Here is a 223051-nt window from a genome sequence, read left to right on the forward strand (position 1 = left end):
TGTCCTCGTCCGGGTCCGCCTCTTCGAGGTCGAGCACCTTGCCGTTGCTCATCATCGGCTTGAGCGCGCCCAGCGCGACGCCGCCGTCGGCCTCGCGCTTGAAGTAGATGTTGAAGAAGGCGCTGAAGCGGTGCCAGGCGATGCCCATGGTCATCGTGCGCGCGATGACGATCAGCCAGATCGTGGCGCTCATCAGCTTGACGAAGGCGAACACCGAGACCAGGTCCGGGCTGGCGGGCAGCAGCTCACCGATCGGATGCGAGACGAACGCGGCCCAGATCGGGGTTTCGTGCACGTTCAGCGCGGACTTCGCGGCGCGGACGCCGATGATGCCGATGCCCTCGATGAGCACGACGGCCTCGATGAAGTACGCCCACTTGAAGTTCGAGCCCTGGAACCGGGACTGCCGGTCGGCGCGGCGCGGGTGGTTCTTCTGCCGGACCCAGATCAGCACCAGGATGCCGACGATGGTGCCGACCCCGAGCAGCTCCATGAGCAGCTGGAACAGCGACCAGTCGTCGAGGATGGGCCAGCCCCAGGTCGGGACGAAGACCTCGCCGTACGCCTCGAACAGCGCGAGCGACCCGATCAGGAAGCCCCACATGACCAGCCAGTGCGCCGGGCCGACGCTTTTGACCTTGTTCATCCTGGTGTGCGCGGCGAATTCCTTGATCAGGGTCTTCATCCGCGGGATGAACGGGCCGTTGCGGGTCGAGTCCGGCTGACCGAGGCGGATCACCCGCACGAAGCGGGCGATGGTCGCGAAGAACATTCCCCAGGCGACGACGCCGAGCAGGACCGCGATCCCGCCGAGCGTCAGCTGTACAGCGCCCATCGTCGGGTGCCTTTCGTCCGAGTGAAGCGTGTGGTGGTGGGGGCAGAGTAATGCTTCTTACTGATGGGTAACCCACTGACCGCGCCCAAGTCCCACCGATGTGGTGTACGCCTCTCTTGGTTTTAAGACGATCGTCCAGGTAGTTTTTGTGACATGGGTGCGTACCTTCTCCTCGCTTTGGCCATCGCCGCAGAGGTATCCGCGACGGTGTCGTTGAAACTTTCCGAAGGTTTCAGCAAGGTGGGCCCGTCGATCGTCGTGGTCGCCGGGTACGCCGTCGCGTTCGTCGCGCTCGCGTATGTGCTGAAAGCGGGCGTGCCGGTGAGCGTCGCGTACGCGATCTGGGCCGCGGCCGGGGTCGCGCTGGTGGCGGCCGTCGGGATGGTGTTCTTCAAGGAGCCGGTCAACCTCTCCGTGATCGCCGGTCTGGTACTGGTGGTCGGCGGTGTCGTGTTGATCGAGGCGGGAGGCGCGCACTAAGTGAAGATCCAGGTCGACGGCCGCAAGGCCAGGGGCGAGAAGCGCCGCGAGGAGATCATCGCGGCCGCGTTGCGCGTGATCGAACGGGACGGCGTCGCCGGCGTCACCCATCGGACGGTCGCCGCCGAGGCGGGCGTGCCGACGGCGTCGACGACCTATCACTTCTCCAGCCTCGACGATCTGCTGGTCGCCACCCTCATCTCGTGCGCGAGGGATATGGCGACCGAGGTCTACTGGATGATCGACCGCGCCCGCTCGCGCGGCAGCCGCGGCGCGGAAGAGGTCGCCGGGCTGCTCGCGGAGGCGCTGGGCCCGCGCCGCGGGCGGACGATGGCGGAGTACGAGCTGTACCTGCTGGCCGCGCGCAAACCGGAGCTGCGGCCCGCCGCCCGGCGCTGGCTGGACGTGCTCACCTCGATGGTCCGGCACGACGACGAGGTCGCGTTCCGGGTGTTCCTCGCCGGGATCGACGGCCTGCTGATCCAGGGCCTCATCGACGACGAGCCGCCGTCCGCCGAGGAGCTGCGGCCGGTGGTGGACTACCTGCTGAAACCTCATTGACCTGCTGGGTAGCGTTCGGATCATGAGGACTGTCGGCGCTTACGAACTGGACGACGACCTGGCACGGGTGGACCTCGACGTGGTGTGGAAGTACCTGTCCACCAGCGTCTACTGGGGCAAGTGGCGAGACCGCGAGCAGGTCGAGAAGGTCTTCAGGAACGCTTGGCGCGTCGTGGGCGCGTACGAGACTTCGAGCGGTCGTCTGGTCGGCTTCGCGAGGGCATTCTCCGACACCATCGGCAGTGCCTATCTCGCGGACGTCTTCGTCGTCGACGAGGCGCGCGGCGCCGGGCTCGGCAAGGAACTGGTCCGGGAGATGATCGACAACGGGCCGGGCGCGGAGTTCCGGTGGATGCTGCACACCGCCGACGCGCACGGGCTGTACCGGCAGTTCGGCTTCGGGGATCCGCCGGAAGGGCAGTACATGGAGCGGGGCCGGGCGAACGGGCAGGCCTAGGGAGGGCTGAAGGGGCCTTTCCCCGCATGAGACGTGGCGAAAGCGTCCTTCACCGCGTGTCATGCGGGGAAAGCGTCCTTCAGCCCTTGTTCTCGTGCAGGGCCGTGAGCGACGCCCGGGCGATGGCGTGGCCGAAGAGGTTGAAGCCGAGGAACGCCGGCGTCGCGTCTTCGCCGACGTCCAGCTTTTCGACGTCGACAGCGTGCACCGTGAAGATGTACCGGTGCGGCCCGTGTCCGGGCGGCGGGGCCGCGCCGAGGAACTGCCTCACGCCACCGTCCCCCTTCAGGGTGACGGCACCTTCCGGCAGGCCGGTGCCCGCTTCGTCGCCTGCGTTCGCGGCCAGCGCGGTCACCGACGCGGGGATGTCGAACACCGCCCAGTGCCAGAATCCGCTCGCCGTCGGGGCGTCGGGGTCGTAACAGGTCACGGCGAAACTCTTGGTCTCCGCGGGGAAACCCTCCCAGGACAGCTGCGGGGAACGGTCCTCGCCACCCGCGCCGAAGATCCCGGAAAGCTGGGGTTTCGGCAGGAAGCCGCCTTCCTCGATGTCGGTGCTGCTCAGGGTGAAGGCAGGCAGATCGGGCAGGAAGTCGTACGGATCGGGTGCCTGCGGCATGCGTCCTCCTGGTCGTTGAACAGATGACGGAGCCAGGTTATGACCCCGAGGCCCCGGGCGCGGGTTCAGGGACGAATCCGGGGGTTACCCCTATGTCCAACCCGCCGCGCTGCCCTTAGCGTCGAGCTACACGAAAACCTGCTCTGGAGGGACTCAAGACCATGGCGCGCCCACTCCTCGCGATCGGAGGCATCGCGTTGATCGGCGTCGGTGTCCTCACCGGCCTCGGCTGGTGGTGGCCGTCCGACGCGGAGGCCACCTCGGAGGTCACCCAGCCGATCCGCAGCGTGCGGATCGACAACGACGAGGGCGGGGTCAAGATCCGCGCCGGCGAGGGGCCGGTCCGGGTCCACCAGGAGTTCGAGTACCGCTGGAACAAGCCGGGCGACTCGTTCCGCGTGGAAGGCGACACGCTGGTCCTCGCCGGATGCGGCACCACTTGCGAGGTCCGCTACGACGTGGTTGTCCCCGCGGGCATCCCGGTCTCCGGCAAGCTGGACTCGGGGGCGCTCGACATCGCCGGAGTGTCCACTGTGGACGTCATGGTCGATTCCGGCGCCGTTTCCGTTGCGGACGTGCCGGGCACGGTGAAGGTGCGGTCCGACGCCGGCCGCGTCGAGTTGGCGAACATCGGCCAGGCCGTCACCGTGCAGGCGGCTTCCGGTGCCATCAAGGGGGAACGGCTCGGCGGCAACGTCGAGGCGCGCACCGACAGCGGTCGCATCGAACTCGAACTCCTCAAGGGCGCCGACGTCACCGCGCGGACCGACAGCGGTTCGGTCGAGGTCACCGTCCCGCCCGGCGAGTACAACGTCACCGGCGACTCCGGCAGCGGCCACCGCGACATCGACGTGAATCAGTCCGGTTCGGCCCAGCACAAGCTCGATCTCAACACCGACAGCGGAAGCGTCAAGGTCAAAGCGGCCTGACCGACTTTATCGGGGGAATACTTTCTCATGGGGAACAAGGAGAAGCGCGTCCTCGGCGCGCTCGCTCTCGGCGCGCTGACCGCCTTCGGGATCGTCGGCTGCACAGGGGAAGACCAGCAGAAGCTGAGTGACGGCGCGCCCGTCACCGAGCAGATCACCGCGATCCGGGTGGACGTCCCGGTCGGCGCGGTCGTGCTCCGGGTCGAGGACGGCGCGCCCGTCTCACTGCGCCGCGAAGTGACGTACACCGGCAAGAATCCCGGAAAGACGTACAGCGTCGAGAACGGCACGCTGGTCCTCGGCGGCTGTCAGCAGTGCGGCGTGGATTACGACGTCGTGGTGCCGCGCGAGCTGGCGATCTCCGGGTCCATCGGCACCGGCAAGATCACCCTCGCCCGCGCCGCCTCGGTCGATTTGAAGGGCGACGTCGGCGACTTCAAGGTGATGAACACGTCCGGTCCGGTCAACCTGCGCACCGGCACCGGCGACATCGAGGTCGGTCTCGCGAAGCCGGGCGCGGTCACGGCGAACGCGGAGGTCGGCAAGGTCCTCGTCACCGTTCCCGACGGCGCGTACCAGGTCCGCGCGAAGGCGGAGGTCGGCAAGGTCGAGACCGGCGGCGTCCGGCAGGACCAGGCTTCGGCGAACGTCCTGGACCTCCAGTCCGGCACCGGTTCGATCACGGTGAAGCCCGCATGAAGGCTCTCGCCACCGTCGCCGCGTTGACCCTGCTGCCGCTCACCGCGCTGCCTGCGTCCGCCGCGTCCGGGATCGACTGGAAGCCGTGCGCGACCGAGTACGCGCCGACGCTGGAATGCGCGAACCTCCGGGTGAGCGGTGGTTTTTCGATCGCGCTGGCGAAGCTGCCCGCGACCGATCCCGCCCGCCGCGTCGGTTCGCTGCTGACGAATCCGGGCGGTCCCGGTGGCGCCGGGGTCACCGTGCTCAAGTACGGCGGCCGCGGTTTCGCGCTGGACAAGCCGGAAATGGCCGAGGTGCGGCAGCGGTTCGACGTCATCGGCTTCGATCCGCGCGGCGTCGGCGAAAGCACGCCCGCGATCGCCTGCGGGCCGGATCTGCACGATCCGGCGATCAGCCGCTTTCCGCGAAGCCGTGCCGATTACGACCAGCTGCTCGCGCACAACCGCGCCTCGGGCGAGGAATGCCTGAAGCGGACCGGGCCCAAACTGTCCTCTGTGGACACTTGGCACGCCGCGGACGACATCGAAGCGATCCGGGGCGCTCTCGGCGAGCCGAAGGTGAACTGGCTCGGCGTCTCCTACGGTTCCGAACTCGGCGCCGTGTACGCGGAGAAGTACCCGAACCGCATCCGGACGATGGTGCTCGACGGCGCCGTCGACCACTCGCGGCCGACCAGGCAGGCGGTCCTCGAAGAGGCCATCGCGACCGAAAGCGCGCTCAAGGACTTCGCGAAGTGGTGCACGACGTCGGCCGACTGCGTGCTTCGCGGCAAGGATGTCCTCGCCGCCTATGACGCGCTGATGCGGACGCCCGGCGGTGTGCCGTCGAAGCAGCTCGGCCGGAAGGTGACCGCCGAGGAGATGGCGGCCGGCGTCTACGGCGGCCTCATCCTGCCCGCGTTCTGGCCGGACCTGGCGAAGGGGATCGAGGCCGCGGCAGCGGGCGACGCCGACGGGTTGCTGCCGTACTCGCAGCTGGATCCGTCCTACGGCGCATATCGCGCGATCGGCTGTCACGACTTCGGCTCGCCGTTCACCTCCTACGCCGACATGAGGGCGATGCAGGGACTGGTGAAGACGCTCTCGCCGCACGGCTGGCGGTACTCGGAGTTCTGGGACATGGCGAGCGGGTGCGCGGGCTGGCCGGTGCCGCCGGCGTACCTGCCGCGGCCGCAGAAGGTGACCGGCGCCGCGCCGATCCTCGTGGTCGGCGGCGAACACGATCCGGCGACGCCGCTCGTTTGGGCGAAGGGGCTCACGAGGAACATCGAGAACTCGACGTTGCTCGTCGACGCCGGGTACGGGCACACGGGGCTGCTGAACTCGGCCTGCGTGCGCACCCAAGAGGTGAAGTACCTGGTGATCGGCGTCACACCCGCTCCGGGCACGGTCTGCCGGTAGTCCGGGAACAAGGCGACCGCGCCGCTCGTTGAGCCGGATACAAGGTTGAGTGAGGGTGACTCAAGTCCGGCTTGACGGAAGCCCCACCATCCCGATACAACTTGCGTTGAGCCCACTCAAGGTGGGCGAGAACGTGCAGGTCACGAACTAGCAGGAGGATCACACCATGGCGCGAGCGGTCGGCATCGACCTCGGCACGACCAACTCGGTCGTCGCTGTCCTTGAGGGCGGCGAGCCGACGGTCATCGCCAACTCGGAAGGTTCACGCACCACCCCGTCCATCGTCGCCTTCGCCAAGAACGGCGAAGTGCTGACCGGTCAGCCGGCGAAGAACCAGGCCGTGACGAACGTCGACCGGACCATCCGGTCGGTCAAGCGGCACATCGGTACCGACTGGAAGACCGAGATCGACGGCAAGGCCTACACCTCGCAGGAGATCAGCGCCCGCGTGCTGATGAAGCTCAAGCGCGACGCCGAGGCGTACCTGGGCGAGACCATCACCGACGCGGTCATCACCGTCCCCGCGTACTTCGAGGACGCGCAGCGGCAGGCCACGAAGGAGGCCGGGCAGATCGCCGGCCTGAACGTGCTCCGCATCGTCAACGAGCCCACCGCGGCGGCGCTGGCGTACGGCCTCGACAAGGGCGAGAAGGAACAGACCATCCTGGTCTTCGACCTCGGTGGCGGTACGTTCGACGTCTCGCTGCTGGAGATCGGCGAGGGTGTCGTCGAGGTCCGCGCGACCTCCGGTGACAACCACCTCGGCGGTGACGACTGGGACGAGCGCATCGTCACCTGGCTGGTCGACAAGTTCAAGTCCTCCAACGGGATCGACCTCACCAAGGACAAGATGGCGCTCCAGCGCATCCGTGAGGCCGCCGAGAAGGCGAAGATCGAGCTCTCCAGTTCGAACTCGGCCAGCATCAACCTGCCGTACATCACCGTGGACGCGGACAAGAACCCGCTGTTCCTCGACGAGCAGCTTTCCCGCGCCGAGTTCCAGAAGATCACCTCGGACCTGCTCGAGCGCACCCGCAAGCCGTTCAACAACGTCATCCGTGACGCGGGTGTCGCCGTCGGCGACATCGACCACGTCGTCCTCGTGGGTGGTTCCACCCGCATGCCGGCCGTGTCCGAGCTGGTCAAGGAGCTGACCGGCGGCCGCGAGCCGAACAAGGGCGTCAACCCGGACGAGGTCGTCGCCGTCGGCGCGGCGCTGCAGGCCGGTGTGCTCAAGGGTGAGGTCAAGGACGTCCTGCTGCTCGACGTGACCCCGCTTTCGCTGGGCATCGAGACCAAGGGCGGCGTGTTCACCAAGCTCATCGAGCGCAACACCACGATCCCGACCAAGCGTTCGGAGATCTTCTCCACCGCGGACGACAACCAGCCGTCGGTGCAGATCCAGGTGTTCCAGGGTGAGCGCGAGATCGCGGCGCACAACAAGAAGCTCGGCATGTTCGAGCTGACCGGTCTCCCGCCCGCCCCGCGTGGCGTGCCGCAGATCGAGGTCACCTTCGACATCGACGCCAACGGCATCGTGCACGTCCTCGCGAAGGACCTCGGCACGAACAAGGAGCAGTCGATGACGATCACCGGTGGCTCCGCGCTGCCGAAGGACGACATCGAGCGCATGGTCAAGGACGCCGAGGCGCACGCCGAGGAGGACAAGCAGCGCCGCGAGGAGGCGGAGACCCGCAACCAGGCGGAGACGCTCGTCTACCAGACCGAGAAGTTCGTCAAGGACAACGAGGACAAGCTGCCCGACGAGCTCAAGGGCAAGGTGAAGTCCGCGATCGACGAGGCCAACGAGGCGCTCAAGGGCACCGACTCGGCGAAGATCCGCGAGTCCATCGAGAAGCTGAACACCGCTTCGCAGGAGCTGGGCACCGCGCTCTACGCCAACGCCACCCCGGGCGCCGAAGGCGCCGCCGGTGAAGGCGCCGCCGGTGCGGCGGGCGCGGGCACCGGTTCGCAGGCCAAGGCGGACGACGTCGTCGACGCCGAGATCGTCGAAGAGGACGAGAAGGACAAGAAGTGACGGGACGCTACGACGAAACCGAGGGCCGGGGCCCGGAGGAACCGGTGGTCGTGCGGGACCGTAGGCGGATCGACCCGCTGACCGGCGAGATCCGCCCGGCCGCCCCGGCCGCCGAACCCCAGGACGGCCCTAAGCACGCCGCCCCGGCCGAAGAGGCCACCGAGCCGGAGCCCGCGGCACACGCGGGCCCCGGCCTCGGGGAGTCCCTTGTGGACGATTCGGTGTCGGTGGCCACCGGCCTGGAGAAGGAGCTGGCGGAACGCACCGCCGACCTCCAGCGCCTCCAGGCGGAGTACGCCAACTACCGCAAGCGGGTCGATCGCGACCGCGAGCAGGTCGTCGTCGGCGCGAAGGCGTCGGTCGTCGGAGACCTGCTCCCGCTGCTCGACGACCTCGAGCGCGCGGAGCAGCACGGCGATCTGACCGGTGCCTTCAAGGCGGTCGGCGAGAAGCTGGTCGGCAGCCTGCAGCGGTCGGGCCTCGAACCGTTCGGCACCGAGGGCGAGCCCTTCGACCCGAGCGTGCACGAGGCGGTGCAGCACAGCACGTCGCCGGACGTCACCGGGCCGACGGTCACCATGGTCATGCGCCGCGGTTACCGCTTCGGCGAGCGTGTGCTGCGCCCGGCGATGGTCGGGGTCACCGACCACGAGCCGGGCGGCGACGCCCCGGTGGACCCGCCGGTGGGCGGCGAGCTGCCGCTCGAGGGCGAACTTTTCGATGAGAACAACCGCTGATCGGCGATACGGCGTGAAAGGAGGAGACGTTCGGTGAGTGCACGGGAATGGATCGGTAAGGACTTCTACCGTGAACTGGGCGTCTCCTCCGACGCCACCGCGGACGAGATCAAGAAGGCGTACCGCAAGCTCGCCAAGGAGAACCACCCCGACGCCAACGCGGGCAACGCGGAGGCCGAGAAGAAGTTCAAGGCGGTCTCCGAGGCGTACGGCGTGCTGTCCGACACGTCCAAGCGCAAGGAGTACGACGAGGCTCGCCGCCTCTTCGGCTCCGGCGGTCCCGGTGGCTTCGGCTTCCCGGGCGGTGGTGGCGGCGGCGGTTTCGACGTCGGCGACATCTTCGGCCAGGCGGGTCAGCAGCAGGGCGGCTTCGGCGGTCTCGGCGACATCCTCGGCGGGCTGTTCGGCCGCCGCGGCGCCGCGGCCGGTGCCACGGCGAACCGGCCGCAACGCGGCGCGGACGTGGAGACCGACGTCCGGATCGATTTCGCCGAGGCGGTCAAGGGCGCGACCCTGCCGCTGCGGCTGTCGAGCCCGGCGACCTGTTCCACCTGCGGTGGCAACGGCGCGAAACCGGGGACTTCCCGAGGACGTGCGCGACCTGCCAGGGCAGCGGGCTGGTCAGCCGCAGCCAGGGCGCGTTCGCGTTCTCCGAGCCGTGCCGTGACTGCCGCGGCCGCGGGAAGATCATCGACGACCCGTGCCCGGAATGCGCGGGCGAGGGCGTCAGCACCCGCACCCGCACCCTGACCGTGCGGATCCCGCCGGGCGTCGCCGACGACCAGCGAATCCGGCTGGCGGGCCAGGGCGAACCGGGCCGTGGCGGGGCGCAGCCGGGCGATCTGTACGTCCGGGTGCACGTCGCTCCGCACACGTTGTTCGGGCGCAAGGACCTCGACCTGACGATCACCGTGCCGGTGTCCTTCGCGGAGCTGGCCCTCGGCGGCACGATCACCGTGCCGACGCTCGAGGGCAAGGTCTCGCTGAAGGTGCCGCAAGGTACGGCGAGCGGTCGCGTGCTTCGCGTGCGCGGCAAGGGAATCGCGAAGCGTGACGGCTCGCAGGGCGATCTGCTGGTCACCTTGCAGGCGGCCATTCCGGCCAAACTGGACGACAAGGCCCGTGAAGCGCTGGAGGCCTACGCGGAGGCCATGGCCGGCCACGACCCGCGACCGGAGATCACCGAACTTCTCGAAGGCAGGTGAGCACGATGTTCGGCGGGTTGCCGCACGGTGCGGACGAGGACACGCCGGTGTTCGTCATTTCGGTGGCGGCGCAGCTGTCCGGCCTGCACGCGCAGACCCTGCGGTCCTACGACCGCCAGGGTCTCGTGTCGCCGGGCCGGACCTCCGGCGGTGGACGGCGTTACTCGATGCGGGACATCGCGTTGCTGCGCGAAGTGCAGCGACTGTCCCAAGAGGACGGTGTCAACCTCGCAGGCATCAAGCGGATCATCGAGCTGGAGAACCAGGTCGACGCGCTCCGCGCGCGCATCGCCGAGCTGACCGAAGAGCTCACGGCGGCGTACCTCACCGCCGAACAGACGGCCGCGGCCGTGCACGCCTCGTACCGCAAGGATCTCGTTCCCCTGCGGCAGCAGACGGCACTCGTGGTCTGGAAGCCCAAAAAACGCACCTAGTCTCGCGTGCTCGAACGCGTCACTCGCGTGCTTGAAGACGTCACAAGCGTGCTTGAGGCCGTAACTCACGAGTTACGGCCTCAAGCACGTGAGTTACGCCTTCAAGCACGCGAAGTACGGCTTCGGTGCGTCACTGGCCGGGCACCAGGGTCCGGATCTGCTGGACCTCGCCGGTGCGCGAGTCCTGGATCCGCTGCGCCAGCGCCTTCGACTCGGGGTTCTTCCCGTCCTTCAGCTCGGTCCTCGCCAGCGCGACCCCGTTGTGCTGGTGCGCGACGAAGATGTCCGCGAAGTCGAGGCTGAACTCCGCACCATCCTTTTTGGACAGTGCTTCGAGCAGTCCCTTGTCGGTGAGCCCGTCGCCGCCGTGATGGTGGTGCGCGTGCGGATCGGCCGAACCCGTCTCGGGTTTGCCCCAGGCCTTGAGCCAGTTCCGCATGTCGGTGGTCTCGGTCTGCTGCGTCGCCTCGATCGCGGCCGCGAGATCCTTGAGCTCCTGTTTCTGCGCCTGCTTGGTCTTGACCAGCTTGACGATCTCCACGCCCTGATTGTTGTGGGCGATCATCATCTGCAGGAACATCACGTCGGCGTCGTTGTACTCCGCGGACGCCCCGGCCGACTGGGGGACGGGGGAGAGCGGGGCGCCCGCGGTACCTGGTGAGCCGTCGCCGGCCCCGCAGCCCGCGAGGGCCACGAGACCGGCGACGAGAACGAGGGCCAGCTTCACTGCCGGGTCCACAGCGCGGGGGTGTTCGGCGGTTCCCAGCCCTGGATCGCCGTATGCGCCATCTGGCACCGGTAGGTGACGCCGCCGTAGGTCACCGTGCTGCCGACCGTGTACGCCGTCCCGGCCGCCCAGGTGCCGCCGGTGGGCGGGTTGGCGGTGCTGGTCGGCGGGTTCGAGGTCGTGGGCGGGTTGCTGGTGGTCGGCGGGTTGCTCGTGGTGGGCGGGTTGCCACCGCCGATCTGCAGGTCGATGCAGCTGTAGAAGGCCATCGGCGTATCCGCGATGTTCCACACGGCGAGCACCTTCTGGCGACCGCTGAAGCCGTTGAGGCTCACCGTGTGCGACGTCGGGTCCTTCGGCGCGGAGTTGTTCCCGCTGATGTCGGCGATCTTGGTGCCGCCGATGTAGTACTCGTAGTTCGTGGTGCGGTGGTAGGCGGTGAACTTCCAGTTGAAGGTCACGCTGTTGCCGACCGACGCGGCGGGCCACGGCTTCGACTCGTCGTTGAGCTCGGCGAACTGGGGAAGCCCGCCGTTGCAGCTGCGGAGGCCCTTGGGGCCTTCGACGCTCTGGGGTTCGTAGACGATGCTGCCGCAGCCGGACACCTTGCCTTGGGCGCAGTTCGCCTGGCGGCTGGGCGGGGACAGCACGTAGCCGTGGGCGCTGGCCACCTGCGGGACTGCCACGATGGCGATCGGGGCGAGGATCGCACCGGCGGCGGCTGCCACGAGCTTGCGTTTGACGGTCATGCCGGCTCCTGGGGGATGGAACGACGGTGTTCCCGTGAAGGGGAGCAATGTGGTCTAGACCATAAATCCGCCGGTGACCGCGGTCAATGATTCACTGACCTACTGCTGCGTCGAGCCCAGGTGGAACAGCCGATCGGCCTAATACGAACGAAGCATCGGCTCAGTCCAGGGTGAAGGGGTCGTACTTGATCCGCGCCAGATCCGTGCCCGCGGCGAGCAGTTTCGCGATCGTCGCCCTGATCATCGACGGCGACCCGGCGACGTACACGTCGCGCTCCTGCCAAGCACCGCGCTGCGTGACCGCCGTGGCCAGCGTGCCGCGGTCGCCGCCGGCGATGGTGCCTTCCTCGGTCACCGGGGTCACCGTCAGCCAAGGGCAGGTGACGGTCAGCCCGCGGAGCTCGTCGAGGGCGTAGAGGTCCTCGGGGCGACGGCCGCCGAAGAACAGGTGGACCGGCGGATTGTTCTTCCAGCGCGACATGTCGTCGAGCAGGGCGAGCAGCGGCGCGACGCCGGTGCCGCCGCCGATCATCAGCAGCGGACGGCTTTCCGTGTGGTGCACCGAAAGCGCGCCCAGCGACGGGCCGAGGCGCCAGACGTCGCCGCGCCGGGTGTGGTGGACGATCGCGCGCGAGACCCACCCTCCGCGCACGGCGTGCACATGGAACTCCATCGTCCCGTCGTCGTGCGGCGCGGTGGCGGGCGAGAAGTACCGCCACATCCGCGGCCGCTGCGGCACTTCGACGCTGACGTAACCGCCGGCCCGGTACGGGAGCGGCTGATCGGTGCGCACCTTGATCACGGCGACGTCGCGGGTGGCGAGCCGGTGCTCGACGACGGTCGCCTTCCACCACGCGGGCCCGATCTCCTTGCCCGCGGCCTCGCGCATGGTCTTCGAAATGACGCCGTACGCGGTCACCCAGGCGTCTTCCACCTCGGGAGTCCAGTCGTCCTTCAAGAACCTTTTCAACGCGGCGATCAGCGCGACACCGACGGCGTCGTAATGACGGCCGAGGACGTCGAACTTCCGGTGGTCCCGGCCCAGCTGGCCGAGGAACGTGACCAGTTCGTCGGGCCGGTCCACCATCTGGACGACGTAGACCAGTGCGCGCAGCAAACGATTTCGCTGCGTGGCCATGTTTATCGGGAACAACGCCCTGGCGTCCGGCGAAACGGAGAAGAGCACGCCGTAGAAGTACTGGGACAGCGCCTCGGCTTTCGTTTCGACGGCGGCGAAACTCTCCCTGATGAGCTTGGCCATCTCGACGGTCTTGTCCGCCGACGGTGTTTCGATCAAGGGCGGGACGGGGATCGGTGAAGATCTCGAAGGACTCGGCGGATGCTCGTCCTTCACTGTTTCGGCAGTCATGGGTGAACGATTTTCTCCAGTTGGATCGGGCATATTCTCCAGACCCGATGTCATCGTGCTCGTGTTCCCCCGCGGGTTCCCGACTGTATGCCCGAAAGTCGCGAAAGGATCCAAGAATGGTTGTTTCCCGCTCGAACGGAGCAAACGATATACGCGCCGTCAACACGGTCTGGCACTAAGTAAAGGTGATCAAGCAGGTGGGTTTTCCCTTGCTCACCAGTGGTTTTCGCCACGCCGGAGGCAAAGCGTGATCCGCCGATCGGGTGGGTTTTTCTGCGTGATTACGGGGTCACGTAACGGTATGCGCCGCGCGACTGATCACCATTGTGGAATCGAATTCGCTAGTCGATGGTGAAGGGGTCGTACGCGATCTGGTCGAGCGCGCTGCCCGCGACCAGCATCCGGGACACCGTCGCCCGGATCATCGCGGGCGAACCGGCGACGAGGATCCGGTGTCCCGGCCAGGATCCTTGCTGCGTAACGGCTTCCGCGAGGGTGCCCTGCACGCAGCCGGGAGCTTCCTCACCGTGCTCGACCACCGGGGTCACGGTGAGCCACGGGTTCGTGGCCGCCAGGGCGCGCAACTCGTCGAGGTCGTAGAGGTCCTCACGCGACGGTCCGCCGTAGAACAACTGGACCTTCGGGTTCTCGCCCCACTGCGCGAGGTCGTCCAGGATGGCGCGCAGCGGCGCGATCCCGGTGCCGCCCGCGATCATCAGGACGCCGCGGCCGTCGGTCCGGTCGACCGAAAGCCTGCCGAGCGGCGGTCCGAGCCGCCAGACGTCGCCGGGCTGCGTGTGGCTCACGATGGCGCGCGACACCCAGCCGCCGTCGACCGCCCGCACGTGGAACTCGATGCCGCCGTCCTCGCGCGGCGCGTTCGCCGGCGAAAGGTAGCGCCAGAGCCTCGGCCGCTGCGGTACTTCGACGCTCATGTACTGGCCGGGCTGGTACGGCACCGGGAATTCGGGCTGGACGCGGACCAGGGCGAGATCCCAGGTGAGCCGCCGGTGTTCGAGGACGGTCGCCGACCACGACGCCGGGTTGACGTCGGCCGCGGCGGCCTCCTGCATCGCGCGGGCGACGATGGTGAACGCCTCCGCCCAGGCCCGTTCGACCTCGGGTGTCCAGTCCGGACCGAGGTGGTTCTTGAGCGAGGCGAGCAACGCGGTGCCGACGGCCTCGTAGTGCCGCGGGATGACGCCGAACTTGCGGTGGTCGCGGCCGAGCTGGGTCAGGAACGGGACGAGATCGTCCGGCCGGTCGACCATCTGCACGATGTGCACCAGCGCGCGGACCAGCCTGCCGCGCTGGACCTCCATGTTGATCGGGAAGAAGTCGCGGGTGGCGGGCGCGAGGGTGAACAGCATCCCGTAGAAGAACTGCGAGATCTCCGGGATGAAGGGTTCCGACTTCGCCCAGGTGTCCCGGATGAGCCGCACCATCGCGGTGACCGCGGGCGGGGCTTCACGCGGCGCCGAAGACCGCGGGACCGGGCTGACCGCGTCGGCCGTCACGGGCTGGGAGTCGCTGATCGGGAAGCGCATACCGGAAGACAGTTCCCCAGGTTCACGAACGAGGGTCCACTGGAGAAGAATTCACGGATCATTCACCTCTCCGGTCAGTGGCTGTCGGCCGGTCGGCTGAGTTCCGGCTCGTTCGCGAGACTAGCCGCCGAGAGACCTTTTGCCTGCATCGTTGCTCCGGACGGGTGTACTCGAAACCGGTCCGCAGTGGGCGATCTCACGAGGTAAATAGTTGTCTTACGCAAGTGTCGCCGAATAAAGTTGTACTGTACAAGTAGCCGGGAGGGACCGATGAGCTCCGCGGAAGACGCCAAGGTCGAGCTGATGCGTGAGTTGAAGGCCGCCTCCCAGCTGCAGCACGCCTGGATAATGCAGGCGTGGCAGGACGACCCCGGTCTGCATCCGGCGGCCGCGATGCTGCTGTCGGATCTGGCGAAGCACGGCGAGGCGCGCCCTTCCGAATTGGCCAAACGACGCTTTGTGGACCTTTCGGTCGTAAGCCGTCAAATCTCCCAGCTGTCCGCGGCGGGCATGGTCGACCGCCGTCCCGCACCCGAGGACGGGCGCGCGTCGATCATCAGCATCTCCGAGCGGGGGCGCGCGGAGCTGGGGCGGCGGCGGGCCGGATATCTGGAGTTCATGGAGCGCGCGCTCGGCGGCTGGGACGACGAGAAGGTGCTCGAACTGACCACGCGCCTGGCGGAGATGAACGCCGATGTCCGTGCCGCCCTGTCCGTCCGGACATGCGACGTTTGACGTCGGCCGTTCCTACCCGCCGGTCTTGACTGAACGGACCTTTCGCGGCGCTGTGACGCCGGTAGCGTCGTATCAGTGCGTAACCGGGTCGCATTACTGGTCGCCTTGGGAATCGACAACTTCGGCTCGGGACTTTTCCTCCCGCTCGGGCTGGTCTTCGTCGTCCGTGTGGTGGGTCTCCCCCTCGCCCAGGCGGGGGGTGCGGTCACTCTCGGTGCGCTGGCCGGGTTGCTCGTCCCCGCGTTCGCCGGTCGGCTCGTCGACCTGATCGGCCCGCGGACGGTGATGATCTGCGCCCACGTCCTGCAGGCCGCCGGAGTGAGCGCTTTCCTGCTGGCCGGCGGGTTCGCCGGGGTCGTCGCGGCGTCCGTGATGCTCGCGGCCGGGCAGCAGCTGTTCTACAGCTCGCAGTTCTCGCTCATCGCCGACGTCGCGGGCGAAGGACCGAAGGACCGGCCGTTCGCCGAAGCCGCGATGGTCCGCTCCGCGGGCTTCGGGCTGGGCGGGCTCGCGGCGGCCGGGCTGCTGGTGTGGATCGGGCGTGACGGCCTCTACGTCGCCGTGATGCTGGACGTCGCGACCTTCGTCATCGCCGCGGCCATCCTCTCGACGCTCGTCACCCCCGCCCCGCGGCACCTGCCCCGGTGCTCCGGGTCCGCGCGGGTCTGGCGGAACCGTCCGTACCTGGCGCTCATCGTGTTCAGCGGCCTCTTCGCGCTCACGATGGACTTCTTCCTCATCGGGATGCCGGTGTACGTCTTCAACGCGTTGCAGGGACCCCGATGGCTTCCCGGCGCGATCATCGCGCTGCTCACCGTCGTCACCAGTCTGGGTGGAGTCGTCGGCTTGCGGCTCACCCGGAAGCTGACCCGGATCGCCGCGATGCGCGCGGGTTCGGCGTTGTTCGCGGTGTGGTGCCTTGCCTGCCTGGTGGTGGTGTTCGTGCCGAAGGTGTTCCAGCCGGTTTACCTGCTCGGCGCGACCCTCGTGCTGGCCGCGGGCGATCTCGCGTTCGGCCCGCGGTCCGGGGCGCTGGCCGAAGCGGCGGCGCCACCGGAGGCGCGGGGCCGGTATCTGGCGGCCTTCCAATACGCGTTCACGCTCGCCGCGGTGATCGCTCCGGCCGTCGTCGCGCTGTTCTCCGTGGCAGTCTGGATCCCGTGGGTGCTCGTGGCCGCGTGCGCCTGTACGGCCGTCGTCGGCCTCGGCCGGGTGGGGCCGCGCCTGCCCGCCGAGGCCGTCTCCCCGACCGGGAGCTGAAATTTTCAGAGTTGAGCGGAACAGACTCAACTTTCCTGACGTTGTACCTGTCGACAGATCTTCGCAAGACCTAGTACGAGGTGAGGGATGGACGCTTTCAACCCGACCACGAAGACCCAGCAGGCGATCTCGTCGGCGGCGCAGGCGGCCACCATGGCGGGGAACCCGCACGTGGCGGCCGCACACCTGCTCGGCGCCCTGCTGGCGCAGGGTGAGGGGCTCACCGCACCGCTGCTGACCGCGGTCGGGGCCGATCCGGCGCAGGTGCACAAGGAGCTGGAGCCGCTGATCGCGGCGCTGCCGTCGGCGACCGGCGCCACCGTGTCGAGCCCGCAGTTCGACACGAACGCGGTCAAGGCGCTGACGCACGCGCAGAAGCTCGCGACCGAACTCGGCGACGAGTACGTCTCGACGGAGCACCTCCTCGTCGGCCTCGCCACCGAAGGCGGGCCGGTCGCCGAGCTGCTCAAACGGCACGGCGCCACCCCGGACGCGCTGCGCGAGGCGTTCGCCAAGGTGCGCGGCTCCGCGCGGATCACCAGCGCGGATCCCGAAAGCACGTTCAAGGCACTGGAGAAGTACGGCGTCGACCTGACCGAGCGCGCCCGTGCCGGCGAGCTGGACCCGGTGATCGGCCGCGACACCGAGATCCGCCGCGTGGTGCAGGTGCTCTCGCGCCGCACCAAGAACAACCCGGTGCTGATCGGCGAACCCGGCGTCGGCAAGACGGCCATCGTCGAAGGGCTCGCCCAGCGTATCGTCGCCGGTGACGTGCCGGAGTCGCTGCGCGGCAAGCGCGTGGTGGCGCTGGACCTCGGCTCGATGGTCGCGGGCGCCAAGTTCCGCGGCGAGTTCGAAGAGCGGCTGAAGGCCGTGCTCAAGGAGATCACCGACTCCGCGGGCGAGGTCGTCACCTTCATCGACGAGCTGCACACCATCGTCGGCGCCGGCGCGACCGGTGAAGGCGCGATGGACGCGGGCAACATGATCAAGCCGATGCTCGCCCGCGGCGAGCTGCGGATGGTCGGCGCGACCACACTCGACGAGTACCGCCAGCACATCGAGAAGGACGCCGCGCTGGAGCGGCGCTTCCAGCAGGTGCTGGTCGGCGAACCGTCCCCCGAGGACACCATCGCCATCCTGCGCGGGCTCAAGGAGCGCTACGAGGTGCACCACGGTGTGCGCATCACCGACGCCGCGCTGGTCGCCGCCGCGACGCTGTCCGACCGCTACATCACCGCCCGGTTCCTGCCGGACAAGGCGATCGACCTGGTCGACGAGGCCGCCTCGAAGCTCCGCATGGAGATCGACTCGCGACCCGTCGAGATCGACGAGGTCGAGCGCGCCGTGCGGCGGATGGAGATCGAAGAGATGGCGTTGTCCAAAGAGGACGATGCCGCGTCAAAGGAGCGCCTCGCCGCGCTGCGCTCGGAACTGGCCGAAAAGCGGGAAACGCTGACCGCGCTGACCGCGCGCTGGCAGAACGAGAAGGGCTCGATCGAACGCGTCCGCGAACTCAAGGAGCAGCTGGAGCAGCTGCGCGGCGAGTCCGAACGCGCCGAACGCGACGGCGACCTCGGCAAGGCCGCCGAGCTCCGCTACGGCCGGATTCCCGCGCTGGAGAAGGAGTTCCAGGCCGCGACCGAGGCGAACGAGGTCAGCCAGCAGAACGTGATGCTCAAGGAGGAGGTCAGCGCGGACGACGTCGCCGACGTGGTCAGCGCGTGGACCGGTATCCCGGCCGGGCGGCTGCTGGAAGGCGAGACGGGCAAGCTGCTCCGGATGGAGGAGGAGCTCGGCAAGCGGGTCGTCGGGCAGAAGGAGGCCGTGCAGGTCGTCTCGGACGCGGTGCGCCGCACCCGGGCCGGCGTCGCCGACCCCGACCGGCCGACCGGTTCGTTCCTGTTCCTCGGCCCGACCGGCGTCGGCAAGACCGAGCTGGCGAAGGCGCTGGCCGAGTTCCTGTTCGACGACGAGCGCGCGATGCTGCGGATCGACATGAGCGAGTACGCCGAGAAGCACTCGGTGGCGCGTCTGGTCGGTGCGCCTCCCGGCTATGTCGGCTACGACCAGGGCGGTCAGCTGACCGAGTCGGTGCGCAGGCGCCCGTATTCGGTGGTGCTGCTGGACGAGGTCGAGAAGGCGCATCCGGACGTGTTCGACGTGCTCCTCCAGGTGCTCGACGACGGACGGCTCACCGACGGCCAGGGCCGCACGGTCGACTTCCGCAACACGATCCTGGTGCTGACGTCGAACCTCGGCTCGCAGGCCATCGCCGACCCGGCGCTCGACGAGCGTCAGCGCAACGACGCGGTGATGTCGGTGGTGCAGCGTCAGTTCAAACCGGAGTTCCTGAACCGGTTGGACGACATCGTGGTCTTCCACGCGCTGGGCACCGACGAGCTGACGTCCATTGTGGACATCCAGATCGAGCGGCTCGCCGCGCGGCTTTCGCGGCGTCGCCTGACGCTGGACGTCACCGACGGGGCCCGCGAGTGGCTCGCGCTGAACGGCTTCGACCCGATCTACGGCGCGCGGCCGCTGCGGCGGCTCGTGCAGTCGGCGATCGGCGACAAGCTGGCGAAACAGCTGCTCGCCGGTGAGATCCGGGACGGCGACACGGTCCGGGTGGACATCCCGGCCCAGGAGGCGTCGGAGGCCCTGACGGTCACCCGGGTGGACTGACGCCTCGTGAGTGGCGAGGACGGTTAGAACCGTCCTCGCCACTCACGAGCCTTGGGGCCCGAACGAGATCCGGCGACCATGCGTGCCCAGCCGGACGACACGCGTGATCGGACGGACGGCACGCGTGACTGGGCGGACGCCACGTGAGTCGTCCGCCTGATCACGCGTGTCGTCCGTCTGATCACGCGCGATCGCCAGACCGCAGGCACCTGGGCGAGACCCGGTTCCCTTGCTGGGTAAAGCAAAGCCGCCGGTGACCCGCCTGGGACCGGCGGCCGATGATGTCGCGAAAGCCACTTTCGGGACATCAGACGTCGCGAAAGTGGCTTTCGCGACATGCTCGCCGGCGCCCCGTTCCCGACATTGGCGACACGGCGATTTGTCGACCTTTCCTTCGTCTTTCGTGGTCTTTCCCGGGCCCCGCACCGAAAGGGGCGCGCGACACGGCGCCCGGCGATCACATCCGGTGAGGGCAGGGGGATACCCTGACCGTCGTGGGTATTCCGGCGTGGATCTGGTTCGTCATCGCCGCCGTCGCCTTGGTGGCGGGGCTGGCGCTGCTCGCGGCCGACCGGGCGAAGGAGGGCTCGCGCAATCGCGAGCGCATGCGCTGGGCCGAGCTGCGCGGCTGGCAGTTCGTCGAAGAGGACGAGCGGCTGCCGCGGCAGTGGTCCAACGGCGCGATCGGCTACTTCGGCGCGCAGCTGGCGGTCAACGTCGTCGCCGGGTCCACCTTCACCTCCGACGGGCGGCGCCCCGTCTTCATCTTCGACATCGAGACCGAGGGCCAGATCCCGGCGGTTGTGGTCGCCGTGCGCTGCAACCGCGTGCACGAAGTGCCGCTGGAGATGTGGCTGTCCAGCGTGCCGTTCCAGCGCCAGGACATGCCCGAGATGCTGGGCCCGATCGGTCAGCGCTACGCCTTCGCGGACGACTCCGAGGGTGCCCGCAAGGTGATCACGCAGGAACTCGTCGACGCGGCGGACTCGCTCGGCGGCGACGTCGGCGTGGCCTGGCTGGAGAACGAGTGGGTGCTCGCGAGCGTCGCCCCGAACGCCGGGCCGTCGCGGCTCGAGCGGCTGCTGCGCGACCTCGGCGAGATCGCCGACATCGTGGACCCGTTCGACGAGGAGTACGACAACGCCCCGACCCCGGGCCGCCACTGGCAGGCCGAGGCCGCGGACGACATCGAGCCCCAAGCTTAAGAGGGCTTGATTTCCAGCGGGAGCGCTCCGGCGGTGTAGCCGGTGTGCGCCGGCTGACCGAGCAGCGTCAGGTCGAGCGTCCCGGACTGCGTCACCCGCGCCGGATCGGTGGTGGGCAGGACCCCGCGCACGGACGACGTCGTGGCGCCGTGGACGGACGCGACCTCGCCGATGCCGAGGTCGCCGCTGATCGTGTGCGATCCGGAGCCGGTGAGCCCGCCGCCGTGCTGCGCCAGATCCACGGTCTGCCCGGTGGTCACGAGCCCGGTCCCCGGGCCGACGGTGCCGCCGAAGGCGTGGTCTTGGCCGAAGGCGGTGCCCGAGCCGACGTCGAGCGGGAGAACACCCTTGAAGCGGCCGTTGCCGTGCTGCGTCGACGTCGTCCCCACGGCCGCGAGCTCGCCGATGTCGACCGCGTGCCCGGACGACCGCCCGGCCTCCAGGACGCCGCCGAGGTCACCGGAGAACCCGCCGTCGAGCCGGACGGCCCTGTCGAGTGCTCCGCCTGCCCGCTGGTCGGTCTCGTTGATCACGCCGACCCCGGGCAGCGGGCGGACGGCGTGGTAGGTCCCCTCGGACGCGCGGAGAGCGCGGTCGTCCTGGGAGGCGAAGGTCGGGACGCCGGTTCGCGGGTCGAGCGCGACCTCGGTCAGCCGTGCACCGGTCCGCTCGAGTTCGGTCTCGTTCCCGGCGACGACGCTGCCGTAGCGGTCGACCTTCACGGCTTCCCGCTGGCCTTGTTTGAGGGTCTCGGTGGTCTTCGCCGCGCCGAGCGCGCCGACCTTGTCCGGGCGGGCCGAGACACTCTCGCGGGTCTCGACGGTCTCGCTCACCGAACGGCGAACATCCGCGACGGCTTTCGCGTCGCCGAGGTCCTTGCCGAAGACGTTCCGTTCGGTGTTGTTCAAGAAACCGCGAAAGACGGACGTGTCACCTTCGGTGGTGAAGCCGGCCCCGCGGTCGAGGCTGCCTTCGCGCTGGTGGTCGAGGGGCAGTGGGATCGACGGGTCGGTCTGGGTGGCGATCGCGGTGGCCGGGCCGGCGAGCAACAACGCCAGCGGCGCCGCGCCGACCGCGACTTTGGGCAGGTAGCTCGGCTTTCGCCTGCTGTGCTTCCCCATGGGGGCGGACGATACTTCCCGACCAGCGCGGTTGCACGTCAAATCCCCACGGTGGGTGACCCCCACACCTGGCTCAGCCGAGCGTCTTCCCGGAATCCGACCGAGGAGTAGGTTCGGCGACATGACACAGACCGCCCTGATCACCGGTGCCACCGCCGGCATCGGTGCGCAGTTCGCGCGCCGCCTCGCCGCCGAGGGGTACGACCTCGTGCTCGTCGCCCGCGACGTCGACCGGCTGGAGGGTTTCGCGGCGGAACTGATCGAGGCGCACGGAGTCGGCGTCGTCGTCCTGCCCGCCGATCTGTCCGAAGTGGACGGACGCGCGGCGATCGAGGCCCGCCTGGAAGGCGAGCCGGTGGACCTGCTGGTGAACAACGCGGGCTTCGGCCTCAACGGCGATTTCTGGACCATCCCGCCGGACGCGCTGCAGCGTCAGCTCGACGTCAACGTCACGGCCGTCCTGCGGCTGACCCGCGCCGCGCTGCCGGGCATGATCGACCGCGGCGAGGGCGCGATCATCAACGTCAGCTCGGTCGCCGGCTTCTTCAGCGGCCGCGGCTCGACGTACACCGCCAGCAAGAACTGGGTCACCTCGTTCACCGAGGGCATCGCCGCCTCGCTGCCGAAGAACATCCGCATGATGGCGCTGTGCCCCGGGTTCACCACCACGGAGTTCCACGAGCGGGCGGGACTGGACAAGCCCGGGCCGAAGGCGTTCTGGCTCGGCGTCGAACAGGTGGTGGACGAGGCGCTCGCGGATCTGCGCCGCGGCAAGGTGATCTCGGTGCCGAGCCTGCAGTACAAGGCGCTCGTCGCGGTCGGCGGGTTGTTGCCGAGGGCTGTGCTGCGCAAACTCGGCGGCGGTTTCGGCGGCAAGGGCCGCACCTAATCGTCATCCGTGGTTTCGATGGACCGCACACCTTCGGTCGTGGCGAGCACGGTCGGGGCGGCGGCGTGATCGGGGCCGGTGAGGTCGAGTGAGACCGTCACTTCGCCGTCGTGGTCGCCGGTGATCCGCAAGGACGTGATCGACCAGCGATGGCTGGTGCACAGCGCCAGCAGATCGCGCAGGACACCCTGTCCGTCGACGTAGCTCACGCGCAGCCTGGTCGTGCCCGTGCCGCCCGGAAGATGCTCGGTCAGCCAGGTGAACCCGAGTACCACCACGAAGTGCATGGCCGTCACCACGACCGCCAGCAGCAGCAGACCGGCCCCCGCCGCCATGCCGATGGCCGCGGTCTCCCAGACCGCGGCGGCCGTGGTGAGCCCCCGGATCGCGCCCTGCCTGGTGATGATCAGCCCGGCGCCGAGGAAACCGACACCGGAGACGATCTGCGCCGCGATCCGGGATGGGTCGAGGACCACCTGCCCGGTCGCGAGGATGTCGCCGAAACCGTACTTACTGACCAAAAGGATCAGCGCGGACGCCGTGCCCACGATCGTCTGGGTCCGCAGCCCGGCGCTCTTGCCCCTGATCTGCCGCTCCAGCCCGATCGCCGCCGAAAGCGCGAACGCCGTCGTCAGCTCGCCGATCTGGAGCCAGCCCTGTCCGTTGGAGAGCATCACCCCACAGTGCCATCCGGCACCACGAGGGTTCGAGCCCGCGCCGGGCGGGTACGCGTGGATCATGAGGTCATCACTTCTCGTCGTCGCGGTCGCGCTGACGCTGGCCGCTTGTTCCACCGAGGAACCGCCGGCGCCCGCGGCTCCTGGACCGGAAGCCCAGCCGGTGAGGGCGATCCAAGCCGCGGCGGCCGCCGTGCCCGGCGGGCGGGTCTTCGACGTCGAGCCCGCGAACGACGGCTGGGAGATCAAGGTCGCGTCGCAAGGGCAGGAACACAAGATCCGCGTGAGCCCCGACGGTGGTCAGGTGCTCGGTGACCGGCAGACCGCGAAGCCGAGCGACGACCTGGCGAAGATCGAACAGGCGGCCGTCGACGCGGTCAAGGCGCTGCAGACCGCGCAGCAACGGCAGCCGGGTGAGCTCGACGAGATGGAGATCGACCGCGCCACGGACGGTGCCCTCGTCTGGCAGGTCGGGCTGCGTGACGGCAAGGGGATCGAGCACGACCTCGACGTGGACGCCAAGACCGGGGCGGTCAGGTAGGGCCCGCCCTACCAAGGAGACGCACGCTCGCCCCAGGGTGCTTCCGACCTGGGATTCCTAGGGTTTTCACCATGAACCCTGGGTGGAACGGAGACGCGGTCCGGCTCGACGGCGTCCGCAAGGAATACGGCAAGGGCGTCGTCGCACTGGACGGGGTGACGCTCGCGTTCCCGCGCGGCGGCTTCACCGCCGTGATGGGCCCTTCGGGCTCGGGCAAGAGCACCTTCCTGCACTGCGCGGCCGGGCTGGACCGGCCGACGTCGGGGTCCGTCGTGCTCGACGGGCAGGAGCTGGCCGGGATGAGCGAGACGAAGCTGACGAAGCTTCGCCGCGACCGGGTGGGCTTCATCTTCCAGGCCTTCAACCTGCTTCCGGCGCTGACCGTCGAGCAGAACGTCACGCTCCCGCAGCAGCTCGCCGGTGCCAAGCCGGATCGCCGCGTCGTCGAGGAGATGCTGGCCCGCGTCGGGCTTTCCGGCCGCCGCAAGCACCTTCCCGGTGAACTGTCCGGCGGGCAGGCGCAGCGCGTGGCGATCGCGCGGGCGCTGGTCACCCGGCCCGCGGTGGTCTTCGCCGACGAGCCGACCGGCGCGCTCGACACCCGCACCGCCGCCGAAGTCCTGGAGCTGCTTCGCGCTTCGGTCCGCACGACCGGCCAGACGGTGATCATGGTGACCCACGATCCGATGGCCGCCTCGTACGCGGACCGCGTCATCTTCCTCGCCGACGGCCGGATCGCGGACGAACTGCACGCGCCGACCGCCGACGTCGTCGCCGAACGCATGACCCACCTGGGTGCCTGGGGCAGCCCGGCCAGGGCGGGTGCGTGATGCTGCGACTCGCCTTCCGGACCTTGCGCCTGCGCAAGGGCGGTTTCATCGGCACCTTCATCGCGGTCTTCTTCGGCGCGCTGATCGTCGCCTCCTGCGGCGGCCTGATGGAGACGGGGATCCGCAGCAACGCGGAACCGCAACGGCTCGCGGCCGCCCCGATCCTCGTCACCGGCGGCCAGACCTTCGACCTGCCCAAGAAGGACCCGGCCACCCTGGAGCCGGACGACAAGCGCAAGTTCGAGGACGCTCGGCTTCCCGAGCGTGTCCGGCTCGACAGCGGTCTGGTCTCCCGGCTGCGGTCCGTCCCCGGCGTCTCGGATGTTGTCGGCGAAGTGAGCTTCCCGCTCGCGGCGGGCGGGAAGCCCGCGCTCGGCCACGCTTGGGACTCCGCCGTCCTGACTCCGTACGCGCTGGTCGCGGGGGCCGCACCCGTCGCGGGCGAGGTCGTCGTCGAGTCCTCGTCGGGGGCCAAGCCCGGCGACGTCGTGGAGGTTGCCGCGCGCGGAAAGGCCGAGGCGTTCCGCGTCGCCGGAGTGGCCGGTGCGCCGCGCTCGATCACGCAGGCCGCCGTGTTCTTCTCCGCCGCCGACGCCGCCCGCCTCTCCGGGCGCCCCGGCAAGGCCGACGTCATCGGCGTCTTCACCGACCCGGGCGCCGACATCGAAGCGGTGCAGGCGAAGGTCGCCGAGGCCGCGACCGGGGCGAACGTCCTGACCGGTATCGACCGCGGTGTCGCGGAGTTCCCCGAGGCCGATACGAGCGGCACCAACCTGATCGTCATCGCCGCGGTGTCCGGTGGGCTTTCGGTGATGGTCGCGATGTTCGTCGTCGCCAGCACGCTGAGCCTGTCCACCCAGCAGCGGTCCCGTGAACTCGCGCTGATGCGGGCGATCGGCACGACCCCGCGTCAGCTGCGGCGCATGGTGCTGGGTGAAGCGCTGGCCGTCGGCCTGCTCGCCACCGCGCTCGCCGCGCTGCTGGGACCGATCCTCGGCGAGTGGCTGTTCGGGCAACTGGTCGAAAACGGTGTGGTGCCCCCGGTTCTGCGGTTCTACCAGGGCTGGCTGCCCGCCGTCGTCGGCGCGGGCGCCGCGATGCTGGCGGTGTTCATCGCCGCCTTCGTCGCGGGCCGCCGCGCCGGGAAGATCCGGCCGACCGAGGCGCTCGCCGAGGCCGCGGTCACCCGCCGCTGGCTGACCCCGACGCGCTTCATCGTCGCCGCGCTCTGCTTCGGCGGCGGCACCGCGCTGGCCATCGTGACCGTCGCGGTGATGACCGGACCGATCGCGGCCAGCACCGCCGGCCCCGCGGTGATCCTCTGGGCCATCGGCGTCGCGATGATCACGCCCGGTGTCGCCAAGGTGATGACGGCGATCCTGCAGTGGCCGATGCGCCTGCTCGGCGGCATCGACGCCCGGCTCGCCGTGCTCAACACCCGCGCCGGCATCGTCCGGGCGGCGGGCGCGGTCACCCCGATCATGCTCGCCGTCGGCATCGCGACCGCGAACATCTACCTGCAGACCACCCAGCAGGAGCTGGCGAACCAGGCCTTCACCGAAGACGTCCGGGCGGACGCCGTGATCGGTTCCGCGGCGGGAGGGCTGTCCCCGGACCTCGTCCAGCGGATCCAGGCCGTGCCCGGCGTCGCCGGTGCTTCCGAGTACGTCACCAGCAGCGTGTTCCTCGAGAACCCGTACGACTCCTCAGACGAGGGACGGCCGGCGATCGGCCTCACCGCCTCCGGCGCCTCCGCCACGACCGACACCAAGGTGACCCAGGGCGACTTGACGGCCTTGACCGGCCGGACCGTCGCGCTCCCCGAGGTCTTCGCGAAGGATTTCGGCCGCGGCATCGGCGACACGCTCAGCCTGCGGCTCGGCGACGGCACCCCCGTCGACGTCAAGGTCGTCGCGGTGACCAGCCAGCGCCCCGGCTTCGAAAGTCTCCTGCTCCCGGCCGGGCTCCTGGCCCCGCACACGACCGCCGGGCTGGCGCCGCAGATGCTGGTCCGCGCCGCTCCGGACGTCGATCCGGCGGTGCTCACCGAGCGGCTCCGCGAGGCGACGGCCGGTCTGCCGGTGACCGTCGGCGACCGGGCGGCGCTCGTCGCGGCACACGACAAGGACCAGGCCGTCGGCGCGTGGGTGAACTACCTGCTGGTCGGGATGATCATCGCCTACACGGTGATTTCGGTCGCCAACACGCTCGTGATGGCGACCGTGCGGCGGCGCCGCGAGTTCGGCCTCCAGCGGCTCACCGGTTCGACCAGGGCGCAGGTGCTGCGGATGGCCGGTTTCGAAGGCGGGCTCGTCGCGCTGGTCGGGATCGTGCTCGGCACCGTCGTCTCGGCGGGCGCGATCGTCCCGTTCTGCCTGGTGGCGGCCGATTCACTGCTGCCGATGGGCTCGCCGCTGATCTACCTGACCATCATCGGGCTCGCCGCGGCCCTCGCGCTGGCGGCGACCCTGGTCCCGGCCTGGGCGGCGACCCGCGGCCAGGCCGTCGACGCGGCGACGTCCGGCAATGACTAGAGCTACCTTCGAAGCGCCCGGCGGGCCGTGTGTAAGACTCTCGGCCGTGGCGTACCCCGGTGTTGATCAAGCGGCGAAACTCGAACTGGCGAGACTGGTCGGCGAACTCGCCGTCGTGCACGGCAAGGTGACCTTGTCCTCGGGCAAGGAAGCCGACTATTACATCGACCTCCGGCGGGCGACGCTGCATCACGCGGCCGCGCCGCTCATCGGGAAGCTGCTCCGGCAGCTCACCCACGACTGGGACTACGTCGCCGCCGGCGGCCTGACCCTCGGCGCGGACCCGGTGGCGCTGGCGATGCTGCACTCCGCGGCGACCGACGGCGTCGTGCTCGACGCGTTCGTCGTCCGCAAGGCCGTCAAGGAACACGGCATGCAGCGCCGGATCGAAGGCGTCGAGGTGCTGGGGCAGCGCGTGCTGGCCGTCGAGGACACCTCGACCACCGGCGGCAGCGTCCTCACCGCCGTCGAGGCCCTCCGCGAGGCCGGGGCGAACGTGGTCGGTGTCGCGACGGTCGTCGACAGGGACACCGGAGCGCGCGAGGCCATCGAGAAGGAAGGCCTCGAATACCGTTACATTCTGAACAAGGACGATCTCGGTCTGTCCTGAGTAAAGCCTCCCGAACGGGGCATCCTCTGTGCGAACGGAGGATGCCCCGTTTTTTCGTGAGCGTTTCTCAATAAGAGAGGGGTAACGTCCCTGGTAGGGGTGTGAAAGGGGGCTTGAGGTGGCGGGTTTCCTGGCGAACGTGACAGTCGCGGTGCATATTTTCGCGCTGTTGTTCATAGGATTCGGCGGTTTCCTGGCGTGGCGGTGGCCGAAGGTGATCTTCGTGCATGTGTTCTTCGCCGCATGGGGTGTGCTCGTCAACGTCTTCCCCTGGCCCTGCCCGCTGACGGCGGCGGAGAACTACTTCCGGCACCAGCAGGGCCTCGGCGACCTGCCCGGCGGCTTCAACGCCTACTACCTCTACGACACCGTGTTCCCGCGCTCTTCGCTGCCGGTGGTCGTCGTGATCGCGATGGCGACGGTGATCATCTCCTACATCGGCGCGTACCAGCGCTGGCGTCACCGCCACCACGACGGGGACGCACCGGCGCACCGCGTCAGCATGGGCTGAGTGGTCACCATCGGAAGTCCTCCGAGGGGCTCGACGGCCCAGCTTCCCGCTGGGCGCACGGCCGCGAGGCTCGAGTACAACCCGGTACGAGGACCTCGCGGCCGCACGCCCGGCGGAAACCTGGATCCGCCGAATACCCCCGAAGGACTTCCGATGGCGACCACTGGGTGACAATCACCGGGTGACTGAGCAAGAGGCCGGGCCCACCGAATGGGTGGCGCGGGAAGAGGTCGGCGTCGGCCCGTGGGAGGGCGAGTGGCCCGCGGACGAGCGCTACGACCCGGAACTCCTGGCCAACGGCGACCGCCGCAACGTCGTCGACCCGTACCGCTACTGGCGGCGCGAGGCCATCGTGTCCGATGTGGACAGCCGTCGGCATCCGTTCCACGTGGCGATCGAGAACTTCCAGCACGATCACAACATCGGCACCGTGGTCCGGACGGCGAACGCGTTCGCCGCGGCGGCGGTGCACATCGTCGGGCGGCGCCGCTGGAACCGGCGCGGTGCCATGGTGACCGACCGCTACCAGCATCTTCTCCACCACGAGGACGTCAGCGGGCTGCTGACCTTCGCCGCGACGGAAGGGCTCGCCGTGGTCGCCGTCGACAACACGCCCGGTTCGCAGCCCGTCGAGACCGCCGAACTGCCGCGCGAGTGTGTCCTGCTGTTCGGCCAGGAGGGGCCCGGGTTGTCGGCCGAGGCGCAGAAGACGGCGTCACTGGTCGTTTCGATCGCGCAGTTCGGCACCACCCGCTCGATCAACGCCGGCGTCGCCGCCGGGATCGTCATGCACGCCTGGATCCGGCAGCACGCCGACCTCGCCCAAGCCTGGTAGCCGGGGGCTGAAGGACGCTTTCCCCGCATAAGACGTGGCAAAAGCGTCCTTCACCGCGTGAGATGCGGGGAAAGTCCCCTTCAGCCCTCGGCTAGACGGGCGCCAGCTCCACCGGGATCCCGTTCAGCACGGCGTTCCCCGACGGGACGTCGAGCAGGGTCTCGTCGGCGACCAGGTTCGAGTTGACCCCGGCGTGCGCGGCGGCGACCTTCGTCCGCGTTCCGTCGAGGTCGTGCCCCCAGCCGTGCGGCATGCTCACCACGCCGGGCCGGACGTCGGCCGTGACCTCCACCGGTGCTTCGAGCTTGCCCGCCCGCGAAGTCACCGACGCGAGCCCGCCGTCGGTCAGCCCGAGCCGGGAGGCGTCGTCCGGGTGCACCTGGACGGTGCACCGGTTCCCGCCGCGCACCAGCGGCGTCAGGTTGTGCATCCACGAGTTGTTCGAGCTCAGATGCCGCCGCCCGATCAGCAGCAGCCCGCCGTCGGGCGCCTTGTCCAGCTCCGCGCGCAGCCGCGGCACGTCCTTCGTGATCGCGTCCGGGGCCAGCTCGACCTTCCCGCTCGCGGTGGCGAGCGCCTCGGGCAGCCGGGGTTTCAGCGCGCCGAGGTCGATGCCGTGCGGGGCCGCTTCGAGGTCGGCAAGGCTCAGCCCGTACGGTCCGCCGCGCAGCATCAGGTCGATCATCCGCGCCGGGCCGGTGCGGCCTTCGGCGAGCGAGAGGTCGACGCCGGTGCGCCGCGCCGTTTCGCCCGCGACCATCGTGTCGAAGGCGGCGACGTCGACGTCCGGGCCTTGGCCCGCGGCGATCCCGGCCAGCCGCAGCAGGGTCACCCATTCCTGCGGCATGTCCGTTTCGAGTGTCTGCGGTGTCCAGTTCGCGACGTTGCGCACGGCGAGCGCGTACAGCGCGACGTCGTAATGCGGCCGTTCCAGCGGCGACGGCCCGGGCAGGATGACGTCGGCGTGCCGCGTGGTCTCGTTGAGGTACACGTCGAGGGAGACCATGAAGTCCAGCTGCCGCAACGCTTCCGTGAGCCGCGCGGAGTTCGGCGTGCTCAGCGCCGGGTTGCCGCTGATGGTCACCAGCGCCCGCACCTGGCCCTCGCCGGGGGTCTCGATCTCGTCCGCGAGCGTGGCCACCGGCAGTTCGCCGAGCACCTCGGGATATCCGCGCACCCGGCTCGTCCAGCGGCCGCTGGTGAACGGCGAGGATCGGCGCGGCCGCCACAGGGCGGGCAGCGGGAACATCACGCCGCCCTCGCGATCGAGGTTGCCGGTGAGCGTGTTGACGACGTCGACCAGCCAGCTCGCGATGGTGCCGTACCCCTGGGTCGTGGTGCCCATCCGGCCGTACACCGCGGCGCGTCCGGCGTCCGCGAGGTCGAGCGCGATGCGGCGGATCTCGGCGGCGTCGATCCCGGTCGTGGGCGCGACCGCCTCCGGCGTGAACGGCTCCGCGAGCGCGCGGACCTCGTCGACGCCGGCGACGTGCTCGCCGGGACGGACGCGGTTCTCCGCGAACAGGACGTTGACCAGCGCGAACAGGAACAACGCGTCGGTGCCGGGCCGGATCGCGTGGTGCTCGTCGGCGAGCTGCGCGGTCCGGGTGCGGCGCGGATCGAGGACGACGATCTTGCCGCCGCGCTTCTGTATCCCGCGCAGCCGCCCGCGAGTGTCGGCCGCCGTCATCAGGCTTCCGTTGGACACCAACGGGTTCGCGCCCAGGATGAGCAGGTGCTCGGTGCGGTCGAGGTCGGCGACGGGGATGGCCTGCGGGTCGCCGAAAAGATAGCCGGAGGAGAAGTGCTTCGGCATCTGGTCGACCGTGGTCGCGGTGTAGAAGTTCCTGGTGCCCAAGGCTTTGAAGAACACACGGCCGTAGAGCACCAGTGCCGCGTTGTGCACCGTCGGGTTGCCGGAGTAGACGGCGACCGCGTTCTTGCCGTGCTCGTCGATGATCGGCCGGAGCCGCCGGTCGATTTCGGCGAACGCCTCGTCCCAGGTGACCTCGACCAACTCGCCGTCCCGTTTGACCAAGGGCGCGGTGAGCCTGTCCGGGTCGTGGTGCAGCGCGCCGAGCGAAGCACCCTTCGGGCAGATGTAGCCCTTCGAAAAGACGTCCTCGCTGTCGCCTCGAACCCGGGTGACCAGGCTCTTCTCGTCGATCGTCACCTCCAGGCCGCAGGTGGCTTCGCAGAGCGGGCAGGTCACGTGCGCCGTGGTCATGAAGCACCTCGCGGGTTCGGGAGTCCTCCCAACATACTGAGCGGTATGTCAGCGGGCAAGGGATGATGGCGCGATGACTGCTCTCGCCGACCGGGCCGCGACCGCCGAGCGCGCGATCCGCGACCGGCATCTGCGCCGGGTGTGGGGGCTGCCGGGGACCGTGCTGGGCCGCAGCGGCTGGCCGCCCTCGACGGGGCAGCGCGTCCACTGGCACTGGAACTACTGGTGGCAGGCACATCTGCTGGACACCCTCGTCGACGCCCAGTTGCGAAAGCCGTCACCGGAACGGCTGAAGCTGATCGACCGGTTCGTGGTGTCCGTGCGGCTGCGCAATTTCGGCAAGTGGATCAACGACTACTACGACGACATCGCCTGGCTCGGTCTCGCGCTGCAACGCGCGGGGCATCTCGGGCTGGACGTCCGCGGCGGGTTGGAGGCGATCAGTTCGCGGCTGCGCGAAGGCTGGACCGACGACGCGGGCGGCGGGATCTGGTGGCGCGTCGGCGACGACTTCAAGAACGCGCCCGCGAACGGCCCGGCGGCGATCTTCCATGCCAGGGAAGGCTCGACGCAGCACGCTCGTGGATTGACCGACTGGATGACCGAACGGCTCGTCGACCCGGAATCCGGGCTGGTATGGGATGGCCTGCGCGTCGGCAGCGGCGAACTGGTGAAGCATATTTTCACGTACTGCCAAGGGGTTTACCTCGGCGCCTGCCTCGAACTGTCCGAAATGGACAGAGTGGAGCACACGATCCACGCGGTCGCGGAACACGTCGCGCCGAACGGGGTGATCCGCGGGCAGGAAGGCGGCGACGGTGGCCTCTTCGGTGGGATCCTGGCCCGGTACCTGGCGCTCGCGGCGCCGCTGCTGCCGAGCGGGGTGGCACGCGACCTGGTCATCCGGTCGGCGGACGCGTGCTGGTCGGGTGCCACCGAGACGCCGCACGGGCCGCTCTTCAGCGCCGACTGGGCTACTCCGGCACCTTCGCTGCCCCTCGCCGCCGACGCTCCCGAACGCGACCTGTCCGTCCAGGTGAGCGCGTGGATGCTGCTCGAAGCCGCGGCCACCCTGGAACACCCGCCCCGCGATTAGGTGACCAGGCTGAAGGCGGAACTCGCGTGCTTAAAGGCGGAACTCGCGTGCTTGGAGGCGTAACTCACGTGCTCAAACGCGTGAACGCTCGAACCGCTCACTGAACGCGGGTCACCAGACGTCGCCGGCCCGCCAATCGCAGGTGATCTCCCCGTCCAGATCCAGCGTGACCCCCACCGGCAGCACGTGGATGGACCCGTCGTCCTCCTTCGTCGCCTCGACGCCCGAAGGCGTCATGGCCGACGAAGTCCCACGCCACAGCAGCCAGCCCCGCGACGCGTAGAACTCCAGCGCCTCGTCGGACGCCGAAAGCGCCCCGAGGTCGTACGCCTTCCTCAAGACGCGCTCGAGCGCGTCCATCATCGCGGCGCCGTGCCCGCGCCGCCGGTGATCCGACCGGACGGCGACCGCCTCGATATAACCCGTGCGGAGGACCCGTCCGTCGTGCACGAGCCGCCGCTGGACCAGTGACGCGTGCCCGATCAGCTCGCCTGCCTCCCAGACGAGCGTGTGCATGCCGCCGAGGGCGTTCTCCCAGTCGCGGTCGCTGAAATCGCCGTCGAAAGCGTCGTCCAGCAGAGCGCGTGCCGACGTCAGCACGCCTGCTTCGAGGTCGGCGGTGTGCACGGTCCACAGGTCGGTCATTCCGCCATCATCACCCGGCGGCGGGCTTCTCACCAGCGAGTTGTGATTCAGCAGCCGCACGACTGCCGATGGATGAAGCGCGGTGCGAGCCGTACGGATTCGGGCCGTCGCTCAGGGTCGGTGATCCGGGCCAGCAGGAGTTCGACGGCCTTGCGCCCGATCTCCTCGATCGGCTGCGCCATCGTGGTGACCGCCGGGGTCACCTGCCCGGCCCACTCCATGTCGCCGTAGCCGACGATCGCGAGGTCGCGTCCGATCCGGATGCCGAGCCGGTGCGCCTCGTACTGGACGCCGATCATCATCGCCTCGCTCGCCACCACGAGCGCGGTCGGCGACGGCCAGCTGTCGAGCAGTTTCGCGGTCGCGGCGGCCGCCCCGCCGGGGGTCGACCGCCCGCAGGCGACCAGCTGCGACGTCCACCGGAGGCCGGAGCGGCCGAGGCCGAGCCGGTAGCCCAGCGCCCGCTCCTCGTAGGTGGTCACGTCCTCTTCGCCGGAGATGAAGCCGATCTTGCGGTGCCGCAGCCCCGCGAGGTGCCGCACGAGCGCGCACACGGCCTGGATGTTCTCGGAGCCGACCTGGTCGACGTCGTTGCGGCCGGCCATCCGGTCGACGAGCACGGTCGGCACGCCCATCCGGACCAGCCCGTTGATCACCGCTTCGTCGCCGGCGGCCGGGACGAGCAGGACACCGTCGACGCGGTCCGCCCGGAGCGCGCGGATGACCGCGGCTTCTTCGGCGACGCTGTCGCCGGTGTCGGCGAGGGTGATTTCGCAGCCGTGACGGCGCGCGGCGCGGCGGATGGCGCGGACGAGTTCACCCGAATACGGGTTCGCGTGCATCGCCATGGCCACCCCGAACCGGTGGGTGACAGGGGTGTCCTCCCACAGGGGTAACGCCGGGGACAATGCGGTCATCGCTCCACGCCTTCATCCGAGCTTGAATGACGGTAACGGCTGACGGAGCGTCGCTCGGCGGCGAGACCGGAAAGTCTCCCAACAATCATCAATGTGAGTGAACGAGAGCGCATCCGCAGGACGCGCGATGGCGGAGCGTAGGCGGAATCCGCATCGTCTGGGCCTTGCGTGCGGGATCGTTGATGCGGGCCAGCAACAGGCGCACCGCCTGTGTGCCTATCTCCTCGATCGGCTGGGCCATCGTGGTCAGCGGCGGATCGACCAGATCGGCCCATTCGACGTCGTCGTAGACCACCACCGGCAGGTCGACGCCCGCGCGCAGGCCGCGGCGCCGCAGCTCGTGCAGCACCCCGACCATCATGGTGTCGTTGGCGACCACGAGCGCCGTCGGCGGTTCCGGCAGCGCGAGCAGCGTGCTCAGCGCGAGCGCCCCACCGGCCTGCGAGGACTGCCCGCACGCGACCAGGTCCTCCGACCAGGTCAAACCCGAGCGTCCGAGCCCCAGGCGATAGCCGAGGATCCGCTCCTCGCTGGTGCTCAGCCCGGCCGTGCCGCTGATCATGCCGATCCGCTGATGTCCGAGCGACGCCAGATGCGCCGTCAGCGCCGACGTCGATTGGATGTTCTCCGCGCCGACCTGGTCGACGTCGGTGCGCGTGGAGAGCCGGTCGATGAGCACGGTCGGGACGTCGAGCGAGACGAGTTCGCCGATCACCGAACCGTCGCCCGGCGACGGCGTGATCAGCAGCCCGTCGACCCGGCGCGAACGCAGCGTCCGCACGGTCTCACGTTCGGTGTCGACGGTGTCGTGCGTGTCCGCGAGCAAGACCGTGTAGCCGGCCAGCGCGGCTTCGCGTTCGATCGCCTGGATCAAGACGGCGAAGTACGGGTTCGCGATCAGGGAGATCGCGACGCCGATCGACCTCGTCCCGCCGGTCACCAGCGAGCGGGCGATGGCGTCGCCGGTGTAGCCGGTCTGCTCGATGGCGCGCAGCACCGCCAGCTTGGTGTCCTCGGCCACCGCCCTCGTCCCGTTGACCACGTGGGACACGGTGGTGATCGAGACTCCCGCCAGCTCGGCGATGTCGCGTTGGGTGGGACGGGACGAGCGAGACGGCGGCATCAACGTTCCTCGGTGAAGTCAGCTGGCAAGCGTTTGCGCAAACGCTTGCGACTGAGCATAACCCTGTCTACCTTCCGGTCCATCACGGACAGCCTTGAATCGGAGGGCATCCCCTATGAGACAGCGCAGTCTCGCCGCGCTCGCGATGGTCGCCGCACTCGCGGTGACCTCGGCCGGGTGCACCGTCGAACGCCACTGGGGTGGCGGATCGAACGCGGGCGGCGGTGGCAAGGCCAAGGTCGGCCTGGTCACCAAAACCGACACCAATCCCTACTTCGTGGAGCTGAGAGCGGCCGCCAAGGCCGCCGCCGAGGCGAACGGCGCGGAGTTCAGCGCGCTCGCCGGCCAGTTCGACGGTGACAACGACGGCCAGGTCCGGGCCATCGAGAACCTCATGCAGCAGGGTGCGAACACCATCCTGATCACGCCGAGTTCCTCGACCGGCGTCCTCGACGCCATCGACCGCGCCCGCAAGGCCGGGGTGCTGGTCATCGCGCTCGACACGGCGACCGAACCGGACACCGCCGTCGACGCCACCTTCGCCACGGACAACTTCGAGGCTGGACGTCAGCAAGGCGCCTACGTGAAGGCGGCCTTGAACGGCAAGCAGCCGAAGCTGTTCATGGTGGACGGCACCGCAGGGTCCACAGTGGACACCCAGCGGCACACCGGGTTCCTCAAGGGCATCGGGCTCACCGACGCGTCGCCGGAGATCAAGGGCAAGACGCCCGCGAACGGCGACCAGAGCCTCGCGCAGCAGGGTGTGGAGAACCTGCTGCAGCGCACCACCGACATCAACGCCGTCTACACGATGAACGAGCCGATGGGCCGTGGCACGTACGCCGCGCTCCAGGCCCGCGGTCTGGTGAACCAGATCGTGATGGGCTCGATCGACGGTGGCTGCGAAGGCGTCAAGAACGTGCGCGACGGCCAGTACGCCGCGACGGTCATGCAGTTCCCCAAGAAGATGGCCGAGCAGGGCGTCCTCGCCGCCGTCGAATACGCCAAGACCGGGCAGAAGCCGAGCGGGTTCGTGAACACCGGTTCCGCGGTGATCACGGACAAGCCGATCCCCGGCGTGGAGAGCCAGGACACCAAGTGGGGCCTCGAGAACTGCTGGGGGACGAAGTGACTACCGCAACCCTCAAGAACAACGAGCGCCCGTCGATCGGTGAGTTCTTCCTGCGCGCGCCGGCGGTCGGGCCCGCGCTGGCCCTGCTCGTCGCGATCGTGGTGTTCTCGCTGTCGACGGACACCTTCCTCGACCTCGACAACCTTTCCCTTGTGGTGCAACAGTCCCTGGTGATCGGCACGCTCGCCCTCGGGCAGACGCTGATCATCCTGACCGCGGGGATCGACCTGGCCAACGCGGCCGCGATGGTGCTCGCGACGCTGATCATGGCGAAGCTCGTGGTCGGCGGCGTGTCCGGGATCTGGGCGCTGCTGCTGGGAATCGTGGCGACGGTGGTGATCGGGATGGTCACCGGTTCACTGGTCACCCGGATCAAACTGCCGCCGTTCATCGTCACGCTCGGCCTGCTCACCGTGCTCACCGCGGCCGCGAAACTGTTCGCGAGCGGGCAGGCCGTGCCGGTCGCCGACGAACTGCTCAAATGGCTCGGCACCCGCCGGTACCTGTTCGGCGGCATCCCGATCACCTACGGCATGACGCTGGCTTTGCTGATGTACCTGGGGCTTTGGTACGCGCTCACGCGGACGCCGTGGGGCAAGCACGTCTACGCGGTCGGCAACGCGCCGGAATCCGCGCGGCTGTCCGGGATCAAGGTCAACCGCACCATCCTTTCGGTGTACATCGTCGCCGGGGTGATCGTCGGGATCGCCGCCTGGCAGGCGCTCGGCCGCGTGCCGAACGCCGACCCGAACGCCTTCCAGCTCGGCAACCTCGACTCCATCACCGCGGTGGTGCTCGGCGGCGCGAGCCTGTTCGGCGGCCGGGGCTCGGTACTCGGCACGATGATGGGCGCGCTGGTCGTCGCGGTCCTGCGGTCCGGGCTGACCCAGCTCGGGGTGGACGCGCTCTACCAGGACGTCGCCACCGGCGCCCTGCTCATCGGCGCGGTCTGCGTCGACCGGTTCGCGAGGAGGCAGCAGTCATGACGACGCCCACGTTGTCCGCTCACGGACTGGTCAAACGCTACGGGCGGGTCACCGCCATCGACGGCGCCGACTTCGAACTGTTCCCCGGTGAAGTGCTCGCCGTCGTCGGCGACAACGGCGCCGGGAAGTCGAGCCTCATCAAAGCCCTTTCGGGCGCGGTGATCTCGGACTCCGGTGAGATCAAAGTGGACGGTCAGACCGTCCACTTCAAATCCCCTTTGGACGCCCGGCACTACGGGATCGAGACGGTGTACCAGGATCTCGCCGTCGCCCCCGCGCTCGACATCGCTTCGAACATGTTCCTGGGCCGGGAAAAGCGGCGCACGGACCTGTTCGGACAGCTGTTCCGGAAGCTGGACACCGCCACGATGCGGGCCGACGCGCAGCGGATCCTCGACGAGCTCGGCATCAACATCAAATCCATCACGCAGCCGGTGGAGACGTTGTCCGGCGGGCAGCGCCAAGGTGTCGCGGTCGCGCGGGCGGCGGCCTTCGGCACCAAGGCGGTGATCATGGACGAACCCACCGCCGCGCTCGGCGTCGCCGAGTCCGGCAAGGTGCTCGACCTGATCAACCGCATCCGCGAACGTGGCCTGCCGGTGGTGCTGATCAGCCACAACATGCCGCATGTGTTCGACATCGCCGACCGTATCCACGTGCACCGCCTCGGCAAGCGGGTCGCGGTCGTCTCGCCGAAGACGCACACTATGAACCAGGTCGTCGGCCTGCTCACGGGTGCGCTGAAGATCGGCGAGAACGGCGAGGTCGAAGAGGTGGCGTCGGCCGTCCACACGGGACTGTAGTGGTGAGAGTGCTGCTGGCGGGCCTGTGCACCGTCGACCAGATTCAGCGCGTCGCCGAGATCCCGGCGCCGGGCGAGAAGGTGCGTTCGCTGTCGATGGACGTCGCCGCCGGGGGGCCGGCGACGAACGCGGCGGTGACCGTGGCCGCGCTCGGCGCCGGGGCGAAGTTGCTGACGGTCGCCGGCGCGCACCCGCTGGCGGCGCTCGCCCGTGCCGACCTCGAAGCGCACGGCGTCGGCCTGGTCGACCTCGATCCCGAACGCCCCGATCCGCCCGCGATCAGCGCCATCGTCGTCCGCGACTCCGACGGGGAACGCACCGTCGTCTCGCGCAACGCCCACGCTTCCTCGCGTTTCGTCCTCTCGATGCGGTCCTTGCACGCGCAACTACCGCGTTCAGAGGACGAAATGCCCGGGTGCGTGCTGCTCGACGGGCACCATCCGGAGGTGGCGCTGGAGGTCGCGCGCTGGGCACGGGAGCGGAAGGTGCCCGTGGTGCTCGACGCAGGGAGCTGGAAGCCGGTCTTCCCCGAACTCCTCCCGCTCGTCGACATCGCCGCTTGCTCTTCGCTGTATCGCGGGGACGATCCGCGCGAGCACGGCGTGCCGGTGGTCATCACCACCGCCGGGCCCGAGCCGGTCCGCTGGTCGACGGCGGACGGATCCGGTGCAGTCCCCGTCCCCGTCACCCGGGCGCGTGACACGCTGGGCGCGGGCGACGTCTGGCACGGAGCTTTCGCGTACGCGGTCGCCAGGGGCACAGGGGATGTCCCGGGCTGGATCGGGTTCGCCAACGAGGTGGCCGCCGAACGGGTGCGGCATGAAGGACCGAGGTCGTGGACGGCCGCGGTCGCGAAGATGGGAGAAGGACAGCCATGAGTGCCATGCCTCCGGTGTTCGAGGACCTGTTGAGCAGGGCTCAGACGCTGGCGAAGCCGGGACAGCGCAGTGTGCTCGGCATCGTCGGCGCCCCCGCGTCCGGCAAGACGACACTGGCCTGGGGCCTGGCGAAGGCGCTGGGCACGAGGGCGGCCGTGGTCGGGATGGACGGGTTCCACCTGGCGCAGGTCGAACTGCAGCGGCTCGGGCGGGTGGAGCGCAAGGGCGCGCCGGACACCTTCGACGCCGCCGGGTACGTGCACCTGCTACGCAGGCTCGCCGAAGGCCGCGAGACGGTCTACGCGCCCGAGTTCCGCCGGGAGATCGAAGAGCCGATCGCCGGTGCCGTCGCGGTCACGCCGGACGTCCCGCTGGTCATCACCGAGGGCAACTACCTGCTCATGCAGGACGACCCGTGGAGTGGCGTGAAGCCGATCCTCGCCGAGTCGTGGTTCCTCGCGCCGGACGAACCCGAGCGCATCGAGCGGCTCGTTTCGCGGCACCGCCGCTACGGCCGTTCGCTGGTCGAAGCGCGTCGCCGCGCGCTCGGCTCCGACCAGCGCAACGCCGATCTGATCGCGTCCACCAGCGGCCGGGCCGACCTGGTCCTCGAGAACTTGCCGCTGGTTAACTTCGCCATATGAGTGGTGTTCTCGTCGTCACCGGCGGAAGCAAGGGCATCGGCGCGGCGGTCTGCGAACTGGCCGCCGCGCGCGGTTACGACGTCGTCGTCAACTACGCGGGTGACGCCGAAGCGGCCGAAGACGTCGCTTCGCGCGTCCGGAAGCACGGCGTCCAGGCGATCACCCAGCGCGGTGACGTCGCGTCCGAAACCGATGTGGTGGCCCTGTTCGACGCCGCCGTCGCGCTCGGCCCGCTCGCCGGGCTGGTCGCGAACGCGGCCATCACCGGCAACACCCCAGGCCGCTTCGACGAATACGAGGTCGACGTCGTCCGCCGCGTGGTCGACGTCAACGTCACGGGAGTCTTCCTGTGCGTCCGCGAGGGCATCCGCCGGATGTCCACCCGGTACGGCGGCGCGGGCGGCGCGATCGTGACGCTGTCCTCCACCGCCGCGCGGACCGGTTCGCCCGGTGAGTGGGTCCATTACGCGGGTACCAAGGCCGCGGTGGAAACGATGACCTACGGCGTCGCGCAAGAAGTGGCGAAAGAATCCATTCGGGTCAACGCGGTCGCGCCGGGCATGATCCACACCGGATTGCACGCCGCGGCGGGGATGCCCGACCGCATGGACCGGATCGCCCCCACCATCCCGATGGGACGGGCGGGTGAACCCGGCGAAGTCGCGGAAGCCGTGCTGTGGCTGCTTTCCCCGGCGGCGTCGTACACCACCGGGACGGTGCTGACCGTCGGCGGAGGGCGTTGACACCCGGGGCCACGGACCGGTCACGGGGTGATATCGGGTCCGCGTGCGGTTCAGCCACTTTTTAACACTGTTTCCCGGCGGATATCACGATTCATGTGGGAAGTCGGCGGATCACCTCGTGGCCCGAGGCGCCTGTGTCACCCTGGTGGCGCCCCCAAGCTTCTTGATCAGGACGGTCATCCCCGATGTCCAAGCTCATGTCTGTGCACCACCTGGCACTCACCGTGACCGATGTGGACCGGAGCGTGCCCTGGTACGCCCGTGTGCTCGAACTCGAGGAGTTCACGCGTCGCGAAGACCCGGAGACGGGACTGCGGAAGGTCGTGCTCAGGTCGCCGAGCGAAGGTTTCGCCGTGGTGCTCGTCGAGCACCAGGACACCGAGCGGCCGCGGTTCGACGAACGGCGGACAGGTCTGGACCACGTGGCGTTCAAGGTGTCTTCGCGGTCGGAGCTGGCCGAATGGGAAGCGCGGCTCTCGGAATACGGCGTCGTCTACTCGCCGTCGAAGGGATCGCGGACCTTGGAAGGCTCGTCGGTCATCGTGTTCCGCGACCCCGACGGGATCCAGCTGGAGATCTGGGCCGACCCCGAGGTTTAGGTCGTGCTCTGTTCGGGCTCTTCGGCGGGACGCCGCATCTCCTGGCGATAGCGGAGCACACCGTAGGCCGTGCCCACCACGAAGAACGCGACACTGATCCACAAGGCCGCGGTCTTGACCCACGGCAGCTGGTCCAGCAGGCCGGCGCCGTAGTAGCCGAGCAGCACCAAGGTCGGCACCCAGAGCAGCCCGCCGAGCGCGGTCGCGAGGGCGAACCGGCGCGGATCCATCCGCGCGGTCCCCGCGATGAGCGGCGCCAGCGTGCGGATCCACGGGATCCAGCGCGCGGCGACGATGGCGAAGAAGCCCTTGCGATCGAGGAACGCCCTGGCGCGGTCGAGGTTGTGCCGGTTCAGCACCTTGCCGCCGCGGCGGGCGATCAGTTTCGTGCCCGTGGTCCGGCCGATGTAATAGCCCACCTGGTTGCCGAGGATCGCGACGAGCAGCGCGGCGGCCGAGAGCAGCCACGCGTTCAGGTCGGAGCCGTGCTGCGCGAGGACGACTCCGGCCGCGAACAGCAGGGAGTCGCCGGGCAGGAACAGCCCGATGATCAGCGCGCACTCCACGAAGATGAAGCTCAGCACGATCACCCAGACGAGCACCGGCCCGGCGGTGTCGAGCCAGCTCACCCCGATGCTTGCGGCCTCGGTGTACACCTCACTCACGACGCGAGCCTACGTGTACTTCGCGAACCGCACTTCACCGAACGGTGGAATCGGGGTGTCAACGGTCCGGTCACCTGCGGCGAGAGTGGTGATTCGGGGCAGAGCCGACCTGTCTCGGCCGCCTGCTGCCGGGTGGTTTCGCGTGACTGGAGGGACGTCACGCGTGATCAGACGGACGACTCTCGGCGAAATCCGGGCATGAGCGTGTCGTCCCTCCAGTCACGCGTGTCGTCCGTCTGATCACGCGTGACGTCCGGCCGGCCATGCCAGGAACGGGCCGTTCCTCGCGAAATTCGCAAGGAACGGCCCGTTCATGGCGCTTGCGCCTAGTGTTCGACGAGTTCGTCGAGCGCCTGGTCGTAGCTGAGCCGGACATCGTGTTCGGCCTGGTCACCGCCCAGCAGCTCCACCCGGCTCGTCGCCGGCGGGTAGCCGCTGGCGATCACCGTGTAGGTCCCGGCGGGCAGGTCGCTGACCGTGTAGTTGCCCTCCGCGTCGGTCCTCGCCACGGCGGCGACGCCACCCGAGGAATCGAGCACGGTGATCCGCGCGTCCGGCACCACCCGGTCCCCGTCGGTGCGGGCGACCCCGCTCAGCAGGATCGTGCTGACCAGTTCGACGTCGTGGCGCAGCATCCCGGAGCCGGTGGCGGTCAGCGTCGCCGCGACCGGCCGGAACCAGCGGCCGCTGGCGACGATCGTGTACCGCCCGCCCACGATGCCGGTGAACGAGTAGACGCCGTTCTCGTTCGTGTGCGTCCTGGCCACCTGGTTGCCGTTGTGGTCGATCAGGGTCAGCGCCGCCCCCGCGACGTTGGTGGCGTCGTCCCGGCGGACGTGCCCGCTGATCTGTGCGGATCCCGCCCGATAGGCGCCGTTCCCGTTGGTCATCGCGTGCTTGCCCGGCTCGACGGGCGCGGTCACCACGGTCTTCTCGGAAGCCGTTTCGGCAGGCGCGTCTTCTTCTTCGAGGAGTGCTTCGCCGCCTTCGAGAGCCGAGGCCGCCGAAGGAGTCGAGCCGCCGAGCAGCGGGATCTCCTTCATGAACATCAGCACCAGCGTCGCCAGCAGCGCGACCGCGCCCGCCACGTAGAACACCGTGGTGATCGACTCGGTGAAGCCGATCAGCACCGGGGTCTTGATGGCCTCGGGCAGGCTCGCGATACCGCTCGTGTTCGACTGGATGTCGCCCAGAGCCGCGGCGCCGGGTCCGGTGGGCGCGTTGCCGCCGAACGCCTTGGTGATGTTGCCCGGCAGGACGTTGAACAGGATCGTCAGGAACACCGCGACACCCGCGGTGCCACCGATCTGCCGGAAGAACGTCGCCGACGCGGTCGAGACGCCCATGTCGCTGCGCGGGCCCGCGTTCTGCACCGCGATGATCAGCGTCTGCATGCAGGCACCGAGGCCGAGACCGATGATCGCGGCCGCGACCAGCGGGTGCCACAGCGCGCTGTTGTACTCGACCTGCGCGAAGAAGAACGCGCCCGCCGCGATCAGCAGCGTGCCGACGACCGGGAACACCTTGTAGCGGCCGGTCTTGCTGGTGATCTGGCCCGAGATGATCGAACCGCTCATGATGCCCGCCATCAGCGGGATCATCAGCAGGCCCGATTCGGTCGGCGAGAACTCCTGAACCACCTGCATGTACTGCGGGATCATCATGATCGCGCCGAACATCGCGACACCGACGATGATGCCGCCGACGATCGCGACCGTGAAGGTCGAGTTCTTGAACAGCCGCAACGGGATCAGCGCCGCGTCCTTCATCAGCTTCTCGATGAAGATGAAGGCGACCACGCCGATACCGCCGATGACGTAGCAGATGATCGCGTTCTGCGAGCCCCAGCCCCACTTGTTGCCCTGCTCGGCGACGATCAGGAACGGCACCACGGCGACGACGAGCGCGAGCCCGCCCCACCAGTCGATCTTGTGATCGTGGCGCTGGTGCGGCACGTTGAGCACGCGGGCCACCACGAACAGCGCGACGATCGCGATCGGCACGTTGATCAGGAACACCCAGCGCCAGCCGGCGATGTCGTAGCCGAAGACGCTGCCGAGCTTGTCGAAGTCGGCGAAGAAGCCGCCGAGCACCGGGCCGAGCACGGTGGAGATACCGAACACGGCGAGGAAGTAGCCCTGGTAGCGGGCGCGTTCCCGCGGCGGCACGATGTCGCCCATGATCGTCATCGCCAGCGACATCAGACCGCCGGCGCCGAGGCCCTGGATCGCGCGGAACGCGGCCAGCTCGTACATGGACGTCGCGAACGCCGAAGCGATCGAGCCGACCAGGAAGATCGAGATCGCCGCGATGTAGAACGGCTTGCGCCCGTAGATGTCGGACAGCTTGCCGTAGATCGGCGTGACGATCGTCGAGGTGATCAGGTAGGCCGTGGTGATCCAGGCCTGCAGGTCGAACCCGTTGAGGTCGTTGGCGATCCGGACGATCGAGGTGCCCACGATCGTCTGGTCGAGCGCGGCGAGGAACATGCCCGACATCAGGCCGATCAGGATCGTGACGATCTGACGGTGACTGAGCCGGGGACCATCTTCGTGGATGGCTGGCGGACTTTCTACGGTGGAACTCATTGCTTCAGGCCCCCTTGGCCTTCGACGCCGACGCGGGGTCGGCGAACGGTGGAGATGTTTTTTCGAGGTCGTCGTTCAGCCGGTGGAACAGCGAGTTGAGGGTTTTCCGGTCGTCGTCGGACCAGTCGCCGAGCACCTCGGCGAGCCACTGGTTCCGCTGCTTGCGGTTCTCCTCGAACACCCGGTGCCCTTCGGCGGTCGGTGCGAGCAGGCAGGCGCGGCCGTCTTCGGGGTCGGCCAGGCGTTCGACCAGTCCGTGCTGGACGAGGGAGCTCGACTGCCTGCTGATGGTCGAGATCTCGGAGTGCAGGAACTCGGCGAGTTTGCTGGTCCGCTGGGGGCCGACGTGGATGAGGCAGAAGAGGATCGCGTACGCGGCCCGCTCGATGCCGTCCGGCCCCTGCTTGGACACCTGGGACTTGGCCCGGTTGACCAGGCGAACGAGCCGCACGAGCTCGTGCCCGAGGGTGTCGGCCAGATCGAGGTCGGACTTCGACCTGGTGCCGGGTGTCGTGGGTGTCATGGTGGTCTCTCTCGCCGGTTGCTTGGTCACTGCAACTAGTTGTCTAGAGCAAGGATGTTCCTCTCAAAGGAGGTTCGCAAGAAGAAAGTGACGTTGTGTGTCCGATGACACTTTAGTTGCCGCATGCAAGCACATTTATTCGTGCATGTTTGTCCGGTTCGCCCTGAGCTGCACTTTTGCTTTGATGGAGTCATGACCGACTCCGCGCTCTACGCGATCCTCGCCGCCCGAAACTTCGGCACCCTCGCCACCATCAAACGGGACGGGCGGCCCCAGCTGTCGACCGTCAACTACCTGTACGACGCGGACGCCGGCGCGATCCTGATCTCGATCACCGCGCCCAGGGCCAAGACCAAGAACCTCCAGCGCGACCCGCGGGCGACGTTCCATGTTTCGACCGAGAGCGGCGACGGCTACGTCGTCGTCGAGGGGCCGGCGGTGCTCACGCCGACCGCCGCTTCGCGTGACGACGCGACCGTCGACGCGCTCGTGGACCACTACCGGCGGGCGCGGGGCGAGCATCCGGACTGGGACGAGTTCCGCGACGCCATGGTCGCCGACCAGCGGGTGTTGCTGACCATCCCGATCGAGCGCGTCTACGGGATCCAGATGTAGATCTCCCGCGTTTCGTCCTCTGAACGCGGTCCTTGCGCGTGCAACTACCGCATCCAGAGGACGAAACGCGTCAGCGGGCGATCCGGGCCTTGATCTCGTCGATCCGGTCGAGCAGGGGGCTCGCGTCGTCCCGGCCGAGCGCGGCACGCAGGTAGAGGCCGTCGCCCACCAGGATGACCAGTTCGGCGGTCAGCGGGTCGTCGACGTGCTCGCTGATCAGGTCGTGGACCTTCTGGTTGTAGACCTGCACGACCTCGGAGACCCGTGGCTCGTTGAGCATGATCCGGAGCGTCGCCATGGTCGTGCGGTGCAGTGCCTTGCGCTCGGTGACGTCGGTGATCGCCGTCCGCAGGTACCAGGAGACGACGCCTTCGGGCGCCTTCTGTGCCTCTTTGAGATCCGCCTCCGACAACGTGGCGAGACGTTCCATCAGGCCCTCGACCAGGGCTTCCTTGGAGCCGAAGTGGTAGAGAAGGCCGCCCTTCGACACCCCGGCGTGCGCGGCGACGGCGTCGAGGGTGACCCCGCCGGGGCCTTGCTCGATGAGGATCTCCTCGTACGAATCGAGGATGCGTTCCTTCGCGGTGGGCTTCGCCATATCAGTTGACTATACCGTCTGGACGGTTTACCTTCGACCGAGGCGGTAACTGTACCGTCCAGACGGTTTAGCTAAAGGAGAGTGCGCCATGGCGGGGCGCAAGCAGTGGTGGGCGTTGGCGGTACTGGTGCTTCCGGTGCTGCTGATCAGCGTGGACATGACGGTGCTCGGGTTCGCGCTGCCGTTCCTGTCCGAGGATCTGGCGCCCACCGGTGCGGAGCAGTTGTGGATCGTCGACATCTACTCGTTCATGCTGGCGGGCCTGCTGGTCCTGATGGGCACGCTCGGCGACCGCATCGGCCGTCGCAAGCTGCTGCTCATGGGTGCCGCGGCGTTCGGCGCCGCGTCGGTGCTCGCGGCCTTCTCGACCAGCGCGTTCATGCTGATCATCGCCAGGGCGCTGCTCGGCGTCGGTGGCGCGACGCTGATGCCGTCGACGCTGTCGCTGATCCGCAGTATCTTCGTCGACCCCAAGCAGCGCCGGATCGCGATCGCGGTGTGGAGCGCCGGGTTCTCCGGCGGGATGGCGCTCGGGCCGGTGCTCGGCGGCTGGCTGCTGGAGCACTTCTGGTGGGGCTCGGTGTTCCTCATCAACGTCCCGGTGATGCTGGTGCTGCTGGTCGTCGGACCGTTCGTGCTGCCGGAGGCGCGTGACCCGAAGCCGGGCCGCTTCGATCCGCTGTCCGCGCTGCTGTCGCTGGCCGCGATGCTGCCGGTGGTCTACGGCATCAAGCTGGTCGCCGAACACGGCTTCACGCTGAAGGCCGCGGTCAGCGTCCTGATCGGGCTCGGGCTCGGCGTCGTGTTCGTCCGCAGGCAGAACCGCCTCGACGAGCCGATGCTCGACCTGAAGCTGTTCTCGAACCGGGCCTTCAGCGGCTCCGTCGTGACGAACATGCTCGGCGTGTTCGCCATGGTCGGCCTGCTGTTCCTGGTGCCGCAGTACCTGCAGCTGGTGCTCGGGCTGAGCCCGGTCGTCGCCGCGCTGTGGATGCTGCCTGCCACGGTCGCCGGTGTCGCGGGCGCGCTCCTCGCGGCTTGGCTCGCGAAGCGGATCCGGGTTTCCCTGCTGGTCAGCGGCGGTCTCCTGGTCGCGGCGGTCGGCTTCCTCGCCTTGACCCAGGTGTCGTCCGGCGGCGGGCTCGCGTACGTCGTGGTGGCGTTCACGCTGCTCGGGGGCGGTGTCGCCCTGTCGGAAACGCTGACGAACGACCTGGTCATCTCGGCCGCTCCGGCCGAACGGGCCGGCGCCGCTTCGGCGATCTCCGAGACCGGGTTCGAGCTGGGTGGCGCGCTCGGCACGGCCATCCTCGGCAGTGTCGCGACCGCGGTCTACCGGTCCGGTCTGCCGGAGGGGACGGCCGAGTCCGCCAGGGACACGCTCGGTGGCGCGGTCGCGACCGCGCAGCAGCTCGACCCCGCCGCGGGACGGGCGCTCCTGGAATCGGCCCGCGAGGCCTTCACTCAGGGGATGCACGTCACCGCATGGGCGGGCGTGGCCGTGCTCGTCTATACAGGTGTTCAAGCCTTCGTTCTGCTAGATCGGAAAAAAAATTCCGCAGTGCGGAGCTAATCCGGCCTACGATGAAGGTATGAACAACCACGCCCTGGTCACCCGTCTCCGCGAGCAGCTCGGCGACGCCGCGGTGCTCACCGACACCGACGTCACGGACGCCTACTCGCGCGACATGATGCCGCTGGCCGCCAGTGGCAAGCCGCTCGCGGTGGTCCTGCCGTCCGACGTGGAAGGTGTGCAGGCCGTGGTCAAGGCCTGCGCGGAATTCGAGGTGCCGATCGTGCCCCGCGGCGCCGGCAGTGGTCTGTCCGGCGCCGCGAACGCGATCGACGGCTGTGTCGTGCTGGTGCTGACGAAGCTCGACAAGATCGTCGAGATCGACGAAGGCAACCGTCTCGCCGTCGTGCAGCCCGGCGTGGTGAACCTCGACTTCCGCAACGCGGTGGAGAAGCACGGCCTGTTCTATCCGCCGGACCCGTCGAGCTACGACTGGTGCACCATCGGCGGGAACCTGTCCACCAACGCCGGCGGGCTGTGCTGCGTGAAGTACGGCGTCACCACGGATTCCGTGCTGGGACTGGAAGTCGTGCTCGCCGACGGTTCCGTGCTGAAGACCGGGCGCCGCACGGTGAAGGGCGTCGCGGGCTACGACCTCGCGCGGCTCTTCGTTGGCAGTGAGGGCACGCTCGGCGTGATCACGCAGGCGACTGTCGCGCTGAAACCGTTGCCGCAACTGCCCGCCACGCTCGTCGCGGCCTTCAACAGCACGGAGGCCGCGGGCGAGGCCGTCGCACGGGTCGTGCGTGAAGGCCTGGTGCCGTCGCTGATGGAGATCATGGACGCGACGTCGATCAAGGCCGCCGAGGCCTACCTCAAGACCGACCTCGGCACGAGCTCGGACTGCAAAGCCTTGCTGCTCGCGCAATCCGACTCCGGCGGCGAGGTCGCCCGCCGGGAACTCGCCGCGCTGGAACAGATCTGCGTCGACTGCGGCGCGGATCTGGCCTATGCCACCGAGGATCTCGAAGAGGGCAAGATGCTGCTGCAGGCGCGGCGGGTCGTGCTCACCGCGCTGGAGATGTACGGCGTCTGGCTGACCGACGACGTCTGCGTGCCGCGCACGCGCATCGCCGAGCTGATCGCCGGCTGCGAGCGGATCAGCGAAGAGGTGGGGCTGCGGATCGCCGTCGTCGGCCACGCCGGTGACGGCAACATGCACCCGACGATCGTCTACGCGCCCGATTCCGAGGAGGAGTTCGCCCGCGCACGAGTCGCCTTCGACGCGATTCTCGACGTGGCGCTGTCGCTGGGCGGGACGGTCACCGGCGAGCACGGTATCGGCCGGATCAAACGCGAGTGGCTGGAGAAGGAGATCGGCGAGGTCGGCATCCGCGTGCACCGGCAGATCAAGCAGGCGCTGGACCCGGGGAACCTCTTCAACCCGGGTTCGATGTTCTCCCTCTGAAACCCTCGTGAGTGGTAAGGACGGTTAGAACCGTCCTTACCACTCACGAGGCGGGAAGCGGGTCAGTCGCGGACGCGCGGGATCTGCTGCGTCGCGTCCATGTCCGCGGCCGGGGCGGAAGCGGCTTCGTGCTTCTTCTCGCGGCGCGCCTTCAGGTACTCGATCACGATCGGCACCACCGAAACCAGCACGATCAGGATGAAGATCGCGTCCACGTTGTCGCGGATGAACGCGACCCCGCCGAGCAGGTGGCCGAGCGCGGTGATCCCGGCGGCCCACAGGATGCCGCCGATGACGGTGTAGACGAAGTACTTCTTCGGGTCCATCTTGCCGATGCCGGCGATCCAGGTGATGAACGTCCGCACGAACGGCACGAACCGCGCCAGCACGACCGCCTTCGGCCCGTGCTTCTCCAGGAAGGCGTGGGTCTGGTCCACGTACTTCTGGTTGAAGAACTTCGAATCCGGCTTGCGGAACAGCCACGGGCCGATCTTCCAGCCGAGGCCGTAACCGACCGCGTTGCCGATCAGCGCGGCGACCGTGACCAGCACGCACACCAGCCACAGCGGCGCGTCGATCGAACCGTTCGCGATGAACAGGCCCGCGGTGAACAGGAGTGAGTCACCGGGCAGCACCGGGAAGATGCTGCTCTCGATGAAGATGATCAGGCAGAGCACGGTGATGACCGGAACGGTCAGCCCGCTCAGCAGGTGCTGCGGGTCCAGCCACTCCGGCAGGAGGCCCATCGTCGTCACGTTGTTCTGCGCCAGGATCACACCAAAACGGTACAGGGTGACGCAGAGTGCCTAGGCGCCGTCCGGTGAGTCTGTTCGCGGTCTTCGCGCCCAGGTGGTTCCTGACGGCACGGGCGGTCCAGCCGGGTACGACCCCGGTACGAGGCCGAACCGCCCGCACCGTCAGGAACAACCTGGATCACGAAGCCCATCGAACAGACTCACCGGACGGCGCCTGACTCGGCGGGAGACCGCGCTCAGATCAGCGTGAGCAGCCCGATCACCGAACCGGCGGCGAGCCCGAGCAGCACGGCCAGCAGCAACACCCAGTACGCGGGCAGCGGCGGACTGGCAGGCGGAGGCGGCGTCGGGCGCTCCGCCAGCCTGGCCGTTTCCGCGTCCTCCAGTGCGACGCGCTCTCGTTCGAGCGAGTCCGCCCCGGCCCCGGACAGCAGGCCGTACTGCAGCGGCAGTTCGTGTTCTCCTGCGGAACCGGGATTACTCTCGGTGTCCTTTTCGACCGGTTTGCCGGTGGTCGTCTCGGAGAGCCGCTCCGCCGAAGGGGCGAAGACGGCCTGAGCGCGCAGGGCGTCGGCCAGGAGTTTTTCCGGGTCCTTCGGCTCGCTCATCCGGACTCCTTTCGCCGCTACCCGTCGCTGACCGATACACCGCCTTCGATGGCGCTGCTCAATGTAGCCGCAACGTCGTCTTTGACCCACTCGCCCTGACGAAGCACCTTGACCGGCCGCAGGTCGCGGTCGAGCACGACGACGTCGGCCGCGAGCCCGGCCCGCAGCGAGCCGGTCCGGTCGGCGATGCCGAGCAGTTCGGCGGGGCGCCCGGAGGTCGCGCGGACTGCGTCGAGCAGGTCGATACCCGCGCCGCGCACGAGGTTGCGGAAGGCCGCGTCCATGGTCAGCGTGCTGCCCGCGAGCGAACCGTTCCCGGCAAGGGTGGCGACGCCGTCGCGGACGTCGACCTCGAGGCGGCCGAGGATGTAGCTGCCGTCGGCGGCGTCGGTGGCCGACATGGCGTCGGTGATGAGCACCGTCCGGCCCTTGCCCGCGTGGTGCGCGGCAAGCCGCAGCACGGTCGGGTGCACGTGGACGAGGTCGCAGATCAGCTCGACGGTGATGCGCTCGTCGTCGAGGAGGGCGCCGATCGGGCCCGGCTCGCGGTGGTGGAGCGGCCGCATGGCGTTGAAGAGGTGGGTCGCGACCGAGGCGCCCGCGTCGATCGCGGGGATGATCTGGTCCTCGACGCCGTCGGTGTGCCCGATGGCGGCGATGACCCCCGATTCGGCCAGTTGCCGGACGGCCTTGATCCCGCCGTGCAGTTCGGGGGCGAGGGTGACCATCCGGATGTCGCCGCGGCCCGCGCCGAGCAGCGCGTTGACCGTCGCCGTGTCCGGCTCGATCAGCGTCGCCGGGTCGTGCGCGCCGCACCGCGCTTTCGAGATGAAGGGTCCTTCAAGGTGAATTCCGGCAAGTTCACCCTCTTGGACCAGCTCACGCAGGGCCGCGATCTGGTCCCTGAGCACCGGGATGGGGTCCGAGACCAGACTGCCGAGCATGGTCGTGGTCCCGTGCCGCCGGTGCGCGCGGACCGCGCGGAGCAGCTCCTCGGGGTTCGCGCTGGAGAACGATCCGCCCCCGCCGCCATGGCAGTGGGTGTCGACGAACCCGGGCACGACCAGGTGCCCGTCGACGTCGACGCGATCGATGTCCGGGGGTGTCCCGGAACCGACTTGGACGATCTTGCCGGCGGCGATAGCCAGCCAGCCGTCGTCGAGTACACGGTCCGGGGCGACGACCCGGCCGCCCACGATCACGAAATCTCCGGCGCCTCTCACGCCCCCCAGCATATATTGGTCTGGACCAAGCATGGCGGCACAACCCAGCGGTCGAGATGAAGGCCGGGCATCAGTTCGGTGACTGCATCGCTTTCTGCAGTGCTTCGAGCGCCCGGCTGGCGGTTGACTTAACGGTACCTTTCGAAATCCCGGCGGCCTCCGAGATTTCGGCCTCACTCAGCCCACCGTAGTAACGGAGGACGAGAACCTCGCGCTGGCGAGGGGGCAGTTTGGACAAAGCGCTCACAACGGCCTGATGTTCACTCGACAGCATGGCGAGGCTTTCCGCCGAACGCGCGTTGACGGCGTGCGGCGCGACATACTCGCGCGCGGTCTTGCGGCGGCGCAGCACGCTGCGTGAGCCGTTGACCACGGCGGTGCGCAGGTATCCGACGGCCGCGGCGGCGTCGCGCAGGCGCCCCCAGTTGCGGTGCAGCCCGGTGAAGGCCTCCTGGACGACGTCCTCGGCGGTCGCCGGTTCGTCCACGAGCAGGATGGCCAGCCGCACGAGCCGCATCCGGTGCTGGCGATAGAGATCCTCAAGGGTCAGCGGTGCCGCAGGCGGCGGTGGCGTGACCGGTCCGTCCATGGTGCGCAGATGGCCGAGGGTCGCCTCGACACTGCGTTCCGCATTGCCCTCGAGCATGTACCCCTACCTGTTCATTTACCCCTTTGAAGCACAACCTGTGCGTGGCGCTCGATCAGCGTATCGGGTGGGGCGACGGTCCTGCCTGATCGGATCCTGAGAAGCTGGGGGGCGTCTGTCGGAACGACCTTGGAGATGTCGATGGCCTGGTTCCTGGTGGAGATCACGTACGTGCAGGAGAAGCTGGCGGACGTGCGTCCCCGGCACCGGAAGTTCCTCTCCGACCTCGCCGACCAGGGCGTCGTCGCGCTCGGCGGCCCGCTGGGCGACGGCTCCGGCGGCATCTCGATGTACCAGGCGGCCGACGAGGCGGCGCTGCTCGACATCATCGACCAGGACCCGTACCACCTCGAAGGTGTCGTGGCGAAGCGGACGGTGCGCGAGTTCAAGCCGGTGATCGGCGCCTGGATCCCGAAGGAAGCCTGACGGGTCAGAGGTCGAGGGTGACCGGCTCGCGTTCGACACAGACCCGGACGCGGTCGCCGGTCACCGTCGGCAGTTCGCACGTCCCGCAGAACCCCTGGCGGCACGAATACGCGATGCCTGGCACGGTCTCGCGCAGGACGTCGAGCGTCGTCCGGTCGGCGGGCACGTCCAGTGTCACGCCGCTGCGCGCGAGTTCGACGCGGAACGGCTTGCCGCCGACGATCGGTGGCGTCGAGAACCGTTCGAAGAACACCGGCCCCGAACCGCGCAGCGCCGCGTCCGTCCGGACGCCCACGATCATCGGAACCGGGCCGCAGCAGTAGATCGGCGCGCCCTCCGGTGCCCCTTCGAGCAATTCCGCGCCTGAGGCGGGGATCCCGTAGTCCGTGTCCGGCCGGATCCAGACTCGATCGCCGAATTCGGACAATTCTTCCAGGAACGGCATCGAAGCCTCGTCTCGACCGGTGTAGACCAGTCGCCAGTCCGCGCCGGAAGCGGCAGCCTGCCGCACCATCGGCAGGATCGGCGTGATCCCGATACCGCCCGCTATGAACAGATACGCCGGGCTCGCGACGAACGGGAACGCGTTGCGCGGGCCGCGCCCGGTGATCCGCGCGCCCTTCTTCAACGCGTGCATCGCCGTCGATCCCTCACCGAGCAACCGGACTCCGACGCGGTAGGCCGAGCGGTCGTCCGGATCGCCGCACAGGGAGTACTGCCGGACCAGGCCCGGCCGCGGCGAGAGATCGATGTGCGCGCCGGGCCGCCACCGCGGCAGCGGCTCGCCGCGTTCGTGCACCAGCCGAAGGACGGCGACGCCGTCCGCCTGGGCGCGGAGGTCGTCGACGACCAGCGGGAGGTCACGGTCGACGGCGACCACAGGCGGACGGCGACGGCCGCTCACCCCGCTGAGCCTGCGGTACAGCGCGACGACACCGGTCAGCGAAGCCATCGCGCGGTCGGTGCGCCCGCTGCCGTCGAGCCGCAGTGGCCTCGGCGGTGGTTTCATCGGGGTTCGTCGGCGGCCAACGCGGCCGGCGAACTCGCGAGATACGCGACGGCCTGATCGGTGTTGCCGGTTTCGGCGGGGTGGTAGGACTTCCGGAAATACGGCCGGATCTCGCGCCGCAATTGCCTGCCCGACGGCAGCAAACCGAGCTTCGCGACGCGCAGATAGGTCCGGAAACTCGTCTTGCCCGGCCGGGTCGGGTCGTTCTTCATGAGGAACCTGGTGCCCCGCAAGAAGACCCACGCGAGTACCGGCGTCACCACGAGCATGCTGCGCACGCGGCGCGTGTAGCGGCCGTCGAGGTGCATGAACAGATCGAAGGCGACCGAGCGATGCTCGACCTCTTCGGCGCCGTGCCAGCGCAAGAGATCCAGCATCGTCGGATCGGCGCCCGCCTTGTCGAGCGCTTCGGCGTCGAGGATCCACTGGCCGAGGAACGCCGTGTAGTGCTCGATGGCCGCGATGATGGCGAGTCGTTCGATCAGCCATTCTTCGCGCCGTTTGGCGGAAAGGTCGCGGTCGCCGAGCAGACGGCGGAACATCCACTCCATCTGCGCGATGTACGGGCGGACGTCGACGCCCGCGGCTTCGAGGTGTTCGGCGGCGCCGTCGTGCGCCTCGGCGTGCATGGCCTCCTGGCCGATGAAGCCGAGGACGTCCTCCTTGAGCCGCTCGTCGCGGATCAGCGGCACGGCCTGCTTGAACACCTCGACGAACCAGCGTTCGCCCTCCGGCAACGCGAGATGCAGCACGTTGATCGTGTGCGTCGCCTGCGGTTCGCCGGGGATCCAGTGCATCGGCAACGACGTCCAGTCGAACTCGACGTCACGCGCGTGCAGGACGATCTGCTCGTGGTCGGTCACGACGACCTCCCGCTGAGTTCGTAGTCGCTCGCGTCGACCTTGCGGGTTTCGAGCCAATAGCGCCAGGTGAAGCCGGGCCAGATCGTGCGGTTGACGCCCTTCGCGTCGAGATACCAGCTCTTGCAACCGCCCTGGGTCCACACGCCCTTGACGAGCTTGTCCTGGATCTCGCGCTGGAACTTCTCCTGCACACCCGGGCGGACGTCGAGCGCGGCGGCGCCCCGCGAATCGGCGAGCTTGATCGCGTCGACGACGTAGCGGGCCTGCGATTCGATCATGAAGACCACGGAGTTGTGGCCCAGCGCGGTGTTCGGCCCGAGGAGGAAGAACAGGTTGGGGAAACCGGCGACGCTGATGCCCTTGTGCGTGTGCATCCCCTCGGTCGCCCATTCCTTGGCGAGGTCGCGGCCGTCGATCCCGGTGATGTCCAGGTACTCCAAGGCATCCGTGACCTTGAAACCGGTGCCGTAGATGATCGCGTCGACCTCGTGCTCGACGCCGTTCCCGTCGACGACGCCGTGCGCCTTGACCTCGCGCACGCCGGCGGTGTTGACGTCCACATTGGACCGATTGATCGCCGGGTAGTAGTCGTTGGAGATCAGCACCCGCTTGCAGCCCATGGTGTAGTCCGGGGTGACCTTCTTGCGCAGCTTCGGATCCTTGATGGCCTTGGCGATATGGCGTTTCGCGATCACCTCGCCGGCCTTCATGATCGCGGGATGCCCGTTGAAGCCGACGGCGCGCACTTCGAGGAACCAGTACAGCGCGTTGCGGTAAAGCCGTTGCACACCGGGGATCCGGCGGAACGCGGTCTTGGCCCAGCCGGGCATCGCGTGGTCGGGCTTCGGCATGATCCACGGCGGCGTGCGCTGGAACAGCGTGAGCTCGTCGACCTCGGGGGCGATCTGAGGCACGAACTGGATCGCGCTCGCGCCGGTGCCGACCACGGCGACCTTCTTGCCGCGCAGGTCGTACTCGTGGTTCCACTGCGCGGAATGCCAGGTCTGGCCCTTGAACTTCTCGATTCCGGGCAGCTCGGGCACCTGCGGGATGTGCAGGCCGCCGACACCGGAGACCAGGAACTGGGCTTCGAACTCACCCGATTTGGTATGCACGTGCCAGCGGCGCTCGGTGTCGTCCCAGGTCGCGCCGGTGAGCTCGACGCCGAACCGGATCTTGCGCCGCAGCCGGTACTTGTCGGTGACGTCCTTGAGGTACTGGAAGATCTCGGGGGCGGGCGAGAACGACCGCGACCAGTCCGGGTTCTGCTCGTACGAGAACGAGTACATGTGGGACTGCACGTCGCAGGCGCAGCCGGGGTACGAGTTGTCGCGCCACGTACCGCCGACTTCGTCCGCCTTCTCCAGGATCACGTAATCGGTGATCCCGGCCTTTTCGAGCTGGATGGCCTGGCCGAGCCCGGAGAATCCGGTGCCCACGATCACGACCTTGAATCGCTCGGTCATCTGCGCCCTCCACGTCGAGGCTTTCCTGCGCAGATGACGTTACCTCAAGTAACAGTTACTTGCTAGTACTACCTACCCGTCAGTACGTGCCGCCGAGCTTCGTGTGGTCCCAGCTCACGATCTTGGTCGGCCGGAAGATCAGCCCGATCCGCTTCGGGGCCTGCTTGCCGATGAACCCGGAGAGCTCGTCGGGCACCGGGTCCCCGGGCTTCGCGCCCGCGTACCGCTGCATGAGGTTGATCCCCATCTGGGTGACCGCGGCCGTATCGGTGACGACCTCGACATCGGCTTCGAGAGAGACCCCGCGCAGCTTCTCGTAGCTGTCGCCGTCCTCGATGAGCACGGTGGCGCGGGGGTCTCGCTCCAGGTTCTTCGCCTTCTGGGAGGTGCCGTAGGTCCAGGTCGCGACGCCGGACTCGTGCGGGTAGTACCAGAGGGGCGCCAGATGCGGACGGCCGTTCGGGCCGATCGTCGCGACGTTGATGACCTTCTGCTCGTCGAGGTAGGCGGCGAGTTCGTCAGGTGACATGCGGATCTGGTCGCGACGGGACATGCGTCAGCCCTTTCGTGTGGCGGCCCGGCCTGCCTGGCCGGTCACTGAAGATTCGTACGCCCCGCGCTCCTTGATGTCCATGAGCGCGGCGGCGTCGGCCTTCTTGATCCGGCCCTTCGCGCCGATCTCGATGATCGGCGGCAGGAAGGCGCGGATCAGCTTCAGGCCGCCGACCCAGCGGGGCACGTGCACGGTGCGGGCGCGTTTGTTGACCCCGGCCTGGAGGTGGTCGAGCGCGACCGACAGCGGGTACGTCTTGCCGAGCAGGCCGGGCATGCCGGCGCGGAGCTTGCCGAAGACCGGGTGCTGGTCGGCGCTCTCGACGAGGTCGGTGCGGATCCAGGTGGGGTGCGCGACGCCGACCTTCACGCCGAGGTGGGCGACTTCGGCGCGGAAGCTGTTGCAGAACGCCTCGACGCCCGCCTTCGCGGCGGCGTAGTTCGCCATGCCGGGCGCGTGGGTGATCGCGGCCAGTGAGGAGATGGCCAGCAGGTAGCCCTTGCGGTCGATGACATGCGGAAGGGTGACGCGGAAGGTGCGCCAGACGCCGAGGAGGTCGACCTCGATGACCTTCTCGAAGGCGGCCGGATCCACCGACCGGACGAAACCGGAGGTCGCGATGCCGGCGTTCGCGATGACGATGTCGATCCCGCCGAAATGCTCGACGACGCCCGCGGTGGCGCGTTCGAGGTCGTCCCAGCTGGTGACGTCGGCTTCCCAGGCGTGCGCGCTGGGGCCGATCTTGTCGGCGACCGCCTGCTGTTCCTTGGCTTCGATGCCGACCAGGGCGACCTTCGCGCCCTGCGCGGCCAGGCGCTCGGCGAGTCCCGCGCCGATGCCCCTCGCGGCGCCGGTGATCAGGACGACCTTGCCGTTCACGCTGTTCTTGGCCACGTTGCCTCCTCGTCCGAGCCCTAAGGCTTTCGGACGGTACCTCAACCTACCCGGAGTAAGCTACCCGCAAGTAGGTGGGCTGAAAGGGGCCTTCACCGCATGCGACGCGGTGAAGGGCCCTTTCGGTGCATGAGACGCGGGGAAAGTCTCCTTCAGCTCCCGGCGGCGCTGAGGGCGTCGATTTCGTCGGAGGTCAGGGCGAGGTCGGCGGCGGGCAGGAGGTCGTTCAGCTGCTCGACCGAACGGGCGCTCGCGATGGGCGCGGTGACGGTCGGCTGAGCGAACAGCCACGCGAGTGAAACGGCGGCGACCGGAACGCCGCGGGAGGCCGCGACCTCGTCGAGCGCCGCGAGCACTCGCTCGCCCCGTTCGTCCAAATAGGACGATGCGCGGGCGGCGCGCGGGCTGTCCCCGAGGTCGTCCTTCGAACGGTACTTCCCGGCGAGGAAACCCTTGGCCAGCGAGAAATACGGCAGGACGGCCAGCCCTTCCCGCTCGACCGTCGGCGCCAGTTCCCGCTCGTAGTCCCGCTCGACGAGGTTGTAGTGCGGTTGCAGCGCGACGAACTTCGCCAATCCTTCACGGTCCGAAATGGACAGTGCTTCGCCCAGCCGTTCGGCGGAGTAGTTCGACGCCGCGACGTAGCGCACCTTGCCCGCGCGTACGAGCGCGTCGAAGGCGCGCAGTGTCTCCTCGATCGGGGTGTCCGGATCGTCGATATGCGCGTAGTAGAGGTCGATGTGATCGGTCCGCAGCCGTCGCAGCGAGTCTTCGGCCGCCGCCGCGATGTTCGCCGCCGACAGGCCCTTGCGTTGCTCCCACATGCCGGTCTTGGTCGCGATGACGACGTCGTCACGGCGGCCGCGCTTCGCCAGCCACTCGCCGATGATCGTCTCGGAGCCACCCTGGGAGTACAGGTCGGCGGTGTCGATGAAGTTGCCGCCCGCCGCCGTGTAGGCGTCGAGGACGGCGAAGGACTGGTCCTGGTCCGCGGTCCAGCCGAAGACGTTGCCGCCGAGATTGATCCCCCGGACGTCGAGGTCGGTGTTCCCGAGTTTCGCCATGGTTCGAACATAAGGGAAGACATCGCCCGCCCGGGGCGTTGCCTCGGAACATGGGAATCGAACTCGGCAGGATCGGCATCTGGCAGCACGAATCCGTCTTCACCCCGGAGATCGCCCGTGAGCTGGAGCAGCTCGGCTACGGCGCGATCTGGCTCGGTGGCTCACCGGACGGCGACCTCGTGAAGGCGGAGGAGCTGCTCGACGCGACGAAGACGATCAAGGTCGCCACCGGCATCGTCAACATCTGGAAGGACGACGCGGCCACGGTCGCCGAGTCGTACAAGCGCATCGAAGCGAAGCACCCTGGCCGCTTCCTGCTCGGGATCGGTGCCGGGCACCGCGAGCACACCGCCGAATTCAAGAAGCCGTACGCGGCGCTGGTCGAGTACCTCGACGCCCTCGACGCCGCCGGGGTGCCCGTCGAAGGCCGCGTTCTCGCCGCTCTCGGCCCGAAGGTGATCAAACTCGCAGGAGACCGCACAGCGGGAGCCCACCCGTACCTGATGACGCCCGAACACACCCGTCAGGCACGCGAGATCCTCGGCGACGGACCGCTGCTCGCGCCCGAGCAGAAGGTCGTCCTCGAAGCCGATCCGGCGAAGGCCCGCGAGATCGGGCGGCCGAGCGTCAAGTTCTACCTCGGCCTCGTCAACTACACGAACTCCCTGCGGAAACTCGGTTTCACCGACGAAGACCTGGCAGGCGAGGGCAGCGACAAGCTGATCGACGCGCTGGCGGTCCACGGCGACGCCGAAACCGTCGCCCGCGGCGTCACCGCGCATATCGAAGCCGGGGCGGACCACGTCAACATCCAGGTACTGAACCAAGACCCCCTGCCGGTCTACCGGGCGCTCGCCGCGATCCTCCTCTGACGCGACGGCTGTAGGCACCTCCCGGCCGACCTCGTACGATGCGGCCGAGAGGTGCACCAGCCTGCTTCGAGGAGGAGTAAACGATGCCCATCGCCACCCCCGAGGTCTACGCGGAGATGCTCGACCGGGCGAAGGCGAACGAATTCGCCTACCCGGCCATCAACGTGACCTCGTCGGAGACCCTGAACGCCGCCATCCGCGGGTTCGCCGAGGCGGAGAGCGACGGGATCATCCAGTTCTCCACCGGCGGCGCGGAGTTCGCGTCCGGCCAGAAGGTCAAGGACATGGTGACCGGTTCGGTCGCGCTCGCCGAGTTCGCCCAGGTCGTCGCCGCCAAGTACGACGTGAACGTCGCGCTGCACACCGACCACTGCCCGAAGGACAAGCTCGACGGCTTCGTCCGCCCGCTGATCGAGATCTCGGCCGAGCGGGTCAAGAACGGCCAGCACCCGCTGTTCCAGAGCCACATGTGGGACGGCTCCGCGATCGACCTCGACGAGAACCTCGAGATCGCGCAGGAGCTGCTCGCCAAGGCCGCGGCCGCGAACATCATCCTCGAGGTCGAGATCGGCGTCGTCGGCGGCGAGGAAGACGGCGTCGAAGCCGAGATCAACGAGAAGCTGTACACCGCCGAGGGCGACTTCCTGAAGACGATCGACGCGCTCGGCTCCGGCGAGAACGGCCGCTACCTGCTGGCCGCGACCTTCGGCAACGTGCACGGCGTGTACAAGCCCGGCAACGTGAAGCTGCGCCCGGACGTGCTCAAGGGCGGCCAGGAGGCGGCGGCGAAGAAGCTCGGCCTCCCGGCGGGTTCGAAGCCGTTCGAGCTGGTCTTCCACGGTGGTTCCGGCTCGCTGCCGGAGGAGATCCGCGAGGCGGTGTCGTACGGCGTCGTGAAGATGAACGTCGACACCGACACGCAGTACGCCTTCACCCGGCCCATCGCGGACCACTTCTTCAAGAACTACGACGGCGTCCTGAAGATCGACGGCGAGGTCGGCAACAAGAAGGTCTACGACCCGCGTAGCTACCTGAAGGCCGCCGAGGCCGGCATGGCCGCGCGCATCGTCGAGGCCGCTCAGTCGCTGGGCTCCGCCGGCAAGAAGCTCTGACCAGTAGTCCTCTAGATGTGTACTCGGAGTCTCGGGCCGGGTGCGTGCGCGGCGCTTCGAGCCGGGTGGTGAAGGGAGCTTTCGCCGCATGACATGCGGCGAAAGTCCCCTTCGGCCCGTCCGCCGGAACGCAAAGCCCAAGCGCTGCGTCACGCTCGACCAAGTTCAGCGTTCTGCCGGTCGAGGTTCCGTGAAACGTCGGCCCGGCTCTCCGGCCAGCCGACTACGTGAAGGCCCCCTTCACTGCGCTAGACGCAGTGAAGGGGGCCTTCACGTAGTTACAGCCTTAGGCGGCCGGGAGTGTCGTCTTCTCGCGGCGCTTCTCCAGCCACGAGTTCACCGCTCGCGTCCCCGGCCCGGCGGCCGCCCACAGCACGCCGACCCCGGCCAGGCAGACCGCGGCCGTCCAGTACGCCACCGGCGGTGCCGACTCGGTCTGCGCGTCGCCGAGGATCCACGGCCGGAACTGCGACTGCACCCACAGCATCCCGTAGCCGAACGCGGTCACCAGCAGCGCGCCCGCGCCCGCGGTCAGCATCGGGTGCCCCCGGCCGATGCGGAACGCCAGGTCGACCGCGAGCCCGACGGCCAGCAGGTAGAACGGCACGACCGACACCGGGAAGCCCATCCCGAGCAGCAGCGGCCACATCACCAGCCGGTACGCGAGGTACCCGGCGGCGACCGTCGTGCCCGCCCAGCGGAAGCCGGTGGTGTGCCGCGCCAGCGCGAAGATCAGCGCCATCACGCCGATACCCCACAGCGGGTACACCCAGTCGTCGATCGGCATCGTGAAGTACTCGACGGCCACCCGGTCGACCGGATGCCCGATCTGGTTGGCGGCGAAGTTCAGCAGCTCGGGCTCGGCCTCGGGCGTGCCGCGCTCCCAGGCGCGCAGGCCGAGGATGCCGTACTCCTGCTGACCGTTCGGGAAGAACGTGTTCTCCAGGAAGAACGCCCACAGTCCGATCAGGACACCGGTGCGCAGGCGGCCGGGTTTGGCGTACTTGAGCCAGCCCATGATCACGCCGGCCTGCATGATGCCCGTTCCGATGTAGAGCATCATGTGCGACGGGCTCCACGCGGTCAGGTCGAGACCGTTGACGCGGTGGTTGATGACGTCCAGCGGCGCGGCGATGAGGAACACCACGAGCCCGATCTGCATCAGCCGCAGCGAACGCCGGTCGGCACCCATGCCGGTGTAGCTGTGGATCGCCACCAGCACCATGATGATCACCGTGCCGACGGTGTTGATCAGGTGCGGCGGGGCGAGGTCGTCGCGCAGCCACATGAAATGCCACGACATGTCCCAGGACGAGCCCACCAGTTTGAAGGCGAACGCGGCCAGCCACATCGAGTAGCAGAAGTTCAGCACCCAGTCCGGCGTCGCCTGTCCCGGCGCGCCGCGGTGCCAATGGAGCTTGAAGAACAGCCTCGTCTTCGCGATCGGGCTGCGGGGGATGACACCCGGCGAAAGGTCCCCGGTCACTTCTGTCGCCTTTGTCATGCGGGCCATCTTCCCTGCTCCAGATCACGGGATGGGCATTTGGGGTCGAAAATCGGGGTTCACCCGTAGGGGTGGTGGATTTGCGATCGGCGTGCGAAGCAGGGCAAGGTGTGCCGCCATGATGCCGAAACGACTCGTCGCGGCGGTCCTCGTCGCCGCTCTGGTGCTGGCCGGTGGGGGCATTCTCGGGAGCCTGTTCTTCTAGTCACACGCGGTCGGCACAATGGCCCGTATGACGAACCTCCTCGGCCCCCAGCCGACGCATCTCCCCGAGCACACCGCCGCGCAGGCCGCGCTGGACGCAGGGACCGATCCGGCCGCCGTCGCCGCCGAGCACCCCGACTACAGCGAGGCGTGGGCCGCCCTCGCCGAGAAGGCGCTCGACGCGGGCGAGACCGTCGCCGCGTACGCGTACGCCCGCACCGGTTACCACCGCGGCCTCGACCAGCTTCGCCGCGCGGGCTGGAAGGGACACGGGCCGGTGCCGTGGTCGCACCGCCCGAACCAGGGTTTCCTGCGTTCCCTCGCCGTCCTCGGCAAGGCCGCCGGCAAGATCGGCGAGACCGAGGAGTACGACCGCTGCAAGACCTTCCTCGCCGACTCGGACCCCGCCGCCGCGGAAGCCACCGGCCTCAAGTGACCTCGTGAGTGGTGAGGACGGTTAGAACCGTCCTCACCACTCACGAGACTCGACCGGCGATGTCACGTGACCGACCGGACGACACGCGTGATCCGGCGGACGACACGCGTGATCCGGCGGACGACACGCGTGGCTGGAGGAACGACACGACCGCGGCCGGGTTCCGCCGGGAGCCGTCTGTCTGATCACGTGTGTCGTCCATCCAGACACGCGCGTCGTCCGGTCAGTCACGCGAGCCCGCCGCTCGTGCAGGTACCTAAGCCACCCTTGGCTCTAACCGTCCTTACCACTCACGAGCCCTAGAACAGGCCGCAGTTCCCCACGGCAGGCAGCCCCGCGAAGCGTCCCTCAAGCCAGGCGAAAGCCTCCGGGAACGCCCGGATCGCCCCGCCGACGTGCGTCGGAACCAGCGAAGTCGAGAACTGCACCTTCGCGCCCTTTGCGCACCACGAGCGCGCCATGGTCCGCCCCTGCGCGTAGGGGACGATGTCGTCGAGGGCACTGTGGACGACCAGCGTCGGCGCGCCCGGCTTGCGCGCACCGATGAGCTGCTCACCGACTCGCGTCTTGTACGGCTCTTCGCCGAGGTACGCGGTCAGCGGCCTGCCGTCCTTGGTCAGGTCCTTCGACTGGGTGAACGCGTGCGCGAAGATCGCGTCTCCGGTGCACTCCTGCTTGACCTTCTCGAACGCTTCGGCGCCCTTCGCGTTCAGCAGCGACGGGATGTTCAGCTCCGGGTACGCCGCGTCCATGCTGACCAGCGTGAATCCGAGGAACCCGAAGGCGTAGTGCCCGTCGATGTTCTTGCCGACCTCGGCCAGATCGGCCGGGACAGCGCCCGCGTACGAGCCCTTCAGCTTGAGCTCGGGCGCGTACGACGGCTGGAGTTCGGCGGCCGACGCCGACGCGCCGCCGCCCTGCGAGTAGCCCGCGGTCGCGACCGGGCCGTTGTCCGGCAGGTTCGCTTCGGGCAGGCGCTGCGCCGCGCGGATCGAGTCGAGGACGGCGTTGCCCTCGGCGACGCGGTTGACGTACGTGTGGACGCCGGGAGTGCCGAGGCCTTCGTAGTCGGTGACGACGACGCCGTAGCCGCGAAGCAGCAGCCCGGCGATGAAGGGACCTTCGTACTCCATGCCCGCCGCGAGGGCTTTCGACGGCGCGCACTGGTCGCCGACGCCCTGCGTCCCGGCCGCGTAGCCGATGACCGGCCGTTCGCCCGCGCCGGTCCACGCCTTCTTCGGGGTGAGCACGGTGCCGGTCACGGCGTTGGCCCGGCCGTGGGTGTCGGTGCTGCGGTACATGATGCGCTGGACGTCCGCGTCGGCCTTGATGAGTTTCACGGGATCGACGTAGAAGGTGGACGGCTCGTGCCGGATGATGTCGCCGGGAGCACCCGCGGGCAGTGGCGACGGGGGATCGTAGAAGGACGGGGCGGCGCCGGCCTGTGGTGCCCCGAAGGTCAGCAGGGCCGCGATGGTGGCCGCTGAGACGGCGGCGGGCACACCGCGCCGGGATCCTGGACGCATGCTTGCTCCTCGTTGAGCACAAACATTTTCGACAGACGTGTCGAAAAAGAGAGTCAGTGAGGTGGCGCACAATGTCAAGCCCGTCGCCGCGAGGGAGACCCCGCAAACTCCCGATCGGCGAGCAACGCGCACGGGTGCTGGGTTCGGCGGCAGGCGTCTTCGCGGTGCACGGCGCGCAGGCCGCGACGATCGAGCAGATCGCCCGGCGCGCGGGCGTGTCCCGCCAGGCCGTCTACGAGCAGTTCGGCGATCGCACGACGTTGTTCGCTCAGGTCGTCGCGGATATCGAGGAACGCGCCTTCGAGGCGATCGGCGCGCCCGCCCTCGACCTCTCGCAGCCCGAGCTCCGGTCCTGGGCCCGCGCCAACTACGCCAACATGTTCGCCTTCGTCGCGGCGAATCCCGACGCGTTCCCCGTCTTGCGTGAAGCGGAGCGCATGGGCGACCCCGCCCTCACCCGGCTCCGGGAACGGCTGGCGGCCGTCTACACCGAGGCGAGCCGTCAGCGCTGGGCACGCCACGGCGTCGACTCCGGCCGCGCGGACAAGGCGCTGGTCACGCTGTTCTTCGCGATGACCGAGGCACTCGTCCAGGCGAGCTGGGACGGTGAGCCGCCCGACGCGGACGCGCTCATCGACCTGCTCACCGAATTCACCGTCGGCGGCGTCGTCCGGCTCCGGACCGCGGCCGCCGACGTGATGGAAAGACTGCGTTAGGCCGCGACGGCCTCCAAAGCGACTTCGGCGACCGCCGCCAGATCCGGTGACGAGACCACCCGGTTGCGGCCGTTGCGTTTCGCCGCGTAGACCGACGCGTCCGCCGAGGCCATGACCTCGTCGATCGTGCGGCCGTCGAGCGGGAACGTCGCGACGCCGACCGACGCCGTCCGCTGCTCGATGACCACGGCGTTGCCCTCGTTGTCCTGGGTTTTGATGACCATTTCGCTGATCCGCTGCCGGATCCGCTCGGCGACCGCGACGGACTCCTGCTTCGAAGACGCGGTCAGGAGCACGACGAACTCCTCACCGCCGAAGCGGCCGGCGAGGTCCTGCGCGCGGGTTTCGGCCTTGACCAGCGCCGCGACGCCCTTGAGCACGTCGTCGCCCGCCAGGTGGCCGTAGGTGTCGTTGATGCTCTTGAAGTGGTCGAGGTCGATCATCAGCGCGCCGAACTGGCCGTTCTCGCGCTCGGCGCGGGCGACCTCGCGGACGGCGCCCTGCTGCCAGGTCGTGGCGTTGAGCAGCTGGGTCTTCTGGTCGGTGGTGGCGAGCTCTTCCAGCTGCTTGATCAGCACCGAACGTTGCAGCAGGTACAGCGGCAGGAAGACGAGCAGCACCAGCACCGGCTGATGCGGCAGGACGGCGAGCACGAGCGCGCCGATGCAGACCGTCGAGGCTTCGAGGATGTTGTCGTCCCAAGAGCCGAGGAGCGTCTGGACGGTCGCCTTCTTGGGTGCCGCGAAGTACAGGCCGGTGCCGGTGAAGACGGCGTTCATCAGGAAGAAGGCGAGGCTCGCGGCGCAGATCGACGTCACCGACGCCGTGTCGGCGCCGACGAGCTGCACAGTCGCCCAGGCGGCGAACGCGGTCAGCGTCATCGATGTGGCGTTCGCCACAGTTCGGTGGGGGTTGACCGTGCGAAGGCCCGCCCAGCTGCGGTATCCGAGGTGAAGATAGATCACGGTTACGAGAAGCGCGGTCAATTGCGGCGGGAGCAGGATCGCGCCCGGCAGCACCCAGACCGAGGTCATGTTGATATGCGGGGTCACGCTCATACTGCGGCGCTGGCGCTCGATCCGGCGGGTCGCCTCGGTGTGCGCGATGGCGAGCCCGGCGAGCAGGAAACACAGCAGGACCTGCGAAGACGTGATGGCGATGGATGCGGCGAAGACCCCCGTCAGTGCCAGCATCGTCGCGACGGACAGCCCGGTGTAGGCGATCCAGTGCTTAGGCCTCTTCCACAGCTCCCACGCGCCTACCGTGAGAGCCGAACGATGTCCAGCGCGTTCCTCCGATGTGATCATCTTTCCCCCTGACTCTTGCGTCATTCTCCGAAACCCCCTACTTACGGACAGCTTCTACCGACTTGCGGGCTGTCGACAAGCTCCCTAGGTGTGTACTTTTCTCTGAGAGGTCGAGGGAAAGGTGCCAGCGATGGCCGGTAGGGATCAGTGAACTGGGGCGCGCGCCAGACGTCCGCGCGATCGGGCCGGCGCGTGGAACACCTCAATGTTCTGCGCGTGCGGCGTCTTTTTCCTGCCACCGTTCCGGGTCGCGGCTGAGGGTCCGGAACCAGCTCAACGCGAGCGGGACGGTCAGCACCAATCCCGCAAGCCCGAAGACGCCGACCGTCGACTGAGGGCCGACCTGGTCCGCCAGGATGCCGCCGATCAGGGGACTCACGCCCATCGTCGTGGTCAATCCGGTGTTCGACAGCCCCATCACCTGTGCCCGGCTCTCGTCCGGCACGGCCAGCGTCAGCGACGCGGTGGCCTGCATCAGCGCCACCGTGCCGAAGCCGCCGCAGAGCACGAACAACACGATCGACGCCCACGGCCCCGGCTGCAGGAAGCACAGCAGCAGCGGGATCGCCGTCAGCGCCGAAAGCGGCCCGATCAGTTTCGGTCTGACGTGCGACGGCACCCAGCGCGAGTAGATGAAGGCCCCGATCACACTGCCGATCGGGTCGGCGGCCAGCAGCAGGCCGATGATCTCGGGGCCGCCGCCCGACGACGCGACGTAGGGCGCCGCGATGCCCTCGTACACCGGCAGCAGGCCCATCAGCCAGGTGAACAGCAGCAATGAGCGCAGCCCGGAGCTGGCGAAGACGATCTTCCCGCCCGAGCCGATCGACGCGAAGAACGACTTGCGCTTCTCGCCGGACGCCGCGGCCGGACGCGACTTCAGCCCGAACCGGACGAACAGCGCCGAGATCACGAAGGTGACCGCGTCCAGCGCGAGGGCGATATGGGGTTCGAGCGCGGTCAGCAGGAGACCGCCGCCGGCGAATCCCGCCAGCTGCGCCGATTGGACGGTCATGCTGCGGATCGCCATACCGACGACGAACCGATCGCCCTCGAGGATCTGCGGCAGCAGGGCCAGCTGGGCCGCCTTGAACGGCGGGTTCAGCAGCGAGACGCCGCCGACGAGGACGCACAGGACCCAGAACGGCAGGACCGGCACCGCGACCAGCGCGATCAGCAGGGCCCGTAAGAGGTCGACGACCACCATCACGGTCCGCCGGGGGAACCGGTCCGCGAACCCGGTGAGGAAGATGCCGCCGAGCAGCGAAGGGGCGTAGGTCAGCGCGTAGGTGAGACCGGTCAGGGTCGCGGAGCGGGTTTCGGTGAAGACGAGGACGGACAGGGCGACCCTGGCGAGTTGATCACCGAAGATCGAAAACAGCTCGGCGAACCAGAGCGAACGGAACTCGGCTACACCGAACACCTCTCGGTAAGTGACCCGTCCGGCCGAAGCCATGTTGCCCCCAATAGGGTCCTTATTACGCGACAAACTCGTGACCGAGAGTAACGCGGTCACGAGCTCGTCACGAAGCGTCATTCGTTCACGTAAGTGTCTCCTGACTGTTGGTGATTGGCTAGGTTCTTTCGCCGGGTTTCTGGAGTTGGAGATCTTTTTCGTGGACGAACGGCCGTCCGCGAAGGTGTCCCGGTGACCGGTATCGCGGTCCCGGCCAGCACTTTTGGGTTGTTTCGGGCATTTCGCCGGGAAAAGCGGACCGGACGGCGTCACCCGGGGCGGGGATGCCGCACCGCGACGGCGGTCATCGCGCCGCCTCGGGTGCGGACGCGCTTCGACTCCGCTCCGCGACGGCCGGAACGTTCGAGGGCCGTCGGCGTCATGCGCCGAATGGATGACCGGTCCGCCATCCGGTGGAGTGAACGGCTCAGCCGTCGACGGCAAGTACCTCGCGCGCCGAAGCCGCCTTCGCCGCGTCGCGTTTGGCGACCTCTTCGCGCACGATCGGGATGACATGACGGCCGAAGTCGATCGTGTCGCCGAGCATGTCGTAGCCGCGGGCGGAGAGGATGTCGACGCCGAGGTCGTAGTAGTCGAGCAGGGCCTGTGCGACGGTTTCGGGCGTGCCGACCAGGGCGTTGGAGTTGCCCGCGCCGCCGGTCGCGGCCGCCGTCGGGGTCCACAGCGCCCGGTCGAACCGTTCACCCTCGGCGGCGATCGCGAGGAGCCGCTTCGAGCCGGTGTTCTCCGGGTTCGTGAGCGAATGCCGCCGGGTCAGCGGGCCTCCGCTCGTGCGGGCCTTGATCGCGTCGACCGTGCGATACGCCTTCTCCCAGGCGAGCTCCTCGGTCGGGGCGATGATCGGGCGGAAGGCGACCTGGATACGCGGGACGTCGGTCCGCCCGGCGGCCTTCGCCGCGGCCTTGACGGACTCGATCTGCTCGGCCGTTCGCGCGAGGGGCTCGCCCCAGAGACAGAAGATGTCCGCTTCGGCCCCGCCCGCCGCGTACGCCGCCGGAGACGAGCCGCCGAACGAGACGCCAGGGCGCGGCTGTTGCACAGGCCGGACGTCGAGGACGAAGTCGGCGAAGCGGTAGTGCTCGCCTTCGTGGTCGAAGGGCTCTTCGGACGTCCAAGCCCGCTTCACGATCTGGATGTACTCGCGCGTGCGTGAGTAGCGCGCGTCCTTGGTGAGGTAGTCGCCTTCGCGCTGCTGCTCGTGGTCGCTGCCGCCGGTGATGAAATGGACCGTGAGCTTCCCGTCCGAGAGCTGGTCCAGCGTGGCGAACGTCTTCGCCGCGAAGGTCGGGTACGAGACGTTCGGCCGGTGCGCCAGCAGGATCTGGAGCTTGTCGAGCTTCGCCGCGACGTAGGCGGCCGCCTGCGCCGGATCCGGTCCGCTGGAGCCGTACGCGAACAGCACCCGGTCCCAGCCGAAATCCTCGTGTGCCCGCGCGAGCCGCAGTGTGTAGTCCTTGTCGAAGACGCCGCCGGACCGCGGATGCGTCTCCGAACCGTCGTTGGTGCCTCCGATACCCAGGAATTCGACCGGCATCGTCCGTCCCTCTCGTCCGTGTCCCCCTGATCGACGAGTACGCGCCGGTTCCTCGCCGTGGCAACGGGTTCCGCTCCTTGAGAACCCGCACGCGGCCCGGAATCCCGGCGTAGCTTCGGCTTCGTGAGTACCGCAGACCTTCCCTACGTGCTCGCGGTGGTCGGCGCCGGTCCACGTGGGGTGGGCGTGCTCGAACGGCTCGGCGCCAACGCCGCCGAGCTCCTCGGCGGGCGGCGGCTGGTGGTGCATCTCGTCGATCCCTTTCCCGCCGGGGCGGGCCGGGTCTGGCGTTATGAGCAGTCGCCGTTGCTGCGGATGAACTCCATGCCCGAGGACGTCACCGTGTTCACCGACGACACCGTGGAGATCGACGGTCCGATCCGCCCGGGGCCTTCGCTGATCGAGTGGGCGCGGCTCGTTCGCGAGGGCGCGCTCGACGCGGAAGCCGACGAAAGCCTGCGCGCCGAACTCGAGGCGCTGCAAAGCGATCACTTCCCGACGCGACGGCTGCAGAGCGCGTATCTCACCTGGTTCCACCGCGAAGTCCGCGCCGGGCTCCCGTCCGGGATCGAGGTCGTCGAGCACCGGACCCGCGCGGTGCGGCTCGACGACGGCGATCCGCAGTCGCTCTGGCTGGAAGACCGAGCGGAACCTCTCGCCGTGGACGCGGTCCTGTTCACCGTCGGGCATCTCGACGCCGAACCGGACGAACGCGAAGCCGAACTCGCCGATTTCGCCGCCCGGCACGACCTCGCGTACTACCCGGCCGGCTACACCGCCGACGTCGACTACTCGGCGATCGGGCCGGGGGAAACCGTGCTGGTGCGCGGATTCGGCCTCGCGTTCGTCGATCTGATGCTGCTGCTGACCGAAGGCCGCGGCGGCCGGTTCGAAGAGCAGGCGTGCGGTGGGCTGAAATATCACCCGAGCGGTGCCGAACCCGTGTTGCACGTCGGTTCGCGCAGGGGGGTGCCGTATCACTCGAAGATCGGCTACCGGCTGCGCGGGAAACCCTTGCGGTTGCCCAAATTCTTCGACGCCTACGCGATCGGGAAGCTCTGCGAGGTGCCCGGCACGATCGACTTCCGCCGCGACGTCTGGCCGCTGATCTCGAAGGAGATCGCGTGGGCCTACTACAGCGAGCTGTTCACCGCCCATCCCGAGCGGGTGCGGATGGATTTCGCCGTCTTCGCCGACGCTTTCGCGGACTCCCCGCCCGGCGAGCTCGACGCGCTGGTGGCGCGGGCGGTTCCGGCGCCGGACGATCGGCTGGATCTCGGCAGGCTCGACCGGCCGATGGCGGGCAAGGAGTTCGGCACCGCCGAGGAGTACGGCAAGGAGCTGCGCGAGTACGTCGAAGCGGACCTGAGCCGCCGGGCGGACGCCGAGTACAGCGCGGATCTGGGTGCGTTCATGGCGCTGCTTTCCGTGATGGGGCAGCTTCCGGCGCTGCTGCAGACCGGACGGCTCGACGCGGCGTCACAACTGTCCGATTTGGATGGTTGGTTTCTCGGCTTCTTCTCCTACTTCGCCAGCGGGCCGCCGCCGCGACGGCTCGAAGAACTGCTCGCGCTCCAAGAAGCCGGCCTCGTTTCCTTCTTGGGCGCCGAAATGCGTGTGTCGGCGGACGAGGAGCGCCGGGCCTTCGTCGCCTCCGGTGCGAGCTTCCCCGGCGAGACCGAGGCGCGGACCCTTGTCGAGGCGCGACTGCCCGAGCCGAGCGTCACCAGGGCGTCCGATGCCCTTTTGCGACAGTTGCGGGACAGCGGCGCGCTCGGCGAGGAAGCCGTCATCGACCCGGTCACCGGCGAGAGGCTGCTCGCCGGCCGGATCCACACCCGCGTCTCCGACGGCCGGATGCTCGACGGCACGGGCCGCCCGCATCCGCGCCGGTTCGCGCTCGGGCCGCATACGTCGGCGCGTTCGGCCGGCGCGTTCACCCGGCCGCGGACCAACGCGCTCCCGTTCCGGCAGAACGACATCGTCGCGCGGGAGATCCTGAAACTGGCAAGAACGGCGTAACTCGCGTGCCTGGAGCCGTAACTCGTGTGCTTGGAGGCGTAACTCGTGTGTGCGCCGTCTGAGCACGCGAGTTACGTCTCCAAGCACGTGAGATCCGCTTCCAGGCACGCGAGATCCGCCTTCGATCACGCGTGGGCGGCGAAGTCCGCCAGCCGACGGACGACCTCCGACGGCGCCGGCATGGCGGCGATCTCGTGGCGGGCCCTGGCCGCCACCTCGCGCACGCGGGCGTCGTCGAGGAGGGACTTGGCCCTCTCCTCGACGGCGTCCGCGGTCACCTCGTCCCCGGTCAGCGCCCGGCCGGCGTTGGCCGTCTCCAGCGTTTCGGCGTTGACGAACTGGTCCGCGCCCTGCGGCAGCACCAGCTGCGGCAGGCCCGCCGAAAGCGCGCCCAGCACGGTCCCGGTTCCGCCGTGGTGCACCACCAGGTCCGCTCGCGGAAGGACTTCGGACTGCGGCACGAAGCCGGTCACGTGGACGTTCGGCGGCAGGTCGTCGAATTCGCCGGGGTCACCAGGGCCGCGGGCGACCAGGACGTCCACCGGCAGCCGCGTGAGGCCGTCGATCGCGGCGCGCAGCACGCCAGTGGCGCCGAAGGCGACGGTGCCCAGCGTCAGGTAGACGAGCGGCCGGTCGCGTCCGTCGAGCCACGACGGCACCGCGCCGGGCTCGTTCCACGGCACCGGCCGGAGCCGGAAGACCGTCGGCAGCGCGGTGACCTCCGTGTCACGCACGAGGTCCGGCCACACGTCGATCGCGGCGTCGCCCAGCATCAGGTTCGCGGGCGGTTGCCCGTCCCATAGCGGGGCGAACCGGTCCGCGGCGGCGGCCATCAGTTCGGCGGGCATCGAGCGGCCGATCACGTGGGACACCACCGGGATCCCGGCCCGGCGGGCGGCGGTGAACGCGCCGACGTCGCTCATCTCGTAGACGACCAGATCGGGCCGGAGCTCGGGGAGCAGCTGCGTGAGATCGGCGATCGTGGCGCGCGGCAGGATCTCGGCGAACGTGGTGAGGATGGCCTCCAGCGGATCCCCGTCGGCCGCGGCACTGGCGTCCTGGATCGAGATCCCGACCTTGTGCGCGTCGAAGCCGAGCGAGCGGACCTTGTCCAGGAACGCCGCGCCGGTCCCGAAGACCACTTCGTGCCCGGCGTCGCGGGCGGCGATCGCCAACGGCATCAACGGGTACAGGTGGCCGTAGGCCGGGCGGCATGTGAAGAGGATGCGCACCTCCCCGAAAGTACTAGCTTTCCCACACCCGCGAGGGCAGTTCCTTCCGCACGATCGGGACGACGTCGGCGGCGAAGAGCTCCAGGACGTCCCGCGCTTCCCCGGACTCCAGCCCGTCGACCGACACCGCCTGCACCTCGTGCCCGAACGACGCGTGGTAGTCGCCGATCTTGTCGATCACCTGTTCCGGGCTCCCGACGAGGGCGGAACCGTTCGCGATCTTGTCCTCCAGCGTGGTGAACTCCGACTTGTTGTGCTGATACGCGGGTGTCTTCATCAGTGCCTCGAAGTACGGCCGGTACCCGTCCAGCGCCTCCTGCGAGGTCTTGGCGACGTACAGCCCGCCCGCGCCGGAACCGACGAGCGCGTCCGCCGGATCGTGGCCGTACTCGGCCCACCGCCGCCGGTAGTGGTCGATCAGATCGGCGTATTTCTTCTTGGGGTGGAATCCGTTCGCGGTGAACAGCGGATCGCCGAACTTCGCCGCCAGCTCGGTCGATTCGGTACTCGACGCGCTCCCGTGCCAGATCCGCGGCCGCGCGTGGAACGGCCGCGGTTGCGTCGTGACGTCGGTCAACGGCGCGCGGAACTCGCCCTCCCACGTCACGCCCTCCTCCAGGAACAGGCGGCGCAGCAGGGCGAACTTCTCCGCCTGGTACTCCCACTGCCGGTCCTCTTCGAGGCCGAACAGCGGGAAGTGCCGCGGATCGTTGCCCTTCCCGATCATGAGTTCCAGCCGCCCGCCGGAAAGCTGGTCGAGCGTCGCGTAGTCCTCGGCGACGCGGACCGGGTCGAGCACGCTGATCACCGTCAAGGTGGTCAGCAGCCGGACGCGCCGGGTCCGTTCGGCCACCGCGGCCAGGATCACCGGCGGTGCCGAGGAAAGGAACGGTTCGCCGTGCCGCTCGCCGACGCCGTACGCGTCGAAGCCCAGTTCCTCGGCGAAGATCGCCTCGTCGACAACGCGTCGCAGGCGCTCGTGCTGGGTGGGTGTCGCACCGCTCGCCGGGTCGGGATGGTTGGCGACCAGGGAGAAGAGCCCGAATTTCACCGTGTCTCCAAGGGTTTCCGGCCCGGGATGGCGGCGAGGAGCTCCCGGGTGTAGTCCGCGCTCGGCCGTTCGAGGACGTCCCTCGCCGGGCCGAGTTCGACGAGTTCGCCGCCGCGCAGCACGCCGACGGTGTCCGCGATCTGCCGGACCACGGCGAGGTCGTGCGAGATGAACAGATACGTCAGGCCGAGTTCGTCCTGGAGATCGGCGAGCAGCCGCAGGATCTGCGCCTGCACCGAGACGTCCAGCGCGGACACGGGTTCGTCGGCGACGATCAGCTCCGGGCGCAACGCGAGTGCCCGCGCGATGGCCGCGCGTTGGCGTTGCCCGCCGGACAATTCGGCGGGTTTGCGCTTCAGCACCGAAGACGGCAGGGCGACCTGATCGACCAGCTCCGCCGCCCGCGCCCGGCGTTCCGCCTTCGTGCCGACGCCGAACGCCCGCAGCGGTTCGGAGATGACGTCCTCGATGCTGAACTTCGGATTCAGCGACGCGTACGGGTTCTGGTACACCAGCTGGAAGCGGCGCCGCAGCCGTCGTAGTTCCTCGCCGCGCAACGACGTGATGTCCTTACCGTCGAACTCGACGACGCCGTCGGTCGGCGCCTCCAGCCGCAGGATCATCCGCGCGGTGGTCGACTTGCCCGAACCGGACTCGCCGACCAGCGCGAGCGTCCGGCCGCGGGCGATGTCGAACGAGACGCCGTCGACGGCACGGACGGTCCCGAACGTCTTGCCGAGGCCACGGACCGACACCAGGACGTCGGTCGACGGCGGTTTCGGCTCCCGCAGCGGGGTGTCGGACAGGCTCGGCGCGGCGGCGAGCAGGTCTTGCGTGTACTTCTGGGTGGGCGCCGCGAGGATTTCGCCGGTCGTGCCTTCCTCGACGACGCTTCCCTGGGACAGCACCACGATCCGGGATGCCCGATCGGACGCGACGCCGAGGTCGTGGGTGATCAGCAGGACGGCGGTGCCCGCTTCGGCGGCGAGTTCTTCGAGGTGGTCGAGGATCTGCCGCTGCACGGTGACGTCGAGCGCGCTGGTCGGTTCGTCGGCGATGATGAGTTTCGGCCGCCCGGCGAGCGCGGCGGCGATCAGCGCGCGCTGCCGGAGCCCGCCGGACAGCTCGTGCGGATACTGCCGCGCCCGCGCTTCCGGGTCGGCGATGCCGGCCTTGCGCAGCAGTTTCACTGCCTCGGCGCCGGCGCCGCGTTTGTCGGCGAGACCGTGGATCAGCAGTACCTCCGCGACCTGATCGCCGATCCGGTGCACGGGATTGAGCGACACCGTCGGATCCTGCGGGACCAGGGCGATCTCACGGCCGCGTACCGAACGCCAGGCACGGTCGGAGAGTTTCGTGAGGTCACGGCCGTCGAAGGTGATCTCGCCGCGGTCGATCCGCCCGCCGCGCGGCAGCAGCCCGATGGCCGCGTGCGCCGTCGTGCTCTTGCCGGAGCCGGACTCGCCGACCACCGCGACGATCTGTCCCTTGTGGACAGAGAGCGAGACGCCGTCCACGGCGGGCACGGATTTGTAGGAAACCGCGAGATCGCGGATGGTCAGCAGCGCGCTCACCGCACGTCTCCTTCGATCGCTCTGGACAGCCGGTTCGCGGACAGCACCACGGCCGCGACGGTGAGCCCGGGCAAGGTCGTCATCCACCAGGCGGTGGCGAGGAAGCCACGGCCCGCCGCCACCAGCGATCCCCATTCCGGGGTCGGCGGGGTGGCGCCGTAGCCGAGGAAGCTCAGCGCGCTCACCTCCAGCACCGCCGTGCCGAAGGTGAGGGTCGCGAGCGCGAGCACCGGGCCGAGCGCGTTGGGCAGCACATGCCGTCCGAGCACCCCGGTCCAGCGCACGCCTCCCGCCCTGGCCGCCTCGACGAACACGCCATTGCGGACACGCAGCACTTCGGCGCGCATCAGCCGGGCGAACTGCGCGAGATTCGCGACCCCGACCGCGATCGCGACATTGGTCGTCCCGAAGCCGAGCGCCGTGACCAGCGCCAGCGACAGCAGAATCGACGGGATCGCCAGCAGGACGTCGACACAGCGCATGATCGCCGAGTCGAGGGCGCCGCCGCGGAACCCGGCGAGCAGGCCGAGCGCGGAACCGGCGACGAGCGCGACGACGACGGCGATCACGGTCGCCTGCAACGAAAGCGCGGCGCCGTGGACGACACGGGCGAAGATGTCGCGTCCGGTTTCGTCGGTGCCGAAGAGGTGGCCGAGCGACGGCCCCTGCATCTTCTCGGCGGGGACGCCGGCGAGCGGGTCCTGTCCGGTGAAGAGGCCGGGGGCGACCGCCGCCAGCAGCGCGAAGGCCAGGACGGCGATCGCGAGGATCAAACCCGGTTTGCGCCGGGTGCGCACGAGGACGTCAGGCATCGGTCGTCTCCCGGTGTCGGATCCGCGGGTCGAGTACGGGGTAGACCAGGTCGACCAGCAGGTTGATGACGACGAACACCAGCGCGGCGAGCACGATCACCGCCTGCACCACCGGGATGTCCTGCGCGGTGACCGCCGACGACGTCACGCGGCCGAGGCCGTCGCGGGAGAACACCGTCTCGGTGATCACCGAACCCGCGATCAGGTTTCCCGCCACCACCCCGGCGATGGTCAGCGTGGGCACCGCGGCGTTGCGCAGAAGGTGTCCGAAGTGGACTCTCGACCGGCTCGCTCCCTTCGCCAGCGCGATCTCGGCGTACGGCTCGGCGAGCTGCGTGCGGAGGCTCTTCGCCAGCACCTGCCCGATGATCGCGCCGGTCGGGATGGCGAGCGTGATCGCGGGCAGGATCAGCGACTCGAAGCCGTTCGAACCCAGCGCGGGCAACAACCTGAGCTGGAAGGAGAAGAACTGGACGAGCAGCAGCCCGACCCAGAACGGCGGAAGTGAGATCCCCAGCGGTGGCAACGCGAGCAGGAGGTTGCCCAGCCAGCGATGCCGCGTGAGGGTGCCGGCGAAGGCGATCCCGCCGCCGAACAGGATCGCGAGCACCAGCGCGAAGCCGGTCACCGCGAGCGTCGGCGGCAGGGCGGACACGACCATGTTCGTGGCGTCGTCCCCGGTGGCGATCGAGCGGCCGAAGTCGCCCTGCAACGCCGCGAGCAGCCGCTTTCCGTACTGCAGCGGCAACGGATCGTCGAGCCCGTACTCCGCCTTCGCCGCGGCCAGTTGTTCCGGCGTCACCGAAAGGCCGGCCTCGCCGCCGCCGAGCTTCGCGCTGACCGCGTCGCCCGGCAGGAGGTAGAGGATCACGAACGACACGGTGAACGCGGCCCACAGCACGAAGACCGCCTGCAGGATCCGCCGCAGCAGATACCGGGTCACGACCCGGACACCCAGGCATCGAACAGCTGAAGCCGCGACGACGCCTCGAAACCGACGCCGTGCGCGTTCGGCCCGTGCGCCAGCACCTGGGTCAGCTCGAACACCGGCGCCGAGTAGCCGTGCTCGATGATCGCGCGCTGCGCCTCCTCGGCGGCGGGCTTCCGTTTCGCCGGGTCCACAGTGGACGACTGGGCATCGAGCGGCGCGTCGACCGGATTGCCCGCGGGCAGCTTGCTGCGGTTGTTCGCCTTGGTGGAGAACAGATTGCGCAGGATGTCCGGATCCGCGCGGGTGGTGTTGTACCAGAGATACTCGTAGTTCCCGCTCTGCGTGATCTGCACGCTCTCGGCCGTCGTGCGCTGTTCGATCTGGAGGTCGAAGCCGATCTTGCGCAGCTGCTGCTGGACGAGTTCGAGCACGCTCTTGTTCTGGTTGAACACCAGGGAGAAGACGACCTTCGCGGTCAGCCGCTGGCCGTTCTTCGTGCGGATCCCGTCGGGACCGGGCAGCCAGCCCGCGCTTTCCAGCAGCGCCGTGGCGCCGGCCGGATCGTAGGCGAGCAGTGGCGACAGGTCGGTGTAGAACGGCGTCGCCGAGCCGAGAATGCTGGTCGCGGGCTTGTAGTTCGGGGTCAGCACGGTGTTCGTGACCTCGGGCCGGTTGATGCCCTTGACCACCGCCTGGCGGACCTTCTCATCGGTGAGCACGCCCTTGGTGACGTTGGCGTGCAGATTGAAGACGACGCCGGGATTCGGGCGCGTGGGCTCGGTGAAACCGTTGCCGGTGAACTGCGGTTCGTCGACCGGCTGGACGTCGGTGATGGCGTCGAGCTGCGCGGACGCGAGACTTCCGGTGCGCACACCGGGTTCCGGCACGATCTTGTAGGCGATCTTGTCGAGGTACGCCTCACCCTGGTGCTTGAAGAGCGACGAGCCCCAGCTGTAGCCCTTGCGTTTGGCGAGGACGATCTCCTGATTCTGCTTCAGGCTCTCGAAAACGAACGGCCCGGAGCCGATCAGGCCGTCGCCCTGGCAACGCTGATCGGCCGTCTTCTTGTAGGCGGCGGGTGCGAGGACGCCGAGCGACATCGTCGAGCTGGCCTGCAGGAACTGGGCGCTGGGAACGGAGAACTCGATCTTGACCGTCTTCGGATCGACGACCGTCGTTCCCTTGTACACGGCCAGATAGCCCGAGCCGAGCTGCGATTTCGGGCCGAGCGCCTTGATCGCGTCGAAGCTCGTCTTGACCGACGCGGCGTCGACGGGGCTGCCGTCGGAGAAGGTCGCGCCGTCGCGCAGGTGGAAGGTGAACGCGGTCGAATCCGCGTTGCTCTCCCATTTTTCGGCCAGCCACGGCTTGATCTCGCCGGTGGCCGGATCCTGGTCGGTCAGCGAATCCACCAGCTGGCGGCCGACGTTGAGCGAAGCGTTGGTGCCGACCTGTTGCGGGTCGACGCAGTCCGGGCTCGACGAGATCCCGAGTCGCAGCGTGCCACCGGGTTTCGGTGGCCCGGCGTCCGCGCCCGTCGCGCCACCCGCGGAGGAGCAGGCAGTGGCGACAAGTGCGGTGAGGGCGAGCAAGGACGTGGCGGCGGTACGGGACACCGGGTGGCCTCCAGCGTGGGGAAACGGGGGACGCTTTTTCTTGCGCCTACCCGAATCACGCTAATCACGCCCTTGAGGCCCGCCCATATGCTGAGCCCGGCTCCCAGTCCGCGAAACGTCCCACCTTTTCGCTTGACAGTCCCGAAAGTCCGTGAGGGCCTCCTTCCCTACCCTGAAGGTAGTGAAGGAGGCCCTCACGGATCGGCCAGGTTTCAGCAGCGGTTGAGCATGTCCGTCAGCGCGGTCTTCTCCGCGGACTTGATGCTCAGCTTGTACTTGTACTTCACCGTGGTCCACATCTTCGCGTAGGTGCACCAGTAGCCGACGGTCGGCGGCTTCCAGGCGTCCGGCGACTTGTCGCCCTTCTCCTGGTTGACGTTGTCGGTGACGGCGATCAGCTGCGGCGCGCTGAGGTCATTAGCGAACGCCTGCCGCTGCGCGGTGGTCCACGAAGACGCCCCGGTGCGCCACGCGGCGGCCAGCGGCACGACGTGGTCGATGTCCACATCGGACGCCGCGCGCCAGGTGGCCCCGTCGTACGGGCTGAACCAGCTGCCGGAGACGGCGGCGCAACTGCTGTCCTGCTGAACGTTCGTGCCGTCCCGCTTCAGCACGACCTCACGGGTGTTGCAGCTGTTGCCCTGGTCGGACCAGTGCGGGAACTTGTCGCGGCTGTACCCGGTCGACGAACCGTCCGGTTTGACGGTCAGCGCGGCGAGCTGCGTCTTGGCGGTGTCCGCCGACGGGATGCCCGGGGGTGTCGCTTCGGCGACACCCACCACGCCCGCGGAGACGATCGCCGAGACGGCGAGAACGGTGAAGGAGCGACGAACAGCAAGCACAGTTGGCATATTGCTGCCTCCGTGTCAGGTTTGGGGACCTGGTCACCATGCGGCACGGATATGACCCACGCAACACCATCGGATGACACTCTGCTGGCTATTCGTGAACGGAGGGTGTCACGTGCAGGTAGGACGGGGTGTACGCAGCCGAAAAATCTTCGGAAAGTCCAGCTGAAGGTTCTGAGCCGAACGGCCTAGTCGGTGTCCGTCGGAGCCCGTCTCCGCAAATCCGAGGCCTCCGGCCGCAAAGAGACGCGCGCGCGTGCCCTCGCCTGACCAGCGGACTTCAGTTCGGCGACACCCTCTAGTCCAGCCCGCGGACCAGCCTGAGGTCCTCGGTGTGCCGGTACCAGGTCCAGCGGCTCATGGCGCGCGGATGGGCGACGCCGTCGCTGCTCGGCCGGGTCGGGATGCAGCCGAGCTGGAACGCCCGCGCGTACTGCGTCGAAGGCCGCTTGAACAGCGTCCCTTTGGTCACCCGGACCATCAGCCCGGGGCCGCTCGTGTCCGGCTCGACCTCGATCGAGCGCGCGGGCCCTCGCAGGACGGTGTGCTCGTCGCAGTAGGCCACCCCGCGGATCATCCCGATCACCCCGCGCCCGACCAGCACACCGCCGGTGTCGTCGCGGATCAGCGGCACCGGGTCGACCTCGCCGCGCAACGCGAGCGAGAGGGCGCGCAGCGGCTCCGTCGGCAGGCTCCAGATACGGGCGACGTCGGAGTCCGGCGAGGACGGCACGAAGCCGAGCGACACGCCCGAGAGCTGTTCTTTTCGTAACAGCCGCAGCGCCACCGCCGCGAGGTCGGCGTCGGTGCCCGCGACCACCAGATGATCGTGTTCCCCCAGCAAGGGGTCGATATCCGCCTTGCCGGGGCGGCTCGGGACGTGCACCATTTCGACGTCGTCGATCTCCGGGAGTGTGGGCTCGCCCTCCGGACAGACCACCACTATTCCGCGCACCCGAAGGCCCTCCGTTACGCTCATGCACCGGCATTTACCAGCGCCAAACCACAAGTCGCCGAACACCTGGAGTGTCACATGCCGGCCATCGTGCTGATCGGGGCCCAATGGGGGGACGAGGGCAAGGGCAAGGCCACCGACCTGCTCGGCGACCGCGTCCAGTGGATCGTGCGTTACCAAGGCGGTAACAACGCGGGCCACACCGTAGTCCTTCCCGACGGGCAGAACTTCGCCCTTCACCTCATCCCGTCCGGGATCCTCACGCCGGGCGTCACCAACGTCATCGGCAACGGCGTCGTCATCGACCCGGGCGTGCTGCTCGACGAGCTCGCCGGGCTGGAAGAACGCGACGTCGACACCAGCAAACTGCTGATCTCCGCCGACGCGCATTTGATCATGCCGTACCACGTGGCGATCGATAAGGTCACCGAGCGTTACCTCGGCAGCCGCAAGATCGGCACCACCGGCCGCGGCATCGGCCCCTGCTACCAGGACAAGATCGCCCGCGTCGGCGTCCGCGTGCAGGACCTGCTCGACGAGAAGATCTTCCGGCAGAAGGTCGAATCGGCACTGGAGTTCAAGAACCAGGTGCTGGTCAAGGTCTACAACCGCAAGGCACTGGACGCGAACCAGGTCGCCGACGAGGTGCTGGCCGCCGGCGAGAAGTTCGCGCACCGCATCGCCGACACGCGCCTGCAGCTCAACCAGGCCCTCGAACGCGGCGAGACCGTGCTGCTCGAAGGCTCGCAGGGCACCCTGCTCGACGTCGACCACGGCACGTACCCGTTCGTCACGTCGTCGAACCCGACCTCCGGCGGCGCGAGCGCGGGTTCGGGCATCGGCCCCGGCAAGATCGACACCGTGCTGGGCATCCTCAAGGCCTACACCACGCGTGTCGGCTCCGGCCCGTTCCCGACCGAGCTGGACGACGAGTCCGGCGAGTACCTGCGCAAGCAGGGCGGCGAATTCGGCGTCACCACCGGACGCTCGCGGCGCACCGGCTGGTTCGACGCGGTCATCGCGCGCTACGCGGTGCGGGTCAACGGCATCACCGACTACTTCCTCACCAAGCTGGACGTGCTGTCCGGGCTGGAGAAGGTGCCGGTGTGCGTCGGCTACGAGGTCGACGGCTTCCGCACCTACGACATGCCGATGACGCAGACCGACGTGCACCACGCGCTGCCGATCTACGAAGAGCTGCCGGGCTGGTTCGAGGACATCTCGGGCTGCCGGACCTTCGAGGAGCTGCCGGCGAACGCGCGGGCCTACGTCGAGCGGCTCGAAGAGCTTTCGGGCGCACGGATCTCGGCGATCGGCGTCGGTCCGGGCCGGGAGCAGACCATCGTGCGGCACGAGTTCGTCTGACCTCGTGAGTGGCTAGGACGGTTCTAACCGTCCTAGCCACTCACGACTCAGGTGAGCGAGGTCTTCACCGGCGTCGGGTTCCGGAACAGGTCCAGCACCGGGCAGTGCTCGTCCACCTGCCGCTTCAGGTCCTCGTAGACCTCCGCTCCGGCGGGCCCGCTCAGCTCCACCGAAACGCGCACGTCCCCGAAGCCCGGCCGGGTCTCCGAGAACCCGAAGAACCCGTGAAGGTCGATGTCGCCGTCGACGGTCACCTGCACGCCTTCGAGCGGCACACCGAGCTTCGCCGCCCAGAACTGGTACGTGATCACCTGGCACGAGCCCAGCGCGGCGAGCGCGTATTCGACCGGGTTCGCCGCGGTGTCGGTGCCGCCGAGCGCGGCGGGCTCGTCGACGGCGAACGAGTGGTCGCGCACCCGCACGTCCACCCGGGTCGCGGTCCCGGGGTTCAGCGCGTTGGCGACGCTGAACGAGACGGCGGCGTTGCGCGGGTCGGCGTCGACGGCGGTCTTGGTTCCTTCGATGACATCGGTCAGCGACATCGGGTCTCTCCAGGATCGAGGTGTCGGACGCCGCCCAGGGTGGGCCAACACCGGGATCCGCGCGCATGATCCCAACTGGTGAACGGCGAAATATCCGTTCGGCGGCGCGGTTGATGGTGAACATGACCATCGGAGTGGCACTCCCGTCCGGGGACACCGCGAACGCCGTCAACATCGTCGACGAACTCCTCACACAGACCCGGCAGGCCGCCGACGCGGGCCTGACATCCGTCTGGTTCTCCCAGCAGATGGAGCACGACGCGATCACCGTCGCCGCCCTCGCGGGCCGCGCCGTCCCGGGGATCACCGTCGGGACCGGCGTGGTCCCGATCTATCCGCGGCATCCCTTCTTGATCACCGGTCTCGCGCAGACGGCGCAGGCCGCCACCGGGGGCAGGTTCGTCCTCGGTCTCGGGACCGGCGCGAAGAACTGGCTCGAACCCGCGTACGGCATCGAGTACCCGTCGCCGATCAAGCACCTTCGCGAGTACCTCACGGTCCTTCGGCAGGTGCTCGACGGTGGCGAAGTCGATTTCCACGGCGAGACGGTCCGAGCTCAGGCGAAGGGCTTCGCGGCTTCGCTGTCTGTCGCGGGGTCTTCGGACATCCCGGTGATCGTCGCGGCGATGGGACGTCAGGCGCTGCGCGTCACCGGCGAGCTCGCCGACGGCACGATCCCGTTCCTCGCCGGGCCGAAGGCGCTTTCGGAGCTGATCGTCCCGGAGATCACCAAGGCCGCCGCCGGCCGTCCGGCGCCGCGGATCATCGCCATGGTCCCGGTCGTCGTCACCGAGGATCCCGGCGCCGTCCGCGCCACCATCGACCGGCAGTACGCGTTCTTCCGCGACATCCCCTCCTATCGCGCGGTGTTCGACGCCCAGGGCGTGGATTCCGCCGGTGAGCTGGTGATCGCGGGAGACGAGGAGGCCGTCGCGGCGGAGATCCGGCGGTACTTCGACGCCGGGGCGACCGAGGTCGTCGCGACACAGAGCGGCATCCGGAGCACGGAAGAGCGGCTCCGCACTTGGCGTGTCCTCGGAGACCTCGTGAAGCGCTGACCCAGGCGTCATGAAAGGGGCGTTCAGGACATTTATCGTCCTGAACGCCCCTTTCATGTCATTCAGCGGCCCAGTGGCCTTGCTCACAACGTTCGTATTGTGCATACTCGTGCGCATAGCGAACACAGCTGGAGGTCCCCATGTCCCCTGCCGCGGCCCGTTCGTGGGTGGTCCCACTCGCCTGGACGGCGGTACTGCTCGACGGATTCGACCTGGTCGTCCTGGGCACGGTGCTGCCCGCGCTGCTCCGTGACCACGTCTGGGGCCTGACGCCCGGCACGGCGTCGGTGATCTCGACGTTCGGCCTCATCGGCATGATGATCGGCGCGATGGCGATCGGCACGATCACCGACCTCATCGGCCGTCGCAAGGCGCTGATCATCGCGGTCGCGGCCTTCTCGGCGTTCACCGCGCTCTGCGCGATCTCGCCGTCGGCGTTCGTCTTCGGCCTGCTGCGCTTCCTCGCCGGGCTCGGCCTCGGCGGCTGCCTGCCGACGGCGATCGCGCTGGTCACCGAGTACGCCCGCAAGGGGAAGGGCGGCAGCGCGACCACCACGGTGATGACCGGCTATCACGTCGGCGCGGTGCTCACGGCCCTGCTCGGCATTTGGCTGATCCAGCCGCTCGGCTGGCGTGCGATGTTCGTCGCCGGTGCGCTGCCCGCGCTCGTGCTGGTGCCGCTGATGATCAAGTACCTGCCGGAATCCGAGTCCTTCGAGCGGGCGCGGGAGACGCAGGAGAAGTCGGCGACGCAAGTGGTCGGCGGGCTGTTCCGCGGCGGGCTCCTGCGCGCCACCGTCGCGTTCTGGGTGACGTCGTTCATGGGGCTGCTGCTGGTCTACGGGCTCAACACATGGCTGCCGGAGATCATGCGCCAGGCCGGGTATCCGCTGGGCGCGGCGCTCGGGCTGCTGCTCACGTTGAACCTCGGCGGCGTCGTCGGTCTGCTCGTCGCGGGCCGGGTGGCGGACAAGGTCGGTGTCCGGCCGGCGGTGATCTTCTGGTTCCTCGGGGCGGCGGTGTTCCTGGCCCTGCTGAGCGTGAAGCTGCCTGCGGTCGGCCTGTACGTGGCTGTGTTCCTCACCGGCGGTTTCGTGTTCAGCGCGCAGGTGCTCGTGTACGCCTACATCGGCAAGACGTACCCGGATGCCATGCGCGCCACGGGAATCGGCTGGGCGGCGGGAGTGGGCCGGGTCGGCGCGATCAGCGGCCCGATCCTCGGCGGCGCGCTGCTGACCGCCGGGATTGCCTACCCGTGGGGTTTCTACGCCTTCGCCGGAGTCGGGGCGTTGGGAGCGGCCGCGGTGACCGGAGTCCGCGCCGGCCGCTCCCGGGACAACATCGCCGCTACCCCAGTTCCTTGAGTTCCTTTTCCACCGCGGCGAGTTCTTCCTCGGACCCCTGCACCTTCGGGCCCGTGAACCACTTGCGTGCCGAGGCGAACCACCACACCGCCGCACCACCGAGTACGACGAGGAAGGCGATGGGCGTGTAGTTGAAACTGTCGATGGTGACCGGTGATCCCTGCGGAAGCATGAACAGCACGAAGATGAAGCACACCCAGACGGTCGCGATGGTCCCGACGAGCTTGCCCCAGCGGCCGAGGTTCCACGGTCCTGGTTCGAAATCGTCGCCCTTGCGCACCCGCAGGAACACCGGGATCACGTAGGCCACGTAAAGGCCGACGACGGCGATCGAGGTCACCGCCGCGTAGGCGGTCGCGCTCCACAAGTACGGCAGGGCGAGCAGGAGCGCGCCGCCCGCGGCCAGCCACACCGCGTTGGTCGGCGTCTGGGTGCGCTTGTTGATGCGGTGCCAGAACTTCGATCCCGGGATCGCGCCGTCGCGGGCGAAGGCGTAGATCATCCGCGAGTTCGCGGTCACCGAAGCCATCCCGCAGAACAGCTGGGCACCGATGCAGATGAGCAGGAGGAACTTGCCGGTCGTCGCGCCGGTCGCGTCGATGAAGATCTGTGCGGGCGGCACCCCGGTCTCGGAGCCCACGGCGCCGTCGTAGTCCTGGATGGCGAAGGTGAGACCGATCAGCAGGACCCACCCGGCGACCAAGGAGACGAGGATCGAGTTGATGATGCCGCGCGGTCCGGCCTTCGCCGCGTTCTTGGTCTCCTCGGTCATATGCGCCGAGGCGTCGTAGCCGGTGAGTGTGTACTGCGCGACGAGGAGCCCCAGTAAGAAGACGTAGACCGGTGAAGCCCAGCCGGTCTTGTTCACGAACTCGCCGAAGACGAAGGACGCGTCCTGGTGCTTCTCCGGAACGATGATCAGCACCCCGACGATGACCAGCACACCCACCAGATGCCACCACACGCTGATGCTGTTCAGCAGCGCCACGATCTTGACGCCGAAGGTGTTCAGCAGGCCGTGGATCACCAGGATGATCGCCAGCAGCAGGATCGTGTTGCCCGGCGTCGCCTCGAAGCCGAACTGGAGATCGAGGAAGGCGTTGAGGAACAGTGCCGCGCCGAAGTCGATCCCCGCGGTGACGGCGATCTGCCCGATGAGGTTGAACCAGCCGGTGAACCACGACCACGCCGCGCCGTTGCGCGGGGCGAGCTTCGCGGCCCAGTAATAGAGGCCGCCCGCGGTCGGGTAGCTGGAGCAGACCTCGGCCATGCCCAGCCCGACCAGGATGACGAACAGGCCGACCAGCGGCCAGCCCCAGATCATCGCGGCGGGCCCGCCGGTCTTCATGCCGAACCCGTAGAGGGTCAGGCAGCCGGAGAGGATCGAGATGATCGTGAACGAGACGGCGAAGTTGGAGAACGTCGACATCGTGCGCCGGAGTTCCTGCGCGTAGCCGAGTTGGTGGAGCCGGGCACTGTCTTCGTCGGCGGGTTCTGCGGCCTGCTTGTCAGAGACATCCATCGGGCACCCACTTAAAAGGTATGCGGACAGACCATTGAGATCCGCCGAAATTAGGCCCGCCGACCTGCGCATGTCAAGGTCCCGTCAAGACCTCGCCCCCTCCGGACGCAAGGAACGGGCCGTTCCTTGGCGCTCGCCCGGCGCGGCGCGAGTGTCACCGTGGGTGAGGGGTGTGTGGAAATAGGGACGTTGAACGTCTCTATTTCCACACACCTGTCACGTCTCAGGCGATCTGGCCGCGGTGACCGGACCTGTCACGCGGGCACCGTGTGGGTTTCTGGTCGCCCAACGCCCCGAAATCCACACGGTCGGCGCCCTGCGGGCCGGCGTCCCGTAGGCCCGCATCGCCACACTGGACCAGCCGAACCGACGCTCTGGAAATAGATGAAGGCCCCCTTCATCGCGTCAGGCGCAATGAAGGGGCCTTCACATACTTGAGAGGCGTCAGCGCCCCTCGAACGCCTTCACGGCCTCCAGCGCGGTGTCCGGGTGGTCGGCGAAGTACCCGTCGACACCCGCCTTGAGGAACGCCTCCTGCTCGGCGAACGCGTTGCCGTACTCGGCGGGGTTCGCCGACGAACGCAGGTTCTGCGGCAGGAAGTTGTTCTCGTTGCGGAACGTGTACGGCCCGACCTTCAGCCCGGCCTTGTGCGCGTCGGCGACGAGCTTGGTCGGCTGTCCCAGCGCCCCGTTCACCACCGGGATGACCTGCGCCTTCTCCGGGCCCAGGTAGTCCGCGTACTTCGAGATCTCCTTCAGGCCCGCCGGCGTCACGAGGTCGGCGTACGTCCGCGGGTCACCCTTCGCGACGAAGTCGGCCGGAGCGCCGCTCGCCGAGGTCAGCTGCAGCAGCGGCACCCGCACCTGACGCGAGAGCTCGATCAGGTTCGACACCTCGAACGACTGGATGATCACCGGCGCCTTCGGGTGGTTGAGCCCGTTGCGCTTGATCAGCTCGACCAGCTTCGGCTCGGTCGGGTTCTTGATCGACGAGAAGTAGGTCGAGTGCTTGATCTCCGGGTACGTCCCCAGCTCGCGGCGCAGTTCGCGGCCCAGGCGGCGCGTCAGGTCGAGCACCTCCTGGTAGGTGGCGATCTGGTAGCGGCCGTCGTAGATCTTGTTGTTCGGCCGGAGCTGCGGGATCCGCTCGGTCGCGCGCAGGGTCTTCAGCTCGGCGAGCGTGAAGTCCTCGGTGAACCAGCCGGTGAACGACGTGCCGTCGATGACCTTCGTCGTCTTCCGGTTCGCGAACTCGGGGTGCTTCGCGACGTCGGTGGTTCCGCCGATCTCGTTCTCGTGCCGGGCGACGAGCTGGCCGTCCTTGGTGGGCACCAGGTCGACGTCGACCCAGTCGACGCCCTGACGGTAGGCGAGCTCATACGAGGCGAGCGTGTGCTCCGGGCGGTAGCCGGGGGCGCCGCGATGTCCGACGATCACCGGCCCATCGTGGCCCTTGGCCGACGCCGACACATCTCGGGCACCCGGCTCGGCGGCGCCGGCCAACCCGGTGACGCTGAGTACGGCGAGTCCGGACAGGGCGAGCACGCCCAGGCGCTTTCGCATGGTGGATGACCTCTTTCGCTTGAACTCGGGGTACCGCGCAACCCTTGACGCAGGAGGAGTCCGGCCGGCGAAGACGGACCGGCGGAGGCCTGACCGCCGGGTGAACGCCGGATGGAACCCACCGCTCCAGGACGGCGACGTGTTCGGGGCTCACCGGCCCGGTTACCCTGTGCGTCGTGCGCGTACTGGTAATCGGGTCCGGCGCCCGTGAGCATGCACTCGTCCTCGCGGTCGCGGAAGACCCTTCCGTCACCGCACTGGCCTGTGCCCCGGGCAACGCCGGCACCTCTTCGGTGGCCGAGCAGCTCGGCGTCGACGCGGCCGACCCCGAATCGGTCTCCGCCCTCGCCAAGCAGTGGCAGGCGGACCTGGTGGTGGTCGGTCCCGAGGTCCCGCTGGTGGCGGGGGTCGCCGACGCGGTCCGGAAGGCGGGCATCGCCTGCTTCGGCCCGTCCGCGTCCGCGGCCAGGATCGAGGGCTCGAAGGCCTTCGCGAAGGACGTCATGGCGGCCGCGAAGGTGCCGACGGCGCACTGCGAGGTCGTCGACAACCCGGCCCGCCTCGATGCCGCGCTCGGCCGTTTCGGCCCCACCTGGGTGGTCAAGGACGACGGCCTCGCCGCGGGCAAGGGCGTCGTGGTCACCACGGACGTCGACGTCGCGCGCAAACACGCCCTGATGCTGCTCGACGGCGGGCACCCGGTGCTGCTGGAGTCCTTCCTCGACGGTCCCGAGGCCTCTCTCTTCTGCTTCGTCGACGGCCGCACGGTCGTCCCGCTTCTGCCCGCGCAGGACTTCAAGCGCGTCGGCGACGGCGACGCGGGCCCGAACACCGGCGGCATGGGGGCGTACGCGCCGTTGCCGTGGGCACCGAAGAACCTGGTCGACGACGTCGTCGCCCGCATCGTCCAGCCCGTGGTCGACGAACTCGACAACCGCGGCGCCACCTTCTCCGGCCTGCTCTACGCCGGTCTCGCGCTGACCTCCGAAGGTCCGCAGGTCATCGAGTTCAACTGCCGTTTCGGCGACCCGGAGACCCAGGTCGTCCTGGCGCTCCTGCGCAGCCCGCTCGGCAAGGTCCTGCACGCGACGGCGACCGGCAAGCTCGCCGAGCTGCCGCCGCTGGACTGGGATTCCGGCGCGGCGGTCACCGTCGTGCTCGCCGCGGACGGCTACCCCGGCAAGCCGAGGACCGGTGACGTCATCACCGGCGGCGAGCTCGAAGGCGTGCTTCACGCGGGCACCCGCCGCCGTGACGACGGCGCCGTGGTCTCCTCCGGCGGCCGCGTGCTGTCGGTCGTCGGCACCGGCAAGAACCTGAAGGCCGCCCGCAAGGACGCCTACGCGACGGTCGAGAAGGTCCACCTGGCCGGCTCCCACCACCGCACCGACATCGCCCTGCTCGCCGCCAAGGGAGAGATCGCCACCCCCGTCTCGTGAATTCCGGACGGAACCATCCCGGTCCTTGGCGCGTCTAACCCGGTATTTCCTGTAAAGCTTAGGCAGCCGATACATCCGCGTTGGTAGCCTCAGGCAGGACGAACGGTCACCGTGCGCAGTGTCCAAGGGGTGGGGAATGGCAGCATCGGGCAAGGTCCAGGACCTCACGTCGGCGGTCCCGACACCACCGTCGGTGGCCGACATCAGAGTCGATCCGTCGAAGCTGCTCGAAGTGGCGAAGATCGTCGAAGAGCAGGTCGACGCGTTGCAGGACAAGCTCATGACGCGGCTCGACCAGCTGCGGATCGACGCTCCGGCCAACGACACCGTGAGCGTGCACGCGACCGACGTCTGGAACGAGCTCGTGGCCGACGGCGATCAGTCGTACGCCGCGCAGGTCCGGGCGTACGTGGCCGGTCTGCGCGGGCTGGTCAGCCAGCTCCGCACCGCGGCCAAGGAGTACAAGACCAGTGATGCGGACAAGGCCGCCGCGCTCGGGGACCGTGGTGTTCACCGGGCGTAGGCCCCGTGTGCTGGTGTCCGGCGGAGTGCTCACCCTCGCGCTGGCCGGATGCGCCACGGACACGAACGGGCAGGCGTTCCCCGACAAGCCCGCGCTGGCTTCGGCCACGCAGGGCGCCAAGGCGTCCGCGCTGCCCGCCAGGCCCGCCGAGCTGAGCCTCCAGGGTGTCGATCCGTGTGCCCTGCTCGCCGATCCACAGCTCGACCGGCTGAAGATCAACAGCAAACCGCGTGCGGCCGCGGAACCGATCGACGGCCCGACCTGTGTCTTCGACGCGGATGCCGAGCAGCCCTTCCACGGCTATTACGTCCGCACGATCACCGCGGACGTCGAAGAATGGTTCACCGGCAAGCGCCGCAAGAACAGCATGACGACGGAACCGACGGAGGTCGGCGGGTTCCCCGCCATCAGGAACCACCGTGACAGCGGGACGCCGGGCGATTGCGAAACACTCGTCGGCGTCGCTCGCGGACAGACGCTGGCGGTGCGGGCCGTCACCGTCACCGCCGGCGCGTTCACCATGCCGCAACTGTGCGAGAAATCCGCACTGGCGGCAGATTTGGCTTTGCAGACCTTGAAAGCACGCAACTAGGGAGGGCGGCGTGAACGTTTCCGACCTCGCGGGCAGGCTCCGCGATCTTCGGTTCGACGGCTACACCGACACCGGGATCGCGACCGAGATCGAGCAGTTCCGCAGCGGCGACGGCACCGGCAGCATCGGCATCGCCGTCGAAGCGCTGAAGTCCGTCGCGGGCGCGCTCGCCGACACCGACAAGACGCTGCGCGACGAGCTGGGCAAGCTCGGCGTGGAATGGCAGAGCGAAGCGGGCGGTGCCGCCGGTCAGGTGTTCACCGAGCAGGCGGGCTTCTCCCAGGACGCGAACTCGAAGGTCTCGCATTCCGCGGAGATGATCTTCGCCCAGGGCGAGGCCTTCAACCGGACCCTGCACAAGCTCCCGGACCCGGAAGTGGTCCGGAAGGGCGCCGGCGGCCTGACCGTCGGCGACGTCCTGCTGAGCCTCATCGGGTTCGAGACCGACCACGCCAAGACCGTCAGCGCCGCGAACAACGCGCGGGCGCAGGCGCAGGAGGCGTTGAACGACTACGCCAAGACGAGCGGTGAGAACCTGCTGTCGACCGACACCCTGGCCGACCCGCAGGCGATGAACCTGACCCAGACCACGACGACCGCCGGAGCGGGCGGCGGGTCCGGCCCGCTCGATCTCGCGGGCACGGCCACGGACCTGACCCCGGACGGCAGCGTCCGGCCCGCGTCGGCCGCCGTCGAGTCGAAGTACGTGCCGCCGGTCGCGCAGCCGGTCAGCAACCCAAAGGCGCCGTCCTACGACGCCCCGACTCCGGCCTACGGCGTCGCCATGGGCGGCGGAACGGCCAGGAAGACCGCCTCGGCGGCGCCCGCCGCGGGCGCGACCGCTCCCGCGGCGGCCGCCCCGACCACGCCGTCCGGCACGTCGAGGCCTGCCCCCGCGCCGGGCTCTGGCTGGGTCACGCCGAACCGGCCGTCCCCGCAGCCCGACCAGAGCAGGCCCTCGTACCCGGTCACCGGCTCGCCCACTTCGCCGCCGTTCGTCCCGCCGGGCGCGCCGACCACGCCGAACATCCCGCCGGGCCAGTCCACCGGCAGCCTGCCGCCGAGCAGCACCACGTCGGCGCAGCCGGTCGGCAAGTCCTTCGGCACCGGACCGGGTATCGACGGCGCTCTCGGCAAAGGCCCCGGCTCCAGCTCCGGTCCCGGTGTCTTCGGCAACGTCGGCGGTGGCACCGGCGGCGGCGACCAGGCGCTCGGCAAGGGCCGCTCGGTCGGCTCCGGACCGCAGGCGCCGATGGCCCCCGGCAACGAGTCCGGCCGCGGTTTCCCCGCCGTCCCGAAGATCACCGGCCCGGCCGCGGGCGATCTGGGCGCCGGTGCCGCCGCGCTCGGCGCCGGTGTCGCCGGTGGCGCGCTGAGCGGCGACAAGGAACGCGACCGCCGTCCCCGTCAGGAAGGCGGCGTGAAGCCGACCCGTCAGCTGCCGATCGGCGAGCTTCCCGAAGAGGAGGCCATGCGGCGCTCGGAGAAGATCGGCGCGAAGCAGCCGAAGCCCGAGTCGAAGTTCATGGAGCGCGCGGCCACCCAGGACGTCGAAGAGGACGCGGAACACATCAGGCGCTACGGCGTCGACGACAAGGACCTGTTCACCGACGAGCGTCTGGTGTCGCCCGACGTGATCGGTGACCACGGCAACCGGGAAGCGCGCTGAACCTGTGCCGAACGACAACGGCAGCCTGGTGCTGTCCGCACTCGAGTTCGAAATGCTCTGGGAAGCCGAAAGGCTGCCCAGCCGCCATGTCGCGCTCGACGTGCCGAGCCCCGGAACGACCCATACGGAGCGGGCGGCACTGATCGAAGAGGCCTGGGAATCCCTGCGCGCGCGAGGGCTCGCGCGGGGACACCAGGCGTCGGGCGAGCTGGTCGACATGCTGAACCTGTTCGCGCATCCGCGGCTCGCGATCGACGTCTGGGTGTGGACCGACCGCGAGATCAAGGGCCAGGCGGTCAGCGTCGGCAACCAGGCGTTGCTCGGCGTGATCGACTCCGGCCAGGTCTGGCTGATCCCCGCCCGCGAGAGCTCGCTGGCCGAGGCCGCCGTCTCGGTCGCCGGTGACCTCGGCCCCGGCGTCGGCCAGTCGATCAGCATCCCCCACGACGTCCTCGTCCAAGCCGATGCCGCGGCCCGCGGCGAAGCGAAGGCGCTGGTCACGGCTCTGGAAGACCTGGACGTGCCGCTCTGGCAGGCGCAGGAGGTGGCGGGCATGCTGCTCGGCCAGGAGGCGCGCGGCCAGTTCGGCGCCGAACGCGCGGGCCGCGACGGCCGCCCCCGGCGCGCGGACGGCGTGGTCGCCTTCTACGACACGGACGCGGGCCGGTATCTGTTCCAGGTCGCGCGCAACCGCGACGGGCGGGATTGGGCGACCATCACCCCGGCGGACAATCAACTGCTGGCGACGCGGATCCGGGAAGTCGCCGATTTCTGATTCGCCCGATTATCGGCGGGTGGAACTTGGCGTGGATACGCACACGGCCCGCTGTCGAGGTCTTACAGTATGCGCGGGAACCGTCCTGATCGTCGGCACGTCTGATCGGACGGACACAAGTTTTTCCGTGAAGGGGATGACGAACCGTGCCTGTGTACGACCCGGATTCCATGGGGATCGCCGCCGGTCAGGTGGAGAAACTCAAGGACGAGTTCGAAAAGACCAAAAAGGGCGTCACCGGGATGGATGACGAGAAGGAAAGCCCCTTCGGCGGAGTCGACGAACACGGCGACGCGCACGGCGCCGTCGGCAAGTTCAAACAAGGCGTCCACAACGAATTCGATTCGGCCGGTCAGCTGATGGAGGCCACGGCCTTCGTGCTGCGAAAGGCGGCGGGCTTGATCAAGGAGACCGAAGCGGTCCACGTGGACAACCTGAAGGTGCACGGGGACCTGTGACGACTCGCCAGGCCTGGGGGCCGAAGACCAAGGGGGCTTGAGCAGTGGCTTTGAACGGTGTCGGCGCCGGCACGCCGGACGGCTGGGACGGGCTGGTCCAGAAGGCCGAGCAGATCAGCAAGGTCAACCTCGCCGCCATTCAGAACGCCTCGAAGCAGTTCAAGACGGCCGCCGACAACGCGGGTGACCACAGCGCGGCGTTGTCCACGTCGACCGAAGCGCTGAACGGCGGCGTCTGGGCCGGACCCGCCGCGGAGGCCTTCTTCGAGTACGTCAAGTCGATCACCAAGGCCGGGAAGAACGTCGAAGAGCAGCTGGGCAAGGTCGTCGACGACCTCGATCGCGTCCACACCGATCTCGGCAACATCAAGGCCCAGGTGAAGGGCGTCTACGAAGACGCCGAAGCGGCGGTCAACACCAGGAACGCGCAGGCGGAGAAGGACAAGAACGCGGCGATCACGGCCGCCGCGCAGGCCGAGAAGGACCACAAGCCGGCGCCGAGTCCTTCGGCCGACGAGATCATCCAGAAGGCCAAGACCGACATCAACGGCATCGCCAAGGACGCCGACGGCCGGGTCAAGGGCCTGCTCGACCAGGCCAACCAGATGATCCAGAAGTCCCAAGAGCTGATGAAGAAGGACATCCAGGGCGGCTACTCCACCGTCCCGATGCCCGGCAAGGACGGCTCCGTCCCCAAACGCACCGGTGGACTTCACGCCGGCGGTGGCGGCGGTGGTGGAGGCGGCGGCGGTGGCGGTGGGGCGGCGGCCTCGGGCCGAGCGGCGGCCCGCCGTCGACGACGCCGCCGGGCAACGTCCAGCAGTGGATCCAGGAGGCCATCAAGATCCTGCAGGCCAACGGGATCCCGGTGACCGAGGCGGATATCCAGAAGATCTGGACGATCATCGAGAAGGAGTCCGGCGGTAACCCCAACGCCATCAACAACTGGGACTCCAACGCGGCGAAGGGCACGCCGTCCAAGGGGTTGATGCAGTGCATCGACCCGACCTTCAACGCGCACAAGCTTCCCGGGCACGACGACATCTACAACCCGGTCGACAACATCATCGCGGGCGTGCGGTACACGTTCTCGAGGTACGGCGGTTTCGAGGGGCACCCGGGGCTGAAGTCCATGGCCGGTGGCGGCGGGTACCAGGGTTACTAGCGGCCTCGTGAGTGGCAGGGACGGTTAGAACCGTCCCTGCCACTCACGAGCCCTGGCCCGGCCCCGGCCGCCACGCGTGACCCAATGGCCGCCACGCGTGATCCGCCGGACGCCACGCGTGATCCGATGGACGACACGTGTGACTGGATGGACGCCACGCTCGCGGCCGTATCGCGTCGCGCGCCGTCCGGCCAATCACACGTGCCGTCCCGCCAATCACGCGTGTCGTCCATTCCGTCACGGGTGTCGTCCGGCCAATCACGCGAGTCCCTCGTCGACAGGCCTTCGGCGCCTGACGCTCCCGAGCGGTCAGTAATCCTTGAGCACCAAGGCGTTCGCTGCTTCCGTGAGCGGTCGCATGGCCGCCTTCATCAGCCGATCCCGGAACGGAAGATAAGGCAGCACCCGCATCGACTGGATCTGCTTCCACTGCCGGAACCGCGTCTGGTTCTTCTGGTTCATCGACGCCAGCGCTTGGTTCTTGAGCACGAACGGCCGCATTTCCCTTTCGTACGAAGCGAAAGCGGCGCGGTGGTCAGCGGACGCGGCCAGCGAACCGGCGAGCACGTAGGCCCCGACGAGCGCCAAACTGGTGCCCTGCCCCGAAAGTGGCGAAGGACCGTAACCCGCATCGCCGACCAAAGCGACCCGCCCCTCGGTGAACCGGTCCATTCGGATCTGGGTCATGGAGTCGAAGTACAGCTCGCTCGACGCCATTTCGCGCAGCAGCCTCGGCACTTCCCAGCCCTGCCCCGCGAATCGGTCGGCGATCAGTTTTCGTTGCTGCTCAAGGTCGTGCCGGTCGAAGTCGAGTTCCGGCGACTGGAAGCCGAGCATCGCCCGCGCCTCCGTGTTCTTTCGCGCGCTGTACAGCCCGGCCAGTGTCCCCGGCATCATGTGGAAGGTCTGCCAGCGGTCGAGATCGAGGAAGTTCGGCACGGTGAACACCGTGAGATAGGTGTCCAGGTAATGCGAAAACTCTTTCTCCGCCCCGAAAACCAGCGATCGCACCGCCGAATGCTGCCCGTCCGCGCCGACGACGAGGTCGAAGTCGCGAGCCTCTCCTCGGGCGAAGGCGACCCGGACGCCGTCGGTGCGCTGCGAGATCCCGGTGATCCAGTTCCCGTAGACGTACTCGACACCCTTCTGCGCGGCCGAAGCCAAGGTGTCGGTGAGGTCGTCCCGCAGGATCTCGACGTCCTCGCTGTCGGTGAGCCCGCCGGTCAGCGTGTGGTCGGTGACCTTCACGAGGGTCTTGCCCTCGCCGTTCACGAACGACATCCCGCGCATGTCCGTCCGTAGCTCCCGGAGCCGATCGAGCACCCCCATCCGGTCGACGACGCCGAGCGCCGTACCGCGGATGTCGACCGCGTGCCCGCCGACCCGGGGCGCGGGGCCCGTTCGACGACCGTCGGCGCGAAACCGTGCCGCCGCAGCCAGTACGCCAGCGTCGTCCCGGCGATACCCGCGCCCGAAATCAGGACCTTCCGCATTTCCGCTCCCTGTGTACGGTGGTTTGAAGCACTGCGTACAACGTATGGACGGTGCGGCTCAGCCCCAGGAAAAACGGCCAAAAACCTTCGGTGCACTAGTGCGATGCGACTAGTGCACCCGCTAATGTGGAGCAAAGTGCACTATGGCAGGGAGTCGACCATGACCGATCCGCCCTACCTGCGGATCGCCGCCGAGATCCGTCGCCGGATCACGTCCGGTGAGCTTCGCGAGGGCGACAAAATCCCGTCGACCCGCCGGATCATCGCCGAGTGGGGCGTCGCGATGGCGACCGCGACGAAGGTGCTCGCCACGCTCAAGCGGGACGGCCTGGTCGTCGCCAAACCCGGCGCGGGCACGGTCGTCGCGAGCCGCACCCGGAAGGCCGCGCCGAGAACCGAGGCGGAGCTGTCACGCGAGCGAGTGGTGAAGGCGGCGATCCGGATCGCCGACGCCGAGGGCATCCGCGCGCTCTCGATGCGCCGCGTCGCCTCCGGTCTCGGCGTCGCGACGATGGCGCTTTATCGCCATGTCACCGCGAAGGAGGAGCTGATCCTCGAGATGGCGGACATGGCCCTCGGCGAGATCCGCTTCCCGCCCGAACCGCCACCCGGCTGGCGGGCCCAGCTGGAGCTGTTGGCGAGGGCGCAATGGGCCTTGTTCCGGCGGCATCCCTGGCTCGCGCAGGCGCTCTCGATCACCCGCCCGCAGCCGCTGCCGAACCTGCTCGCCCACGCGGACTGGGCGACCCGCGCGCTCGACGGCCATGGCCTCCCGGCGTCGACGATCATGTACGCGCACATCACGATCTTCAACCACGTACGCGGCATCGCCCTCAGTTTCGAGGCGGAGGCCGACACCGAATCCGGAACGGCGGTCTCGGCCGACGCCTGGCTGGCGGAGAACGAGCCGATCCTCTGGGATCTGGTCTCCGGCGGCCGTTTCCCGAACTTCGCCGGCGTCGTCTCGCGCGCCCCGTTCGACTACGACCTCGACACGCTCTTCGAGTTCGGCCTGCAACGGCTCCTCGACGGCTACGCGGTTCTCCTCGCGAAGGCGGGTTAGGTGAGGGGCAAGGCAGACGTGTCGGCGCCCGATTGATCGTAATAAGCACGGTTTCGATGGTGGGATGAAGGCTCCCTTCGCCGAGTCTCAAGCGGTGAAGGGAGCCTTCATCCCTGACTCCCGCGCTGACCATGCCACGATTGCCTTACTCCTCTAAAGAGCTGTGCCCCCCAAGCGCGCCCTCACCCGACCGGTCTACCTCGGTCCGGCGGACACGCCTTAGCCTCACGTCATGTCCTTCCCCGGCCCCGCCGCACGTTCCGACGTCCCGCCGTTCCATGTCATGGACGTCCTTTCGGCCGCGCAGGCCCGGCAGCGCAGTCACGGCGACCTGGTCCCGTTGCTCGCCGGGCAGCCGTCCGCGCCCGCCCCGCGACCGGTGCTCGAAGCCGCGCAACGGGCGCTGAAGGACCACAACCTCGGCTACACCGAGCAGCTCGGCATCCCGGAGCTGCGCGAGGCCGTCGCGGAGCACTACAACCGCACGTATCCGGTCGACGTGAGCCCGCAGGACGTCATCATGACGACCGGTTCTTCCGGCGGTTTCCTGCTTTCGTTCCTCAGCGCCTTCGAGGCGGGCGACCGTGTCGCGATGGCGCGTCCCGGCTATCCGGCCTACCGCAACCTGCTGAAGGTGCTCGGCTGCGAGGTCGTCGAGTTCGCCACCGGGGCGGGCACGAACTTCCAGCCGACCGTCGCGCTGCTCGACGAATTGGGGCCGATCAAGGGACTCATCGTGGCCAGCCCGAGCAATCCGACCGGCACGGTCCTACCGCCGGGTGAACTGGCGGCGATCAGCGGCTGGTGCGCGTCACGCGGCGTGCAGCTGATCAGCGACGAGATCTACCACGGGATCTCCTACGGCGCCGGGCTCGATTGCGCCTGGCAGTACGGCAACGAGGCGCTCGTCCTCGGCTCGTTCTCCAAGTACTTCGCCATGACCGGCTGGCGGCTCGGCTGGATGCTCGCGCCGCAGCGGCTGCATCGCGCGATCGACGTCCTGACCGGCAACTTCACCATCTGCCCGCCCGCGGTCTCCCAGCACGCCGCGGTCGCCGCGTTCACGAAGGAGGCGTACGCGGAAGCCGACGGTCACGTCGAGCGCTACCGCGCCAACCGCGACGTGCTCTTCGCCGGACTCAAGGGCATCGGCATCGACAAGCTCGCGCCGGCCGAAGGCGCCTTCTACGCCTACGCCGACGTCTCGGCGTACACGAACGACAGTCTCAGCTGGTGCCAGCGGCTCCTCGCCGACACCGGTGTCGCGATCGCTCCCGGGATCGACTTCGACCCGGTCGACGGCGGCCGGTTCGTGCGGTTCTCCTTCGCGGGGTCTCGCGAGGACATCGACGAAGGGGTCCGCAGGCTGGGCGACTGGCTCACCGGTCAGGGGGAACCCGGAAATCACCCTGAGCGTTAGGCGGAATGAAGGCGCTCGCGAGCTCCGCCTGACAACCTGGACTCACCGGGCCCGCTTGGGCACGGTGAGGCAATCGGAGGATGCCATGTTCTGGAAGATCGTCGGCGGGCTGATCCTGGCTTGGGTGGCCTTCATGGTGCTCGGATCCGTGCTCGGTTTCCTCGTGAAGGCCGTCTTTTGGATCGCCGTCATCGGCGGCGCGGTCTTCCTCGGCACGGCCGCGTACGGCGCCATCAAGGGCAAGGGCACCCCGAAGCAGCTCCGCCGCTAAGGCTTACGCGCCACCCCGCCGAGCGACGTGAAGTTCACGGGCGAAAGCGGGGTGAAGCGCGGGCCGTCCGGCCACCACAGGTGCGGGTACGTCAGCCCGGGCTCCATGAGATCGAGTCCTTCGAAGAACGACTCGATCTCGTCGCGCGTGCGGTACAGCGTGTCCAGCCCCGTGCCGTTGAAGCGCTTCTCGAGCGCTGTCGCGACGTCGGCGGATTCGGAGCCGTCGGCCGGGTTGTGCTGGTGCAGCAGCGCGACGAACGAGCCCGGGGCCAGCGCGTCGACGTAGGCGCGGACGATCTTCCGCGCCTCGTCGAGGTCCTGGATGTGGTGGACGATCGCGCACAGGACCAGCCCGACGGGCCGGTCGAAGTCCAGCCGGTGGGTGCGGGCGAGTTCCTCGACGACCTCGGCCGGTTCGGTCAGGTCCGCGGCCACCATGTGCGCGAAGTCGTTCGCCGCGAGCAGCGCGCGGCCGTGCGCCTGCACCACCGGATCCCGGTCGACGTAGACGACCTGCGCCTCGGGGTTGTACCGCTGCGCGACCTGGTGCGTGTTCTCCATGCTCGGGAAGCCGGAGCCGAGGTCGAGGAACTGGTCGATACCTTCCCGGTCGGTCAGGTAGCGCACGGTCCGCACCAGCCAGTGCCGGACCTCCTTGGCCATCGCCCGCGCGTCCGGCGAGATCTCCAGGATCTGGCGCAACGCCACCCTGTCGGCCTCGTAGTTGTCCTGGCCGCCCATGAGCGCGTCGAAGACCCTCGCGATGCTCGGCCGGTCGAAATCGACGGGCACGAACGGGCGCTGGTCCGCTGACATGGGCACCTACCGGGGTAACTCGGTTTGGGACGCGTTCAAGCGTAGGTCATCCGCTTCACCGCGCGTAAGCGGATGAGCGGTGAGGGTGAATTATTCCTCCGAAGAGCCGAAGCCGGATTTCGCCGTTGTCACGCCGACCCAGCGTTCGGCCCGCATTCCCACCGCCCGCGCACCGTCCACATTGGACTGACGATCGTCGAAGAACAGGCAGTCGCCCGGTTCGGCGCCGAGTTCGGCGAGCAGGATCCGATAGATCTTCGCGTCCGGTTTCATGCAGCCGAGGTCACCGGAGAAGAGCTTCACGCGGAACATCTTCGCCCACTCCTGCTCGCGCACCCAGCGGCCGAAGGTGGACGACGCGTTCGACAGCAGCGCGAGTGCCGCACCGGCCTCGTGCAGCCCTTCCAGCAGTTCGAGGACGTCCGGTTCGAGGTGTGTCCAGCCCTCGACGTCGATGCGGGTCAGTTCGTCGGCGAACGCCTTGTCGACAGGGACGTTCAGCGCGCGGCCGACGTTCTGCCAGTACTCGAGGTCCGAGCCGCCGGAGTCGTACCGGACCCGCTCGGCCCAGTAGTGCGGTTCGAAGTCGGCGACGTCGAGGTCGAAGGCCTTGGCCAGGCTCGGCAGCGCGTCGGTGTGCTCGCTGATGACGTCGCCGTAGTCGAAGACGAGCCAGTTCATGTTCAGCCCCCGGTCTTGATGCGTTGAAGGGTTTCTTCGATGTCCGCCGCCGAAAGGTCCCGGTGCGCCACGAAGCGGATCCGGCCCGAGCTCGGCAGCGTCAGGATCCCGAGCCCGGCCAGCCACGCCAGCCGTCCTTCGAGGTCCGGTGCGGTGACCTGCACGATGTTGGTCTCGGGAGCGTTGACCTCCCAGCCGAGCTCGGCGAACCCGGCCGCGAGCCTGGTCGCGTTCTCGTGTGTCTCGGCGAGGTCGCCGATGCGGTCCAGCGCGACCATGCAGGCCGCGGCCAGCACGCCGCCCTGGCGGACGCCGCCGCCGAGCATCTGGCGCATCCGCCGTGCCTTCTCGACGAACTCCTCGCTGCCGGCCACCACCGAGCCGACGGGCGCGCCGAGCCCCTTGGAGAAGCAGGCGGACACGGTGTCGACGCCGACCGTGAGCGCCGCGGGCGGGACCTCCAGCGCGACCGACGCGTGCCAGATGCGGGCGCCGTCGAGGTGCACGGTCAGCCCGGCTTCCTTCGCGATCGCGACCAGCTGGGCGTGCTCGTCGGGCGGGGTGACCGCGCCGCCCGCCGTGTTGTGTGTGTTCTCCAGGCACAACAGCGGGGTGCGCAGCGCGTAGTACGGCCCGCGCGGGACGCCGATCGCGGCCGAAAGCGTCTCCGGCGTCGGACGCCCCGGCCCGGCGTCGTGCTCCAGCGGCTCCGGCATGCCGCCCGCGAGCCAGGCGGCGGAACCGAGCTCGTCGGTGATGACGTGCGAGCCGCGTGGCGCGAGGAACCGGTCGCCGCGCTGGAGATGGATGCTCAGCGCGATCAGGTTCGCCATGGTCCCGGACGGGGTCCAGAGCGCGGCGGGCATGCCGAGGAGTTTCGCGGCGCGACGTTCCAGCGCGGCGACGGTCGGATCGCCGTCGAGGACGTTGTCGCCGACCTCGGCCTTCGCCATGGCCTGGCGCATGACGTCGTCCGGCCGGGTCACGGTGTCGGAGCGGAAATCGATCAGCGGAAGAGAGCGCGAGGTCACGGTACGATCACATCACATCGACGGGCCCGCGGTGAATCTCCTCCCCGGCTGGTCCGCCGCGCCCGCTCATGCAACCGTGGACGCCCCCGGTTCCGTCCTACCCACCGACGAGGCAAGAGCGGAGACAAAAACCGCGTGAACCAGCGCGACGAACAAGAGTTCGCGGAGTACTTCGCCGCGAAGCGGGACTCCGTGCGCAGGACCGCGTACATGCTCTGCGGTGACTGGCATCGTGCGGACGACCTCGCGCAGACGGCGTTCGTCGCGCTGCACCGGAGGTGGAAGAAGATCAGAGAACGGGCGGCGACCGACGCCTACGTGCGGAAGACGCTGGTCAGGGCGGCCATCGACGAGTCGAGGCGGCCGTGGCGGCGGGAGTGGCAGACCGAAGAGCTGCCCGAACCGCCGCAGGACGGCTTCGACCTCGGCGAACAGGTCGTCACCAGGGAAGACCTGCTGGCCGCGTTGCGCGAAGTGCCCCCGAAGCAGCGGGCCGTGCTGGTGCTCAGGTTCTTCGAGGGGCTGGACGTCGGTGCGGCGGCGAAGGCGCTGGGCTGCAGCGAAGGGAACATCAAGAGCCAGACCGCGCGCGGGCTGGCGAACCTCAGGCAGGTCATGGAGAAGGAGGAGGTGGCACGGGATGGACGAGAATGACCTGAAGGCGTTGTTCCGTGACGCCCCCGGCGACGCGCCGTCGCCGACCTTCGACACCGCCGACGTGGTCCGCGCCTCGAAACGCGCCACTGCCCGACGCCGAAACGGTATCGCGGTGGCCTGTAGTGCGGTGGTTTTGGTACTGGCCGGAGTGGGCATGTTCGGCGTGCTCGGCGGAGCCGACTTCGAGATGGGGACCGCGGCCAAATCCGACCAGGAAGCGGCGTCCGCGGGGCAACCCGGGGCGGCGTCCGCACGTCCTCAGGACGGGGAGTCCTCGAACTTCTCGAACCCGCCGCCTCAGCAGGGGGGCGGCGGATCAGAGAAGACCGGCCCATTGGTGGCCGAAGGCACCTACGGGTGCGACCAGGTGGACCGGGAGCTCGCCACCGCCCTCGCTGGCGAGCTCCCGGTCCCCGTGGATGTCGCCAAGTCGACGCCCGGCGACATCTGTACGACGGGAGCCAGGTCGGCGGGGTTCCAAGTGCCGGGCGGCACGGTCTCCGCGGCGGTGTACCCGGCGGGTTCGTCCGTCCCGGGGATGCCAACCGGAGCGGCCGAAGCGCGGCGGACCACCCCCAAGGGGTCGCTCGTGGTCGTGGTGAGCCTCGGTGACGGCTCCGGCAGGCCCGCGCTTCCCGAGTCCGACGTCGACAGGCTGGTCGGCGTGCTCGCCGCCCGCTACTAACCGAGCTGGCAAAATAGCCCGCCATGACCGCCGCAGCGACCACACCGAAGGGTGAGCGACGCCGTGCCGAGCTGATCGAGGCCGCCTCGTCGCTCCTGGCCGAGGGCGGTTTCGACGCCGTGCGGCACCGTGCGGTCGCCGAACGAGCCGGTCTGCCGCTCGCTTCGACGACGTACTACTTCGACTCACTGGAAGAACTCGTCACCGCCGCGGTGGAGCACCACGCGAAAGTGGAACTGGAGGACGGGCGGCAGCGTCTCGACGAGCTGGCGACCCGCAACCGCGGTGTCGAGGCCACCGTCGACCTGGTGCTGGACATGCTCCTCGGGCCGCTCCGCCCGGATCGCGAGGCTGACGCCGAAGCGGTCCTCCTGCGCTACGAACGCCTCGTCGGGACAGGGCGGCGTCCGTACCTCCGCCCTCTGATGCGGACGCTGTCCGCGCAGCTGTACGAACTGCTTCACGAGATCTTCGCGCGCTCCGGCACTCCTGTGGACGCCACCGAACTGGAGCGGCTGGTCGCCCTGGTCGACGGTGCCGTGGTCAACGCGCTGATCGAGGTCGACCCGGAGCCGAGGGCCGCCGCCGCGCGCATGCTCCAGGCGGCGCTCGCCTAGCGCCGGTTAGTCTGGCCGCGTGACGGACAAGCCCCGCATCCCCAACGTGCTCGCCGGCCGCTACGCCTCGCCTGAGCTGGTCGAACTGTGGTCCCCGGAACGCAAGGTCGTGCTGGAGCGCGAGCTCTGGCTCGCCGTGCTCCGCACGCAGGCCGACCTCGGCGTCGAGGTGCCGGACGGCGTCGTCGCCGACTACGAACGCGTCCTGGAGCAGGTCGACCTCGACTCGATCGCCGCGCGCGAGCGGGTCACCCGGCACGACGTGAAGGCCCGCATCGAGGAGTTCAACGCGCTCGCCGGGCACGAGCACGTCCACAAGGGCATGACGTCGCGGGACCTCACCGAGAACGTCGAGCAGCTGCAGGTGCTGCGTTCGCTGGAGCTGGTGCGCGGCCGCGTCGGCGCGGTGCTGGCCCGGCTCACCGCGATCGCGGTCGAGCACGCCGACACGGTGATGGCAGGCCGTTCGCACAACGTCGCCGCGCAGGCGACGACACTGGGCAAGCGGTTCGCCACCGCCGCCGACGAACTGCTGGTCGCCTTCGACCGGCTCGAAAACCTCATCGGCCGCTACCCGCTGCGCGGGATCAAGGGCCCGGTCGGCACCGCGCAGGACATGCTCGACCTGCTCGGCGACGAGTCCACTTTGGACGAACTGGAGTCCCGCGTCGCGGCCCACCTCGGCTTCGAGAACGTGTTCACCAGCGTCGGCCAGGTGTACCCGCGTTCGCTCGACTTCGACGTGCTGTCCACCGTCGTCCAGCTCGCGGCCGCCCCGTCGAGCCTCGCGAAGACGATCCGCCTGATGGCAGGCCACGAGCTGGTCACCGAGGGTTTCAAGCCGGGCCAGGTCGGCTCGTCGGCCATGCCGCACAAGATGAACACGCGTTCCTGCGAGCGGGTCAACGGGCTCGCCGTGGTGCTGCGCGGCTACCTGTCGATGATCGGCGAGCTCGCCGGCGACCAGTGGAACGAAGGCGACGTGTCCGACTCCGTCGTCCGCCGGGTCGCGCTGCCCGACGCGTTCTTCGCGCTCGACGGCCTGCTGGAGACCTTCCTCACGGTGCTGGCCGAGTTCGGCGCCTTCCCGGCGGTCATCGGACGTGAGCTCGATCGCTATCTGCCGTTCCTCGCGACCACCAAGGTGCTCATGGCCTCGGTCCGCGCGGGCGTCGGGCGTGAAACCGCTCACGAGGCGATCAAGGAGAACGCCGTCGGCGTCGCGCTCGCGATGCGGGAGCAGGGGCTCGCCGAGAACGACCTCCTCGACCGGCTCGCGGCCGACGAGCGGATCCCGCTCGACCGCGGTGAGCTGGACAAACTCCTCGCCGACCGCATCTCGTTCACCGGTGTGGCGCCGCGTCAGGTGGCCGCGATCGCGTCGCGCGTCGAGGGCATTCTGGAGCGTTTCCCGGAGGCTGTGAACTACTCGCCGGCCCCGATCCTCTGACCTGTGAGCAGCCCCACCACGGGGCGTTCACAGAGTGAGACGAAGTTACTCGATCGGGCGAAATGCCTAATCTCGATCGCTGAACCCGGAGCGCCAGGCCGCCCATGAGGCGGCCTGGCGTGTTTGTATCGCGCCTTGCGCGCCGAACCCACGGAAGAAGCGATGAGATCCACGCTGTCGAAAATCGTCGCCCTCGTCACCGCCGGAGCGGCCACCCTCGCCCTCGCCGCCTGTGGCTCCGGTGACGCGAGCACGACCGGCCAGAAGCTGCGGGTCGGCACCCTGACCGACGCGCCGCCGTCCATCTACCTGGAGAACGGCACTTTCACCGGCTACGACAACGAACTGCTGCGCGACATCGCGAAGCGCGAGGGCTTCGAGGTCGAGTTCGTCGGCACCGAGTTCGCCGGTCTGCTCGCCGCCGTCGCCACCAACAAGTTCGACATCGGCAGCTCCACGATCTCCACCACCGAGGCCCGCAAGAAGACCGTCGCGTTCAGCAACGGCTACAGCACCGGGTTCACCTCGATCATCACCAAGAAGGGCGCGGGGCTCAAGGACGTCGGCGCCTTCACCGGCAAGCGGCTCGGCGTCGTGCAGGCGTCGGTGCAGGACGATTTCGCGAGCGGCAAGGTGCCCGGCGCCAACGTCGTCCGTTTCCCGGACTACAACGCCGGTTTCGCGCAGCTGAAGGGCGGCAGCCTCGACGGCTGGGTCGTGCCGAAGGACATCGGGCAGAAGTACATCGACCAGAACCCGGACCTGCAGCTGGAGTTCGGCTACACCGTCGAGACCAAGGACACGCCGTCCGCGTTCGCCGTCCGCAAGGACAACAAGGAACTGCTGAAGAAGCTCAACGACGGCCTCGCGAAGGCCGTGGCGGACGGCACCGTCGCCCGCCTGCACGCTCGGTTCTTCAAGACCGAGCCGCTGCCCAAGGAACTCGAACAGGGCGGCCCCGGCCTGCCCGTGCAGAACCCGGGGGTCTGACCATCATGAAGAAAACCTTCCTCGCCACGCTGGCCGCGGGCCTCGTCGCCGTGCTCGCCGCGTGCGGAGGTGGCGAATCCGCCACCGAGAAGACCCTGCGCGTCGGGACGCTGAGCGACGCGCCGCCGAACATCTACGTCGAGAACGGCAACTACACCGGCTTCGACAACGAACTGCTGAAGGCCATCGCCGCCAAGCAGAACCTGAAGCTCGAGTTCGCCTCGACCGACTTCTCCTCGCTGCTGGGCCAGGTCGCGAACAACCAGTTCGACATCGGCAGCTCGGCCATCGCGCAGACCGACGAGCGCAAGAAGAACGTCGACTTCTCCAGCCCGTACAACTTCGAGGTCATGAGCATCCAGACCAAGGACGGCTCGCCGATCACCGAGGAAAAGGCCCTGGCGGGCAAGCGGGTCGCGGTCATCCAGGCGACCGTCGGCGACAAGTGGCTCACCTCGACGGTGCCCGACGCGCAGGCCGTGCGCTTCCCGGGGTACGCCCCGGCGCTGGCCGCGCTCAAGAGCGGCGCCGTCGACGCCTACATCCTCGACCAGGCGATCGCCGAGACGAACGTCAAGGAGAGCACCGACGCGAAGCTCAAGGTCGTCAAGTCCTTCACCACCGACGTGCCCCACGGCTTCGCGGTGAAGAAGGGCAACAGCGAGCTGCTCACCAAGATCAACGAGGGCCTCAAGCAGGTCATCGCCGACGGCACCTGGGTCAAGCTGCACGAGAAGTTCCTGCCGACGGCCCCGGTCCCGGACCAGTTCAAGGCGTGAGGATCACGATGAAAAGGAAGTCACTCGCCGCCGTTGTTGGTGTTCTTACTGCAGCCTCTCTCGTGACCGTGCTGGCTGCGTGCGGCGGCGGTGAAGACGCCGGCGCGAAAACCTTGCGCGTCGGCACCCTCAGCGACTCGAAACCCAACGCCTATCAGGAAAACGGCGTGTTCACCGGGTTCGACAACGAGCTGCTGAAGGCCATCGCCGCGCACCAGAACCTGAAACTCGAGTTCGTCTCCACGGAGTTCTCGGCGCTGCTCGGCCAGGTCGCCACCGGGAAGTTCGACATCGGCAGCTCGGGCATCTCGCAGACCGACGAACGCCGCAAGACCGTCGACTTCTCGGCGCCGTACAACTACCAGTCGCTCGGCATCGAGACCCGCGAGGGCGTCGCCATCACCGACGAGAATTCGTTGGCGGGTAAGCGGATCGGTGTCGTCCAGGGCACGGTGTCGGACAGCTGGCTGACCGCCAACGCGCCCACCGCGCAGGCGGTGAAGTTCCCGCAGGACGCCGCCGCCCTCGCCGCGCTGAAGTCGGGCGCGATCGACGGCGCGATCTTCGACCAGGCGACCGCCGAGGACTACGCGGCGAAGAACCCGGACGCGAAACTCAAGGTGGTCAAGGCGATCACCACGACGATCCCGCACGGCTTCGCGGTCAAGAAGGGCAACACCGAATTGGCGGGCAAGATCAACGCCGGGCTCAAGGCGGTCATCGCCGACGGGACCTGGGAAAGGGTGCACCAGCGGTTCGAGCCGAACGCGCCGGTGCCCGCGGAGTTCAAGGCCGGGCAGAAGTAAGTGGACGATTTCCTCAACACCTTCCTGAACTGGGAGTACATCTGGGAGGTCTTCCCCGACCTCCTCGGGACAGGCCTGCTGAACACGCTGATCCTGTCGGTGTTCTCGGCGCTGATCGGCACCGTGCTCGGCATGCTGCTGGCCACGATGGGCCTGTCCAGCAAGGCGTGGCTGCGCTGGCCCGCCCGGGTGTACACCGACATCTTCCGCGGTCTGCCCGCGATCCTGACCATCCTGGTGATCGGGCAGGGCGGCGGGATCCTCATCCCGTCGCTGTCGCGGAATCCGTACCCGCTGGGCATTCTGGCGCTGAGCCTGATCGCGGCCGCCTACATCGGCGAGATCTTCCGCGCCGGTATCCAGAGTGTCGAAAAAGGACAGATGGAGGCCAGCCGCGCGCTGGGCATGAGCTACACCAAGGCGATGACGCTCGTCGTCATCCCGCAGGGCGTGCGGCGCGTGCTGCCAGCGCTGGTGAACCAGTTCATCGCGCTGGTCAAGGACTCCAGCCTGGTGTACTTCCTCGGTTTCCTCGCCGAGCAGCGTGACCTGTTCCGCATCGGGCAGGACCTCGCGGCGAACACCGGCAACCTGTCGCCGCTGGTCGCCGCCGGTGCCGTCTACCTGGTGATCACCGTGCCGCTGACGCATCTGGTCAACTACATCGACAAGAAGCTGCGCACCGGGCGGAAGGTCCGCGTCGACGACGAGGGCGGCGAAACGGAACTCCTGAACGCCGGAAAGGTGCCGATGTCATGACGACCGCCGTACGTTCATCGAGCGTCGAACTCCGCGACATCCACGTCTCCTTCGGCACCCTCGAAGTGCTGAAGGGCGTGAACCTCAAGGTCGAGAAGGGCCGCACGACCTGCATCATCGGGCCGTCGGGCTCCGGCAAGTCGACGCTGCTGCGCTGCGTGAACCGCCTCCAGGAACCCGATTCGGGCGACCTGCTGCTGGGCGGCGAGAGCGTCATCTCGTCCGATCCGGACGCGTTGCGTCAGCGGGTCGGGATGGTGTTCCAGCATTTCAACCTGTTCGGGCATCGCAGCGTGCTGGACAACATCACCCTGCCGCTACGCAGTGTGCGCAAACTCGGCAAGGAGGAGGCGGCGGAGATCGCGCACGCCCGCCTCGCCGAGGTCGGCCTCGCGGACAAGGCGCCGTACCGGCCGAGCGCGCTCTCCGGCGGGCAGCAGCAGCGGGTCGCGATCGCGCGGGCGCTCGCCATGGAGCCCGAGGTCATGCTGTTCGACGAGGCGACCAGCGCGCTGGACCCGGAGCTGGTCAAGGGTGTCCTCACGCTGATGGCGGGGCTGGCCGAGCGCGGGCTGACACTGCTCGTGGTCACCCACGAGATGGGTTTCGCGCGCAGTGTCGCCGACGAGGTCGCGTTCATGGACGCCGGGAAGATCGTCGAACAGGGCGCCCCGGAGGCGATCTTCGACGCTCCGCGGAGCGAGCGCTTGCAGCGGTTCCTGTCCCAGGTGTTGTAGGGAGCCGGGGAGCAAGGGCTGCGGTGGCGTGGTGGGGCGCGTCTCGTGAGTGGTAAGGACGGTTCTAACCGTCCTTGCCACTCACGAGGCCCGACTCGTTAACCTGCGGCTATGGCGAGAGTGGCGAAGCTGGTCTATTACCCGGTCAAAGGCTGCGCGGGGACGCCGGTCGAAACGGCCGACGTCACCCCCGCGGGGCTGAGGTTCGACCGGGCTTGGATGGTCGTCTCCCCGGAGGGCGAGTTCCGCAGCCAGCGCAAGCATCCGGTGATGGCCTCGATCCGGGCCGAGGTGCTGGACGACGGCGCCCGCCTGCGGCTCGCCGCTCCCGGCGTCGAGGAGCTGCTGGTCGAGACGGTCACGGACGGGCCGAGGCAGCCCGCCGCGACGTTCACCTGGCAGGGCAAGGGCGTCCACCAGGGTGAGGAGGCCGCCGAGTGGTTCTCCGACGTCCTCGGCCTGCCGTCGGTGTTCGTCGGGCTCGCGCCGGAGCACGAACGCGTCACCAACGGCGAGATCGCCGGCACCGCGGCCTTCGCCGACGCGCACGCGATCCTGTTGACCTCCGAGTCCTCTTTGGACGGTCTGAACGAACGCATCGCGTCGCGCGGTGCCGAAGCCGTGCCGATGGACCGCTTCCGGCCCAACATCGTCGTCGCGGGCTGGCCCGAGCCGCATCGCGAGGACGACGTCCGCGCGCTCACCGCCGGTGGCGTGGAGCTGGGGTACGCCAAGGTCTGCATCCGCTGCACGGTGCCGATGGTCGACCAGGAGACCGGGAAGAAGGCCGGTCCCGAGCCGATCCGGTCGCTCGCCGACTATCGCCGCGAGCCCGAGGGCGGCGTCTCGTTCGGGATCAAGATGGCGGTGACCGGGCCTGGTCAGCTGTCCGTCGGCGACGAGGTGATCGTGCACTCCTGGGCGGGCCCCAGCCCGAGCACCGCCGCGGCCGAGCCGCCGTTCACGGCGACCGCGAGCCGTCCCGCGGAATCGGTGTAGAGCACGTTCCGGCCCGGCGGCACCGTGCCGAAGGTGTCGCCGACCAGCGCTTTCACCAGGACGTGTTCGCTGCTGACCGAGACCGTGCCCGCCAGCCCGGCCAGTTCGAGGTCGGCGGGGCTCGCGGCCAGCTGGACGTTGCCGAAGTGGTCGACCGTGAGCACTTCGGCCACCAGCTTCCCGGGGAACACCGCGACGAACGGGTCCGGCAGCCGCACGAGGTCGTCGACGCGCGGCCCGAACTCCTCGGGCGCGACGCCGAGCGCGAGATGCGCCGCCGCGGGGGCGAACACGTCACGCCCGTGGAACGTCGACGACGTCACCGGAAGGCGGTATTCCGGCGCCGCGAGTTCGTACGCGGCTATCACCCCGCTGAGTGTTTCGGCGGCGGGAATGAGGAGCCCGTTGTCCGGGCCGACGAGCATTCCGCGGCCGGTGACCACCACGACACCGCGCCGAGCGGTGCCGACACCGGGGTCCACGACGGCGAGATGGACGGACTCCGGCAGATACGGCGCGGTCTGGGCGAGCACCTCGGCGCCGGTCCTGACCTGCTGCGGAGGGATCTCGTGGCTCACGTCGATCACCCGTACGGACGGCGCGATCCGCGCGATCACGCCGTGGCACGCGGCCACGAAACCGTCGCTCAGCCCGTAGTCGGTCGTGAACGAAACGCAGTGGATCGGCATGATCAGCCATCATCCTTGATCGCTAGGGTGCAGCCGTGACGACGCTCGAATACCCGAAGATCGCCGCCGGCAAGGTCCGTGAGCTCTACGCCGTCGATGACGAGCATCTGCTGCTCGTCACTTCCGACCGGATCTCCGCCTACGACGTCGTCTTCGACACGCCCATCCCGGACAAGGGGCGGGTGCTCACCGCGATGAGCGTGTTCTGGTTCTCCCTGCTCTCCGATGTCCTCCCCAACCACCTGGTCTCCTACGAAGACGAACGCATCCCCGCCGAGGTCCGCGGCCGCGCGCTGCTGGTGCGGCGGCTGGCGATGCTGCCGTTCGAAGCCGTCGCCCGCGGCTACCTCACCGGTACCGGTCTCGCCGATTATCGCGCGCGCGGCACGGTTTGCGGTGTCGAACTTCCGCCCGGCCTGACCGAGTCGTCCCGCCTGCCCGAGCCGATCTTCACCCCCGCGACCAAGGCCGACCGCGGCTCGCACGACCAGAACATCGCCTTCTCCGACGTCGTCGGGCAACTCGGCCGCGAGCGGGCCGAGGAGGTCCGCGAGGCGACGCTGGCGGTGTACCGCCGCGGCGCGGAGTTCGCCGCCGAACGTGGCATCCTCCTCGCGGACACGAAGCTCGAATTCGGCGTCGACCGGGAAGGGAACCTCGTGCTCGCCGACGAGGTCCTGACCCCGGATTCCTCGCGCTACTGGCCCGCCGGTGGTTACTCGCCGGACAGCCCGCAGCCGTCGTTCGACAAGCAGCCGCTGCGTGACTGGCTCACCAGCCCCGCGTCCGGCTGGCACCGCCGGGACAGACCTGAGTCGCCACCCCTGCCCGAGGACATCGTCGCCGCCACGCGCGCGAGGTACATCGAGTCGTACGAACGCATCACCGGCCGGTCGCTGCAGGATTGGCCCGCCTGACCTGCGGCGTTCACTCCGTCGTCAGTCCGGCGCAAGGCAGCGCTGGCTCACTGGTGGGGTGGATGCACGTTTGCTGGTTTCCCTGTCCGGCGTGACCACCCGGACGTTGCACCGCTGTGCCGATCTCGCGGCCGAACTCGACCGGCGCAGGGTCCCCTTGTCCGTGCTCTACGCCGCTCGCACCGGCGAGGGCCCCGTGACCGAATGGGTCCGGACGCGCCGCGCGGGCGGCGACTCCGTCCTCCTGCACGGGTACGACCACCGGATCCCGCCGACGCACCGCGCCGTCTACCTGGGCAAACGCGCCGAGTTCGCGGCTCTGCCCGCGCACGAGGCACGCCTGCGCCTGATCGCGGCGAAGGCGGCGCTCGACGCCAACGGTATGGCCGTCGACGGATTCGCGCCGCCGCGCTGGATCGCGTCGGACGGCACCCTGCAGGCCCTGCGCGAGCACGGGTTCACGCTGTGCGCGGACCTGGCGTCGGTGCGGGATCTCGTGTCCGGCGACGTCCGGCGCGCCAGGGTGCAGGAGTTCGGCGGACCGTCGCACCGCACGGAGACCGTCCGGTGTTTCGCGCTGGTGCTGGCCGCCGCCAGGGCCGCGCGCCGCGGCGGGCTGGTGCGGCTCGGCATCGACGCCGCGGACCTCGCCCGGCCGGGGCTGCGGCAGGCGTTCCTCGACGCCGTCGACGTCTCACTGGAGAACCGCGCTTTCGGAACCACCTACGGCTCCCTCTCGCGAACGCGGGTTAAATTGTCGGGATGACCGACGAGGGTGGCGCACCGGCGACGCTGATGCGGCTCTGGCGCCGGTCGGAGCGCCCGACGCGCGGCAGGCCGTCCGTGCTCGACATCGACGGTGTCGTGGCGGCCGCCGTCGACCTCGCCGATCGCGAAGGCGTCGCGAACGTGACGCTGGCGAACGTGGCGAAGGAACTGGACGTCACGAAGATGTCGTTGTACCGCCACATCGGTTCGAAGGCGGAGCTGCTGGAGCTGATGGCCGACGTCGCCATCGGCGATCCGCCGGAGGTGGAGCCCACCGGCGACTGGCGAGCCGAGCTGACCTCGTTGGCCGAGGCCAACCGCGACGTGCTGATGAGCCACCCGTGGCTGGTCGAGCTGCCCCTTTCCGGCCCGCCAGCCGGTCCGCACGCGGTCGCCTGGATGGACGCGTTCCTGCGCACGCTGCGCGAAACCGGTCTCGACTGGGGCACCAAGGGCGGGATCCTGGTCCTGATCGGCGGCTATGTCCGCCTCGCCTGCGCGCAGGCACTCCAGCTCGCCGAGGGCCGGAAGGCCAGCGGGCTGAGCCAGTCGCAGGCGGAGCAGGCCTACGGCAAGGGCCTCGCCGAGCTGATCGACCCCGAACGCTTTCCCGACGCCGTGGGCTTCCTGACCTCGGGCCTCGGCGGCTCCGAACAGAACTCCGATTTCGACTTCGGTCTGGGCGTCGTCCTCGACGGCATCGCCGCGCTCGTCGACGCGAGCTGACAAGTACCTCCCCTGTCATTAGTATCCGTCGGACATTAATTAGTGTACGTTGGATACTAAAGGGGGACCATGACATCGACACCGACGGGCGAGCGCGTGCTCGCACCGGATCTGGCCAGGGGTTTCGCGCTCCTGCTCGTCGCGCTGGCGCATACCGCGAGCATCTTCCTGGGGAACACGCCTGGCGTCGATCAGACGCCGGAAGGCCTGGAGCGGCCGTACTTCGTCGTGCTGTTCGTGCTCGTCCACGCGTGCGCGCTGCCGCTGTTCGGCATGATGCTCGGCTACGGGATGGTGCAGTTCGCCGATCGGCAGGAGAGGCTGGGCATGGCCTGGCCGGAAACGCGGGGCATTCTGCTCCGCCGCCACGCGTGGCTACTCGTCTTCGGCGCCATCGACGGGGTGCTGTTCTTCTCCGGCGACGTGCTCGGCGCGTACGGCGTGATCGGCGTGGTGTTCGCCCTGCTGCTTTTGCGGCGCGGCAAGGGTTTCTATCGCATTCCGGTGCTGTACCTGGGTTTCGGCGTCTGCTATCTCGCCGTGCTGATGTACCTGGTGCTCACCGGGAACTCCGGGAGCGCGCCGGTCCCGTCCGTCGAGGACGTGTCGTCACTGGCGCCGACGTATGGCGACGCCGTGCGAGAACGGCTCGTCGAATGGCCGATGACCACGGCGGTGCTGCTGTCGTCGATCCTCTTCGTCTGGGTGGGCGCCTGGGCCGCGAAGAAACGCGTGCTGGAGGAGCCGAATCGGAAGCTGCTCCTTTTCGGCCTGTTCGGCGGTTTCGGTGTCGCGATCGCGGGCGCGCTGCCGATGGGGCTCTTCGCCGGTGACCATGTCGGCTTCGACGAGGAGACCGCCGGGCTCGTCAAGCTGATGTACGAGGGAGCGGGCCTGTTCGGCGCGATCGGCTACATCAGCCTGTTCGGGCTCGTCGGCATGGCGATCGGCAAGAAGCGCCGCGGCGTCGTGGTCACCGCGATCTCCGCGCTCGGCCAGCGCACCCTGAGCGCGTACCTGTTCCAGTCGGTGGCGTGGCTGATCCTGGCGCCGCCGTTCATGCTGGGGTTGAGCGGCAGCACGTTCGTCGCGGCCGCCTGCGGGCTCGGGGTGTGGCTGCTGACGGTCGTCGTCGCGTATGTGATGCACCGCCGGGAGTATCGGGGGCCGGCGGAGATCCTGGTGCGGAAACTCGCGTACCGGAGCCCGAAGGCCGGCGCGTAGATCCGGATCCGGCAGGTGCGAAGGCTCCTTTCGTCGCATCAGACGCGGTGAAGGGAGCCTTCAGCCCACTCGCGACAGCAAGGAAACCGTGCAGATAGGTACCAACCGGGCATTTCGCCACCGATGATCGTCCTTTATGGACAGCCGCGGCCGGTCCAGTCGCCTGATCAACCCCGGTCGCGAAAGCCACTTTCGCGACGTCCTCAGGCCGGCGCGCACCGGGCCTAAAGCTTCACCGGCGCCCCGACGTCCAGCACCTTCACCTCGGTGCCTTCCGGAGCGAGGTTCGCGAACAGGCCGTAGTGCATCTGAGGCCGCGCAAGGACGGCCTCGTGGATCGGGACGGCGAGGCGCGGCGACACCGCCCGCAGGTAGTCGACAGCCTCGCCAGCCTTGAGCCACGGGGCACCGGTGGGCAGGCCCAGGACGTCGATCTTCCGTTCCGGCACGAAGAACGAGTCGCCCGGGTGGTAGAAGGCGCCGTGGTCGACGATGTAGCCGACGTTCGGGATCACCGGGATCTCCTCGTGGATCACCGCGTGCTCCCCGCCGACGACGTCAACGCTGCTGGAGCCGATTTCGAGGGCGTCGCCGGGGTTCGCGATCTGGAACTCGGCGCCGATCTTCCCTGCCGCTTCGGCGGAACCCGGGTCGACGATCAGCCGCACGCCGGGGTTCGCCTCCAGCAGTGCGGGAAGCCTGTCCGCGTCGAGGTGGTCGAAATGCTGGTGCGTGATCAGGATGGCGTCCAGTTCGCGTTCGCCTTCGAAACCCGTCGAGAAGGTGCCGGGGTCGATCAGGATCCGCGCGCCCTCGGTCTCGAGAAGGGTGCAAGCATGTCCAAAGTGGACAATACGCATCGGTGTTCTCCTTCGCGGTAGATCGATTCCAGCCTATGCCCGCAGCAGGGCGTCGCCAAGTTCGGTGCGCCGGTACCGGACTTCTCGGCCGTGTCGCCGGGTTTCGAGCAGGCCTGCCGCGTGCATCGCGGTCAGGTGCTGCGAGACCGTCGGCGCCGAGAAGCTCAGCCGTCGTGCCAGCTCGGTGGTGCTCGCGGGTTCGTTGAGCGTTGTGAGCAAGGCGGCCTTCGTCCGGCCGAGCACTCCCGCGAGCGCGCCGGGCGGTCGTTCGGGATCCGACCAGAGTTCGGCCACGCCGCGGGCCGGATACAGCAGCGAAGGCTGCCACGGCTCCATCGTGATCACCCCGACCGAAGGCCACGCGAAGACGCCTGGGATCAGCAGCAATCCGCGCCGGTCGAGGTGGACGCGGCCGCGTTCCTTCATCTCGATCACCAGGACGTCGTCGATCAGCCGCACTCGCGGGTGGATGTCCTCCAGCACCAGCGCGATACCGCCGGCGGCAAGCCGTCGCGAGCGTTCCTCGATGTCGGCGACGAGGAACCGGCGCATCCGGGGCCAATGCGGTTCGACCAGTTCGGTCCAGGCGATCTCCATCTGGCTCGCCAGCAGATCCCTTGCCTCGGCGGGATCTTCCGGCAGCCCGCTCAGGTCGGCGTCCACTTTGGACAGCTCGTGCGCGACCTGCTCCGGCGCCGTGCGGCGGATTTCGGCGAGCTGCGCGGACGCGGTGGTCTCCGGGCCGCTCGGCGGCGGGCTGAGGAAATCGGTGATGTAGTGCCGCGCGCTCATCACCTTCGAGAAGCCGTCGATGGGCAGGTCCGGCAGTTTCGCGGCGGCCTCACGCAGCCACGGCAGATGGCTCGGATGCCCGCGCCGTCCGAGCAGGGTCTGCATCGCGCCCATGGTCTCGTCGAGCGGGGAGATGCCGAAGCGGACGCGGTTCGCGCTCTCGGCGGTCAGGACCAGCTCGATCATCGGATTAGGCTATGCCCTAATCAATGGTCCTCGCCAGCCCGTGTTCGGCAGTGTTCGTGGCATGACGTTGCTGCGTAATTCCGGGTATTGGCGCTGGTCGGCGGGGGTGCAACTGAACCGGCTGCCCGCCACGATGGCGCCACTGGCCTTCACCGTGCTGACCACCGCGACGACCGGTTCGTACCGGCTCGGCGGGGTCATGATGGCCGTGTTCGTCGCCGCCGAGATGGTCGGCGCCGTGCCGACCGGACGGCTGCTCGACCGCGTCGGCCCCGCGCGCGGTCTCGTCGTGTTGCTTCCGCTGGTCGCCGCCGGACTGTTCCTGCTGGCCGCGGTCGCTTCCGCCGGAGCTCCGGACTGGGTGCTGCTCGCGCTGGCGATCCCGCCGGGGCTGGTGGCCGGCGGGTTGAACGGCGGTTTCCGCACGCTGCTCGCCGCGACGGTGACCGATGACGAACTGCCGAGGGCCGTTTCGGTGGACGCGATGATCCTCGAAGGCGTCATCGTCGGCGGTCCGCTGCTGGTGGCGCTCCTGGCGACGTCCGGCCCGGTCGTCCCGGTTCTCGCGATGGCCGTCGTCGCCCTGCTGGCGGCGCTGCTCGTACCGCGGCGGACCGTCGTGCGAAATCCACAAAGGACGGTCGAACGGCAGTCGATCCCGGTCGCCGCCTGTGTGCCCTGGCTGGCGGGGCTGTTCACCGTCGGGCTCCTGCTGTCGACCATCGAGGTCGGGCTGCTGCCGCTCGTCCTGCGCCTCGGCGCGCCCGAATCGGCGACGGCCATCGTCATCGTGGTGCTGTGCGGCGCCAGCATCGGCGGGAGCGCGCTGTACGCGGCGCGGGGCAAGGCCGGCGATCCGCGGCTGTTCCTTGCCGGTTTCGTGCTCGGCGGGATCGTGGTTTCGGCGGGCTTCGGCTGGGCCGGGCTGCTCGGCGGGGTCGCGCTGATCGGGCTCTGCACGGGGCCGCTGATGGCCGTGTCGTCGGTCAACCTGCAGAAGCTGCTGCCGGAACGCCGCCGGTCGGAGGGGTTCTCGCTGGCCTTCACCGTGCAGGCTTCGGGCTTCGGCCTGGGCTCGCTGGCGATCGGCGTGCTGCCGGTCTGGCTGTGCCCGCTTCTCGGTGTCCTTGCGGCGCTGGTCTCCTGTGCGATGCTGGTGGCACGCCCCAGGCGAGCTATTGGCACGCCGTCAGTAACGTCGTAGCCTGGGCTTTGAGCCGAGACACGGGAGAAGTCGATGACCGCAGTCCAGCCGAAGCCGACCGCGCACAGCGTGGGGGAGACCTTCGATTCCCTCAGCCCGGCGACCGACGAGGTCGTCGGCACCTACCCGGTGCACAGCAAGGAGGACGTCCGCGCCGCCATCGCCCGCGCGAGGGACGCCGCCGAATGGTGGGCCGGGCTCGGTTACGACGGCCGCGCCGAACGCCTGCGCCGCTGGAAGGGCGTCATCACCCGCAGGCTGCCGCAGCTGTGCCAGGTCGTGCGCGACGAGACCGGGAAGCCGATCGCCGATGCGCAACTGGAGAGCGTCCTCGCCATCGAGCACATCGCGTGGGCAGGCAAGCACGCGCGCAAGATCCTCGGCAAGCAGCGCCGCGCGGCCGGGCTGATGATGTCGAACCAGGCGGCGACGGTCGAGTACCAGCCGCTCGGCGTCGTCGGCGTGATCGGCCCGTGGAACTACCCCGTGTTCACCCCGCTGGGCTCCATCGCCTACGCGCTCGCCGCCGGCAACACCGTCGTCTTCAAACCGAGCGAGTACACGCCCGGCGTCGGGAAATGGCTGGTCGACGCGTTCAACGAGGTCGTCCCGGAATGGCCGGTGCTGCAGCTGATCACCGGCTTCGGCGAGACCGGCGCCGCGCTCGTCACGGGAGGCGTCGACAAGATCGCCTTCACCGGTTCGACCGGCACGGGCAAGAAGATCATGGCCGCGGCCGCCGAGACGCTGACCCCGGTGATCATCGAGGCCGGCGGCAAGGACGCCGTCCTGGTCGACGCGGACGCCGACCTCGAGGCCGCCGCGGACGCGACCGTCTGGGGCGCGTTCTCCAACTCGGGCCAGACCTGCATCGGCGTCGAGCGCGTGTACGTCCACGAGCGTGTGCACGACGAGTTCGTCGCGAAGGTCGTCGAGAAGTCGAAGGACGTGCGGGCCGGCTCGGACGCGGCCGCGCAGTACGGCCCGGTGACGATGCCCTCGCAGCTTTCGGTGATCAAGCGCCACATCGCGGACGCCATCGAGCGCGGCGGAAAGGCGCTGGTCGGCGGCGTCGACGCGGTCGGCGACCGCTACGTCCAGCCGACGGTGCTCGTCGACGTGCCCGAGGACTCCGTGGCGGTCCAGGAGGAGACGTTCGGCCCGACCGTCACCATCGCCAAGGTCCGCGACATGGACGAGGCCGTCGAGAAGGCCAACGACACGAAGTACGGCCTCGGCTCGACGGTGTTCTCGAAGTCGCGCGGCCTCGAACTGGCCGGACGGCTGCGCACCGGCATGACGTCGATCAACGCGCCGCTTTCCTTCGCCGGTATCGCTTCGCTGCCCTTCGGTGGCGTCGGCGATTCGGGCTTCGGCCGGATCCACGGCCCGGAGGGCCTGCGCGAGTTCGCCCGGCCGAAGGCCGTCGCGCGGCAGCGGTTCACCGCGCCGATCGTGCTGACCTCGTTCTCGCGCAAGGAAAAGACGGACGCTCTCGTCGCGAAGCTGATCACCGTGCTGCACGGAAAGCGCTGAGCTGAAGGACGCTTTCCCCGCATGAGATGCGGGGAAAGCGCCCTTCACCGCGTCTGATGCGGGGAAAGCGTCCTTCAGCCGCGGCCCCGGATGAGGTCCGCGGCCTTCTCCGCGACCATGATCGTCGGCGCGTTCGTGTTCCCACGCGGCACCACGGGCATCACCGAAGCGTCCACCACGCGCAGCCCCTCCACCCCGCGCACCTTCAGCGACGGGTCGACGACGGCGTTCTCGCCCGTCCCCATCGAGCAGGTCCCGACCGGGTGGTACAGCGTCTGCGTCTTCTCGCGCACGTAGTCGGCCAGCTCCTCGTCGGTCAGGTCGTGCCGCTCCGGCAGGAACGGCTTGTCCAGATACCGCGCCAGCGGGCCGGACTTCCCGATCTCCACCAGCGCGCGCATCCCGGCGAGCATCTTCTCCATGTCCACGGATTCCGCGTAGTACGCCGGGTCGATTTCGGGTTTCCACAAGGGATTCCCCGACTTCAGCCGCAGCCGTCCCCGGCTCGCGACGTCCACGAGGGTCGCCGCCGACGTGAAGCCCGGCACCGTCGGCTCGCGCATCCCGTTGTCGTAGAACAACGTCGGCGCGACGTGGATCTGCATGTCCGGCGGCGAGACACCGTCCGCCGCGGGGAAGAACGCGCCCGCCTCACCGATGTTCGAAGCCAGCGGGCCGCGTTTGGTGAGCTGGTAGCGCACCAGGCCGCCGGGCGTCGCCGCGTCCACCAGGTCGGTGGTGCCGCGTGTCGACCAGATGATCCCGCAGGCCGGGTGGTCGTGCAGGTTGTCGCCGACACCGGGAAGCGCGGCGACGACGTCGATCCCGTGCTCCCGCAGGTGTTCCGCGGGTCCGACGCCGGAGAGCATCAGCAACTGCGGCGAGTTCACCGCGCCACCGCTCAGCAGGACCTCGGTCGACGCGCGCACGGTCGTCTCGGCGCCTTGGTCCAAATAGGACACTCCGACGGCGCGGGTGCCTTCGAAGACGACGCGGGTGGCTTGCGCGTTGGTCCGCACGGTGAGGTTCGGGCGCGACAACGCCGGCCGCAGGTACGCGTCGGCCGTCGACCAGCGGCGGCCCTTCTTGCAGGTCACCTGGTAGACGCCGGCGCCTTCCTGCGACTCCCCGTTGAAGTCGTCGGTGCGCTTGAGGCCCCACGCGACGGCGGAATCGACCCAGGCGAGCGACAGCTCGTGGGTGAAGCGGCGATCCTCGACGTTCAGCGGACCGTCGGTGCCGTGCAGCGGCCCACCGAGCCGCTGGTTCCCCTCGGCCCGTTTGAAATACGGCAGGACGTCGTCGAAGCCCCAGCCCTCGGCTCCGTGCCCGTCACGCCAGCCGTCGTAGTCCGCGCGGTTGCCGCGGATGTAGATCATCGCGTTGATCGACGAGCAGCCGCCGAGTGTCTTCCCTCGTGGCCAGTACAGCGACTGGCCGGTGTGCTTCTGCTCGACCGTCTCGTAGTTCCAGTCCCACTTCGTCTTGAACAGACCGGGGAACGCGGCGGGGATGTGGATCTCGTCGGCGTCGTCCTCGCCGCCGGCTTCGAGCAGGAGCACCCGCGCCGACGGATCCTCGCTCAGCCGGTTCGCCAGTACGCATCCCGCGCTGCCCGCGCCGACGATCACGTAGTCGAAGGAGTCCTGAACGGCCACGGTGCCTCCTGCTGCTCGCCCGGTGTTGACGCCCCGCCAATGGGCTCATCTTGGCCCAGCGCCGCGCTCCGAGCATCCCCCAGACGAAGGATCGGTGCGACCTCAGTCGGAGTCGGGTGAAAAAGAGGTCACGCAGGGGCCGCCCTCGGCGTCGTCCTCGGTCTCGATCCGGCCGGGGTTCCGGACGCCGTCGACCTCGCCCGAGAGGTGCAGGATCGTCTGCTTCGCGGTGGTCAGCACGTCGGCGTTGTCGACGGTGTACTTCGCCTCGCCGTGGATGATCTGCTGCACGCCGTCGCGGGTCGTGTCCGCCACCTTCTCGCACAGCACGGACAACGCCGCCGGGATGTCGCGCGCGTTGATCGCGTCGACGAACTTGTTCCCCGCCTCTTCCCCGGTCTTGACGTCCGGACGCGGCGACGGCTTCGTGTCGAGGCTCGGCAGCGGCTCGGGCTCGCCGCCGACCTTGGCGTCGCGCACGCACCAGCCGCCCTCGTCGGGGATCATCGCGATCCCGACGGTCTGGCCCCCGGTGGTGAACGCGGCCGAGTACTCCTGTGCCGCACGCTGGCGCGCGGGCGTGCTCAGCTGTGCGCCTTCCGAAGCGGCCATCATCTGCTCGAAGGTGTAGGACCGCTTCGAGCGGATCGGGCACCAGAGCTGGCTGACGCGACCCTCGCCGACGCCGTTCACGAACGACCGGCCCAGCTGCTCCGGCGTCGCGCGCGAGGTGATGTCGGGCTTGGCCTTGAAGAACCCCGGTGTCACGAAGCCGGTGAATGCGACACCGCCCGCGATCAGGACGAACACCAGCGCCAGCGTGATCCAGAGGCCGGTCTTCGACTTCTTCGGCGGTGCGTACTGCCCGTAGGTCATGCGGCAACCGTAGTGAAGTAGGCTCGGGCGGTACCCACGACCTGCGTGAATAAGGAGCAGCCTGCCGTGGCCCGAGTCGTCGTCGACGTCATGCCCAAGCCCGAAATCCTCGACCCGCAGGGCCAAGCCGCGCTCGGCGCGGCCGGTCGTCTCGGCTTCACCGGGATCACCGAGATCCGTCAGGGCAAGCACTTCGAGATCGAGGTCGACGACTCCGTCGACGACGCGACGCTCGAAAAGATCGCCGAAGGTTTCCTCGCGAACCCCGTCATCGAGCAGTGGACCATCAAGCGGGTGGACGCGTGAGCGCCCGCATCGGGGTCATCACCTTCCCCGGCACGCTCGACGACGGTGACGCGGCCCGCGCGGTCCGCTACGCCGACGCCGAGGCCGTGCCGCTGTGGCACGCGGACGAAGACCTCAAGGGTGTCGACGCCGTCGTCGTCCCCGGTGGCTTCTCCTACGGCGACTACCTGCGCGCCGGCGTCATCGCCCGGTTCGCGCCGGTGATGTCGTCGGTGATCGAGGCCGCCCACAAGGGCATGCCGGTGCTGGGCATCTGCAACGGCTTCCAGATCCTGTGCGAGGCCGGGTTGCTGCCGGGCGCGATGATCCGCAACGCGGGTCTGCACTTCATCTGCCGTGACCAGTGGCTGCGCGTCGAGAACAACGACACCGCGTGGACCACCCGGTACGACAAGGGCGCCGAGATCCTCATCCCGATGAAGAACATCGACGGCTGCTTCGTCGCCGAGCAGGCCACCCTCGACGAGCTGGAGGGTGAGGGCCGTGTGGTGTTCCGTTACGTCGGCGGCAACCCGAACGGCTCGCGCAACGACATCGCCGGGATCCGCAGCGAGAACGGCCGCGTCGTCGGGCTCATGCCGCATCCGGAGCACGCCATCGACGCCCTCACCGGGCCCTCCGACGACGGGCTCGGCATGTTCTACAGCGCGGTCGACGCTCTCTCTTTGGTCGCGCGCTGACGTAAACACGCCGAAGGGGCGCCGTTCCGTACGAAACTCGCGTTGAGTGCGGAGGCGCCCCTTCATCGCGTTCACGTGGGCCTTCGGCCCGAAAGAGGGCGCGCGACGTGAAGTCTCCGTCGGGCGCGGGGCGCCCTTGGGGAGACGCGTCTCCGCCTGACACCCCTCGCATTTCGTCCTCTAAATGCGTTCGCATTTAGAGGACGAAATGCGTCAGGAGGCGGCGGCCACCAGCGCCGAGTAGGGGCCTCCGGCGGCCAGCAGCTCCGCGTGCGAGCCCAGCTCGGTCACCCGGCCGCCCTCGATGACGGCGACCCGGTCGGCCGCGGCCGCCGTATGCAGCCGGTGCGCGATCGCGATCACCGTGCGCCCTTCGAGCACCGCGCTCAGCGACCGCTCCAGCTCCCGCGCCGAACCCGTGTCCAGCAGCGACGTCGCCTCGTCCAGCACCAGGGTGTGCGGGTCGGCCAGCACCACCCGCGCCAGCGCGAGCTGCTGCGCCATCGCCGCCGGGACGGCGACCGCCCCGGCCCCGACCTTCGTGTCCAGCCCGTCGGGCAGGCTCGCGACCCACTCCGAAGCCCCGACCGAGGCCAGCGCGGCCAGCAGCCGTTCGTCGGTCCAGTCCCCGGCCGGGAGCGTGAGGTTGTCCCGCAGCGTCCCCGCGAACACGTGCTGCTCCTGGGTCAGCAGCAGCACCTCGCCGCGCAGGACGTCGTCCGGCAGCGTCGACACCTCGGCGCCGCCGATCCGCACCGAGCCCGAGGTCGGCGCCGACATCCCGGCCAGCAGCCGTCCCAGCGTGGACTTGCCGGCCCCGGACGGCCCGACGATCGCCAGCCGCTCCCCGGCGGGCACCCGCAGGTCGATCCCGTGGAGCACTTCGCGGTCCGCGTTGTAGCCGAAGCGCACGTCGCGGACCTCGATGTCCTGGCCGCGCGGCGCCTCCGAAGCCACACCTGAGGACGAAGCGGGCCGTACGCCCAGCAGCCGCCGCAGTGAGACCCCCGCGACCTGCATGTCCGCGAGCCAGAACAGCGCCTCGTTCAGCGGACCCGTCATGACCTGCGAGTACAGCAGCATCGCGGTGATCGTGCCGAGCCCTTCCCAGCCGTTCGAGTAGGCGAGCAGGCCGAGCCCGAGCATCACCGGCACCGGCAGCACGTAACTGATCTCCAGCGACGGGATCCACCGCATCTGCAGCGCCCGCACCTCGCGCTCGCCCAGCATCGCCGCGTCGAGACCGTCGTGCCCGGTCCGGATCCGGCGGCCGGTCAGGTTCAGCGCCTCGGCCGTCCGCGCGCCCTCCGCTGTCTCGTGCGTGGTGGACTGCAGCTCGGACCACTTGTCCAGCATCCGCCGCATCACGTCCGGGATCCGCCGCTGGTACCAGATGTTCACCGGCACCAGCAGCGGCAGCGCGACCAGCAGGCCCAGCGCCAGGAACGGCGACGTGATCACCATCGCCACCACGGTGAACACCACCGTGACCGCGGCGATCAGGATCTCCGGCGCGCCGAAGCGCACCGCGTGGTCGATGCGGCTGACGTCGGTGGTCGCCCGGCTGAGCAGATCACCGGTGCCCGCGGCCTCGACCGTCCCGAGCGGCAGGTTCAGCGCGTTCCCGACGAACTGCTCACGGTTCTTCGCCAGGATCCGCTCGCCGAACACCCGCGCGCGCAGCCGCGCCAAACCCTTGAACCACGCCTGCGCGCCCAGCACGACCACGAACGCGATCGCCAGCCAGGTGATCGTGGCGGTCGTCGTGCCTCCGACGACCTCGTCCACCAGCGCGCCCAGCAGCTGCGGCCCGGCCAGCCCGATCGCGGTCGCGACGCAGAACAGGCCGAGCATCACGGAGAACTCGCGCTTGTTGGCCCGCGCGGTCTCCTTGATCCATCGTCGAACGTCCTTCTTGTCTGCCAGCGGCAGCTTCTTCATGCCGGTACTTTCGTATCGATGACCACATCGGCCACATGTGTCCACAAAGGACTTTGACTGAACACGACGGTGGTCTTGCCGCGCCGCAGCTTCGCGACGCGTTCGGTTATGCGGGCTTCGGTATGCGCGTCGACGGCCGAGGTCGGCTCGTCGAGCAGCAGGACGTCGGCGTCGGCCGCCAGCGCGCGGGCCAGGTTCAGCCGCTGCCGCTGACCGCCGGAAACCTCACGTCCGCGTTCGCCGATCACCTCGTCGACGCCGTGGGGCAGCGCGTCCACGATGTCCTCGGCGTCCGCCGCGTACAGCGCTTCGGTGATCTCGACGTCGCCGGGCTCGGTGGGGCTGACCTGCTCGCGCAGCACACCGGAGAACCAGATGTCCTGGTTGTGCGCGAACACGACCCGCCGCCGGAGCTCGTCGAGCGCGACCCGGTCCACGGGAACCCCGCCGACGAGGGCAGGTTCACTCGGATCGGTGAACCGCGCCATCCGTGACGCCACCGCTTCGGCGTCGGCACCGACGTCGACGACGGTCAGCTTCCCGGCTTCGACCTTGATCCCGGACGTCTCGTCGTACAGGTCCAGCGGGCCTTCCGGCAGCGGCACCGGGTGCTCCGGCTCGGCGAGCGTGCGTTCGGTGGACAGCAGTTTGCACACCTTCCGCGCCGAAACCAGCGCGGCGCTCAGCACGCCCGCGAACTCGGTCGCCGTCGTCACCGGGATCACCAGGAACACCGAGACGCCGTAGAACGTGATCAGCTCGCCGACGCCGATGGTGCCGTTGATCGCCAGCTGCGCGCCCAGCCAGGTGATGACCACCGTGACCAGGCCCGGCAACGCGACCTCCGCCGCCGAAAGCCACGCCTCGCTGCGCCCGACCTGCACACCGGCCGTGCGGACCTTCTGGCTGGAGCGGCGGAAGCGGTCGAGGAACTGCTTCTCGCCGCCGACGCCACGAAGGATCCGCAGGCCGGAGACGATGTCCGCGGCCAGCGCGTTGACCTCGGTCTTCTCCTCGCGCTGCTTCGTCTGGCGTTTCTCCAGCGGCTTCAGCAGCGGCCCGATGCCCACCACCGCGAGCGGGACACCGATCAGCGCGACCACGCCGAGCAGCGGGGACGTCGTCAGCAGCGCCGTCGCGCACACGATGAACGCGATCAGCGAACCGAAGGCCCGCCCGAGCACCTCGAAGGAGTCACCGATCGGGTTGATGTCGCTGGTGGTGATCGCCACCACGTCACCCGTGGTGGTCGTGTCCCGCAGGTTCGCGCCCAGCTTCGCCGCGTGTTCGGTGGCGAGCCGCTGTGTCACCCCGGCGCCGTGGATCCAGCAGCCGTAGGACGCGAAATGCTGCACCGTGCCCGCGATCGTCTGCGCGATCCCGAGCCCGGCGGCCGCGAGACCCCAGAGCCAGACGGAATCGCCGTCGCCGCGGCCGATCGCGTCGATACCCCGGCCGATCGCGACCGGCAGGAGGGCGATCGGCAGCGACCACAGCGCACCGCTGATCGCCGAGACGGCGAGCAGTCCCGGGCGCGCGAGCATCATCCTGACCAGGTACCGCCAGGCGGTCGGCTTGGCGGGCAGACGTAGTCGCGGAAGCGGATATGTGGCGGAAAGCACGATTGTCGACGTTAAGCGGATCACCGTCGCGGGCGCGACCGATTTATCCGTGGGCGACGGCAGGGTGAACAGACCCCTCGCCTATTCTCAAGGCCGTGGCGAACCCTGATGCGGACACCGTGACCAGCACCGTTGACACCACTCAACACGCCGAGGCGACCCCCGAGCAGACCCAGCCGTACGTCGAGCTCGGCCTCGCCGACGACGAGTACGCCCGGATCCGGGAGATCCTCGGCCGCCGTCCGACCGACGCCGAACTGGCGATGTATTCGGTGATGTGGAGCGAGCACTGCTCGTACAAGTCCTCGAAGAAGCACCTGCGCTACTTCGGTGAGACGGCCACTCCCGAGATGAAGGAAAAGATGCTCGCCGGCATCGGCGAGAACGCGGGCGTCGTCGACATCGGCGAGGGCTGGGCGGTCACCTTCAAGGTCGAGAGCCACAACCACCCGTCCTACGTGGAGCCGTACCAGGGCGCCGCGACCGGCGTCGGCGGCATCGTGCGCGACATCATGGCGATGGGCGCGCGTCCGCTCGCGGTGGCGGACGCGCTGCGCTTCGGCCCGGCGGACGCCCCGGACACCCGCCGCGTGCTGCCCGGTGTGGTCGCCGGCGTCGGCGGCTACGGCAACTGCCTCGGCCTGCCGAACATCGGCGGCGAGCTGGTGTTCGACCAGAGCTACTCCGGCAACCCGCTGGTCAACGCCCTGTGCGTCGGCGCGATGCGCGTCGAAGACCTTCACCTGGCGTTCGCCTCGGGCAAGGGCAACAAGATCATCCTGTTCGGCGCGCGCACCGGCCTCGACGGCATCGGCGGCGTGTCCGTGCTCGCCAGCGACACCTTCTCGGGTGACGAAAGCTCGGGCGGCCGCAAGAAGCTGCCCAGTGTCCAGGTCGGCGACCCCTTCACCGAGAAGGTGCTCATCGAGTGCTGTCTCGAACTGTTCGCGCAGAAGCTCGTCGTCGGCATCCAGGACCTCGGCGGCGCCGGGCTCTCCTGCGCGACGTCGGAGCTCGCCGCCGCCGGTGACGGCGGTATGCACATCTACCTCGACCGGGTTCCCTTGCGCGCCACCGGGATGACCCCTGCCGAGGTGCTCTCCAGCGAGTCGCAGGAGCGGATGTGCGCGGTCGTCTCGCCGGAGAACGTCGAGGCGTTCATGAAGGTCTGCGAGAAGTGGGACGTCATCGCCACCGACATCGGCGAGGTCACCGACGGCGAGCACCTGGTCATCACCTGGAACGACGAGGTCGTCGTCGACGTCCCGGCGCACACCGTGGCGCACCAGGGCCCGGTGTACGACCGCCCCATCCAGCGTCCGTCCACACAGGACGCCCTGCAGGCCGACACCTCGGCCAAGCTGCCCCGTCCGTCCACTTCGGACGAACTGCGCGCCGACATCCTCAAGCTCATCTCGTCGCCGAACCAGGCGTCGAAGGAATGGGTGACCTCCCAGTACGACCGTTACGTGCGCGGCAACACCGTTTCCGCGCAGCCGTCGGACTCCGGCGTCATCCGGATCGACGAGTCGACCGGCCGCGGTGTGGCCGTTTCGACGGACTGCAACAGCAAGTTCGTCTATCTCGACCCGTACGAGGGCGCGAAGCTCGCGCTGGCCGAGGCGTACCGCAACGTCGCCACCAGTGGCGCGAAGCCGGTCGCGGTCTCGGACTGCCTGAACTTCGGCGCGCCGACCGACCCGGGTGTGATGTGGCAGTTCGAGCAGGCCGTGCACGGTCTGGCCGACGGCTGTGTCGAACTCGGCATCCCGGTCACCGGCGGCAACGTCAGCTTCTTCAACCAGACCGGTGACGTGGCCATCCTGCCGACGCCGGTGGTCGGCGTGCTCGGCGTGATCGACGACGTCACCCGCCGCATCCCCACCGGGATCGGCGCCGAGGCCGGGGAAACCCTGCTGCTGCTGGGTGAAACCCACGACGAGCTCGACGGTTCCGCCTGGGCGCGTGAACTGCACGGCCACCTCGGCGGCCGTCCGCCGCGCGTGGACCTGGCGCGGGAGAAGCTGCTCGCCGACATCCTCATCGCCGGTTCCCGTGACGGCATGATCTCCGCCGCGCACGACATCTCCGACGGCGGCCTGATCCAGACGCTCGTCGAGACCGTCCTCATCGGACAGTGCGGGGCCCGCGTCTTCCTCGATTCGGAGCAGGATCCGTTCGTGCAGCTGTTCTCCGAGTCCGCGGGCCGGGTGCTGGTCGCCGTGCCGCGCACCGAGGAACTGCGGTTCACCGAGATGCTGACCGCGCGTGGCCTGCCCTGGCGCAAGACCGGCGTGGTGGACCCGGAGTCCGGCTCGCTCGAACTCCAGGGCATCACGGAGTTCACGCTGGACGAGCTCCGCGAGACCTGGGAAAAGACGCTCCCGGCACTGTTCGACTGACGCCTCGTGAGTGGCAAGGACGGTTCTAACCGTCCTTGCCACTCACGAGCCAGGAAGCGTCGAACCGGCCGGGAACTTCGCGCCCTCAAGCGACGGCAGTTCCGCGAAGGTGGCCGCGCTGAGGTCGACGGGTTTCTCCACGACGAGGTGGTCCAGCGACACCTTGCGCTCGAAGCTCGCCCTCGTGAGGTCGAGCGTCCCGTGGATGGTCACGTCCTTGAGCGAGAACTTCCCGGAAATCTGGGCGTCGGTGAGATCCAGGTAGCTCGCCATCTCGCAGCGGTCCGCGCCGAACCAGCCGATCCGCCTGCCGAGCAGTTCGAGCTTGTCGAGCCGCGCGTCGCTGAGGTTGAGCCCCAGTGTCGGCCCGGTGGTGCCGGCGTGGGGAAGGATGTCGCGGATCAGCCGCTCGGCCGCGCGCCGGACCAGCCGTTCGCGTTCGGCCTCGGCCCGATTCTCCTTGTCCCACTTGGTGTCACCGGGGAATTTCGGATGGTCGAACGGCCGCCGCAAGTAGGCGCACAACACGTCGAGCACCGTCTGCCGGTATTCCGGCCGGGTCCTGGCCAGGCCCGCTAGCGAATGCATCGCGCCGACCCGGACCTGATCGGCCTCGTTGCCCAGCAGTTCGATCGATTTCGCGAACCGCTCGTCGGAGATCCGGCTGCGCTCGATCTCGTGCCTGTCCTCTTCGGTCCGCCTTCGCCGGTCGTTGAGCCAAAGCCCGTAGAGCGCGGCGATCGCCCCGCCCGCCAGCGCGCCGGTCTTCAGCGCGTCGCCGCGGCTGGTCGCGCGATCCGTGAGCAGCCAGGCGGTGACCCCGACGAGCACCACGATCGACGACAGCAACGTCCACAGCAGCGGCGACTTGAGCAGGCGCCTCATCGGTCCTTCACCGTGAGCCGGGCACGGCCGTCCGGCAAGGTTTCGACGGACCAGTCCGCCGGGAGTTCGTGATCCCTCGCCGGTTCCACTGTCGTGTTGTACAGCGACACCGTGCCGGGCGGCTCACGGAAACTCAGATCCGCGAAGCCCTCGAACCGCGCGCGGCGCAGGTCCAGCGTGCCCTTGAACTCGGCGTCGGCGAAGACCGCGTCCTTCGCGAAGACGCTGTCCTTGAAGGACGTCTCGCCCGCGAACACCGTCCCGCGGAACTCGGTGTCCTCGGAGAACTGCACCCCGCTGAACCACGCCCGCTGCTCGAACTTGGCTCCCTCGCACCGGAAGTAGCCGATGCGCTTCTTCTCCTTGGTACCCGAGCCGGTCAGGTAGACCGGCCCGAGGAACACGCAACCGGACAGGTTGGTGCTGCTGTACAGCCCGCCGTAGCGGAGCAGGAGCTTGCCGATCTTCCGGCCGGACAGGTCGAAGTACTCCAGCACCGCTCCGGTCAGATCGAGGTCGTACCCGGGCGTGCCCTCGGAGTCCGCGGCCGGGAGAAGTTCCCCGATCAGCCGCTGCGCGGTCTGCCGTACCTGGAGTTCCTGGTCCTCTTCCGCGCTGCCCTCTTCCGGCGCGGTGTTGCCCGCCCGTTTCGCCGTGTCCTTGTATCGCGGATGGTCGAACGGCCGCCGCAGATACGAGCACAGGATGTCCAGCACGGTCTGCCGGTAGAGCTCGCGACCGCGGGCCAGCCCCGCCAGCGCGTGCAGGGCCCCCACCCGCACCTGGTCGGCGTCGTGCCCGAGCAGCTCGACGGCCTTCGCGAACCGTTCGTCCGAGATCCGGTCGCGGTCCTGGTCGGCTCGCCGCAGCTCCAGCTCCTGCCGCTGCCGCTCGACCTCCTGCCGCCGCTCCTCCACCCGGCGTCGCCTGTCGTTGAGCCACAACGCGTACAGCGCGACGATGGCGGCGCCGGCGACACCGCCGGTCTTCAACGCCTCACTGCGGCTGGTCGCCGGATCCGTCAGCAACCAGCCGCCGACCGCGAGCAACAGGACGAACGAGAGGACGAACGTCCACAGCAACGGGGAGCGGAGGAACCGCTTCATCGGACCTTGGAGACCAGAAGCGACGAGACGCACCAGGCACCGGACTGGCTCTGCGCGAACATCGTTCCCTTGGCGTCCTGTCCTTCGACCGTGCCGGTGATCTCGGCCATGACGAGGTTGGTGGTTCCCTGCGTCCGCTTGACCTCGGCCGTGGAGCCCGGCGGAAGGAAGACGTCGAGCACGGAGCCCATGCTCGCCCGGCGGTTTTCACAGGCCAGCGCGATCGCCCCTGGCCGGTCGCCCGACGAGATCTTGGCGAGGAAGTCCTGGATGACCTTCACACCCTGAGGATCGCCGGAGCTGCTGCCGCCGCTTTCGGTGCTCCGCGGGGTCCTGGTCGTGCTGGACTTCGGGCTGCTCTTCGGCGCGGAGGTCGGCGCGGGCTCGGCCGACGACGAGGGCGGCGCGGCCACGGGCTCGTCCTTGCTCAGCAGGAAGCCCGGCGCGACGAACCCGGTGACACCGAAGGCCACCAGCACGACCACGCCGATCACGATCCCGATGATCAGCCCGGTCTTGCTCTTCGGCGGCGGTGCGGGCGGGCCACCGAAGCCCTGCTGGTAGCCCTGCTGATTCGGGTCCCAGCCTTGCTGCGGCTGCTGGTACTGCTGGGTCTGGTCCCAGCCCTGCTGGGGCTGCTGCTGGTACTGCTGCGTCGGGTCCCAGCCCTGCTGCTGGCCGTACTGCTGCGGCTGACCGTATTGCTGGTTCGGGTCCCAGCCACCCTGCTGCGGCTGCTGTCCCTGGGGGTCCTGGCCGTATGGCTGGCCTGGCTGGGGTGGGTAGGTCATCGGTCTCGCCTTCCGTACTGGGGCCTGAGGCTTCAGATCAGACGACCGGCGGTCAGCGCTGGTTCCGGATCCGCCCCTGCCAGGGATTTCAAGGGGAAGGTACCCCGCGCGCGAAAACGGCTCCCGGCCGAGGCCGGGAGCCGTTTCTTCACGGAATGCGCAGCTCAGCCGTTGGCCAGTGCCTGCAGACGGTCGTAGGCGCCGTTGAAGGTGTTCTGGTCGAGCGGGCTGGAGGTGTACTGCCACACGGTGTAGTAGCCCCAGCCGTAAGGCAGCGCGCCGACGGTGGAGGCGTATCGCGCGATCCACAGCGGGACCGTGCCACCGAAGTTCTGCGACGTGCCGACACAGGTGCTCCACCAGCTCGTCGAGGTGTAGATGACGGGCCAGCGGCCGGTGCGCGCCTTGTAGCGGTCGTGGAACGCCCGGATCCACGACCCCATCGCGGATTGGCTCAGGCCGTAGCAGGTGGCGCCGTACGGGTTGTATTCCATGTCCAGCGCACCCGGCAGCGTCTTGCCGTCCTTCGACCAGCCGCCGCCGTTGTTGACGAAGAAGTCGGCCTGCGCCGCGCCGCTCGAAACGTTCGGCAGGGCGAAGTGGTACGCGCCGCGGATGAAGCCCTTGTTGTAGGAACCGTTGTACTGCTGGGCGAAGTACGGGTTCTTGTAGCTGGTGCCTTCGGTGGCCTTGGTCCACACGAAGCGCTTGCCCTGGTTCCACCAGTAGTTCCAGTCGACGTTGCCCTGGTAACTGGCCACGTCCATGCCCGCGACCGTCGCGAGCACGCCGACCTCGGGCTGCGGCTGGGCGGCCTTGGCTTTGGACTCGGGGGTGGAGGTGTCGCCTTCCACGCGCCGGATCTGCGATCCGAGCGTGTGGTCGTTCTGCTGGAGATCCTGTTCGATCGACATGATCTCGGGGGACGGGGCGGCCGACGCCTGGACCGTGCTGCTGAGCAGGAGCAGCGCGGAGCCGACGGCGATGGCGATTCTTCGGGAAGTGCGCATCACGACAATCCCTTCACGGATAACCCTCGCTGAGGACGGCGACCTTGCAGGTGGTAGCCGTCCGGGCACGATTGTTGACGACGAGTGCCGGGTTTGTCACTAACTTCCGTGAAATTGGTACTACGCGTGGGTGATTTTCATTTCCAAGTAGGACTGGTTATGTGATCTTGTAACACCCACTCGGGTGAGTGTTCAGCCGAGCGACAGCGCACGCACCCGGTCGATCGTGCCGTTGAACCAGTTCTGGTCGCCGGGAAGACTGCCCTTGTTCGAGAACTGCCAGATGGTGTGGGTCTTCCAGCTCGCGGGCAGCTCGCCGATCTCCGTGTTGTAGCGCGCGATCCACAGCGGGTTCTGCCAGAACACGTTGCTGTTGCCGGTGCAGCGCTTCCACCAGCTCGTCGACGTGTAGATCGCCGGATGCCGTCCGGTGCGGTGCAGATAGGTCGTCGCGAACGACGCCATCCACGCGACCATCTGCGCCGGCGTCTTGCCGTAACAGGTTTCGCCGTACGGGTTGTACTCGACGTCGAGCGCGCCCGGCAGGGTCTTGCCGTCGCCGGACCAGCCGCCGCCGTGGTCGACGAAGTAGTGCGCCTGCGCCGCGCCGTCCGAGATGTCGGGACGCGCGAAGTGGTAGGCGCCGCGGATCAGGCCGACGCCGTAGGAACCGTTGTACTGCTGGGGAAACCGGGGATTGACGAAGCCGGTGCCCTCGGTGGCCTTGACGTAGACGAACTTCGCGCCGGTCCTGGCTGCGCCAGGCCAGTCGACGTCGCCTTGATGACCGCTGACGTCGTGGCCGAGCGTCTGCGCCTCACCGCCGTACAGTGGCCCCACCGACACGTTGACGCCCTCGTGCAGCGCGATCTGTGAACCGGCGTAGTGCTCCTCGGCCCCGTCGTACCTGGGCCCGCTTTCTCGTGCGACGGCGGGGGTCTGCGCGAGCAGCAAAACCCCCGCCGCGAGGACGGCCCCCCAGCCTTTCGAACACACTCTGCGACTCATCACGTCGCCACGATCCCCCGGGAAAAGGGAATCAGCGACTCGAACATCACCCGAAAGAGTTGCTTTCGGGCCGAAAAAATTGGGCCGAGTGGGTTAATCGGGCCCTAACGGCGCTCGTCTGAAAGGGCTTTGTCGAGGTGCTCCGACGGGACGATCGCGGTGAGCCGGTCGTGCGGGTTGATCGTCACGGGGTGTCCGGCGAGCAGCGGGACCATGTCCCGGCCCAGCACCGCGCGGGCGTGCGGCCATTCGCGCGGGACCAGCGATTTGGCCGTGTACGCGGGCACGAGCACTTTGCCGTCGGTGTTGTGGAAGCCGATCACCGTGCGCTGCACCGGCGAAAGGGCGTAGACGAACAGCGTCGAGTCGAGGATGACGCGAGGCAGGTCGGCGGCCGGGCGGTGGTTCGTGCGCACCAGCTGGAGCAGCTGTTCGAGCTCGTTGCGCGGCTCCGGGAAACCGAGCGCCTTGGGCGAGGGACGGTAGCGATCGTTGGGGTGGAAGTCCTCGACGATCTCGCCGCCGCCGTTCACCGGGTACGCGCCGACGACCGCCCAGGAGGGCACCGGGCCGTCGGGGTCGAAGGCCTCGTCGATGACATAAAGCCAGCTGTTCGGGTTGGCCTTGGCGTTGGCGCGCATCTCCTCGGTGATCTTCGGCTTCTTCTTGCCCGCCGGGCTCGACGCCAACCGATCCGCCTCGTCCCGCTGCGCCATCGCCATCCCCACGTTCCGGGTGCCTGAAGGTTTGTTCGCGCTCACTCTACTGTTCTCCCATGGCCTCTTCGCGTACGGTCGACCCCGCTGAGTTACGAGCCGCGATCGCGGCGATTTCCCCCTGGTTGAGCGGATCCGGTCCGGATCCGGCCCGTCCCGAGCTGGCCGCGGCGGTGCGGCTGAGCCTGCGGACGCTGGCCGGGGACGCCCCGGGGAAGAGTGTCGAAGTGCGGGTGCCGCCGTTCGCGGCTGTGCAGTGTGTCGAAGGATTGCGCCATACCCGCGGGACCCCGCCGAACGTCGTCGAAACGGATCCGCGCACGTGGCTGGAACTGGCGACCGGGCTGCTCGGCTGGGCCGAGGCCGTCGAATCGGGGCGGGTCACCGCCTCCGGGAGCAGGGCCGATCTGGCCCGCTGGCTGCCGCAAGTCAAGCTGAGGTGACTACTTCACCGTCGCGCGCCTCTTTTGGCCGGAGGCCACGAAAGTTCGATGAAGGGGCGCCTTGCCTGGCAGGTGACAGGCTTGCGGAACGGCGCCCCTTCGGCGAGCTTTCGTCAGCGCGCGACAGATGTCACGGCTTACGGCCGATGCCACCCGAGATCGTCCGCTGTGCCGCGTTCAGCTCCTTGATCCGCGGGCCGTCCGGCCACCAGTCGACGCACAGCTTGACGCCGGGCTCCACCATTTCGAGGTCGTGGAACAGCTCCTCGATCTCGGCCTTGGTGCGGAAGGTGCCCGAGCCCATCGGGCTGTGGATGAAGAAGTCCTCCATCTTGCGGGCGGTCTCGGACAGCTCGTCCTCCGGGTCGGAGAAATGCGAGATCGCCACGTAGGAGCCCGACGGCAGCGCGTCGATGTACTTCTTCATGATCTTGGCGGGCTCGTCGTGCGGCCCGTTGTAGTGGTGCAGCGTGCCGAGCTGCAGCAACGCGATCGGCTGCGAGAAGTCGATGTGCCGCCGGATGTCCGGGTTCTCCATGATCCGCTCCGGCTCGAAGATGTCGTCCGAGACGAAGTGCGTGTTCTCGTTCTCCTCGAGCAGTGCGCGCCCGTGGGCGAGCACGACCGGGTCGTTGTCGACGTAGACGACCTTGATCTCGGGGTTGATCCGCTGCACCACCTGGTGCGTGTTCTCGGCCGTCGGCAAGCCGGATCCGAGGTCCAGGAACTGCGTGATGCCCGTCTGGCTGGCGAGGAACCGGCAGGCGCGGATCAGGAAGCCGCGGTTCTCGGTCGCCAGGTCCTGCGCTTCGGGGGCCGCCTGCTGGACCTTGCGCAGGACCTCCCGGTCGATCTCGTAGTTGTCCTTGCCGAGCAGGAAGGCGTCGTACACCCGGGCGATGCTGGCCCGGGTCGGGTCGACACCCACAGGCACTCGTTCCGTCCGGGTCGGGGCGTCGGGCATCTTGAACCTCACAAAACTGTGTCGGAAGTCTCGGGCTCTACGTAGAGTAGAACCACGTACGCGACCGGTAAACCGAGCCATCCCTGTCGTGTCGAGGCCCAAACGTGTACTTTCAGTAATCGGCTTGTTCTCCTGTGAGTGTCGTCGTGCGAAAGGTCCCCGGTCGATGAACGCGGTCACCCCGCCTGGCGGTGAGCAGTCCCTGGGTCCCACCGCGCGGCGGATGATCCTCGGCTCTCAGCTCCGCCGGATGCGCGAGGACGCGGGCATCACGCGCCAGGAGGCCGGCTACAGCATCCGCGGCTCGGAGTCGAAGATCAGCCGCCTCGAGCTCGGCCGCGTCGGCTTCAAGGAACGCGACGTCGCCGACCTGCTGACCATGTACGGGATGACCGATCCCGGTGAGCGGCAGCAGTTCCTCGACATGGTCAAGGAGTCGAACGAGCCGGGTTGGTGGCGCCGCTACGGCGACCTGATGCCGAGCTGGTTCAACGACCTCGTCGGGCTCGAAGAGGCCGCGGCCCGGATCCAGGTGTGGGAGCCGCTGTACGTCACGGGTCTGCTGCAGACCGAGGACTACGCGCGGGCGATCATGAGCCACGGCCGCAAGGACATGGTCAACGAGCAGGTCGACCGCCGGGTCGCGCTGCGGATGCGGCGGCAGAAGATGCTGTCGCGGCCGGACGCGCCGCGGTTGTGGCTGGTGCTCGACGAGTCGGTGCTCTACCGGCCGATCGGCGACCGCGAGGTGCTGAAGGGCCAGATCGACCATTTGCTGGAGATGATCCAGCAGCCGAACATCTCGGTACAGGTGCTCCCGTTCGACCGGAGCGGCTACTCCGCGGACAGCGCGTTCTCGCTGCTCAGGTTCGCGGAAGAGGAATTGCCGAACATCGCGTACACCGAGTATCTGACCGGCGCGCACTACATCGACAAGCGCGACGAGATCGAGCGGTACAGCCGGGCGCTGGACATGCTCGCGGTCGACGCGGAGACGCCGGACCGCAGCCGCCAGATGCTGATGAAGCGCCGCGCCGAGATCTGAGTCGATCACCGTTGTGGGGCTGGCCGCCGTTCGCGGGCCGGCCCGGGGTTTTCTTGCCAGTGCCCGAAAATCCGGCAACCAGTCGTAGTTGTTCACCCGTTGGAGACAGCGCGCGTCACCCTTTGGTGGGACGGCTGAGGACTTAAGTCATCACTGCACGCGAATTCTGCAAAAACTTCTGCACGTGCATTTACCGCTGCAGTCACACGTGCTAACTTTGGGATCACAGGCAAATGCACATGCAGATGCATCGCCCGAAGTCTTCTGTCGGGAAGGTGGGGACCATGGCTGAACAGTTCGACAACGGCATCCCGGCCGATCGTCTTACCGGCGCCCAATGGCGCAAAGCCAGCTACAGCAACGCGATCGGCAACTGCGTCGAGGTGGCGCCGCTCGCTTCCGGAGAGATCGCGATGCGCAACTCGCGCTTCCCGACCGGTCCGGCGCTGATCTACACCCAGGCCGAGATGGCCGCGTTCCTCGCGGGTGCCAAGGACGGCGAATTCGATGACGTTCTCGGGTGACACCATCACCGCGGAAATCACCGACATCGAAAGCGGCCTGCAGGAACTGATCCACCGCGGGTACCAGTTCGTGCACCCGTGCGACGCGAACGGCGAGGTCATGGCCGTGGTCGGCGTGCGAGTCCACGACAACGTGGTCGACGTGGTCCGGCTCAACGCCGAGGACGACGTCGTCGCGACCCGTATGCCCGGCACCGAGGAGGACATCCTCGAGCCCGAGGTCTGGCTGTGGCGTTCCGCCGGCGACGCGGCGACGGTGCTGACGGCACTGCTCGCGCTCCCGGACGAGCGGACACCCGGCTCGCTTCACCTCCCGGAGACCGCGGCCAAGGGCTGCTGGGTCCCGGGCCGCGGTGGCACGTCCAAATGGCTCGCTGCCGGCTGACCGGTTCCCAAGCACAGTCGACCGCCTCTGTCGAGGGGGAGCGGTCGGCTGGTCGGGGGTCGTGAGTGACGGGTCTTGACACCCGCTCGTCACTCACGGTCACAGTGGAACCCGCCCCGGCCGAAGGCCCCGCTATCGCGGTGGCAGGGTGCCCTTGTCGGCCACGCGACTGAAATGGCCGATCGCACCCTGCCGACGTCGATCGCGGACGCGGGTTCACTCAGTGTTACAGCTCGAAGCGTGTCCAGTGCCACTTCGCGCGGCGCGTTGATCTCCTGCTCACCGTTTACACTGGTGGCGGCCTGCCCTCTTTCTCCCTGGGAGCACCTCGGTGGTTTCCGACCCGTCCCTCGCCGGACAGCCCGTGACCGACCAGCCCGATCCGGAACCCCGCGAGGAATGCGGTGTCTTCGGCGTCTGGGCGCCCGGAGAAGAGGTCGCGAAGCTGACCTACTACGGGCTCTACGCACTTCAGCACCGCGGCCAGGAAGCGGCCGGCATCTCGGTCTCCGACGGTTCGCAGATCGTCGTCTTCAAGGATCTCGGCCTGGTCAGCCAGGTGTTCGACGAGCAGGTCCTGCAGTCGCTGCAGGGACATATCGCCGTCGGGCACTGCCGCTACTCGACCACCGGCGCCACCATCTGGGAGAACGCGCAGCCGATCTTCCGCACCACCGCGACCGGTAGCGGATTGTCCTTCGCGCACAACGGGAACCTCGTCAACACCGCCGAGCTGCGGGATCGCACGGTCGAGGCCGGGCTCAAACCGCACGCGGGGCTGACCGGTTCGTCCAGCGACTCCGACCTGGTGTGCGGGCTGCTCGCGGCCAACGCCGCCGACAAGGGCATCGAAGCCGCCGCGCTGGAACTGCTGCCCACCCTCAAGGGCGCGTTCTGCCTGGTCTTCGCCGACGAGTCCACCCTCTACGCCGCGCGCGACCCGCACGGCGTGCACCCGCTGGTGCTCGGCAGGCTCGAACGCGGCTGGGTGGTCGCGAGCGAGACGGCCGCGCTGGACATCTGCGGCGCGTCGTTCGTCCGCGAGGTCGAGCCCGGTGAGCTCATCGCGATCGACGCCGAGGGCCTGCGCTCCTCGCGGTTCGCGAACCCCGAGCCCAAGGGCTGTGTCTTCGAGTACGTGTACCTCGCGCGCCCCGACACCTCGATCGCCGGCCGCAGCGTGCACGCGACCCGCGTCGAGATCGGCCGCAAACTCGCCGCCGAGCACCCGGCCGACGCCGACCTGGTCATGCCGGTGCCCGAATCCGGCACCCCGGCAGCCATCGGCTACGCGCAGGGCTCCGGCATCCCGTACGGCACCGGCCTGGTGAAGAACGCCTACGTCGGCCGCACCTTCATCCAGCCGTCGCAGACCATCCGGCAGCTGGGCATCCGGCTGAAGCTGAACCCGCTGCGCGACGTCATCCGCGGCAAACGGCTCGTGGTGGTCGACGACTCCATCGTCCGCGGCAACACCCAGCGCGCGCTGGTCCGCATGCTGCGGGAGGCGGGCGCGCTGGAGGTGCACGTCCGGATCGCTTCGCCGCCGGTGCGCTGGCCGTGTTTCTACGGCATCGACTTCGCTTCGAGGGCAGAACTGGTGGCCAACGGCGTCGACCTCGACGGCATCCGCCGCTCCATCGGCGCGGACACTTTGGGCTACATCTCCCTGGACGGGCTGGTCGCGGCGTCGGAGCAGCCGAAGTCGCGGCTGTGCACCGCGTGCTTCTCCGGCGAGTACCCGATCGCGCTGCCCGAAGACGCGCTGATCGGGAAGCACCTGCTGGAGAGCCTGGACTCGGTGAATGGCGCGGCGAAGCCCGTCAGCCCTGCCGGGTACGGTGCTGAGGACGCCATCCGGCGTCCCTAGACCTCTCTTCCAGAGTTGGAGTCCGCTTCCGTGAGCGAGTCCACGAGCGCCACGTACGCCGCCGCCGGCGTCAGCATCGACGCCGGCGACAAAGCCGTCGAGCTGCTCAAACCGCACGCCGAGAGGGCCACGAGGCCCGAGGTGATGGGCGGCGTCGGCGGTTTCGCCGGGCTGTTCTCCCTGAAGCTGGACAAGTGGAAAGAGCCGGTGCTGGCCTCGTCGACCGACGGGGTCGGCACCAAGATCGCCGTCGCGCAGGCGCTCGACAAGCACGACACGGTCGGCATCGACCTGGTCGCGATGGTCGTCGACGACCTGGTCGTCACCGGCGCCGAGCCACTGTTCATGCAGGACTACATCGCCGTCGGCAAGGTCGTGCCGGAGAAGATCGCGGCGCTGGTCGGCGGGATCGCCGAGGGCTGTGTCCAGGCGGGCTGCGCGCTGCTCGGCGGCGAGACCGCGGAGCACCCCGGCCTGATGGGCGAGCACGACTACGACCTTTCGGGCACCGGCATCGGTGTCGTCGAAGCGTCGAACGTGCTCGGCCCGGAGCGGGTCCGCCCCGGTGACGTCGTCCTCGCGCTCGGTTCGTCCGGCCTGCACTCCAACGGCTACTCGCTCGCCCGGCACGTGCTGCTGGACATCGCGCGCATGCCGCTCGACGGGCACGTCGAGGAGTTCGGCCGCTCGCTGGGCGAGGAGATGCTGGAGCCCACCCGGATCTACGCGAAGGACTGCCTCGCGCTGGCCGCCGAGGCCGAGGTCCGCACGTTCGCGCACGTCACCGGCGGCGGCCTGGAGCAGAACCTCGCCCGCGTCATGCCGCGCGGCCTGGTCGCCCGGCTCGAACGCGGCACCTGGACCCCGGCGCCGGTGTTCGCGCTGATCGGTCACCGCGGCAAGGTCGAACGCGCCGAACTGGAGAAGACGTTCAACATGGGCGTCGGCATGGTCGCGATCGTCGGCCCCGACGACGTCGACCGCGCGCTCGCGATGCTGACCGCGCGGCACGTGCCGGCGTGGATCCTCGGCGACGTGCAGCCCGCCGAAGACCCGGACGGCCCGCGCGCCGTGCTGTCGGGCGATCACCCCCGCTTCTGATTTAACGATTTGGGCCCGGGTGACACACTGGGTCCGTGGCTGATGACGTGGTGATCGGCACCCGGTTCGTGATCCCGGGCGCCGAATTGAGCGAACGGTTCTCCCGGTCTTCGGGCCCGGGTGGGCAGGGCGTGAACACCACGGACTCGCGGGTCGAACTGTCCTTCGACGTGGCCGGTTCGGCGTCCGTCCCGGAGCATCTCCGGGCCCGGATGCTGGACCGGCTTTCGTCGCGCCTCGTCGACGGGGTCGTCACGATCGCCGCGTCCGAACACCGCTCCCAGCTGATGAACCGGGAAGCCGCGCGGGCGCGGCTGGTGATGCTCCTGACGGACGCGTCGGCGCCCCCGGCCGCCAAGCGGCGTCCCACCAAACCCTCACGAGGTTCGAAGGAACGCCGCCTGGCGTCGAAGAAACGCCGCGGCGAGGTCAAGAAGTCACGCCGCGGCGGCTACTCAGACGACTGACAGGTGCACGCATTCGGCCGCGGTCTCGAAGCCGACCCGGCCGTAGACGCGTTCCGCCTGCCCGGCTCCCGGCGTCAGGAACACCGACCGGCCGCCGCGCGCGTGTGCCTCACGCGTCAGGTACTCCGTCATCGCCGCGGCGATCCCGCGGCTCCGGTACTCCTCGAGCACTCCGATCCCGGCGATCTCCGTCGCGCCGTCGAGGATCGCGGTCGCGACCCCGCCGCCGACGACCTCGCCGTTCTCGTCGACCGCCATCACCGAGATGGTCTCGCCGCTCAGCTGATCCGGCGACGGATCGAGGTGCTCGTCGGGATCGGTCTCCCCGAACGCCAGGTTCTGCGCCCGGATCATCTGCCGGAGTTCGCCCTCGGTCTTCGGGGTGACCAGGCTGATCCCGGCCGGTTTCGGCTGTTCGACGACCTGCCCCGGAGCGCAGATCATCAGCGGAACCCGCCGCTCCAGCGTGTAACCGCACCGGACGAGCACGGCTTCGGCGGCCGGAACGGCCTCGGTGAGGAACTCCAGGCGCGGCGTGAGCCCGCGCTCGCGGAACGCCTCGCTGAGCGCGGCGACGTCGTCCTCGGTGGGGAGGGCGCCGTCGTCGGGGATCGCGTAGTTGAGGAAAGGGCTGCTGGATTCGAGGTAGTACGTGGCCAGGAACGGCCCGATCCGCTCGGTTTCGCGGAACTTCGCCGCGGTGAGGCGGATGTAGGACTGCAGAGCACGAATCGTCTCGGAAAGCACTGGTGGAAAGCCTTTCGGGCAGAAGAAAGAGACGCACGGGAGGATCCGCGTGCGTGGTGGAGCTGGCGTGTGCGCCGGCTAGCTCGTGCCGACGCCACCGAAGGCGTCAGGCATGAGGCATCCCTCTTTCTTGCTGCGTGGGGCTTTCGCGATCACTTTCGCACGACGGTCAACCCATTTACCTCCGCTGCGGATGCGCGATGCCCGAATACCGCTCGTCCCAGACCGACCTCGGGACCCGGAGCCGGACCGGGGCCTCGCACACCCGCCGGACCTGAGCCGGGATCGCCGCCGGCGGCCGGACGTCCAGGCGGTGCCACAGCCGTTTGCTCACCGCGGCGCCCGCCACGGCGCCCAGGGTGTTCAGCAGGATGTCGTCGGCCGAGGTCACCCGGCCCGCCTGGATCAGATATTGCGTCCCCTCCACCAGCACCGAGACGGCCAGCGCGCCCAGCGCGATCCGGCCGAGAGACCGCAGGCGGCGGAACCGCATCGGGAGCAGGGCGCCGAGCGGGCTCAGCATGAGGACGTTGCCCAGCGCCTGCCACAGATTGGCGCTGTCGTCGAGGGCGAGGCGCAGGTCGGTGCCGGGTTCGAGGTTCAGCCTGCTGCCCTGAGCGCCGGCCACCGGCATCGTGACCAGGCACAACACCAGGAAACAGGCCAGCACGAGCGTCATGTCGACAGCGGCCGTCGCCGACGCGGAGAAGAGGTCGGCTTGTCTTCGCCTCCGTCGATGCGCCGCGAGCAGCGGCCACCCGAGCAGTGCGTACGGAACCGCGGTGATCGTCAACGGGATCATCACACCGAAAGCGCGGAGCAGCTCACCCATGGCCTTCCTTTCCGGAGCGCCCAAGATCACCTTCGCATCACAAGATCGACTCGGCATGGCGGAGCGGCCGCACTAAGAGGTGATCTTTTCCGGTGGCGGAAAAGGTTTTCCCATGCTCGGAACCGTCCACAAAGGAGCCTGTGGACAAACCTGTGGACGGCCGCGAAGTAACCGGAAGAAGGTGTTACCGCACAAGGAAAAGCCTTGTGGGTGACCTGTGTACTACTTGCCGTGTCCGGCGAGTTCCCGCGCGTGTTCGAGCAGCTTCTGGAGGTGCAGCCCGCGACGTACGTCACAGGGGTGCGAGGTCGTCCCGCTGGCCGCCATCGCGGCGAAATCGTCCAGGAGCGCGGTGTACGACTCGCCCGCCGAGCCCGGCTTCCGGCCGAGGGTGCGGTAGCCGTGCTCGCCGTAGACGGCGACCTCGACGACCGTCGGCTGGATCGGCAGCCGCAGCGACAGGGTCGCCGTACTGGTCGCGCCACCCTCGTGGGCTAACAGCAGTTGCCACAGATCGTCATCGGTCCGGTTCGCCGCGAGCACGTCGGTGATCTCGCCGAGCGCCGCGTCCAGCAGATCGAGGGCATGCGGGCCGATGTCGGCGAGCGCGCCGGAATCGTGCCGCCATGCCGAGGACTGGTACTGGCCGCCGAGCAACGCACCCGAGAGCCATCGAGCCCCGCCGCCCCGCCAGCCGCCCGCTTCCTTGATGCCGTCGAGCCATTCGCGGGTCATCGGTGAGAAACGCAGGATCAGGACCACGAGCGCGGCCACGCCCGCGGCCTCCACCGCGTCCGCGAGCCTCCGCGCGCCGTCGAGATCCGCGGCGATCGGCTTCTCCAGGATCAGATGCTTGCCCGCTTCGGCCGCGCGGACCGCCAGCTCCGCCTGAACGGCGGGCGGCACGGCGAACGCGACCGCGTCCACCTGGTCGAGCAGCTCGTCGAAGCTGTCGACGGCCTGGGCGCCGTGCGTCTCGGCCAGCTCCTTCGCGGCCTCGGGACGCCTGGCCCAGACCGCGCGCAACGTCATGCCCGGGTGATCGGCGAGACCTGGCGCGTGCACCGTCTTCGCCCACGGACCGGCACCGACCAGACCCACGCGCAGCTGTCCCTGTCCCACGCTCCCGAGTCTAGGGCCCGGCGTTTAGTCCTCTGGATGCGGTCGTTGCGCGTGCAAGAACCGCATCCAGAGGACTAAACGCGAGGGAAGGTCAGGAGTAGCTGTAGAAGCCGCGGCCGGTCTTCTTGCCGAGCAGGCCGGCGTCGACCATGCGCAGCAGCAGCGGCGGCGAGGAGTACAGCGGCTCCTTGAACTCGGCGTACATCGAATCCGCGATCGCCTTGATGGTGTCCAGGCCGATCAGGTCCGACAGCCGCAGCGGGCCCATCGGGTGCGCGGTGCCGAGCTCCATGCCGCGGTCGATGTCCTCCGCGGACGCGAAACCCGACTCGATCATCCGGATCGCGGAAAGCAGGTACGGCACGAGCAGCGAGTTCACGATGAACCCGGCACGGTCCTGCGACCGGATCACCGTCTTGCTCAACGCCGTCGTCGCGTGCTCCTCGGCACGGCGGGCGGTGTCGTCGCTGGTCAGCAGCGAGGGCACCAGCTCGACGAGCGGCAGCACCGGGACCGGGTTGAAGAAGTGGATGCCGACCACCTGCTGCGGGCGGCCGGTGGCCATCCCGAGCTTCATGATCGGGATCGAGGAGGTGTTGGACGCGAACACGGCGTCCTCACGCTCGACGATCTTGTCCAGCGACCGGAACACCTCGACCTTGGCCTGCTCCTGCTCCAGGATGGCCTCGATGACGAGGTCGCGGTCGGCGAACTCGCCGATCTCGGTGGTGAAGCGGAGCCGTCCGAGCGCGGCGTCGGCGTCTTCCTGCGAGAGCTTCCCGTTCTTGACGCCGCGTTGCAGCGACTTCTCGATCCGCGCCCGCCCGGAGTCCAGCGCCGGCTGGTTCACCTCGGTGACGATCACGTCCAGCCCGGCCCGTGCGTGCACCTCGGCGATGCCCGAGCCCATGAGCCCGGCCCCGACGACACCTACTCGCGCTACGTCAGACATGGCACCTCCTCATATTTTGGGCAGCACGCGACACGCGAGGGTGGTCACCGGGGCAAGCCCGGATCCACCCTCGCGTGTCACGCGTTGCTCAGCGGCGGTATTCGTCGTACCCGTCGTACGGGTCTTCGTCGTACCGCTTGTCGTCCTCGTGCCTGTCTTCCGAGGAACTACTGGACAGCTCGCGCTGCAAAGCATCGAAGTCGGTTTCGTGCGAGCTGTACTTGAGCTCGCGCGCCACCTTCGTCTGCTTGGCCTTAGCCCGGCCGCGCCCCATGGCTCGACCCCCTCGCACAGGGGCGGGGCGGCCGGGGGAATCGGCGGCCCCGCATCGTCTCGACAATTCTTTCCTGCTGACACCGTACCGTGTCCGGGGGTTGGATGCGACGTGGCACGGTGTGCCGGTGGCGACAGTGTTCTCCGAACGCCGGTTACCGGCCGGTCGGTGGCGATAGTCGCAGGTCGGCGTGCCACGATGCTCGTGTGCCCCGTCCGTTCGCGGCTTATCTCCGCGTCTATGAGCCCCTGCTGGCGCTGGGGGATCCACCGGACGAACGCCTGCTCGAGGCCGTCGAAGCGGCCCGGCTCGATCGTTCGGCCGCGGGCGAGCGCGAGCAGGCATTGTGGCTCAAGTCACAGCATGTCGGGCGGTTGCTGCCCGCCGAACTCGCGGACGGCCGGGCCGCCCCCAGTCTCGTCACCGACGTCCTCGTCCTGGACCCCGAAGACGTACCGGAGGGTGAGCACGGCGACGCCGGTCCGGGGCCGCTGATCTGCCCGATGGAGATCCGCGCACGTTCGGCCGCGGCGTTGGTGACCTTCCTCGGCGACGCGCATCCCGCGTTGAAGAACGCGGTGCTCGACGCGGGCGGCGCCACCCTGGACACGATCCGCTCGCGGGCGAAGTCCGCTATCGGCGACTTGTCCGCCTCGGCCTCGCACACGCTCTCGACGACGTGGACCGTCCCGCTCCCGTGGTTCGTCCTGTTCGACCCCGGGATGCGCCGGGTCAAACTCGGCAAGGGGCGCGACGACCCGGAGCGCGAGGTCTCGTGGCGGGTCTCCATCGCCGACGCGCGGCATCGCGCCCGCGAGGTCGGAGACCTGCTCGAAGCGACCTTCGGTGACTCAGGGCCCGGCCGGGTGCTGCTCGAGACGCGACGCTGGCTCGACAGCTTCCATCCCGGCTCCGCGGTCGAACTCGACTACGGCGGTCTCGTGCAGCTCTTCGCCGACTCGATCCTGCAGGCCGACACGACCGCCGAAGAGGTGCACGACATCCTCGACGCGCTCCGCACCGGCAATGTCGACGAGCTGGCGGAACTGTTCGCCGACCTGCGGGACTTCTGGGGCGACCTGGCCGCGCGGGAACGCGCGAATTAACCGAAGAGGCCAGCGGTGACCCTCAGCTCGCCGACCGGTTTCCCGCCGCCGAGGACCGCGTCGCGCGCGAGGCCGACGGCTTCGTCACCCGGGTCCATGCCGAGGTGACGCAGGGTGGCGAGCAGTAGCGGCAGCCGGGCGCGGGCCGCGCCGTCGTCGATCTTCAGCGCCAGCGCCGTGCCATCCGGGAGCGCGAACGCGTGCACCCCCTCGGCGCCGCCCTTCGAGAGCAGGCCGTCGATGGTCCGCATCAGCACGGTGTCTTCGCGGCCGGTGCCCGCGACCTGCCACGGATGCGCGCGGACGGCGTCCGCGACCCGGCGTTCCGGCCCGCCCATGGCGGTGACCAGCCTGCCGAAGGAGCGGGCGAGGCCGGTGAGGGAGAACGCGAACAGCGGGGCGCCGCAGCCGTCGACGCCGACCGTCTCGATCGTTTCGCTGGTGAGGTCGGCGACGGCGGCTTGGATGACCTTCTGCAGCGGGTGGATCTCGGCCGTGTAGTCGCCGGTCGGCCAGCCGAGCTGGGCGCAGGTCGTGAGCATCGCGGCGTGTTTGCCGGAGCAGTTCATCGCGGCTCGGCGTTTCCCGGCCGACGCCACGGCCAGCATGCTCGGCTCGTGCAGCGGGAAGGCGGGCGGGCAGACCAGCGCGTCCTCGGTGAGCCCCGCGCGGGAAAGCATCGCCAGGGCGCCCTCGACATGGCCGGCTTCGCCGTTGTGCGATCCGCAGCCCAGCGCCAGTTCCTCGTCGCCGATCGTGAGGCCGGCGCGGAGCATGCCGACGGCCTGCAGAGGTTTGTTGGACGAGCGCGGGTAGACCGGCCGCTCGACGTCGCCCGCGGAGAAGCGCACCGAGCCGTCCGGGGCGGTGATCACGAGCGCGCCGCGGTGCACGCTCTCCACGAAACCGGATCGGACGACCTCGACCAGGGCCGGATTCGTCACTCGGGCCCGCCGCGTTCGGTGTCGAGCAGGTCGTCGACCGACGCCGTGCCCTTGCGATAGCGGGTCGCGATCTCGGCGTTGATCGTGTCCATCACGCCCTGCACCTCGCGGCGGTACGAAGAGACGGAGACCTCTTCGTCGGCGTACCGGTTCAGGGCGTTGACCAGCTTCTCGTCCGAGAGCTTGCTGACGTCGGAAAGGTCCGTGTCGCCGATGAGGGCCTCGGCGAACCGCCGGTGCTCGCCCGCGCGAGACGGCTCCAGCCGTTGATGCCTGCCCGACCCCGTGGCCGGGCCGATGGCGTTGTCCGCCAGGATCGCGGCCAGCCGCTCGACGACGCTGCTCTCACCGCCGGAACTCCGGCGCTCCTGCTCGGCCCGCACGATGTCGATGCGCGCGTGGAGCAGGCGCCGCAGGTACGACAGGTCGGTCTCCTCCTGCGCGGCCTCGTCACGGCGCTCGCGCAGCACGGAAAGGGTCAGCTCGCCGAGGTCGCTGAGATACCCAGGGCCGAGCACGCGGTCGATACGACGGCGACCACCGGGCCGGACTTCGATCACGCGCGTAGCTTATCGCGCTCCAGCGGAAATGTTCCGCACAAGGATCTCCGCCCCTCGCGACATCCTCCGCCGGGCCGCTGCTCTTTCGGTCCCTTCCAGAGCCCGCCCCCACCCGTCCCGGGGCGGCCCCAGGTCCAGTCTACCGGGGTGGGCGGGAAAAGTGCTGGTAGGCGGAGTTGTCCACAGGTGGGCGGAGTTGTGGACAACTTGTGGATGAGCGCCGCGAAGTACATGAAGGGGGCCTTCATCGCATCTAGCGCGGTGAAGGGACCTTCATGTACTTCAGTCGTGAGCGAAGGCCGCGAAGCGCCGAGCCGACAAGTAGTGAAGGCCTCCTTCCCTACCCTCAAGGTAGGCAAGGAGGCCTTCACGGATAGCAGAGAAGAAGCCCGCTCAGCCCCGCAGCCGCTGAGCCGCTTCCCGTCCGGGAGCCGGGGCCTCACCCGGGACCGAGTCCGGGTCGATGGTCGCCTGGACGACCCGGTCCTCGGCGCCCACCAGCAGTTCCGCGCCGGGCTGGGTCGAGCGTTTGACCAGCGCCAGCGCGATCGGGCCCAGTTCGTGGTGCTGCACCACGCTGCCGACGCGTCCCACCGTCCGCTCGCCCAGCACCACCGGATCGCCGGTTTCCGGCGTGATCTCCGGCGAGCCGTCCAGGTGCAGCAGCGCCATGTACCGCGGCGGCCGTCCGACGTTGTGGACCTTCGCGACGGTCTCCTGCCCGCGGTAGCAGCCCTTCGCCACGTGCGCGGCGGAGTCGACCCAGTTCACTTCGTGCGGGATCGTGCGCTCGTCGGTGTCGACGCCCAGCCGCGGCCGCAGCGATTCCACCCGCAGCGCGTCGAAGGTCCAGCTGCCCGCCGGTCGCGCGCCGGCGTCGGTCAGGCGCCGCCACCAGGCGGCCAGGTCGGCGCGGGGCACGGCGAGGTCGACGCTGTGCCGTCCCGGCCACGGCATCCGCCGCGCGAAACCGCCGGGGATCGCCACGACCGAGTACGGGTCCGCGCCCACGGAGACGCCCACGGAGTCCAGCACGCGGTCCGCGTCGGGGCCGAGGACGGTCAGCAGCGCCAGCTCGTCCGAGACATCGCGGATGTCCACTTTGGACCAGAACTTCATCGCTTCGAGGTAGTCGCGCAGTGTCTGCTTGCCGCCGGACGGCAGCGCGCTGGTGGCCACCGCGCCCCGGTCGCTGTCCAGCCACACGGTGCCGTCCGCGTGCGCGACGACCATGTGCGTGTCGACGCGGCCTTGGCTGTCCAGCACGAGCGCCTCGGTGCCGGTGCCCTCGGCGAGCCCGGTGACGTGCTGCGAGATCACCAAATGCAGCCAGGACAACCGTTCTTCCCCGGTCACGGCCAGGATCTCGCGGTGCGACCGGTCGATCACGACCGCGCCGCGCGCCGCGGTCCGTTGCTCGGCGAAGGGGTCACCCCAGTGCCACGGGACACCTTCCTCCGGATGCCCGTCGGGTGCCGCGATCGGTCCGGGAAGCTCGAGCAAGGGGGAGCGGTAGGGCATGAAACCCATGCTAGTGAGTACCGTGTCCCCATGCGCGTGCTTGCCTTCCTCGACGGGACCCTGGCCGACCCCGAAGCCGCCCACCTGCGGGTGGACGATCTGGGACTACTTCGCGGCGACGGCGTGTTCGAGACGATCCTCGTCGTCGACGGACGGCCCCGCGAGCTTCGCCCGCACCTCGAACGGCTGGCCCGTTCCGCGGCCATGCTCGACCTGCCGGAGCCGGACCTCGCGGTCTGGGAGCGCGCCGCGCAGACGGTCATCGACAACTGGTCCGGCCCCACCGAGATCGCGCTGAAACTGGTGTACACCAGGGGAATCGACGGCGATCCGGAGGCGAAGCCGTTCGGATTCGCGCTCGGTGTGGAGATCGACGAGAAGGTCCAGCGTGCCCGTGTCGAGGGCGTCGCGGCGATCACCCTGGAGCGCGGTATCGAGCCCGAGCTCGCCGAGCGTGCGCCGTGGCTGCTGCTGGGCGCGAAGTCGATTTCGTACGGCGTCAACATGGCGGCGTTGCGGGAGGCGGGCCGCCGTGGCGCGAGCGATGTGATTTTCACCGCCGTCGACGGTTCGGTCTTCGAAGGGCCGACTTCCACGGTCGTCCTCGCGAAGGACAGGACGCTCTACACGCCCCCGGCGACCATCGGCATCCTGCCGGGGACGACGCAGGCGGCGCTGTTCCGCGGCGCCGAGCGCGCGGGCTGGTCGGTCAAGGTCGAGCCGCTCAACGTTTCGGACCTCACCGGGGGCGAAGGGCTGTTCCTCGCGTCGTCGGTCCGCAAGCTGACCAGGGTGCACACGCTCGACGGCGTCGCGCTCACCGACTCCAGCGCGATCCACGCCGAGCTGGCCGCCGCGTACGAGAGCGAGTACGCGATCAGCTGAGCGTCGCGCGCAGCTTGGCGATGGTGCGAAGGACCTCGTCGCGGTGCTTCGCCGCCGTCATCCAGGCGGGCAGCCGGGCGACCAAGGTCATGCCGGGACGATCCCCGAGCCCGCGTTCGCGCAGCTTCGCCGCGACAAATCGTTCGAGCAGGTCGAGGTGACGTTCGTGGAACGCCCAAAGGGTGTTCCCGCCGCAGCAGTCGGCGCGTAGCCACAGTGGTTCGCGGAAGTACGGGTCGACCGGCCGGTTCCACGCGCGGTAGTCGGGTTCCGGAGGAACGCGGACAAGGGCACAGCTGGCGCAGGTCAGCCGTTCGCGGGTGACCGAGGCGCGGCCCGAGCAGCGTGGGCAGACGACGAGGATCGGCTCGTCCGTGAGGTTCTCGATCCGATCCTGGGGATCGCGGAACCGCGGGCGGTCCATCAGCCGAGCGGGCTGATGATCAGCAGGTGCGGCAGGATCTCTTCCTCGCGGTAGGCCGCGATCTTGTGGTGCCCGTCGAGGATCACCGCCGCGTCGGTGGTCTCCAGCACGACCGCGACCGGCCGGTGCCCGCTCTTGATCGCGGTCCGGTAATAGCCGACCCGGGAGACGTCGGCGGGCGGCCAGTCGGCGCTCGGGGTCAGGTAGCGGTCTTCGGCCAGCCGTTCGGGTCCGGTGACCTGGTACTCGCCGTCGGCGAAGAGCGCGAGAAGCGGGCGGAGCGTGTCGCCGAGCGGGCGCCGCATCTGGCCGGTGGCCAGCGCGATCCGCAGCGACTGCGGCAGTTCGGGTTGGGTTGGGACCGAATTCGTGTCGATGACACCCGTGCCACCGTCGACCTTTACCTGTTCCACACCCTCGTGGACGAGTGAAAGCGGAGAAGGGTTCCGGGTCTGGCCTGCGCGAGGGCCGGGAGTGACGCCTGTCTCACCACGGCCGCCACCGGGTAACCACCGGTAGTTGGATGATCCGCCAAGAACACCACCGGCAACCCGTTCGGCGGAACCTGCACGGCGCCGGTCAGCAGGCCTTCGCTCGGCAGTTCCCGCTCCGCGTATTCGTGCCCGCGGGTCAACGCGGATCCGTCGAGCCGGAGCCCGACGCGGTTGGATTCCGACGTCACCGTCCAGGTCTTCGCGAGCCCGGACGCCAGGTCCTCGAACCAGTGCGCCCGCGGGCCCGGATCGATCCGCACGACCAGTTCCGCCGGAGCCGTCGTGGGCAGCACGACGTCGGCGCCTCCGGGCACGGACGACGGGCCGAGCGGCAGGACGTCGCCCTTCTTAAGCGGTGCGGGGCCGATCTCCGAAAGGACGTCCCGCGACCGGCTGCCGAGTTCCGCGTCGACCGTGATGCCGCCGGAAACCGCCAGGTAGCACCGTAATCCGGTGGCGGGCGTGCCGATCGCCATGACCTCACCGGGCGCCAGCCACACCGGGGCGTGCGAGCCGACGGGACGCCCGTCCACTTCGACGGCGACGGTAGGGCCGGTCACCGCGACCGTGCAGGACGACGTCGCGCGCAGCCGCAGCCCGCCGAACAGGCATTCCACGCCGGCCGCGTCCTCGGTGTTGCCGACGAGCCGGTTCGCCAGTTTCAGCGCCGGGACGTCCAGCGCGCCCGACGGAGGCACGCCGAGGTGCGCGTAGCCGGGTCTGCCGAGATCCTGGACCAGCGCGAGCGGGCCGGTCTCGATCACTTCGAGTGCCCTCATCCGGCGCTCCGGAACCGCACGCGGTCGCCGGGCGACAGCAGTGCCGGCCGGTCGGCGCGGGGATCGAACAGGACGGTCCGGGTGTGGCCGATCAGCCGCCAGCCGCCGGGTGAGACGCGCGGGTACACGCCGGTGAACTCGCCCGCGATACCGACCGAACCCGGTGGCACCCGAGTGCGCGGGGCGGGCAGCCGCGGCTGCCGGAGCGGCTCGGGAAGTCCGGTCAGGTAACCGAATCCGGGCGCGAACCCGGTGAAGGCCACGGTGTAGACGGCGCCGGTGTGCAGCCGGACGACGTCCTCTGTGGACACTCCGGCGTCGCGTGCGACGAGGTCGAGATCCTCGCCGTCGTAGGTCACGTCGAGGGTGATCTCGCGGGATTCGCCTTCCGGCGGATGTTCGAGGTCGGCGTCCGCCAGCAGCTCACGGACGGCCGCGAGCGCGCCGGAGCCGGGGGTTTCCACCACGAGCAGGCTGCGGGCGCCGGGGACGAGTTCGGTGACGCCGTCCGGGCGCGCGGACGAGACCGTCGCGTGCGCCGCGATCGTTTCGGCGAGGGAAGCGCAGTCGAGCAGGGCGGCGTGCTCGCCGTAGGCACGCCACCGCATGGGAAAGAGGTCAGCCCACCACGCGACGCAGCAGCGCCGACGTGTGCGGCTGCAGTTCCTGGCCCATCATGGCGCGCTCCTCGACGTAGCCGAGTTCGCCGTTGACGATGCCGTAGAGCCGCTGCGAAGCCGTGACGTCCTTGGCCGTCGACGTGCGGACGACCGCGTCGGTGCCCAGCTCCCAGGCGGGGACCGAGGCCTTGCCACGCGGCTTGCCGTAGAAGAGCTCCACGATGCCGGTGTTGTGGGTCAGCAGCAGCTCGATCGTGTCGTCGGCCTGCGGGCGCCAGAACCCGGATTCGCGCGCGGCGGGACGGATGACCTTGCCGTCCTCGTCGAGCAGCCAGGCGCGTGCCTCGTGCGTGAGGAACGGGCGGCCGTCGTGCGCGATGGTCAGCTGCATGCCGAACCGGTACGGGCCCTCGATGGTCGGGTAGTCGACCTCGCCCTCGCCGCGCCACACACCGACGAGCGGCAGCAGTGCCAGGCAGGCGTCGTTGAGGTTCGGGCCCTCGCGCAGGTTCGCCGTGTCGCCCGGGATGGGCATGTCGTCAAACTGCGGAAGGTTCCGGTCGCGCGTGGTTTCCGCGCGCTTTTCCGCGGCCTGGATGGCCTCGTCGCCACTAGCCGTCATGGGTCAGCGCTGGTCCGCGTAAAGCCGGTAGACGACGTACACGGCGAACCAGGTGATCGCGACGCCGGCGAGCACCAGCAGGGTCGTAAACAGGATCTCCACGACACGCACCTTAGTCGCTACCTGCCCCGACAGGCCTGCCGAGGTCGCGTGGCAGTGCCCACAGGAGCTGAAGGACGCTTTCACCGCATGTGATGCGACGAAGGGGCCCTTCACCGCTGGAATCCAGGCCGGGCGCGCAGCGCCTCAGTTGAGGGCGGCGGCGGGGGCATGGATGGAGCGGTGAAGGGCCCTTTCAGCCCGTCTTAGGCGACCGAGATCGCCAGCTGGTGCACGCCCGGTCCCTGCGCGGTCACCGAGGCCTCGCCGTTGCCGGAGCGGTGCAGCGCGCGCACCGTCCAGTCACCGGGGGCCGCGTAGAAGCGGAAGTCGCCGTTGGCCGACGAGACCACCTCGCCGGTGAAGTCGCCGCCGCCGTCCAGCAACCGCACGAAGGCGCCGCCGACGGGCCCGTCCGAGCCGGTCACCTTGCCCGCCAGGACGACCTGGCCGCGGGTGTCGTAATCGGCGGGCGTGGCCTCCTGGACCGGCGCGCCGCAGCTGTCGTCTGCCATCACTTAGCTCCCAACTCGACCGGCACGCCGACGAGCGAGCCGTATTCCGTCCACGAACCGTCGTAGTTCTTCACCTGGTCGTAGCCGAGGAGCTCGTGCAGCGCGAACCACGCGATGGACGAACGCTCACCGATCCGGCAGTACGCGATCGTGGACTTCGACTCGTCGAGGCCCTCGTCGGAGTACAGCTCCTTGATCTCTTCCTCGGTCTTGAAGGTGCCGTCCTCGTTGGCGACCTTCGCCCACGGGACGTTCAGCGCGCCGGGGATGTGGCCCGGGACCTGCGACTGCTCCTGCGGCAGGTGCGCCGGGGCGAGCAGCTTGCCGGAGAACTCGTCGGGCGAGCGCACGTCGACGAAGTTGCTGGCGCCGATGGCCTGGACGACCTCGTCGCGGAACGCGCGGATCGACAGATCCTGCTCCTTGGCCTGGTACGTGGTGGCCTCGCGCTTGACCTCGTCCGCGTTCAGCTCGCGCCCGTCGAGCTCCCACTTCTTGCGGCCGCCGTCGAGCAGCTGCACGTTCTCGTGGCCGTAGAGCTTGAAGTACCAGTACGCGTACGCGGCGAACCAGTTGTTGTTGCCGCCGTAGAGGATCACGCGGTCGTCGTTCGAGATGCCCTTCTCGGACAGCAGCTTCTCGAAGCCCTCCTTGTTGACGAAGTCGCGGCGGACCCCGTCCTGCAGGTCCTTGCGCCAGTCGAACTTCACCGCACCGCGGATGTGTCCGTTGTCGTACGCGGTCGTGTCCTCGTCGACCTCGATGAACACGACACCCGGGGTGTCCAGGTTCTCCTCGGCCCACTGGGTGGTGACCAGGACGTCTTCACGGCTCATGGAGCTGACTCTCTTTCTGGGTTAGGACGCGCGAGGGCTGGGGCTGAAACGCTTGATGAGCAGGTACATCTCGCAACCGAGACAGAAGTTGAACGCCGCGTTGAGGAAGGCCGCGAACAGCGCGAACGCCGTGGCGACGAAACCGAGCGCGGTCAGGCCGGCGGCGAAACCGACGGTGCCGGCCACGGCGAACACGAACCCGACGGCCTGCGCGAACCGCAGCGGGGCGGCGTCCTCGCGTTCGGTCGTGGGGCCGAGCCGCGGCGCGACGAGGTAGCGATAGATCAGGGAGTACGGCGCCGGCTTCAGTCCGATGAAGGCACCGATCGCGAACACCACCGCCTGCGCCGCGAGCAGTGGCCACCACTGGGTGATGAGCACGACCGCGAGCACGATCGTCGTCAGGATGGCGGCGAAACGCGGACCACGGGGGTCGACGGCCGGTCCTGCGGACATGGTTCCTCCTGCGAACGAGAGGGAAAAGGTGCGTGCCGGACGGGCACGCGCAGGCTTCAGGGCGCGTTCAGCGAACCGGACACAGGCTGCTGCGAACGCGGCACAGATCCACTGCGCGGCGCTGGGTCAGCAAGGTTCGGGGCAGCCTGTTCACGGGCACGAGGGTACGCAGAGCTCCCTCAGGTTGGGAACCGTGTTCACACCTTGGGACGCTTCCCGGAATCCGGGATCAGATGGGGTTTCAGGGCTTCGAGAAGCTCCTGACCTCGGGGAACGCCGCCGACGCGGAAAACCTCCCGGCCGTCCGGCGTCAAGGCCAGCGTCGTCGGGGTCCGCAATATCGAAAGTGCCTGGGCGACTTCGGGGGTTTCGGTGACGTCCAGATCGACGTGCGTGAGGCCGTCGGTCTTGTCGGCGAGCGCCGAGAGGATAGCGCGGGTGTGGCGGCACGGCGCGCAGAACGTCGTGGAGATCTGGATCAGGGTGACGCCTTCGGGCGCGAGGGCGGCCGAGACCCGGCCGGGCAGTGTGGGCGCGCCGGGCTTGGCCGCGCGGATGCGCCCGTTGCGCGCTTGCAAAAGCGCACCGGCCGCCCCGGCGAGCACCAAGACGCCCAGCAGCACCCACACTCCGGTCATCCGCAAGTCACCCCTGAGGCTTCGCTCCGCTGAAGGCGACGTTCTTGCCTTCACCCTTGATGGTCACCGAGCCGCTGTTCACGCGCACCGACGTCGGGGTCACCGAGAACGGCATCGCGCCGGTGTCGATGGTCGCGTTGAAGTTCGGCAGCAGCGCGTCCTGCACTGCCTGGGGAACGACGGTGGTCTCCTTGTCATTCCCGAACTGCAGCCGCTTCGGCTCGAGGCGGATCTTCTGCCCGTCCAGTTCGATCATCGCGAAGCAGAAGATCTCCACCTTCTGCCCGGCGATCTGGACGTTGCCCGAAACCCGGATCCCGGCGCTGGCGGTGTCCACCGGCTCGCCGTTCTCGTTGGTCGCCGTCGGCTTCGTCTCGCCCTGGCCGCTGTCGCCGTTGCGGACGTAGTCCTCGGTGACCGGCTCGATCCTGAGGTTCTCGATCTTGTCCAGCGGCGCCTGCCGCGCGATGTCCGCGGCCTTGATCGTCACCTCGCCCTTGAGCGTGCCGATGACGATCGACTTCGTGTTGCCGGACGTCAGGTCCGAAAGCGGCGCCGTGACGTCGCTCATGTCGGCGTTGAAGTCCACGTCACGCAGCTTCGGCGGAACGGCCACGCCCTGGGCGTTGATGGTGATGTGACTGTAGTCACCGGAAAGGGCCTGGGTCAGGAACGGGAAACCGTGCACCGTGACCGCCGGATCGTTGGCCAGGTTCAGCTGTTCGCGGGTCTTCTGGGAGATCGTGTGCTCCGCGAACGCCGCCGCGCCGAAATCGGCCCCGACCAGCAGGACCACCAGCACCGCGAGGGCGATGAGCCAGCCCCGGCCACGGCGCTTTCCTCGCTTGGCGGACCGGCCGGGAGAGGGTCGGTCGTCCTGCGCCACGGGCCTGCTCACCATTACGTCGAATCTCCTTCGTCAACCTCTTTGGCCAGGTGTGATCGATCCAGCACGGGGTAGGTCCTCGGCTGTTCACCCGCTATTCTCACTAAGCACCGGCGGTCGCCACGTTCGAGGCGACCACGATCTGAAGGCGGTGCGGCGATGAGCCTGGACCTTCTGGTACTGACCGCGGAAGCAGATGCCACCACGGTGTTGCCCGCCCTGGATCTGCTGCCCCACACCGTACGCGTCCGTGCTCCGGAAGTGACCGCGCTGCTCGACGCCGGCCACCGCGACGTCATCGTCCTCGACGCCCGCACCGATCTCGCCTCCGCGAAGAGCCTCTGCCGCCTGCTCAAGGGCGCGGGTGAGGACGAGACCTCCACACCGGTCATCGCCGTCGTCGGCGAAGGCGGGCTGGTCGCGGTCAGCGCGGAATGGCGCACCGACGACATCCTCCTTCCGACGGCCGGTCCCGCCGAGGTCGACGCCCGGCTGCGGCTGGTCACCACCCGCGACGGCAGCGCCTCCCAGGTGGACGCCGAGCTCCGCGTCGGCGACCTCGTGATCGACGAGGCGACCTACACCGCGAAGCTGCGCAAGCGCACTCTCGAACTCACGTACAAGGAATTCGAACTCCTCAAGTACCTCGCGCAGCACGCCGGCCGGGTGTTCACCCGCGCCCAGCTGCTGCAGGAGGTCTGGGGTTACGACTTCTTCGGCGGCACGCGCACGGTCGACGTCCACGTCCGGCGCCTGCGCGCGAAGCTCGGGCCGGAGCACGAGCAGATGATCGGGACCGTGCGCAACGTCGGCTACAAGTTCGAGCGGCCCTCGAAGGGGACGCAGAAGCAGGCCGTCGCCCCGGACGCGAGCGTCTACGAGCCGACCGAGCTTTCTTCGCACTGAGTCCCCCTCTCTGCCTGACAAGACGTCCAGGCGGGATCCGGGTTCCCGGGTAGGGTCGATTTCATGCTCGATCTGGCTTGGACCGGTGAACCGGACACGGAAGAGATCCACGACTTCCTCCTCGCCGTGCGCGAGGCCGACGGCCGCCCGGAGGACTCCGGTTTCGACGGCGGGCGGCACCTCCTCGGTCACGTCGACGGCACGTTGGTCGCGTACGCGCACCTGGACACCGCGGGTGACTCGCACGGCAACCAGGTCGCCGAACTGTTCGTCCATCCCGCGCATCGCCGAGCCGGTCACGGCAGGGCGCTCACCAGGGCGCTCGTCGAAGAGACCGCCGGGAAGCCGCTGCGCGTCTGGGCGCACGGAGACCACCCCGCCGCCGTCCACCTCGCCGGGACCGAGGGTTTCGAACGCGCTCGCGAGCTGCTGATCCTCCACGCGGACGTCGAGACGGCCGACTGGCCGGAGCCCGTGACGCGCGAAGGGGTCACGCTGCGCACGTTCGTCCCCGGCCAGGACGAGGAGGCGATGGTGCGGGTCAACGCCCGCGCCTTCGACTGGCATCCCGAGCAGGGCGCGCTGACCGCCGACGAGGTCAGGGCGACCGAGCAGGACGCGTGGTTCGACCCCGAAGGCTTCTTCCTCGCGGAAGAGGACGGGAAGGTCATCGGCTTCCACTGGACGAAGGTCCACGACGCGGTCCCCGGCCGCTTCGGCGGCGAGCCGACAGGCGAGGTCTACGTCGTCGGCATCGACCCGGACGCACAGGGCGGAGGCCTCGGAAAGGCCCTCACGCTCGCCGGGCTGCGGTATCTCCGTGATCGCGGGCTGGGGCAAGTGATCTTGTACGTCGAAGGCGACAACGCGCCGGCACTCGCCGTGTATTCGAAGCTCGGCTTCACCCGATACGAGGTAGACGTCCAATACGCTCGGTAACGACGTTCACACGGGCGGCACTTGACCGGTCACGGAGAGCAGACGCGCAGGTCACGGGCGGGACACGGGCCACTTTCGGAGTAGTCGCGCTGCTCACATCGGCCGCCTTGTTCACTTGCCGTTCACCCTTAGACGGCCGCCTGTCCACTGTCGGTGCTTAATGTCCGGGTCCGGAAGGAACGCTCCCGTTCCACCGATCCGGCGAAAGTCTCCCAGTGGAGGAAATGCAGTGAAGATCATGCGGCCCGCGGGCGCGATCGGCATCGTGGCCACCGCCGCCCTCGTGCTCGGCGCCTGTGGATCCGACCCGGCGGCGACCAAGCCCGGCAGCACGGGTGCCGCCGCCGCTCCGAGTGGTGCGGCCAACGTCGAATGCGGCGGCAAGAGCCCGCTTTCGGCCGAGGGCTCGTCCGCGCAGAAGAACGCGATCGACATCTTCGTGCAGGCTTACGCCGCCAAGTGCTCCGGCCAGAAGGTGAACTACAACCCCAGCGGTTCGGGCGCCGGCATCAAGCAGTTCAACGCGAACCAGGTCGACTTCGCCGGTTCGGACTCGCCGCTCAAGGACGAAGAGGCCGAGAAGGCCAAGGCCCGGTGCGCCTCCGACGCGTGGAACCTCCCGCTCGTCGTCGGCCCGGTCGCGGTCGCCTACAAGCTCTCCGGGGTCGACAAGCTGACCCTGACCCCCGAGGTCACCGCCAAGATCTTCAACGGTGGCATCACCAAGTGGAACGACCCGGCCATCAAGGCGGTCAAGGGCAACGAGAGCCTGAACCTGCCGGACAAGGCCATCCAGGTCATCTCGCGCACCGACGAGTCGGGCACCACCGACAACTTCCAGAAGTACCTGAAGGTCGCGTCCAAGGGCGCCTGGACCCAGGGTGACGGCAAGAAGTTCAACGGCGGTGTCGGCAACGGCGCGGAGAAGTCCAACGGTGTCGCCAACGCCGTGAAGTCCGCCGACGGTGCCATCACCTACGTCGAGTCCGCGTTCGCGAAGGACGGCATCAGCACCGCCCTCATCGACAGCGGCTCCGGCGGTGTCGAGCTCAGCGCGGCGAACGTCGCCAAGGCCCTCGACGCGGCGAAGTTCAAGAAGGAGGGCTCGAACGACCTGGCCCTCGACCTGGACGCGATCTACGCCAGCAACGTGCCCGGCTCCTACCCGGTCATCCTCACCACCTACGAGATCGTCTGCTCGAAGTACGCGGACGCCGAGGTCGGCAAGGCCGTCAAGGCGTTCCTGAACGTCGCCGCCACCGACGGTCAGAAGCCGCTGTCGGAGAAGGGCTACGTGCCGATCCCGCAGAGCCTGCAGGACAAGGTCCTGACCGCCGTCAAGGCCATCGCCTGACCTGTCGACGACCTCTAGGTTGATCAGTAAACAGGCTGGACAGAAGTAGTCGATGAGCGATTCGTCTTCGCCCAGAACGCCCACCGGCGACCCCGGTGGGCGTTCTGGCGTCCGCGAGACCTTCACGGAGGACCCGATTTCGGAGCAATCTGCCGCGTCACCGCCCGAGCAGTCCTCGGTGCGCCTCGCGAGCCCCAATTCCAGGACGGTGCGACCCGGTGACCGCATCTTCCAGATCCTGACCACCGGAGCCGGCGTCTTCGTCGTCTCGCTGATCGGCCTGATCGGGTTGTTCCTGCTGGTGCAGGCCATCCCGGCGCTCCAGGCCGACAACGTGAACTTCCTGACCAGCCAGGTCTGGCAGACCACCCCGGACGACATGCGCTTCGGCATCATGGGTCTGCTGCTGGTCACGGTGTACTCGTCCCTGCTGGCGCTGATCATCGCGATGCCGATCTCGCTCGGGATCGCCCTCTTCCTCACGCAGTACGCGCCGAAGCGGCTGGCACGGCCCTTCGCGTACGTGATCGACCTGCTCGCCGCGGTTCCCTCGATCATCTACGGCCTGTGGGGCCTGATGGTCTTCGCGCCGGCGATCGAGCCCTTCTCGCAGTGGGTCAACGACACCTTCTCGTGGATCCCGCTCTTCGCGGCCGGCAACGTCTCGCCGGACCTGCGCGGCACCATCTTCACCGCGGGCATCGTGCTCGCCGTGATGATCCTGCCGATCATCACCTCGCTGTCCCGCGAGATCTTCGAGCGGACCCCCACCCCGCATATCGAAGGCGCGCTGGCGCTGGGCGCCACCCGCTGGGAGGTCATCCGCACCACGGTGCTGCCGTTCGGCAAGGCGGGCTACATCGGCGCCTCGATGCTCGGCCTCGGCCGCGCGCTCGGCGAGACGATCGCGCTCGCGATCATCCTGACCGGCGCGGTCGGCCGCGAGTTCACCTGGAGCCTCTTCGACGGCGGCGCCACGTTCGCCTCGAAGATCGCGGCGGACTACGCGGAACTCAACAACGAGATCTCGGCGGGCGCGTACATCGCGGCGGGTCTCGTGCTGTTCCTGCTGACGCTCGTCGTCAACTTCATCGCGCGATCCGTCATCGCCAAGAAGGGGGACTGAGCATGTCCACCACGCTCGAGAAGACCCCCGCCACCACCCCCGCCTTCCAGCAGGTCAGCCTGGCCAGGAAGGCCAAGAACGGCTTCGCCACGGCACTGATCTGGCTGTCGTTCCTGATCGCCGTCGTGCCGCTGGTGTGGCTGCTCGCCACGGTGGTCATCAACGGTGTCAAGCGGATCCCCTACAGCAACTGGTGGACCGAAGACTTCGGCTCGGTGCTGTCCGACGAGGTCGGCGGCGGCGTGGCCCACGCCGTCATCGGTTCGGTGCTGCAGGGCCTGGTCTGCGCGATCATCGCGGTGCCGATCGGCATGCTGGTCGCGATCTACCTGGTCGAATACGGCCGCGGCAAACTCGCGAAGATCACGACCTTCATGGTGGACATCCTCTCCGGTGTCCCCTCGATCGTCGCGGCGCTGTTCATCTACGCGCTGTGGATCACCACGTTCGGCCTGCCGCGCAGTGGTTTCGCCGTGTCGCTCGCCCTGGTGCTGCTGATGATCCCGGTGGTCGTGCGCTCCTCGGAGGAGATGCTGCGGATCGTCCCGGACGACCTGCGCGAGGCCTCGTACGCGCTGGGCGTGCCGAAGTGGAAGACGATCATGAAGATCGTCCTGCCGACCGCGCTGTCCGGCATCATCGGCGGCATCATGATGGCGCTCGCCCGGGTCATGGGCGAGACCGCGCCGCTGCTGGTCCTCGTGGGGTACTCCGCCTACGTGAACTGGGACATCTTCGGTGGCGAACAGGCCGCACTGCCGCTTCTGATGAACAACGAACGGGTCAGCAACCCGTTCGACGAAGGTACCGTCGCGTTCGACAGGATCTGGGGAGCGGCGCTCACCCTGGTGCTGATCATCGCGATCGTGAACCTCCTCGCCATGCTCTTTGCCCGTCTTGTCGCCCCGAAGAAGAAGTGAGCTGTTTGAGATGGCCAAACGAATCGACGTCAAAGACGTGGACATCTACTACGGCAAATTCCACGCCGTGGACGGCGTCACCCTCTCGGTGCCGCCGCGGAACGTCACCGCGTTCATCGGCCCGTCGGGCTGCGGCAAGTCGACGGTGCTGCGCACGCTGAACCGGATGCACGAGGTCATCCCCGGCGCCCGCGTCGAGGGCGAGGTGCTGCTCGACGGCGAGGACATCTACGGCGCCGGGGTCGACCCGGTGCAGGTCCGCCGCACGATCGGCATGGTGTTCCAGCGCCCCAACCCGTTCCCGACGATGTCCATCCGCGACAACGTCGTGGCCGGCCTGCGGCTCGGCGGCACGAAGGGCAAGAAGGAGCTCGACGACGTCGCCGAGCGTGCCCTGCGCGGCGCGAACCTGTGGAACGAGGTCAAGGACCGGCTGAACAAACCGGGCGGCGGCCTCTCCGGTGGTCAGCAGCAGCGGCTCTGCATCGCGCGGGCGATCGCCGTGCGGCCCGACGTGCTGCTGATGGACGAGCCGTGCTCCGCGCTCGACCCGATCTCGACGCTGGCCATCGAGGACCTGATCGGTGAGCTCAAGAAGGAGTACACGATCGTCATCGTGACCCACAACATGCAGCAGGCGGCGCGGGTCTCGGACCAGACCGCGTTCTTCAACCTGGCGGGCGTCGGCCAGCCGGGGCGCCTGGTGGAGCTGAACGACACCGAGAAGATCTTCTCGAACCCGGACGAGAAGGCGACCGAGGACTACATCTCGGGCCGCTTCGGCTGAGTCTCCCTTAGTGCGTGAAGGCCCCTTTCACCTCGGCTGAGTCGAGGTGAAAGGGGCCTTCACGCGCAAGGGGGCTGTGCCGAACCGGCGATTTCGCTCGCGTGACCGGCCGGACGACGCACGTGATCAGCCGGACGACACGCGTGACTGGCTGGACGACATACGTGACTGGACGGACGACACCCGCGGTGGCGAGGCAGGCGGCGAGACGTCCGTCCAATCACGCGTGTCGTCCGGCTGGACACAGGTGTCGTCCGTCCTGTCACGGGTGCCGGCCATTCAGTCACGTGGGACGGCACCGTGGCGCAGGGCGGGGTGTGGGCCGGGGAGACGGCGAAAGGGCCCTTCACCGCATGAGATGCGGTGAAGGGCCCCCTTCGCTACGTCCTATGCGGGGAAAGTCCCCTTCAGCCCCTACAGCTCGTCGGGTCCGTAGCCGGGCATCTTGCCGGTCACCACGAAGATCATCCGGCGCGCGACCGAGACGGCGTGGTCGGCGAAGCGCTCGTAGAAGCGGCCCAGCAGGGTGACGTCCACGGCCGCGGCGACGCCGTGGTCCCAGTTCCGGTCCATGATGACCGTGAACAGGTGCTTGTGGATCTCGTCGACCTCGTCGTCGTCCGACTCGATCGTGCGGGCGGCCTCGACGTCCTTGGACTTGATGACCTGCTCGACCTGACGGGCCAGGCTCACGCCGACCTCGCCCATCTTGGCGAAGTCCGCCTTCACCTCTTCGGGCAGTACGGGGTCCGGGTGACGGCGGCGCGCGGCCTTGGCCACGTGCAGCGCCAGATCGCCCATCCGCTCCAGGCTTTCCGCCGCGTGGATCGCGGCGAGCACGGTCCGGAGGTCGGTCGCGACGGGTGCCTGCAGGGCCAGCAGCGCGTACGCCTGCTCCTCGCATTCGGCGCGCGCGTCGTCGACCTTCGCGTCGTCGCTGATGACCTGCTCGGCGAGCCCGAGATCGACCTCGAGCAACGCCCGGGTCGCCCGCTCCATCGCGTCGGCGACCTGGAGGGACATGCTCGCTAGGTTCTCGGCGAGCTGTTCGAGTTCGACATGGTAAGCCTCACGCATGGCCCAACCCTACGGGAACAAGGGCCAAAAGCCGCATCCCAGAGTGAACCTGACATGAACCCGGACTAACGAATGATCCTCAGCCTGAGCTGCTGCTCTTCTTGGCTCCGCCGGACTTGGCCGAGCTGGTCGGGGGCGACGCCGTATCGCTCGCGGGAGGCGCCGGGGCCTTCTCTTCCAGCGGGGTGTTGTTGATCAACGCGTCGAAGACGGCCTTCGCCTTGCTCTGCAGCAACACCTCGTTGCCGCGTTTGTTCGCCTCTTCGGTGGTGGGCACGGTGAGGAACTTGACCTTGTCCGAGCCCATCCCGCGCATCGACTTCGCCAGCGTCATCATCTGGTTGATGCCGAGGTTCTCGCCGAAGGTGGCCTTGGCGAACGCGTCGATGAAGCCGCTGAGCTTGCCGGTGTCCAGGATGACGTCCTTCGACATCACCGTCTTCAGCAGCGCGCCGAGGAAGGCCTGCTGCCGTTTGATCCGGCCGTAGTCCGACGTCGGGTCGCCCTTGACGTGCCGCGCCCGGACGTAGTTCAGCGCCTGGTCGCCCGAGATCCGCGTTTCGCCCGCTTGCGGGATGATCATGCCGAGCGTGGTGTCGTCGACCGGTTTCTCGTTGTACACGGTGACGCCCTGCACGGCGTCGACCATGGATTTGAAGCCGTTGAAGTCGATCCCGACGAAGTGGTTCATCTTCATGCCGGTGATCTGCTGGATGACCTTCGTGACGCACTGCGGGCCGCCGACCGCGTAGGCGGTGTTCAGCTTCGCGATCTTCTGCGCCGGCGAGGTCTCCTCCGAGTACGACGACGTCGCCGGGTCCCACCGCTTGCATTCGGGACGGCTGATCTCGAGGTCGCGCGGGAAGGACACCATCACGACGCGCTGCCTGTCGGCGGGGACGTGCGCGATCATGACCGTGTCCGAACGGGCGCCCGGGGTGCCGTCGGCGTCGCCGACACCGTCTTCGGCGGCCGCGCCGTCACGGGTGTCGGAGCCGACCATGAGGAAGTTCTCGTCGCCGGTCTGGCCCGCGGCGTCCTGGATGTCGGACGAGTCCTCGTCGAGCGAGGCGACGGTGTTGAACTTCGCGTCGAACCAGGTCTGGGCGCCCCACGCCGAGCCGATGGAGAGGAACACGAGCGCGGCGACCACGGCGGCGGTGATCCGGCCCGCCTTGGCCGTCTGCCTGGTCTTGCGTTCCTTCTTCTCCTGCAGCCGGGTCTGCGGCGCGGATTCCTCGGCAGGGTCGGGGTCGGCGGTCGTGACCACCCGTTGCAGTGCCGTGCGGGTCTGCTCCAGCAGGGCGGCGGGGCGCAAGGCGAGCCGCTCGCGGCGTTCGCGCTTCTTGGCCTCTTCGGCCTCGAGTTCGTCGTGCGCGGCGGAGAACCGGGCGAGCGTGTGGTCGATCTTGCGCTTGATGATCGTCGCGTCGTCGATCGCTTCGAGCTCGTCGGTCATGGTGAGCCGGTCCATCTCGGACCGCGGCGGCACACCCGGCGACGGCGGGGCGGGCGCCTGCTGCACCGGCCGTTGCGCCGGACGGCGGGGACGACGCGGGGGCGGCGGTACCGCGGGCTGCTGCTGCGCGCCGGGGCTCACCACGGGCGGGCGGCGCTGTGTCGGCGCTTCTGGGCTGGGCGCGGCCTGCGGAGTGCGGCGCGGCTGGCGCGCGCGAGGCGGGCGCGGGGCCTCTTCGGGCTGCGGGTTCCGCGGCGGCATCTGGGCCCGCGGGGCGGCGGGTTTGGCCGCGCGGGGCGCGGGCGCCGGGCTTTCGACGGGGGCGGCGGGCCGAGGGCGACGAGGTGCCGGAGGTTCCGTCCGAGCGGCACGCGCTCCGGGTCTCGGAGGCTCCTCGCCCTGCCGGAGCCGACGCGGAGCGGGCGCCTCGGCGGACGGGTCGAAGATCGGGCGTTCACCCGTATGACGTGCGACGACGTCGGAAACGCTGATCCCGCCGTGGGTGTCCATCGAGCGGCGTCGAGCCCTGCGGCCGCGCTCACCGGCATTCCTGTCGGTGTTGCTGTGGCGACCGGTCCCCGGGGTGTGGTGCTCGTCGGGCACTCGGTCTCCTTTCAGGCCTGGCGTCGAAGCTCTTTCGTTATCGTACGGACACCTCAGGTTCGTGACGACAACCATCCCGGAATTTTCTTCACCCAAGGTACCGAGAAGCGCCGAACGGTCCATGCGATCGGGTGAGCGGTCGTGGTTAAAGCTGCGTTAAAAGGTTCGAAACCACTACGCAGAGTGCGACGGTCGACTGAGTGAGTGTCGGCAGGTGGCTAAGCGCCGGCGGACTCCGCCGCGTTCATCGGATGCGGAATCGTGCGCGACGATTCCCTATCCTGATAGGCTACTTTGTTTCGCCCCGCCCGTTTCGCCATATACAACAAAGCGTCGGCGCTGCGCAACTGCCGTTCCGGTTCGGCCGCGAGATCCGGCTCCGCGCGGCTTTCGTGCGCGAGCCCCACGCTGATCGTCACGGAGAGGCCGGGGCGGATGCGGCGCCACGGATGGCGCGCGACCCGGATACGGGCGGTGTCGGCGATACGCACGGCGCGGGCGGCGTCGACGTCCGGGATGACGAGCGCGAACTCCTCGCCGCCGTAGCGGGCGCAGAACGCCTCCGGCGGAAGTCCCTGTTGCAGCAGGTCGGCCACCTCGCGGAGCACTCGATCGCCCACCAGATGCCCGAACGTGTCGTTGACGTCCTTGAACAGGTCGAGGTCGACCAGCGCGATCGCGACGCCGGGCGGACCGCGGTGGTCGACGGCCGGTCCGTGCAGCCACTGGTCGAGGTAGCGGCGGTTGTAGCTGGACGTCAGCGTGTCCCGCAGGTTGCCCGCCCTGGCGAGGTCGAAGGCGGATTTGAGGTGGTGGTACGCGCGTCGCCAGTCGCCCTGCGTGGCCAATACCCCGGCGATCGACTCGTGGAGGCTGAGCAGATCGGTGGTCGGCGCGCCCGGTGGGAGCGCGGCCTCGTCGTCGGCTGCCACGCTCACCTCCGCCACGAATTGGTTTTCGTCGTATAGGAGGGATCTCTTGAGGTATGAGTACGGGCCAAAGTGAATATCGCTCAAGAGGACGACGGTTCGGCGCCATTGTCACGCACCGAAGCGTCGTTCCGTAAGGACGAAAATGGCTCGGCGTCCTTGAGCTGCGAAAACTGATCCTTCGCCCAGTAACTCACGTCAGTCACATCGTCATTCAGCAACAGTGCGTAATCATTCCAGCTCAGCCAACGCCAGTCGCCGACCTCGTCGGGATGCGGTTCCGGATCTTCGTCGACCCAGGCGACGAAGACCGGGCAGAACTCGTTCTCGACCACGCCTTCGAACGGCGGCGTGGAGTAACGGTAGGCCGGAAGGACGCACCGGAGCCCGTTCAGCCGGGACAGCCCGAGCTCGAAGGCGGCGCGGCGCCGGACGGCCTCCTCGATCGGTTCACCCGGTGCGGGGTGCCCGCAGACACTGTTGGTCCAGACCCGGGGCCACACCTTCTTGGTGGCGGCGCGGCTGGTGATCAGCAGGGCCTGGTCGCTGCTGCGCAACAGATAGCAGGAGAACGCCAGGTGCAGCCGGGTGTGCTCGTGGTGCGCGGCCAGCTTGGGCGCGGTTTCGCCGGTCGGCTCGCCGTCCTCGGTGACGTAGACGATGCGTTCGGTGTCCACTTCGGTCATGTTGTTCATCGGACCCACTGAACCAGCAGGCTCGCTGTAACCGGTACCGCGACCAGTGTTACCCCTGTTAGTGGGATGAAAGGTGCTCCACGAGCAAAGATGTGACGGCTTCGGGAGCCTCCTCCACGACCCAGTGAGAGACGTCCTCGATCATCTCGAAGCGGTACGGCCCGGTGACCCGGTTCGCGGTGTCGAGCGCGGCCGTCGAACCGAAGGCGGCGTCCTCGGTGCTCCAGATGTAGAGCGTCGGAACCTCGATCGGCCCGATCTTCCCGCCGGGACGGCCGGCGCGGTACCAGTTGAGCGCGGCGGTCAGCGCGCCCGGCTCGGAAAGGCGCTGGACGTACTCGTCGATCTTGCTCGGCGGCACCTTCCAGTCGAACATGCGGCGCAGCGCGTCGGCGTTGTTCTCGAGCATCCGGCGTTCGGTGACGCGGGTCTGGCGCCATTCGGTCATGTACGCCGAACGGAGATGCTGGTCCTCGTCGGTCTTCATGGCTTCCGCCAGTGCCGCCGGATGCGGCGTCGAAATCACCGCGAGACTGCGGAGCCTGCCGGGATGCGCATCGGCCGTCCACCACGCGACGGCGCCGCCCCAGTCGTGCCCGACGAGATCGAATTCGTTCCACCCCAAGCGATCCGCGATCGCGATGACGTCACCGACGAGATCGTCGATCCCGTAGTCGGAGGCCTGTTCCGGCCGTACGCCCGGCGAGTAGCCGCGCTGATCCGGGGCCACCGCGCGATAGCCGAGCACGCCGAGCGTCGCGACCTGGTGCTCCCATTCCACCGCGGCCTCGGGAAACCCGTGCAGCAGCAGGACGGGGCGGCCGTCCTCGGGGCCCGCCGCGATGGCGTCGAAGGAACCGGCCGCGGTGGGGATGCTCAGCTGCTCGATCACGACTGCGACTTTACGGGTCTCCGGTTTCCGGCAAGCGGCAAGGGATTGACGACCAGTGTTCGTTGATCGTCTAATGAACGCGCTGCCGATCTTCGGCCGCACTGGGGTGTCACACCGCTCGCGGGCGGAATCGGTGTCACCGCGGCGAATGTCGCGGTCGCGCAGGAGGAACCGGAACAGGTTTCGGTGCTCGGGGTCTGTGACGGCAACCCGAGCAGAGCAACATGGCCCGGTATTACACGATCACCATGCGGTGTTTCGAGGTCGACCACGACCAGTGGAAGTTCGCCTACAAGACCAGGGGAACCTGAGTCGTGAACGAAACGCTCCCGCCGCCCGGCGGGAGCGTTTTTCGTTTCAGCCGCCCGAGTGCATGTCCTCGGCCTCGGGGACGCAGTCGTCGTCCGGGTCGTCGAGCCAGCCGTGCGGCAGCGTGACCTTGCCCGGCGAACCCTGCCGCCCGCGCGGACCGGTGGCCGCGGTGGGGAACGGGGCGTCGTGGTCGAGCTTGGCGATCAGGTCGTCGAGCTGGTCCATGCTGGACAGCATCGCGAAGCCGCGCCGCAGCTCGGAACCGACCGGGAAACCCATGAAGTACCAAGCCATGTGCTTGCGGATGTCGCGCATGGCCTTGTCGTGACCGTCGTGTTCGACGAGCAGTTCCGTGTGGCGGCGCAGCACCTTCGCGACCTCGCCGAGATTCGGCGGCGTCGGCTGCGGGCGGCCGGCGAAGGCGGCCTCCAGCTCGCCGAACAGCCACGGCCTGCCCAGGCAGCCGCGGCCGACGACGACGCCGTCGCAACCGGTCTCGTCGACCATGCGCAGCGCGTCCTCGGCGGAGAAGATGTCACCGTTGCCGAGCACCGGGATGCTCGTGACGGCTTCCTTGAGCGCCGCGATCTTCGTCCAGTCGGCCTGGCCGGAATAGCGCTGCGCGGCGGTGCGAGCGTGCAGGCTGACCGCCGCCGCGCCCTCCGCCTCGGCGATACGCCCGGCGTCGAGGTACGTCAGGTGGTCGTCGTCGATGCCCACCCGGAACTTGACCGTGAACGGCACCCCCGCCTCGGCCGCGGCCTTCGCCGACTCGCGCACGATGTCGGCGAACAGCTTGCGCTTGAACGGCAACGCCGCGCCGCCGCCCTTGCGCGTCACCTTCGCCACCGGGCAGCCGAAGTTGCTGTCGATGTGGTCGGCGAGGCCCTCGCCGGTGATGATGCGGACGGCCTCGGCCATGGTCTTCGGGTCGACCCCGTAAAGCTGCATGGACCTGGGCTTTTCGTTCTCGCCGAAGGTCATCATGTGCATGGTGCCGGGGTGGCGCTCGACCACCGCGCGGGCGGTGATCATCTCGCAGACGTAGATGCCGGCGCCGTACTCCTGGCACAGCTGCCGGAACGCGACGTTGGTGATGCCCGCCATGGGAGCGAGCACGACCGGAGGATCGACCTCGTAGGGGCCGATCTTCAGGCTGGGCTTGCTCAAGGTGGCTGTCACGTCCTCCATTGTCGCCTGTGGTGTCTGTCACTCGCAGGTGGGCCGGTCTCCGTGTTGATTTCGGGATGTCGGATGTCCCGAAATCCAGACAGTGGCCCGGGTAGCTCCGCATCACCAATTTCACTCGTTGAGGGAGCGGAAGCAGCGGTGTTGCGAAGGGGGCTCGGACCGTACCGAATGCGTCGGGACAGGGTCCATAGGCTCGGCTGATGTCCGCGCTCCAGGCCTTCGCCGACGAATCGTTCAAAGAGGACGATGACGGCGGTTTCTATGTACTCGCGGCCGCGGTCTTACCCGTTGAACGGCACGCCGAGTTCCGCGAGGTCATGTTCGGCGTACGGGCCGAACGCACGGGCAAACTGCATTGGAACGTGCTGACCGACGGTCAGAAACGAGCGGTCGTCAAGCGGGTCGCCGACTTAGGGGAATTACACCTGGTGGCGGTGGGCGCTCCGGTGCCGGCGCGACGGCAGGAACGAGGCCGTGCTCTGTGCTTGCAGCGTCTGGTGATGGAGTTGCACGCGCTCGGTGTCGGCCTTTTGGTCGCTGAAGGCCGAACCGCTCAGCTCGACGCTCGTGATGTGCGCACTGTCCAACAGAGCCGCTTTTCACTGCCTCAGGGCGCCGCGTTTCGCGTTCGGCACGCTCGCGGTGTCGATGAGCCGCTGTTGTGGATCCCCGACATCGTCGCTGGTGCTGTCCGCGCGCGTCGACAAGGAATTCCCGACTACGCCGACCAGCTGGCCGAGTGCGCGATCGAGCTGGAGGTCGACACGCGTTCCTGAGCCCGGACATGCGTAAGGCCAGGGTCCCGGTATTCCCCGGGTGCACCTGGCCTTGCGACTCGTGCGACGCCCACGGCGCCGCACTCCACGTCATCCGAAACAGCTCGGACGGCACTTCAAGCGTAGCTCATGTGCCCTCATGAGCGCATATGAAAGCTCATGAGCGTTCAGCGCGCCGAATCCCGATTTCGGTAGCTTCGCCTTCATGAGCGTCCGGACCAGACTCGACGACCTCTACGCACGCCGGCTCCGCGCCCGCCTCCTCCAAGGTCCGTTGCCGCGCCACGTCGGCGTGATCATCGACGGCAACCGCCGCTGGGCCCGCGCGATGGGCTTCGAGGACGTCCGCGAGGGGCATCGTCACGGAGCTCAGCACATCGCACGGTTGATGTCGTGGTGCGAAGGCCTCGGCATCGGGCACGTGACGGTGTACCTCGCTTCGGTCGACAACCTGACGAAGCGCGCTTCGCCGGAGATGGCCTTCTTGATGCAGGTGATCGAGGACGTCGTCCGCGAGCGGCTCACCGCCCCGGGCGCGAACTGGCGCGTCGCGCCGGTGGGACGTCTCGACATGCTGCCGTCGTCGACGGCCGAAGTGCTGAAACAGGCCGAAGAGGACACTCGGGACGCGACGGGGCCTGAGCTGACCCTCGCGATCGGGTACGGAAGCCGCGAGGAGATCGTCGACGCCGTCCGCGATCTCGTGCTCGAAGGGGCGGCGGACGGCAAGTCCCTCGTGGAGATCGCGGAGTCCGTCTCCGTCGACGCGCTCGCCGCGCATCTGTACACGGTCGGCAGTCCCGATCCCGACCTGATCATCCGGACCAGCGGCGAGGTCCGGCTGTCCGGATTCCTGCTTTGGCAGGCCAAGGATTCCCGGCTGTACTTCTGCGACGTCAACTGGCCGGGCTTCCGGTACGTGGACCTCCTGAGAGCACTCCGGGTGTGGGCCAGATCGCGATGATCTTGCAGGTCGCGACCACATCGTCATCACGATTGAGTAGTGCTACGGATCCCCCGGAGCGCCTCAGGCCGCATGCTGATCGCCATGACCACCGATGGGGATGTGCTCCTCAGGCTCGCCGGGGAGATCGACGACCTTGGGGCCCGCCTCGCGCGGGTCGGCACCGAGCTGCGGACCGTCCAGTCCGCGGCGGAACCGAAGCCCGAAGAAGCGCCTGAACAGGAAGAGCAGCAGGCGGAGCAGGCCGCGGCACCGCAGGCCGAGCAGCCCTCGGGCCCGCAGCCGCAGGCCGGACAGCCGCAGCAGCCCCAGGTGCCGAACCAGGCCCAGCCGCAGCAGCCCCAGGTGCCCCAGCAGCAATACCAGCAGCCCTACCCGCACCCCCACTACCAGCAGCACGCCCAGTACCAGCGCTACCAGCAGGCCCAGTACGCGCAGTGGCACCAACAGCAGCAGTACCGCCAGCAGCCGCAGCAGCCCTACCGCCCGTATCAGCCCGCGCCGAAGGTGTCGCTCGCCGAGAGGCTGGGCAAGGAGGGCGCCGGCAGCAGGCTCCTGGCCTGGATCGGCGGCGCGGTCACGTTGCTCGGCATCGTGTTGTTCCTCGTGCTCGCGATCCAGCGTGGCTGGTTCGGCCCGATGCCGCGGGTGATCGGCGGCGCCGTGCTCGGCGCGGTGCTGGTCGGGATCGGCCTGAGGCTGCACCGCACGCCGGCGGGCCGCACGGGTGCGTTCGCGCTCGCCGCGACCGGGATCGGCGCGTTGTACCTCGACGCCATCGCCGCGACGACGATGTACGAGTACCTCCCGGCCTACGCCGGTCTCGCGATCGGGCTCCTGATCGCGGTCGGCGGGTTGCTGCTGGCCGTGCGCTGGAAGTCGTCGCTGCTCGCGACTGCCGTCGTGCTCGGCTGCGTGATCTGCGCGCCCATCATCACGCAGGGGTTCACCCCGCAGCTGGTCGCGTTCCTGCTCGTGGTCCAGGTCGCTTCGACGCCGGTGCAGCTGCGCCAGTCGTGGCCGTCGGTCGCGGTCGCGGCCGGGATCCCGCCGCTGATCGCGTCGGTCTGCAGCACCTCGTTCACCGGCGTCGGCGGCAGCGCGGCCAACACCGCCGCCGCGCTGGCCGCGGGCGGGGTCGGGCTCGTCCTCGCCTTGATCGTCACCCTCAAGCGGAGCGGGGACGCCGCCGCGCTCGCCCTGCTGGCCGTCGCCCCCGCGCCGTCGCTGCTCGCCGCGCTGTTCCTGCCGAAGACCCCTGCCGTGCTCGTCACCGCCTCGGTCGCGCTGGTGCTGCTCGCGGTGTGGGCGGCCGGGCAGTGGCTCGACGGCTGGACGGGTGAGCTCGCGGGCGCCGCCGGGCTCGTCGCGGCCCTGCAGACGACGATGACGCTGTTCGACGGCAGTGCCCGTTCGGGGATCCTCATCGGCGAAGCGGTTCTGCTGGCGCTGGTCGCGCTGTGGACGAAGAAGCACGTGGCGCTCTTCGGCGGGATGGGCTTCGCCGTCATCGGCGGCATGATCGCGCTGGTCATCGACGTCCCGCCGACGCTGTTCTTCCTGATCCGTAACCGTCCGGACGCCGACCTCGCCGCCGCGTTCCTGGTGGCCCTCGCGATCCTGGCCGCCTCGATCACGCTTCCGTGGGTCTCGCACCGGCTCGGGCTGTTCAAGGCCGCGGCGGAGAACGTGGCGCCGTGGATCCTCGCCGGGCTCTGCGGGCTCTACGGCGCGGGCGCGCTGGTGCTGTGCGGCGCGCTGCTGGTGGTTCCCGGCCGGTCGGGTTTCCTGCTCGGCCACGTGGTGATCACGGTGTCGTGGACGGTCGCGGCGCTGGTGCTGCTCATCCGCGGCATCTCGGCGGTCAACCTGCGGGTGATCGGGTTCGTGCTGGTCGGCGCCGCGGTGCTGAAGCTGGTCCTGTTCGACCTCTCCGCGCTCGACGGCCTGGCCAGGGTCGCCGCCTTCCTCATCGCCGGTCTGGTGCTGCTCGGCGCGGGGACGCGCTACGCGAAACTCGTCGCGTCTCGCTGACCGGAACGAGGAAGAAAAGCCGCGGGGCCGTGGTTGGTCGGTGCATGACCTACCAACCCGACCCGCGGCTCGCCGAGCGGGCGAAGGAGAACGTCGCCTGGCTGACCACGATCAGCCCGAAGGGACGCCCTTCGCCCCGCCCGGTGTGGTTCGTGCTCGACGGTGACGACTTCATCGTCTTCAGCCAGCCGGACACGGCGAAGACCCGGCACATCGAAGCCAACTCCGAGGTCAGCCTCCACTTCAACAGCGACGAGCACGGGGGCTCGATCCTGGTGATCGGCGGCAAGGCCGAGATCCTGCCGGACGGTCTCGCGTCGGAGCAGCCGGGTTTCCTCGCCAAGTACGAGAAGCACTACCCGGCGATCGACTACGACGTCCCGAAATTCGACCGGGAGTACAGCGTCCGGATCAGGATCCGGCCCGAACGTACGTGGGGCTTCTAGAAACCGACGGTCACGCAGGCCAGCCGGGCCCCCGCGGTCCCGGCGTGGCCCGGGTCGGTGTGCGTATGCGTTTCGTGGATCACGATCGAGTTCGCGCGCCGGTCGGTGAACGTCCAGTCCACTTTGGACACGGCGACGCCGCGGCCGGTGGCGTCGGTGGTGAGGTCGAGCCAGATCTCGTTGCGGGGGTTGGCGTAGGCCGGGTCCACCGACGGCTTCACCGGGTCTTCGACGTTCTGGTAGTGCGGGCCGGCCAGATCACCGGTGGCGCCGCACGGCTTGGTGTGCGCGTGGGCGCCGTATTCGCGGTTGGGCAGCAGGCCGGTCACGAGGACCGCGGTCGAGGTGCCGAAGGCCTTGGAGGTCAACCCGAAGACGTGCGCGCGGGCACCGGGCGGCGCCAGATCGGGTTTGTAGATGGTGAGACCGCTCTTGGCGGTGATCACGTGGACCCGGGAGCCGGGGACGGCGGTGGCCGGTCCGGCGCCGGCGGTCAGGGCCAGTGCGGCCGCGGACAGGACGAGGGCGAGTGCGGGGACGGGGCGCATGCCCCTTGCCTAGTCCGCACGAATCGGACACGCCAGGGTGGTCACTCGGTCGGGCGATCATTCTCAAACTATGGGCAGGATACGTGAGTAGCAACCCTCCGGATCGCACTTGGCTGGTCGCGGTCGCCGCCGCTCTTTGGGGCACCGACGGGCTTTTGAGGCTCCCGCTCGCCGAGGCGCTCCCGGCGGCCACGGTCGTCTTCTGGGAGCACCTGCTGGTGGTGCTCGTGCTGAGTCCCTTCATTCCCGGCGCTTTCCGCGCGCTGCGCCGCACCGGGCCACGGGAATGGCTGGCCGTGCTCGCCATCGGCGGCGGATCCTCCGCGCTCGCGACGGCGATGTTCACCGCGGCCTTCAAACTGGGCGACCCGGTGACGCCGCTGGTGCTGCAGAAGCTCCAGCCGGTGTTCGCCGTGCTCGCCGCGTATTTCGTCCTTCGTGAGCGGGTCCGCCCCGGGTACGCCTTCTTCGCCGTCCCGGCGCTGCTCGGCGCCTGGCTGCTGGCGTTCAAGGATCCGCTGAACATCCAGGTCGCCGCGGCGAAGGCGGCGCTGCTGGCGATCGGCGCGGCCGCGTTGTGGGCGGCGGGCACGGTGCTCGGGCGGATGCTCTCCACCGAACTGGCGCCGAAGGAGGTCACCACCCTGCGCTTCACCGTCGGGCTCCCGGTCGCGGCGGGCATCGTGGCGTACCAGGGCGGCCGGTTCGCGGTCGGCTGGGACAACGCGCTCGGGCTCGGCCTGCTCGCCCTGGTCCCTGGCCTGCTGGCGCTGAGCCTGTACTACCTGGGCCTGCGGTCGACCCCCGCCGCGAGGGCGACGCTGGCCGAGCTCGCGTTCCCCGTCACCGCGGCCGTGATCGGCGTATTGTGCTTGAACGCCGATTTGTCGGGTACTCAGTGGCTGGGCCTCGCCGTGGTGGTCGTGTCAGTGACGTCGCTCGGCTGGCACGAAAAGGTCAGGCGTCAACCGATGGTCTTGGAGCCGCCACATGGTCGAGCACACCGGCGAGACGAAGAACGAGCGCCTGACCCGCAACGTCAGTGAGCTCCTGCAGGAGCTGCGGGTCGCGCAGGCCGGTGTCCAGATCCTCTTCGGTTTCCTGCTCACGGTGGTGTTCACCGACGAGTTCCACAACGCGAGCGGATTCGAGAAATCCGTCCACCTGACGGCGGTCCTGCTCACGGTCTGCTCGACCGTGCTGCTGACGGCGCCCGCCGCGTGGCACCGGCTGCTGTTCCGCACCGGGAACCGTGAGCGGATCCTCACCGTCGGCAATCGTTCCGTCCTGGTCGGCCTCGGCTGCCTGGCGGCCGCCATCACCACCACCGTCGCGCTCATCGCCAAGGTCGTCTTCGGCCCGATCGCGATGACGATCTTCGGCGTGGTGTCGGGGGTGCTGTTCGTCGTCATGTGGTTCGTCGTGCCGAAGAAGATCGACCGCAACGGCGACTGATCACCGGCCGGTGCGCACCGGGGTGCTTTCGGGCAGGCCGAACGCGGCGGCCGACACCGACTTCGGGTCGTCCGGGCTCGCGCCGTCGAGCACCCGGCGGGCGCCGACCCACGAGAACATCTCCTTGACCGAACGCGAGTAGCCGGCGCCGTCTTCGGCGAACTTCCGGTCGAGCACGCGGAACCCGCCGGGAGTGCGTTCGACGCGGTAGACCATCGGCTGACGGCGGAATCCGCCGAGCGTGACGAGCCCGTCGCCGTCCCTCGTGACCTCGTCGCAGCTGGCGACCAGGCCGATCTTGACCTGGTCACCGTCCGGCCGGGTCTCGATCACCTTCTGCGTGCACACCCAGCGGACGCCCGCGTCGCGGGAGCCGGCGAGCGCGCGCAGATGCTCGTCGATCGGCGGCAGCGCCTCCCTGGCGACGGCGTCGTCCACCGTCGGCATCTCGTCCACGATCCACCAGCCTGCCGCGGCCACCACCACACCGACCCCGGCGAGCACGGGCCAGCGTTTGACGTTCCCCATGGGACGAAGCTACCGAGCGGGGCAAGTGTTCACCCGCGGTTCGGGACGCGTTGCCTCCGCGACCGTAGGTTGCGGCCGTGAACGACTCATCCAGACGGACCTTCCTGCGCGGCGCGGGCCTGCTCGGCGCCGGTGCGGCGGTCTCCGCGTTACCCGCGATAGGCGCCCCCGCGGCCTCGGCGACGTTCGGCCGCGGCCCGGACACCGAAGACGGCCGCTTCACCCTCGCGGTCCTGCCCGACACCCAGTACCTCTTCGACGCCGACCGCGGCGACCCCGCGCCGTTGGACGCCACGCTGCGGTATGTCACCGGCGGGGAGGAGAACATCGTCTTCCTGGCGCATCTCGGCGACCTCACCGAGAACGGGCAGCCGGGCGAGTTCGACCAGATCAGCCGCTCCTTCCAGCATCTCGACCGGCGCCGGTTCCCGTACAGCACCCTCGCCGGCAACCACGACATCAAGTCCTCGACCGACGACCAGCGCGGCCGCACGCCGTACCTCGACGCCTTCGGGCCGCAGCGGCAGCGCGGTTCGCGGACCTTCCGCGGCGCGAGCCCGGACGGCTACAACAGCCACCACGTCTTCCGCGCGGGCGGCCGGGAGTGGCTGCTGCTCGCGCTCGACTGGCGGCCGTCGGCGGGCGGGCTGGAGTGGGCGCGGTCGGTGCTGGCGCGGAATCCGCGGCTTCCGGCCATTCTGACCATCCATGAATTGGTATGGGCCGACGAGGCCGGGCAGGCCCAGTTCTCGGAGTTCGGGCAGAAGGTCTGGGACGAACTGGTCGCCGGGAACGACCAGATCTTCCTGACGCTCAACGGGCACTACTGGCCGCCCGGACGCATGGTGAAGCAGAACAAAGCGGGCCACGACGTCCATCTGCACATCACCAACTACCAGGACCGGTACTACGGCGGCAGCGCGATGATCCGGCTCTACCGGTTCGACCTCGCGCGCAACGTGATCGACGTCCGCACGGTCTCGCCGTGGCTGGCGGACCAGGCTCCACGGCTGAACGAGCTGCAGCGGCAGGAGATCGAACGCACCGGCCCGGCGGACTACTTCAGCCTGGAGATCGACTTCGAGTCGAGGTTCGCCGGTTTCGCGCCGGTCCCGGTGCCGCCCGCGCGGCCCGCCGAACGCCAGCTGATCCGCGGGACCGTGGCGTACTGGCGGTTCGAGGGCCGGGACGGCGCGCCCGTCGACCGTGTCCGTGACCTTTCCGGCCGGGGCAACGACCTGGTCCGGGTGACCCTGTCCGGTAGCGCGCCCGAGGCGTTGCGGTTCTCGAGCGAGTTCTCCACGCGGCAGCCGTCGAGGTCGAGCCTCCGGTTCGACGGTGGCAAGAAACCGGCTCGCGGCGGGTATCTGCGCACGGCGGACTCCGCGCCGATGAACGCGGAGACGTTCGACCGCGGCTACACCGTCGAGGCGTTCGTGAAACTGCCCGAGGATTTCAAGGACGGCAAGCATGCCTGGGCCGCGATCTTCGGCAGGCAGGGCTCGGGCGGCAAGGCGGGCAAGACCGGCGACGATCCCGGCGAGCCGTCAGCCACACTGTCCCTTTCGGACGGTGCCGCTTTCCAGTGGGCGGTTTTCCCGGTGAACCAGAACGGGATCTCCACCTGCTGGGGACACGAACTGGCGTTGCAGGAATGGATCCACGTCGCCGCGGTCAACGACGGCAGGCGGACGACGCTCTACGTCGACGGCTGCCCGGTGCTGCGGAATCCGAAGACGCCTGCCGCGGGGATCGCGAATCCCGGCGGCTCGTGGCTGATCGGTGCCTACGCCTACGACTCGATCGTCGAGCAGGCGTTCCACGGCTGGCTCGGCGACGTCCGGGTGGTGGGCAGGGCGCTGGACCCCCGCGAGTTCATGCTCGGTTGAGTGCGGTGCGGATCGTGCGCGGTAATGGTGGATATCCGTCCCCATTATCGCGCACGGTCGTTTCCGGGGAATTCCGGGGGTCTCTTGACAAGCGGTGGACAATAAAAAATCGGCGCCCGTATCAGATTCACTGATCAGTACGCCGAATGTGTTGTCAGTCTAACCGCTGTGAGGGGAACTTGTCAAATCAGGGGTACGACGAGGAATTGCGATCCGAGCGGCGATATGTGGCGTCGCTCTACGGGCGGCTGGACACCGAGCGCGTGCGCGTGAGCGAGGCTTATGCCGGTGCGCTGCGCGGAGAAGGCTTCGCGCTGTCCGACCGCGAGGTGTCCGTCGGGGCGAAGGCGCGCGAGATGGCCAGGCTGAAGATCGCCGACGAGGGTCTTTGTTTCGGCCGTTTGGACGCCCTTTCGGGAGAACGGTCGTACGTCGGCCGGATCGGTCTTTTCGACGAAGAGAACGACTACGAACCCTTGCTGCTGGATTGGCGGGCGCCGGCTTCGCGCGCGTTTTACTGCGCGACGGGCGCGTCGCCGGAAGGAATGGCCCGGCGACGCCAATTCCGCACCCTCGGGCGCGAGGTCCTCGACTTCACCGACGAGGTCTTCGGCCGTCCGGACCCGGCGGGTGAACGGGGTGACGTCGCGCTGCTGGCCGCGGTCAACGCGCCACGCGGCGAGGGGATGCGGGACATCGTCGCGACGATCCAAGCCGAGCAGGACGAGATCATCCGGCTGGACCACGCGGGGGTCGTCGTCGTGGAGGGCGGCCCCGGCACCGGGAAGACGGCGGTGGCGCTGCACCGCGTGGCGTACCTGCTGTACACGAAACGGGAACGCATGGAACGCCGCGGCGTGCTCGTGGTCGGGCCCAGCAGCGGCTTCCTCGACCACATCGGCCGGGTCCTGCCGTCGCTCGGCGAGACCAGCGCCGTCTTCGCGACCCCGGGTGACCTCGTCGCCGGTCTGCGCACCGAACGGGAGGATCCGCCGCCGGTCCAGCGGATCAAGGGTTCGCTGGCGATCCTCCACGTGCTCGCGGCGGCGGTGGCGGATCGCCAGGAGCTGCCGGCCGAACCGGAGCCGATCGAGCTCGACGACGTCACCGTGCCGTTGGACGCCGAAGTCGCGGCCGCCGCGCGCGAGGTCGCGAGGGAAAGCGGCCTGCTGCACAACGAGGCCAAGGCCGTCTTCGAGCGCACGGTGATCGCCACGCTCGCCGTGCGCGCGGTCGACCGGCTCGGCGCGGGCTGGCTGCCGCCGGACGACGAGCACACCCGCCCGGAGATGCTCGAGAACGCCCGCCGGGACCTGGAAGCCAGCGAAGAGCTCGGCGTGGTGCTCGATCGGCTCTGGCCGTCGCTGACGCCGCAGCGGCTGCTCGCCGACCTGTACGCCTCGCCGGAGCGCTTGCGGGCGGCCGGGGCGGATTCGGCGCTGTTCCGAGAGGAAGCGGACGCGTGGACGGTGTCCGACGTGCCGCTGCTGGACGAAGCCGTCGAACTGCTCGGCCGGGATCGCACCGCCGAGCGCCGGGCGGAGGAGCGGCGACGGCTGGCACGCAAGGAATACGCCGAGCGGGTGCTGGAAATCGTCGAGGTCGAAGACGACCACGACGATTACGAGTTCGCGCTCCGGCCGACGGACGTGCTGATGGCGGAGGAACTGGCGGACCGGTTCGCCGAACGCGACGAGCGGGATCTGGCCGAACGCGCCGCCGCCGACCGGGAATGGACCTATGGGCACGTCGTCGTCGACGAGGCACAGGAACTGTCCGAAATGGACTGGCGGGTGCTGATGCGGCGCTGCCCCAGCCGGTCGTTCACCGTCGTCGGGGATCTCGCGCAACGCCGGTCGCCGTCCGGCGCGCGCTCGTGGGACGAGATGCTCTCGCGGTACGTCGCGGATCGGTGGGTGTACCGGAAACTGACGGTCAACTACCGGACGCCGTCGGAGATCATGGCGGTGGCGGCGTCACTGCTGGCGAGTTTCGCACCGGACGTCGTGCCGCCGGAATCGGTGCGTTCGTGCGGGGTTCGGCCGTGGGCGCGTCGACTGTCCGAAATGGACATCGAGGGTGCCGTCGCCGAGTTCGTCCGCGAAGAGGCGGGACGCGAGGGGACGTCGGTCGTCATCGGGCCGCCGGGAGTGCCCGGCGCGATCGCGCCGTCCGCGACCAAGGGGCTGGAATACGACGCCGTCCTGGTGGTCGATCCGGAGCGGATCCTCGCGGAAGGCCCGAGCGGCGAGGCGGAACTGTACGTCGCGCTGACGCGGGCGACGCAGCGGCTCGGGGTCTTGTATCGCGGGGTGCTGCCGAAAGTCCTCCGCGGTCTTGATTCCGGGCGGCGGACTCCCGACGCTTACCTGCACTGCGTCTAGCGGGTGCCAACGTGTCGTGAGTGGCGAGGACGGTTCTAACCGTCCTTGCCACTCACGACCCAACAGCGCCTATCTGGTCAGGTTGCCCCAGGCGTATGTCTGTTTTGCGAGTTTCAGGTAGACCAAGGTCTCCGTGCTGACGACACCCGGGATGGGCCGGATGTCGTCGTTCAGCACACTCAAGAGGTGTTCGTCGTCCCGGCAGGCGACCTCGGCGAGCAGGTCGTAGCCTCCCGCGGTCAGTACGACGTAGTGGACGTCCGGCATTCCGGAGAGCTGGTCGGAGACCGCCCGCGGATCGCCTTGGACCTTGATCCCGACCATCGCCTGACGGCCGAGCCCGACGTTCGCCGGATCCGTGACCGCGACGATCTGCATCGTCTCGTCCCGCAGCAGCCGCTGGACGCGCTGCCGCACGGCGCCCTCCGACAACCCGACGGCCTTGGCCAAGGCCGTGAACGAGGCCCGCCCGTCGACTTGCAGTAGAGCGATCAGAGTGCGATCGGTATTGTCCAAACCTCTAGGTGTGCGCTGCTCCATCTGCGCGCGTGGTTCGTCACCCATGCCGTCCCTCCCTTTGTTTCGGCATGCGATTCTTGTCGCGCAGCGTATCGATAAGTGTCCAGAATGCTACCGCCGTTAAGTTGTTTGTCGTGATTCTCTTTCTCGGCGCCTTCGCGCGAAGGATTCTGTCGTTCGATAGGGCGAGTGACGAGGTTTTCGGATGACGCGTCAGCCGAGGTCGCGTTTCAGCAGGTCCTCCTCGGTTTCGCGGCGGACGAGCAGCGTCGCGGTGCCGCGGGAGACGCCGACCACCGGCGGCCTGCCGACGAGGTTGTAATTCGACGCGAGCGAGTGGTGGTATGCCCCGGTGCACGGGACGGCGAGCAGATCCCCGGGGTGGACGTCGTCGGGGAGCGAGAGCCCGTCGGCGAGGACGTCGCCGGATTCGCAGTGCCGCCCGACCACCGTCATCGGCCGCCGGGCGGCGCGGCTGCGCCTGCCGACCAGGCGCGCGGTGTACGCCGCCCCGTAGAGCGCCGGGCGCGCGTTGTCGCTCATCCCGCCGTCGACGGCGACGAAAGTGCGCGAGCCGCGTTTCACCGCGCAGACCCGGTACACGGTGATCCCCGCCGGGCCGACGATCGCGCGGCCCGGTTCGATCGTCAGCTTCGGCTGGGGGAAGCCGTGCGAGGAGCATTCGTAAGCGAGCGCGACCCGCAGACGGCGCACATAGCCGTCGATGTCGAAACCCGTGTCGCCGGGCAGATAGCGCACGGCGTGCCCGCCGCCGAGGTCCAGTTCCCGCAGGGTGACGCCGTGGCTCTCACGCAGTGCGACGAGCACGCCGATCATCTTGCGGGCGGCCAGTTCGTAGAAATCCACCCGCGACACCTGCGAACCGATGTGGCAATGCAGCCCGGCCAGGCGGAGCCCGGGCTGCGCGAGCACGGCGGACACGGCCCGCCCGAGGTTGTCGCGCACCCCCTCACGCAGCGAGAAGCCGAACTTCTGTCCTTCGGTGCCGGTGGTGATCGCCGCGTGCGTGCCCGCCGCGACGTCGGGGGTCACGCGGATCAGCACCTGCTGCGCGCCGGTGGCCAGCGCGCCGAGCTGCTCGATCTCGTCGAGCGAGTCCACCACGATGCGGCGGACGCCGTAGGACAAGGCGGCTTTGAGGTCTTCGGGGGTCTTCGCGTTGCCGTGCAGCAGGATCCGCTCGGCGGGGAAGCCGATCGACCGCGCCACCGCGATCTCGCCCGCCGAGCAGGTGTCGAGGGAAAGCCCTTCTTCGGCGACCCAGCGCAGGACCGCGCGGGTGCACAGCGCCTTGCTCGCGTACGCCACCTCGGCGTCGGGCAGTGCCTTCCGGTACGCGCGGGCGTTCTGCCGGACCTCGTCCTCGTCGAGCAGGTACGCCGGTGTCCCGAACCTCGCGGCGAGGTGGGACACCGGCGCGCCCGCGAACAGCAGTTCCCCGCCCGGCCCGAGCCGGGTGCTCCGTGGCCAGACCCCGGGTTCGAGGTGGTCGGCGGCCTCGCAGCCGAGGCTGGGCAGGAGCTCGCTGAGCGTCACGGTTACCTCCGCGTCGATCGGGTCAGTGCCTCCTCAGCACAACTCCGATCGACCCGGCCCGGCCGTCCCGGCAACGTCTCCCTGACGCTTCGCGAGGTCTCGCTGACGCCTTGTTAACGCGTGAGTAACCCCGGCCACAGTGTCAGCGGACGGGCTCCGGGACGGTGTCGAGCGCCCGCACCATGTGCACGGCCAGCGCGAACGCCGCCTCGTTGTCCAGGTCGGTGTGCTCGTTGACGATCTTCTTCACGGTGTCGACCCGGATCTCGTAACGGGAGACGGGGACGGTGTCGGCGTTCATGGTGATCCTCTATTCGGTTGTTTCGGGTTTCGTGGCGCAGGTGCAGCCCCGGCTGAAGCCGCCGGCCGCGGTCGCGGTGCAGAACCGCCGGGCGATCGCGTCGTGCGCGGACATCGGATGCGGGCAGCTCGGGCAGCGGTCGTCGGCGGCGGGTTCGGCCACGTCGCCGAGGGAACGGATGGAGGTCATCGCGCGACGGCCGGTTGAGCACGCAGCGGCGCCCCGACCTCGTGCAGATGCCGCAGGACGTACCCGTAGGACGCCGCCCAGCCGCACTGCGCGTAGTCGATGCCGTGTTTGGCGCAGAACTCCCGGACGATCACCTGCGCGTGCTTGAGGTTCGGCCGGGCCATGCTCGGGAACAGGTGGTGCTCGATCTGGTAGTTGAGGCCGCCGAGGGCGAAGTCCACGACGCGGCCACCGCGCACGTTGCGCGAGGTGAGGACCTGCTTGCGCAGGAAGTCGAGCTTGTGCCCGGCCGACAGCGTCGGCATGCCCTTGTGGTTCGGGGCGAACGAGCAGCCCATGTACACACCCCAGAGGCACTGGTGCACGGCGATGAAGACGAAGCCGACGCCGGGTGAGAGGACCACGAACACCGCTGTCAGGTACGCGGCGAGGTGGGCGAGCATCAGCGCCGATTCGAGTTTCCGCCGCTTGAACCCGCGCTGGAAGATCGCCGTCACGCTCGACACGTGCAGGTTCAGGCCTTCCAGCAACAGCAGCGGGAAGAACAGGAACGCCTGGTACTTCGCCATCCAGCGGAGGAAACCGCGCCGCTCGGCGCCCTGCGCCTTGGTGAAGATCAGCGCGGCGAGGTTGACGTCGGGATCCTCGTCCTCGTGGTTGGGGTTGGCGTGGTGGCGGGTGTGGGTCCCGATCCACCAGCCGTAGCTGAGCCCGGTCAGTCCACCGTGGACGAATCCGGTGACGTCGTTCGCCTTGCGGCCGCGGAAGATCTGCTTGTGTCCCGCGTCGTGGCCGATGAAGGACAGCTGCGTGAACATCATCGCGAAGAAGGCGGCGAGGAACAGCTGCCACCAGGAGTCGCCGAGGTGCGCGAACGCGACCCAGCCGCCCGCGAAGGCGAGCAGGTTCAAGCCGATCTTCACCGCGTAGTACTTGCGACGCCGATCGAGGAGGCCGGCGTCCTTGACCAATTTGGACAGTTCGGCGAAGTCGCTGCCCTGCCTCGTCTGGGTGGAGGTCATGGGAGATCACACCGTTCTGGTTCGTGAAAGTGGGCAATCCAGCAACGGGTTCGCAAACACCGAAGGGTCTGGTTCGGCCGAGAAAAGGCACTGGTACCACAACACGCCACGGACGCTCCGTGGTCTTCTGCCAGCGTCCCACGAGCGCGGAGCGGAAGCAATTCACCAAAGCGGCACGATCTGGCGTACAGTCGAAGACATCGAGGGAAATTTCCCCCGGTTCCGTCCGGTCGCGAGCTTCGGCCGGAGACAGGAGCACCGGCCAGACATCGATCCCTTCGCGCTCATGGTCCCGCCGGCTTCGCCGGTGAGCAGCCGCCCGCCGCGCCTCATGGCGCGCCCCGAGGCGCCCATATGGGCCAAGCCGCGATCCGTCGATGGCCACGACCTCTGACCTGTCACCGTGTCCGCGTCCACTCCGGTGGACGCGGACGCGGTCAGAAAATTTCCCGGCGCAGGCGCCATTTTTCGAGAATCGCGGCGACTTCGCCGCGCTCGCCGCCGGTCAGCGGGCGGCTCGGCGGCCGGACGTCGGCGCGGCACAAACCCAGCTGTGCCAAGGCTTCCTTCACCACGCTCACGTTGTTGGCGTTGCCGTCCGCGGCCCGCAGCTCCTCGAACGGCCGGATCCGCTCCCAGATCGCCATCGCCCCGGTGAAGTCGCCGTCCCGCAACGCACGGAACATCTCCAGCGAGAGCTCTGGCGCGACGTTCACCAGCCCTGAGGTGAACCCGATCGCGCCGACGGCGAAGTAACCCGGCGCGGACAGCTCCGCCAGCCCGGCGATCCACACGAAGCGATCGATCCCCGCGTCCCGCGCCACCGAGGCGAAGCGCACCGGATCCGGCACCGCGTACTTCACGCCGATGACGTTCTCCGCGGCGTCGGCGAGCGCTGCCAGCCGCTCACCATCGATTCGCGCGTCGCGCACGTACAGCACGACACCCAGCTCCGGGACCGCCGCCGCGATGGCGCGGTGGTACTCGACCCAGCCCTCCGCCGAGACGTACGGATGCACCGGCTGATGGATCATGACCAGGCCGGCGCCCGCGTCCCGGGCATGCCGCGCGGCGCCGATCGCCGTCCGGACGTCGTGCCCGACCCCGGCGATCACGCTCGCCCGTCCCGCCGCCGCCTTGACCGCCACTTCGAGACAGCGGCGCGCCTCGGCCTCGTCCAGCGCGTAGAACTCGCCGGTGTTCCCGTTCGGCGTCACGGCCTCGACCCCGGCGGTGACCACCCGGTCGACGAGGTGCGCGTAGGTCTCGGAATCCACGGCGCCGTCGGCGTCGAACGGGGTCACCGGGATGGCCACGACCCCGGACAGCCGCCGTTTCCGCTCGTCGAACCGGAGAGAGGAGGTCACTGGCATGTCCGATCTGATATATGATGTGACGTCTCAACGGTAGCATGACGGGACGGTTGTCCTGAGATTTGGGACACGTGGCCGGACGGGTCGTGAGTGGCCGGGTCGAGTGTGGAGGATTTGGGACGTTGAGCGTCCCGAATCCTCCGTTGATCAAGGTCATGTCGAGCGGGGAGGATTCCGGACACTGAACGTCCGAAATCCTCCCCGCTCGACCGGCCCCGGGACCTCAGCCGAAGTACGAAGCGAAGTTCTTCGAGAACTCCCAGCCGCCGAACTTGTCCCAGTTGATCGACCAGGTCATCAGCCCGCGCAGGGCCGGGAAGGTGCTGTGCGGCTGGTAGGTGCCGCAGCCGCTCCCCTTCGTCAGGCAGTCCAGCGAAGCGCGCACGTCCGCCGGGGTCGTATGCCCGTTGCCCGCCGACGGCGACGCAGGCAGGCCGATCGCGACCTGTTCCGGTTTCAGCGCGGGGAACACGTTCGCCGCGTCGCCCGCGACGGGGAAGCCGGTGAGCACCATGTCGGTCATCGCCGTGTGGAAGTCCGCGGTCCCCATCGTGTGGTACTGGCCGTCGAGTCCCATGATCGGGCCGGAGTTGTAGTCCTGGACGTGCAGCACGGTCAGCGAGTCCCGCAGCGCGTGGATCACCGGTAGGTAGGCGCCGGAGCGCGGATCGGCGCTCCCGTTCGGGCCCGGCCCGTAGAACTGGTGTCCCAGCTGGACGAAGAACGTCTCCGGCGCCATCGTCAGCACGAAGTCGTTGCCGTACTTGGCTTTCAACGTCTTCAACGCGGAGATGAGGTTGACCACCACGGGCGTCTTCGGGTTCTTGAAGTCGGTGTCGCCGGGGTCGAGGGACAGCGAGTGGCCCTCGAAGTCGATGTCGATCCCGTCCAGGCCGTACTTGTCGATGATCGCGCTCGCCGAGCTGACGAACGCGTCCCGCGCGGCGGCCGTGGTCAGCCGCACCTGCCCGTTCTGGCCGCCGACGGAGATGACGACCTTCTTGCCCTTCTCCCGCTGCGCCTTGATCCCGGCGATGAACTCCGCCTCGGATTCGACGTTCGGGCATTCCGCCGCGGGGCAGAGTCCGAACCGGAGTTCGCCCGAGGTCGTGGATGTCGGTTCGGCGAAGGCGAGGTCGATGATGTCCCAGTCGTCAGGGACGTCGGCGATCCTCGTGTAGCCGGAGCCGTTCGCGAAGCTCGCGTGCAGGTAGCCGACCAGGGCGTGGGCCGGGATCGCGGCCTGTGCCGCGGCGGGCATCAGCAGGCCCAGTAAGAGGAAAACGATGCCGACGGCGGCTTTCCGGCGCATGGGGACTCCCTCGGATGTGGTTCAGGTCACGTCAAGGATTGGACTAGACCACTGGAGGGTTTGTCAAGAAATAACCGGAACTCGTCCGGTTTTGTCGCCGCCGTACGGAGTTGTCCACACGTGAACAACCTGTGGACAACTCCGCGGAAGGTCCATTTAGGACGCTGCGGCGAGGAAGATCTCCAGCTGCTCGACGACGAACGCGTGATCGTCGGCCTGAGGCAGTCCCGAGACGCCGACGGTGCCGACCGGGCCCACGCCCTCGACGATCACCGGGAACACGCCGCCGTGCGCGGCGTACAGGTCCGGGTCGAGGCGGGAGTCCGCTTCGAACGTCGTGCCCTTCGCGCGGAACTGCTCGCCGACGAAGAACGAGCTGTGCCCGTATCGGTCGACGACGCGGCTCTTGCGGTCGATCCACGCGTCGTTGTCGGCCGAGGTGCCCGGCAACGCGGCGTGGAACAGGCGCTGTCCGCCGCGGCGCACGGAGACCGTCACCGGGAGGGCGCGGTCCCGTGCCGCCGCGAGCAGGTGGGCGCCCAGCTCCAGCGCGGTCTCGTTGTCGAACCGGCGGAAGACCAGGCGCTCCTCCTGTGCGGCCAGGACGGCCAGGGTGTCATCGCTCATGGCACCCATTAAATCAACGCTGTTGTGTAATGGCTAGCGAAGGGCGTCCAGCGCGAAGGCGGCGTACATCGCCACGCCGTTGGCCATCGCGTCCTCGTCGAAGACCACCCGGTTCGAGTGGTTCGCCTCCACCGTGGCCAGGTCGGCGTCGGGCGGGCAGGCCCCCAGGAACGCGAACGCGCCCGGCACCCGCTGCAGGACGTAGGAGAAGTCCTCCGCGCCCATCACCGGGTTCTCCATGACCTCGGAGTTGCCGGCGCCGAGGACCTCGGCCGCCAGCTCCAGCACCCGGGCCGCGACCTGGGGATCGTTCACCGTGACGGGGTAGCCGGGGAGGACCTCGGCGCTCACCTTGACGCCGTGCGCCGCGCCGACCGCCTCGCACACCCGCGGCAGTTCCTCGCGCACGAACGCCTGCGTCCGCTCGGACAGCGTGCGGATCGTGCCCTCCAGGAACGCCGTCTCCGGGATGATGTTCGTCGTCGTACCGGTCTCGATGCGGGTCACCGACACCACCGCGGGCTCGAACACGCTGACCTTGCGGGTCACCATCGTCTGCAGCGCGCCCACCATCGCGGCCGCCGCCGGCACCGGGTCGATCGCCTGGTGCGGCGCCGAGCCGTGCCCGCCCCGGCCGGTGACGGTGACGTGGAAGCTGTTCGCCGACGCCATGATCGGACCCGGCCGCGTCTGCACGACGCCGGCCGCGGCCGAGGTGAAGATGTGCAGGCCGAACGCCTTTTCGACGCGTTCGCCCGCGGCGTCCAGCACACCCTCGTGGATCATGTGGCGCGCGCCGTGCTCGCCTTCCTCGCCGGGCTGGAACATGAACACCACCGACCCGGCCAGCTCGTCGGCGTGCTCGCAGAGCAGCCGCGCGGCCGACGCCAGCATCGCGACGTGGGTGTCGTGCCCGCAGGCATGCATCGCGCCGTCGTCTTCGGAGGCGAAGCCGAGCCCGGTGTCCTCGTGCAGCGGCAGCGCGTCCATGTCGCCGCGGAGCAGGATCGCCGGGCCCGGCTTCCCGCCGCGGAGGACGGCGGTCAGCGAGGTGGTCGATTTGCCCTCGGTGATCTCCAGCGGCAGGCCATCGAGGGCGGCTTTGATCGAGGCCTGGGTCTTCGGCAAGTGGAGGCCGATCTCCGGATTCCGGTGGATCTCCCGGCGGAGCTCTACGGTTTTCGTCTGGAGGGCGCGGGCCTCGGCCAGCAATCCGGCGAAGCGCGCGTCGGGGAGGGTGGGCAGGTCGGTGGGTCCGGTCATGTCTCGATAGTGGCGCATGCGGCGCTTCGGGCGCACCGTGCGTGCGTTCCGAATGCGGGCGGAATACGGTGTGCGCATGGCGGTGCAAGAGCCGATCACGGGGTTCGCGGTGGCCGTGGTGCGGGAGGACGGTCGGTGGCGGTGCAGTTCCCTTGATCCGGGGGCGCTCGGCGAGCTCGACGCTGCGATCACCGAGCTGGGCAAACTGCGTTCGACAGGGGCCGCGTTCGGGCTGCTGGCGGTGGACGACGAGTTCTTCGTGATCGTCCGGCCGAGCCCGAGAGGCCCGTCGCTGCTGCTGTCCGACGCCGCCGCGGCGCTCGACTACGACATCGCCGCCGACGTCCTCGACGTGCTGAGAGTCGACCCGCCGGACGAGGACGACGACGCGGTCTGGCCGGAAGGCGACCTGGAGATCCTGTCCGATCTCGGACTGCCCGGGGCCGAGCTGCAGGTGATCGTCGGCGAGGTCGACCTCTATCCGGACGAACAGCTCCAGATGGTCGCGCAGCGGTGCGGGTTCGCCGCCGAGTTCACGAAGATCCTGGACGAGATCTGAGCCCCGCAGCCTCCGCCGCCGACATCGCCGCCGTCCGGGCGGCGATCGTCGCGGCGCGAGGTGCGGGCGAAGACGTGCCGATCGGTGCCGTCGTCCTGGCGCCGGACGGGACCCCGCTCGCTTCCGCGCGCAACGCCCGCGAAGAACTCGGCGACCCGACGGCGCACGCGGAGATCCTCGCGCTGCGGGCCGCGTCCGAGATCTACGGCGACGGTTGGCGGCTCGAAGGCTGCACGCTCGCGGTGACACTGGAGCCGTGCACGATGTGCGCCGGCGCCCTCGTGATGGCCCGGGTCGCGAAGGTCGTCTTCGGCGCCTGGGAGCCCAAGACCGGGGCCGTGGGGTCGCTGTGGGACGTCGTCCGCGACCGGCGGCTCAGCCACCGCGCGGAAGTCGTCGGCGGGGTGCTGGAGGCCGAATGCGCGGCCCTGCTCGAAGACTTCTTCCACGGCCAACGGGGTAACCGCACCGGGTGAAGGATGTGTCGTACCCGGCGTCACGGGTAACCCTCCGGACAGGCGGCCGCAGACGGTGGCCGCAGTCGAAGGAGGAACATCCGCCATGAGCGTTTTCGACAAGGCGAAGGACAAGGCCGAGCAGGCCATCGGCGCCGCCAAGGAGAAGCTCGGCGAGAAGACCGGCAACCAGGACCTCGCGAACTCCGGCCGGGCCGACCAGACCAAGGGCGAGGTCAAGGAGGCCGGGCACGACCTCCGCGACCGCGCGGAAGGCGGCGTGCAGGACCTCAAGGACAAGTTCAACAAGTAGTCGCGAACGCAGAAGAGCCGGTCTCCGTGGAGACCGGCTCTTCGCTGCGGTGGCGGTGGGATTTGAACCCACGGACGGGTATTAACCGTCACACGATTTCGAGTCGTGCTCCTTCGGCCGCTCGGACACGCCACCGCCGAGAACAATACCGGAGGGCCTTCCGGTGTCTTCAGGGGGTCAAGAAAGCTGCGCGGTGATCTCGTCGATCGCCGCCGTCTGGTTCTCCACGATCTCCTGTGCCAGCGCTTTCGTCTCGGCGTGCTCGCCGGAGGAGAGCACCGTCTTGGCCATCGCGACGCCGTTGCGCAGATGCTCGGCCATCAGCGGCAGCCACACCTTGTCGAATTCGGCGCCGGTCAGGTTCTGCAGCGACGCGACCTGCCCTTCGGTGATCATCCCCGGCATCGCGTGCCCGGCGTGGCCCGCCGCGGGGAGCACGGCCGCGTTCCACGACTGGAGCCAGGCGGTCATCGTCTGGACTTCGGCCGACTCGGCCTTGACGATCTTGGCCGCGGTGGCCTTCACATACTCGGAAGCCGACCGTTCCGAAGCCAGGTTCGCGACCTGGATCGACTGCTGGTGGTGCGGCACCATCTGCTGGGAGAAGGTGATGTCGGCCTGGTTGGCACCCGGTGTCGCCGGGGCGGCGCCCGTGGCCGTCGAGCAGCCCGCGAGCACCCAGGCGACCAGCACGAACAGGGCCATCGGCAGTCGCCGTCGCATCGATACCTCCGTAGTCAGGGGAAACCGGCCCCTCTCCTCCTGTGATACGGCTGTGACCTTCCGGCGGTTCAAAATCGGATTAGCCTTGGTGGACATGACGGATCCGAAGACTGTGGTGACCGGTTTCCTGCAGGCTCTCGAAGAGCTCGACATCGACCGCGCGCTGGGCTTCGTGGCGATCGACATCGTCTATCAGAACGTCCCGCTGCCCCCGGCTCGCGGCCTTTCGGCGGTGGAGAAGCAGTTGCGCACCATGGCCCGCTACGGAAGCGGGTTCGAGGCGCGCACCCACCACATCGCCGCCGACGGCCCGATCGTGCTCACCGAGCGCACCGACGTCCTGCGGCGCGGCGTGTGGGAGGCCGAGTTCTGGGTGTGCGGCACGTTCGAAGTGCGCGACGGCCGGATCGTGCTGTGGCGCGACTACTTCGACTGGACGACGTTCCTCGCGGCGAGCGCGAAGGGCGCGGGCAAGGCCGCGGTCGCCGGCGCGAAGTCGCTGATCGGCAAGTACAAGGCGCGGCAGGAACTCGTGCCCGGCAAGGACGCGAAGGCGTGATTCGCGAGTTACGTCTCCAAGCACGCGAGATACGCCTTCGAGCACGCGAGTTCCGTCTCTGAGCACGCGAGTGCGGCGAAGCGGAAATGACACACCGCCGGTGTACGGGCTCCGTCCTCCCCCGACGGGTCCCGTGCACCGGCGGTGCGCCCCCAGTTCCCCCTGCTCACCCTCCCCGGTGAGCGTCGAGAAGTCCTTCGCCCAGGTCTGCCTCGCGCAAGACGGCGTCGAGCCGTGCCCCGCCGAAATGGGCCACCGGGCGTCCGCCGCGTTTCCGGTCGCGCAGGTCGACGGCCAAGGCGATGCTCAGCAGCAGAACCAGTGCCGTACCGACGATGAGCCAGTTCATCGGACACCTCCTCCGGCGACGTGAGGGAGGATTTGTGTCCTCGCTCACGTCGCCAAAGGTAGCTCCGGAAATGCCGGGTTGTACCCGGACTTGAGGTTCATTTAAGGCAGCGGAACACCAATGGGCTATTTCCGCGGGGCTCCCGCGACATAAATGTCACCGTCGGCCACGGAGACGTCACGGGCGCTGGACGCGCCGGTCGCCAGAATGCGGGCGGGGTCACGGAAACCGGTGATCACTTCGACGCGCTGGACCGGTTTCGGCGTGGTGATCAAGGTTTCCGGCGTCCAGGCGCGGCCGTTCTCGAGCAAGAACGTTTCGATGCCCGGCTGTCCGTCTCGCGTTCCGTAAACGCGCCACGTGCCGCCATTGAGCTGTTCGATCTCACGCAATCGGAGCCCCTTCGCGACTTCGCGCACTTCCCAGTTCCGGCCGTTCCACGCGCCCGCGAAATCGCGCGGCGAGCCCGCGGCGTCGAACTGGAACCAGGTGACGAACGGTTTGCCGTCGCACTGGGTGCCGACCTGCAGGATGTAGTCCGGCGATTTGAGCCCGCCGGGGAGTTCGAGCGGGGTTTCGACGACCTTGAGATACCGCTCCTGCTCGGCGTCGTCGACCTGCGTGCCGAGGTCGCGGCCCGACGCGGAGAAGAAGCGCAGGGTGTGGACGTCGAACGACAGGTGATAGACGTTCCGGTGATAGACGTCGTGCTTGTGCTGCGACGGCCCGCCGCCCGCGAGCGTGTAGACGAAGTGGATCCGTCCGGACGACGGCAGATACCGCACCTGTCCGACGTAGATCTCGTCCATGTGGTCCGCCCGGCCCAGCGAGCCGAACGCCCACCGCTTCCCGGTCAGCTGCACGGAGTTCTTCCACGTCTTCCCGTGATCGCGGGAAACGAGGTACTTCATCGGGCGGAAGTCGGAGTTCGCCGTCGGATCCAGTTCGTTGGTGGTCTCGCGATAGAACAGGAAGAGCGTGCCGTCCACGGTCTTCACCGGCATCGGGTAGCTCGCCGAGTCACCCTCGGGGACCTCGGTGTCGGTCCAGGTGCCTTCGAGGGAGTGGGCGAGCGGCGCGCGGCTGATCACGGTCCGCGTGTTGTGCATGCCGCGGAAGATCAGCAGATGCCCGTCGCCGGCCAGCAGCATCGTCGGGTAGTTGTGCGGATCGGACTCGCCGTCGGCGATCTTCTTCGGCGCCGTCCAGACGCCGGTGCGATGGTCGTACGCCTGGACGTAGGTGTCCGCGGCCTTGCCGGACCACGAGATGAAGGTCTTGCGCGCGACCGGGTCGAAGATCCCGCCCGCGTTCGGCCGCCGGTCGGTGCGCGACGCGACCGTGCTCGCCGGGGTCATCACCTCGAACGTGGCCTTCTCCGGTGGTGCGGCGGCCGCCGGGGGAACCGGGATCACGAGACCGGCCGCGACGAGCGCGCAAAGCAGTCTGCGCATGAAAAACGCCTCCTGGTGCGTAGCAGGCGGCGGACTTCGATCGTCTCACGCGAGGATCCGATCGGGCTAGTGGTGACGAATCGTTGTCTTGACGTCTTCCTCATTTCACTTGTTCGGGGGAGTATGCCTCGACCGATCTTGCGAAAAGGGGACTCAGCGTGACCACATCCCGACGTGCTGCCCGGAGACGAGCCCTGACCGTGGCCGTCGCCTCGGGCCTGGTCGTGAGCGGCATGACCGCTCCGGCCGCGCTCGCCGCACCCAGTGCCGACGCCGTGATCGCCGAGGTCTATGGCGGTGGCGGCAACTCGGGCGCCACGCTGACCAACGACTTCGTCGAACTCGCGAACCGTGGCGCGGCGGCGGTGAGCCTCGACGGCTTCAGCGTCCAGTACGCGCCCGCGTCGGGGAACAGCTGGCAGGTCACGCCGCTGACCGGCAGCGTCGCGCCGGGTGCGCGGTACCTCATCGCGCAGGCGAAGGGTTCGGGCGGCACGGTCGCGCTGCCGGCGCCGGACGCCACCGGCTCGCTGGCCCTGTCCGCGAGCGCCGGCACCATCGCGCTCGTCCAGGGCACCTCGGCGCTGACCTGCAAGACCGCCGCCGACTGCGCGGCCGACAGCCGGATCAAGGATCTGGTGGGCTTCGGCTCCACCGCCGTCATCCGTGAGGGGGCCGCGGCACCCGCGCCGTCCAACACCGCGTCCGTCGCCAGGGGCGCGACGCTCGCGGACACCGACGACAACGCGGCCGACTTCACCTCCGGCGCGCCCACGCCGACCAACGGCAAGGGTGAGACGCCGGGCGAGACCGGCCCGCCGCCGGTCGACGCGAAGATCCACGACATCCAGGGCACCACGCGGATCTCGCCGCTCAAGGACCGGAAGGTCGCCGGGGTCACCGGCGTCGTCACCGCGATCCGGAGCTTCGGTTCGGCGCGCGGGTTCTGGATCACCGACACCGCCCCCGACGCCGACCCGCGCACCAGCGAGGGCCTGTTCGTCTTCACCGGCTCGACCACGCCCGCCGTGGCCGTCGGCGACGCGGTGACCGCCGCGGGCACCGTCCGCGAGTTCTACCCGGACGCGCCCGCGACCTCGCCGTACCAGTCGCTCACCGAGCTGACGAGTGCACAGTGGACGGTCCAGTCGAGCGGAAACGCCTTGCCCGCCCCGACCGTCGTCACGCCGGACACGGTGCCGGACACCGTCGCCCCCGCGCCGGGCGGCAGCATCGAGCCGTTGCCGCTGGAGCCCGCGAAGTACTCGCTGGACTTCTGGGAGACGCACGAGAGCGAGATCGTCAGCGTCTCCGACGCGCGCGTCGTCGGCCCGACATCGTCGTACAACGAGCTTTACGTGACCACCAAGCCTAAGCAGAACCCGAGCGTCCGCGGCGGCGCGGTGTACCTGGACTACGACCGGCTCAACACCGGCGTGCTCAAGGTCGCTTCGCTGGTCCCGTTCGCCCAGCAGCCGTTCCCGAAGGTCAACACCGGCGACGTGCTCACCGGCGAGACCTCCGGCCCGGTCGAGTACAGCAACTTCGGCGGCTACACGCTGTTCGCGACGAAGCTGGGCGCCGCCAAGGACAACGGGTTGCAGCGCGAGAGCACCCGCGCTCAGCGCAGTGGCGAGCTTTCCGTGGCGACGTACAACGTCGAGAACCTGTCCGCTTTGGACAGTGCGGAGAAGTTCGGCGAGCTGGCGAAGGCCGTCGTCGGCAACCTGGCGAAGCCGGACATCCTGAACCTGGAAGAGATCCAGGACAACAACGGGCCCACCAACGACGGCACCGTCGCCGCCGATCAGACGTTGCAGAAGTTCGTCGACGCGATCGTCGCCGCCGGTGGCCCGCGCTACGAGTGGCGCCAGATCGACCCGGAGAACGGCAAGGACGGCGGCCAGCCCGGCGGCAACATCCGCGTCGGCTTCCTGTTCAACCCTGCCCGGGTGTCCTTTGTGGACCGCGAGGGCGGCGACGCGACCACCCCGGTCGGCGTGGTCAAGGAACGCGGCAAGACCCACCTGACCGTCTCGCCCGGCCGCGTCGAGCCCGGGAACGAGGCGTGGGAAGCCAGCCGCAAACCGCTGGCCGGCGAGTTCGTCTTCAAGGGCCGCACCGTGTTCGTCATCGCGAACCACTTCAACTCCAAGGGCGGCGACCAGCCGACGCACGGCCGCAACCAGCCGCCGGTCCGGAGTTCCGAGGTGCAGCGGGCCAAGCAGGCGACCGTGCTCCGTGGCTTTATCGACAAGCTGCTCGCTTCGGACAAGAACGCGAACATCGTCGTGGCCGGCGACCTGAACGACTACCCGTTCTCGCCCGCCGTGCAGACGCTGACCGCCGGTGGCGCGCTGAAGGACCTCATCGCGTCGCTGCCCGAGAATGAGCGGTACAGCTACGTTTTCGAGGGCCAGTCGCAGGTGCTCGACCACATCCTGGCGTCGAAGGCGCCGCGCGGGCTCGACTACGACGTCGTGCACCTGAACGCCGAGTTCGCGAAGCAGGCGAGCGACCACGACCCGCAGGTTCTGCGGTTCCGGCCGAGCGCGGGCAACCCGGTCCAGGACGCGTTCTGGGACCTGGCGGACTACCTGGAGAGGGTTTTCGGCAAGCTGTAGCGAGGTACGTCCTCAAGCACGCGAGTCGTCCGTTCGATCACGTGTGTCGTCCGTCCAGTCACGAGTGCCCTCCATCGAGTACGCGTGCCTGGAGGCGTAACTCGCGTGCTTGGAGGGCGCACTCGCGTGCTTGGAGGCGTAACTCGCGTGCTTGGGGGCGTGACTCAAGGGATCAGGAGCGTTTGGCCCGCCAGCCCAGGGAAAGCACCGCCTGCACGAGTTCCTGGTAGCTCGGCTTGACCTCTTCCAGGTACTTCTCCAGGTACCCGGCCCGCGCGGTCGGCACCGGGCGCGGGTCTTCGTCCTCTGGCAGCCAAGAGAGGCCTTCGACGTTGTGCTGCGCCATCTTCCACCAGCGCGTGCACCGGTCGACGGCGCGCTGCTCGCGTTCGGCGGCGTCCGCGACGGCCTGGTGCGCCTCGGCGAGCCGGGCCTCCAGTTCGTCCGCGCGGCCGATCTCCCAGTTTCGGAGGTTCTCCGCCGAAGCGCGCGCGAGGCCGACGATCTCCTTGTACCGCATGGCCGCGGTGATGCCGTCATCCATCGAGAAGCCCTTCCGGACGCTGGAACGGGATGATCACCTCAGGGGCGCCGTGGGTGGTGCGGTCGAAGAACAGCGCGCGCCCCGGCCGCGGTGACCAGTGCACGACCTGCCCGGCGGCGAACGGCGACAGCTCGTTGCCCTGGACGTCCAACGCCGCCCAGGATCCGATGTCGTCGGTGCCGGCGAAGCCGAGCGTGTCCTTCAGCCGGGCGATGCTGCGCCACCAGCCGATGGTGTGGACGCCGTGTGTCGGGCCCTGCTTCAGCAGCACCCGCAACTGATCCAGACCGCTCTTGAGCTGTCCGGGAGCCTTCGCTTCCAGTGCGGGGATCGACGCGTCGACGCCGTACAGCAGCAGCACCTGTGCTTTGTCCAAAGAGGACAGATTCTCCGCGATATCGATTACCCGGGCGGGCAGATCGTCGACCAGGGTCGCCTCGTGGCCTTCCGAGCGCAGGCGGTCGGCCAGCTCGGCCACGGCGGGGACGGACGCTTCGATGGGGCACGAGAGCACGAACTCCACCGAGCCGTGCGGATGCTGGCGGGCCAGCGAACGCGCGGCGGAGTCCATGATGGACAGTGCTTCGGCCGTGGCCGCGCCGAGGACGGCGACGTTCCGCCCCGGTGCCTTCGGCAGCTCGACCCCGCAGGCGGCCTCGTCGACGTCGATGGACTGGCCGAGCAGCGCCCGCGGTTTGTCCGTCGGCTTGAGGTCGGTGAACGCCGGGAACTGTTCCAGCACCGGGGAATGCGCCCCGTCGAACAGCCTCGGCCGCTTGAACGACTCCGAATACCGCTCCCAGAGCCGGTGCTGCAGCTTGTTGAAGACGTCCTTGCTGCTCGCGTCCGGAACGTGGGCGAGCTGGTTCCCGTGCGCCACCCCGGAATCATGGTTGATCACCGCGTGCCACTTCGGCGCCGAGACGGCCGCGTTGTTGGTCTCGGACAGTACCCGCCGCGCCTTCGGCATGGCGATCCGCAGCGTGCACTGCTCGAACACCGCCGGTTTGCCCCAGAAGGCCTCGATCCCGGCGACGTCCTGGCTCGCCAGCACCAGGTGGATGCCCTGGGACCGGCCTCGCCGCGCGATGTCCTCCAGCAGCTGGGTCGCGGTCGCCGTCACGCCGTCGCGGCCGGCGAACAGGTACTGGAACTCGTCGATCACCGCGACGATCCGCGGCCAGTGCCCGCCGGGGTCCTGTTCGCGCAGGTCCGCGAGGTTGGTGACCTCGTGCAGTTTCGCGGCGGCGGACCGGCGGCGCAGCTCGTCGGCGAGGTAGCGCAGCAGCGCCAGGCCGAACTCGCGGTCGGTGTTGACGTTGACCCCGATGAGTTTGGCGTGCGGCAGCCAGCTGGCGTCCCGCCGCCCCGGCGCGAGCCCGGCGAACGACACGCCTTCCTTGAAGTCCAGCAGGTACAGCGCGAGCTCGTCCGGCGAGTACCGCGCCGCGAAGCTGCCGAGCAGCGAATACAGGAAGTTCGTCTTGCCGGAACCGCTCGGCCCGCCGATGAGCACGTGCGGGCTGGCGTCGCCGATGACGACCTCCACCGGCTCGCCCTCGAAGAATCCGACCGGCGCCCGCAGCTCCCGCGCCGAGCTCTCCTTGCCCAGCTCGGTGGGCAGGAGGTCGGCGAACGCGCGCGGCCCGCCCTGTTTGGCGATCAGCGCCTCGGCGATCCGCCCGGCGGCGCGGATGACCTGCCCGGACGGCATCGGCGGGTCGAGGTCGACGATCAGGTCGGGGCCGGTCATGCTGCTCGTCGCGCGCCGCTCGTCGTGCAGGCTCAGCGATTCGACCGACGTCGACAGCATGGTCGGCACGTCGATCAGGATCAGGCAGATCCCGGCCGCGAGCGCCCCGGTGGCGACCCGTTTCAGTTCGCGGGCGCGCTCCGGTTCGAGGGTTTCGCCGTTGCCGTAGAGCACCGCGACGCGGAACGGTTCGACGCGCTGGCCGCTCGCCCGCCGGATCTCCCGCAGCGACGTGTGCCCCGCCTGCATCCCGGTCGCGTGGATGCGGCGGATGTGCCCGGCCAGTTCGTCGAGGAGGTCCTCGAGCCGTCCCGGGTCGTACAGGGTGAGCGCGCTGGTGCGGCTCAGCGGGTACAGGTCGGGCAGGATCGCGGTCAGCTGCCCGACGTCCCACAGGTGGACGCGCACGGCGCCGGGTTCGAACGTGCTCAGGATCCGCATCAGCAGGTTCTGCACGATGCCGTCCACCGCGGCCCTGGTCTTCGGCGCCGACGTGATGGACAGATGCGACTCGTCGAGCAGGGGGACCGCGACGTCGAAGGTGCGCGGGACGTCCTGGCCCGGCACGGTCGCCGAGCCGACCCGCCACAGCCCGGGCGCGGTGATGCCGGGATTCCCGCCGACGCGGCCGAGCCAGTTGCCCGGCTGCTGGCTCGCGGGCCCCGGCGCGTTGTTCGCGACGAGTTCGCGCAACGCGTTCGGGCCCGCTTCCCAGTCGGCGTAGAACTGGCCGCGCACGCTGCCCAGCAGGCCGAACACCTCGTTCGCGGCGGGATGCCGCGACCATTCGGTGTACTGCTCCGAGGTGGAGTTGTTCATCCCCACCCGGACGATGTGCTGTTCCAGCTGCAGTTTGGCCAGTTCCGCCTCGGCGGCTTGGCGGGCGCCGGCGGCGGCGCCGAGGACGAGCCCGATCTGGTGCCGGACCCGTTCGAGCGCCGTGGCGACGCGATTGCGCTGTTCACTCGCTTTGCTGCCCATACCGGCTGGCCAATCTCAGAGACGGGATTGGTAACCGCTGACCAGGTCGTCAGCGGCGGAAAGGCGCGTCAGGAGGTTTTCCATTCCCTCGTCGGCCTGCGCCAGCTGCGGCGGCACCCATGGCACGGCTTGGGCCTGGGGTTCCACGATGGCGCGTCGGGACTCTTCGAGCAGGCTCCTGGCCCGCTCGGCATGGGCGCGTCCGTCGGCGAGGCCGGTTTGGACGGCCGTCAGCAGCTGGTGCAGTTCCTCGAGGTACATGTCAGAGACGGGTCGAGTACGACTCGGCCGACGAGATGCCCGCCTGGATGGTGCTCTGCATACCGGTGATGCCTTGCAGCGCTTCGGCGAGAAGCCCGTGCGCCTGGCTCACCTCGTGCTGCGTGCTGCCCTGGGTGGCCTGGGAAAGCGAAAGCTGGGCTTCTTCGAGAGACTGCGCTGCCTGCTGAAGTGCGGCGATGCTCGCGGATGCCTTCTCGTTCGCGAGCGCGATACCAGCGCGGATCTCTTCGACTCCGGCCATTTTGGCGGACTCCTTGGGACGTCGGGGGCTGGAACGACCACTATTAAACTTAGCGTGATCAACTGACTCTGTTAAGTGAAGGTCCTGCTAAGTAATCAACAAGGCCCCGGACGTCGGAACGTCCGGGGCCTTGCTGACGGCGGAGGATACAGGATTCGAACCTGCGAGGGCGTGAACCCAACACGCTTTCCAAGCGTGCGCCTTAGGCCGCTCGGCCAATCCTCCGTGGGGAACGATACCGGATGCCGTTTCGCCCCCGCGAAGGCGGGTCTGACCTGCGTTTGCCGCTTCGTGGACTCAAGCGGCCGCGGGGGTGAGAACGTCGGCCACGACGCAGGTGATGTTGTCCGGTCCGCCGCCCTCGTTGGCCAGGTCGATCAGCCTCGGGACGGTCTCGGCGGGATCTTGGAAGGCGCCGAGGACGTCCTTGATAACGGTTTCGACAACCGTTGCCGTCAACCCGTCCGAGCACAGCAGGAGACGGTCGCCGGGGGCGGCGTCGAAGGTCCAGATGTCCGCTTCGCCGCTGCCGGTGCTCAACAGCGCCTTCATCAACAGCGAGCCGCGAGGGTGCCCCTCGACCTCCGACGGGTCGATGCGTCCGTCGTCCGCGAGGGCCTGCGCGAGCGTGTGGTCGCGGGTGAAGCGCTGAAGCGTGCCGTCGCGCAGCAGGTAGCCCTTCGAGTCGCCGATGTGGGCGGCCGTGAAGTGGGAGCCGTCGAACAGCAGCATGGTCAGCGTGGTGCCCATGCCGCGCGTCTCGGGCTCCTGCTCGGCCGTCGCGGCGAGCCGGTCGTCGATGGCGCGAAGGCCGCCGGTGAGCACCTCGACCAGGTCGACGTCCGCGAGGTCGAAGCCGCGGAGGTCCGTGTCGAGCCGGGAGAGGACGCCGACCGCCTCGGCGCTGGCCACTTCGCCGTGCGGCTGCCCGCCGATGCCGTCGGCGACGGCCAGCATCCTGGCGCTGGCGTAGACCGAGTCCTGGTTGACCTGGCGGCGCCGTCCGACGTCCGAGCCGGCGGCGTACCGAAGGGTGTACCTCATGGCTCCCAGTAAAGCAGTTGTGTACTGAGTTCACAAACAAAGGGCTGGAATGGTCAGCTGTCGGTTACGATGCGGCGATGGAGGAGCAAGCCACCGTCACCGCGGCGGACATCGCGCGCATCGCCGGCGTCGGCCGCGCCGCCGTCAGCAACTGGCGTCGACGTTACGGCGATTTTCCGCCGCCCGTCGGCGGGACGGCGTCGAGCCCCCTCTTTTCCCTGTTCGCCATCGAGAGCTGGCTGCGTGAGCGGGGGAAACCGGTCGAAATCTCGCTCGGGGACCGGGTGTGGCAGCGGCTGCGGAACCTCGGCGACGATCTGGCGCTCGGCGACCGGGTCGGCCGGGTGGGGTCGTATCTGTCGCGGCGAGGTGCGTGGACCTTCTCCTCCCGCTACGACGACGCCGAACTGCTCGGACTGCTGGACCGCTTCGCCGAGGAGCGAGGAGCGCGCGAGGCCTACGAGTTCCTGTGCGAACGCTACGTCGAGGCGCACTCGCGCCAGCTGTCCGTCACGCCGGAGCCGGTGGCCGCGCTGATGTCCCGGCTCATCGGCCCCGAACCCGGTGTCGTGCTCGACCCCTCGTGCGGGCTCGGGACGCTGCTGCTGGCCTCCGGCGGGACCCGGCTGCTCGGCCAGGTCGACGATCCGGCGACCTCGTGCATCGCCGCGCATCGGCTCCTGCTCGCGGGGGCGGACATGGAGATGTACGGCGCGGATGCCCTGTCGATGGACTCCTACGAAGGCGTCCTCGCGGACGCCGTCGTCTGCGATCCGCCGTTCAACGAACGGGAATGGGGCTACGACGAACTCATCGGAGACCCGCGCTGGGAGTACGGCCAGCCGCCGCGCGGCGAACCGGAGCTGGCGTGGGTGCAGCACTGCCTCGCGCATGTGAAACCCGGCGGGCCCGTCGCGATCCGCATGCCGCCCGCCGCGGCGGGCCGTCGCACGGGGCGGAGGATCCGCGGGAACCTGTTGCGAGCCGGGGCTTTGCGTGCCGTGGTCACGGTCGGCGGCGCCGATCTCTGGCTGCTGCGGCGGCCGGAACCAGGGGAACGGCCGCCGTCGCGGCTGCTCCTGGCGACCGATCCGTCCACTGTGGAGGAATACCTGCGCGGTGCCGACGTGCCGGGAACGGTCCGGATCATCGAGCTGCTCGACGAGGAGATCGATCTTTCCCCGGCGCGCCATCAGGCGCGCGAAGAGCACGCGGGCGAAGCCTTCCTTGAGGTACGAAGGCATTTCGAGGGGATCCGGCCGGAGCTGCCGTCGCTGGTGGTTTCCGGCGAGAAGCTCTCGTACGTCACGATCGGGGAGCTGCTGAAATCCGGCGTGCTCACCGTGCCGGAATCGGTGGAGGAAGGCGATGTCGTCGCGTCGCCCGCCGTGCCCGCGTATGTCCACAGTGGAGAGACGTTCGCGGCGGAGCCGACGATGTCGAAGTACCGCACGGATCCCGAACGGCTGGACGCCGCGTTCCTCGCCGGCTGCCTGCGCGCGGCCGGGCAGCTCGCGCCGACGTCTTCGACCAGGATCGACCTCAAACGCACCCGGATCCCGCGCCTGCCGATCGAGACGCAACGCGCCCACGGGGCGGCGTTCACCCGGCTCGCCGCCTTCGAGGACGCCCTGCGCGAGGCGGCGGAATCGGGCCTGGAGCTGGTGAGGCTAGGCTTGGCGGGACTGACTGAGGGCCAGCTCAAGCCGGAGAACTAGTTGTTGATCGCGGACCGTTACGAACTCGACGAGCTCCCGCTCGGGCGAGGTGGGATGGGCGCGGTGTACGCGGGCCACGACCGGCATCTCGGCCGCCGCGTGGCGGTGAAGTTCCTCGGCCTTCCCGGCGGCCCGGACGCCGAACTCGAACAGCGCTTCATCCGCGAGGCGCGGATCCTCGCCACGCTGGAACACGCGGGCGCACCGACGTTGTACGACTTCGGCACCTACGACGAGCGGTTGTACCAGGTCATGCAGTTCATCGAGGGTGTGACCGTCGCCGACCTCGCCGCCGAGCACGGGCCGCTTCCGATGCCGTGGGCGGCCGCGATCGCCGCGCAGGCCTGCGCCGTGCTGTCCGCCGCGCACGCGCTTTCCATCTGCCACCGCGATCTCAAGCCCACCAACCTGATGCTGTGTCCCGACGGCAGCGTGAAGGTGCTCGACTTCGGGCTCGCGATGCTGCGCGAGACCGACGTCGCCCAGTTCACCCGCGCCGGGCAGATCCTCGGCACCCCCGCGTACATGGCGCCCGAGCAGATCCAGCGCGGGATCGCCGGGCCGCGCAGCGATCTGTACGCGCTGGGCTGCGTCCTGCACGAAATGCTGACCGGCAGGCAGCTGTTCACCGGCCCGACGGCGTACGCGGTGTTCGAGAAGCAGGTCAAGGAGAGCCCGGCCGAAGTGGACGGTGTCCCGGGGGACTGAACGTGCTGCTCGCCGACCTGCTGGAGAAGGACCCGGAACGGCGGCCTCGCGACGCCGACGAACTGTTCGGGCGGCTGGCCGTGTTCGCGCGGGACCTGCCGCCGCTGCCCGGATATCTCGACGAAGGCGCCAACCCGGGCCGGATGTACGCGCGGGTCGTCGGCCGCGTGCCGTGAGCTGAAAGGGACTTTCCTCGCATGCGATGCGGGGAAAGCTCCCTTCGCCGCTTCGCATGAGGTGAAGGGCCCCTTCAGCCCCTGAGACGCGATCGTGACCTGCCGATCAACAACCCGGGACGGGTGCGCTCCGTCTTTACCCATGTCAGACGGACTACGGGCAAACGGGGGTACGGGTCGTGAAGAAGTTCCTGGTGGGGGTGACCGCACTGGCCACCGCGCTGGTGCTGACCGCGTGTTCCGGAAACGCCGGGGGCAGCGCTCCCGGTGGCGGAGCCGTCGCGCAGGGCGACCCGTCGGGCGCGCCCACGACCACGTCGGCGCCGTCTTCGACCCCGGCCACGTCGTCCCAGACGCCGACACCGAGCAGCAGCAGCTCCACGCCGAAGCCGACGTCCTCGAAGCCCAAGCCGACGCCGAAACCCACGCCCAAGCCCGCCGCGAACGCCGCCGACGTGCCCTGCAAGGCCGCGCTGGCCTCACCGGGCGTGAGCGCCTGCGTGGACCTCTCCGCGCTGAAGACATGGCTGCTGCAGGACGGCAAGGTCATCTACGGCCCGGTCAAACAGCTGCCCGGCAAGAAGGGGTACGCCACGCCGACCGGTGTCTTCCACGTTTCGGCCAAGGTCAAGAACTACCACTCGAAGCAGTTCGACGCGCCGATGCCGAACTCCGTGTTCTTCCTGCCGGGCATCGCCTTCCACACGGGCAGCCTCTCGGTGTACTCGCACGGCTGCATCCACCTGTCCGCGGCGGCTTCGCAGAAGTACTTCACGACCCTGCAGAAGGGCGACGTGGTGCAGGTCGTGCCCTGATCGCTCCACCGCGTGACGATCGATTGCGGTTCGGTTGCTTTGAGATAAATGAAAGCTCCCGGCGGCAATGACTTCCCCGCTCCCGGCGACGTGCCCAGGACACGCCGGAAATGGGGAAGTGCCGATGATCTGGAACCGGGTACTCGTCGCACTGTCCGTTTCGCTCCTGCTTCTCCCCGGATGGGTGGGCGCTCCGGAAGCGACCGGAGCGCCCACTCTGCCGTCCGGCTTCGTCCTGCGTGACCAGCCGAGCGGCCAGGCCGCGTTCGACCTGACCGATTTCGCCTATCTGCCCGACGGTTCCGTGCTCAGCATCGGCAAGAGCGGCAAGGTCGCCTGGGTGCCGGTCACCGGCCCGGCCAGGACGATCGCGAACCTTCCCGTCCACGACGACGGCGACCTCGGGCTCGTCGGTCTCGCCATCGCGCCGGACTACGCCACGTCACGCCGGATCTACCTCACGTGGTCGTTCGACACGGGCGGCGGCGCGTTCACCATGCGGGTGGCGCGCTGGACGGTGACCGGCACGGACGTCCCCACCGGTCTCGCGAACGAACGGGTGCTCGTCGAGCTTCCCGGGTTCTACGACGTCCACGGCATCACCGGGCTCGTCACGGCGCCCGACGGCACGTTGTGGATCTCCATCGGCGATGCCGCCGACTTCACCAGGATGGATCCGGGCGCGTTGCGCTCGCTCGACCTCGATCAGCTCTACGGCAAGATCCTGCACGTCACTCCGGACGGAGCCGGTGTCCCCGGCAATCCGTACTACTCCGCCGCGGCCCCGGACGCCAATCGCTCCAAGGTCTTCTCCAGTGGTTACCGCAGCCCGTTCCGGTTCTCCCTCGACCCGCGGCTCGGCCTGCCCGTAGTGGGCGACGTCGGCTGGAACACCTGGGAAGAGGTGGACGTCGTGCGGCCGGGGGCGAACCACGCCTGGCCCTGCTGGGAAGGAAACGCGCCCACGCCGGGGTATTCCGGGCTGGCGGGCTGTGCCGGGGTGGTCAACACGCCGCCGATCACCGCGTACCACCACGGTTCCGGCGCCGATGAAGGCAACAGCGTCACCGCCGGGATCGTCTACAGTGGATCGTCCTATCCGGACGAATACCGGGGCGCCTTCTTCTTCGGTGACTATGTCACGCAGAAGATCTGGACGATGACGTACGACAGCCAGGGCAGGCTCGTCCGGGCACCGGAGCGGCCGCCGGAGTTCACCGGCGTCGGCGGGCCGGTCAAATTCGCGGCCGCGGCCAACGGCGACATCGTCTTCGCCGACATCCACACCGGCAACCTGCGGCGGCTCAGCTACCCGGGGACGAACGCGGAACCGGTCGCGGTGGCGACGTCGAGCACCGAGCCGTCGACGAGGACGGTGACCTTCGACGGCGGCGGTTCCTACGACTTCGACGGCGATCCGCTGACGTATCACTGGGAGTTCGGCGACGGCACGAGCCAGACCGGCGTCCGCGTGACCCACGCCTACGGCACCGAGTTCACGCGGGCGACAGCGCGGCTCACCGTCACGGACCGTCTCGGCGCCTCCGGCGGCACGGATGTCGTCGTGGTGCCGGGAAACCGTTCGCCGGAACCGGTGATGACGGATCCCGGCACTCGGACGTTCGCGGTCGGGGAACCGGTCACCGTCGAGGTGACGGCGACGGACGCGGAGGACGGCGTGCTGCCGGTCTCGTGGACCACGCTGATCCGGCATTGCCCGGAGGAGGCGACCTGCCACGCGCACCCCGGCTCGCCGGGCAGCGGACCGGCGTTCACCGTGCCCTTCACCGACCACCAGGACTCCCGCGTCGAGATCACCGCGTCGGTGACCGACAGTGCCGGGGTGACGGCGAGCAGGACGTACGTCGCCATGCCGCGTGAGCACCGGTTGACGCTGACCGGCACCGTGCCCGCGGCGTTGAGCATCCCGGCCGAGGGCGGCGTCAGCACCGCGATGGTGACCGAAGGCGCGACGTTCGAGGTCGTGGCGGAGGAGATCGCTGCGGACGGCGTCTCGACGTTCTCGAACTGGTCCGACGGGCGGACCTCGCGCACGGTGACCGTCACCGTTCCGGGGAACGACCTGACCCTGACGGCGAACTACCTCACCCCGATCGACAAGCGCTACCAGGCGGAACCCGCGCTGCGGCAACGGCTCGGCGCGCCCGTCGGGCCCGAGGTCGCCGACGGGACCGTGCGCTACCGGCCGTACGTGAACGGCAGGCTCTACTGGAGCGCCGAGACCGGCGTGAAACAGATCGAGGGCGAGATCCTCAAGAAGTACCTCGCGCTGGGCGGGCACCGGAAGTTCGGGCCGCCCGCGACCGACGAGACCGGCACCCCGGACGGCATCGGCCGCTACAACCACTTCCCGAACCGGCCCGGCACGATGCAGGCTTCGATCTACTGGACTCCGTCGACCGGCGCGCATCCGGTGTACGGGCGGATCCGGGTCAAATGGGCGGCGCTGGGCTGGGAGGCGGGCCCGCTCGGCTACCCCACGACCGACGAGCTCCCGACACCCGACGGGGTCGGCCGGTACAACCACTTCAGCAAGAAGGCGTCCATCTACTACACGGTGCCGACCGACGCGCACGCGATCTGGGGCCGCATCCGGGTCCGGTGGGAGGCGCTCGGCTGGGAGACCGGCCCGCTCGGCTACCCCACCACGGACGAGTCCGCCACGCCGGACGGTGCCGGCCGCTACAACCACTTCACCAAGGCGGGCTCGATCTACTGGACGATGGCCACCGATTCGCACGCGATCTACGGCGCGATCCGGCAGCGGTGGGCCGCGCTCGGCTGGGAGCGGTCGTACCTGCGCTACCCGGCGACGGACGAGTTCGGCATCCCCATCGGACGGCAGAGCAGCTTCCAGAGCGGCTACATCACCTGGAACCGGAGCACGGGGCAGGTGATCGACCGACGGTGGTGATCACAGTTCGATAAAGGCACTCGAAAGTGTGAAATGTCCACCTAGGCCCCTTCGATGAGACGTTCGACTGGGGAAAGGGGCCCTTGCCATGCCTTCGAGATTCCGTGCGCTCTGTCACGCCCTCGTGACGTTGCTGATAGTGACCTTGCTGGTGCCGTTGACGTCCACCTCGGCGTCCGCGGCGCCGGTGCTGCCGCCTGGCTTCGTCCTGCGTGACCAGCAGAGCGGGCAGGCTCCATACGACCTGACCGACTTCGCCTACCTGCCCGACGGCTCGATGCTGACCACCGGGAAGCAGGGCAACGTCGCCTGGGTGTCCACCACCGGGCAGACCCAGAGCATCGCCACCCTGCCGGTGCGCAGCAGCGGTGACCTCGGCCTGGTCGGCATCGCGATCGCGCCCGACTACGTCACCTCCCGCGCGATCTACACGGCCCGCGCGGTCGACGTCGCCGGCGGTGGGATCGCCCTGCGCGCCTCGCGCTGGACGGTCACCGGTACCGCCCAGCCGACCGGGCTGACCGGCGAGAAGGTGCTCATCGAGGGCGCCGCCAACACCGACATCCACGGCATCACCGGTGTCGTGGCCGCCCCCGACGGCACGGTGTGGGTCTCGACCGGCGACAGCTCCCGGTTCCAGGGCGCGGCCGACCCGTTCGCGCTCAACGTGTACGACCTCGACAAGATCTTCGGCAAGATCTTCCACATCACCGCGGACGGTGCGGGCGTTCCCGACAACCCGTACTACTCCGCGGCGAACCCGAACTCCTTGCGCTCCAAGGTGTTCGCGAGCGGCTTCCGCAGCCCGTTTCGGTTCAGCCTCGACGCCAGCACCGGCCTGCCGGTGGTCGGCGACGTCGGCTGGGGCACCTGGGAAGAGATCAACTTCGTCCAGAAGGGCGCGAATCTCGGCTGGCCCTGCTTCGAGGGCAACCAGCCCGCGGACGGCTTTTCCGCGATGCCGCAGTGCGCTTCGGCCGTGAACACCCCGCCGATGCTGGCGGTCCGCCACGGGCAGGGCGTCGACAACGGCAACAGCATCACCGCCGGCATTGTCTACAATGGAGAGTCCTACCCCGAGGAATACCGGGGCGCGTACTTCTTCGGCGACTACGCCACCCAGAAGCTCTGGACGGCCAAGTACGACACGCAGGGCCGTGTCGTCCGCCCGCAGGAGACGCCGCCGAAGTTCACCGGTATCGGTGGTCCGGTCAAGTTCCTGGCCGCGGCCAACGGCGACATCGTCTACGCCGACATCTACAGCGGTCTGCTGCGACGGCTCAGCTACACCACCGGGAACAAGGCGCCGGTCGCGGTCGCCACTTCCGAAACGAACCCCGAAACCCGCACGGTCACCTTCGACGGCAGCGGCTCGTACGACTTCGACGGCGACCAGCTGACCTACGAGTGGGACTTCGGTGACGGCACCACCGGCACCGGTGCGAAGGTCAGCCACACCTACGCGGCGGGCACCGAGAAGTTCACCGCCAAGCTCACGGTGAAGGACGGCCTTCAGGCGTCCGGAAGCACGGACATCGCCGTGGCGCCCGGGAACCATTCGCCGAAGCTGACCATGACCGACCCCGGTGAGCGCCTGTTCGCCGTCGGCGAGGAGGTCAAGGTCGGCGCGACCGTGACCGACGCCGAGGACGGCGCTCTCCCGGTCACCTGGACCACCCTGGTCCGGCACTGCCCCGAGAACGCGGTCTGCCACGCGCATCCGGACCAGAGCGGCACCGGAGCCGAGTTCGCCATGCCGTTCACCGATCACACGGACTCCAACCTGGAGTTCACCGCGACGGCGACCGACAGCGCCGGCGTCAAGGTTTCGAAGACCTACATCGCTAAGCCGCGCGAGCACCGGCTCACGCTGACCAGCAACGTCGCCGCGGCGCTGGGCATCACGCCGGAAGGCGGGGCCTCGTCGGCGATGGTGGTCGAGGGCGCGAAGGTGGAGATTCAGGCGGCCGAGGTCGCTTCGGACGGCGCGTCGACCTTCACCGGCTGGTCGAACGGCGCGACCGGGCGGCTGACCGAAATCACCATGGGCACCACGGATCTGACGATCACGGCGAACTACATCACCCCGATCGACAAGCGCTACCGCGACGAACCCGCGCTGGCGCAACGACTCGGCGCGCCGACCGCGCCCGAGGCCGTCGACGGCACGGTCCGCTTCCGCACCTACGAGCGCGGGCGGCTGTACTGGTCGAAGGACACGGGCGTGAAGCAGATCGAGGGCGAGATCCTCAAGAAGTACCTCGCCCTGGGCGGCCACAAGGAATTCGGTCCGCCCGCGACCGACGAGATGACGACGCCGGACACCATCGGCCGCTACAACGACTTCCCGGTGTGGCCCGGAAAGATGCAGTCGTCGATCTACTACACGGTGAACACGGGCGCGCATCCGGTGTTCGGCCGGATCCGCGTGAGGTGGAAGGCGTTGGGCGCGGAGGCCGGTGAGCTCGGCTACCCGACCACGGACGAGGGCATCACGCCGGACCGGATCGGCCGCTACAACCACTTCAGCAAGAACGCGTCCATCTACTACACGGTGCAGACCGACGCCAAGGCGATCTGGGGCCGGATCCGGGTCAGGTGGGAAGCGCTCGGCTGGGAGGCGGGGCCCTTGGGGTACCCGACCATGGAAGAGACGAAGACACCGGACGGGATCGGCCGGTACGTCCACTTCACCAAGGCGGGCTCGATCTACTGGACGATGCAGACCGACGCGCACGGGGTCTACGGGGCCATCCGGCAGCGTTGGGAAGCGCTCGGCTGGGAGAACTCCTACCTGAGGTACCCGACCACCGACGAGATGGCCGTCACCGGCGGGCGGCAGAACAACTTCCAGGGCGGTTACGTGTTCTGGAACGCCTCCAACGGTGCGGTGACCGACCGCCGCTGGTAAGCGGTAAACGTCCGTGAGGGCCTCCTTCCCTACCTTCGAAGTAGGGAAGGAGGCCCTCACGGCGTTAGGGGTATCAGCGCAGCAGGTCGGCAGGGGTGGTGCCGGTCGAGGTGAGCGGCAGGCCGAGCGCGACCCGTTCGGTGAGCCAGGCGCTCGGCCGGTAGCGCTGGTCGCCGGTGCTCGCGACGAGCCCGCGCAGGACCCGTAGCACGAGTTCGGCGCCCGCTTCGTCACCCCAGGTCAGGGGCCCGCGCGGGTAGCCGAGGCCGAGCCGGACGGCGGTGTCGATGTCCTCCGGCGTCGCGAGCCGTTGCCCGGCGATGAAACAGGCGGTGTTGACGATCGACGCCAGCAGCCGCTGCGCGATCGGCGCGGGGCCGTCGCGGACCACGGTCACCGGCAGGCCGGTCGCCGCGAGCGCGCCCCAGGCGGTGCGGCCGGCGGCCGGGTCGAGCGCGGGATGGACCGAAAGCGTCAGGCGTTTCCCGTAGCCACCGAGGGGATCGACGCCGACGACCCGTTCCGCCGGGAGGCCCGCCGCGAGCGCGGTGTCCACAGTGGACGAACCGATCGGGCTGACGATCAGGACCGTGTCCGGGTAGGCGTCGTGCACGACCTGGATGCCTGCCGCCGAGAGCAGCGTGCCGAGGCGTTCGTCGTCGACCCACACCGGGGTGTTCGGGGCTTCCGGCGCGGCCGGTTCCGGGTCGACCTGTTGCTGCCCGTCGACATAGCTGTAGAAGCCTTCACCGTTCTTGCGGCCGAAGAGCCCGGCGGCGACTCGGGGACGGGTCAGCCACGACGGCCGCAACCGCGGTTCGCCATGGAAGCCGCTCCAGATGCTTTCGAGCACGGCGTGCGAGACGTCGAGCCCGGTGAGGTCGAGCAGTTCGAACGGGCCGAGTTTCAGGCCGAGCACGTCACGCGCGATGCGGTCCACTTCGGACGGTTCCGCGATCCCTTCGGCGAGGATCTGCAGCGCCTCGGTGCCGAGTCCGCGTCCGGCGTGGTTGACCAGGAAACCCGGTGCGTCGCGGGCGAGGACGGGTTCGTGTCCCCAGCCGCGGACGAGCTCGGTCACGGCGGGCGGCAGCCACACGGCGGTCCGCGCGCCGGGCACGACCTCGACCAGCCGCATCAGCGGGACCGGGTTGAAGAAGTGGAGGCCGAGCAACCGGCCTGGGTCGGTCAGCGCGGCACCGATCTCGGTGACCGAAAGCGAGCTGGTGTTGGTGGCGAACACGGTGTCCGGGCCGCAGACGCGTTCCAGCTCGGCGAACAGCGCGCGTTTGATCTCCAGATCCTCGCGGACCGCCTCGACGACGAGGTCGACGCCGTCGGCGGGGGCCAGCGGACCCTCGGCGGCGATCAGCCTGCCTTTCGCGGACTCGGCCGCTTCCTCGGTGATCTTGCCCTTCGAGGCGAGCTTGCCCAGCATCGCGCCGACCTGGTCGATGGCCTCGCCGACCGCCTCGGGCCGGGCGTCGGCGAGCTCGACCTCGAGCCCCGCCGTCACGGCGAGCTGGACGATGCCCCGGCCCATCACCCCGGTTCCGATCACCCGGATCCTGCCGACCTGCTCCGCCCACTTCTCCACCGCGAGCCGCCTTTCCCTCGATGTCGTCCCGTCGTGACGCTAGCCGCCACGCCGCTATCTCGCCCGGACGGGTGATCCGTGCCCCGCTCGGCGTAAGGCCACCGAACCGGCGAGGTCTCCTCCGCGAAAACCGAGTGTTCCGCGCATCACCCCCGAAGGGAAAGCTCCCATGGCCACCGTCCCCGCCGCCGCAGCCGTCCGGACCACGCCGTTGCTCCTCGTCGCCGTTCTCTTCGGCGCGGTCGCCGCGTTCCTGGCGAGCCAGGCGCTGTGGTCGCTCACCGCCCTGGCCGTCGTGGTCGCCGCCGCCGTCCTCGCGGGCGGGGTGTGGCTGTCCGGCCGGAAGCCCGAGCCCGAACTCTAAGATCGCCATGTGACGGCGAAACGCTTGACGCGGGAGGAAAGCCGCGAGCAGACCAGGCAGCGCCTGCTCGCGGCGGCCGCAGAGCTGTTCTCCGAACGCGGGGTTAACGGCACGTCCGTCGAGCAGATCGCCGAGCGCGCCGGCTTCACGCGCGGCGCCTTCTACGGCAACTTCGAAGGCAAGCACGAGCTGGTCGTCGAGCTGCTGCGCCGCCGCACCCAGCGGGAGGCCGAGGAGGTCGCCGCGCTGCGTGAAGGCGTCGGCTCCTTCGCCGAGATGATGGATCGGCTGCGCGTCTGGAACGTCGAGCGCGCCGAACACCTCGCCGGCTGGCTGACGCTGCGCACCGAGCTGGCCCTTTACGCGCTGCGGAATCCCGACGCCCGCCCCCTCGTCGGCGAAGGCGAGAAGTCGACAAGGGCACTGCTGGAGACTTCGATCCGGACCGAGCTCGCCGCGCGGGGCGCGGAACCGCCCGCCGATCCGGCCTTCCTCGCGTTGATCGTGCACGCGCTCGAAGACGGTCTCCTGTTGCAGCGCTTCCTCAGCCCGGAGGGAACCGGCGACGAGGACGTGGTCGACGCCGTCCAGCTGCTGATGCGCTCGTGGACCGCGCTCAGCCGGTCATCTTGATCCCGGTGAACTCGGCCATCTGACGGATCCCGTGCGCGAAGAAGGCGTCCGACGGGTCGACGGAGCCGACGTATTGGCCGAACAGCTCGAAGTTGATCATCCCGAACAGCTGGGTCCAGGCCATGATCAGCCGGGAGGCCGTCTCGGGGCCCAGGTTGACCTTGAGGATTTCGGTGAGCGCGTCGAGCTGGTGAAGCAGCTCGACCGGCATCTCGCCGACCTCGGTCTCGACCCGGAGATTCGCGTCGCGCAGGACCGCGACCAGCGCGAAGGCCACCCGCCCCGCAGGGGCGACGGTGTCCTGCGGGGCCTGGTAGCCGGGGATCGGCGAACCGTAGATCAGCGCGTACTCGTGCGGATGCGCCTTCGCCCAGGCGCGGACCGCGTGCCAGATCGACTCCCATCGCTCCAGCGGCGCCTTCTTGGGGTCGTCGGCGGCCTCCGCGGCTTCTCCGACGGCGTTGTAAGCGTCGACGATCAGGGCGGTCAGCAGCTCCTCGCGGCTGGAGAAGTACCGGTAGAGCGCGGACGAGACCATCCCCAGCTCTCGCGCGACCGCGCGGAGTGAGAGGCCGAGCGCGCCGACTTCGGCGAGCTGGCGGCGGGCTTCGTCCTTGATCTCACGGGTGAGCTCGGCGCGGGCGCGTTCGCGCGCGGTCTGAGTGGCGGCCATGCTCTCACTGTAGAGCATCGCACCTAAACGAGAGCACTGCTCTTGACATGACGCACTGCTCTGGTGTTCACTGCTCTTAACAGAGAGCACTGCTCTCGCAGACTTCGAGGAGACGAGATGACCACCACCACGACCGCCATCAGCACCGGCACTGCGGCCACCACTTCCATGAGCGCCGCCGGCGCCGCCCCTGCCGCCGCGATCCGCTACGTCAAGCCGGCCAAGGCGACCAACGCGTTCAACGAGTTCGTGCTCAAGCTGACGAAGCTCGGCGTCAGCGTTCTGGGCAGCCGGGTGCTCTCGGTCCGCGGCCGCAAGAGCGGTGAACTGCGCTCTGTCCCGGTGAACCTGCTGAAGCTGGGCGGCGAGCGCTACCTGGTGGCTCCGCGCGGTGTCACGCAATGGGTGCGGAACCTGCGCGTCGCCGGTGAGGGGCAGCTCCGCGTCGGACGCCGCACCGAGACGTTCACCTACACCGAACTCGCCGACCACGAGAAGCCCGAGATCCTGCGCGCGTACCTCAAGCGGTGGAAGTTCGAGGTCGGCGTGTTCTTCGACGGTGTCGACGCGAAGGCGTCGGACGAAAAGCTGCTGGAGATCGCGCCCGGCTACCCGATCTTCAAGATCGCCTGATGCGGCTCGCTTCACGCGTGATCCGGCGGCCGACTCGCGTGCTCAGCCGGACGACACGCGTGATGGAACGGACGACACGCGTGTGGTTCCGTTCCGCCGCCGTGCCGTCCGCCCGATCACGGGTGTCGGCCCGCCCCGCACGCTTGCCGTCCGCCTGGACACGCTTGCCGTCCGGCTGATCACGGGTGCCGTCCGCTTGGACACGCGTGTCGTCCGGCTGATCACGGGAGTCGGCCGTTTCGGCGACGGGAGAGGGGGCGAGCGGCTCGCGGGTGTGGCTAGTCGTCAGAAGGGGCCCGTCGCGTGCGGCGGGCGGTGGCCGCCACCAGCACCACCCCGATCAGGAAGGCGACGAGCCCGATCAGGAACCACAGCTTCTGCCCGGTCATGAAGCTGCCGGTCAGCACGCCGGCGCCCTGCAGCACCCAGACGCCGCCGACCAGCAGGAAGACCAGCCCGATCGTGAGCGTGACCCAGCGTTTCATCCACAGCTCCCCGCCTCGACGTGTCCTGCCGGAATTCTGGCACCGGCGGGACGGGCGGGCGAACCGATCAAGCCCGGCCGGGAGGCGCGGAGCCGGTCCCGGAGCCTGGAGCGTGTCCCGAAAGCCACTTGATGTCCCGAAAGCCACTTTCAGGACATCAGATGTCGCGAAAGCCACTTTCGCGACATGAGGCCACCGGGCGTGCGGAGTCAGTTCCCCACCAGTCCGTTGCGGTAGGCGTAGACGACGGCGTGCACCCTGTCCCGCAGCCCGAGTTTCGCCAGGATCCGGGAGACGTGGGTCTTCACCGTCTCCTCGCCGACGTGCAGGCGCACGGCGATCTCCGCGTTGCTGGAGGCGTCGGCGACGAGCAGGAGGACTTCGCGTTCGCGTGAGGTGAGCCGTTCGAGCTCCGCCGGTTCGGCGGCCGCGGGTTCGATGCTGGTGGCGAAGGTCGACACCAGCCGCCGGGTCACCGTCGGGTCGATCAGCGCGTCGCCGCGCGCGGCCACCCGCATGGCCGAGACGAGCTCTTCGGGGGCGAGGCTCTTCAGCAGGAACCCGCTCGCGCCTGCCCGGAGCGCGCGGTAGACGTACTCGTCGGAGTCGTAGGTCGTCAGCACGAGGACCCGGGTGTCGTTGCCGGGCGCGGACATGATCGCCTCGGTCGCGGCCAGGCCGTCCAATTTGGGCATCCGGACGTCGAGGACGGCGACGTCCGGGCGCAGCGCGGCCGCCTGCGCGACGGCCTCGCGTCCGTCGGCCGCCTCACCGACGCATTCGAAGTCCGCCTGGGTGTCCAGCACCGCGCGCATCCCGGACCGGAACATCGCGTGGTCGTCGGCCAGCAGAACCCGGATCACTGTGCCTCCAAAGGAAAACCGACTCGAACCCGCCAGTGCCGCCCGTCGTCGAGCGGTCCGCATTCGGCCTGTCCGCCGAACAGCGCGACCCGCTGCCTGATCCCGGCGAGACCGCGTTTCGTCGATTCGGCCGACGCGTTCGGGCGGCCGATCTCGTTCGTGATGGTGAGAAGCACCTCCGTCTGCCGGTAGGCGAGGTCGATCTCGACGATCCCGCCCGCGCCGTGCCGGAGCGCGTTCGTCAGCGCCTCCTGCACGATGCGGTACAGCGCGATGTCCACCGAACCCGGGAGTTCGCGCGGCCCGCCGTGGCTGGTCAGCCGCGCGGGAAGGCCGGCGGTGCGGAGGTTGTCGAGCAGCTCGTCGAGGTTGTCCAGCCCCGGCTGCCGCTGTACGTCACCGTTCTCCTTGCCGTGCAACAGATCCAGCAGGCGCCGCAGATCGGCCATCGCGGCCCGGCTCGACGATTCGACGGCCGAGAGTGAACGCCGGACGGCGGGTTCGCCCTCCGGCAGCCCGAGCCGCGCGGCGCCGGCGTGCACGCCGATCGCGCTGACGTGGTGGGAGATCACGTCGTGCAGGTCGCGGGCGATCGTCGTGCGTTCTTCGACGACGGCACGGCGGACGGCCTCGGCTTCGTGCTGTTGCCGCTGTTCCTCGGCGCGCTGGAGATCGGCGATGTACGCGCGCCGCGCGGTCGTGTAGCGGCCGACCATCCACGGCAGCAGCCCGCTCACGCCGACGTCGATCACCAGCAGCCGCCAGTCCCGGTCGCCGCGGTCGACCGGGATGACGTTGCACGCGACGAGCCCGGCGAGCATTGCCACCAGGGCGGCCACCGCGGGTTTGGCCGAAAGCCAGGCGCCCGCGCGATAACCCGCGATCAGCACGCCGGCGTTGGTGGCCTGAAGGTAGTTGTCGTACGGGTACAGCAGCAGTGGCGCGGCGATGAGCAACGCGCCGTGCGCGGCGGAAACCCAGCCGGAATACCGGGAAGGCCCGGCGAGCGCGGCGTTGGCGAGGATGCCGCCGATCAGGACCACCCACGCCTGCCAGCCCAGCGCGAGCGGCGGACCGGCGATGAGGAACAGCCCGGCGTCGGCGATCAGGCAGACCGCCGCGACCGCGCAGGCCTGCCTCGCCAACGAACCACTGATGTCCCGCACGGGCTCAACTCTGCCCTAATTTCACTGGACAGGGGTTCCTAAGATCGAAACCCATGGGGGCAGCGAAGACGCCCGTGCTCTGGACGACCGGGGCACCGGGAACCGGGAAATCGACCACCGCCTGGGGTTTGTACACCCGCCTGAGGGAAGCGGGCGGCAGCGTCGCGTACGTCGACATCGACCAGCTCGGGCTGATCGGCCCGCCGCCCGGAGGTGGGGACGCCGCTCACGCGATCAAGGCGGCCAATCTGCTGCGGGTACTGGAAGTCCTGCGAGGCACCGCGCAGGTCGTCGTGTCCGGGGTCGTGGACCCGGCGAATCCGTACATCGAGGGCCCGGACCTCGACCTCACGCTCATCCGCCTGACGTGTGATCGCGACGAACTCCGGAGCCGCTTCCTCGGCCGCGGGTCGCCCGCTGCCGCCCTGCCCGACCTCTTCGCCGTGGCGGACGCCTACGAGCGCGCAGGTTTCGGCGAGGAGATGGACACGACCGGGCAGCGGCCCGAGGAGACCGTCGCGGCGTTGTATCACCGCTGCGTCGTGGACGCCGGAACACCGCGGCGGCCGGACCCCGTGCCTCCGCTGCCCGGGCCGGTGACCGTGGTGACCGGCCCGACGGCGGTCGGCAAGTCGACGGCCGCGTTCGGCGCGCTCCGGGATCTCTGGGAGCGCGGGATGCCCGTCGCCTACGTCGATCTCGCGCAACTCGGCTTCACGCAAAGCCCGGATCCGGCACTCCTTTCGGCTGTCTGGCAGGGCTACCGCGAGGCCGGGGCGAAGCGGCTGATCGTCGTCGCCAGGGAATTCCGCCCGGAGCACCGGCGGGTCTTCGACGAGGTCACCGTCGTGCACCTCGACGCGGACGACACCACGCTCACCGAGCGGGTCGGGCGCCGGGCGGAAGGCGAATCCGCGCTGCTGGCCGGCGACGAACTCCGCGGCGCGCCACCCGGTGTGCGTGACCGGGTGGCCGCCCGCGCGGTCGCCGAGGCGGCCAGGATGCGTGCCGCCGGCGGCGACCGCGTCGTCCTCGACACGTCCGGTCAGGACCCCGCCGAGACGGCCGCTGCCCTGCTCGCGCTCCTGGGTCAGTAGCGCCGCTGACCGTCCTGGCCCTGTCCGGGCGGCCCACCACGCTGGTTCTGCCCAGGCTTGCCGATGGTCGTCGCCGTCGCGGTGTTCCCGGTGACCTTGGCGGTCACCATCACCGTCTCGCCGGCCTTGGGCTCGCCGGTCTTCATGGTCGACGCGTCGATCGTGTAGACCTGCTTGTAGCCGTCCTTGCTGGTCAGGCTGACCGAGGTCGCGCTGATCTCGGTGATCTCCCCGGTCTGCATCCGCTCGGTGCTGTAGCCGCCTTTGCCGTCGGAGACGACGAAGTCGCCGTGCAGCGCGTCGCGCGGCATACCCCCGCCGGGGCCCATGATCACGCGGCCGCCGCCCGGGCCGCCCATCATCGTGCCCCGTTCGGCGCCGTTCGCGGCGGTCCCGGCCCAGATCGCGGCACCGCCGCCGGCGGCGATCACCACCGCCACCCCGGCCGCGATCGCGGTCTTGCGGCCCGACCAGGTCTTCTTCGGTTCGCCCGCCGGGGCGGGCGCGCCCCAGGCCGCGGGCTCACCCGCCGGTGGCTCGGCCGGTTTGGTCGGTTCGGTCATCTGGTCGCCTCCGTGTGGTCGGTTGCGGCCATCGTCGGCGCCGTCGCTGTGCGGGAGCTGTGCCGCCGGTGGGCACGCGCTGTGATTCCGCCCCGGCCGGGTGATCGTTCACAGGAAACGCACAGGCGGCGCACAGAGAAGCCTCATCGGCGCCGCCCAGGATGGCACCATGACCAGTGTGAACGTCCCTTCGTCCGGTTCCGCGAAGGCAGGCCTGCGCCGTGTCGACGGCAGCCCCGTGCGGGTGCTGGTCGTCGACGACGAGGCGACCTTGTCCGAACTCGTGTCGATGGCGCTGCGCATGGAGGGCTGGGACATCCGCACCGCCGCCGACGGCACCGAGGCGGTCCGCGTCGCGCGGGAATTCCGGCCGGACGCGGTGGTGCTGGACGTCATGCTGCCGGATATGAGCGGCCTGGAGGTGTTGCGCCGCCTGCGTTCCGAGGTGCCGAACCTGCCGGTGCTGTTCCTGACCGCCAAGGACGCGGTGGAGGACCGCATCGCCGGGCTCACCGCGGGCGGCGACGACTACGTCACCAAACCGTTCAGCCTGGAGGAGGTCGCGCTGCGGTTGCGCGCGCTGCTCCGGCGCGCGGGCGGGGTCGCCGGGCCGAGCGGGTCGACGCTCGTCGTCGGGGACCTGACCCTGGACGAGGACAGCCGCGAGGTGCACCGCGGTGGTGATCCGGTGCCGCTGACCGCGACCGAGTTCGAACTGCTGCGTTATCTCATGCGCAATCCGAAGCGTGTGCTGTCCAAGGCACAGATCCTGGACCGGGTGTGGAGCTACGACTTCGGCGGCCAGGCCAACATCGTCGAGCTGTACATTTCCTATCTCCGCAAGAAGATCGACGCCGACAGGGAACCGATGATCCACACGATGCGCGGCGCCGGGTATGTCCTCAAACCCGCGGGGTAGGCGGCCGTGGTCCCTGCGGCGACGGCTGATCGCGCAGGTCGCGGGCCTGCTCGCGCTCGTCTGCCTGGTGGTCGGCGTGGTCACCGAACTGGCGTTGCGGAGCTTCCTGATCGACCAGCTCGACGCCCGTCTCGCCGAGACCAGCGAACGTGCCAGCCGTCCGCCGCCGCCGGGGCGTCCCGGCGGGGAAAGGGTTCCCGAGGGTCTTCGCGCGTACGGGCAGAGCACCGGTTCGCTGTTCGTGAACCTGCTCCCGGACGGCCGCGTGGTCGCGGCGGTGCTGCGGTCCAGCTACGACGCGAAGGTCGCGGAGCCGTTCCCCCACGATCCCATCGGCCCGGCCCAGCTCTCCGCCCTGCTGCGGTCGACGCCGAACGACAAGCCCACCGACGTGGACCTCGGGTCGCTCGGGGAGTACCGCGTGATCGCGAAGCAGTCGGCCAACGGCGGTGTCGCGATCACCGGGCTGCCCACCAAGGACGTCACGGATACCTTGTGGAACCTCGGTTTCATCTTCGGCGGGGTCGCCATCGGCGGCATCCTGCTGGCGGGCGCGCTCGGCGCGGTGACCGTGCGGCGCACCATGAAACCCCTCGACCGCCTCGCCGCCACCGCGACCAGGGTCGCCGAACTCCCGCTGGCTCGCGGCGAGGTCGCGCTGTCCGAGCGAGTGTCCGAAGTGGACACGGATCCGCGCACCGAGGTCGGGAAGGTCGGGTTCGCGCTCAACCGCATGCTCGGCCACATCTCGGACGCGCTTTCCGCCCGGCAGGCCAGTGAAAGCCGGGTGCGCCGGTTCGTCGCGGACGCCAGCCACGAGCTGCGGACGCCGCTCGCGGCCATCCGCGGCTACGCGGAACTCACCCGGCGCTCGGGCTCCGACGTGCCGCCGGACATCGCGTTCGCGATGGGCCGCGTGGAGTCGGAATCGACCCGGATGACCGGACTGGTCGAGGATCTGCTGTTGCTCGCGCGGCTCGACTCCGGCCGTCCGGTGGTGCATCAGCCGGTGGATCTCTCCCGCCTGGTCGCGGACGCCGTCGCCGACGCGCACGTCGCCGGGCCGGAGCACAAATGGCTGCTGGAGGTACCGCCGGAGCCGATCACCGTCCTCGGTGACGCGGATCAGCTGCATCAGGTGGTGATCAACCTGCTCGGCAACGCGCGCACGCACACCCCGGCAGGCACCGAGGTCACCACCTCTCTGTCCATAGTGGACTCGACGGTGACACTGTCCATTGCCGACGGTGGGCCGGGGATCCCGCCGGCAATCCTTCCGGAGGTCTTCGAACGCTTCGCCCGCGGCGACGACTCGCGATCGCGGGCGGCGGGCAGCACCGGGCTCGGGCTCGCCATCGTCGCGGCCGTCGTCGCCGCGCACGGCGGGCGAGTCGGCGTCGCCAGCCGCCCGGGACACACGGAGTTCCGCGTCGTGCTCAGGGCCGCCACTCACTGTTAGCGCCGCAGAGGATTACGCAGGGCAGCTCGCCCTCGGTCCGCCCGGCGAGCCACGCGGCGAACGGCACCGCGGCGGCCGGTTCGACGGCGAGCCGGAACTCGTCCCAGAGCCGGTCCCGCGCGGCGAGCAGCTCCGCGTCGCCGACCAGCACGGACGTCACCCGATCCCGGAGTACGGCGAACGGGACCTCCCCGACCCTGGTCGCGCCCAACGCGGACGCGGCGACCGAGTCGATCTCCACGTCCACGGGCTCGCCCGCCTCCAGCGCCGCGTTCAGCGCCCGGCACCGCTCCGGCTCGACGCCGAACGTCGGCAACCCGGCCAGCGACGTTCCCGCGACCAGCCCGCCACCGCCGACCGCGACCAGGAACGCGTCGACGTCCGGCGCGTCCTGGACCACTTCGGCCGCCACGGTGCCCTGACCGGCGACGACGGCCGGATCGTCGTACGCGTGCAGGTACCGCGTGCCCGGCTCAGCGGCGGCTTCGATCGCCTTCGCTGCTGCCTCGGCGTACGTCGCTCCGTGGCGGATGAGCTTCGCGCCCGTGGCCTCGATCCGGGCCGTCTTCGCCTGCGGAGCCGACTCCGGCACGTACACCGTCGCGGGCAGGTTCAGCAGCGAAGCCGCCGTCGCCACGCCCAGCCCGTGGTTGCCGCCGGACGCCGTCAGCACCCGTTCCGGCAGGGGGCCGCTCACCAGCGCGTTCACCGCGCCCCGCAGTTTGAACGACCCGCTCCGCTGCAGATGCTCCAGCTTGAGGACGAGCGGCCGCCCGTCGACCTCGGCCCGCAACACCGGCGTGCGCCGCACGAACGGATGAACGGCCTCGGTGGCTTTCAGGACATCTTCCCAGGTCGGAGTGCTCATACCCCCCACTGTCCTCCATGCCGGGGCGGGAGTGACTACACTGGTCCTCGGATCCCGCGCGGCGTCCATCTTGTGAACCTCCCCAGGGCCGGAAGGCAGCAAGGATAAGCAAGCTCTGACGGGTGCGCGGGATCCGCCTTATTTTTTGGGGTGCAACCCCAAGCCCGCCCGGCGGGGCTTCGCCCCCCCCGGACCCCCACGGTTGGTCGCTGGGGTGACCGCGTGCGGGCTAGAAGATCCCGAAGACGTCTTTTGGTGGTATTGGGGACGGTAGGGCTTCCGCGTCCGTGATGGGTTTCGCTTTGCCTTGCAGGTCACGGAGGTCTTCTCCCGCGACACAGCGCGCCGGGTAGGCGGACGAGGCGGCTCGGCGGGTCAGGTCGGTGACCGGGAGTTCGACTCGTGAGGCGGCGACCACGATGTTGCCGAAGCGGCGGCCCCGGAGAACGCCCGGCTCGGCCAAGATCGCCAGGTGGGGGAACGACGTCGCGAGTGTCGCCAGGAATCGGCGGAGAAACGGCAGGTTCGGTCCGTCCGACACGTTGGCGACGTAGGTTCCGGCCGGGCGGAGGACGCGCGCGATCTCGTTCGTGAACTCGACGGTCGCGAGCCCGCCGGCCAGGATTCCGCGTTCGAAAGCGTCCACGATGACCAGGTCGGCCGAAGCGTCGTACCTGCTGGAGACGCCTTCGCGGCCGTCGCCGACACGGACCTTCAGCCCCTTCAGGCCCAGCTGCTCGCGAACGAGCGCGACGAGTTCGCCGTCGGCGTCGAACACCAGTTGCCGTGACCGCGGACGCGCCGCGGCGACGTAGCGCGGCAATGTGCAGGCCGCCCCGCCGACGTGCAGCACGTCGAGCGGGCCTTCTCCGAGGCAGTCGACGACGTCGGCGATCCGGCGGATGTAGTCGAACTCGAGATCCGTGGGGTCGTCGAGGTTGACGTGCGACTGGGCGACGCCGTCGACCGAGATCATCCAGGCGTTCGGACGGTCGGCGTCCCGCAGCAGTTCGGCGGTGCCGAAGCGGACCGGATACCTTCCGGGGGTCGGTGCCGGTCTCACCTGTCGGGCCCTCCCGGTAGTCTCGCGGCCGTGGCATTAGCGCTGTACCGAAAGTACCGTCCGGCTACCTTCGCCGAGGTCGTCGGGCAGGAGCATGTGACCGATCCGCTGCGCACCGCGCTGGCCGCCGGTCGCATCAACCACGCCTACCTCTTCTCCGGCCCGCGCGGCTGCGGAAAGACGTCCAGCGCCCGCATCATGGCGCGGTCGTTGAACTGCGCGAAGGGCCCGACGCCGGATCCGTGCGGCGAGTGCAACTCGTGCCGCAACCTCGCGCCCGAAGGCCCCGGCAGCGTCGACGTCACCGAGCTCGACGCGGCCAGCCACGGTGGTGTCGACGACGCCCGCGAGCTGCGGGACAGGGCCTTCTACGCCCCGGCCGACTCGCGCTACCGCGTCTTCATCATCGACGAGGCGCACATGGTCACCACGCAGGGCTTCAACGCCTTGCTGAAGATCGTGGAGGAGCCGCCGGAGCACCTGATCTTCATCTTCGCGACCACGGAACCGGACAAGGTGCTCCCCACCATCCGGTCGCGGACGCATCACTACCCCTTCCGGCTGATCCCGCCCAGCTCCATGCGCGAGCTGCTGGAGCGCAACGTCGCCGCCGAGGGCGCCACGGTCGAGCCCGCGGTGTATCCGCTGGTCATCCGCGCGGGCGGGGGTTCGGCGCGGGATACGCAGTCGGTGCTCGACCAGCTGCTGGCGGGGGCCGGGCCGGACGGCGTCGACTACTCGCGCGCGGTGTCGCTGCTGGGCGTCACCGACGTCGCGCTCATCGACGGCATGGTCGACGCGCTGGCCGCGGACGACGCGGCCGCCGTGTTCGGCACCGTCGAGCGGCTCGCCGAGGCGGGGCACGACCCGCGCCGGTTCGCCACCGACCTGCTCGATCGGCTGCGTGACCTGGTGATGCTCCGTTCGGTGCCGGACGCGGGTGAACGCGGTCTCGTCTCCGCGCCGGACGACGAGCTCAAGAAGATGAAGGAGCAGGCGGGCAAACTGGAGCCCGCCACGCTTTCGCGCTACGCCGACATCGTCCACAATGGACTCTTGGAGATGCGGGGCGCGACCTCGCCCCGGCTCGTGCTGGAGCTGCTGACGGCGCGGATGCTGCTGCCGTCGGTCGCCGAAGGCACCGACGCGCTGCTTGCCCGGCTCGAACGGCTGGAGCGCCGCGCCGCTTCGGCTCCGGCGCCCGCTGCCGCTGCTCCGGCGCAGGTCGCTCAAGCCGCTCCTGTGGCGCAGTCCGCGCCTGCCCCGGCCGCTCCTCCCTCGGGTGAGCCCGTCCGTGAGTTCCAGCGGCCGTCGCAACGAGCCGCCGCGCCCGCGCAGCCGCCGGCTCCGGCCGCCCAGCCCACTCCGCAGCCCGCCGCGCGACCTGAGCCGGTCGCCGAGCGGCCCGCCCCGCAACGTCCTGCCGCGACGGCACCGCCGCCCACCGCGCCCGCCCCGGTCGCGGCTTCCGGAGACACTGACGCCGACGGGATCCGCGGCAAGTGGCCGCACGTGCTCGCCGCTATCCGCAAGGTCCCGGGCGGCCGCAGCACCGAAGCGATGCTCACGCAGGCGAGCGTGGTGAGCGTCGAGGGTCGTGCCGTCACCCTCACGCACAGCG

General features: G+C 68.9%; 219 protein-coding genes, 2 tRNA genes, 1 other RNA gene and 3 pseudogenes (2 of these 225 only partly in view). 111 read left to right on the forward strand and 114 right to left on the reverse strand.

The window, feature by feature from the left end; all coding sequences use genetic code 11:
- Nucleotides 1-835, reverse strand: partial view of a (Fe-S)-binding protein gene (locus tag MJQ72_RS42930; protein WP_240596541.1) — the 5' portion only. 1460 nt of this gene lie to the left of the window's left edge; 835 of the gene's 2295 nt are visible here — the first part of the coding sequence; its start codon is at nt 833-835; its stop codon lies beyond the left edge, outside the window.
- Nucleotides 836-988: 153 nt separating this feature from the next.
- Here MJQ72_RS42930 and MJQ72_RS42935 point away from each other — a divergent pair, with 153 nt between their 5' ends.
- The 3 genes from MJQ72_RS42935 to MJQ72_RS42945 are packed head-to-tail and all read left to right on the forward strand — an operon-like array spanning nt 989 to nt 2333.
- On the forward strand, nt 989-1315 hold the full coding sequence (locus MJQ72_RS42935) for a multidrug efflux SMR transporter (RefSeq protein WP_240596542.1): 327 nt from the start codon (nt 989-991) through the stop codon (nt 1313-1315).
- On the forward strand, nt 1316-1876 hold the full coding sequence (locus MJQ72_RS42940) for a TetR/AcrR family transcriptional regulator (RefSeq protein ID WP_240596543.1): 561 nt from the start codon (nt 1316-1318) through the stop codon (nt 1874-1876).
- Between the two features lie 22 nt (nt 1877-1898).
- Nucleotides 1899-2333, forward strand: a complete 435-nt coding sequence (locus tag MJQ72_RS42945) for a GNAT family N-acetyltransferase (RefSeq protein ID WP_240596544.1) — start codon at nt 1899-1901, stop codon at nt 2331-2333.
- Nucleotides 2334-2412: 79 nt separating this feature from the next.
- On the opposite strand, the gene MJQ72_RS42950 is transcribed toward MJQ72_RS42945, so the two are convergent.
- Nucleotides 2413-2952 carry a YbhB/YbcL family Raf kinase inhibitor-like protein gene (locus tag MJQ72_RS42950; protein WP_240596545.1) on the reverse strand — a complete coding sequence of 180 codons (540 nt, stop codon included), beginning with the start codon at nt 2950-2952 and terminating at the stop codon, nt 2413-2415.
- A 161-nt stretch (nt 2953-3113) separates the two neighbouring features.
- On the opposite strand from MJQ72_RS42950, the gene MJQ72_RS42955 reads away from it, so the two are divergent.
- The 7 genes and pseudogenes from MJQ72_RS42955 to MJQ72_RS42985 all read left to right on the forward strand — a co-directional run bounded on the left by MJQ72_RS42955 (nt 3114) and on the right by MJQ72_RS42985 (nt 10397).
- On the forward strand, nt 3114-3881 hold the full coding sequence (locus MJQ72_RS42955) for a DUF4097 family beta strand repeat-containing protein (protein ID WP_240596546.1): 768 nt from the start codon (nt 3114-3116) through the stop codon (nt 3879-3881).
- A gap of 27 nt (nt 3882-3908) precedes the next feature.
- Complete coding sequence (locus MJQ72_RS42960; RefSeq protein ID WP_240596547.1) at nt 3909-4580, forward strand: DUF4097 family beta strand repeat-containing protein; 672 nt, start codon at nt 3909-3911, stop codon at nt 4578-4580.
- A complete protein-coding gene (locus tag MJQ72_RS42965; protein WP_240596548.1) occupies nt 4577-5983 on the forward strand; it encodes an alpha/beta hydrolase in 1407 nt (468 codons plus the stop codon). The genes MJQ72_RS42960 and MJQ72_RS42965 overlap by 4 nt, the downstream gene beginning before the upstream one ends.
- A 166-nt stretch (nt 5984-6149) precedes the next feature.
- Complete coding sequence (gene dnaK / locus MJQ72_RS42970) at nt 6150-8021, forward strand: molecular chaperone DnaK (RefSeq protein ID WP_016338148.1); 1872 nt, start codon at nt 6150-6152, stop codon at nt 8019-8021.
- A complete protein-coding gene (gene grpE, locus MJQ72_RS42975) occupies nt 8018-8758 on the forward strand; it encodes a nucleotide exchange factor GrpE (protein ID WP_240596549.1) in 741 nt (246 codons plus the stop codon). Before dnaK ends, grpE begins: the two co-directional genes overlap by 4 nt.
- Nucleotides 8759-8791: 33 nt before the next feature.
- Nucleotides 8792-9963, forward strand: a pseudogene (gene dnaJ / locus MJQ72_RS42980) (molecular chaperone DnaJ).
- Nucleotides 9964-9968: 5 nt separating this feature from the next.
- Nucleotides 9969-10397 (forward strand): heat shock protein transcriptional repressor HspR, encoded by a 429-nt coding sequence (locus tag MJQ72_RS42985; protein WP_240601579.1) that lies wholly within the window; start codon nt 9969-9971, stop codon nt 10395-10397.
- A gap of 130 nt (nt 10398-10527) precedes the next feature.
- On the opposite strand, the gene MJQ72_RS42990 is transcribed toward MJQ72_RS42985, so the two are convergent.
- The 4 genes from MJQ72_RS42990 to MJQ72_RS43005 form a co-directional block, all read right to left on the reverse strand.
- Entirely contained in the window at nt 10528-11124 is a 597-nt protein-coding gene (locus MJQ72_RS42990; protein ID WP_240596550.1) for a DUF305 domain-containing protein, read from the reverse strand.
- Nucleotides 11121-11873, reverse strand: a complete 753-nt coding sequence (locus MJQ72_RS42995; protein ID WP_240596551.1) for a lytic polysaccharide monooxygenase — start codon at nt 11871-11873, stop codon at nt 11121-11123. The genes MJQ72_RS42990 and MJQ72_RS42995 overlap by 4 nt, the downstream gene beginning before the upstream one ends.
- A 160-nt stretch (nt 11874-12033) precedes the next feature.
- Nucleotides 12034-13134 (reverse strand): globin domain-containing protein, encoded by a 1101-nt coding sequence (locus MJQ72_RS43000; protein ID WP_240601580.1) that lies wholly within the window; start codon nt 13132-13134, stop codon nt 12034-12036.
- A 449-nt stretch (nt 13135-13583) separates the two neighbouring features.
- The gene (locus MJQ72_RS43005; protein WP_172843548.1) at nt 13584-14789 is read right to left on the reverse strand and encodes a globin domain-containing protein; all 1206 of its coding nucleotides are present in this window, start codon (nt 14787-14789) and stop codon (nt 13584-13586) included.
- Nucleotides 14790-15059: 270 nt separating this feature from the next.
- On the opposite strand from MJQ72_RS43005, the gene MJQ72_RS43010 reads away from it, so the two are divergent.
- The 4 genes from MJQ72_RS43010 to MJQ72_RS43025 all read left to right on the forward strand — a co-directional run bounded on the left by MJQ72_RS43010 (nt 15060) and on the right by MJQ72_RS43025 (nt 20674).
- Nucleotides 15060-15524 (forward strand): MarR family winged helix-turn-helix transcriptional regulator, encoded by a 465-nt coding sequence (locus tag MJQ72_RS43010; protein ID WP_240596552.1) that lies wholly within the window; start codon nt 15060-15062, stop codon nt 15522-15524.
- A 75-nt stretch (nt 15525-15599) separates the two neighbouring features.
- Nucleotides 15600-16784 carry an MFS transporter gene (locus MJQ72_RS43015; protein ID WP_240596553.1) on the forward strand — a complete coding sequence of 395 codons (1185 nt, stop codon included), beginning with the start codon at nt 15600-15602 and terminating at the stop codon, nt 16782-16784.
- Nucleotides 16785-16871: 87 nt separating this feature from the next.
- The gene (gene clpB / locus MJQ72_RS43020; protein ID WP_240596554.1) at nt 16872-19469 is read left to right on the forward strand and encodes an ATP-dependent chaperone ClpB; all 2598 of its coding nucleotides are present in this window, start codon (nt 16872-16874) and stop codon (nt 19467-19469) included.
- 494 nt (nt 19470-19963) lie between these two features.
- Nucleotides 19964-20674, forward strand: coding sequence for a hypothetical protein (locus MJQ72_RS43025; protein WP_240596555.1), 711 nt, complete (start codon nt 19964-19966; stop codon nt 20672-20674).
- Here MJQ72_RS43025 and MJQ72_RS43030 read toward each other — a convergent pair.
- A complete protein-coding gene (locus MJQ72_RS43030; protein WP_240596556.1) occupies nt 20671-21795 on the reverse strand; it encodes a hypothetical protein in 1125 nt (374 codons plus the stop codon). The genes MJQ72_RS43025 and MJQ72_RS43030 overlap by 4 nt on opposite strands.
- Nucleotides 21796-21916: 121 nt before the next feature.
- On the opposite strand from MJQ72_RS43030, the gene MJQ72_RS43035 reads away from it, so the two are divergent.
- Nucleotides 21917-22684 carry an SDR family oxidoreductase gene (locus tag MJQ72_RS43035; protein WP_240596557.1) on the forward strand — a complete coding sequence of 256 codons (768 nt, stop codon included), beginning with the start codon at nt 21917-21919 and terminating at the stop codon, nt 22682-22684.
- On the opposite strand, the gene MJQ72_RS43040 is transcribed toward MJQ72_RS43035, so the two are convergent.
- Nucleotides 22681-23361 (reverse strand): MgtC/SapB family protein, encoded by a 681-nt coding sequence (locus tag MJQ72_RS43040; RefSeq protein ID WP_396427032.1) that lies wholly within the window; start codon nt 23359-23361, stop codon nt 22681-22683. The genes MJQ72_RS43035 and MJQ72_RS43040 overlap by 4 nt on opposite strands.
- Before the next feature lie 61 nt (nt 23362-23422).
- Here MJQ72_RS43040 and MJQ72_RS43045 point away from each other — a divergent pair, with 61 nt between their 5' ends.
- The 6 genes from MJQ72_RS43045 (at nt 23423) to MJQ72_RS43070 (ending at nt 29222) form a co-directional block, all read left to right on the forward strand.
- Nucleotides 23423-23902, forward strand: a complete 480-nt coding sequence (locus MJQ72_RS43045; protein ID WP_240596559.1) for a PepSY domain-containing protein — start codon at nt 23423-23425, stop codon at nt 23900-23902.
- 71 nt (nt 23903-23973) lie between these two features.
- The gene (locus MJQ72_RS43050; RefSeq protein ID WP_125733015.1) at nt 23974-24732 is read left to right on the forward strand and encodes an ABC transporter ATP-binding protein; all 759 of its coding nucleotides are present in this window, start codon (nt 23974-23976) and stop codon (nt 24730-24732) included.
- Nucleotides 24732-27266, forward strand: a complete 2535-nt coding sequence (locus MJQ72_RS43055) for an FtsX-like permease family protein (protein WP_240596560.1) — start codon at nt 24732-24734, stop codon at nt 27264-27266. The genes MJQ72_RS43050 and MJQ72_RS43055 overlap by 1 nt, the downstream gene beginning before the upstream one ends.
- A 46-nt stretch (nt 27267-27312) precedes the next feature.
- Nucleotides 27313-27876, forward strand: coding sequence for an orotate phosphoribosyltransferase (pyrE, locus tag MJQ72_RS43060; protein ID WP_016338130.1), 564 nt, complete (start codon nt 27313-27315; stop codon nt 27874-27876).
- A 118-nt stretch (nt 27877-27994) separates the two neighbouring features.
- Complete coding sequence (locus MJQ72_RS43065; RefSeq protein WP_016338129.1) at nt 27995-28387, forward strand: DUF2784 domain-containing protein; 393 nt, start codon at nt 27995-27997, stop codon at nt 28385-28387.
- Nucleotides 28388-28568: 181 nt separating this feature from the next.
- Nucleotides 28569-29222 (forward strand): TrmH family RNA methyltransferase, encoded by a 654-nt coding sequence (locus tag MJQ72_RS43070; RefSeq protein WP_240596561.1) that lies wholly within the window; start codon nt 28569-28571, stop codon nt 29220-29222.
- A gap of 91 nt (nt 29223-29313) precedes the next feature.
- Here MJQ72_RS43070 and MJQ72_RS43075 read toward each other — a convergent pair whose 3' ends face one another.
- Complete coding sequence (locus MJQ72_RS43075) at nt 29314-31449, reverse strand: molybdopterin-dependent oxidoreductase (protein ID WP_240596562.1); 2136 nt, start codon at nt 31447-31449, stop codon at nt 29314-29316.
- 73 nt (nt 31450-31522) lie between these two features.
- Between MJQ72_RS43075 and MJQ72_RS43080 the strand changes: the two genes are divergently transcribed.
- Nucleotides 31523-32545, forward strand: a complete 1023-nt coding sequence (locus MJQ72_RS43080) for a glycoside hydrolase family 76 protein (protein ID WP_240596563.1) — start codon at nt 31523-31525, stop codon at nt 32543-32545.
- Between the two features lie 111 nt (nt 32546-32656).
- Here MJQ72_RS43080 and MJQ72_RS43085 read toward each other — a convergent pair whose 3' ends face one another.
- The 3 genes from MJQ72_RS43085 to MJQ72_RS43095 form a co-directional block, all read right to left on the reverse strand.
- A complete protein-coding gene (locus MJQ72_RS43085; RefSeq protein ID WP_240596564.1) occupies nt 32657-33190 on the reverse strand; it encodes a GNAT family N-acetyltransferase in 534 nt (177 codons plus the stop codon).
- A 47-nt stretch (nt 33191-33237) separates the two neighbouring features.
- Nucleotides 33238-34107, reverse strand: coding sequence for a LacI family DNA-binding transcriptional regulator (locus MJQ72_RS43090; protein WP_038521587.1), 870 nt, complete (start codon nt 34105-34107; stop codon nt 33238-33240).
- Between the two features lie 88 nt (nt 34108-34195).
- Nucleotides 34196-35230, reverse strand: a complete 1035-nt coding sequence (locus MJQ72_RS43095; RefSeq protein WP_037334537.1) for a LacI family DNA-binding transcriptional regulator — start codon at nt 35228-35230, stop codon at nt 34196-34198.
- Nucleotides 35231-35345: 115 nt separating this feature from the next.
- Here MJQ72_RS43095 and MJQ72_RS43100 point away from each other — a divergent pair, with 115 nt between their 5' ends.
- From MJQ72_RS43100 to MJQ72_RS43130, 7 genes are all read left to right on the forward strand, one after another.
- Nucleotides 35346-36362: a substrate-binding domain-containing protein gene (locus MJQ72_RS43100; protein WP_240596565.1), complete on the forward strand. Its 1017-nt coding sequence runs from the start codon at nt 35346-35348 to the stop codon at nt 36360-36362.
- Nucleotides 36359-37348 (forward strand): ABC transporter permease, encoded by a 990-nt coding sequence (locus tag MJQ72_RS43105; protein ID WP_240596566.1) that lies wholly within the window; start codon nt 36359-36361, stop codon nt 37346-37348. The genes MJQ72_RS43100 and MJQ72_RS43105 overlap by 4 nt, the downstream gene beginning before the upstream one ends.
- Nucleotides 37345-38151, forward strand: a complete 807-nt coding sequence (locus MJQ72_RS43110) for an ATP-binding cassette domain-containing protein (RefSeq protein WP_240596568.1) — start codon at nt 37345-37347, stop codon at nt 38149-38151. The genes MJQ72_RS43105 and MJQ72_RS43110 overlap by 4 nt, the downstream gene beginning before the upstream one ends.
- Nucleotides 38152-38159: 8 nt before the next feature.
- Nucleotides 38160-39029 carry a PfkB family carbohydrate kinase gene (locus MJQ72_RS43115; RefSeq protein WP_240601582.1) on the forward strand — a complete coding sequence of 290 codons (870 nt, stop codon included), beginning with the start codon at nt 38160-38162 and terminating at the stop codon, nt 39027-39029.
- Entirely contained in the window at nt 39026-39673 is a 648-nt protein-coding gene (locus MJQ72_RS43120; protein ID WP_016338118.1) for a nucleoside/nucleotide kinase family protein, read from the forward strand. Before MJQ72_RS43115 ends, MJQ72_RS43120 begins: the two co-directional genes overlap by 4 nt.
- Nucleotides 39670-40416, forward strand: coding sequence for an SDR family oxidoreductase (locus MJQ72_RS43125; RefSeq protein ID WP_240596570.1), 747 nt, complete (start codon nt 39670-39672; stop codon nt 40414-40416). Before MJQ72_RS43120 ends, MJQ72_RS43125 begins: the two co-directional genes overlap by 4 nt.
- 185 nt (nt 40417-40601) lie before the next feature.
- Entirely contained in the window at nt 40602-41015 is a 414-nt protein-coding gene (locus MJQ72_RS43130; protein ID WP_005160702.1) for a VOC family protein, read from the forward strand.
- On the opposite strand, the gene MJQ72_RS43135 is transcribed toward MJQ72_RS43130, so the two are convergent.
- The 3 genes from MJQ72_RS43135 to MJQ72_RS43145 form a co-directional block, all read right to left on the reverse strand.
- Entirely contained in the window at nt 41012-41680 is a 669-nt protein-coding gene (locus MJQ72_RS43135; protein WP_240596572.1) for a DedA family protein, read from the reverse strand. The two genes, MJQ72_RS43130 and MJQ72_RS43135, sit on opposite strands and share 4 nt — an antisense overlap.
- A gap of 326 nt (nt 41681-42006) precedes the next feature.
- Nucleotides 42007-44268, reverse strand: a complete 2262-nt coding sequence (locus tag MJQ72_RS43140) for an MFS transporter (protein WP_240596574.1) — start codon at nt 44266-44268, stop codon at nt 42007-42009.
- Nucleotides 44269-44272: 4 nt separating this feature from the next.
- On the reverse strand, nt 44273-44791 hold the full coding sequence (locus MJQ72_RS43145; RefSeq protein ID WP_240596576.1) for a MarR family winged helix-turn-helix transcriptional regulator: 519 nt from the start codon (nt 44789-44791) through the stop codon (nt 44273-44275).
- Nucleotides 44792-44983: 192 nt separating this feature from the next.
- Between MJQ72_RS43145 and MJQ72_RS43150 the strand changes: the two genes are divergently transcribed.
- Nucleotides 44984-45406 carry a PPOX class F420-dependent oxidoreductase gene (locus MJQ72_RS43150; RefSeq protein ID WP_192747130.1) on the forward strand — a complete coding sequence of 141 codons (423 nt, stop codon included), beginning with the start codon at nt 44984-44986 and terminating at the stop codon, nt 45404-45406.
- A gap of 70 nt (nt 45407-45476) precedes the next feature.
- Here MJQ72_RS43150 and MJQ72_RS43155 read toward each other — a convergent pair whose 3' ends face one another.
- A complete protein-coding gene (locus MJQ72_RS43155; RefSeq protein WP_240596578.1) occupies nt 45477-46004 on the reverse strand; it encodes a TetR/AcrR family transcriptional regulator in 528 nt (175 codons plus the stop codon).
- Between the two features lie 88 nt (nt 46005-46092).
- On the opposite strand from MJQ72_RS43155, the gene MJQ72_RS43160 reads away from it, so the two are divergent.
- Together MJQ72_RS43160 and MJQ72_RS43165 are read left to right on the forward strand one after the other, a co-directional pair.
- Nucleotides 46093-47577, forward strand: a complete 1485-nt coding sequence (locus MJQ72_RS43160) for an MFS transporter (RefSeq protein ID WP_240596580.1) — start codon at nt 46093-46095, stop codon at nt 47575-47577.
- 19 nt (nt 47578-47596) lie between these two features.
- Nucleotides 47597-48985: an FAD-binding oxidoreductase gene (locus tag MJQ72_RS43165; RefSeq protein ID WP_240596582.1), complete on the forward strand. Its 1389-nt coding sequence runs from the start codon at nt 47597-47599 to the stop codon at nt 48983-48985.
- Nucleotides 48986-49047: 62 nt separating this feature from the next.
- Here the strand turns inward: MJQ72_RS43165 and MJQ72_RS43170 are convergent, their stop codons facing one another.
- From MJQ72_RS43170 to MJQ72_RS43185, 4 genes are all read right to left on the reverse strand, one after another.
- Nucleotides 49048-49761 (reverse strand): DedA family protein, encoded by a 714-nt coding sequence (locus MJQ72_RS43170; RefSeq protein ID WP_240596584.1) that lies wholly within the window; start codon nt 49759-49761, stop codon nt 49048-49050.
- A 215-nt stretch (nt 49762-49976) separates the two neighbouring features.
- Nucleotides 49977-50348: a hypothetical protein gene (locus tag MJQ72_RS43175; protein ID WP_240596586.1), complete on the reverse strand. Its 372-nt coding sequence runs from the start codon at nt 50346-50348 to the stop codon at nt 49977-49979.
- Between the two features lie 17 nt (nt 50349-50365).
- Complete coding sequence (gene nagA / locus MJQ72_RS43180; RefSeq protein ID WP_240601583.1) at nt 50366-51550, reverse strand: N-acetylglucosamine-6-phosphate deacetylase; 1185 nt, start codon at nt 51548-51550, stop codon at nt 50366-50368.
- Nucleotides 51551-51641: 91 nt separating this feature from the next.
- On the reverse strand, nt 51642-52217 hold the full coding sequence (locus tag MJQ72_RS43185) for a SigE family RNA polymerase sigma factor (protein WP_007032484.1): 576 nt from the start codon (nt 52215-52217) through the stop codon (nt 51642-51644).
- Nucleotides 52218-52358: 141 nt separating this feature from the next.
- Between MJQ72_RS43185 and MJQ72_RS43190 the strand changes: the two genes are divergently transcribed.
- Nucleotides 52359-52643: a YciI family protein gene (locus tag MJQ72_RS43190; protein ID WP_240596588.1), complete on the forward strand. Its 285-nt coding sequence runs from the start codon at nt 52359-52361 to the stop codon at nt 52641-52643.
- A gap of 4 nt (nt 52644-52647) precedes the next feature.
- Here MJQ72_RS43190 and MJQ72_RS43195 read toward each other — a convergent pair whose 3' ends face one another.
- The 6 genes from MJQ72_RS43195 to MJQ72_RS43220 form a co-directional block, all read right to left on the reverse strand.
- Nucleotides 52648-53652, reverse strand: a complete 1005-nt coding sequence (locus MJQ72_RS43195; RefSeq protein WP_240596590.1) for an oxidoreductase — start codon at nt 53650-53652, stop codon at nt 52648-52650.
- On the reverse strand, nt 53649-54515 hold the full coding sequence (locus MJQ72_RS43200; RefSeq protein ID WP_240596592.1) for a metal-dependent hydrolase: 867 nt from the start codon (nt 54513-54515) through the stop codon (nt 53649-53651). Before MJQ72_RS43200 ends, MJQ72_RS43195 begins: the two co-directional genes overlap by 4 nt.
- Nucleotides 54512-55981: an NAD(P)/FAD-dependent oxidoreductase gene (locus MJQ72_RS43205; RefSeq protein ID WP_240596594.1), complete on the reverse strand. Its 1470-nt coding sequence runs from the start codon at nt 55979-55981 to the stop codon at nt 54512-54514. Before MJQ72_RS43205 ends, MJQ72_RS43200 begins: the two co-directional genes overlap by 4 nt.
- 79 nt (nt 55982-56060) lie before the next feature.
- Nucleotides 56061-56534, reverse strand: a complete 474-nt coding sequence (locus MJQ72_RS43210; RefSeq protein WP_240596596.1) for a pyridoxamine 5'-phosphate oxidase family protein — start codon at nt 56532-56534, stop codon at nt 56061-56063.
- 3 nt (nt 56535-56537) lie between these two features.
- The gene (locus MJQ72_RS43215; RefSeq protein WP_037334573.1) at nt 56538-57428 is read right to left on the reverse strand and encodes an SDR family oxidoreductase; all 891 of its coding nucleotides are present in this window, start codon (nt 57426-57428) and stop codon (nt 56538-56540) included.
- Between the two features lie 152 nt (nt 57429-57580).
- Nucleotides 57581-58492, reverse strand: a complete 912-nt coding sequence (locus MJQ72_RS43220) for an aldo/keto reductase (RefSeq protein ID WP_240596598.1) — start codon at nt 58490-58492, stop codon at nt 57581-57583.
- Between the two features lie 50 nt (nt 58493-58542).
- Here MJQ72_RS43220 and MJQ72_RS43225 point away from each other — a divergent pair, with 50 nt between their 5' ends.
- Nucleotides 58543-59364, forward strand: a complete 822-nt coding sequence (locus MJQ72_RS43225; RefSeq protein ID WP_240596600.1) for an LLM class F420-dependent oxidoreductase — start codon at nt 58543-58545, stop codon at nt 59362-59364.
- Between the two features lie 83 nt (nt 59365-59447).
- Nucleotides 59448-60476, forward strand: coding sequence for a class II fructose-bisphosphate aldolase (fbaA, locus tag MJQ72_RS43230; protein WP_240596602.1), 1029 nt, complete (start codon nt 59448-59450; stop codon nt 60474-60476).
- 286 nt (nt 60477-60762) lie between these two features.
- Here fbaA and MJQ72_RS43235 read toward each other — a convergent pair whose 3' ends face one another.
- Nucleotides 60763-61980, reverse strand: a complete 1218-nt coding sequence (locus MJQ72_RS43235) for a hypothetical protein (protein ID WP_240596604.1) — start codon at nt 61978-61980, stop codon at nt 60763-60765.
- 232 nt (nt 61981-62212) lie between these two features.
- Between MJQ72_RS43235 and MJQ72_RS43240 the strand changes: the two genes are divergently transcribed.
- Nucleotides 62213-62620, forward strand: a complete 408-nt coding sequence (locus MJQ72_RS43240; protein WP_240596606.1) for a DUF3151 domain-containing protein — start codon at nt 62213-62215, stop codon at nt 62618-62620.
- A 299-nt stretch (nt 62621-62919) separates the two neighbouring features.
- Here the strand turns inward: MJQ72_RS43240 and MJQ72_RS43245 are convergent, their stop codons facing one another.
- Nucleotides 62920-64146 carry a lipase family protein gene (locus MJQ72_RS43245; RefSeq protein ID WP_240596608.1) on the reverse strand — a complete coding sequence of 409 codons (1227 nt, stop codon included), beginning with the start codon at nt 64144-64146 and terminating at the stop codon, nt 62920-62922.
- A 134-nt stretch (nt 64147-64280) separates the two neighbouring features.
- Between MJQ72_RS43245 and MJQ72_RS43250 the strand changes: the two genes are divergently transcribed.
- On the forward strand, nt 64281-64862 hold the full coding sequence (locus MJQ72_RS43250) for a TetR/AcrR family transcriptional regulator (RefSeq protein WP_016338092.1): 582 nt from the start codon (nt 64281-64283) through the stop codon (nt 64860-64862).
- On the opposite strand, the gene MJQ72_RS43255 is transcribed toward MJQ72_RS43250, so the two are convergent.
- The 3 genes from MJQ72_RS43255 to MJQ72_RS43265 form a co-directional block, all read right to left on the reverse strand.
- On the reverse strand, nt 64859-66169 hold the full coding sequence (locus tag MJQ72_RS43255; protein WP_240596612.1) for a GGDEF domain-containing protein: 1311 nt from the start codon (nt 66167-66169) through the stop codon (nt 64859-64861). The genes MJQ72_RS43250 and MJQ72_RS43255 overlap by 4 nt on opposite strands.
- A gap of 202 nt (nt 66170-66371) precedes the next feature.
- Nucleotides 66372-67625: an MFS transporter gene (locus MJQ72_RS43260; RefSeq protein ID WP_240596614.1), complete on the reverse strand. Its 1254-nt coding sequence runs from the start codon at nt 67623-67625 to the stop codon at nt 66372-66374.
- Between the two features lie 427 nt (nt 67626-68052).
- Complete coding sequence (locus tag MJQ72_RS43265; protein WP_240596616.1) at nt 68053-69180, reverse strand: LLM class flavin-dependent oxidoreductase; 1128 nt, start codon at nt 69178-69180, stop codon at nt 68053-68055.
- Between the two features lie 123 nt (nt 69181-69303).
- On the opposite strand from MJQ72_RS43265, the gene MJQ72_RS43270 reads away from it, so the two are divergent.
- A complete protein-coding gene (locus tag MJQ72_RS43270; protein ID WP_240596618.1) occupies nt 69304-71202 on the forward strand; it encodes an FAD/NAD(P)-binding domain-containing protein in 1899 nt (632 codons plus the stop codon).
- A 125-nt stretch (nt 71203-71327) separates the two neighbouring features.
- Here the strand turns inward: MJQ72_RS43270 and MJQ72_RS43275 are convergent, their stop codons facing one another.
- The 8 genes from MJQ72_RS43275 to MJQ72_RS43310 all read right to left on the reverse strand — a co-directional run bounded on the left by MJQ72_RS43275 (nt 71328) and on the right by MJQ72_RS43310 (nt 80245).
- Complete coding sequence (locus MJQ72_RS43275) at nt 71328-72434, reverse strand: glycosyltransferase (RefSeq protein WP_240596620.1); 1107 nt, start codon at nt 72432-72434, stop codon at nt 71328-71330.
- Between the two features lie 13 nt (nt 72435-72447).
- Complete coding sequence (locus MJQ72_RS43280; RefSeq protein ID WP_240596622.1) at nt 72448-73485, reverse strand: LLM class flavin-dependent oxidoreductase; 1038 nt, start codon at nt 73483-73485, stop codon at nt 72448-72450.
- A complete protein-coding gene (locus MJQ72_RS43285) occupies nt 73482-75059 on the reverse strand; it encodes an ABC transporter ATP-binding protein (RefSeq protein ID WP_240596624.1) in 1578 nt (525 codons plus the stop codon). Before MJQ72_RS43285 ends, MJQ72_RS43280 begins: the two co-directional genes overlap by 4 nt.
- Complete coding sequence (locus MJQ72_RS43290; RefSeq protein WP_240596626.1) at nt 75056-75871, reverse strand: ABC transporter permease; 816 nt, start codon at nt 75869-75871, stop codon at nt 75056-75058. Before MJQ72_RS43290 ends, MJQ72_RS43285 begins: the two co-directional genes overlap by 4 nt.
- A complete protein-coding gene (locus tag MJQ72_RS43295) occupies nt 75864-76814 on the reverse strand; it encodes an ABC transporter permease (RefSeq protein WP_240596628.1) in 951 nt (316 codons plus the stop codon). Before MJQ72_RS43295 ends, MJQ72_RS43290 begins: the two co-directional genes overlap by 8 nt.
- A complete protein-coding gene (locus MJQ72_RS43300) occupies nt 76811-78418 on the reverse strand; it encodes an ABC transporter substrate-binding protein (protein ID WP_240596630.1) in 1608 nt (535 codons plus the stop codon). Before MJQ72_RS43300 ends, MJQ72_RS43295 begins: the two co-directional genes overlap by 4 nt.
- 212 nt (nt 78419-78630) lie before the next feature.
- Nucleotides 78631-79269 carry a DUF1524 domain-containing protein gene (locus MJQ72_RS43305; RefSeq protein WP_240596632.1) on the reverse strand — a complete coding sequence of 213 codons (639 nt, stop codon included), beginning with the start codon at nt 79267-79269 and terminating at the stop codon, nt 78631-78633.
- A 295-nt stretch (nt 79270-79564) separates the two neighbouring features.
- On the reverse strand, nt 79565-80245 hold the full coding sequence (locus MJQ72_RS43310; RefSeq protein WP_240596634.1) for a hypothetical protein: 681 nt from the start codon (nt 80243-80245) through the stop codon (nt 79565-79567).
- Between the two features lie 54 nt (nt 80246-80299).
- Here MJQ72_RS43310 and MJQ72_RS43315 point away from each other — a divergent pair, with 54 nt between their 5' ends.
- Nucleotides 80300-81586 (forward strand): adenylosuccinate synthase, encoded by a 1287-nt coding sequence (locus tag MJQ72_RS43315; RefSeq protein ID WP_016338079.1) that lies wholly within the window; start codon nt 80300-80302, stop codon nt 81584-81586.
- Between the two features lie 47 nt (nt 81587-81633).
- Here MJQ72_RS43315 and MJQ72_RS43320 read toward each other — a convergent pair whose 3' ends face one another.
- Entirely contained in the window at nt 81634-82128 is a 495-nt protein-coding gene (locus tag MJQ72_RS43320; protein WP_240596636.1) for an OsmC family protein, read from the reverse strand.
- Between the two features lie 122 nt (nt 82129-82250).
- On the opposite strand from MJQ72_RS43320, the gene MJQ72_RS43325 reads away from it, so the two are divergent.
- Entirely contained in the window at nt 82251-83186 is a 936-nt protein-coding gene (locus MJQ72_RS43325) for an LLM class F420-dependent oxidoreductase (protein ID WP_240596638.1), read from the forward strand.
- A gap of 140 nt (nt 83187-83326) precedes the next feature.
- Nucleotides 83327-84550 (forward strand): aromatic acid/H+ symport family MFS transporter, encoded by a 1224-nt coding sequence (locus MJQ72_RS43330; RefSeq protein ID WP_240596640.1) that lies wholly within the window; start codon nt 83327-83329, stop codon nt 84548-84550.
- On the opposite strand, the gene MJQ72_RS43335 is transcribed toward MJQ72_RS43330, so the two are convergent.
- Complete coding sequence (locus MJQ72_RS43335) at nt 84534-86072, reverse strand: amino acid permease (RefSeq protein WP_240596642.1); 1539 nt, start codon at nt 86070-86072, stop codon at nt 84534-84536. The two genes, MJQ72_RS43330 and MJQ72_RS43335, sit on opposite strands and share 17 nt — an antisense overlap.
- Nucleotides 86073-86516: 444 nt before the next feature.
- Nucleotides 86517-87635, reverse strand: a complete 1119-nt coding sequence (locus tag MJQ72_RS43340; protein WP_240596644.1) for a glycerophosphodiester phosphodiesterase — start codon at nt 87633-87635, stop codon at nt 86517-86519.
- Nucleotides 87636-87811: 176 nt separating this feature from the next.
- Here MJQ72_RS43340 and purD point away from each other — a divergent pair, with 176 nt between their 5' ends.
- From purD to MJQ72_RS43375, 7 genes and pseudogenes are all read left to right on the forward strand, one after another.
- The gene (purD, locus tag MJQ72_RS43345) at nt 87812-89074 is read left to right on the forward strand and encodes a phosphoribosylamine--glycine ligase (protein WP_240596646.1); all 1263 of its coding nucleotides are present in this window, start codon (nt 87812-87814) and stop codon (nt 89072-89074) included.
- Nucleotides 89075-89210: 136 nt separating this feature from the next.
- Nucleotides 89211-89597 (forward strand): PE domain-containing protein, encoded by a 387-nt coding sequence (locus MJQ72_RS43350; protein WP_240596647.1) that lies wholly within the window; start codon nt 89211-89213, stop codon nt 89595-89597.
- Entirely contained in the window at nt 89548-90189 is a 642-nt protein-coding gene (locus MJQ72_RS43355; RefSeq protein WP_240596649.1) for a DUF3558 domain-containing protein, read from the forward strand. The genes MJQ72_RS43350 and MJQ72_RS43355 overlap by 50 nt, the downstream gene beginning before the upstream one ends.
- 10 nt (nt 90190-90199) lie before the next feature.
- Nucleotides 90200-91858 carry a hypothetical protein gene (locus tag MJQ72_RS43360; RefSeq protein WP_240596651.1) on the forward strand — a complete coding sequence of 553 codons (1659 nt, stop codon included), beginning with the start codon at nt 90200-90202 and terminating at the stop codon, nt 91856-91858.
- Between the two features lie 4 nt (nt 91859-91862).
- Complete coding sequence (locus MJQ72_RS43365) at nt 91863-92633, forward strand: ESX secretion-associated protein EspG (protein WP_240596652.1); 771 nt, start codon at nt 91863-91865, stop codon at nt 92631-92633.
- A 146-nt stretch (nt 92634-92779) separates the two neighbouring features.
- Nucleotides 92780-93091 (forward strand): hypothetical protein, encoded by a 312-nt coding sequence (locus MJQ72_RS43370; protein WP_026467133.1) that lies wholly within the window; start codon nt 92780-92782, stop codon nt 93089-93091.
- A 44-nt stretch (nt 93092-93135) separates the two neighbouring features.
- Nucleotides 93136-94256, forward strand: a pseudogene (locus MJQ72_RS43375) (transglycosylase SLT domain-containing protein).
- 309 nt (nt 94257-94565) lie between these two features.
- On the opposite strand, the gene MJQ72_RS43380 reads toward MJQ72_RS43375, so the two are convergent.
- Entirely contained in the window at nt 94566-95585 is a 1020-nt protein-coding gene (locus MJQ72_RS43380) for an FAD-dependent monooxygenase (protein ID WP_315860808.1), read from the reverse strand.
- Entirely contained in the window at nt 95525-95749 is a 225-nt protein-coding gene (locus MJQ72_RS44970) for an FAD-dependent oxidoreductase (RefSeq protein ID WP_315860809.1), read from the reverse strand. The genes MJQ72_RS43380 and MJQ72_RS44970 overlap by 61 nt, the downstream gene beginning before the upstream one ends.
- 160 nt (nt 95750-95909) lie before the next feature.
- On the opposite strand from MJQ72_RS44970, the gene MJQ72_RS43385 reads away from it, so the two are divergent.
- From MJQ72_RS43385 to MJQ72_RS43395, 3 genes are all read left to right on the forward strand, one after another.
- Nucleotides 95910-96812 carry a TetR/AcrR family transcriptional regulator C-terminal domain-containing protein gene (locus tag MJQ72_RS43385; RefSeq protein ID WP_240596654.1) on the forward strand — a complete coding sequence of 301 codons (903 nt, stop codon included), beginning with the start codon at nt 95910-95912 and terminating at the stop codon, nt 96810-96812.
- Nucleotides 96813-97044: 232 nt separating this feature from the next.
- Nucleotides 97045-98232, forward strand: coding sequence for a pyridoxal phosphate-dependent aminotransferase (locus MJQ72_RS43390; RefSeq protein ID WP_240596656.1), 1188 nt, complete (start codon nt 97045-97047; stop codon nt 98230-98232).
- Between the two features lie 85 nt (nt 98233-98317).
- Nucleotides 98318-98503, forward strand: a complete 186-nt coding sequence (locus tag MJQ72_RS43395; RefSeq protein ID WP_007032516.1) for a hypothetical protein — start codon at nt 98318-98320, stop codon at nt 98501-98503.
- Here MJQ72_RS43395 and MJQ72_RS43400 read toward each other — a convergent pair.
- From MJQ72_RS43400 to MJQ72_RS43410, 3 genes are all read right to left on the reverse strand, one after another.
- Entirely contained in the window at nt 98500-99321 is an 822-nt protein-coding gene (locus MJQ72_RS43400; RefSeq protein WP_240596658.1) for an SAM-dependent methyltransferase, read from the reverse strand. The two genes, MJQ72_RS43395 and MJQ72_RS43400, sit on opposite strands and share 4 nt — an antisense overlap.
- Nucleotides 99322-99411: 90 nt before the next feature.
- Complete coding sequence (locus tag MJQ72_RS43405; RefSeq protein ID WP_240596660.1) at nt 99412-100002, reverse strand: HAD family phosphatase; 591 nt, start codon at nt 100000-100002, stop codon at nt 99412-99414.
- A gap of 2 nt (nt 100003-100004) precedes the next feature.
- Complete coding sequence (locus tag MJQ72_RS43410) at nt 100005-101033, reverse strand: low specificity L-threonine aldolase (protein WP_240596662.1); 1029 nt, start codon at nt 101031-101033, stop codon at nt 100005-100007.
- A 135-nt stretch (nt 101034-101168) separates the two neighbouring features.
- Between MJQ72_RS43410 and MJQ72_RS43415 the strand changes: the two genes are divergently transcribed.
- The 10 genes from MJQ72_RS43415 (at nt 101169) to MJQ72_RS43460 (ending at nt 109512) form a co-directional block, all read left to right on the forward strand.
- Nucleotides 101169-101687, forward strand: a complete 519-nt coding sequence (locus MJQ72_RS43415) for a SigE family RNA polymerase sigma factor (protein WP_038521447.1) — start codon at nt 101169-101171, stop codon at nt 101685-101687.
- On the forward strand, nt 101674-102375 hold the full coding sequence (locus MJQ72_RS43420) for a hypothetical protein (RefSeq protein WP_240596664.1): 702 nt from the start codon (nt 101674-101676) through the stop codon (nt 102373-102375). The genes MJQ72_RS43415 and MJQ72_RS43420 overlap by 14 nt, the downstream gene beginning before the upstream one ends.
- A 23-nt stretch (nt 102376-102398) precedes the next feature.
- Nucleotides 102399-102992, forward strand: coding sequence for a TetR/AcrR family transcriptional regulator (locus tag MJQ72_RS43425; protein ID WP_037334651.1), 594 nt, complete (start codon nt 102399-102401; stop codon nt 102990-102992).
- A 19-nt stretch (nt 102993-103011) separates the two neighbouring features.
- Nucleotides 103012-104442 carry an adenylosuccinate lyase gene (gene purB / locus MJQ72_RS43430; RefSeq protein WP_240596666.1) on the forward strand — a complete coding sequence of 477 codons (1431 nt, stop codon included), beginning with the start codon at nt 103012-103014 and terminating at the stop codon, nt 104440-104442.
- A gap of 162 nt (nt 104443-104604) precedes the next feature.
- A complete protein-coding gene (locus MJQ72_RS43435; RefSeq protein ID WP_240596668.1) occupies nt 104605-105432 on the forward strand; it encodes an ABC transporter substrate-binding protein in 828 nt (275 codons plus the stop codon).
- Between the two features lie 5 nt (nt 105433-105437).
- Entirely contained in the window at nt 105438-106211 is a 774-nt protein-coding gene (locus MJQ72_RS43440; protein WP_240596670.1) for an ABC transporter substrate-binding protein, read from the forward strand.
- A gap of 8 nt (nt 106212-106219) precedes the next feature.
- On the forward strand, nt 106220-107017 hold the full coding sequence (locus MJQ72_RS43445) for an ABC transporter substrate-binding protein (protein WP_240601584.1): 798 nt from the start codon (nt 106220-106222) through the stop codon (nt 107015-107017).
- Nucleotides 107018-107776 carry an amino acid ABC transporter permease gene (locus tag MJQ72_RS43450; RefSeq protein WP_240596671.1) on the forward strand — a complete coding sequence of 253 codons (759 nt, stop codon included), beginning with the start codon at nt 107018-107020 and terminating at the stop codon, nt 107774-107776.
- On the forward strand, nt 107773-108513 hold the full coding sequence (locus MJQ72_RS43455; protein ID WP_240596673.1) for an amino acid ABC transporter ATP-binding protein: 741 nt from the start codon (nt 107773-107775) through the stop codon (nt 108511-108513). Before MJQ72_RS43450 ends, MJQ72_RS43455 begins: the two co-directional genes overlap by 4 nt.
- Nucleotides 108514-108624: 111 nt before the next feature.
- Nucleotides 108625-109512, forward strand: coding sequence for an MOSC domain-containing protein (locus MJQ72_RS43460; RefSeq protein WP_240596675.1), 888 nt, complete (start codon nt 108625-108627; stop codon nt 109510-109512).
- Here MJQ72_RS43460 and MJQ72_RS43465 read toward each other — a convergent pair.
- Nucleotides 109395-110201: an S-adenosyl-l-methionine hydroxide adenosyltransferase family protein gene (locus MJQ72_RS43465; protein WP_240596677.1), complete on the reverse strand. Its 807-nt coding sequence runs from the start codon at nt 110199-110201 to the stop codon at nt 109395-109397. The genes MJQ72_RS43460 and MJQ72_RS43465 overlap by 118 nt on opposite strands.
- 35 nt (nt 110202-110236) lie before the next feature.
- On the opposite strand from MJQ72_RS43465, the gene MJQ72_RS43470 reads away from it, so the two are divergent.
- The 4 genes from MJQ72_RS43470 to MJQ72_RS43485 all read left to right on the forward strand — a co-directional run bounded on the left by MJQ72_RS43470 (nt 110237) and on the right by MJQ72_RS43485 (nt 113836).
- A complete protein-coding gene (locus MJQ72_RS43470) occupies nt 110237-111118 on the forward strand; it encodes a phosphoribosylaminoimidazolesuccinocarboxamide synthase (protein ID WP_240596679.1) in 882 nt (293 codons plus the stop codon).
- 58 nt (nt 111119-111176) lie between these two features.
- Entirely contained in the window at nt 111177-111884 is a 708-nt protein-coding gene (locus MJQ72_RS43475; protein ID WP_240596680.1) for a DUF2334 domain-containing protein, read from the forward strand.
- Complete coding sequence (locus tag MJQ72_RS43480) at nt 111881-112612, forward strand: TetR/AcrR family transcriptional regulator (RefSeq protein WP_240596682.1); 732 nt, start codon at nt 111881-111883, stop codon at nt 112610-112612. The genes MJQ72_RS43475 and MJQ72_RS43480 overlap by 4 nt, the downstream gene beginning before the upstream one ends.
- A 69-nt stretch (nt 112613-112681) precedes the next feature.
- Complete coding sequence (locus MJQ72_RS43485; RefSeq protein ID WP_240596684.1) at nt 112682-113836, forward strand: DUF418 domain-containing protein; 1155 nt, start codon at nt 112682-112684, stop codon at nt 113834-113836.
- 224 nt (nt 113837-114060) lie between these two features.
- Here MJQ72_RS43485 and MJQ72_RS43490 read toward each other — a convergent pair whose 3' ends face one another.
- Nucleotides 114061-114696 (reverse strand): MBL fold metallo-hydrolase, encoded by a 636-nt coding sequence (locus tag MJQ72_RS43490; protein WP_240596686.1) that lies wholly within the window; start codon nt 114694-114696, stop codon nt 114061-114063.
- A 33-nt stretch (nt 114697-114729) separates the two neighbouring features.
- Nucleotides 114730-115674, reverse strand: coding sequence for a DUF5937 family protein (locus tag MJQ72_RS43495; protein WP_240596688.1), 945 nt, complete (start codon nt 115672-115674; stop codon nt 114730-114732).
- 61 nt (nt 115675-115735) lie between these two features.
- On the opposite strand from MJQ72_RS43495, the gene MJQ72_RS43500 reads away from it, so the two are divergent.
- Nucleotides 115736-116878 (forward strand): MFS transporter, encoded by a 1143-nt coding sequence (locus tag MJQ72_RS43500; protein WP_240596690.1) that lies wholly within the window; start codon nt 115736-115738, stop codon nt 116876-116878.
- A 33-nt stretch (nt 116879-116911) separates the two neighbouring features.
- Nucleotides 116912-118414 carry an aldehyde dehydrogenase family protein gene (locus MJQ72_RS43505; RefSeq protein WP_240596691.1) on the forward strand — a complete coding sequence of 501 codons (1503 nt, stop codon included), beginning with the start codon at nt 116912-116914 and terminating at the stop codon, nt 118412-118414.
- Nucleotides 118415-118488: 74 nt separating this feature from the next.
- Here MJQ72_RS43505 and MJQ72_RS43510 read toward each other — a convergent pair whose 3' ends face one another.
- On the reverse strand, nt 118489-120072 hold the full coding sequence (locus tag MJQ72_RS43510; protein ID WP_240596693.1) for a GMC family oxidoreductase: 1584 nt from the start codon (nt 120070-120072) through the stop codon (nt 118489-118491).
- A gap of 102 nt (nt 120073-120174) precedes the next feature.
- The gene (locus tag MJQ72_RS43515) at nt 120175-120948 is read right to left on the reverse strand and encodes a hypothetical protein (protein ID WP_240596695.1); all 774 of its coding nucleotides are present in this window, start codon (nt 120946-120948) and stop codon (nt 120175-120177) included.
- 66 nt (nt 120949-121014) lie between these two features.
- Between MJQ72_RS43515 and purS the strand changes: the two genes are divergently transcribed.
- Together purS and purQ are read left to right on the forward strand one after the other, a co-directional pair.
- Nucleotides 121015-121254 carry a phosphoribosylformylglycinamidine synthase subunit PurS gene (gene purS, locus MJQ72_RS43520; RefSeq protein ID WP_125784867.1) on the forward strand — a complete coding sequence of 80 codons (240 nt, stop codon included), beginning with the start codon at nt 121015-121017 and terminating at the stop codon, nt 121252-121254.
- Nucleotides 121251-121934 carry a phosphoribosylformylglycinamidine synthase subunit PurQ gene (gene purQ, locus MJQ72_RS43525; protein ID WP_240596697.1) on the forward strand — a complete coding sequence of 228 codons (684 nt, stop codon included), beginning with the start codon at nt 121251-121253 and terminating at the stop codon, nt 121932-121934. Before purS ends, purQ begins: the two co-directional genes overlap by 4 nt.
- A 213-nt stretch (nt 121935-122147) precedes the next feature.
- Here purQ and MJQ72_RS43530 read toward each other — a convergent pair whose 3' ends face one another.
- Nucleotides 122148-123875: an ABC transporter ATP-binding protein gene (locus MJQ72_RS43530; protein WP_240596699.1), complete on the reverse strand. Its 1728-nt coding sequence runs from the start codon at nt 123873-123875 to the stop codon at nt 122148-122150.
- Nucleotides 123872-125497, reverse strand: coding sequence for an ABC transporter ATP-binding protein (locus MJQ72_RS43535; protein ID WP_240596701.1), 1626 nt, complete (start codon nt 125495-125497; stop codon nt 123872-123874). The genes MJQ72_RS43530 and MJQ72_RS43535 overlap by 4 nt, the downstream gene beginning before the upstream one ends.
- Before the next feature lie 119 nt (nt 125498-125616).
- Here MJQ72_RS43535 and purL point away from each other — a divergent pair, with 119 nt between their 5' ends.
- Entirely contained in the window at nt 125617-127899 is a 2283-nt protein-coding gene (purL, locus tag MJQ72_RS43540) for a phosphoribosylformylglycinamidine synthase subunit PurL (RefSeq protein ID WP_240601585.1), read from the forward strand.
- A 42-nt stretch (nt 127900-127941) separates the two neighbouring features.
- Here the strand turns inward: purL and MJQ72_RS43545 are convergent, their stop codons facing one another.
- From MJQ72_RS43545 to MJQ72_RS43570, 6 genes are all read right to left on the reverse strand, one after another.
- Nucleotides 127942-128784, reverse strand: a complete 843-nt coding sequence (locus tag MJQ72_RS43545) for a hypothetical protein (RefSeq protein WP_240596703.1) — start codon at nt 128782-128784, stop codon at nt 127942-127944.
- On the reverse strand, nt 128781-129890 hold the full coding sequence (locus tag MJQ72_RS43550; protein WP_240596705.1) for a pentapeptide repeat-containing protein: 1110 nt from the start codon (nt 129888-129890) through the stop codon (nt 128781-128783). Before MJQ72_RS43550 ends, MJQ72_RS43545 begins: the two co-directional genes overlap by 4 nt.
- Nucleotides 129887-130681, reverse strand: a complete 795-nt coding sequence (locus MJQ72_RS43555; RefSeq protein WP_240596707.1) for a Twin-arginine translocation protein TatA — start codon at nt 130679-130681, stop codon at nt 129887-129889. The genes MJQ72_RS43550 and MJQ72_RS43555 overlap by 4 nt, the downstream gene beginning before the upstream one ends.
- Nucleotides 130682-130845: 164 nt before the next feature.
- The gene (locus MJQ72_RS43560) at nt 130846-131691 is read right to left on the reverse strand and encodes a lysozyme (RefSeq protein WP_240596709.1); all 846 of its coding nucleotides are present in this window, start codon (nt 131689-131691) and stop codon (nt 130846-130848) included.
- Nucleotides 131692-131883: 192 nt separating this feature from the next.
- The gene (locus MJQ72_RS43565; RefSeq protein WP_240596711.1) at nt 131884-132699 is read right to left on the reverse strand and encodes a lysozyme; all 816 of its coding nucleotides are present in this window, start codon (nt 132697-132699) and stop codon (nt 131884-131886) included.
- A gap of 104 nt (nt 132700-132803) precedes the next feature.
- Nucleotides 132804-133421 (reverse strand): type VII secretion system-associated protein, encoded by a 618-nt coding sequence (locus MJQ72_RS43570; RefSeq protein ID WP_037334719.1) that lies wholly within the window; start codon nt 133419-133421, stop codon nt 132804-132806.
- Between the two features lie 53 nt (nt 133422-133474).
- On the opposite strand from MJQ72_RS43570, the gene MJQ72_RS43575 reads away from it, so the two are divergent.
- Entirely contained in the window at nt 133475-133858 is a 384-nt protein-coding gene (locus MJQ72_RS43575) for a sterol carrier family protein (protein ID WP_240596713.1), read from the forward strand.
- A 130-nt stretch (nt 133859-133988) separates the two neighbouring features.
- Here the strand turns inward: MJQ72_RS43575 and MJQ72_RS43580 are convergent, their stop codons facing one another.
- The gene (locus MJQ72_RS43580; protein WP_240596715.1) at nt 133989-134786 is read right to left on the reverse strand and encodes an SAM-dependent methyltransferase; all 798 of its coding nucleotides are present in this window, start codon (nt 134784-134786) and stop codon (nt 133989-133991) included.
- Between the two features lie 202 nt (nt 134787-134988).
- On the opposite strand from MJQ72_RS43580, the gene MJQ72_RS43585 reads away from it, so the two are divergent.
- The 6 genes from MJQ72_RS43585 (at nt 134989) to arfB (ending at nt 140214) form a co-directional block, all read left to right on the forward strand.
- Nucleotides 134989-135867 (forward strand): helix-turn-helix transcriptional regulator, encoded by an 879-nt coding sequence (locus tag MJQ72_RS43585; protein WP_240596717.1) that lies wholly within the window; start codon nt 134989-134991, stop codon nt 135865-135867.
- A 284-nt stretch (nt 135868-136151) separates the two neighbouring features.
- Nucleotides 136152-136391: a DUF397 domain-containing protein gene (locus MJQ72_RS43590; RefSeq protein ID WP_005152616.1), complete on the forward strand. Its 240-nt coding sequence runs from the start codon at nt 136152-136154 to the stop codon at nt 136389-136391.
- Complete coding sequence (locus MJQ72_RS43595; protein ID WP_240596718.1) at nt 136375-136776, forward strand: hypothetical protein; 402 nt, start codon at nt 136375-136377, stop codon at nt 136774-136776. The genes MJQ72_RS43590 and MJQ72_RS43595 overlap by 17 nt, the downstream gene beginning before the upstream one ends.
- A gap of 331 nt (nt 136777-137107) precedes the next feature.
- A complete protein-coding gene (gene purF / locus MJQ72_RS43600; protein WP_007032554.1) occupies nt 137108-138646 on the forward strand; it encodes an amidophosphoribosyltransferase in 1539 nt (512 codons plus the stop codon).
- 30 nt (nt 138647-138676) lie between these two features.
- Nucleotides 138677-139747, forward strand: coding sequence for a phosphoribosylformylglycinamidine cyclo-ligase (gene purM, locus MJQ72_RS43605; protein ID WP_240596719.1), 1071 nt, complete (start codon nt 138677-138679; stop codon nt 139745-139747).
- A 35-nt stretch (nt 139748-139782) separates the two neighbouring features.
- Nucleotides 139783-140214, forward strand: coding sequence for an alternative ribosome rescue aminoacyl-tRNA hydrolase ArfB (gene arfB / locus MJQ72_RS43610; protein WP_016338029.1), 432 nt, complete (start codon nt 139783-139785; stop codon nt 140212-140214).
- On the opposite strand, the gene MJQ72_RS43615 is transcribed toward arfB, so the two are convergent.
- The 5 genes from MJQ72_RS43615 to MJQ72_RS43635 all read right to left on the reverse strand — a co-directional run bounded on the left by MJQ72_RS43615 (nt 140203) and on the right by MJQ72_RS43635 (nt 144141).
- Nucleotides 140203-140961, reverse strand: a complete 759-nt coding sequence (locus MJQ72_RS43615) for a GNAT family N-acetyltransferase (protein ID WP_240596720.1) — start codon at nt 140959-140961, stop codon at nt 140203-140205. The two genes, arfB and MJQ72_RS43615, sit on opposite strands and share 12 nt — an antisense overlap.
- 178 nt (nt 140962-141139) lie before the next feature.
- On the reverse strand, nt 141140-141793 hold the full coding sequence (locus MJQ72_RS43620; RefSeq protein ID WP_240596721.1) for a VanZ family protein: 654 nt from the start codon (nt 141791-141793) through the stop codon (nt 141140-141142).
- A gap of 222 nt (nt 141794-142015) precedes the next feature.
- On the reverse strand, nt 142016-142915 hold the full coding sequence (locus MJQ72_RS43625) for a Gfo/Idh/MocA family protein (RefSeq protein ID WP_240596722.1): 900 nt from the start codon (nt 142913-142915) through the stop codon (nt 142016-142018).
- Between the two features lie 91 nt (nt 142916-143006).
- Nucleotides 143007-143867: a 3-hydroxybutyryl-CoA dehydrogenase gene (locus MJQ72_RS43630; protein WP_091598365.1), complete on the reverse strand. Its 861-nt coding sequence runs from the start codon at nt 143865-143867 to the stop codon at nt 143007-143009.
- An 88-nt stretch (nt 143868-143955) separates the two neighbouring features.
- Nucleotides 143956-144141, reverse strand: a complete 186-nt coding sequence (locus tag MJQ72_RS43635) for a DUF3073 domain-containing protein (protein WP_016338022.1) — start codon at nt 144139-144141, stop codon at nt 143956-143958.
- Nucleotides 144142-144347: 206 nt separating this feature from the next.
- On the opposite strand from MJQ72_RS43635, the gene MJQ72_RS43640 reads away from it, so the two are divergent.
- Entirely contained in the window at nt 144348-145247 is a 900-nt protein-coding gene (locus tag MJQ72_RS43640; RefSeq protein ID WP_240596723.1) for a hypothetical protein, read from the forward strand.
- Here the strand turns inward: MJQ72_RS43640 and MJQ72_RS43645 are convergent.
- From MJQ72_RS43645 to MJQ72_RS43655, 3 genes are all read right to left on the reverse strand, one after another.
- Nucleotides 145244-146191, reverse strand: coding sequence for an asparaginase (locus MJQ72_RS43645; RefSeq protein ID WP_240596724.1), 948 nt, complete (start codon nt 146189-146191; stop codon nt 145244-145246). The two genes, MJQ72_RS43640 and MJQ72_RS43645, sit on opposite strands and share 4 nt — an antisense overlap.
- Nucleotides 146188-146751, reverse strand: a complete 564-nt coding sequence (locus MJQ72_RS43650) for an aerial mycelium formation protein (protein ID WP_240596725.1) — start codon at nt 146749-146751, stop codon at nt 146188-146190. The genes MJQ72_RS43645 and MJQ72_RS43650 overlap by 4 nt, the downstream gene beginning before the upstream one ends.
- Nucleotides 146752-147144: 393 nt before the next feature.
- Entirely contained in the window at nt 147145-148272 is a 1128-nt protein-coding gene (locus MJQ72_RS43655; RefSeq protein ID WP_240596726.1) for a folate-binding protein YgfZ, read from the reverse strand.
- 30 nt (nt 148273-148302) lie between these two features.
- On the opposite strand from MJQ72_RS43655, the gene MJQ72_RS43660 reads away from it, so the two are divergent.
- Complete coding sequence (locus MJQ72_RS43660; RefSeq protein WP_240596727.1) at nt 148303-149157, forward strand: aminodeoxychorismate lyase; 855 nt, start codon at nt 148303-148305, stop codon at nt 149155-149157.
- On the opposite strand, the gene MJQ72_RS43665 is transcribed toward MJQ72_RS43660, so the two are convergent.
- The 10 genes from MJQ72_RS43665 to MJQ72_RS43710 form a co-directional block, all read right to left on the reverse strand.
- Complete coding sequence (locus MJQ72_RS43665) at nt 149150-149581, reverse strand: TFIIB-type zinc ribbon-containing protein (RefSeq protein WP_240596728.1); 432 nt, start codon at nt 149579-149581, stop codon at nt 149150-149152. The genes MJQ72_RS43660 and MJQ72_RS43665 overlap by 8 nt on opposite strands.
- Complete coding sequence (locus MJQ72_RS43670; protein WP_240596730.1) at nt 149581-149994, reverse strand: hypothetical protein; 414 nt, start codon at nt 149992-149994, stop codon at nt 149581-149583. Before MJQ72_RS43670 ends, MJQ72_RS43665 begins: the two co-directional genes overlap by 1 nt.
- Entirely contained in the window at nt 149982-150854 is an 873-nt protein-coding gene (locus MJQ72_RS43675; protein WP_240596732.1) for a biotin-dependent carboxyltransferase family protein, read from the reverse strand. The genes MJQ72_RS43670 and MJQ72_RS43675 overlap by 13 nt, the downstream gene beginning before the upstream one ends.
- On the reverse strand, nt 150851-151462 hold the full coding sequence (pxpB, locus tag MJQ72_RS43680; protein WP_240596747.1) for a 5-oxoprolinase subunit PxpB: 612 nt from the start codon (nt 151460-151462) through the stop codon (nt 150851-150853). The genes MJQ72_RS43675 and pxpB overlap by 4 nt, the downstream gene beginning before the upstream one ends.
- A gap of 10 nt (nt 151463-151472) precedes the next feature.
- Entirely contained in the window at nt 151473-152096 is a 624-nt protein-coding gene (locus tag MJQ72_RS43685; RefSeq protein ID WP_240596749.1) for an FABP family protein, read from the reverse strand.
- Between the two features lie 305 nt (nt 152097-152401).
- Nucleotides 152402-152710: a DUF1416 domain-containing protein gene (locus MJQ72_RS43690; protein ID WP_240596751.1), complete on the reverse strand. Its 309-nt coding sequence runs from the start codon at nt 152708-152710 to the stop codon at nt 152402-152404.
- Entirely contained in the window at nt 152710-153546 is an 837-nt protein-coding gene (locus MJQ72_RS43695) for a sulfurtransferase (protein WP_240596753.1), read from the reverse strand. Before MJQ72_RS43695 ends, MJQ72_RS43690 begins: the two co-directional genes overlap by 1 nt.
- Nucleotides 153547-153567: 21 nt before the next feature.
- Nucleotides 153568-154002: a DUF4395 domain-containing protein gene (locus MJQ72_RS43700; RefSeq protein WP_240596755.1), complete on the reverse strand. Its 435-nt coding sequence runs from the start codon at nt 154000-154002 to the stop codon at nt 153568-153570.
- 197 nt (nt 154003-154199) lie between these two features.
- Nucleotides 154200-154640, reverse strand: coding sequence for a thioredoxin family protein (locus tag MJQ72_RS43705; protein WP_240596757.1), 441 nt, complete (start codon nt 154638-154640; stop codon nt 154200-154202).
- Between the two features lie 7 nt (nt 154641-154647).
- Nucleotides 154648-155541, reverse strand: coding sequence for a DUF2993 domain-containing protein (locus MJQ72_RS43710; RefSeq protein WP_240596759.1), 894 nt, complete (start codon nt 155539-155541; stop codon nt 154648-154650).
- Between the two features lie 144 nt (nt 155542-155685).
- On the opposite strand from MJQ72_RS43710, the gene MJQ72_RS43715 reads away from it, so the two are divergent.
- From MJQ72_RS43715 to pstB, 6 genes are all read left to right on the forward strand, one after another.
- Nucleotides 155686-156432, forward strand: a complete 747-nt coding sequence (locus tag MJQ72_RS43715; protein WP_240596760.1) for a response regulator transcription factor — start codon at nt 155686-155688, stop codon at nt 156430-156432.
- A gap of 63 nt (nt 156433-156495) precedes the next feature.
- Nucleotides 156496-157371 (forward strand): mycothiol synthase, encoded by an 876-nt coding sequence (mshD, locus tag MJQ72_RS43720; protein ID WP_240596761.1) that lies wholly within the window; start codon nt 156496-156498, stop codon nt 157369-157371.
- A gap of 229 nt (nt 157372-157600) precedes the next feature.
- Complete coding sequence (gene pstS, locus MJQ72_RS43725; RefSeq protein ID WP_240596762.1) at nt 157601-158725, forward strand: phosphate ABC transporter substrate-binding protein PstS; 1125 nt, start codon at nt 157601-157603, stop codon at nt 158723-158725.
- Between the two features lie 208 nt (nt 158726-158933).
- The gene (pstC, locus tag MJQ72_RS43730) at nt 158934-159851 is read left to right on the forward strand and encodes a phosphate ABC transporter permease subunit PstC (protein WP_063272599.1); all 918 of its coding nucleotides are present in this window, start codon (nt 158934-158936) and stop codon (nt 159849-159851) included.
- 2 nt (nt 159852-159853) lie between these two features.
- Complete coding sequence (gene pstA / locus MJQ72_RS43735) at nt 159854-160771, forward strand: phosphate ABC transporter permease PstA (protein WP_034312630.1); 918 nt, start codon at nt 159854-159856, stop codon at nt 160769-160771.
- A gap of 10 nt (nt 160772-160781) precedes the next feature.
- Nucleotides 160782-161558 (forward strand): phosphate ABC transporter ATP-binding protein PstB, encoded by a 777-nt coding sequence (pstB, locus tag MJQ72_RS43740; RefSeq protein WP_016338000.1) that lies wholly within the window; start codon nt 160782-160784, stop codon nt 161556-161558.
- Nucleotides 161559-161972: 414 nt separating this feature from the next.
- Here pstB and phoU read toward each other — a convergent pair whose 3' ends face one another.
- The 6 genes from phoU to dusB form a co-directional block, all read right to left on the reverse strand.
- Nucleotides 161973-162635: a phosphate signaling complex protein PhoU gene (phoU, locus tag MJQ72_RS43745; RefSeq protein WP_016337999.1), complete on the reverse strand. Its 663-nt coding sequence runs from the start codon at nt 162633-162635 to the stop codon at nt 161973-161975.
- Between the two features lie 79 nt (nt 162636-162714).
- Entirely contained in the window at nt 162715-164109 is a 1395-nt protein-coding gene (locus tag MJQ72_RS43750; RefSeq protein WP_240601586.1) for an LCP family protein, read from the reverse strand.
- Between the two features lie 806 nt (nt 164110-164915).
- Nucleotides 164916-165644, reverse strand: coding sequence for a GGDEF domain-containing protein (locus MJQ72_RS43755; RefSeq protein ID WP_240596764.1), 729 nt, complete (start codon nt 165642-165644; stop codon nt 164916-164918).
- A gap of 65 nt (nt 165645-165709) precedes the next feature.
- Nucleotides 165710-166321 (reverse strand): isopentenyl-diphosphate Delta-isomerase, encoded by a 612-nt coding sequence (idi, locus tag MJQ72_RS43760; protein ID WP_240596766.1) that lies wholly within the window; start codon nt 166319-166321, stop codon nt 165710-165712.
- A gap of 58 nt (nt 166322-166379) precedes the next feature.
- Nucleotides 166380-167213 (reverse strand): alpha/beta fold hydrolase, encoded by an 834-nt coding sequence (locus tag MJQ72_RS43765; protein ID WP_240596768.1) that lies wholly within the window; start codon nt 167211-167213, stop codon nt 166380-166382.
- A 357-nt stretch (nt 167214-167570) separates the two neighbouring features.
- Nucleotides 167571-168716 (reverse strand): tRNA dihydrouridine synthase DusB, encoded by a 1146-nt coding sequence (dusB, locus tag MJQ72_RS43770; RefSeq protein WP_016337992.1) that lies wholly within the window; start codon nt 168714-168716, stop codon nt 167571-167573.
- A 200-nt stretch (nt 168717-168916) separates the two neighbouring features.
- Here dusB and MJQ72_RS43775 point away from each other — a divergent pair, with 200 nt between their 5' ends.
- From MJQ72_RS43775 to MJQ72_RS43790, 4 genes are all read left to right on the forward strand, one after another.
- Entirely contained in the window at nt 168917-169492 is a 576-nt protein-coding gene (locus MJQ72_RS43775; protein WP_240596770.1) for a hypothetical protein, read from the forward strand.
- Between the two features lie 205 nt (nt 169493-169697).
- Nucleotides 169698-170456, forward strand: a complete 759-nt coding sequence (gene uppS, locus MJQ72_RS43780) for a polyprenyl diphosphate synthase (protein ID WP_240596772.1) — start codon at nt 169698-169700, stop codon at nt 170454-170456.
- 72 nt (nt 170457-170528) lie between these two features.
- On the forward strand, nt 170529-172490 hold the full coding sequence (locus tag MJQ72_RS43785) for a DUF2339 domain-containing protein (protein ID WP_240596774.1): 1962 nt from the start codon (nt 170529-170531) through the stop codon (nt 172488-172490).
- Nucleotides 172491-172534: 44 nt separating this feature from the next.
- Entirely contained in the window at nt 172535-172936 is a 402-nt protein-coding gene (locus tag MJQ72_RS43790; protein ID WP_038521298.1) for a TIGR03667 family PPOX class F420-dependent oxidoreductase, read from the forward strand.
- Here MJQ72_RS43790 and MJQ72_RS43795 read toward each other — a convergent pair.
- Nucleotides 172933-173484: a superoxide dismutase family protein gene (locus tag MJQ72_RS43795; RefSeq protein WP_240596776.1), complete on the reverse strand. Its 552-nt coding sequence runs from the start codon at nt 173482-173484 to the stop codon at nt 172933-172935. The genes MJQ72_RS43790 and MJQ72_RS43795 overlap by 4 nt on opposite strands.
- Before the next feature lie 83 nt (nt 173485-173567).
- On the opposite strand from MJQ72_RS43795, the gene MJQ72_RS43800 reads away from it, so the two are divergent.
- Nucleotides 173568-174530 carry a DMT family transporter gene (locus tag MJQ72_RS43800; protein ID WP_240596778.1) on the forward strand — a complete coding sequence of 321 codons (963 nt, stop codon included), beginning with the start codon at nt 173568-173570 and terminating at the stop codon, nt 174528-174530.
- Complete coding sequence (locus MJQ72_RS43805; protein ID WP_240596780.1) at nt 174475-174939, forward strand: DUF6328 family protein; 465 nt, start codon at nt 174475-174477, stop codon at nt 174937-174939. The genes MJQ72_RS43800 and MJQ72_RS43805 overlap by 56 nt, the downstream gene beginning before the upstream one ends.
- On the opposite strand, the gene MJQ72_RS43810 is transcribed toward MJQ72_RS43805, so the two are convergent.
- A complete protein-coding gene (locus MJQ72_RS43810; RefSeq protein WP_240596782.1) occupies nt 174940-175467 on the reverse strand; it encodes a hypothetical protein in 528 nt (175 codons plus the stop codon).
- Between the two features lie 77 nt (nt 175468-175544).
- Between MJQ72_RS43810 and MJQ72_RS43815 the strand changes: the two genes are divergently transcribed.
- Together MJQ72_RS43815 and helR are read left to right on the forward strand one after the other, a co-directional pair.
- Nucleotides 175545-177356 carry a LamG-like jellyroll fold domain-containing protein gene (locus tag MJQ72_RS43815; protein WP_240596784.1) on the forward strand — a complete coding sequence of 604 codons (1812 nt, stop codon included), beginning with the start codon at nt 175545-175547 and terminating at the stop codon, nt 177354-177356.
- A 179-nt stretch (nt 177357-177535) separates the two neighbouring features.
- The gene (gene helR / locus MJQ72_RS43820) at nt 177536-179740 is read left to right on the forward strand and encodes an RNA polymerase recycling motor ATPase HelR (protein WP_315860811.1); all 2205 of its coding nucleotides are present in this window, start codon (nt 177536-177538) and stop codon (nt 179738-179740) included.
- 69 nt (nt 179741-179809) lie between these two features.
- Here helR and MJQ72_RS43825 read toward each other — a convergent pair whose 3' ends face one another.
- The 9 genes from MJQ72_RS43825 to MJQ72_RS43865 form a co-directional block, all read right to left on the reverse strand.
- Nucleotides 179810-180304 (reverse strand): Lrp/AsnC family transcriptional regulator, encoded by a 495-nt coding sequence (locus MJQ72_RS43825; protein WP_037334827.1) that lies wholly within the window; start codon nt 180302-180304, stop codon nt 179810-179812.
- 168 nt (nt 180305-180472) lie between these two features.
- A complete protein-coding gene (lysA, locus tag MJQ72_RS43830; protein WP_240596786.1) occupies nt 180473-181816 on the reverse strand; it encodes a diaminopimelate decarboxylase in 1344 nt (447 codons plus the stop codon).
- A 142-nt stretch (nt 181817-181958) separates the two neighbouring features.
- Nucleotides 181959-182117 (reverse strand): DUF6307 family protein, encoded by a 159-nt coding sequence (locus tag MJQ72_RS43835; RefSeq protein ID WP_167551730.1) that lies wholly within the window; start codon nt 182115-182117, stop codon nt 181959-181961.
- 9 nt (nt 182118-182126) lie between these two features.
- Nucleotides 182127-182306: an RGCVC family protein gene (locus MJQ72_RS43840; protein ID WP_240596787.1), complete on the reverse strand. Its 180-nt coding sequence runs from the start codon at nt 182304-182306 to the stop codon at nt 182127-182129.
- Complete coding sequence (locus MJQ72_RS43845; RefSeq protein ID WP_240596789.1) at nt 182303-183328, reverse strand: acyl-CoA desaturase; 1026 nt, start codon at nt 183326-183328, stop codon at nt 182303-182305. The genes MJQ72_RS43840 and MJQ72_RS43845 overlap by 4 nt, the downstream gene beginning before the upstream one ends.
- A gap of 437 nt (nt 183329-183765) precedes the next feature.
- Nucleotides 183766-184701, reverse strand: coding sequence for a dihydrodipicolinate synthase family protein (locus MJQ72_RS43850; protein ID WP_240596791.1), 936 nt, complete (start codon nt 184699-184701; stop codon nt 183766-183768).
- 223 nt (nt 184702-184924) lie between these two features.
- Complete coding sequence (locus tag MJQ72_RS43855) at nt 184925-186013, reverse strand: chitinase (protein ID WP_240596793.1); 1089 nt, start codon at nt 186011-186013, stop codon at nt 184925-184927.
- A 156-nt stretch (nt 186014-186169) separates the two neighbouring features.
- The gene (locus tag MJQ72_RS43860; protein WP_240596795.1) at nt 186170-186640 is read right to left on the reverse strand and encodes a heme-degrading domain-containing protein; all 471 of its coding nucleotides are present in this window, start codon (nt 186638-186640) and stop codon (nt 186170-186172) included.
- Nucleotides 186641-186673: 33 nt separating this feature from the next.
- Nucleotides 186674-187903: a M20 family metallopeptidase gene (locus tag MJQ72_RS43865; RefSeq protein WP_240596796.1), complete on the reverse strand. Its 1230-nt coding sequence runs from the start codon at nt 187901-187903 to the stop codon at nt 186674-186676.
- Nucleotides 187904-187979: 76 nt separating this feature from the next.
- Here MJQ72_RS43865 and MJQ72_RS43870 point away from each other — a divergent pair, with 76 nt between their 5' ends.
- The 3 genes from MJQ72_RS43870 to MJQ72_RS43880 all read left to right on the forward strand — a co-directional run bounded on the left by MJQ72_RS43870 (nt 187980) and on the right by MJQ72_RS43880 (nt 189230).
- Complete coding sequence (locus MJQ72_RS43870) at nt 187980-188462, forward strand: tRNA adenosine deaminase-associated protein (RefSeq protein ID WP_197684721.1); 483 nt, start codon at nt 187980-187982, stop codon at nt 188460-188462.
- Nucleotides 188463-188485: 23 nt separating this feature from the next.
- Nucleotides 188486-188938, forward strand: coding sequence for a nucleoside deaminase (locus MJQ72_RS43875; RefSeq protein WP_396427033.1), 453 nt, complete (start codon nt 188486-188488; stop codon nt 188936-188938).
- Between the two features lie 85 nt (nt 188939-189023).
- A complete protein-coding gene (locus MJQ72_RS43880; RefSeq protein ID WP_240596800.1) occupies nt 189024-189230 on the forward strand; it encodes a CsbD family protein in 207 nt (68 codons plus the stop codon).
- 47 nt (nt 189231-189277) lie between these two features.
- Here MJQ72_RS43880 and MJQ72_RS43885 read toward each other — a convergent pair.
- Both MJQ72_RS43885 and MJQ72_RS43890 read right to left on the reverse strand, forming a co-directional pair.
- A tRNA-Ser gene (locus tag MJQ72_RS43885) sits at nt 189278-189365 on the reverse strand.
- 42 nt (nt 189366-189407) lie between these two features.
- Nucleotides 189408-189953 carry a DUF305 domain-containing protein gene (locus tag MJQ72_RS43890; protein ID WP_240596802.1) on the reverse strand — a complete coding sequence of 182 codons (546 nt, stop codon included), beginning with the start codon at nt 189951-189953 and terminating at the stop codon, nt 189408-189410.
- A gap of 94 nt (nt 189954-190047) precedes the next feature.
- Between MJQ72_RS43890 and MJQ72_RS43895 the strand changes: the two genes are divergently transcribed.
- On the forward strand, nt 190048-190512 hold the full coding sequence (locus MJQ72_RS43895) for a limonene-1,2-epoxide hydrolase family protein (protein WP_240596804.1): 465 nt from the start codon (nt 190048-190050) through the stop codon (nt 190510-190512).
- A 166-nt stretch (nt 190513-190678) separates the two neighbouring features.
- Here MJQ72_RS43895 and MJQ72_RS43900 read toward each other — a convergent pair whose 3' ends face one another.
- Entirely contained in the window at nt 190679-190861 is a 183-nt protein-coding gene (locus MJQ72_RS43900) for a hypothetical protein (RefSeq protein WP_240596806.1), read from the reverse strand.
- 125 nt (nt 190862-190986) lie between these two features.
- Complete coding sequence (locus MJQ72_RS43905; RefSeq protein WP_240596808.1) at nt 190987-192315, reverse strand: BNR-4 repeat-containing protein; 1329 nt, start codon at nt 192313-192315, stop codon at nt 190987-190989.
- Between the two features lie 233 nt (nt 192316-192548).
- Between MJQ72_RS43905 and MJQ72_RS43910 the strand changes: the two genes are divergently transcribed.
- The gene (locus tag MJQ72_RS43910) at nt 192549-194939 is read left to right on the forward strand and encodes an endonuclease/exonuclease/phosphatase family protein (RefSeq protein WP_240601588.1); all 2391 of its coding nucleotides are present in this window, start codon (nt 192549-192551) and stop codon (nt 194937-194939) included.
- 172 nt (nt 194940-195111) lie between these two features.
- On the opposite strand, the gene MJQ72_RS43915 is transcribed toward MJQ72_RS43910, so the two are convergent.
- The 6 genes from MJQ72_RS43915 to MJQ72_RS43940 all read right to left on the reverse strand — a co-directional run bounded on the left by MJQ72_RS43915 (nt 195112) and on the right by MJQ72_RS43940 (nt 199784).
- Entirely contained in the window at nt 195112-195483 is a 372-nt protein-coding gene (locus MJQ72_RS43915; protein ID WP_016337969.1) for a hypothetical protein, read from the reverse strand.
- Nucleotides 195476-198217 (reverse strand): FtsK/SpoIIIE domain-containing protein, encoded by a 2742-nt coding sequence (locus tag MJQ72_RS43920; protein ID WP_240596810.1) that lies wholly within the window; start codon nt 198215-198217, stop codon nt 195476-195478. The genes MJQ72_RS43915 and MJQ72_RS43920 overlap by 8 nt, the downstream gene beginning before the upstream one ends.
- A 15-nt stretch (nt 198218-198232) precedes the next feature.
- Nucleotides 198233-198478, reverse strand: coding sequence for a hypothetical protein (locus MJQ72_RS43925; RefSeq protein WP_016337967.1), 246 nt, complete (start codon nt 198476-198478; stop codon nt 198233-198235).
- A 1-nt stretch (nt 198479) separates the two neighbouring features.
- On the reverse strand, nt 198480-198740 hold the full coding sequence (locus MJQ72_RS43930) for a hypothetical protein (protein ID WP_005167132.1): 261 nt from the start codon (nt 198738-198740) through the stop codon (nt 198480-198482).
- A 140-nt stretch (nt 198741-198880) separates the two neighbouring features.
- Nucleotides 198881-198965 (reverse strand) — tRNA-Ser (locus tag MJQ72_RS43935).
- A 72-nt stretch (nt 198966-199037) separates the two neighbouring features.
- A complete protein-coding gene (locus tag MJQ72_RS43940; protein WP_240596816.1) occupies nt 199038-199784 on the reverse strand; it encodes a PP2C family serine/threonine-protein phosphatase in 747 nt (248 codons plus the stop codon).
- A gap of 77 nt (nt 199785-199861) precedes the next feature.
- On the opposite strand from MJQ72_RS43940, the gene MJQ72_RS43945 reads away from it, so the two are divergent.
- From MJQ72_RS43945 to MJQ72_RS43965, 5 genes and pseudogenes are all read left to right on the forward strand, one after another.
- Nucleotides 199862-201502 (forward strand): N-6 DNA methylase, encoded by a 1641-nt coding sequence (locus MJQ72_RS43945; protein WP_240596817.1) that lies wholly within the window; start codon nt 199862-199864, stop codon nt 201500-201502.
- Nucleotides 201503-202386: pseudogene (locus tag MJQ72_RS43950) on the forward strand (serine/threonine-protein kinase).
- Nucleotides 202387-202565: 179 nt separating this feature from the next.
- Nucleotides 202566-203201, forward strand: a complete 636-nt coding sequence (locus MJQ72_RS43955; RefSeq protein WP_240596819.1) for a L,D-transpeptidase — start codon at nt 202566-202568, stop codon at nt 203199-203201.
- A 124-nt stretch (nt 203202-203325) separates the two neighbouring features.
- Complete coding sequence (locus tag MJQ72_RS43960; RefSeq protein ID WP_240596820.1) at nt 203326-206136, forward strand: PQQ-dependent sugar dehydrogenase; 2811 nt, start codon at nt 203326-203328, stop codon at nt 206134-206136.
- A gap of 88 nt (nt 206137-206224) precedes the next feature.
- Entirely contained in the window at nt 206225-209047 is a 2823-nt protein-coding gene (locus MJQ72_RS43965) for a PQQ-dependent sugar dehydrogenase (RefSeq protein WP_240596822.1), read from the forward strand.
- Nucleotides 209048-209120: 73 nt separating this feature from the next.
- On the opposite strand, the gene MJQ72_RS43970 is transcribed toward MJQ72_RS43965, so the two are convergent.
- Nucleotides 209121-210644, reverse strand: coding sequence for a 3-hydroxyacyl-CoA dehydrogenase (locus MJQ72_RS43970; protein WP_240596824.1), 1524 nt, complete (start codon nt 210642-210644; stop codon nt 209121-209123).
- 169 nt (nt 210645-210813) lie between these two features.
- Between MJQ72_RS43970 and MJQ72_RS43975 the strand changes: the two genes are divergently transcribed.
- Nucleotides 210814-211008, forward strand: coding sequence for a hypothetical protein (locus MJQ72_RS43975; protein ID WP_240596826.1), 195 nt, complete (start codon nt 210814-210816; stop codon nt 211006-211008).
- A gap of 9 nt (nt 211009-211017) precedes the next feature.
- On the forward strand, nt 211018-211641 hold the full coding sequence (locus tag MJQ72_RS43980) for a TetR/AcrR family transcriptional regulator (RefSeq protein WP_240596827.1): 624 nt from the start codon (nt 211018-211020) through the stop codon (nt 211639-211641).
- Here MJQ72_RS43980 and MJQ72_RS43985 read toward each other — a convergent pair.
- Nucleotides 211625-212314 carry a TetR/AcrR family transcriptional regulator gene (locus tag MJQ72_RS43985; protein ID WP_240596829.1) on the reverse strand — a complete coding sequence of 230 codons (690 nt, stop codon included), beginning with the start codon at nt 212312-212314 and terminating at the stop codon, nt 211625-211627. The genes MJQ72_RS43980 and MJQ72_RS43985 overlap by 17 nt on opposite strands.
- Before the next feature lie 168 nt (nt 212315-212482).
- Here MJQ72_RS43985 and MJQ72_RS43990 point away from each other — a divergent pair, with 168 nt between their 5' ends.
- On the forward strand, nt 212483-212947 hold the full coding sequence (locus tag MJQ72_RS43990) for a nitroreductase family deazaflavin-dependent oxidoreductase (RefSeq protein ID WP_240601589.1): 465 nt from the start codon (nt 212483-212485) through the stop codon (nt 212945-212947).
- 278 nt (nt 212948-213225) lie between these two features.
- Here MJQ72_RS43990 and MJQ72_RS43995 read toward each other — a convergent pair whose 3' ends face one another.
- The 3 genes from MJQ72_RS43995 to MJQ72_RS44005 form a co-directional block, all read right to left on the reverse strand.
- The gene (locus MJQ72_RS43995) at nt 213226-213432 is read right to left on the reverse strand and encodes a hypothetical protein (RefSeq protein WP_240596831.1); all 207 of its coding nucleotides are present in this window, start codon (nt 213430-213432) and stop codon (nt 213226-213228) included.
- A gap of 209 nt (nt 213433-213641) precedes the next feature.
- Nucleotides 213642-214295: a response regulator transcription factor gene (locus MJQ72_RS44000; protein ID WP_240596832.1), complete on the reverse strand. Its 654-nt coding sequence runs from the start codon at nt 214293-214295 to the stop codon at nt 213642-213644.
- Nucleotides 214292-215461: a sensor histidine kinase gene (locus tag MJQ72_RS44005; RefSeq protein WP_240596834.1), complete on the reverse strand. Its 1170-nt coding sequence runs from the start codon at nt 215459-215461 to the stop codon at nt 214292-214294. The genes MJQ72_RS44000 and MJQ72_RS44005 overlap by 4 nt, the downstream gene beginning before the upstream one ends.
- A 53-nt stretch (nt 215462-215514) precedes the next feature.
- Between MJQ72_RS44005 and MJQ72_RS44010 the strand changes: the two genes are divergently transcribed.
- The gene (locus MJQ72_RS44010) at nt 215515-216558 is read left to right on the forward strand and encodes a hypothetical protein (protein ID WP_240596836.1); all 1044 of its coding nucleotides are present in this window, start codon (nt 215515-215517) and stop codon (nt 216556-216558) included.
- On the opposite strand, the gene MJQ72_RS44015 is transcribed toward MJQ72_RS44010, so the two are convergent.
- Entirely contained in the window at nt 216552-217121 is a 570-nt protein-coding gene (locus MJQ72_RS44015) for a hypothetical protein (RefSeq protein ID WP_240596838.1), read from the reverse strand. The two genes, MJQ72_RS44010 and MJQ72_RS44015, sit on opposite strands and share 7 nt — an antisense overlap.
- Before the next feature lie 169 nt (nt 217122-217290).
- Here MJQ72_RS44015 and MJQ72_RS44020 point away from each other — a divergent pair, with 169 nt between their 5' ends.
- Both MJQ72_RS44020 and MJQ72_RS44025 read left to right on the forward strand, forming a co-directional pair.
- A complete protein-coding gene (locus MJQ72_RS44020; RefSeq protein WP_315860814.1) occupies nt 217291-218040 on the forward strand; it encodes a response regulator transcription factor in 750 nt (249 codons plus the stop codon).
- Entirely contained in the window at nt 218018-219499 is a 1482-nt protein-coding gene (locus tag MJQ72_RS44025) for a cell wall metabolism sensor histidine kinase WalK (protein ID WP_240596840.1), read from the forward strand. Before MJQ72_RS44020 ends, MJQ72_RS44025 begins: the two co-directional genes overlap by 23 nt.
- On the opposite strand, the gene MJQ72_RS44030 is transcribed toward MJQ72_RS44025, so the two are convergent.
- Nucleotides 219477-220367: a serine/threonine dehydratase gene (locus tag MJQ72_RS44030; protein WP_240596842.1), complete on the reverse strand. Its 891-nt coding sequence runs from the start codon at nt 220365-220367 to the stop codon at nt 219477-219479. The two genes, MJQ72_RS44025 and MJQ72_RS44030, sit on opposite strands and share 23 nt — an antisense overlap.
- 45 nt (nt 220368-220412) lie before the next feature.
- On the opposite strand from MJQ72_RS44030, the gene ffs reads away from it, so the two are divergent.
- Nucleotides 220413-220509: signal recognition particle sRNA small type (gene ffs / locus MJQ72_RS44035), an RNA gene on the forward strand.
- Between the two features lie 87 nt (nt 220510-220596).
- Here ffs and MJQ72_RS44040 read toward each other — a convergent pair.
- Nucleotides 220597-221430, reverse strand: coding sequence for a spermidine synthase (locus MJQ72_RS44040; RefSeq protein WP_240596844.1), 834 nt, complete (start codon nt 221428-221430; stop codon nt 220597-220599).
- A gap of 30 nt (nt 221431-221460) precedes the next feature.
- Here MJQ72_RS44040 and MJQ72_RS44045 point away from each other — a divergent pair, with 30 nt between their 5' ends.
- On the forward strand, nt 221461-223051 hold the 5' portion of the coding sequence (locus MJQ72_RS44045) for a DNA polymerase III subunit gamma and tau (protein WP_240596846.1). It continues 440 nt past the right edge of the window; 1591 of the gene's 2031 nt are visible here — the first part of the coding sequence; the start codon lies at nt 221461-221463; its stop codon lies beyond the right edge, outside the window.

It is taken from the genome of Amycolatopsis sp. EV170708-02-1 (assembly GCF_022479115.1).
Classification (GTDB): Bacteria; Actinomycetota; Actinomycetes; order Mycobacteriales; family Pseudonocardiaceae; genus Amycolatopsis.

Bases quoted from the DNA above. Each gene is read 5' to 3' on its own strand.
- MJQ72_RS43555 (WP_240596707.1), bottom strand. From the start codon at position 130,681: ATGACCTACCCACCCCAGCCAGGCCAGCCATACGGCCAGGACCCCCAG.
- idi (WP_240596766.1), bottom strand. From the start codon at position 166,321: ATGAACAACATGACCGAAGTGGACACCGAACGCATCGTCTACGTCACC.
- dusB (WP_016337992.1), bottom strand. From the start codon at position 168,716: ATGGAGGACGTGACAGCCACCTTGAGCAAGCCCAGCCTGAAGATCGGC.
- MJQ72_RS43395 (WP_007032516.1), top strand. From the start codon at position 98,318: ATGTTCTGGAAGATCGTCGGCGGGCTGATCCTGGCTTGGGTGGCCTTC.
- MJQ72_RS43355 (WP_240596649.1), top strand. From the start codon at position 89,548: ATGCGGACAAGGCCGCCGCGCTCGGGGACCGTGGTGTTCACCGGGCGT.
- MJQ72_RS43185 (WP_007032484.1), bottom strand. From the start codon at position 52,217: ATGCTCGAGGGCAATGCGGAACGCAGTGTCGAGGCGACCCTCGGCCAT.
- MJQ72_RS43390 (WP_240596656.1), top strand. From the start codon at position 97,045: ATGTCCTTCCCCGGCCCCGCCGCACGTTCCGACGTCCCGCCGTTCCAT.
- MJQ72_RS43445 (WP_240601584.1), top strand. From the start codon at position 106,220: ATGAAAAGGAAGTCACTCGCCGCCGTTGTTGGTGTTCTTACTGCAGCC.
- MJQ72_RS43705 (WP_240596757.1), bottom strand. From the start codon at position 154,640: ATGACCGGAGTGTGGGTGCTGCTGGGCGTCTTGGTGCTCGCCGGGGCG.
- MJQ72_RS42960 (WP_240596547.1), top strand. From the start codon at position 3,909: ATGGGGAACAAGGAGAAGCGCGTCCTCGGCGCGCTCGCTCTCGGCGCG.
- mshD (WP_240596761.1), top strand. From the start codon at position 156,496: ATGCTCGATCTGGCTTGGACCGGTGAACCGGACACGGAAGAGATCCAC.
- MJQ72_RS43665 (WP_240596728.1), bottom strand. From the start codon at position 149,581: ATGGACCGCCCGCGGTTCCGCGATCCCCAGGATCGGATCGAGAACCTC.
- pstA (WP_034312630.1), top strand. From the start codon at position 159,854: ATGTCCACCACGCTCGAGAAGACCCCCGCCACCACCCCCGCCTTCCAG.
- MJQ72_RS43990 (WP_240601589.1), top strand. From the start codon at position 212,483: ATGAGCGCCGCCGGCGCCGCCCCTGCCGCCGCGATCCGCTACGTCAAG.
- MJQ72_RS43880 (WP_240596800.1), top strand. From the start codon at position 189,024: ATGAGCGTTTTCGACAAGGCGAAGGACAAGGCCGAGCAGGCCATCGGC.
- MJQ72_RS43550 (WP_240596705.1), bottom strand. From the start codon at position 129,890: ATGAAGCGGTTCCTCCGCTCCCCGTTGCTGTGGACGTTCGTCCTCTCG.
- MJQ72_RS43790 (WP_038521298.1), top strand. From the start codon at position 172,535: ATGACCTACCAACCCGACCCGCGGCTCGCCGAGCGGGCGAAGGAGAAC.
- MJQ72_RS43080 (WP_240596563.1), top strand. From the start codon at position 31,523: ATGACTGCTCTCGCCGACCGGGCCGCGACCGCCGAGCGCGCGATCCGC.
- MJQ72_RS43660 (WP_240596727.1), top strand. From the start codon at position 148,303: ATGCGCGTGCTTGCCTTCCTCGACGGGACCCTGGCCGACCCCGAAGCC.
- MJQ72_RS43785 (WP_240596774.1), top strand. From the start codon at position 170,529: ATGCTGATCGCCATGACCACCGATGGGGATGTGCTCCTCAGGCTCGCC.
- MJQ72_RS43320 (WP_240596636.1), bottom strand. From the start codon at position 82,128: ATGTCGCTGACCGATGTCATCGAAGGAACCAAGACCGCCGTCGACGCC.
- MJQ72_RS44010 (WP_240596836.1), top strand. From the start codon at position 215,515: ATGGGGGCAGCGAAGACGCCCGTGCTCTGGACGACCGGGGCACCGGGA.
- MJQ72_RS43995 (WP_240596831.1), bottom strand. From the start codon at position 213,432: ATGAAACGCTGGGTCACGCTCACGATCGGGCTGGTCTTCCTGCTGGTC.
- MJQ72_RS43915 (WP_016337969.1), bottom strand. From the start codon at position 195,483: ATGGATGACGGCATCACCGCGGCCATGCGGTACAAGGAGATCGTCGGC.
- phoU (WP_016337999.1), bottom strand. From the start codon at position 162,635: ATGCGTGAGGCTTACCATGTCGAACTCGAACAGCTCGCCGAGAACCTA.
- MJQ72_RS43420 (WP_240596664.1), top strand. From the start codon at position 101,674: ATGGACGAGAATGACCTGAAGGCGTTGTTCCGTGACGCCCCCGGCGAC.
- MJQ72_RS44025 (WP_240596840.1), top strand. From the start codon at position 218,018: ATGTCCTCAAACCCGCGGGGTAGGCGGCCGTGGTCCCTGCGGCGACGG.
- MJQ72_RS43695 (WP_240596753.1), bottom strand. From the start codon at position 153,546: ATGAGCCGTGAAGACGTCCTGGTCACCACCCAGTGGGCCGAGGAGAAC.
- MJQ72_RS43150 (WP_192747130.1), top strand. From the start codon at position 44,984: ATGACCGACTCCGCGCTCTACGCGATCCTCGCCGCCCGAAACTTCGGC.
- MJQ72_RS43565 (WP_240596711.1), bottom strand. From the start codon at position 132,699: ATGAGTCGCAGAGTGTGTTCGAAAGGCTGGGGGGCCGTCCTCGCGGCG.
- MJQ72_RS43835 (WP_167551730.1), bottom strand. From the start codon at position 182,117: ATGAACGCCGACACCGTCCCCGTCTCCCGTTACGAGATCCGGGTCGAC.
- MJQ72_RS43890 (WP_240596802.1), bottom strand. From the start codon at position 189,953: ATGCGACGGCGACTGCCGATGGCCCTGTTCGTGCTGGTCGCCTGGGTG.
- MJQ72_RS43515 (WP_240596695.1), bottom strand. From the start codon at position 120,948: ATGACCTACGGGCAGTACGCACCGCCGAAGAAGTCGAAGACCGGCCTC.
- MJQ72_RS43035 (WP_240596557.1), top strand. From the start codon at position 21,917: ATGACACAGACCGCCCTGATCACCGGTGCCACCGCCGGCATCGGTGCG.
- MJQ72_RS43055 (WP_240596560.1), top strand. From the start codon at position 24,732: ATGCTGCGACTCGCCTTCCGGACCTTGCGCCTGCGCAAGGGCGGTTTC.
- MJQ72_RS43635 (WP_016338022.1), bottom strand. From the start codon at position 144,141: ATGGGGCGCGGCCGGGCTAAGGCCAAGCAGACGAAGGTGGCGCGCGAG.
- MJQ72_RS43940 (WP_240596816.1), bottom strand. From the start codon at position 199,784: ATGAGGTACACCCTTCGGTACGCCGCCGGCTCGGACGTCGGACGGCGC.
- MJQ72_RS43620 (WP_240596721.1), bottom strand. From the start codon at position 141,793: ATGGGTGAGCTGCTCCGCGCTTTCGGTGTGATGATCCCGTTGACGATC.
- MJQ72_RS43570 (WP_037334719.1), bottom strand. From the start codon at position 133,421: ATGGCGATGGCGCAGCGGGACGAGGCGGATCGGTTGGCGTCGAGCCCG.
- MJQ72_RS43190 (WP_240596588.1), top strand. From the start codon at position 52,359: ATGGCCTGGTTCCTGGTGGAGATCACGTACGTGCAGGAGAAGCTGGCG.
- MJQ72_RS43925 (WP_016337967.1), bottom strand. From the start codon at position 198,478: ATGTACCTCGAGGAACTGCACCAGCTGCTGACGGCCGTCCAAACCGGC.
- MJQ72_RS43160 (WP_240596580.1), top strand. From the start codon at position 46,093: ATGGCGGGGCGCAAGCAGTGGTGGGCGTTGGCGGTACTGGTGCTTCCG.
- MJQ72_RS43575 (WP_240596713.1), top strand. From the start codon at position 133,475: ATGGCCTCTTCGCGTACGGTCGACCCCGCTGAGTTACGAGCCGCGATC.
- MJQ72_RS43210 (WP_240596596.1), bottom strand. From the start codon at position 56,534: ATGTCCCGTCGCGACCAGATCCGCATGTCACCTGACGAACTCGCCGCC.
- MJQ72_RS43860 (WP_240596795.1), bottom strand. From the start codon at position 186,640: ATGAGCGATGACACCCTGGCCGTCCTGGCCGCACAGGAGGAGCGCCTG.
- MJQ72_RS43240 (WP_240596606.1), top strand. From the start codon at position 62,213: ATGACGAACCTCCTCGGCCCCCAGCCGACGCATCTCCCCGAGCACACC.
- MJQ72_RS43675 (WP_240596732.1), bottom strand. From the start codon at position 150,854: ATGAGGGCACTCGAAGTGATCGAGACCGGCCCGCTCGCGCTGGTCCAG.
- MJQ72_RS43155 (WP_240596578.1), bottom strand. From the start codon at position 46,004: ATGGCGAAGCCCACCGCGAAGGAACGCATCCTCGATTCGTACGAGGAG.
- MJQ72_RS42965 (WP_240596548.1), top strand. From the start codon at position 4,577: ATGAAGGCTCTCGCCACCGTCGCCGCGTTGACCCTGCTGCCGCTCACC.
- MJQ72_RS43075 (WP_240596562.1), bottom strand. From the start codon at position 31,449: ATGACCACGGCGCACGTGACCTGCCCGCTCTGCGAAGCCACCTGCGGC.
- MJQ72_RS43805 (WP_240596780.1), top strand. From the start codon at position 174,475: ATGGTCGAGCACACCGGCGAGACGAAGAACGAGCGCCTGACCCGCAAC.
- MJQ72_RS43560 (WP_240596709.1), bottom strand. From the start codon at position 131,691: ATGCGCACTTCCCGAAGAATCGCCATCGCCGTCGGCTCCGCGCTGCTC.
- MJQ72_RS43425 (WP_037334651.1), top strand. From the start codon at position 102,399: ATGACCGCCGCAGCGACCACACCGAAGGGTGAGCGACGCCGTGCCGAG.
- MJQ72_RS43795 (WP_240596776.1), bottom strand. From the start codon at position 173,484: ATGCGCCCCGTCCCCGCACTCGCCCTCGTCCTGTCCGCGGCCGCACTG.
- MJQ72_RS43490 (WP_240596686.1), bottom strand. From the start codon at position 114,696: ATGCGTATTGTCCACTTTGGACATGCTTGCACCCTTCTCGAGACCGAG.
- MJQ72_RS43465 (WP_240596677.1), bottom strand. From the start codon at position 110,201: ATGCCGATCCACTGCGTTTCGTTCACGACCGACTACGGGCTGAGCGAC.
- MJQ72_RS43945 (WP_240596817.1), top strand. From the start codon at position 199,862: ATGGAGGAGCAAGCCACCGTCACCGCGGCGGACATCGCGCGCATCGCC.
- MJQ72_RS43110 (WP_240596568.1), top strand. From the start codon at position 37,345: ATGACGACGCCCACGTTGTCCGCTCACGGACTGGTCAAACGCTACGGG.
- MJQ72_RS43865 (WP_240596796.1), bottom strand. From the start codon at position 187,903: ATGACCGGACCCACCGACCTGCCCACCCTCCCCGACGCGCGCTTCGCC.
- MJQ72_RS43485 (WP_240596684.1), top strand. From the start codon at position 112,682: ATGACATCGACACCGACGGGCGAGCGCGTGCTCGCACCGGATCTGGCC.
- MJQ72_RS43325 (WP_240596638.1), top strand. From the start codon at position 82,251: ATGACCATCGGAGTGGCACTCCCGTCCGGGGACACCGCGAACGCCGTC.
- clpB (WP_240596554.1), top strand. From the start codon at position 16,872: ATGGACGCTTTCAACCCGACCACGAAGACCCAGCAGGCGATCTCGTCG.
- MJQ72_RS43690 (WP_240596751.1), bottom strand. From the start codon at position 152,710: ATGGCAGACGACAGCTGCGGCGCGCCGGTCCAGGAGGCCACGCCCGCC.
- MJQ72_RS43975 (WP_240596826.1), top strand. From the start codon at position 210,814: ATGGCCACCGTCCCCGCCGCCGCAGCCGTCCGGACCACGCCGTTGCTC.
- MJQ72_RS43235 (WP_240596604.1), bottom strand. From the start codon at position 61,980: ATGACAAAGGCGACAGAAGTGACCGGGGACCTTTCGCCGGGTGTCATC.
- MJQ72_RS43030 (WP_240596556.1), bottom strand. From the start codon at position 21,795: ATGGGGAAGCACAGCAGGCGAAAGCCGAGCTACCTGCCCAAAGTCGCG.
- MJQ72_RS43900 (WP_240596806.1), bottom strand. From the start codon at position 190,861: ATGAACTGGCTCATCGTCGGTACGGCACTGGTTCTGCTGCTGAGCATC.
- MJQ72_RS43130 (WP_005160702.1), top strand. From the start codon at position 40,602: ATGTCCAAGCTCATGTCTGTGCACCACCTGGCACTCACCGTGACCGAT.
- MJQ72_RS43310 (WP_240596634.1), bottom strand. From the start codon at position 80,245: ATGAGCGTAACGGAGGGCCTTCGGGTGCGCGGAATAGTGGTGGTCTGT.
- MJQ72_RS43000 (WP_240601580.1), bottom strand. From the start codon at position 13,134: ATGGCCAAGCTCATCAGGGAGAGTTTCGCCGCCGTCGAAACGAAAGCC.
- MJQ72_RS43905 (WP_240596808.1), bottom strand. From the start codon at position 192,315: ATGCGCAGACTGCTTTGCGCGCTCGTCGCGGCCGGTCTCGTGATCCCG.
- MJQ72_RS43140 (WP_240596574.1), bottom strand. From the start codon at position 44,268: ATGAGTTCCACCGTAGAAAGTCCGCCAGCCATCCACGAAGATGGTCCC.
- MJQ72_RS43385 (WP_240596654.1), top strand. From the start codon at position 95,910: ATGACCGATCCGCCCTACCTGCGGATCGCCGCCGAGATCCGTCGCCGG.
- MJQ72_RS42955 (WP_240596546.1), top strand. From the start codon at position 3,114: ATGGCGCGCCCACTCCTCGCGATCGGAGGCATCGCGTTGATCGGCGTC.
- MJQ72_RS43175 (WP_240596586.1), bottom strand. From the start codon at position 50,348: ATGAGCGAGCCGAAGGACCCGGAAAAACTCCTGGCCGACGCCCTGCGC.
- MJQ72_RS43330 (WP_240596640.1), top strand. From the start codon at position 83,327: ATGTCCCCTGCCGCGGCCCGTTCGTGGGTGGTCCCACTCGCCTGGACG.
- MJQ72_RS44030 (WP_240596842.1), bottom strand. From the start codon at position 220,367: ATGAGCACTCCGACCTGGGAAGATGTCCTGAAAGCCACCGAGGCCGTT.
- MJQ72_RS43825 (WP_037334827.1), bottom strand. From the start codon at position 180,304: ATGGGTGACGAACCACGCGCGCAGATGGAGCAGCGCACACCTAGAGGT.
- MJQ72_RS43125 (WP_240596570.1), top strand. From the start codon at position 39,670: ATGAGTGGTGTTCTCGTCGTCACCGGCGGAAGCAAGGGCATCGGCGCG.
- MJQ72_RS43480 (WP_240596682.1), top strand. From the start codon at position 111,881: ATGACCGACGAGGGTGGCGCACCGGCGACGCTGATGCGGCTCTGGCGC.
- MJQ72_RS43095 (WP_037334537.1), bottom strand. From the start codon at position 35,230: ATGCCGCCGTCTCGCTCGTCCCGTCCCACCCAACGCGACATCGCCGAG.
- MJQ72_RS44015 (WP_240596838.1), bottom strand. From the start codon at position 217,121: ATGACCGAACCGACCAAACCGGCCGAGCCACCGGCGGGTGAGCCCGCG.
- MJQ72_RS43090 (WP_038521587.1), bottom strand. From the start codon at position 34,107: ATGACCGCATTGTCCCCGGCGTTACCCCTGTGGGAGGACACCCCTGTC.
- MJQ72_RS42985 (WP_240601579.1), top strand. From the start codon at position 9,969: ATGTTCGGCGGGTTGCCGCACGGTGCGGACGAGGACACGCCGGTGTTC.
- MJQ72_RS44020 (WP_315860814.1), top strand. From the start codon at position 217,291: ATGACCAGTGTGAACGTCCCTTCGTCCGGTTCCGCGAAGGCAGGCCTG.
- MJQ72_RS43335 (WP_240596642.1), bottom strand. From the start codon at position 86,072: ATGGATGTCTCTGACAAGCAGGCCGCAGAACCCGCCGACGAAGACAGT.
- MJQ72_RS43460 (WP_240596675.1), top strand. From the start codon at position 108,625: ATGGCGAGAGTGGCGAAGCTGGTCTATTACCCGGTCAAAGGCTGCGCG.
- MJQ72_RS43685 (WP_240596749.1), bottom strand. From the start codon at position 152,096: ATGACGGCTAGTGGCGACGAGGCCATCCAGGCCGCGGAAAAGCGCGCG.
- MJQ72_RS43340 (WP_240596644.1), bottom strand. From the start codon at position 87,635: ATGCGAAAGCGCCTGGGCGTGCTCGCCCTGTCCGGACTCGCCGTACTC.
- MJQ72_RS43315 (WP_016338079.1), top strand. From the start codon at position 80,300: ATGCCGGCCATCGTGCTGATCGGGGCCCAATGGGGGGACGAGGGCAAG.
- MJQ72_RS43590 (WP_005152616.1), top strand. From the start codon at position 136,152: ATGGCTGAACAGTTCGACAACGGCATCCCGGCCGATCGTCTTACCGGC.
- MJQ72_RS43505 (WP_240596691.1), top strand. From the start codon at position 116,912: ATGACCGCAGTCCAGCCGAAGCCGACCGCGCACAGCGTGGGGGAGACC.
- MJQ72_RS44970 (WP_315860809.1), bottom strand. From the start codon at position 95,749: ATGCGGAAGGTCCTGATTTCGGGCGCGGGTATCGCCGGGACGACGCTG.
- MJQ72_RS43870 (WP_197684721.1), top strand. From the start codon at position 187,980: ATGGCGGTGCAAGAGCCGATCACGGGGTTCGCGGTGGCCGTGGTGCGG.
- MJQ72_RS43265 (WP_240596616.1), bottom strand. From the start codon at position 69,180: ATGCCGGTCGAATTCCTGGGTATCGGAGGCACCAACGACGGTTCGGAG.
- MJQ72_RS43920 (WP_240596810.1), bottom strand. From the start codon at position 198,217: ATGGGCAGCAAAGCGAGTGAACAGCGCAATCGCGTCGCCACGGCGCTC.
- pstB (WP_016338000.1), top strand. From the start codon at position 160,782: ATGGCCAAACGAATCGACGTCAAAGACGTGGACATCTACTACGGCAAA.
- MJQ72_RS43750 (WP_240601586.1), bottom strand. From the start codon at position 164,109: ATGGACCGGCTCACCATGACCGACGAGCTCGAAGCGATCGACGACGCG.
- MJQ72_RS43630 (WP_091598365.1), bottom strand. From the start codon at position 143,867: ATGTCTGACGTAGCGCGAGTAGGTGTCGTCGGGGCCGGGCTCATGGGC.
- MJQ72_RS43965 (WP_240596822.1), top strand. From the start codon at position 206,225: ATGCCTTCGAGATTCCGTGCGCTCTGTCACGCCCTCGTGACGTTGCTG.
- MJQ72_RS43220 (WP_240596598.1), bottom strand. From the start codon at position 58,492: ATGGCGAAACTCGGGAACACCGACCTCGACGTCCGGGGGATCAATCTC.
- MJQ72_RS43435 (WP_240596668.1), top strand. From the start codon at position 104,605: ATGAGATCCACGCTGTCGAAAATCGTCGCCCTCGTCACCGCCGGAGCG.
- MJQ72_RS43400 (WP_240596658.1), bottom strand. From the start codon at position 99,321: ATGTCAGCGGACCAGCGCCCGTTCGTGCCCGTCGATTTCGACCGGCCG.
- MJQ72_RS43495 (WP_240596688.1), bottom strand. From the start codon at position 115,674: ATGATCGAGCTGGTCCTGACCGCCGAGAGCGCGAACCGCGTCCGCTTC.
- MJQ72_RS43850 (WP_240596791.1), bottom strand. From the start codon at position 184,701: ATGCCAGTGACCTCCTCTCTCCGGTTCGACGAGCGGAAACGGCGGCTG.
- MJQ72_RS42995 (WP_240596551.1), bottom strand. From the start codon at position 11,873: ATGACCGTCAAACGCAAGCTCGTGGCAGCCGCCGCCGGTGCGATCCTC.
- MJQ72_RS43245 (WP_240596608.1), bottom strand. From the start codon at position 64,146: ATGCGTCCAGGATCCCGGCGCGGTGTGCCCGCCGCCGTCTCAGCGGCC.
- MJQ72_RS43100 (WP_240596565.1), top strand. From the start codon at position 35,346: ATGAGACAGCGCAGTCTCGCCGCGCTCGCGATGGTCGCCGCACTCGCG.
- MJQ72_RS43120 (WP_016338118.1), top strand. From the start codon at position 39,026: ATGAGTGCCATGCCTCCGGTGTTCGAGGACCTGTTGAGCAGGGCTCAG.
- MJQ72_RS43595 (WP_240596718.1), top strand. From the start codon at position 136,375: ATGACGTTCTCGGGTGACACCATCACCGCGGAAATCACCGACATCGAA.
- MJQ72_RS43350 (WP_240596647.1), top strand. From the start codon at position 89,211: ATGGCAGCATCGGGCAAGGTCCAGGACCTCACGTCGGCGGTCCCGACA.
- MJQ72_RS42945 (WP_240596544.1), top strand. From the start codon at position 1,899: ATGAGGACTGTCGGCGCTTACGAACTGGACGACGACCTGGCACGGGTG.
- MJQ72_RS42935 (WP_240596542.1), top strand. From the start codon at position 989: ATGGGTGCGTACCTTCTCCTCGCTTTGGCCATCGCCGCAGAGGTATCC.
- MJQ72_RS43225 (WP_240596600.1), top strand. From the start codon at position 58,543: ATGGGAATCGAACTCGGCAGGATCGGCATCTGGCAGCACGAATCCGTC.
- MJQ72_RS43775 (WP_240596770.1), top strand. From the start codon at position 168,917: ATGTCCGCGCTCCAGGCCTTCGCCGACGAATCGTTCAAAGAGGACGAT.
- MJQ72_RS43855 (WP_240596793.1), bottom strand. From the start codon at position 186,013: ATGCGCCGGAAAGCCGCCGTCGGCATCGTTTTCCTCTTACTGGGCCTG.
- MJQ72_RS43045 (WP_240596559.1), top strand. From the start codon at position 23,423: ATGAGGTCATCACTTCTCGTCGTCGCGGTCGCGCTGACGCTGGCCGCT.
- MJQ72_RS43305 (WP_240596632.1), bottom strand. From the start codon at position 79,269: ATGCCAACTGTGCTTGCTGTTCGTCGCTCCTTCACCGTTCTCGCCGTC.
- MJQ72_RS43930 (WP_005167132.1), bottom strand. From the start codon at position 198,740: ATGGCCGGAGTCGAAGAGATCCGCGCTGGTATCGCGCTCGCGAACGAG.
- MJQ72_RS43005 (WP_172843548.1), bottom strand. From the start codon at position 14,789: ATGCGCTTCCCGATCAGCGACTCCCAGCCCGTGACGGCCGACGCGGTC.
- MJQ72_RS43985 (WP_240596829.1), bottom strand. From the start codon at position 212,314: ATGGCCGCCACTCAGACCGCGCGCGAACGCGCCCGCGCCGAGCTCACC.
- MJQ72_RS43165 (WP_240596582.1), top strand. From the start codon at position 47,597: ATGAACAACCACGCCCTGGTCACCCGTCTCCGCGAGCAGCTCGGCGAC.
- MJQ72_RS43840 (WP_240596787.1), bottom strand. From the start codon at position 182,306: ATGACCTCCATCCGTTCCCTCGGCGACGTGGCCGAACCCGCCGCCGAC.
- dnaK (WP_016338148.1), top strand. From the start codon at position 6,150: ATGGCGCGAGCGGTCGGCATCGACCTCGGCACGACCAACTCGGTCGTC.
- MJQ72_RS43440 (WP_240596670.1), top strand. From the start codon at position 105,438: ATGAAGAAAACCTTCCTCGCCACGCTGGCCGCGGGCCTCGTCGCCGTG.
- MJQ72_RS43255 (WP_240596612.1), bottom strand. From the start codon at position 66,169: ATGATCACATCGGAGGAACGCGCTGGACATCGTTCGGCTCTCACGGTA.
- uppS (WP_240596772.1), top strand. From the start codon at position 169,698: ATGAGCGTCCGGACCAGACTCGACGACCTCTACGCACGCCGGCTCCGC.
- MJQ72_RS43545 (WP_240596703.1), bottom strand. From the start codon at position 128,784: ATGAGGCGCCTGCTCAAGTCGCCGCTGCTGTGGACGTTGCTGTCGTCG.
- MJQ72_RS43810 (WP_240596782.1), bottom strand. From the start codon at position 175,467: ATGGGGAACGTCAAACGCTGGCCCGTGCTCGCCGGGGTCGGTGTGGTG.
- MJQ72_RS43655 (WP_240596726.1), bottom strand. From the start codon at position 148,272: ATGCCCTACCGCTCCCCCTTGCTCGAGCTTCCCGGACCGATCGCGGCA.
- MJQ72_RS43050 (WP_125733015.1), top strand. From the start codon at position 23,974: ATGAACCCTGGGTGGAACGGAGACGCGGTCCGGCTCGACGGCGTCCGC.
- MJQ72_RS43085 (WP_240596564.1), bottom strand. From the start codon at position 33,190: ATGACCGACCTGTGGACCGTGCACACCGCCGACCTCGAAGCAGGCGTG.
- MJQ72_RS43895 (WP_240596804.1), top strand. From the start codon at position 190,048: ATGACGGATCCGAAGACTGTGGTGACCGGTTTCCTGCAGGCTCTCGAA.
- MJQ72_RS43455 (WP_240596673.1), top strand. From the start codon at position 107,773: ATGACGACCGCCGTACGTTCATCGAGCGTCGAACTCCGCGACATCCAC.
- pxpB (WP_240596747.1), bottom strand. From the start codon at position 151,462: ATGCGGTGGCGTGCCTACGGCGAGCACGCCGCCCTGCTCGACTGCGCT.
- MJQ72_RS43010 (WP_240596552.1), top strand. From the start codon at position 15,060: ATGAGCTCCGCGGAAGACGCCAAGGTCGAGCTGATGCGTGAGTTGAAG.
- MJQ72_RS43530 (WP_240596699.1), bottom strand. From the start codon at position 123,875: ATGAAGAAGCTGCCGCTGGCAGACAAGAAGGACGTTCGACGATGGATC.
- MJQ72_RS43205 (WP_240596594.1), bottom strand. From the start codon at position 55,981: ATGACCGAGCGATTCAAGGTCGTGATCGTGGGCACCGGATTCTCCGGG.
- MJQ72_RS43845 (WP_240596789.1), bottom strand. From the start codon at position 183,328: ATGACCTCCACCCAGACGAGGCAGGGCAGCGACTTCGCCGAACTGTCC.
- MJQ72_RS43145 (WP_240596576.1), bottom strand. From the start codon at position 44,791: ATGACACCCACGACACCCGGCACCAGGTCGAAGTCCGACCTCGATCTG.
- MJQ72_RS43910 (WP_240601588.1), top strand. From the start codon at position 192,549: ATGACCGCTCCGGCCGCGCTCGCCGCACCCAGTGCCGACGCCGTGATC.
- MJQ72_RS43585 (WP_240596717.1), top strand. From the start codon at position 134,989: ATGAACGCGGTCACCCCGCCTGGCGGTGAGCAGTCCCTGGGTCCCACC.
- MJQ72_RS43700 (WP_240596755.1), bottom strand. From the start codon at position 154,002: ATGTCCGCAGGACCGGCCGTCGACCCCCGTGGTCCGCGTTTCGCCGCC.
- MJQ72_RS43290 (WP_240596626.1), bottom strand. From the start codon at position 75,871: ATGCCTGACGTCCTCGTGCGCACCCGGCGCAAACCGGGTTTGATCCTC.
- MJQ72_RS43710 (WP_240596759.1), bottom strand. From the start codon at position 155,541: ATGGTGAGCAGGCCCGTGGCGCAGGACGACCGACCCTCTCCCGGCCGG.
- MJQ72_RS42950 (WP_240596545.1), bottom strand. From the start codon at position 2,952: ATGCCGCAGGCACCCGATCCGTACGACTTCCTGCCCGATCTGCCTGCC.
- MJQ72_RS43715 (WP_240596760.1), top strand. From the start codon at position 155,686: ATGAGCCTGGACCTTCTGGTACTGACCGCGGAAGCAGATGCCACCACG.
- MJQ72_RS43500 (WP_240596690.1), top strand. From the start codon at position 115,736: ATGACGTTGCTGCGTAATTCCGGGTATTGGCGCTGGTCGGCGGGGGTG.
- MJQ72_RS43260 (WP_240596614.1), bottom strand. From the start codon at position 67,625: ATGGCTTCGGCCGGACGGGTCACTTACCGAGAGGTGTTCGGTGTAGCC.
- MJQ72_RS43195 (WP_240596590.1), bottom strand. From the start codon at position 53,652: ATGAAACCACCGCCGAGGCCACTGCGGCTCGACGGCAGCGGGCGCACC.
- MJQ72_RS43960 (WP_240596820.1), top strand. From the start codon at position 203,326: ATGATCTGGAACCGGGTACTCGTCGCACTGTCCGTTTCGCTCCTGCTT.
- MJQ72_RS43405 (WP_240596660.1), bottom strand. From the start codon at position 100,002: ATGAACTGGCTCGTCTTCGACTACGGCGACGTCATCAGCGAGCACACC.
- MJQ72_RS43380 (WP_315860808.1), bottom strand. From the start codon at position 95,585: ATGGGGGTGCTCGATCGGCTCCGGGAGCTACGGACGGACATGCGCGGG.
- fbaA (WP_240596602.1), top strand. From the start codon at position 59,448: ATGCCCATCGCCACCCCCGAGGTCTACGCGGAGATGCTCGACCGGGCG.